The sequence below is a fragment of the Tateyamaria sp. syn59 genome (assembly GCF_007995245.1).
Taxonomy (GTDB): domain Bacteria; phylum Pseudomonadota; class Alphaproteobacteria; order Rhodobacterales; family Rhodobacteraceae; genus Tateyamaria.
Genome location: NZ_VCBA01000001.1, coordinates 56,945 through 263,704 on the forward strand (window position 1 = coordinate 56,945; position 206,760 = coordinate 263,704).

The following is a 206,760-nucleotide window of genomic DNA, read 5'->3' on the forward strand; positions in this document are numbered from 1 at the left end:
GGCGAGTTCCTGAGCACGGGCAGCAATATCGGCGGGTACTTTGCCAACATTCACAAGTTCATCATTCCGCTGACGGATTATCACGAGTTCTACCTGTTCTGGTGGTTTGCGTGGTCGATCATGATCGGTCAGTTCACCTCGCGCTTTGTGGGCGGGCTGCGGACGTGGCAATTGCTGGCCGCACTCCTGATTTTCCCGTCGATCCCCTTGGGCATTTGGTTCACGGTGGCCTATTGGTATCACCTGAACAGCATCGACATGACCGGGCTCGTTAACTGGTCCATGACCGTTGTGGGCATCCTGTTCGTCATCAACTCGTTTGACTCGCTGATCCGGCTGTACACCGACAACCTGAACGTGACCGCCGACCGCTACGGCAAGGTGCAATACGTGCTGGGCAATGCGGCGCTGCTGTTTGTGCTGACCCTGCTGTTCCAGAGCCAGTGGTTGCAGATCCAGTGGGTCGGCACCGTGGTCATCGGTATGTACGTGGCCTGTCTCGCGTGGGTGATGACGCACCGTGATACGCTGGGTGACTTGCGCCGGGTGAATCCGGCCCCGGCAGAATAAGCATCGCGCGGGCGGTGGGCCTCGCCTGCCGCCCCGCTCAACTCATGAGGACTTGAATGCAGACCCAACCGACCGCCAGCCATTTCATCAATGGGGCCTATGTTGAAGATACGGAAGGCACGCCGATCGACGTGATCTATCCCGCCACCGGCGCGGTGATTGGCCGTGTCCATTCGGCGACGCCCGCCATCATTGATCACGCCCTGAATTCCGCGCGTACAGCGCAGGCGGCGTGGGCGGCGATGACTGGCACGGAGCGCGGGCGCATCCTGCGCCGTGCAGCCGACATCATGCGCGAGCGTAACCACGATCTGTCGGTGCTGGAGACGTTTGACACCGGCAAGCCCTATCAGGAGACAAGCGTTGCTGATGCCACCTCGGGCGCGGATGCGCTGGAGTATTTCGGTGGCATGGCGGCGACGTTGACGGGCGAGCATATCCAGTTGGGCGAGGACTGGGTCTATACCCGCCGCGAGCCCCTGGGCGTGTGTGTCGGCATAGGCGCGTGGAACTATCCGACCCAGATCGCCAGCTGGAAGGGCGCGCCCGCGCTCGCCTGCGGCAACACGATGGTGTTCAAACCATCCGAGACGACGCCGTTATGTGCCTTGAAAGTGGCCGAAATCCTGCACGAGGCGGGTGCGCCTGCCGGTGTGTACAACGTGGTCCAGGGTTTGGGCGATGTGGGGGCGGCGCTCGTATCAGACAGCCGTGTCGACAAGGTGTCGCTGACCGGATCGGTGCCCACAGGGCGCAAGGTGTACGCCGCTGCGGCCTCCGAGATGAAGCACGTTACAATGGAACTGGGAGGCAAGTCCCCCCTGATCATCTTCGACGACGCCGATCTTGAGAACGCCGTGTCAGGCGCGATCATGGGCAACTTCTATTCCTCGGGCCAGGTCTGTTCCAACGGGACACGGGTCTTTGTCCAGAGCGGTATCAAGGAGGCGTTCCTCGCGCGTTTGGCGGAGCGGTTGGGCAAGGCGGTGATCGGCGATCCGCAAGACCCGGAGACGAGCTTCGGTCCCATGGTCAGCGAAAGCCAGATGGAAATCGTGCAGGGCTACATCGCCAAGGGACAGGACGAAGGAGCGCGGCTGGTCACAGGCGGTGCGCGGCTGGACCGAGACGGGTTCTATCTGGAGCCAACCGTGTTTGCTGATGTGACCGACGGCATGACCATTGCGCGCGAAGAGATTTTTGGCCCCGTTATGGCAGTTCTGGATTTCGAAGATGAGGCGGAGGTTCTGGCGCGGGCCAACGATACCGAGTTTGGTTTGGCCGCTGGTGTGTTCACGCGGGATCTGGTCCGCGCGCACCGTGTGGTTGCAGGCTTCGAAGCGGGAACGTGCTTCATCAACAGCTACAACGATGCGCCGGTCGAAGCGCCGTTTGGTGGAGTGAAGGCCTCCGGTGTTGGGCGGGAGAACTCGAAGGCAGCCATTGAGCACTACAGCCAAGTGAAGTCGGTCTATGTGCGCATGGGCGATGTGGAAGCCCCGTTTTGATAGGTTGGGACGCCCTTTTTCGGAGCGCGCCCGCCCACCCACCGCGCACTCCGAAAAAGGGCGGGCAGGAGGCGGATGCTGCGCGAGTTGAGATGTGAAGGATTCTGCTGAGAGGTGCTTGGCGGCGCTGTGTGCGTCTCGAGCACCAGTTCAAGGATGAGATGCGATTCCCCGAAGCCTCAAGGACGAGCCGCGCCTGCGCGCGGTGCTGCGCATCCTTGACCCTTCGCGGAATCACGGAAGGTGAGAGATGGAAGCGGATTATGTGATTGTAGGGGCCGGGTCGGCGGGCTGCGCCGTGGCCTATCGATTGGCCGAGGCAGGCAAGTCGGTTTTGGTTGTCGAGCATGGCGGCACCGATGCGGGGCCGTTCATTCAGATGCCTGCGGCCTTGTCCTATCCGATGAACATGAAACGCTATGATTGGGGTTTCATGTCCGAGCCGGAGCCGCATCTGGGCGGGCGCAGGCTGGTCTGTCCGCGCGGCAAGGTTGTGGGCGGGTCGTCGTCGATCAACGGCATGGTCTATGTCCGTGGGCACGCTATGGACTACGACCACTGGGCAGAGAGCGGGGCTGACGGATGGGCGTATGCCGATGTGCTGCCCTACTTCAAGAGGATGGAGGCGTGGGACGGCAACGGGCATGGTGGCGACCCGACGTGGCGCGGCACCGATGGCCCGCTGCATGTGACCCGCGGACCGCGCCGGAACCCACTGTTCAAGGCCTTTGTCGAGGCCGGGCGCCAGGCGGGTTATGAGGTCACCGACGACTACAACGGGCACAAGCAGGAAGGCTTTGGCCCGATGGAGCAGACCGTGCACAAGGGCCAGCGCTGGTCGGCGGCGAATGCATATATGAAACCCGCCCTGAAGCGGGACAATTGCACGTTGGTGCGTGGTCTTGTCGAGCGTATCGAGATGACCGACGGGCGTGCGACGGGTGTCATGCTGGCGGGCGGCAAGGTCGTCAAGGCGCGGGTTGAGGTGATCCTCGCCGCATCCTCGATCAACTCGCCCAAGATCCTGATGTTGTCGGGGATTGGACCGGGCAGGCATCTGGCGGAAAACGGGATAGAGGTTGTCGCGGACAGGCCCGGTGTGGGGGCGAATCTGCAGGACCATCTGGAGATGTATATCCAATACGCGTCGAAACAGCCGATTACGCTCTACCGGTATTGGAACATGATCTCGAAGGCTGTGATCGGGGCGCAGTGGCTGTTCACCGGCAAGGGGCTAGGGGCGTCCAACCAGTTCGAGAGTGCCGCCTTTATCCGCAGTCGGGCAGGGGTGCCTTATCCGGACATCCAGTACCATTTCCTGCCCATGGCGGTGCGGTACGACGGGCAGGCGGCTGCCGAGGGGCATGGGTTTCAGGCGCATGTCGGTCCGATGCGGTCTACCTCGCGCGGATCCGTGACGTTGCGGTCGGCAAATCCATCGGACGATCCGGTGATTCGCTTCAATTACATGAGTACGGAGCAGGATTGGGAGGAGTTCCGCACGTGCATCCGACTGACACGAGAGATTTTTGCCCAGGATGCGTTCGCACCGTTCGTGAGGCATGAGATCCAGCCGGGTGACGCCTATCAAAGCGACGATCAGTTGGACAATGCGATCCGCGAACATGCCGAAAGCGCTTATCACCCGTGTGGCACGTGCCGGATGGGACGAGCCGATGATCCGATGAGTGTCGTGGACCCCGAAGGGCGTGTCATCGGCGTGGATGCGTTGCGCGTCGTGGACAGCTCGGTGTTTCCGCAGATCACCAATGGCAACCTGAATGGACCATCGATCATGACGGGCGAAAAGATGGCCGACCACATCCTTGGGCGCAGCCTTCCGCGCAGCAATGACGTGCCATGGCTGCACCCCGAATGGGAGACCGCACAGCGTTAAGGATGGTGCCAAGCACCGTTTGAACTTGGTCAGGTCCGTTGTCATATTAACGGAATGTTAAGATTTTTTTCAGCGCTTGTTCTTTTGCTTCTTCCCACATGTGTCAGCGCCGAGGTGCGCGGTGCTGTACGTGTCATCGACGCAGATACTATAGATGTGGGCGATATACGGGTGCGTCTGCACGCGATTGACGCACCTGAAACAAATCAGTCCTGCGAGACGGAACACGGCATTGTCTTTGCATGCGGTGAATGGGCCACCGGGCAGGTGAAGGACCGGTTTGAGGGGCGCATTGCGCAGTGTGTGGGGCGTGATGCCGATCAATACGGGCGTCTCGTCGCAACCTGTTCGGTCGAAGGCGCGGATATGGGGCAGACGCTCGTTCGTGCAGGCCTCGCCTTTGCATATCGGCGCTATGGTATGGAGTACGATCTGGATGAAAGGGCAGCCTTTGTCGCCGGTCAGGGGTTGCACGGCGTGCGTGTTCAATCGCCCTCGGATTTCCGCAAAACCCGCACCAAGGGCAGGATCCCGTTGGAGCCGGCCTGCCGGATCAAGGGCAACATTTCGGACGACGGTCGTATTTTCCACGTGCCGGGGCAGGGGTTTTATGACGAGACGGGTATCAATGCGGCGAGGGGCGAGCGATGGTTCTGTTCCGAAGCCGAAGCGGTCCAGGCGGGGTGGCGGCGCGCGCAGCGCTGAACGTGGTTCAGTTCACCGCATAGGGCAGGACGCCGCGCGTGTCGGGATCGACCGACAGCCTGCGTTCGAGCGGCGGAACCGACCGCTGATGGCACATCTTGCGCTCGCAAATCCGACAGGAAATGCCGATGGGCTCGAATGCCTCGGCCCGCGTGATATCGAGTCCATCCGCATATACCAGTTGTTCGGCATGGGCCACCTCGCATCCAAGCGCGATGGCGTAGCGCCGGACGGGCGCACCAAAGCGACCGCCTGACTTTGAGACATCCCGCGCGAGACTGACATAGCGCACGCCGTCAGGCGTTTCGGCAAGCTGCCTGAGGAATTGGCCGGGCTGTTCAAAGGCGCGGTGGACGTTCCACAGCGGGCAGGCACCGCCGAAGCGTGCAAATTGCAGGCGTGTGGCCGAGTGGCGTTTGGTGATGGTGCCCGCCTGATCCACACGCACGAAGAAGAACGGCACCCCCTTGGCGCCGGGGCGTTGCAATGTCGACAGCCGGTGGCAGACCTGTTCGATCGACGCTCCAAAGCGTGTGGCCAGCTGTTCCAGATCATGGCGCGTGTCCTGGGCGGCTTGCAGAAAGTCCCCGTAGGGCATCAGGGCGGCACCGGCGAAGTAGTTGGCAAGGCCGATCTTGGCGATGGCGCGGGCCTCTTCCGTTTGGAACCGGGCGAGGTCGAGCGTCGCCTCCAGCAACTTGTCCTGCCGCAGGAGGGCAACTTGCAAAAGCAATTGGAAGGTCTGGCTTTGCTGGCTTGCGCGATGCGACAGAACCAGGGACTGGCTGTCTGGATCGTAGCGGCGCAGCGTGTCGGTGTCGTCGAACATGACCTCGACCCCGGCCTTGGCCAGTGCGGCCACAGCGGCGACGCGAATGCTTTGGTGGTGCCCTTCGGCGCGCGCGAAATGCTCGGCGGCGCGGTCAACCGCGTCGATGTAGTTGTCGCAGTAGTGGAAAAAATCACGCACCTCTTCCCACGGACTGGGACGCGCGCGGGCGTCTTCGCGCCCCAGCGCCTCGTCTAGGGATGCGAGCCTTTCGTGGGTTTGCCGGTAGGCGCGGTGCAATTCGAGGAACGCGTGCGCGAGCGCAGGAGCGTTTGATGCGGCCAATCGCAGGTCGGCCATGGGAGGCATATCGCTTGAAAAGACCGGGTCGGCCAGTGCCTCGCGCATGTCAGAGACGATCCGTTCGCCGTCTCCCGAACTGAGTTCGGTAACATCCAGCCCAAACTCCTGCGCCAGCGACAGAACCACCGTCGTGCTGACGGGTCTGTTGTTGTTCTCCATCTGGTTCAGATAGGGCAGGGATATGCCCAACTTGGCCGCGAAATCCTTCTGCGTGAGGCCGACGCGGGTGCGTACCTCGCGCAGCTTGGCGCCTGCGTAGAGTTTTGGGGTGGCCATGGCAGTCTGTCTTTGCAGTTTTGCAGTGGCGCGACACTAGGTTTGCAAAGCTGCCAGCGCAAGGGTTAAGCCACGGCGAGCCTGCGTTCGCGTCGGTAGACCGCGCCGATGGCAAGCAGCGCACAGACCGCAGTGATGCACATGATGTAGAGGAGGGGGTAGGCGCCTGTTTCAGGCGTGAGGAGGAAGCCCGCCAGCGCCGACAATGCAGCGCCGCCGCCGATCATGATTGCGCCGCCGAGGCCCGAGGCCGTGCCCGCCAGATGCGGACGCACCGACAGCATCCCCGCGGTGGCGTTCGGGATCACCAGACCGTTGCCTAGCCCGACGAAGGTCATCATGCCGAAGAAGGACAGTGGCGTGCCCATGCCTGCGAAGAAGATGCCCAGCGACAGGAATGTACCGAACGCATTTGCGATGGAACCCCAGAGCACGAGACGGTTCACGCCAAACCTGGTCGCATACCGTCCGCTTAGCCCGTTTCCAATAAAGTATCCCACAGCCGGAGCGCCGAAGAAGAAGCCGAGCACCGCGGGGGTCATACCGAAGACCTCGGTACCCACGAAAGGCGCACCGCCCAGATATGCGAAAAACGCGCCGGAGCAGAAGGCTGCCGCTAGCGAATAGCCCCAGAAACGTGGCGAGCGCAGGAGTTCGGGGTATTCCTTGAACTGACCGATCAGCGATTTGGACGATGGTTGGGCGGTTTCGCCAACATCCTTATGGACGAGCCACAGGAGCAGGGCGCCGGTTATAAAGAAGAACCAGAAGACAGACTTCCATCCCAGCCCTTCGTCCAGCAGGCCGCCGAAGAAGGGCGAGATCATCGGCACGACCGCCATGCCCATTGTGACGTATCCGATCATGGAGGCCGAGTGATCCTGGTCGTAGAGGTCGCGAATGATTGCGCGGCTCAACACCATCGCGACGGCGATTACCGCTTGGCACATACGGAAGAACAGAAAGACTTCCGCGTTGGGCGCGACGATGCAGCCCAAGGTTGCCAGCATGAAAAGCACGATGCCCCACATCAGCACTTTGCGGCGTCCGAGGTTATCGGAGATGGGTCCAATGATGGTCTGCATAATGGCCGAGACGGCAAGGTAAAGGGCCACGGACAACTGCATGAGCCTGTATTCCGTGTCGAAATACGACGTCATGTTTGGCAAGCTTGGCAGAAACATGTTCATAACCATCGCCGACACTCCGGCCAGGAGGATCAGGGTGATGATATGTGGCGGGGTCGTGCGGTCCAGAAAGCGGACCTTGGGCGGCGCTTGCATGACGCAGAGGTATGCTGGGTCTATTACACTGTCCAGTGCAGTGGCGCACGCATCGGTATGCTTTGCGAATTTGCAATTTGCATTATTGTTGATGAATAGGATTTGCAAATATTCCGATTGACACTTCATCTTGGCCTATTTGCACTTGTATAAGCCAAACAAACCACCAGCGGGGACAGCATGAAAGATATTCTGACCGAATTGGAATCGCGGCGCGCGGATGCGCGTCTTGGCGGCGGGCAAAAGCGCATTGATGCGCAGCACGGGCGCGGCAAGCTGACCGCACGGGAGCGTATTGATCTGCTGCTTGACGAAGGATCGTTCGAAGAATTCGACATGTTCGTCAGCCACCGCTGCACCGACTTCGGGATGGAACAGCAGAAACCCGCCGGTGACGGTGTTGTCACCGGCTGGGGCACGATCAACGGGCGGCAAGTCTATGTGTTCTCTCAGGACTTCACAGTGCTTGGCGGGTCCGTGTCGGCCACACACGCCGCCAAGATCTGCAAAATCATGGACAAGGCGGTCGAGAACGGCGCGCCAGTCATCGGTATCAACGATTCCGGTGGTGCGCGTATTCAGGAGGGGGTCGATAGCCTTGCTGGTTACGGTGAGGTGTTCCAGCGCAACATTATGGCGTCCGGCGTGGTGCCGCAGATTTCCGTCATCATGGGGCCGTGCGCCGGTGGCGCGGTGTATTCCCCGGCGATGACCGACTTCATCTTTATGGTCAAAGATAGCTCCTACATGTTCGTGACGGGGCCGGATGTTGTGAAAACCGTGACCAACGAACAGGTCACGGCCGAGGAATTGGGTGGCGCGTCCACTCACACCAAGAAGTCGTCGGTGGCGGATGCGGCATTTAACAACGATGTGGAGGCGCTGGCTGAGGTCCGTCGCCTCGTCGACTTCCTGCCGCTCAACAACCGAGAGAAGCCGCCCGTCCGCCCCTTCTTTGACGAGCCGGACCGCATCGAATCCAGCCTCGATACGCTGGTCCCGGAAAATGCAAACACGCCCTATGACATGAAAGAACTCATCGTGAAAATCGCCGATGAGGGCGATTTTTATGAGCTGCAAGAAGAGTTCGCGAAGAACATCATCACCGGTTTCATCCGCCTTGAGGGGCGTACAGTGGGTGTGGTCGCGAACCAGCCCATGGTGCTCGCGGGCGTGCTGGACATCGACAGCGCGCGCAAGGCGGCACGTTTTGTGCGGTTCTGCGACTGTTTCGACATTCCGATCCTGACCTTGGTCGATGTGCCTGGTTTCCTGCCCGGCACCACGCAGGAGTATGGCGGTGTGATCAAACACGGGGCCAAGCTACTCTATGCCTATGGCGAGGCGACCGTGCCGAAGGTCACGGTGATCACGCGCAAGGCATACGGCGGGGCCTATGTTGTGATGGCGTCCAAGCACCTGGCCGCAGATTTCAACTACGCCTGGCCGACATCCGAGATTGCCGTGATGGGGGCGAAAGGCGCGACCGAGATCATCCACCGCGCCGATCTGGGTGATGCGGAAAAGACGGCGCAGCACACCAAGGATTACGAAGACCGCTTTGCCAATCCGTTCGTGGCCGCAGAGCGCGGGTTCATCGACGAGGTGATCCAGCCTCGCTCGACCCGGAAAAGGGTCAGCCGTGCCTTTGCGTCGCTGCGCAACAAGAAGACCCCGATGCCGTGGAAGAAACACGATAACATCCCGCTCTAGATCTGAGGGAACGGCCATGCCCGTTGCTGCGTTCGCTCCGAAAGGAGCATCACATGACAGCCGACCACGGACCGTCCATCAAGGACGAAGAGACGTACGAAGCGCTGCGGGAGCAGGGCGCATCGAAACAGAAGGCCGCGCGCATCGCGAATGCGCAGGCCAACGACGACCAAGACCCATCGGCCAAGGGGGGCAAGCAGCCGCCTTACGAGGATTGGACGAAAGATGCGCTCTACGCGCGCGCTCGGGAACTGGACGTGCAAGGTCGGTCCGATATGACCAAGGACGCGTTGATCAAGGCGCTGCGCAACACCTGATCTTGTGCGGGGTCAACTCGTGACCCTGTGGAAGAACCAAGCGTTTACGATTGCTCATGCCGATGCGGGCGCCTTCGAAAGCGCCGGATTGCGGCCGTTTTTCGAGTATCGTCAGCTTGGCATCGCCGAAGCGACGAATGGCGCATACGGCGCCCATGTAATCCGCGCCGTGCCTGGCATGGAAAGTCTGGGCACCTGGCATTCTCATGACCTCGAGTTTCAGATGGTCTATGTCACCCGAGGCTGGGTGGTCTTCGAATATGAAGGGCAGGGTGAACACGTATTGCGTGCAGGGTCATGTGTTCTACAACCCCCTGGGATTGTGCATCGTGAAGTTCGGCATGCCGAAGACCTCGAATTGATCGAAATCACCTCACCTGCCACCTTTACAACGCAAGAAGAAGATGCACGATGAAAAGTGGCAGGCAGCATACGATGCCGAATGGAACAGTGCGACGGGTTATCACCGCACGCACAGCAGCCCCGGAGGGAGGAGCCCGGACCTGGAGACGGGGATGGGGCCGGGGCTGCCTTCCGGTTCTGATGTTGGCCGCGTCCCCGATATTTGCGCAAGAGGTGCCTTCGGGCCAACAGGTGACGCTTTCGGAAGTGCTGGTGGATGAGGTCGGGGCGGAACGCTGGCTGCGTTTCCGGTTTCTGGCACCCGACATAGCACGGGACGGCGGCACCGTGAGCTACGCCGAGGCCGAACAGGACTTCCAATCGCTCTGTGATGATTTTGCGTTATCATACATCGCCAGCTTCGAGTTGAGCGCAGACGTCGTCGTCATTTCGTTCATGGACCGGCCGGTGCCTTTCGGCACGCCTGATCCGGATGCGACACAGTTTTTCGAGGCGTTCCGCCCCGGCCCTGACGGGTGCGAGTGGGAGGAGTTGTGATGTTTCAGCGGAAAATCGCATATGCGTCTTTGCGGCCACAACATGTGCAAGCCTGTCGGCACCCGTATCTTTCGGGGCGAAAATCACGTATACGCTCGCCAAGGGGTCCCCACGGCCCCGAGACCTCGCATCAGGCGCGTTGTATCGCGTGCCTGCAAGTTGAATACAGGAGAGACAGATGTCGAAGAGCATCAAAGTGTTGGGCATGGTTAGCCTCATGGTTCTGGTCGCAGCATGCGCCCGTGACAACAACGAAGAGTTCGTCGTTGTTGAGCCTGAACCCATCAGCACAGAGCCGGTCCACACGGGCAAGTTCAAGTAATTCTACAGGGCGGGCGGTTCAGCCCGCCCTGACACCCCTCACCGCGGGGGGCAGCGTATGCTGAAACATCGCGGTTTCCCCGGTCGGCTGACCGGCACGGATTTCCAATTCACAATTCGCCGTCCGAACCCGAAAGGGGTGACACCGCTCCAGCGGCGCGAACGGTTTGCCGACCGCAAACCGGCGGACCGTCGAGCAGATGCGGCCTTTATGACGGCCTTGTGGGCCCACTTTGGCACCGATCCGTTTGAACGCGGCAACCTCGATGCCGGGCGCTTGTCCTGGCTGTTTGGTCGCGAGGTGGTTCCCGCGACGGATCCCTTCGATCCCGCTGATTACGAAGCACTTTTGCAGATTGATGAAAATGTGGCGCGGATGTCCTTCCCGGAAGCGTTTGAGGAGGGGCGGGAATGACTTACGCGTCCGCTATCGGCGCTTTTTTGCCGGTCGATTCCCGCATGCGGCGAAACATGGCTTATTCCCGCCGGTCGGGAAACTTGCCCTTTGTGCGTGCTGAAAAACCGTGCGACCGTTGCTCATCAGCGTCGCTTCCCCAGGTTATCTGCGGCGCTGTGTACCATTTCCGTACCCCTTCCCCTGGTGGGCAGCAGATGTCGAAAGCCATCATGCTGCCCACCTTTTTTTTCGTCCTGCACCGTTGGCTTTGCGCGACCGGTCGCGGTCCCAGTTGGGTCCTGCAAAGCGTTATGTGCATCGGACGCGTCGGGCCTTCGGCTGGGGACCAGCAAGGATACTGCAAGGAACGAATGATTGACCTTGGCGTTTGTTACCCGACACGGACGTCAAATAAAGGAAGATCAAAATGCGTATCAAATTCGCAATTCTCGCCACCGCAGCAGCCTTCGGACTTGCAGCCTGCGGTGACACGGTGGGTGAGCAGGCCGTTCTGGGCGGTGCCGTTGGCGGCGTTGGCTCTGCCGCATTGGGCGGCAACGCTGTCGCGGGTGCAGCCGTGGGTGCAGGCGCCAATGTCCTTTACTGCGAAGCCAATCCCGGCAGATGCTAATTCTCTGACGCGCCGCGCGCGCGTTTTTCAGTCACACGCGAAACGCCGTCTTGCTTTCGGGCAGGGCGGTGTTTTGCGTTTCAAGACCCCAAGAAGTGAGGCCCTATGTTCAACAAGATCCTGATCGCCAACCGGGGGGAGATCGCTTGCCGCGTCATCAAGACGGCGCGCAAGATGGGCATCCCCACCGTCGCAATTTACTCCGACGCCGATGCCAAGGCGCTGCATGTGCAGATGGCGGACGAAGCGATCCATATCGGGCCGCCGCCCGCCAACCAGTCCTACATTGTCATCGACAAGGTAATGGATGCGATCAAGCAGTCTGGCGCGCAGGCCGTGCACCCCGGCTATGGTTTTTTGTCGGAAAACGCGAAGTTTGCCGAGGCGCTTGAAGCGGCCGGCGTCGCCTTTGTCGGCCCGCCCAAGGGCGCCATCGAGTCGATGGGCGACAAAATCACCTCTAAGAAAATCGCGCAGGACGCAGGCGTCAGCACGGTGCCCGGTTACATGGGCCTGATCGAAGACGCGGACGAGGCTGTGAAAATCTCGACCGAGATTGGCTATCCTGTGATGCTGAAAGCCTCTGCCGGGGGCGGCGGTAAGGGTATGCGCATCGCGTGGAACGACGAAGAGGCGCGTGAGGGCTTCCAGTCGTCTAAGAACGAGGCGGCCAACAGCTTTGGTGACGACCGTATCTTTATCGAGAAATTCGTCACCCAGCCCCGCCACATCGAAATCCAGGTCCTTTGCGACAGCCATGGCAACGGCATCTATCTGGGCGAGCGCGAATGTTCGATCCAGCGTCGGAACCAGAAAGTGGTTGAGGAAGCGCCGTCGCCTTTCCTGGATGAAGCGACCCGCAAAGCTATGGGCGAGCAGGCGGTCGCTCTAGCCAAGGCCGTTGGGTATGCCAGCGCAGGTACAGTCGAGTTCATCGTCGATGGGGACAAGAACTTCTATTTCCTCGAAATGAACACACGCCTGCAGGTGGAACACCCGGTGACCGAACTGATCACTGGCGTCGACCTTGTCGAGCAGATGATCCTTGTCGCTGCGGGCGAAAAGTTGTCGATCACCCAGGACGATGTGAAGCTGAACGGCTGGGCCATCGAAAACCGGCTTTATGCCGAGGACCCGTATCGCGGCTTCCTGCCGTCGATTGGCCGTTTGACCCGTTATCGTCCCCCGGCCGAAACCGAAAGCTACAGTCCCGGCGTGACGCCGGAAAGCATTGTTATCCGTAACGATACCGGCGTCTACGAAGGCGGCGAGATCAGCATGTATTACGACCCGATGATCGCCAAGCTCTGCACATGGGGGCCGGACCGCGCGGCGGCGATCGAAGCGATGCGCGTGGCGCTCGACAGTTTTGAGGTCGAGGGGATTGGCCACAACCTGCCGTTCCTGAGCGCTGTGATGGACCATCCCAAATTTATCTCAGGCGATATGACCACGGCCTTCATCGCCGAAGAGTACCCGGAAGGGTTCGAAGGGGTCGATCTGGCCGAGGATGATCTGCGCCGCGTGGCGGCTGCATGTGCCGCGATGCACCGTGTTGCCGAAATCCGCCGTGCGCGCGTGTCGGGCCGTATGGACAACCATGAACGCAAGGTTGGCAAGGACTGGAACGTCACTTTGCAGGCCCAGTCGTATGACGTTGTGGTCAATGCCGATCAAGACGGCGCGACGGTGTCTTTTAACGGTACAGCAATGCGCGTTGCAGGTGATTGGACGCCGGGGGATCAGCTGGCTGAGATGACCGTGGATGGCGCACCGCTTGTGCTGAAGGTTGGCAAGGTGTCGGGCGGGTTCCGCATCCGCACCCGTGGCGCTGACTTAAAAGTCCATGTGCGCTCGCCGCGGCAGGCCGAACTGGCGCGCCTGATGCCAGAGAAGCTGCCGCCCGACACTTCCAAGATGCTGCTTTGCCCTATGCCCGGTCTGGTCGTGAAGATCGACGTGGCCGAAGGCGACGAGGTGCAGGAGGGGCAGGCGCTTTGCACCATCGAGGCGATGAAGATGGAGAACATCCTGCGCGCCGAGAAGAAGGGCATCGTGTCCAAGATCAACGCGGGCGCGGGCGACAGTCTGGCCGTCGATGACGTGATCATGGAATTCGAGTGAGTACCACCCGTCATATCCTTGACGGGTTTGCAGCCGTTGATCCCCGCATCTGGCAGGCTGTCATTGCGGGGCTCTTCGTGGCTGTGGGGTGGATCGTCAACGGTTGGCAAAACCGCCGTGACGCGGCCCGGCTGCGGCGCGAACAGCGCGAGGATGTGCAGCGCGCGCTCGTGGCCGAAATCAAGCATTACCTTGAAGTGCTGGAAGGTGAGGACCTGAATGCGGCGTGGGAGGCCATGCAACCGCGTATTGCCAATGGCTACGTGCCGTTTCTACCGACCGAATACAACGACATGGTTTTTCAGTCAGTGCTGGAGAACATCCACATCCTGCCGAAGGAAGTGATTGATCCGGTGGTGAAATACTATTCCCAGCTGAACGCGATCGAAGTCCAGATTGCCGACTCACGCCTCAAGCCGTTTGTCGAAGGTACAGACGAGGCTAGCCGCAAGCGGCGCGAAATAGCATATTTTCAGTATTTGCAGATGAAACAGCGCGCGCGCACATATGCTGTCGAGGCGCTCGCGCAATTGGGGGGCGACCCGGCTGTCAGTAGCCCGGGCTCGGCCCGTTCCGACCAGTGACGGGGGTGGTACGTTTGGGTGTATCCGACATATCCGTCTCCTTTTCTGTGAGATGGCGCATGCCATCGCGCTGCGTGTCAAACATAGGTGATCTACCTGTTTTTCACAAGCGCTGGATGACGGTTAGCGCGCAAACGTTAACGCGTCGTGACGCGACCGTTCAGCTGTCTTGCCTGCGGCGTTCACGAATTTCGCGCTGTCGAATGGGCATCTTGTCGATAGAGCGTGTGATCTCGCGCACATCCCAAGGGAACGGCTTGCGCAATTTCACGCCGCCATCCTTGCCGACAAGCACCAACATGAAGCCCCGAGGCCGGAATGTGAGCCGCAGATCGCTATCGACGGAAGGGTCCGTGTCGGTCAACACGATCACGTCCCGTTCGGCCAATTCGTCCGCGCGTGCTTCGAGAAAGTCCATCTGCTGCGCGAAATTCGGGTCGTTCGGGCTGTCGGCAAACACGATGATCGGCCGTTTTTCCCAGACAAGTTCATTCAAATCCGGCACATTACCGGTCACAAAGATGGAAGACCCCGGTGCATCATCGCTTGCTGCAGCGACCACGGAACCGCCGAAAAGTCCAACCAGAACAATGGGTAGTAGCTGTTTCATCTGCCCTCCTGCTGAAATCAATGTAGCGGCTTTTTCTCCAATTGCGACGGCTGCTCTGCTCAATTTTAGTTTTAATCGCTCTGCAAGGCTTTGCGTGCGAGCCCTTAACCAAGTGTGTCGGTCCCATTCGGGGCACTTGACGCGCGTGGCAAGGGATCACAGTCGTATGCAAGTCATTCTGCACCTCGGTGCGCATCGTACCGGAACAACGTCTTTTCAGGCCTATGTCCGGCGGAATTCGGATTTTATGCGGGCGCGTCGCATCGGCTTTTGGGGGCCACTTCGGACCCGCAAAGGTTTGTTTGCCGGTATCCAGCCAACCCTTACCGCGACGCCGCCTGCTGCAAGGCGGGCGCGGGGACGTATCCAGTTTCATCTGGACAAGGCTGAGCGGAACGGGGCCAAATCGCTTCTCATTTCCGATGAAAACATGATCGGCACAATGCGTTTGAACATGCGTCGGCGGTCACTCTATGCCGATGTGGGTGAACGCATGGCCCGGTATGCGGCGGCCTTCGACGGGCGCATCGACACGGTTGTTCTGTCCGTGCGGTCGCTGAACCACTACTGGACTTCGGTGGCGGCGTATTTGGTCTCGCGTGGGCACCAGGTGCCGGAACCGGAGCATTTGTTGCGCATCGCGTTCGGGCCGCGCACATGGCGCGATGTGGTCGCCGATGTCGCCTGTGCAGTGCCCGGTGCGCGCATCGTTGTCGTGCCGTTTGAACGCACGGCAGGTCGGCCGGACGCGATGTTTCGCGGTGCAACTAGGTGGCACGGGCCAAGTAGCGCCTCGGAAACCTGGCTGAACCGCTCGCCCGGCGTGACGGAACTGCGCGATTTGCTCACCGAACGCGGTGATGATGCTGACCTGATTTCCGGTGCCACGGATCGCTGGACACCGTTCGATCCCGCCGCAAGCGCAGCCATGCGCGAGGCGTACCTGGACGACATGCACTGGCTGACCGCCGGTGCAGATGGACTTGCAAAACTGACAGAGGATTTGGGCCAGAGAGGAGCGGGGCAAACCCTGCCGCATGGTCCGCTGACAAGAGGACATGGATATGACGAACAAGAAAGACGAGTGGCAGAGCCTCGCGGAGGGTGAGCTGCGCGGTCGCCCGGTCGAGGATCTGACCTGGAATACGCTGGAGGGGATCGACGTCGCGCCGATCTACACCGCTGACGATCTGGAAGGTGTGGATCACCTGGGCACCATTGCGGGCGAGGCGCCGTTTACCCGCGGTGTGAAGGCCACGATGTACGCGGGCCGTCCCTGGACGATCCGTCAATACGCAGGCTTTTCCACAGCCGAAGAATCCAACGCCTTCTATCGCCGCGCCCTGGATGCGGGCCAACAGGGGGTGTCAGTCGCCTTCGATCTGGCCACGCACCGTGGATATGACAGTGATCACGAACGGGTCGTTGGTGATGTTGGCAAGGCGGGCGTCGCCATCGACAGTGTTGAGGACATGAAGATCCTGTTCGACGGTATCCCGCTCGACAAGGTGTCTGTGTCGATGACCATGAATGGGGCAGTGATCCCGATCCTCGCCAATTTCATCGTCGCGGGTGAAGAACAGGGGGTGGATAAGGCGCAACTGTCCGGCACGATCCAGAACGACATCCTCAAGGAGTTCATGGTTCGCAACACCTACATTTACCCGCCCGAACCTTCGATGCGGATTATCGCGGACATCATCGAATACACCTCGAACGAGATGCCGAAGTTCAACAGCATCTCGATCAGCGGTTATCACATGCAGGAAGCGGGGGCGAACCTGGTGCAGGAGCTTGCATTCACTCTCGCTGACGGGCGCGAATATGTGCGCGCCGCCATTGCGCGCGGCATGGACGTGGACAAGTTTGCCGGGCGGCTGTCCTTCTTCTTTGCCATCGGCATGAACTTCTTCATGGAAGCGGCCAAGTTGCGTGCCGCACGTCTCCTCTGGCACCGCATCATGTCCGAGTTTGAGCCGAAGAACCCGAAATCCATGATGCTGCGCACCCATTGCCAGACCAGCGGTGTGAGCCTTCAGGAACAGGACCCCTACAACAACATCGTCCGCACCGCGTTCGAAGCGATGAGCGCGGTGCTGGGCGGCACGCAATCGCTGCACACCAACAGCTTTGACGAGGCCATCGCGCTGCCCACGCAATTCTCAAGCCGCATCGCGCGTAATACGCAGCTGATCCTGCAGAACGAAACGGGCGTCACCAATGTGGTCGACCCGCTCGCGGGCTCCTACTACGTCGAAAAACTGACCCACGATCTGGCCGAGGAAGCCTGGAAGCTGATCGAAGAGGTCGAGGAGATGGGCGGCATGACCAAGGCCGTCGGCTCCGGCATGCCCAAACTGCGGATCGAGGAGGCCGCGGCACGTCGTCAAGCGATGATCGACAAGGGTGACGAGGTGATCGTCGGCGTCAACAAGTTCCGGCTCGAGAAAGAGGACGAGATCGACATACTCGATATCGACAACGCTGCTGTCCGTGACAGCCAGATCGCGCGATTGACCCGGATCCGGGCCGAACGGGACGAAAATGCCTGCCAGGCGGCCCTTGATGCGCTCAGCGCCGTCGCAGCCGCAGACGGCAACTTGTTGGAGGCTGCGGTAAACGCGGCGCGGGCACGTGCAACGGTGGGAGAGATCAGCATGGCCATGGAAAAAGAGTTCGGTCGCCACCGGGCAGAGGTAAAGACGCTCGCCGGCGTGTATGGCGCAGCCTACGAGGGCGACGAAGGGTTCGCCGCAATCCAGAAGTCGGTTGAGAATTTCGCAGAAGCCGAAGGTCGCCGTCCCCGCATGCTGGTGGTCAAGATGGGGCAGGACGGTCACGACCGAGGGGCCAAGGTCATCGCGACAGCCTTTGCCGATATCGGGTTTGACGTGGACGTGGGCCCGCTGTTCCAGACCCCGGCCGAGGCCGCCCAGGATGCCGTCGACAACGATGTCCATGTGATCGGCATTTCGTCTCAGGCGGCGGGTCACAAGACGCTGGCACCACAACTGGTGCAGGCGCTGAAAGAGGCGGATGCCGAGGATATCATCGTCATCTGCGGCGGTGTCATTCCGCAGCAGGATTACCAGTTTCTATATGATGCCGGGGTCAAGGCAATCTTTGGACCGGGAACCAACATTCCAGATGCCGCGCAAGAGATCCTGTCGATCCTGCGGTCTGCGTAAAAAGAACAGGGGCCGCGCGTGAGGCGCGGCCTTTCTTTCGATGGCGCTGCTCATCGCCTTCGCACTGCGTGTTTCTGGACGTGCGTACGTGTTTTGAACTGAGCGTTATTTTGCGCGCCTTGGCCTCTTCAATTTCAAGCGATGCACTGCGATACTTCACCGACGGCGGAAGAGCGCGCCGGTGCATTGCATGTTATTGGAAAGCTGATGTTATTTGACCATCTGGTTGTCGGCGGGCGAACGCTTGAAGCCGCGCGTGCGCATGTAGAAGAGGCCCTGGGCGTGCAGATGCAGCCGGGCGGGGAACATGCGGTTTTTCAGACCCATAACGCACTAATGGGGTTGGAGGATGGGCTGTACCTGGAAGCGATTGCACCGAACCCGAATGTGCCCGAACCCACCCGTCCTCGCTGGTATGATCTCGACCGGTTCGAGGGTCTTGCACGGCTGTCAAACTGGGCCTGCGCGGTCACGGACATGGACAACGCGCTTGATGAAATGCCAGAGGGCGCGGGTGCGCCTGTGGCTATGCGTCGTGGCAACCTGTCGTGGCGGATGGCCGTGTCCAAAGACGGCACGACGCCGTTCGACAATCTGTGGCCGGCACTCATTGAATGGCCAACAGGCGTGCACCCCGCGCGGCAACTCGTCCCAACCGGTGTCCGTCTGCGCCGGTTCACCGTATCGCATCCGGATGGCGACGCCCTGGCCGCTGCACTTGAACAGCATTTCGCTGATGACCGGGTGTTGATTGAAACTGGTCCGGTCGGGCTTCATGCGCAGTTCGACACGCCACACGGGCTCCGCAGCCTATGATACGTGCCGCCACGCCAGATGATGCCGGGTGGATCGCCGACATCTGGAACGATGTGATCTTGCACACGCAGATCACATTTACCACCACACCTAAACGGCGGAGTGACGTCGAAGATTTGATCGATACACGCGCCGTTCTGGTTCTGCCGGATCAGGGCGGCTTTGCCACATACGGCCCGTTCCGGGGTGGGCCAGGCTACGCTGCAACGGTTGAACATACGATATTGTTGGCCCCGCGCGCGCACAGACGCGGCCAGGGGCGCGCACTATTGTCAGCGCTGGAAGACCGCGCAGATGCCGAGGGGCATCATGTGATGGTCGCAGGGATCAGCGGCACAAACGCCGCCGCCATCGCCTTCCATACGGCGGTGGGGTTCAGAAAGGTTGCCCACATGCCCGAGGTTGGGCGCAAGGATGGCATGTGGCTTGATCTGATCCTCATGCAGAAAAAACTCGGTTTTGCAGCAAGCGCTGACGCGGCGCCTCAAGATAGGATATAGGGTGTGACCATGTCCCTTTGGGCTCGCATATCTGATGCGCTTGCTGCTCTGACCGCTGGCGAAAGCCTGACGGACATCTTTGACAAGCTGCGCGCGCCGCCCGAACGCAGCGTGGCCTTTGCCATTGCCGTCATCGGACTTGGCGCCAAGATGGCCAAGGCCGACGGACAAGTCACGCGCGATGAGGTGACAGCCTTTCGCGAAGTGTTCCATATCGCGGCCAAGGATGAGGCGGGTGCGGCCAAGGTATTCAACCTCGCCCGGCAGGATGTCGCGGGATTCGAGGAATACGCGACCCGTATCCACGCAATGTTCGCAAGCCAGCCCGAGACCCTGACCGACCTAATCGAGGGGCTGTTTCACATCGCTATGGCAGATGGGTTCTACCACCCGAATGAGGATGCGTTCCTTGAGGAAGTGGCGCATATCTTCAACATTTCGGATGTGGATTTCCGGGCCTTGCGCGCCCGCTTTGTGCCGGATGCCACACCGGATCCGTATTCCGTCCTTGGGGTCGATCCGGCATTGGACTTGAACGACCTCCGCATGGCCTGGCGCAAGCTTGTACGCGAAAACCACCCCGACGCGATGATGGCCCGCGGCGTGCCGGAAGAGGCCGTGCGCCTGGCCGAGAAGCGGATGATTGACATCAACCGCGCCTGGGAAGAGATCTTGAGCACGCGAAGCTGATGCGCATCGCCACCTACAATGTCGAATGGATGAACAGCCTGTTTGATGATGACGGGGCTGTGCTTGACGACGGTGAGTGGTCATCGCGCCATGACGTGACGCGGGCCGCGCAGCTTGGGGCCTTGCGCACGGTCTTCCGCGCGATGGATGCAGATGCGGTGATGGTCATCGAAGCGCCGGACACCAGCCGCAGCCGCGATACAGTGCGCGCGCTCGAAAGCTTTGCGCGTTTTGCCGACCTGCGCGCCGACCGTGCGGTCATCGGGTTTTCAAACGACACCCAGCAAGAGATCGCGCTGCTGTACGATCCGGACGTGCTGACTGTCACCCATGCCCCACAGGCGCATCCTACGGCCCCCCGTTTTGATGGCAGTTTCCGCATTGATCTGGATGTTGATGCCACAGAAGACAAAGTGGTGTTTTCCAAACCACCGTTGGAAGTGTTGGTGGAGACGTCAAACGGTACGATGCTTCGCATGATCGGCGCGCATCTGAAATCCAAAGCCCCCCATGGCGCGCGCGATCGAGACGAGGTCATGCGCATCTCGATCGCGAACCGCCGCAAACAATTGGCGCAGGCGATCTGGCTGCGGGCACGTGTTGACGCCGTGCTGGCGGATGCCGATCCGCTGATCGTGCTGGGGGACCTCAATGACGGTCCTGGGCTGGACGAATACGAACACCTGTTCGGCCGCTCTTCGGTCGAGATCATTCTTGGCACTGGTGACAAAGCGCTGTTTGACCCCCACGCGCGGCAGGCTTTGCAACGCCGCTTGGGTGCGACACCGACCACAGCACGGTTCTGGATCAGGCCCGAACAGCGTTTCCTGCAAGCGCTGCTTGACTACATCATGGTGTCGCCGGATCTGGCTGCGCTGGCGCCCACCTGGCGCATCTGGCACCCGCTTGATGATCCGCAGTGCTGGGCCGACGCGGACTTGCGCGATGCGCTGGTGACCGCTTCGGATCATTTTCCAGTCAGCTTGGATATTGCGCTATGATGCCCATATGGATGCTATGAAACCGGTTTTAGCAGCAATGTGTGTTGCGGCCCTCGCGGCGCCCGCCGCCGCGCAAGAGGCCGAAGAAGAGCGCGGCCTGTCGCTGATGGAACGCGGCGCGCAGATGCTGATGGAAGGTCTGATGCGCGAGATGGAACCCGCGATGGACGGGTTGCAGGGTATGGCCGAAGACGTCGGACCAGCACTTCGTGACTTTGCGGCGCAGATGGGTCCGGCGCTCCGCGATCTGATGCAAGAGGTCGAAGACTGGAGTGTCTATCACCCGCCTGAGATGCTGGAGAATGGCGACATCATCATTCGCCGCAAAACGCCGCAAGAGCAGCAAAATGCACCGGATCCCGATGCGCAGATCGACATCTAGTGCCGCCGCTTCTTGACCGTGACCTGCGCGTTCAGCGAACCTGCCAGCGAGTTCAATCGCGCCTCTGCGACTTCCCCAAAGAGCGGCATGGCGTCAGGTGACAGGTGCAGTTCCAATTCACGCTTCTTTGGAAACCAGCGGAACTCCCCACGTTCCGCATCCTTCTCCATCCACAGCATGGCGCCAAACCGCATGGCCTTGCCCAGTATCTCGGCATCCCGCTGTGTCTTTTCGTCGATCAGATCGTACAACTCTTCGAAATGCGTGCCCTCGCGTTTGTTGGTGTAGCGGTGCAAGAGAGCGAGGCCGAGGAAGATGCGTTCGGAGTGTTTCAGCCCGCCAAGATTGGCGCGCGTCGCGTTGTCAAAACAGACCTCGGCCCGGTAGTCGGGATGCGCGCGCCAACTGACGTCATGCAAAAGGCACGCGGCCTTGATCAAACGCTTGCGCTGTTCTGGCGCTGATTTGAACAGCGGTTCGATGAACTGGTACAGTAGTTTGCCAAACCCGGGCATGCGCGCGTCCTTGGCCTCGGCAAAGCGGCACGCTTCGATCAATGGGTCACGGTCGCGCAGGCGCTGGGGCATCTGTTCATAAAGCATCCCTTCGCGGATGCCATAGCTCGACACCGCGATGTCTTTGGGGCGGAAGGTCTTGACCAGACGCCACAGAACTTCCGCCGCGAGGGGGACCAGGGCCATACGGGCAGACGAGATGCCGCAAGCGCCCCGCAGGGCCTCGTGATCGTCGTGTTCCTGAATGAACTTTGCGGTGCGCTGGACCGATTGCGGCGTCATTCGATATTCGTGCAGCACATGCAGCGGGTAGCCGCGGCGGTGCATGTCGACCCGCGCAATGGCGCGCCAGGACCCACCGACAAGGAACAGGCGGTCGCGTTGCGTGCCCATTTCTCCCTGCAACTGCTCCATCACCGTCTTGATATGGGCGCGGCGCCCTTTCTTGCCGCCCTTGACGGTCTGCAGTTTCAGGGGCCCCAGATCAGAGGTGACCCTGCGACCGACCTCACCATCGGAAATCTCCGCCAATTCCATCGAAGAACCGCCAATGTCGCAGACAAGGCCGTAAGAGCCGGGCCAGCCCAGCAAGACGCCCTGCGCCGACAACCGCGCCTCTTCCCGCCCGTCGATGACACGGACGTTCAGCCCGGTTTCACGTAACACGTCCGAGCGGAATTCCAGCCCGTCGCTTGCGTCCCGAACCGCAGCGGTTGCCACGACAGACAGATCCGACAGGCCCATCCCCTCGGCCAGGCGTTGAAATCGCGTCAGCGCATTTAATGCGCGTCCCCGTCCTTCGGGGTTCAGGTGACCCGTGTCGGACAGGCCCGCGCCCAGGGCGCACATGATCTTTTCATTGTAGAAATAAGCGGGTGAGCGTGCAGCACCGTCAAACACCACCAACCGGACGGAGTTCGATCCCACATCGACAACGCCAACGCGCGACAATGCACGAGCTGAAGGATCTTCGAACAGCGGCTTGCCAAAAAGGCTCCCGTCGCCGGTCTGTGGCGAAAGCGATACGTTCATGGGGTCCCCGCACTGCGCACTTGGCCCCTTTGATGGACTAGCGCGTAAGTTGGGTCAATGACGGCGTCGGCCTGGTGGTTCCGTTTCGGCTTGCGCCGAAAGGCGCCCGCCCGCCGACCCGATTGCGGCACCTAGTCCTCAGTATGTGTGAGTTTGGGCACATCCGCGGCGCCAGCAGACCCGCGCCCCGACAGCGACGGGTTCTCCATGAAAAAGCGGTGGCAGTTGAAGGCGAATTTACCTTCTGCCACATTCGGACGGGAAAACGTGCCCTCGGGCGCCATCACCCAGCTTTGCGCCACGTCGGCCAGGTTGGCCGCCATCACCTGGCTGACGATCTGCGCCTTGACGGTGTTGTTTTCAATTTCGACCAGGGTTTCGACCCGCCGGTTCAGGTTGCGTCCCATCCAGTCAGCCGAGGAGATGAAAACACGCGCCTTTTTCGATGGCAGCCCCTGACCGTTGCCGAAGCAGACGATGCGGCTGTGTTCCAGGAACCGCCCGACGATGGATTTAACCCGGATGTTGTCGGACAGGCCCTTGATGCCCGGCCTCAGCCCACAGATGCCGCGGATCACCAGGCTGATCTTTACCCCAGCCTGGCTGGCCACGTAGAGCGCGTCAATCACCTCGCTGTCGATCAGCGAATTCATCTTGGCCCAAATCTCTGCCGGTTTTCCAGCGCGCGCGTGTTCAGCCTCTGCCGCTATCATGTCGAGCAGCCGAGGCTTCAGCGTCGTCGGAGAGATGGCAAGGTTGTCGAGCCCTTCGGGCGGGGCGTAGCCGGACAGGTAGTTGAAGACCTTGGTGGCATCGCGCCCCAGCTTCGGATCGCAGGTGAATAGCGACAGGTCGGTGTAAATGCGCGCTGTGATCGGGTGGTAGTTGCCGGTACCGTAGTGCGTGTAGGTGACCAGCTCCTTTCCCTCGCGCCGCACAACCGTGCTGATCTTTGCATGCGTCTTGAGGTCGAGAAAACCGTAGACAACATGCGCGCCTGCGCGCTCCAGCCGTCGGGACTGCCGAATGTTGGCAGCCTCGTCAAAGCGGGCTTTCAACTCGACAAGCGCGGTGACCGACTTGCCGTCCTCGGCGGCCTCGCACAGCGCCTCGACGATGGGGGAGTTTTTGGAGGTGCGGTACAGCGTCTGCTTGATCGCAACCACGTTCGGATCGCGCGCCGCCTGCTGGAGGAAACGGACGACCATGTCGAATGTCTCGTATGGGTGGTGTAGAAGCATGTCCTTCTGGCGGATGGCAGCCAGCATATCGCCATCAAAGTCGGTGACCCGTTCGGGCACACGCGGGGTGAAGGACGGCCAGAGAAGGTCGGGCCGGTCATCCAGCACCAACTCGCCCAGATCGGCCATGCCCAGCATGCCGTCCATTTCAATCACCTCGGCCTCGCTCACGGCCAGCTCTTCCATGATGACGGATTTCAGGGCCTTCGGTGCGCCCGCCGAGTGGGTCAGGCGCACGACCTCGCCGCGGCGGCGACGTTTCAGGGCGACCTCGAATTCGCGCACGAGGTCTTCGGCCTCTTCCTCAACCTCGAGATCGCTGTCGCGCAGCACGCGAAAGCCGAAATGGGCCTTCAGCTTATAGCCGGGAAACAGGCTGGGGATGTGCAGGATCAGAAGCTCTTCGAGTGGCAGGAAGCGGTGTCCGGGGCCGGGCAGGGCGACGAAACGGTCAATCTGCGCCGGGATCGGCAAGAGCGCTTGCAAGGGCCGTTTGTCCTTGGACCGTTCCAGTTGCAGCGCGAGCGCGTAGCCGGTGTTCGGGATAAACGGGAATGGATGCGCAGGGTCGATAGCCAGTGGCGACAAGACGGCAAAGACACGATTCAGGAACACTTCGGCCAGATGTGCGGTGTCTTCGTCAGTCAGGTCCTTGGCGGTCAGGACAGAGATCCCTTCTGCCTCCATCGCAGCCTTGAGGTCTGACAGCACCTCGGTCTGCCGCTGGATCAGGCGGCGGGCGTTTTCGTCAATTAGCACCAACTGTTCGGCGGGCGTCAGCCCGTCGGCCGCCGGCGTTGTGTTGCCCGCGATGGCCAGTTCGCGCAGGCCCGCGACGCGCACAGTATAAAACTCGTCGAGGTTCCCCGCGCTGATCGACACAAAACGCAGTCGTTCCAGCAAGGGCACGCGCGGGTTCTCGGCTTCTTCCAAGACCCTCCAGTTGAAACCCAGCCAGCTGAGTTCGCGGTTGAAGAACCGGCCCGAGCTGCTGGTGTCGAGGTCAGGAAGCGGTGTGGGCGCGGGAAAGTCCGAGCCAAGAAAGTCAGCATTTGTCATGCGCGGCTTATGTCTGTGGGGTGTAAACGTTGAGTGACAACTATCCGCCGGATCACCGGGGATTGTCCAGACATGCGGCGGCAAGTGACCGTGTGATAGGCTTTTTCTGCGCAAGACTGCGCGCATCAATGGCAGCCACCACTGTCCGCGCTGTGGCAAAGCTGCGTTCCATATGGGTGACAAGGTAGGGGATCACATCCGGGCGCGGTGTGAGCTGCCTGTCCGCAAACAGCTTGGCCAGAACGGCGGCCAGCAAGGTGTCATCGGGGGCATCGAGGGCCGCGTGCCCCGCCGCATCCACGCGGCTTTGAAGATCGGGCAGGCTGAGACGCCAGAGGTTCGGTGCATGTTCACCGGTCATCAGCAACGGATGGCCCGCGGTCTGCAACGCATTGTGGATGTGAAACAGCGCCGTTTGGCAGGCATTGTTCTGTGCAATCCGGTCCACGTCCTCGACCGCGAGGGGGGCGTCGAACAACGTGTCGGGTGACGTCTCTTCCAGTGTCTCCGCGCCTACGATCCGGGCACCACTGTCTGCAGCCCAGACATGGGCCAGATGGGTCTTGCCCGCGCCCGATGGCCCGGTCAGCGCCAGCTTGCCGTTGGGCCACGACCGCCAGGCATCTACCATTGACAGGGCAACGGCATTCGAGGGGGCAACAAGGAAGTCGTCCCGCCCCAGTGCCACGCGCACCGGAAGGTCAAAGCCAAGCTGCTGGGCCATGATCAGTCCTCGGCCCCGGTCTCAGAGTGGCTTTGGTGTTCGGGCGCTGCTGCTTCGGTCTGATCCGAAATCCCGGTGTACAAGCGGCTGCTTTGGTATTGTTCGATGACGAAACGCACGATCACCCCAAGGGCAGCGGCCATCGGTACGGCCACCAACATACCGACAAATCCGAACAGCGCGCCAAAGACCGACAGGGCCAGGATCAGCCAGACGGGATGCAGCCCAACGCTGTTACCGACGAGTTTAGGGGTCAGAAAGTTGCCTTCAGCAATCTGACCAACCTGAAAAACGACGGCGACGGCCACGATCCACCACCACTCACCCCAGAACTGGAACAGCGCCAGCCCGATGGCCAGCAAGCCGCCGACGATCGCGCCCACGTAAGGAATGAAGGTCAAAAGACCTGCCACAAACCCGACGACAAGGCCGAATTGCAGCCCGATCAGCATGAGCGCGATAGCGTAGTACGTGCCCAGGATCAGGCACACGGTGCCCATGCCACGGATGAAGCCCGCGAGGGTCTTGTCCACGTCCTTGGCAAGGCGCCTGATCACAGGGGCGTGGTCGCGGGGCAGCAGGTCATCGACCCGCGCAGTCATACGGTCCCAGTCGAGCAGCAGATAGACCGCGACAACCGGCACGATCACGAACAGCACGATAATGTTGATGAGGCTCGCCGCCGACGTGAGCGCCGTTTCAAGCAACTGCCCGCCACGTTCAGAGATTGTCTGGCCCAGCGAATTGATCGTCTGCCGCACGGTCGAGCCTTCGTCCAGTAGGCTAGGAAACCGTTCGGTCAGGAAGGCGCTCAGGTCGCGCGCAAACTGGGGCGTGGCGCCAAAGAGCTGGACCGCCTGTTCGACGAGGGTTGGAATGACCAACAACGCCACGATGACGAACACGATGATGGCGCTGATGGTGATGATGCCCGTGGCCAGTCCACGGCTGCACCCGTGCGCCTCCAGCCAATCTGCGACGGGATCCAGGAAATAGGCGATGGCCGCCCCCAGGAAGAAAGGCAAGAGCTGGTCGCCCAAGGCGTAGAGCAGCAGAAAAAAGACCGCTGCCGCGATCCCCCAATACTTGAACTGTTTGCGGACGGGCAGGGCCATGAACGTTCCGTTGCTAGTGTTGCGCCTAGAGATGCGGGGTTTTGGCCGCAGCTTCAAGGGTCTTGGTGTCACGCCCTAACCCCGATGAGCGCTTACGCGCACGACATTTTTTAGGGGCATCGCCATTGTCTCTCGGACCAATGGCGTTCCAATAGCGATCCCCGTCGCTGACGCGACTCACCGGGATTTTTCTAAAACAGAGAAGGGGACGTTGCGGGCGTTTGGGCTTTGTCCTAATCAGGGCGAAATGTTGTGAGGGAGCGCATAGATGCGTTTGAGCCGTTATTTTCTGCCCGTGCTGAAGGAAAACCCGAGCGAGGCGCAGATCGTCAGCCACCGTTTGATGCTGCGCGCAGGCATGATCAAGCAAGCGAGTGCGGGGATTTATTCCTGGCTGCCGCTGGGCTTCAAGGTGCTGCGCAAGCTGGAAAACATCGTGCATGAGGAGCAGGTGCGCGCGGGCCATATCCCGATGCTGATGCCGACGCTGCAATCGGCGGATCTCTGGCGCGAAAGCGGGCGCTATGACGACTACGGCCAGGAGATGCTGCGCATCAAGGACCGGCATGACCGCGACATGCTGTTCGGTCCTACGAACGAAGAGCTGATCACCGACATCTTCCGCGCCCATGTGGGCAGCTACAAGGACCTGCCGCTGACGCTCTATCATATCCAGTGGAAGTTCCGGGACGAGATCCGTCCGCGCTTTGGCGTGATGCGCGGCCGCGAGTTCTTTATGAAGGACGGCTATAACTTTGACCTGACGAAAGAGGATGCACTGCACGCCTACAACCGTCACCTTGTCAGCTACCTGCGCACCTATGAGCGGATGGGCTTGCAGGCCATTCCGATGCGCGCGGATGGAGGACCAATCGGCGGCGATTACACCCACGAATTCCTCGTGCTGGCCGAAACGGGCGAGAGCGAGGTGTTCTATGACAGTGCTGTCACGGACCTGACCTTTGGCGATCGCGACATCGACTATGACAGTGTCGATCAGTGCCGGGCGGTACTGGAAGAGTTCACCTCGAAATACGCTCGCACGGACGAAACCCACGACGAGGCGCTGTTCAACGACATCCCGGAAGAACGCCGCCGCGTGGCGCGTGGCATCGAGGTCGGGCAGATCTTCTATTTCGGGACCAAGTATTCCGAAGCGATGAACGCCGTCGTCCAGGGCCCGGATGGCAAGCAGGTTCCGGTCCACATGGGCAGCCACGGCATCGGTGTCAGCCGCCTGATGGGTGCTATCATCGAGGCGAGCCATGACGACAAGGGCATCATCTGGCCCGAGGGCGTTACACCCTATCATTGTGGGATTGTGAACCTGAAACAGGGCGACGAAGAAGCGGACGCCGCCTGCGATGCGCTCTATTCCAGTCTGACGACGCTGGGGCTTGAGCCGCTCTACGACGACCGGAACGAAAGGGCAGGGGGTAAGTTCGCCACAATGGACCTGATTGGCCTGCCCTGGCGCATCACGGTCGGGCCGCGTGGGTTGAAGAACGGCGTGGTCGAACTGACCTCACGCCGCACCGGCGAAAGCGAGGAACTGCCGCCCGAGGCAGCGGTGCAAAAAGTGGCGGAGATCTACGCGGAGTTGTGATAACCTGATGGCAATGCAGGCGTTTTTCAGATCGGCTCTATGCGCGGTGATCTTGTCCGCGCCGACGATACCACACGCGGGCGAAGACCCGTCCGCGGTGCATCAGGCTTTGGAAAGCGCCTTCGTCGACTGGCTGGGCGCCAACGAAACCAGCGGCCTGATCGGCGCGATTGTCCTCGATACGAACGGCGAGTGGCAGGCCTATCGCCGCATCGCACGCGCAGATTCAACAGCAACGGTGGCAGAGTTGGCGAGCGTGTCCAAATCCATCACCGCCGTCTGCATGATGGACCTTGTGGACGACGGCCTTGCCGACTGGTCCAACCCGCTGCACAACTTCGTTGAGCCTGCGCCGGATGTCACCTTGGGCGAACTGGTCACGCACACGTCCGGGATAGGGCCGGATGTCACCCAGATCGCGATGCTGGGTTGGTTGGGCCAGACGGCCGGTGACAGCGGCCATTTCAGCCGCCAAGTGCTGGACCTGGTGAACGCGCGGGGGGAGCCAACCGGCCAGCGCGGCCAATACGCCTACAACAACGAAAACTACGCGATCCTCGGGTTGGTGATCGAAACCATCACCGGCCAGCCGTTCTTTGAGGTCTGTGCCGAGCGGCTGAACCTGCCATCCAGCATTCAGCCCGGCCCCGAAAGCGGTGTGTTCCAGCCCTGGGGTGGCCTTGTATCGGACGTAGATGGCTACTTGCAGTTCATGCAGACGCATTTCGGGGCAGGCAGCCGCATCGCCTCCGATCCCTTTGCTCTGCCGCACGTGGTTCTGGGCGGCGGTGCGTACTACGGCATGGGTATGGTGTTTCGCCCGTTCCGCGACAGCTACAACTTTTGGCACTTCGGTGCTCTGTGCTTTCCCAAGCGGCTGCGCACCGGCAGCTTTGCTGTGATGTGGGAAGGCAAGGTGAGCGCGCTCGCCATGTATGACGCGTGCGTTGACGACAAGGCTATGGGTAATCTGGACGCGGTGCTCAGCGCTGCTGTCTATGGAGATTGGCCGTGATCTTTCGCGCCATCGTGCTGGCGGGCGGTCTTTTGGGCGGTGCCATGGCGTCGCAATTCCCCGAGTTCTCCCAGCAGTACCAGCAAAGGCTCGGCGGCGCAGTCGATGCGCTGGGCGAGGTGGTCGCCGATTTCGACGCATCGGCGCAGGCGGCGGGCCTGACCCGTGACGCGGCCCTGGCCCAGATGCAGGGCACCGACTTTCTGGACCGCAGGCGCACCGACATGACGCGCACCTTCGACCGGTACACGCGATTGCGCACCGACCTTGAAACGCTTGCAACCGCCGGTCCCTTCATGCGCGTCTATCACGCGGCCCACTCGACGGACACAGAAGTGGCAAGCGCCGCACTCAGCGCCTTCAAACCCGCGATACCGCTGACGCTGGCGGGGGCAATCTTTGCCGGGGCGGGTTTTCTCACAGGTGCTGCGGCCTTGTCGCTGTTGCTTAAACTCCTGCTCTGGCCCCTGACAGGGTGGCGACAGACCGCGCGCGGGACTTGACCTTGACCCCTGACCCGGCCACATCTCACCAAGCCCGAGCAGGAGCCGTAAATGGCCAAACAGACAGCCCCTTTTGCCCCGTTTGAGTGGATGATCGCATGGCGCTACCTACGTGCCCGCCGGGCGGAGGGCGGGGTTAGCACTATGACCTGGATCAGCCTGATCGGCATTACGCTGGCCGTCTTTGCCCTGATCGCCACGCTGGCCGTGCGCTCGGGCTTTCGGGCGGAATTCGTCGACACGATCCTGGGCGCAAACGCCCACGTCACAGTCTACAATATCGGCGAAGTGACCGAGACGGGGAGCATCAACCGCACCATCTCCGACTACGATGCGCTCGCTGCATCACTGGCCGAGGTACCGGGTGTCGTCCGCACCGCGCCCCTCGTGCGCGGTCAGGTCATGGCCAATCTGCGCAGCCGCAACGCAGGCGTGCAGGTGTTCGGGATGAGCGCCGAAAACCTCGCCGGACTGCCCCGCATCGCGGACCCGGAAACGTCACAGGGCGACATCGCGCGCTTTGAACAGGGCGTCGCCATTGGCTCGGGCGTCGCGCAGGAACTGGGCGCGCAGGTGGGCGACCGGATAAAGCTCATCTCGCCCAACGGTGTACGCACCGCCCTTGGCACCAGCCCGCGCATCAATGCCTATGAGGTGACATACATCTTCTCTGCAGGCCGCTATGACATAGACCGCGTGCGCGTTTATCTGCCGCTGGCCGAGGCACAGAGCTTTTTCAACCGCGAGGGCGTCGTGGACGAGATCGAGGTGATGGTGGACGAGCCTGAATCCATCGACCAATACCTGCCGGGCCTTCTGCAAAACGCGGGCGAACGCGGGCAGGTCTGGACATGGAAAGACGCCTCAGGCGGCTTTCTCCGCGCGCTCGAGGTCGAGGACAATATCATGTTCATCATCCTGTCGATCCTTGTGCTGGTCGCGGCGATGAACATCGTCTCGGGCCTGATCATGCTGGTCAAGAACAAGGGGCGCGACATCGGCATCCTGCGCACCATGGGCCTGACCGAAGGGTCGGTCCTGCGCGTCTTCTTCATCTGTGGATCGTTCACCGGGATTATTGGAACGGCCATGGGCGTGATCCTCGGCTGCCTTTTTGCGATCTACATCGACCCGCTCTTTGCACTAGTGAACCAGATCATGGGCGGCGGCGTGTGGGACCCGTCAATTCGCGGTATCTACGCCCTGCCAGCCGAGTTGCACCTGCGCGACGTTCTCAGTGCCGTCGCCCTGTCGCTCGGCCTGTCCTTCGTCGTCACGATCTTTCCCGCGCGCCGCGCCGCCCGCATGAACCCGGTGGAGGCGCTGCGCTATGAGTGACGCGGTCCTGTCCCTTTCTGGGATCACCAAATCCTACAACAAAGGGTTGCCTGGGCAGGTGGACGTGCTGCGCGGCGTTGACCTTCAGGTCCAGCGCGGAGAAGTCGTGGCCCTCGTCGCCCCCTCCGGCGCGGGCAAGTCCACGCTCCTGCACATCGCCGGTCTGCTCGACACGCCCGACGCAGGCACGGTCACGCTGCACGGCCAGAACCTCACCGGCCAATCCGACCGGCGCCGCACGCTTGCGCGCCGGGCCGAGGTCGGGTTCATCTACCAATTCCACCACTTGCTGCCTGAGTTTACGGCCCTGGAAAACATCGCGCTGCCGCAACTGGCCGCGGGCACGTCGCGCACCGACGCAGACGCGCGCGCGCTGGACCTGCTGGAAAAGGTCGGCGTCGGCCACCGCGCAACACACCGGCCAGCCGAACTGTCCGGGGGCGAACAACAGCGTGTCGCCTTTTGCCGCGCCCTTGCCAACGGCCCGGCGTTGCTCCTCGCGGATGAGCCCACAGGCAACCTCGACCCGGCCACATCTGACCAGGTCTTTGACGCGCTGATGGGCCTTGTCCGGGACACCGGGCTGTCGGCTCTTATCGCCACGCACAACCTCGATCTTGCCCAACGCATGGACCGCACCGTCCGGTTGGATGCGGGTTTTCTGGCGTCCGAAACATCAGCGCCCGCTTGACGCCTGCGATTGGGTTTGGTCTGTCTTGACCTCGCAGTATTGGCTGCGGGGGACAGAACGACGATGACGGCAATCACACAGGCCGAGATTGAACGCACCGTGCAGGCGGCCCTGATGGCGCACGGGGCCGGCGCTTTCCCTGCGGCCGAGGTTGCCCGTGCCGTCGCACAGGCCGAGGCGCTCGGGAACCGGATCTGCGGTCTCTACTACCTCGAAAGCTACTGCCAGCAGCTTCAGACAGGCCGGGTGAAGGGCGACGTCATCCCCGTCGTGTCCGCACCCCGCCCGGCGACGGTCTATGTGGATGCGCTCATGGGCTTTGCGCAGCCCGCCTTTGCCTACGGGCTTGCTCCCGCCCTTGACGCCGCACGGCAATACGGTATCGCCAGCCTCGCCGTCGGTCACGCACATACCTGTACGGCGCTTGGCTACTTCACCGAACAGATCGCGCGGGCGGGCATCATCGGCTTGGGCATGACCAACGCTTCGCCCATCGTGGCACCCCCAGGCGGCAAGACCCGGATGATCGGCACCAACCCGATTGCGTTTTCTGTCCCCGACGGCGACGGCGGGCTGGCGATGCAGTTCGACCAATCCACCACGACCGTGGCACTGGGCAAGATCACCATGGCCAAGGCCGCCGGGCAATCGATCCCCGAAGGCTGGGCCGTCGATACTGACGGCAACCCGACGACAGACCCCGAAGCCGCTCTTGCCGGATCGTTGGTCTCCACCGGCGGGCCCAAGGGCTGGGGTTTTGGCCTCATGGCCGAACTGCTGACGGCGGGCCTGACGGGCGGTGTCCTTAGCCGCGATGTCAAACCACTCAAGGCGCCCGAGGGGCCGCCGCATGACTTGGGCCAATACTACATCCTCATCGACCCCAGCGCGTCTGGCGCCTTCATGGACCGGTTGGAGCAGTTCAAAACCTACCTGGCCGAAGACACCGTAGGCCGGATGCCGGGCCAGATGCGCGATCCCACTGACCCGGTGGACGTCGATCCCGCTGCCTGGGCGCAAGCGCAAGCGCTTGCAGGTATCGACACCTAAGCCAATTGCGTTAGCCACACTCCTGCAGCCATCAGGGCAATCCCGCCCATCCGTGTCGCACTCAGCGCCGTGGCCTGCGCGCCAAACAGGCCGAAATGGTCAATCGCCGCGGCCGAGATCAACTGCCCCAGCAGCACGAAAAACACCGCATTGCCCACCCCGAAATGCGGCGCGATGTAGGTGATGCTGAGGACGTAGAACGCAATCAGCACACCCGCGAGCAGCAGGTGCTTCGGCGCGGACGCAATCTTGGACAACCCCTGCGCGCCGGTCAGGACGAAGACGGTGGCCGCCGTACCAAAGGCGATGATGAACAGCACCGTGGCGGCTGCGGCGGGGCTCCCCACGCGCGTGCCAAGGGCGGCGTTCAACGCGGCAAGGATCGGAATGCCGATCCCGGCCAGCAGCATGATCAGGGCGTATTGGGCCATGGAATTCCTCCGGGTGGTGATGGCTCAGCTGCAGATGCCGTTCACCTGTACCCCGTCCCACGGCAGAAGCACGTCGCTCTGGCGGGACTGGGGCAGGGGGGCCACGGGCATCGACTGCGAAATCAGGGCGTGCAGGCGATGCGTCCGCTCGCCCTGCGGATCAAGGGCACGACAGCACACGAACTCCTCCACGATGGAGCCCTGCTGTTCAAAGCCGAAGTCCAGGAACCGGCGGTTCTCAGACACGTCAAACAGGTACGGATCATCACTGATCCGATGCTCGCGGGCTGCGCGCAGCGGGGAATACCCGGTCACCTCCCGGTTCTGCCACTGCCAGACGTGGGTCAGCTCGTGGGCCAGCAGCATGGCGGCGATAAGGTTGATCTCACCCGGATAGTCGGGAACGTAGTCGTCCAGATACCAGTCCTTGTCGAACAGCACGGTCTGCCACAGCGCCACGGCGGCCGGCTTGGCGGTGACAATGTCGGTGGTGGGCGGCGGCAGGATCTTCTCCCGACAGGTCGTGCGCGGCCGCGCCTTGCGCTTGAAGGTCACAGCGCGGGTCGGCGCACCATCCACCAGACGCACACGGTCGTGGTTCAACTGATCGCCATGGATCGCGCTGGCAAAGGCGCGCTCGGCATCCGTCATGGGGCGACCGCAAGCGGCCAGCAGCGTCAGGATCAAAAGGGCGCGCAAGATCATGGCCGCAGTAGGGGCCAGATCGGGACGGGGATCAAGACACGAAAGCGCGTTTATGCTCGCGCAGGTGTCGCAACCCCGTGATCAGAGGTGATGGATGCGGGGGTGTTTGTGTCAACGGGGCGCCCCCACGTCTTTACCATCATCGCGGAAACACCTTCCGCGGACCGCACCGCAGGCCACCACTCACGGGTTCCCGGCCTGCCTGGAAAGGAGAAGATGAGATGGCAAAAGTCATTGTGCCGACCCTGTTCGGCTTCGCCAGCCTGATGAGCCTGTGGGCCATCGTCGGCGTTACGATCTGATGGGGTTCGCCCCCGGTTGTCTGGACGTCCCGGGGGTGATCAGCGCGGCGGAGGGCCCTTTTCGTTTGTCCCCCCTTAACGAGTATGTCCCCCGCCGCCTTTGACACGCCCCGAAGATGCCCCGCTTTGGTAAACGCTCGTTAACCATTCGAGAGGCATACAGTGGCAACACGGGCCACGTTGGCCCGGCTGATTAGCGAGTACCGGCGGAGGCGAAAGCCTCCGTCTTTTTTCAGCGTAGGGCGAAGCCGTGCGCGTCGCCCGGCAGCGTATCAAGCGTCAGCTTGCTGGCGCGTAGCCTGACAGCGTATCGCACAGTGATGCGCGAGACGGTGCATAGCGATGCGCGAGAGGGTTCGTGCCAATGGGCGAAACGCTATTTACAGGCACCTTTCGAATTGAACACCAAAGGGCGGAATCAAGGCCACAGGCCGCCGCCCCATCGCCGGGCCGCCCCCCGGCACGGCGATATGGTTGATGTCTGCGCGTCGCTCAGATCGAAGATGTACCTGGCAACCATATAGCACTGCTGCGGAGAGGCCGGATCGCCGCACCGCGGCCCGTCAGCCACGTGGTTGAAGCCGCTCACTTTGGGATTTCATGTTTGCCAATTAGACCGTCGTCTTCTTGGCTTCGAAATCTCGCAAGCTGCTCCTGCGTTCGTTCTTTCATGACATTTGCGTCGAAACCGTCATGGAAAGTCCGAGAGTCAGCGTTTGCATTTATTCTTGCAGGTACTTGGAACCCTAAAGCGCTTTCGAGCACTTGCCGCATTGCCTCACTGCGGGAGCAGTTCCATTCGAAGGCTTTCTCGTCCAGTGCCTTTATCACTTCTTCGCTTAACGTAACTGACATGCGTCCACTTTTTTTCATCCCTACCTTCCTTTAAACACAAGTTGGATTAGGGCCACCAAAGCCGACGTTCCAAAAAACAGCATCCCTAATTGTGCCATGGGACTACCTCCAAGAGGTAAGAAACTGGCCGCAACAAGCTCATCCGCAATCGTCAAAAGCATTGCAATTGATGTAGTAAAAACCAAACTAAACTGCATCCTCTAACTCCCATTTGCCTTTGGAATCAGGCTAGGACGAAAAGGTTAACCACACGTTACCTTATGCACCACTTTGGACGCACCACCTTAAGTTGAGATAGTCTAGGGCCAGGACATGCTCTATCTTTATGAAAAAATAAATTTCTTCTTCTGTGTTTAAAAGCCGGCAATCAAAGCGTTAGATTGAGTGTTCTCTACGAGTGGGAGCTCACTCAAACATCCAACTCCTCCACAAACCGCGCGTTCTCTTGGATGTATTGAAACCGCATCTCCGGCTTCTTGCCCATCAAACGCTCGACCAGGTCGCCGGTCTCGCCCGGTTCATCCTCGTCAATCGACACTCGGATCAGCTTGCGTGTCGCGGGGTTCATGGTGGTGTCTTTCAGGTCCTTCGCGTCCATCTCGCCCAGACCCTTGAAGCGGGACACGTCGATCTTGCCCTTGCCGCCCAGACCGCTCTCCAGCATCGTGTTCTTCTCGATCTCATCAAGGCAATAGACACGCCGGGCCCCCTGCGTCAGCCTGAACAGGGGCGGACAGGCGAGGTACAGGTGCCCCGCATCAATCATGGGCCGCATCTGGGTGTAGAAAAACGTCATCAAAAGGGCTGCGATATGCGCGCCGTCCACGTCGGCGTCGGTCATGATGATGACCTTGTCATAGCGCAGATCATCCAGATTGAACTTCGCCCCCAGCCCCACGCCAAGCGCCTGAGTCAGATCGGAAATCTCGGCATTCGAGCCCAGTTTGGACGAGGCCGCGCCCAACACGTTCAGGATCTTGCCGCGCAGTGGCAGAAGGGCTTGTGTTTTGCGGTCCCGCGCCATCTTGGCCGATCCGCCCGCAGAATCTCCTTCGACAATGAATAATTCCGTACGGTCCCGTGTTGAAGAAGAGCAGTCCACCAATTTGCCGGGAAGCCGTAGTTTCTTAGTGGCGGATTTGCGTTGTGTTTCCTTCTCGGCCCTCCTGCGCAGCCGTTCCTCGGCGCGCAGGACCAGAAAATCAAGGATGGCCCCGGCAGATTTGGTGTCGGCGGCCAGCCAGTTGTCAAAGTGGTCGCGGACCGAGTTCTCGACCATCCGCTGCGCCTCGACCGTGGCGAGCCGGTCCTTGGTCTGGCCCACGAATTCAGGCTCGCGGATAAAGCAGGACACCAGCGCACCGGCCCCGGTGGTCAGGTCTTCGCGCGTGATGGTGCTGGCCTTCTTGTTGTTCACCAACTCGCCATAGGCCTTGATCCCCTTCAGGATCGCGGCCCAGAACCCGGCCTCGTGCGTGCCGCCCTCGGGCGTGGGTACGGTGTTACAATAGCTCTGGATGAACCCGTCGCGCGACGGCGTCCAGTTGATCGCCCATTCGACCTTGCCCGGCACCTGGAACTTCTCGAACGACACCGACCCGGCAAAGGGGGCTTGCGAATAGGTGGTGGCCCCGCCCAACGCCTCGGTAAGGTAGTCGGACAGACCGCCGGGAAAGTGGAACGTCGCCTCGCGCGGTGTCTCGCCATCGTCGATGCCGGACTTCCAGCGGATTTCCACGCCTGAGAACAGATAGGCCTTCGACCGTGCCATCTTGAACAGGCGGGCAGGCTTCAGCTTGAGCGACCCAAAGATCTCCGCATCCGGGTGAAAGGTGACAGCCGTGCCGCGCCGGTTGGGCGCTGCGCCTACCTTCTCCAGCTTTCTCTGAGGCACGCCCCGCGCGAACTCCATCGCATACAACTCGCGATTCCGCGCCACCTCGACCCGGAGATGGTCCGACAGGGCGTTCACGACGGAAGACCCAACCCCGTGCAGACCACCCGACGTCTCGTAACTGTCGCCCGAAAACTTGCCGCCCGCGTTCAGCGTGCAGAAAATGATCTCAAGCGCCGACTTCGACGGATCTTTCGGGTGCGGATCGGTGGGAATGCCACGCCCATTGTCGCGCACCGACACATGGCCGTTCTCGTGCAGCTCAACCTCGATCCACGTGGCATGCCCCGCGACCGCCTCGTCCATCGAGTTGTCGATGATCTCGGCCACCATGTGGTGCAGCGCGCGGTCATCCTTGCCCCCGATATACATGCCGGGGCGCAGGCGCACGTGCTCCATATCCTCCAACACCTGGATCGAGGATGCGTCATAGTCGGAAGACTTGGGTGTCCCGCTCAGAAGGTCGGTCATGGCAGCTGCTCTTTGTTGATTGGCGGCCACTATGCCAGAGCGGATCAGACGGGGGAAGAGTGATCAGGCAGGCCAGTGGGTGCCAAGCACGCCCGCTGCCTGCTGAGCGGTCACCATCTCCTGATACCGGTCCATCTGGTGATCAAAACGCAGGAACCTGCGCTCTCCTTCACCGGCATGCACCTCGCCCAGATGCTGAAAGCTCGAGGGCAGGTCGCAGACCTTGTCGTCGTTGCGGTTCAGGCACAGGCATTTCGAGGCGGGCGCCGGTTGCACGATCCCCCGCGTCACGCGCGGCGCGGCAAAGGCGATGCCCGGCACATCATGGGTGCGCACAAGGATCTGCGTGGCCGCGGCGCCCAGCGAATGACCGACGATGTACTTCGGACGGTAGCCCTTCACCTGCATCCAGTCAGCGATCACCTTGGCATGTCGCATAAACCCTTGGTGCCAGATCACGTCATGTGCCCCCCACTTGTCGGTCAATTCGTCATTCAGGCGGTACTTCTTGCCACCGAAATTCAGAACCCGCAGGTTGAACTTCATGTAGTCGGCCACCGAATTCGACCCGGGGATCAGTAGGATATTCTGTTTCAGAAACACGGCCTGAACGTGGTTTTTGTTCAGCTTGTCCTTCACATGCGCATCCAGCGATGTTCTGGGCGGGCGGCGCTTGAACAAAAGGTATGAGGCTTCGACCATCTTGGCCGCTCGTGCGATTTCGTATCTATGGGTCACTGAAAACATCCGTCATTTAAAAATATGCACGCGACTATGGCGCGAACAAACGGGTCTGTGAAGCCTGCTGGTCTAAGCCAGCCAATTCCGAACGATGCTGGCAACCTCGCCCGGTTTCTGATGCAGCAGCCAATGATCTGCGCCATCCACATGCGCGCGGGTCAATGCGGGGGCAAATTCTTCCAGTCCTTCTGTCGACACGGGCAGCAACGCAGTGTCCCCGTCGGCCCAGACCAGAAGGTGAGGACAGCGCACCTGCAACCGGTCCAGTGGCAGGTCTGGCATGGGGACTGGGACACCGGGATCCGCCACGATCAAGGGTGAGGCGCGATACCAGTTGATCATGCCCTTCAACCCCGATTGGCGCCATACGGCCTTGTAGGCGTATAGCCGTTCGCCATGCAGCCACGACATGTCCATCTCGGCGGAAAACAGGCTCAGCAACTTGCTAAAGTCGTCCGCAGCCAAGGCATCCTCTGATCCCGGACTGCGCAGGAAGTTGATGTATTGCGACGCCTCAGATTGTGCGCCGCCCGCAGCCATGGCGCGTTGGAACGGCACCGGGTGCACGCCATTGGCAATGATCAGATAGGACACCAGGTCAGGGCGGAACATGGCGAGGGCATAGGCGACAGATGCACCCCAATCATGACCCATGACGATGACAGGCCCTGCGTCGCCGATGAGGTCGGCCATGTCACTGACCAGCTTTGATGTGGCATAGGCTCCAACATCATCCGGTGCATAACTTGCGCCATATCCGCGCTGATCTGGGGCAACACAGTGATACGTATCGGCCAGGCGCTTTGCGACCTCGTCCCATGCACCACCGTATTCGGGAAACCCGTGCAGCATCAGCAGCATCGGCAACCCCGGATCACCCCAACTGCGGATCGTGAATGCGTGCCCGCCCAAATTCCGGGTGCTGACCTGCATCATTGCCCTTGCGGCAACGTCTCGAACCGCAGGCCTTTGGCCGTCCGGGGCGCAAAGCCACGCCAATAGGTATGATCCTCGGTCGGTGTGCCCGCGTCATCCAGCGCCACGATCCCGTCCGCGGCGTTTGGCACCAGCTCAAGGTATTCGGCTTTCTCGCTGTCAGATTTTAAGTGCAGGCCGAAAAAGGCCGTCGCGAAGTGCTGGGCGATGTTGTTCATGCGCGTCGTGTCCCACACCGCATCGGCATAATGCTCGAACGGCACAAACTCGAGGCCCTCAACCGGCTCCCAGCTTTCCTTGGGCGCGGGCATGGGGGCAGCGGCGTTGTGGTTGGCATAGTCAAATGTCAGCAAATGCCGGTCCGTCCCTGCGGCACCGGTGAAAAAGGCGCGCATCGCACCATAGACAGACACATCGTCATCGCTGCCTGCCATGAACAGGGTTGGCACCCGCAGGTCGGCCACGCCGCTTGCGTCCCAGAACCCTGCGTTGTTGCCCCAGGGGCCCACAGCGATGATGGCCTTGACCCTGCTGTCCATCAACGCCTCATGGCTTTCGGATTGCTCAAGATGTGCCTCAAGCAATCCGTTGGGCGCGCCCCAGCTGAACTCGGTTGAGGCTTGCGTCACGCCCGCCCCGCCAAAGATCAGCGCACCATAGCCCCCCATCGAATAGCCGATGACGCCTGTATTGTTGGCATCAATGATATCGCCGATCGGGCCGGTCAGCCCCGCCATGTGATCCAGGACAAAGGCCTGGTCCAAGGGGCGGTTGTAGAGGGTCGAGCCAAAGGCCGCCTGATCCGAATACAGGCTGTCCGTATGATCAATCGAAACGGTGACATAGCCTTTTGAGGCAAGATTCTCGCCCAGATGGCTCATCAGGTAGCGGTTGCCGGGATAGCCGTGGCTGATGATCACCAGAGGAAAGCGTGTGCCTGTCGCGGGTGGGGCGTCGCGGGCGGCACGACCGGTCAATGTCACTTCGGATGTGCCGTCGCGCAACATGGCGGTGTATGTTCCACCCTGCGCGGTGCCTTCTGCCGCCGGATACCACACCTCAAGCGTCAAGGGCCGGTCATACCTCGGAATGACACCTTCCGACACGTTCAGCACATCAACGCTGTCGGGCATTGCAACCTCAAGCGTTTGCACCCCGATGGGCAAGGGGCCATAGGGTGCCAGCTCGGGTGCGTCAGGTCGGATCTGATCAATCGGATTGCCCGACGCAGCAGCGCCTGCCAACGTCGCAACAACGGCCAGACCAGTGGCGCGGGGGATGGTCATTGGAATTTCCTTTGGCAAGATTCAACCTATGGTAACATACCAATCAACTATAGCGCCACTTTGACAGAGCTATTTTCGAGTGCAAGCAATGTCTTGCGCTAAAAGCCAGGGGGGTGGGGCAGCGCAGCTTTGCCCAGATGCCGAAACGGGGTTGAGGCTGCATGCACCTGCCCCTAAATCTGGACGCATGCGTTTAAGTCGTTCCCTTGCCCTCGCCACGGCTCTCGCCTTGCCTGCAACGATGTCGGCGGCGCACCCCCACGTCTTCGTCGATACAAAGCTGCGTGTCGTGGTTGCCGACGACGGCAGTTTTGAGGGGTTAGAGGTGCAGTGGACCTATGACGACTTCTATTCCCTGCTTCTGCTGACCGACTATGGCATGGACAATGACGGCGACGGTCAGCTCACCGACAGCGAGCTCAAGCGGCTCGACGGGTTCGACCTGCAATGGATACCGGGGTTCGAAGGCGACAGCTATGCGCTGCTGGAAGGCACGCCGGTCAAACTGGGTAAACCGCAGGGGCGCGGCGTGTCCGTTGATGCCGGTCGCATCACTACAGTACACTTTCGGCCCGCCAAGGCATCTGCGGACGGGCTGGTGCTCAAGGCATATGACCCGACCTTCTATACGGCGTATGACCTGATCGGACCGGTCGCTGTCGATGGGCCCTGCGATGCAGCGATCCAGCCAGCCGACCTTGATGCCGCCTACACGCTGGTCGAAGAACTGCTCTACGCCACGCCAGCCGCAGAGGTTGAGGCGGCCTATCCCGAAGTGGGCGAAGCGTTCGCCGATACGGTCACGCTCTCATGCTCTGGCTGAGGATCGGCGTCGCTCTTTGCATCGGCGGCGCAGTTTTGTGGCTGTTTGGGTTCGGTGGTTTGGCGGACATTGGCCAGTGGGCGGCGATCCAACAACGCGACACCCAGAACGCCCTCGCGGGTAGCTTGCGCGCGGTGCGCGCCGGTGACCCCGGAGCCTGGCTGGCGCTGATGGGGCTGTGCGCCGCCTATGGCTTTTTCCACGCGGCAGGGCCGGGGCATGGCAAGCTTGTTATAGGCGGTTACGGCGCGGCGGAGCGGGTCACGGCCCGGCGACTGTCCGTGCTGGCCGTGGCGTCGTCTTTGGCGCAGGCCTTGATGGCGATCCTTCTCGTGGCGCTTGGCGCCTTCGTGTTGGGCTGGGGGCGCAGTGAAATGACGGACACCGCAGACCGTATCCTCGCACCGGCAAGCTATATCGCGATCGCGCTTGTCGGCTTGTGGTTGGTGGTGCGCGGCCTGCGGCGCACCCGTGGCGCTGCGGTCCACGTGCATCACATTGATGAAGACGGTCACTGCAGCAGCTGCGGCCATGCGCATGCGCCCAGTCCCGCACAGGCGGCGGCGGTGACATCCTGGCAGGACGCGGCGGCCATCATCGGTTCAATCGCGATCCGCCCCTGCACCGGCGCGGTGTTTCTCCTGATCTTGTGTTTCGGGCTAGGTATCCCGTGGGCGGGTATCGCAGGCGCCTTGGTCATGGGCCTCGGCACGGCCAGCGTTACGGTTCTGGTGGCACTTGCCGCAGTGGGCGCGCGCCAGTCCGTGCTGGCGGGCTGGTCGGGGGCCGGAGCGGTCCGGGCCATGGGCGTGATCGAGGTGGCCGCAGGCGCCCTGATCGCCCTGATCGCCACTGCGCTCGTCCTTCCGCTTCTCTGAGCATTACGCCACGGGCAGTATCCCATCACCCGCATCACGCGAGGTCTTCACTTGCTCAAAAAGCAGGCGTAAGGGTGGGGTATGTCCACAACACAGATGTCATATCTGGCCCACGCACGTGCGGTCCTTGTCCTCGGTCTGCCACTCATCGGCGGGCATCTGGGGCAGGTGGCCATCGGCGTGACGGATACGGTCATGCTGGGCTGGTACGGGGTCGAAGAACTTGCAGCCCTCGGCGTCGCAGGCAGCCTGTTCTTCGTGATGTTCCTGATGGGCTCGGGCTTTGCCTGGGCGGTGATGCCCATGGTTGCTTCCTTCCACGCTGAAGGGGACGAGACGAACCTGCGGCGCGCGACGCGCATGGGGCTCTGGCTGAGCCTTGGCTTTGCGGTGTGCGCCTTGCCGGTGATGCTGATGGCCGAACAGGTGCTGCTTGCACTTGGGCAGACGGATCAGGTCGCAAAGCTGGGGGCGGAGTATCTTTCCATCGCAGGCTGGGGGATCGTGCCCGCGCTCTTGGTGATGACGATCAAAAGCTATCTCGCGGCACTGGAGCGGACACAGATCGTGCTCTGGATCACGCTTGCCGCGGCTGTTGCAAATGCGCTTGCGAACTACGCCTTTATCTTCGGCAACTGGGGGGCGCCGACATGGGGCATCGCGGGGGCGGCGGTGGCGTCCCTTCTGACCCAGTTCGTGATGCTGGCAGGCATCGTTGGTTACGCCCTGATCGCGCTGCCACAACACCAGCTGTTCAAGCGCTTCTGGCGCCCCGACTGGGAGATGCTGGGCCGGGTCTTCCGCCTCGGCTGGCCGATCGGGCTGACCAACCTCAGCGAAGTCGGGCTCTTTGCTGCCTCCGCCTTCATGATGGGCTGGCTGGGAACGATCCCGCTGGCGGCGCACAACATCGCGCTGCAATTGGCCTCGATCACCTTCATGGTGCATCTGGGTCTCAGCAACGTGGCGACCATCCGGGCAGGCAATGCCTATGGGCGCGGAGACCTTGACCACATGTTGCGCGGCGCGCGCACCGTGATCGTGATGAGCCTCGCCATGGCACTTGCGACGATCGTCCTTTTCATCGCACTACCCGAGCCGCTGATTTCGCTGTTCATGGAGCGGGACGAGCCCGCACGCGACCAGATCCTGGAAATCGGGATCGTCCTTCTGGCCCTCGCAGCCCTCTTCCAGCTTGTGGACGGGGCACAGGTCATCGCACTCGGGCTCTTGCGCGGGGTACAGGATACGACGGTGCCGATGGTTCTGGCGGCGGTATCCTATTGGCTGGTCGGTATGCCTGCATCCTACGTGCTGGGCTTCGTGCTGGGCTGGGAAGGGGTGGGTGTCTGGCTCGGCTTGGTCTTTGGCCTCGCCTGCGCAGGTGTTGCGCTGATGATCCGCTTCTGGACCGTGTCCGTGCCCAGGCTGCGCGGCCCGGTCGGACCGGGCGCTGTTCCCGCCCCCTAAAGAGGGGCGGAAAGACGCCCCGCCCGCCGTCCCGTCAGCCCTTGATCAACCGGTCCGCCTTTTTGCGCACCAGCACCGACCGCAGGTCGTGCATGGCCAGCAGCAGCGCATCGGTCACATTCTCCAACTGATCATCTGTAGCCCGGCTTTGTGCCCATTGGGTCGTCAGGTTCAGATAGTCCACCGCCCGGTGAATGTCGTCGATGTCACGATGGGCCAGCACGTCTGCGCGCTCTTCCATCCACGCTTCGATCCGCGTCAGATCCTCTGGCGACAGGGTCCTGTCGCCATGGGGCTTGATCTCTCCATTGCGGATATTGATGACCGCGATCTGGTCCATCTCGATCCGACGCTGCCGGTTTTCGGTATCGACCCGGAACACGGCCGCCCCGTTTTCGCGCACACGGAAATAATAGTCAGGAAGCTCCGCGCCCATATACCAACCCTCGTTATGTGAGCCCCGCACAGAATGTCTGGATGCGGGTGCAGGCCTCTTTCAGGGCCTCGTCTGAGGTAGCGTAGCTGACGCGGAAGTTCGGCGATAGTCCAAAGGCGGCACCGAACACGACGGCCACGCCGGTCTCTTCCAAGAGCGCAGTGCAGAAATCCTCGTCATTCTTGATCTTTACGCCCCCGGCAGATGTCTTGCCGATGCAGCCCGCGATGGACGGATAGACATAGAATGCCCCGTCCGGCACCGGGCAGGCGATGCCGTCGGCGGCATTCAGCATATCGACCACCAGATCGCGGCGACGCTTGAAGACCTCGTTGTTGGGCGCGATGAAGTCCTGCGTCCCGCTCAGCGCCTCAACGGCGGCATGCTGGCTGATCGAACAGGGGTTCGAGGTTGATTGCGACTGCACCTTGCGCATCGCCTTGATCAACTCTTCGGGGCCCGCCGCATAGCCGATGCGCCAGCCGGTCATGGCATAGGCCTTGCTGACCCCGTTGACGGTCAGCGTCCGGTCATAAAGGCGCGGCTCGATCTGTGCCGGGGTCGTGAATTCGAAATCGTCATAGACCAGATGCTCGTACATATCATCCGTCATCACCCACACATGCGGGTGCCGCATCAGCACATCGGTGATCTCTTTCAGCTCTTCGCGGGTGTAGCCTGCGCCCGTCGGGTTCGACGGCGAGTTGAAGATCAGCCACTTGGTCTTGTCGGTGATGGCGGATTCCAGCTGATCGGCGGTCAGCTTAAAGCCGGTTTGCAACGACGCCTCGGCCACCACAGGCGTGCCGCCCGCGAGCAGGACCATGTCCGGATAGCTGACCCAATAGGGCGCGGGGATCACCACCTCGTCGCCCTCGTTCAGTGTCGCCATCAGCGCATTGTACAGGATCTGTTTGCCGCCCGTGCCCACGGTGACTTGGGCGGGTGTGTACTCCAACCCGTTGTCGCGCTTGAATTTATCGACGATGACCTGCTTCAGTTCTGGAATTCCATCGACCGGAGTATACTTCGTCTTGCCAAGCGCGATGGCCACCACGGCGGCGTCCTTGATGTTCTGCGGCGTGTCGAAATCCGGCTCGCCCGCGCCCAGGCCGATGATGTCCTTGCCCTGCGCTTTCAGGGCGGCCACCTGGCCTGTCAGGGCGACAGTCGGGGACGGTTTGACGCGGTCGAGTGTCGCGGAAAGGAATGTCATGTTGGCCTCTGGGTGCTAGCGCGGTATCCAGCCCCTCATAGGCGGCAGCCCCCGCGCAATCAAGCGCCAGGACCACGAAGGAGAAGACCACATGGACGATCTGCAGGACTGGTACAGCGCCGATGCGGCAACCTTTGGCGACCGTGTGGCAGGCGCGCGCGAGCAGGCAGGCATGACGCAAAAGCAGCTCGCCAAGCGGCTGGGCGTGCGTCTGGCGACCCTGCGGTCGTGGGAAGACGACCTGAGCGAGCCGCGCGCCAACCGCCTGTCGATGATGGCCGGGCTGCTGAACGTGTCCATGATGTGGTTGATCAACGGCGAAGGCGAAGGGCTGGACGCACCGATAGAGGAAGAGCCGCTGACCGCAGACATGCGCGACCTGCTGACCGAAGTGCGCGACATGCGCTCGGACATGCTGGCGCGGGCCGAGCAGCTGGGCCGTCTGGAAAAGAAACTCCGCGCCGCGATGCAGGCCCCCGCCGATGTCTGAGGAACTGCGCGAACACCGCCTCAAGCGGCTGCACATGCGTTCCATGCGCCGCGGGATCAAGGAAATGGACCTGATCCTGTCAGCCTATGCTGGCCGTCATCTGGCGGACATGACAGATGCCGAGCTGGATACCTATGACGCGATGCTGAACGAAAACGATCAGGATTTGTATCGCTGGGTCACGGGACAAGAGGCGCCTCCGGCCCGTATCGCGGCCCTGATCGAAGACGTCTCACGCACGTTTCAGCCCGAAAAATAAGGGCTCTGCGGCATTTAACTGAATATTTCCGAATCATCCGCATTTTCTGGGCTGAGCAGATCAGGTCGGAGAAGACGGATGAGCATTCAGGACCCCATTGGCCAGGTCCCCGGGGTGGCCGAACGAAACGCAGCGAACGCGGGCTTCATGGTCGGGTATCTTGAGGCGCTGTCGCTGGTGGAGCGGTTGCACCGGCTGCTGCTCGACGTCATCAAGGACGAATTCGAACGTGTCGGCGTGCTGGAAATCAACGCAGTTCAGGCGCTCCTCCTGTTCAACATCGGCGACAACGAGGTGACGGCAGGCGAGCTGAAAAGCCGCGGCTACTACCAGGGCTCCAACGTCAGCTACAACCTCAAGAAGCTGGTCGAAATGGGTTACATGCACCACCAGCGGTGCGAGATTGACCGCCGCTCGGTCCGGGTCAAGCTGACCGACAAGGGGCGCAAGATCCGCGACGTGGTGAACGAGCTGTTCCTGCGCCACGCCGAAGGGCTGCAATCCAAGGGTGTGCTCGGCCCCGAAGGGATCATCGACATTACCGCGTCGCTCAAGCGGATGGAACGGTACTGGACCGACCAGATCCGGTACATCTACTGACGACTACTTGGATGACTGCGCGCCATCAGGCGCGGGGGTCGCATCGGGAAACCGGGGCAGGGGGCCCTTGCCCAGAATAAGTGTCTCCAACTCGCGCTCCAGCTTGCGGGCCATGGCGGCGGCATAGTCCTCAAACCCCAGCGCAGTCTCCACAAAGCTGTCAGAGCCGACAATGACATTGTTCTGGAAATAGGCCGAGAGTTCCGAAATCTCCGCCTGCCGTGCATCACCAAAGCTGGGTGCATCCGCGCCAATGACCAGCGCATTGATGGTGATGCCCGTGGCCTCCACCTCCGGCTTTACATCCACGGGCCGGATGCCCAGGTTCGACTTCCCATCGCCGGAAATGTCCAGGGTCAGCTTCCAGCAATCCCTCCGCTCCATGAGATGCGCCACACCCTCGCGCATGGCCAGACCCAGCGCGGTCCCAGGACTGGCCAGCCGCCGCTCGGTCGCGCGCAAATGTCCGATCACGGCGTCCAGAGCCGATGCGCTGTCAATGGCCGTCCAGGGCAGGATGACGGCAGGGTCTTCGGGCCCGCTCCACTCGTAGACCAGCAGATGCACCGGCGCTGATGGCATCTGCAACAGGGCCTGCCGCACGCGGCCGCTGTCCAGCGCCTCGGCCAGCCCGTCCATCTGCAATTGGTATTCCAGCGCGTCAACCGACCCCGACACATCCAGCCCCAGCGCCAACGCCTGCCGACAGGCCCCCTGCGCGCTGGCACCGATCATCCCCGCACAACAGGCCATGATCAGCGCTGCCGCCCTCATCCGCCGCGCTGTCCGGTGTCGAGGCTGCCAATGATGGGCGGTGTCAACTCACGCTCCAGCTTCCGGCGCATCGCGCGCTGGTAATCTTCAAACCCCTGGGCCACTTCCAGAAATGCTCCGGGCCCGCGCAACACTTCGCGCTCATAGAACTCGATCAGCATGGTTTCGGACGTGAACTCGGCAGCGTTCACCACCAGTCCGTTCACCGTCACCTCATCAAAGGGAAACTCGCGATAGGCCAGTTGCGGCCCAAACCCTTCGTTGTTCTGCCCGTCGCCCGCCATGTCGATGGTGCGATACAGACACTCCGGCGCGCGCCCCAGCATCTCTGCCCCAAAGCCCAGTGCATAGCCCATGGCCGTGGGAAACTCATTATGCGACCGCTTGCTCGCGGCGACAGTCTCCGCCGCGTCCAACAATGCCGCAGGGCTGTCGATCAGCGTCCAGTCCAACACCACTTCCTGATTGTACCGGCCCGACCACTCGTACACGGCCAAGGCCACCGGATCATCGGTGGCAAAGAACGCGGCCCGCACCTCTGGCGCGGTCAGCGCCGCGACCAGACCGCCGCGCTGCAACTGGTCTTCTGTCGCATCGACCGAAGACGACACGTCCAGCGCCAAAAGCAGCGCCAACCTGCACGCCGCGGCAGGGGATGCCGCGACGCACAAGGCCAAACAGACCGCAGGTCTTACCAATGGCCCGTGTTTTCCATGCTCGCCCATGGCTCTTGCGCGGGCAGGGCATCACCTGCTTGCAACAACTCGATCGAGACGTTGTCGGGCGACCGGACAAAGGCCATGTGCCCGTCGCGCGGCGGACGGTTGATGGTCACACCATTGTCCATAAGGTGCTGACACATCTCGTAAATATTGTCGACGCGGTAGGCGAGGTGACCAAAATGCCGACTGTCGCTGGGCAACTCATCATCGCCATCCCAGTTGTACGTCAGCTCGACAGGACATTCCGGCTGGTCCGGCGGTGCCATGAAGATTAGGGAAAACCGCCCGCCCTCGCTGTCGTGGCGGCGCGTCTCTTCGAGGCCCAACAGCTTGTAAAATGCCATTGAGGCATCAAGGTCCTTCACGCGGACCATTGTGTGCAAATAGGTCAAAGCCATGTGGGCGGTCTCCGTCAAACAGTGAATGTTGACGCTAACCTAGCATAGCCCCCGGCGGGTACCAGCGGCTCTCAGAACTTTGATTGAATGCCTACCGAGATCGTTGTCTCGTCAATCTCGAACCGGTTCACGTTGGACGTCCTGCGCCCCGTACGCAGACGCACAGTCGGGGCAAACCCGGCAAAGTCGTAATCCTTGAAGAACAATGACACGTCGCCATAGAGGCTTTCATCCTGCCGGCCGCCTTCGACGGTGCGCACAAGCCGGTATTCGTCGTATTCGGTGTGGCCAAGAGTCAGTCCAGTCGAAATTTCCACCGGCCCTAATTGCTTGCCAAACGTGTAGCTCGCCCGCACGCTCGCTGTCTGGTACGCGGCGTTCACGAAATCGCCCTGGATGTCCTGAACCGTCAGGCCAATGCTGAACCTGTCGCCGCCGTCCAGCTTGTGGCTGTACGTGGCCCCCAACGTCAACACATCCAAATCGCGCAGACTGGTCGCTGTGGAAAAACGTTTCTCGACACCGCCGCGCAGGGTCAGGCGGCTTGCATCACCCACGGTCAGGCTCCGGCTCAGCGACAGCTTTGCAAAATCGTAAGACCGCTCACCCCCCGACCAGCTTGCGCCAAGGGCGCCTCCCACCGTTACAAAGTGACCAGGCGCTCCAAGCGCGATCAGATGTTCAATGCCGGTTTCTACATAGGTGGACCCGAAATCGCTGTTGCGCAGATCCGGCACACTGGCTTGCGCCTCATCGCTCAGGTCAACGCGCCGCGTATACAGGCGCCCCGTCGCGGTCGTTCGGCTTTTTTGGCCTTGCGCCAGGCGATATTGCAATTGCACGTCCATGGTCCCGACTGTTCCGTCCAAGGCGCGTGAACTGGGCCGGAACACTCCCAGCGTCGGCACGTCGTTGACCACCTCAAGCACATTGTCGGTGCCGTTATTGACGTTGTCGGATGGGGCGACTGAGAAGTTGATGTTGAACCGAAGCGGGTTGGCGGCCCTGACGCGACCGTAGTCCTGAGCCAGCGCTTTTTCCTGCGCGTCCGTGTCTGCATGTGTCGCGGCCAGACGCAGCCAGCCTTGAGAGACGGTGGGGCGGTCCTGCTGAAACGCGACGCTTGCCGCGGTGCGTGCCGCGCCAAATTTTTCTGTGCGTGTATCGCTGTATTTGTAGGACAGGCGTGCTGCCGCCCGCGCTAGCTTCGGATCGTTCAACCGCGAATGCGCCGCAGCCAGGACGCCGTAGGCATAGGCATCCTCTGGATCTGCGCGCACAAGCACCATCGCGACATCACGCGCCAGATCAAACCGCCCTGCATAGAGTGCCTGACGCGCCAGAATGCGCGCTTCGTCCAGATTGAAGGTCCGGTTGCCGTCAGATTGCTGTGGATCCGTTGCCCCTGCCGACGCCCATAGGGTCAGCAGGGCACCAATAAGCGCGCGTTTCATCCGCCCTTACGGCTGCAGCGCGTTCACGCAGACCGGGTCAGTGTCCGCGGCCGTACACAGATCAAGGACAAACACACCACGCTCGATTTCGTTGTCAAAGGTTTCCAGAACGTCCGTCACTTCGGTGCCGCCCGCCATGAACTGGCCCTCGCTGCCCCCGATGACGCCAGCAAAGTCGCCAATGTCGGCCCGTTCAGTCGAGCCGGGGAAGGCCGGATCTCTCGTATCCACTTCGATGTTTCCGCTGAACGTGCCCTCGCCGGTGAGGGTGCCGTCCACCAGCACAATGTCCTGCATGTCGAAGTTTCCGCCGCTTGTGACGGCAGTCCGGTTATAGATTTCGCCCTCGACCGACATGTCGTTGAGGTCGACGTTCACAAACATCAGGCCACGTACATAAGCCGCCTGGTTCGGCGTGTTGACATCCGGGTCAATGCCCGGTGTCGGGAAAATGTCGGTACGAGGGCCGTCCAAGTTCAAACCCGCAGCGTAGTTGCCATAATAGGTGACGTCGAACCGGCTTTCCGGCGCGGTCGGCGCAACATAGTCGCCCGTCCTGTCAAAATAGACGCCGCCGAAAAATGTGTTGAACTGGGGACCGGTCAAAACCACCCCCGCCTGCACACCGTCACGGCTTGCCACGAAAGCCGTGGCATGGCGGCCCAGCGGATCGTTCTGGCCGGTAAATGTCTCGTACCCGTCGACAAAGCTGGTGGCCACGTGCCGGTACTCGTTGACCAGCGGGACACCATCCTGGCTAAGGCCCGTGACCGTCAGCGTGTTCGTCGCCGCGTCAAAGCTGATGCTTTCCAGATCGCTCGCGATGGCTTCCGGCACGGCCAGTGGGTTCGTTGGCGTGGTTGGCTCCGTCGGCGTCGTGGGATCAACCGGGGCCGTCGGTGCACCACCGGCATCCGCGTCGTCCGTTGAAGTAAAGGGGTTACCGTCCCCGCACGCCGCCAAAAGCGCGGCAAGCGCAAGCACTGCTGCTGTCCGTGTCATGCCTGAAAACCTTTGCGGTCTATTTTACTGCCTCTTTTGTAGAAAGAATCCGCCGTAACCCCCGAAAAGTCAACGCTTTCGTATGGACGACGATTCGCGCGGGCCAAGAACCGTTGCCAAAAAACGACCCTTATATAGCGGTTCTCATAGGTGCATCCCCAAGATAAGGTATAGGCCTGACAGATTCTGTGGATAAAGGACGCGCCCCATGCCGCTCAGCCCCGAACAACAGTCCGAAATCGACGCCCTGCGCGCCCAATCCACCCAAACGCTCCGTGCCACCGTCCCGGGGATGGAGGCGCATCTGTATAAGGCGCGCGAGGTCCTCGACCACGGCTTTGTCCGCGTTATCGACTACATGGGCGACGACGCCGCCATCTGCCAGGCCGCGCGGGTCAGCTACGGCAAGGGCACCAAGTCGGTCCAGAATGACGAAGGGCTGATCCGCTACCTCATGCGCCACTGGCACTCGACGCCCTTCGAGATGTGCGAGATCAAGCTGCACGTCAAACTCCCCGTCTTCGTCGCCCGCCAGTGGATCCGCCACCGCACCGCCAACGTAAACGAATACTCCGCCCGCTACTCGATCCTCGACCGCGAATTCTATATCCCGGCCGAGGACGCACTCGCTGCTCAATCGGTCGTCAACAACCAGGGCAGGGGCGAAGCACTCACTGGCGACGAGGCGCAGCGCGTCCTCAACTACCTGCGCGACGACGCCATGCGCTGCTACGACCATTATGAAGAGATGATTTCACAGGACGGCCAACAGGGGCTGGCCCGAGAGCTCGCCCGCATGAACCTGCCCGCCAATGTCTACACCCAATGGTATTGGAAAGTGGACCTGCACAACCTCTTCCACTTCCTCCGCCTGCGGGCCGATGCCCACGCCCAATACGAAATCCGCGTCTATGCCGATGCGATCTGCGAAATGGTCAAGGATTGGGTGCCCGCGGCCTACAAAGCGTTCGAGGATTACCGGATGGGCGGCGCGACACTTTCAGCCACAGCCCTTGCGTGTATTCAGCGGATGTTGAAAGGTGAAGAGGTAACGCAAGAGAATTCCGGCATGTCCAAGGGAGAATGGCGGGAGTTTATGGGGGTTATTAGTGGGAAATGACTTAGTACCGGTGAGCCGTGACGATTGTTTTGAGCTTAAAGTCTTGGTGGACGATAAAGGCCACTATACAATCGAAGTTGACTTTTTTGACGCCTTTGATCAATCGCCCACCGCGGACGAGGTTTTAGCAACGCTTTCTAAAGAAGATTTACTGTTCGCCGATTTTGACAAGTTGCTCGATCTTTGGGTTTCGACGTCAATGGGTTTCTTTCAAGCCTTTCCTCGGCTTACAAGCGAAGCTTTTACGAGTGCGAATAAAGAGTCTAGCGCGGCGCTAATGGGGTTCGCCAATTCTGTTGCTTCTGAGATCTCTGAGGTTAAAACCAACGGAGACGTCGTAACGCGATATCTGATTCCAAACGAGTGGCTGATCGCAACAGCTGGACGATTGGGTGCTTCAGTAGAAATTCTTAAGTCTGCCCATCTACTACGCCGCTCTTCGCTCAGCGCTCTCGTCGCCGAGTATGAAGTTTTTCTCAGACAACTCTTACTGCTGGTGTCTCAAGTTCAGCCACAAGCGTTTGTTTCTGAAACAGAAACGATATCGATGTCTGAGATAGCCCGTCATAGTAGTTTTGAGGATCTCAAAAGATCGGTAATTGACCAGAAAATCGATCAGCTTCTTCAACAAAAGAATCACGTTGAACAACTCGAATGGATCGAAAAAAAGTTCGGGGTGAACCTTACCTCCGACAAAGCAATCATTTCCCAGTTTAACGAAGTATGCCAGCGGCGCCACCTTATCATTCATAACGGTGCGGTTGTAAATCAGAGGTATCTGGATAGCTGCGGTATTCTGGGGCACAAGATTGATGATCTGGAGCCTATTGGTGCAGAGTTGCGTGTTTCTGCAAAGTATCTCCGGAGAGCAACAGCTAGGCTATTTTTAGTAGGCTACTTTACGGCGCATATATTGATGCAAAAGGTTTCACCATCTATTGTCCCAGTCTCGTTTAGCAACATTATTGAAAATTCGCACGGTTTTTTGACAGCCGGCTTAACTAAAATGGCCCGTAGAGTTTGTGAGTTTGCCCTTGCTTCTAATGCGGACCGACCGCGTGTAACTGACGCAACTTTGACTATTAATCTTGCTCTGAGTTTCTATCTTCAAAGCAACGGCACGGGAGCAAAAGACCCAGGTGTAGAGAGTTCGTTAAACAGGTATGACTGGTCTGACACTTCACCTTTGTATCGGCTAGCGCTGGCCTGCTTGCGGGAAGACTATGAAAACTTGTCAGCCTTGACTGAAGCGGCCAAAAATGAAGGTCTGACCAAAGTCGAAGCGCAGACATGGATCATATTTTTGAATGTCCGCGACCGACAGGATTTTTCGAAGCACTTTGAATAGCACGGAATCAAGGCCAAAGGCCGCCGTGCCAGCGCCGGACCGCCCCCCGGGCCGGCGCTACATCACCACCAGCGCACCGCCCCACCAAACTCGACAAACGATCACCATAAACCGCGCCGCAGCCCCGTCGCTGCGCCAACCCGCGGCCCGGCGCTGCCCCGGCTCCGCGCTTTGAACACGCGCCCCGGGGCTCCGCCCGTTCGCATCTCAAACCGTCCCCCAGACGGTTTGCCGCTGTGCGGACCGATGCTCACCCCAGCGGCCCGGCGCTGTCCCGGCTCCGCGCACAATCGAAACGTCGAATGGCGGGATGAAATCCCGCCCTACCGCGGTGCGCGAAAGGGGCCGTAGGGCGGGGTTTCACCCCGCCATCTTGCTTCCCGGTCCAACGCCGACGCCCCGCAAAATGCACCAACCTAGTGTACGTCCTGTGCACGGGTTGTGCACACCTTGTGCATCGCCCAAATCGCCGGATCTGACGCGCGGTCGGACGAACTCATCACCACATTAGAAACAAATCGTGAAGGGATTGTACGGCGCAGTCTCCGGAAATCTATCCACAGCCCGTCATAAAACTGTTACGCTTAGTTCATGCTTCGTTCAGCCGCCATATTGACCCTTCTGGCCACGCCCATTTCGGCCAATCCCATCGCGGAAATCCTCTGCGCGCCCACCAAACAGATGCAGCAAAAGCTGGAACAGCAGTTCCATTCCGCCCGCACGGCTAGCGGAATGCGCAGCCCCGATCAGATGATGGAAGTGTGGACGGATCAGCGCGGTGATTGGGCCATGGTGGTGCGCTACGCCAGCGGCACCTCATGTATCGTTGCGATGGGAGAGCATTGGGAAGAAACGGAAAATCCGACCTAGCGCGTCGCGCGGTCCCGCAATTGGGCGACCAGCGCACCGTTCTCATCTTCCCACATTTTCCAGGCCCGATACCCTTCGATCTGCGCCTGCGGTCCGGTCAGATCACCCGCAAAATGCGCCTTGACCGCGTGGTAATGCCCCATGCATCGCGCCCATTCGGACGGGGACGGAAACTGGGTTTCGGCAGACACCTCGCACGCGTAATACAGGGCCAACAGTCGCATCAGTTCGGTCATCTCAGGCGCCGTTCCTTCGAAAATCTGTTTCCAGCCTAGTCATAATTCCGCAAAATTTGAGTAAATCATGCGTGCGCAGGCTGCAAAATTCAAAAATTCTGGACTTGAGCCCATGTCGCAGGCATCGTTCCGGCAGGTATCATCGGCGTTTCGTTCATAGATGTCGTGGTGCGTTGAGAGAACGAGGGAAAATATGCCATTCACAAAAGTGATTACAGCAGCAGCGCTTTTTGCACTTCTCGGCAACGGTGCGGCACTTGCACAAGGCCATAACGGCCCGAAGATTTATGCTTATCATAGCCAGCACAACTTCTGTCCTGCAGGGTTGCAACCTGTGACGATGGATGGCGTGATCTGCTGTGGACGTCCCAATCAGAACATCACTTACCAACAGGCGCTGGCCCATCCTGTGAAAAAGCGTGTGCGCCACGTGCGTCAAAGCAGCTGCCCTGTCGGGACCAAAGGCTGCACTTTCGACTGATAAGATCGCAGCTTGATCAAGCGGCGCAGGATGACGTGTCATGCGCCGCTTTGTCGTGTGGGGGGGCGCTAAAGCAGTTTCAGATCGCCTGCCATCTGGCGCCCATCGCGACCTTCAAGCAGTTCAAAACTGACTTTCTGATTGTCGGCCAAGCCGGTCAGCCCTGACCGCTCAACCGCTGAAATATGAACAAAAACGTCTTTGCCGCCCTCATCCGGGGCGATAAACCCGTAGCCTTTCGTGGTGTTGAACCACTTCACGGTGCCAGTTGGCATGTTCCCGTGCCTCCTTTACCTTGCAGTCTCCCCCGCGTCGGTCCTTCGGGCAGGGGCCTTGTGCGACGCAGTCAAAACGACTGAGCGCTCACTCAGAGATTGCCCTCAGGACGGGAAAATCAAGGTTGGGCCTCGCATTCCGCGCGAGATGCCGCTTAATTCAACGCAAAAGTGAGGTCGAGATATGGAAATATACGGATTGAAAACATGCGACACCTGCCGCAAGGCCATCAAGGCATTGCCAGATGCGCAGTTTGTGGATGTGCGGGCCGATGGCGTACCTGCCGATGTGATGGACGCAGCACTCGCCACCTTTGGGGATGCGCTGGTCAACACACGGTCAACGACGTGGCGCGGGCTGTCCGAGGAAGAGCGCAAGGGCGCTCCGAAAGACTTGCTGGCGGCGCACCCGACATTGATGAAACGGCCGCTGATTGCGGCCAACGGGAGCTTGCACCTTGGTTGGACCAAGGACGTGCAAGCGGCCCTAGGGGTGGCTTAGGCGGCGGCTGGCGCAGGTTTGGGGGCAAGGGCCCGATCAAACGAGATCGGCCCGGCCCCTTTGACCACCAGAAGCAACAGCAGGAACACCCACAGCGCGCGCTGGTCCATGATCAGGCTGTTTGAGGGGGCATCGAACCACGCCCCCAACACCAGCGCGTCGTCCCATTTGCCGTGGCCGTTCAGGTCGGTCAGCGATTGCACAACGATAAACCCGATCATGCCCAGTGACGCGAGCCGCGTCAGCAGGCCAATGATGATCAGAAGGGGCAGAACAAACTCTGCCACAGTGCCCGCAGTCACCACCGCCCAATGATAAAAGCCCAGTTGCGTGACGTCGTAGCCGACATTCTCCATCACCTTGGGAAAGATCTGGGCATAGGCCCCCAGCGACGGTTGGAAGATGCCAAAGATGCCGTCACCCAGCTTGGTCATGCCCGACACCCAGAAATACACCGCCAAAACAGCGGCGAACAGGAAACGGGCGAGGGTTGGCAACAGCCAGTCCGCGCGTTCAAGCGGGCCAAAGATCGCGTCATGCAGGCGGGATAGGGCAGTCATGGTTCAGTCCTTTGGAGTGGAGATGTCAGTCAGGGCGTTCTGCTGGATCAGAAGGGTCAGCAGCGGCCCAAGGTCGAATTCGGCGTCGTGCGCGGTCGCCGCATCCACGGCTTTTTCCAGCGGTGCGTTCTCAACAATCGCCTGCAGCCAAGCGGCCTGGGCGAGTGTGAGGGCATGAGGCTCGGGGTCAAACGCGGCCCGTGTCACGAGGACCGGTTGAGCAATGCCACGCGGCTTTGGCGCGTCCGCTTGAGTGTTGTACCGCCAGATGTCGTGAATGGGCCACCGGGAATGGACCAACTGAACGGCCGGTGAGAGGTGTAACCGTGTTTGCATCAGAACATCCGGTGCAAGCGCGCCCAGCCGGGCCGGATCCAGAGCCGTACTGTCCGCCGCATGATATGCGCGGCGCAAGGCCAGTTCGAGGCGCGCGACATCCTGCAGATACGCGATATGCGCAAGCGGTTCGAAGTCGTCGAGGAAGGCTGGCAAGGCCTCACCATAGTGCATCATCAGCGGTGATGTCGGTGGATGTGCGCGGGCAAAGAGCCGGGCAAGTTGATCAAAGTTCTGATCACCCAAAAGCTTGCACAAAACCGGAAACCCGGTGCGCAAGGCGTCGATCAATGCGACCGTGACATTGTTGCGATAGACGGCAAAGCGGCGGCTGGTCGGCTCACCCTTTGGATCGGTCAGTCCATCCGGCACGGCGCGCGCTGGGTCAAGCAATGCGGCGCGAAACTCGGCTTGCGTGGTGGTCATTGCGTCACCCGGCGGGCACAGAGGCCAAGGCACTGGCAGCACGCTCGGCCTCGGCCCGCAGGGTGGGCCAGTTGGGTACATCGTTGTCCCATTCGACCAGCACAGGTGCGGGTCCCGTCCCAGCAAGCGCGTGGTCGAGCAAAGCCCAGACAGGTTCCGCCGCCTCGCGTCCGTGGCTGTCGATCAGCAGCGGCGCGCCGTGGTCGTCTTCATCCTCATCATGCCCGCCCACGTGGATTTCTCCAACAGCGGCAAGAGGATAAGCGTCGAGATATGATTGCGGCGTGTAGTCGAGATTGGTGGCGGAGATGAACACGTTGTTCACATCCAGCAGCAGACCGCAGCCGGTGCGGCGCACCAGTTCGGCCAGAAAATCAGTTTCGGACCAAGTGCTTTCAGCAAAGGCCAGATAGCTTGACGGGTTCTCAAGCAGCATCCGGCGGCCCAGAACCTCCTGCACCTCGTCAATATGGTCAGCCACGCGGGTCAGGGTCGCGTCGGTGTAGGGCAGGGGAAGCAGATCATCGAGAAACTCGGCCCCGTGCGTTGACCAGGCCAAATGTTCGGAAAAGCTGGCGGGTTCCAGCCAGGCCACCAGATGCTTCAATCGGCCCAGATGGTCCGGATCAAGGCGGCCTTCACCGCCGATCGACAGACCCACGCCATGGACCGAAATGGCGAAATCCTCGCGCAGTGCGCGCAGTTGGGCATGCGGGCGACCGCCATCGCCCATGTAGTTTTCCGCGTGTACTTCCAGCCACTTCACCGGACCGGGCGCTTCGCGCAGGTCGGCAAAATGCTGGGCCTTGTATCCCACACCGGGGGCTGCGGGCAGACGGGGCGGTGTCAGTGTCGCATCCAGCATGTCGGACCCTTTGAAGCAGTGGGATTTGGTAGGGGGCGCCGGACCCACCGAGGTCCGGCGCAAGCGTGTGACGCGCGCCTTATGCGGAGGGCAGGTCGCGGTCCAGCTCTTCAAGCGAGCCCTGACGTGCGGTGCCGTCTGCCATGGCAGGCAGCTCGATCTCGGCGCAGGTGCCGGCGTCAACCAGTGTCCAGGCGTTGCCCTGGTAGTCGACGGTCGATGTGCCCGCGCATGTGGTGCCTGGGCCTGCGGCGCAATCGTTCTCACCTGCCAGCGAAATGCCATAGCATTTCTCTTTACCGGCGGCCTCGGCTGATGTGGCCGAGTGGGCCGTCATGGCAGCTGCAACGGCGCCGATAATTGCAACGGATTTCATGGTCTTCGACATCTTCAACTTCCCTTTCGGATATCGGTTTCTGTGCGTTCGTGAGCCATACATAAGATGGCTTCGCGGCAAGTTACCACTCACGAGGTGGTGTGTCACAGACCCGTTATCAGATGTCAGAAGATGGGCCGAAATCCCCTTGGATTCCGGCCAATTGTTGCAGTCTGCTGCATCTTTTGTTGCAAAAACTGATGTTTATCGCAGGTCTGGCGGTGTTGCGTCTTTACCGAGTTGTGCAGCAACGTCGGTCAGTGGTTGCACGCTGGTCTGCTTTTCGCCGAGGCGGCGCACGGACACGGTCTTTTCCTCAACCTCGCGCGCTCCAACAGCGAGGATGACAGGCACCTTGCCCACCGAGTGTTCGCGGACCTTGTAGTTGATCTTTTCATTGCGGATATCGGCCTCGGCCCGCACGCCTGCTGCGCGCAAGGTCTCCACGACCTCTGCGACGTAGTCATCCGCTTCCGAGGTGATGGAGGCTACGACGACCTGACGCGGCGCGAGCCAGAAGGGCAGCCTGCCTGCGTGTTCTTCGATCAGGATGCCAATGAACCGTTCGAACGACCCAAGGCAGGCGCGGTGCAGCATCACCGGCCGATGTTTCGCCCCGTCCGCGCCGATATAGGTCGCGTCCAGACGTTCCGGCAGCACGAAATCCACTTGGAAAGTACCGCATTGCCAGTCCCGGCCAATCGCATCGGTCAGCACGAACTCCAGCTTCGGGCCGTAAAACGCGCCTTCACCCGGGTTCAACTCGGGCTCTACCCCGGCTGCCCGTGTTGCGGTCAGCAGGGCCTCTTCAGCCTTGTCCCAAGTCTCGTCTGATCCGGCGCGGGTCTCTGGCCGGTCCGAGAACTTGATCGAAAAGTCTTCGAACCCGAGATCCTTATAGATCTCGGTCAGGAACCCGATGAACCGCGCGCATTCGCTGCCGATCTGGCTTTCCTCGGCAAAGATGTGGCCATCATCCTGCGCGAAGCCGCGCACACGCATGATCCCATGCAGCGCGCCCGACGGCTCGTACCGGGCGCAGGACCCGAATTCGGCCATACGCAACGGCAGGTCGCGGTACGACTTCAGTCCGTGCTTGAAGATTTCAACATGGCACGGGCAGTTCATAGGCTTCAGCGCGTTGATCGCCTTTTCGCGTGCGTTGTCCTCGTCCACTTCGACAATGAACATGTTTTCCTGGTACTTTTCCCAATGCCCGGACTTTTCCCACAGGTTCCGGTTCACCACTTGCGGGGTGTTCACCTCGACATAGCCGCCTGCATGCTGCTTGCGGCGCATATAGTCTTGCAGTTGCGTGTAAATGGTCCAGCCGTTCGGGTGCCAAAACACCTGACCGGGAGCCTCTTCCTGCATGTGAAACAGGTCCATTTCACGGCCCAGCTTGCGGTGGTCGCGCTTGGCGGCCTCTTCCAGCATGTTCAGGTGCGCGCGCAGCTTTTCCTTGCCGGTGAAGGCCACGCCATAAATGCGCTGCAACATCGCGCGGTTTGAGTCCCCGCGCCAATACGCGCCTGCGATGGACATCAGTTTAAACGCATCCCCCGGCACCTGTCCTGTGTGCTGCAGGTGCGGGCCCCGGCAAAGATCCTGCCAGTCGCCATGCCAATACATGCGCAGCGGCTCGTCGCCCGGAATGCTCTCGATCAGTTCAACTTTGTATGGCTCGCCCCGGTCTTCGTAGTACTTGATCGCCACATCGCGGTCCCACACCTCCGTCCGCACGGGATCGCGCTTGTTGATGATCTCTTTCATCTTCTTTTCGATTAGGCCGAGGTCCTCGGGAGTAAAGGGCTCTTCCCGGTCGAAGTCGTAGTACCAACCATGCTCGATCACCGGGCCGATGGTGACCTTGGTGTCGGGCCAGATCTCCTGCACGGCGCGGGCCATGATGTGGGCGAGGTCGTGGCGCACGAGCTCATTGGCTTGCGCTTCGTCCTGCATGGTGTGGATGGCGACCGTTGCGTCGCCCACAATGGGCCACTGCAAATCCCAGTGCTGACCGTCCACGGTCGCGCTGATCGCTTTCTTGGACAGGCTCTTGGAAATGCTCTCTGCAACGGCAGCGGGGGTCACGCCTACATCATAGGCGCGTGCATTGCCGTCGGGAAAGGTAAGGGAAATCTGGTGCTGATCCTTGGCCATATCGGCATCCTCGTCAGTTTGGCGCCCACGGAACGCCCGGTTGCTAGGGTATGTGTACCGGCGCTTTGACAGGCGCAGCGGCGTCCGTCAAGCGGTCTGTGCAATCGGCGCGCGTTTGATCGACACGGTGAGATGCAACAGCGCCAGTGCCGATCCGATCCCGGCAGCGAGACCGATATAGATAACGCCAAATTTGTCGATGACCCATCCGCCCAATGCGGAACCCACGGCCGCGCCGACATAGATAGCCGCTGCATTCAGCGCGAGGACAACAGGGGCCTGCGCTCCGGCCAGCCCGATCAGACGCATCTGTTGCCCCGCCATAAACGCCCAGCCCGACGTGGCCCATCCCAGCGCGAGCAGGATGACCGCAAGGTCCGATTGTGGGAGAAGCGAAAACATGGGCATGAGCACGATCTGACAAAGACACAGCAGCGTTAGCGTCTTTGCCCATCCGATGCGATCCGCCATCATGCCACCTGCGATGTTGCCGATGACCGCACCCACACCAAAGATGGCCAGCACCAGCGTGACGCCGTCGCGGCCATAGCCCATGGTTTCGCTCAGAAGCGGCGCGATGTAGGTGTAAAGGATGTAGATGGCCCCCAGAAATGTCCCCGTAAACAGCACGGCCAGCATCATCCGCCCGTTGCGCAGCACGCCACCAAGATCGCGCAGGGACACGGGCTGAAAGCTCAGCCCCTTGGGCACAAAGATCCAGACCAGGGCGATAGCAGGCAGGGCGAGCGCCACGACCACCCAGAAGGCCCACCGCCACCCAAAGGTATAAGCGATCCAACTGCCCGCCGGCACGCCCACGACCTGGGCCAGCGTCAACCCGAAAAAGACCGCCGCCAGCACGCGCGCGCGCATCTCGACGGGGTAAAGCGCTGCAGCCACTGCTGCCGCGACAGGCGTGAACATGCCCGCACCTGCGGCTGCCATAACGCGCGCGATGCTCAGGACCACCATATTGGGCGCAAGCGCCGACAACAGCGCTGCAGCAAGGAACACGGACAGACCAAACGCCAACACGCGGCGCCGACCGACAGCGCCCGTGAGCGACACCAGCACCGGGGACAAAATTGCATATCCGAGCGCATACGCAGTCATCAACACGCCTGCTGACGCAGGCGAGATCGCAAAATCCGCGCCCAGCGGTTCCAGCACGCCCACAACGACAAAGCCCCCAACCCCGATCAGGAAGTTGCAGGCGGACAGGATGGGGATCAGCAAGCGCGGTGGGTTCATAGCCCGGTTATGGCGCATATTGAGGCAGCTTCAATGCAGCATACAAAGGCATGCCGAAAAAACGACAGAAACACGTGAAAAACCGACCTTTTGCACTGGACGGGAGGCGACGAATCCGTGATTACAAAGATGTTCACTATCGGAAACTTCTGATCGCAAGAGGAACGCGCAGTGCCCAAGTACAACAAGACGTTTGAATTGTCCGTTGAAGACCTGGACCTGATCGAGGATGCGCTGCGCGCGTCCAAAAACGCAGCCATCAATGATGATCTCGCTTCGAAAGCGGCGAATGACAATGTGCGCCAGATCCACGATCTGCTGGGGCGGCTCCACAATCAAAAGACATTCTACCGCCCCGCCAAGGGGCCTTATGTTGGCGGCTGAACCAGTTTCAGACTGAAGCGCGGGCCTGACCCGCTTCGGCGCAGGAAACCGCTGCGCTCGTAAAATCGCATGGCCTTATGATTTTCGGGATGCGTTCCGACGGTCATGAAGCGGCACTGTTGCGCCTCACACTCGTCCCGACAGCCTTGCACCAGCGCGGCACCGACACCGTTTCCGCGCGCATCTCGGGCCACAAACAAATGGTGCATGTCCATGCCGCGCGCCCCAAACTGCAGCTGCGCCATGGGCAAAAGCGCTGCGTATCCCACCAGTTGCGACCCTGCATCGGCCACCAGCACCGTCATCCAGGGGCGGTCGCCCAGCACATCGCGGGCCAGCGTGTCCGCGTCTATGTTCGGCGCGTCGTCATGGCAGGCGGCGAGCCCCTTGATCATTGTTACGACCTGCGGGACGTCCGCTGCCGTCATCTTACGTATGTGTATGGGCATCTCTGCCGTCTCCTTTTGAACGCGCCGCGTTCGGGAAGGCAGGGAGAAAAGCCGCTCGAACGCGGCTTTGGTGTTATGCAGACACACCAAAAGCACGCAGGGTATGCGTGCCAAAGTAATACCAGTGTGTCATGCGGTTGTTCATACGCCTACTCAAACCGGCAAAGCCGCGCCCGTCAAGGGCGCGGGCCGGCATCAAGCCGCAAAAAGCGCCCAACCCATGAGCAGGCAACACACCCAACCGCCGGTAAAGATCAGCGGTCGGGCGGGAAAGCCCGCCGCGCCAGTGATGTAGCCGACCGCATGTGCGATCCGCAGCAGCAGAAAGGCGATGCTGGCCCACAGCGTAAGCGCCGTAAAACCGTCTACACGATCCACCAGCAGAACCAGCACGGCAAATGGCGCCGATTGCTCCAGCAGGTTCAGATGCGCCCGGTATGCCCGACGCACCCACGGGCGGTGCACATTCGGGTCGGGCGGGAGGACAAAGCCGTCAGGCGCATCAGCCGGGATCGATCCCTTGGGGGCGGTGTTCACGCCGACGATGTACGGAATCCAGAGGGACGCCGCCATCAGCGCGAGGATGCCCAGAACACCAAGTTCGGTCGCCATGAGTTACGCCTCCGCCTGATCCATGGGGCCGATATGGGCGTCTTCGCCGGTCTCAAGCCAGGTTTTCAGGCCCGCCGCCCAGCGCACCCAGCCATCGGCCACGCCTTCACCGGGCACGGCGGGTTCGCCTAAGTCGTAATGTTCGACGGTCAGGCGGACAAAATCACCCTCGGGACGCATCAAATACACCACGCGGCTGGCCGGGATCTCGGTTGTGGGGTCCCAATGCGGCTCAAACGTCCATTCCTGGCGGCTTTTGGGGTCCGATGACAGCAGCCGGTTGGTCAACATGGGCGAGCCATCGGGAAAGTGCATGGTGATGGCATCCCCTTGGCGCGTCGCCTTGCTGCAAATGAAGTGGTAGTGCGGTACCGCATTTTCATCGAGCAGCACGTCCCACAGCCGGTCTTGGGTGGTCTTGATATATGTCTCCATCACGAAATCGGGTTTGGACATTTCGGGGTCTCCTTCGTCTTCAAGCTGATGTTTGAGGTCGAGTACCGCTCGGGCCGCAGGTTTGACCCGGTAGGGGTCGATCCAACGGTCAATCGCTTCCTGCAGTGGCAGGGCGTTGAGGTAGTGGTGCTTGAAGCGCCCCACCTTTTTCGTGGTGATCAGCCCGGCCTCTTCCAGCACGCCCAGATGCTTCATGACCCCGAAGCGGGTCATGTCGAGCAGCCCCTCCAAGTCTTGCAAGGTCTGACCGTCGCGGTCCCGCAAGCTGTCGAGCAGTTTGCGGCGGGCGGGGTCGGACAAGGCTTTGAACAGATCATCCATCCAATCCTTATATGTGATTAAATAGTCACGTGACAATATGGTAACGTATAGAATTTGCAGCGACCGGGATGGACAGTCGCCAGATGCTTGCGGATGATCCTCCAAAACGCGGGAGGGTGGACATGAGTGAACCGGACTATCTTGAGACACCGCAGGGGCGGCGGCTGGCCTATCACTGGACAGACGGGACGGGGCCGTGCGTCGTGTTTCTGGGTGGTCTGAAATCAGACATGGAAGGGACTAAGGCCATCCATCTCGAAGCATGGTGCCGGGCGCAGGGTCGCGCCTTTCTTCGGTTCGACTATTCAGGCCACGGTGAAAGCTCCGGCACATTCGAAGAAGGATGCATCGGCGACTGGGCTGAAGACACAGCGCACGCTCTGAACACGCTCACAACCGGCAAGCTAGTCGTCGTTGGCAGTTCCATGGGGGGGTGGCAATCGCTGCTTTATGCCCGCGCGCATCCGGACCGGGTCGCGGGCCTCGTCACAATCGCAGCAGCCCCCGACTTTACCGAAGACGGCTATTGGGCCAGCTTCACCGACGCACAAAAGGCCGAGCTGGAGGCCAAGGGCCAGATCGCCATGCCCTCGGACTACATGGAGCCTTACATCATCACCAAGCGGCTGATCGAAGATGGGCGCAACAAGCTGGTCCTGCGCAGCCCTTTGTCGCTGCCGTTTCCCGTGCGCGCGTTGCAAGGCACCGCGGACACTGCCGTCAGTACCGAAACGGCCATCCGTCTCCTGAACCACGCTGACAGCCCCGACATGCGGCTGACACTGGTCAAGGACGCCGACCACCGCTTTTCCGACGACACATGCCTGCGCCTGATCAAAAAGGCGGTGACAGAGGTGAGCGGTCTGGGAAGGTGACGTCGCGTTTTGTTGGCGCTGGCGGTGAATTTGGACAAGGTGGCGCGCACACGGACCGGGGGAGGGGACGATATGGCGCTGTCACGCGGGCAAAAAGCGGGCTGGGGCCTTGCCGATATGGGCATTGTGGTCTTTGTAGTGGTCAAGCAACTGCTGGTGCTGGCCTTTCTCACCTCGGTCCTCGGAGTACCAGTCGGCCTCGCAGGTGCCATCACCACCGGAATCCTCGCCTTCGACATCATCACTGATCCGCTCATCGGCTATTTGTCGGATAACACGCAAACCCGTTGGGGTCGCCGCGCACCCTGGATGATCGTGGGCGCCGTGGTGATGACTGCAGGCACAGTCGCCATGTTCATGTCGCCCTCGACCGGCACGTCCGGTGCCATGTGGGTCGCCGTGTTTTTCGTCGTGGCCACCATCGGCTTTACCATGGTCGTTATTCCCTATGGCGCCACGGCAGGTGAGATGACGCAAGACCCGCGCGAACGCTCTGCCATGACAGGCTGGCGCATGGCCTTTGCCTCGATCGGTATCCTGATCGGTGGCGCACTGATCCCCGGCCTCGCCCAAGGCAACGGCTATGATGGGGCTATGTTGATCGCTGCCCCGCTGATCGTTTTGCCGATCTGGGCGTCGGTCTGGTTCACGCGCAGGGCTCCTCGGATCACGCAGCGCAGCGAGGTTGGCTTGCTGGCTTCCCTGGGCCTCGTCCTGTCGAACCCTGCCTTTGCAACGCTTGTGGCGCTATACGGCGTGATGACACTGGCCGTCGCCACGATCACAGCCGGTCTGCCCTTCGCTGCGCTATACCTGGTGCAAGACACGGGCGACACGTTGCTGAGCGCCGCGGCCCAGGCGCTGTCGATGCTTTCACTGCTTTTTGCCGCCTTCGTAGCGGGTGCAATTCTCAGCCAGGTCATCTGGGTGCTGGTCTCCGGACGTCTTGGCAAACTGTTCGCGCTGATCCTCGGTCTCGCCCTCTACATCGCGCTCCTAACGACGCTCTACACCTTCCTGCCCAGTACCAGTGCGACGGTGATGGCGGGCATGTTCGTTCTGGCGGGTATGACGAACGGCGCCTACCAGCAGATCCCCTGGGCTATGTTCCCGGACCTGATGGACGTGACGCGGCGTGAAACGGGGGCCGCAATCGAGGGGGCCTTCTCCGCCATCTGGATCTTTGGCCAAAAGGTCGCCAACGCCATTGCGCCACTGTTTCTGGGGCTTGTCTTGTCTGCCTATGGCTGGGAGGAAACGACCGAAGGCTTTACCGATCAGACCGATGCAGCCATCGGCGCCCTGCGCGTGTCAATTACGCTGCTGCCCGCGTTGATCATGGCTGTGTCGATCCTGGGCCTCCTGCTGATCTACCGCCCTCGCGCGCGCGCCCTGCTCGGAGCCGACCATGCCCTTTGACCCTGCATCCATCGGCCCAGACATCGACGTCTATTTCGCTGACGCCGAAGCACGGTTCGCCGATATCAAACCCGGCACGGAAAAGCGCGTCGTCTGGGCTTCTGCCCCCGGAACGCGCACGGACTGGGTCGTCGTCTACATCCACGGCTTCTCTGCAACATCCGAAGAAATCCGTCCCGTCCCGGACCGCATTGCAGCTGATCTTGGTGCAAACCTCGTCTTCACCCGGCTGGCGGGTCATGGGCGCGCGCCCGACGCCATGGCTGAAGCAACAGCCGACGCCTGGACCGACGACGTCACGGAAGCGCTGACGGCGGCACGTGCGGTGGGCGACAGGATTATCGTGATCAGCACCTCGACCGGTGGCACCATCGTGACGGCGCTGTCTCAAAACACAGCAGTGATGGAAGACGTCGCCGGTTTCATTTTCGTCGCCCCAAACTACGGCATCAACAACCCGCTGGCACCCCTGCTGAAATGGCCGCTGGCACGGCACTGGCTGCCCTGGATCGGTGGCAAGCGGCGTACATTCGTTGCGCGCAGCGAACGGCATGCGGCCTTCTGGACGCTCGACTACCCAAGCGTCGCGGTCATGCCGATGGTGCCGCTGATCGACCAAGTGCACGCGCTTGATCATGCCAAACAAACCATACCGGCGCTGTTCTGGTACGCGGAACAAGACAACATCGTCCTGTCTGACCGGACCAAAACCATCGCCGCCAAATGGGGCGCACCAACCAAAACAGTCCACCCGGTGATGACACCGCAGGACGATATCGAAAGCCATGTGGTCGTCGGCGACATCCTATCCCCGGGGCAGACGGAAACTGCGGTCACTGGCATGTGCGACTGGATCAGGGGGCTCGACTGATGCGACGTCCGGGCAGCATGTGGAGCCTTGAAAACCTCGGGCGCGTCCGGCTGTCGAAACACTTCTACATGCGCGACTTTCTTTATTCGGAAATCGGCAACTACCACCAGATCCAGAACCTGCCGCGCGACCCCGACCTAGCCATCGCCAACGGCTCGCAACTCTGCACCCAACTGCTCGACCCGCTCGAAGAAACCTTCGGTCGGCTCGCTATCCGCTCCGGCTACCGCTCGCCGGAGCTCAACCAATACGGCAATGACAACAAGCTGAACTGTGCCCGCAACGACAACCCCATCGAATGCCACATCTGGGACTGGGGCGATGGGGACAAGTCCATCGCAGGCACGTCACTCGCCATCCCGTGGTTCACGGACCAGTACGAACAGGGGCGTGACTGGCAGGACCTCGCGTGGTGGATCCACGACCACTTGCCTTACTCCGCCATGTGGTTCTTTCCCAAACTCTGCGCCTTCAACCTTGATTGGCGGCCCGTCCCGCAGCGCATGATCGGCAGCTACATCGCGCCCAAGGGCCTGTTGCTGCGGCGAAGGGAAGAACCGACCGAAGCACCGGAACAACGCCAAGCACGATATGCTGATTTCCCACCGTTCCGAGGAATCGCATACCCCTGATGCGGTGGCCGCGATCCGCGCAGTGTCAATAGCTATACTTCCCCACAACATTTGGTTTGTGAGTTGACTGCCGCCAGCAAAATAAGGGATTTTGCCGCCCAATAGAACCTGGGGGAACAGGCAATGAAACGATTCTTGGGGGCGGTGGCGCTGGTGCTGGCGGCAACTGCGACCACTGTGGCAGCGCAGGCCTGCGGCGGGGTGTATACGGTGAAACGGGGTGACAGCCTGTCTCTTATCGCCGACCAACAGTACAAGAACGCGTCTACCTGGACCGAAGTGCATCGCAACAACGTATCGGTCATTGGCGAGAACCCGAATTCTATACGCGCTGGTATGGAGTTGCGATTGGGCTGCATCGACGGCCTGCCAAAGGGCCTGCCAGGCGGGGCTGCAGTTGTGGCAACCACCGCCGAAGCCAAGCCAACGCGTCGCAAGCTGGAGCAGTCGATCAACATCGTCACGGCGGGTGACTTCGCCCCCTTCACCGATCAGGCGCTTGAAAATGAGGGGCTGATCACGGACGTCGTACGCACCGCCATGCAAAGTTCGCAATCAGCGAACAACTACAAGGTGCACTGGGTCAACGACTGGTCCTCGCATCTCGATCCGCTGATGACCAACGCCATGATGGACATGGCCTTTCCCTGGTACAAACCCGATTGCGCAGGCTCGCCCGACAACTACCGTTGCACCAATTTCCACTTCTCCGACCCGATGTTCGAGATGCTGATCCTGCTGTTCGTGGACAAGACGCGGCCGATCCCCTTTGCCCAGGACAGCGACATTGAGGGCCGCACGCTCTGCCGCCCGGCGGGCTACTTCACCCACGATCTCGACCGCGCCGACCGGCGCTGGATCAGCGATGCGAAGATCACCTTGAAACAGCCGCAAACGGTCAAGGGCTGCTTTGACATGCTGGTCGCGGGCGAGGTGGATGCCGTGGCCATGAACGAGTTTACGGGCCGCGCCGCGATCAAGGATCTGGGGCTGAAGGACCGGGTCGAAGTGGTGCAGGGCCGGCCCATCTCTATCGAAGGGCTGCACGTGCTGGTCCACAAAGAGCACCCGCAGGCCGACGCGCTTCTGTCCACGATCAACGGCGGCCTCGACGCGATCAAGCTGTCGGGCGCGTATCAGCAGGTCATCGACAGGCACATGTCCAAGATCTGGGCTGGGTTCTGATGCCGCTGCGCAAGGTTGCTGCCGCTTCCGTTATGTCGCTTGGCTTTGGGTCGGCGGCCGCGGCATGCCAGCCATCGGTCCTGGTGGCGCCGGGCGACACACTTTTTTCGATTGCCGAAGATCAGCTTGGGGACCTCTCGCGTTGGTCGCTGATCTTCTACAACAACCCCGACATTCAAGGTGGCAGCCTGCTCGACCTGCCCGCAGGTGCCGTATTGTCGATCCCGTGCCCCGACGTGGCCGCGCAACCTGCAGCACCAGCACCGTTGGTTCAGGCGGATCCTAAACCGCTGCAACAAGAGACCGAAGCCGAGATCAAACTGGTCACCGCCTCGAACTATGCCCCGTTCACTGATCTAAACTGGCCGGGGCAGGGGATGCTGACCGAGCTGGTCAATGCCGCGTTCGAAGCGACGCCGAACCCGCTGACATACTCCATCGAATGGGAAAACGACTGGTCCAGGCACCTCTTCCCCATGCTCGACAGCAAGGAGTTCGACATGGGGTTCCCGTGGTTCAAGCCGGACTGCGATGGCAACCCGTCGAACGAACGCTGCGCGAACTTCCATTTCTCAGACCCGCTGGTCGATCTGGTGATCTTGTTGTTCGCCCGGAGCGATGCACCGCTGACGTTCGAGCAAGACAGCGACCTGCACGGTAAGACGCTTTGCCGACCCGAAGGGTACTTCACACATGATCTGGACCGCGCCGACCGGCGTTGGCTGACTGACGGGCTGGTGACGCTGAAACAACCCGCCACGCCGGATGACTGCTTTGCCATGCTGGTCGCGGGCGAGGTCGATGCGGTGGCCTTGAACGAATTTCTGGGCGTCCAAAAGATGTTCGAACTGGGCCTCACGGATCAGGTCGCGCCCCTCTCCCGCCCCGTGTCCATCGAGGGGCTTCATGTGCTCATCTCGAAAAGTCATTGGCGGGGGACCGCGCATCTCTACCGCTTCAACGCAGGTCTTGCGCGACTTAAGCAATCGGATCGCTATAACGAGATTGTCAGCCGCCATTTGGCGCTGTTCTGGGATCAAATCAAAAGCTGAAACCGGACAGGGCTTGTCGCTCTTGCGGTGTCGGGCCATGGTTAACAAAAAGTAAACGACAAAAGACGGCAGGCAGTGCATGAAGAGACTGACAGGGCAGGGGCATGGCTGAACCCCTTGTTTTTCTTCCCGGAATGATGTGCGACGCGCGGCTATTCGGCCCGCAGATCGCTGAATTGTCCGCCGAGTTCTCGGTGATGGTGGCGCCCGTCACGCGCGGCGAGCGTATCGAAGAGATTGCAAGCGGGCTTCTTGACGAGTTGCCGCAGCGCTTTGCGCTGGCGGGGCTGTCCATGGGCGGGATCGTCGCGATGGAGATCCTGCGCCGCGCGCCCGACCGGGTCACGCGTCTGGCGGTGATGGACACCAATCCCTTGGCTGAGACGCCTCAAATCGCCGCCGCACGCGAACCGCAGATCGTCAAGGTGCGCACGGGCAAGATGCACGAAGTGATGCGGGACGAGATGAAGCCGAACTATCTGGCCCCGGGTCCATATGTGAACGAAATTCTGGATCTGGTCATGGACATGGCCAACGCCTTGGGGCCCGATGTGTTCATCCGGCAATCCCGCGCGCTGCAACGGCGTCGTGACCAACAGGGCACATTGCGGAAGTGTAAGGTGCCGACGCTTGTCCTGTGCGGCGCGCATGACGCGCTCTGCCCGGTAAAACGACATACGTTCATGGCCGAATTGATCCCCGGCGCCGAACTCAAGGTGCTGGAAGATGCCGGACACCTACCCACGCTCGAAGCACCGGCAGAGACCACACAGGCCCTTCGCGACTGGCTGAAGCAACCGCTGATCCTACGATAAGCCGGATGTGTCCCCGCGGGGACAAAACCCGTCGCCCGTCTAATCTGCTGGGGTTTCTTGGGCAGGAAGGGGCCTGTTGAACAGCTTGAAGCCCACGTCGTCCCACATGCGCGTCCATACCTCGTAATCGGTGAAATAGCCCAGGTGACCGGCCGCATTGACGTCGAGGTTCTGATGCACGCCGGTGTCCTCGTCGATGCGCGTGCCGACATAGTCGTCAATTCTGTAGATGTTGTGCCATTCCAGACCGGTGGGCATCTTGTCGGTGGACACCTTAAACGCATGGGGAAAATAGTGGCGATACACATGCGTGACAGGAGATCCCATCGTGATCAGCGTGACGGGTGGGCTCCCGTAGTCTTTCAGCAAGTCATGCACCCTGCCGCTTTGAAGCATCTGTGTGGCGATCACTGTCCCCTGTGAATGCGAGATGATGGTGATGCGTGACGGTGTTATCGCTGCGAGCGTGTAGTGCAGCACCTTTGTGAAACGTCTGTTGATGTCGTTGCGCAGAGTAAAATTGGCGCGGTACTTGCCCGGTTTTACGCGGCAAATGCACCGCTCCTGAACGGCGTAGGATACGATATCGCGCACCACGCCCAAGGCACCGGCCACAAAGGATGGAAAATTGTAGATCAACACGCCAAGACCGAGGGCAATGGCACCAATGATGCCGTTGCGCGCCTCGTTAAAGGCCACGAAGTCCATTGCGCTGCGCGCATAGGTGCCCTCTGCCAAGATGGCCGGTTTGAACTGCTCGTCCAGAAACAGCGCAACGGCCAACGCAAAAACGGCAGCTACGAACAATTTGAGAAAGAAGGACAAAAAGGGATGCAGGATGACCCGGCCGATCCAGGGCGAAGGATCTGGTTTGCGCAGCGATGCATGTTTGAACCGCCGTAGGATCACCAGCAGAAAGGCCGTCGCGAGAAAAACGCCCATTGCGTAGATCGACAGGCCCAGCGTATCCTGCGCGTCACCGAACTGGCGCTCGAATATGCCATGCAGGAAGCCGGCGGGTTGATGCGCCTCGTGTATCGGTGTGTGGGCGGGATGGCCCCGCGCCGTGCTCAGCCGCGCCACCAGACTGGTGAACAGAAGCCAGAAGGATGACGTGAAGGTCATCCAGAACATGATCATTGCCCCCACGATCGCGGGATATAGCGTGTCGGATTGTCCGTTTGCCGGTTCGTTTCGCGACCGGGGCGAGACCCAGCTGCTGACGAGGACGGCAAAGCCGAGGCCGATGGTCAAAAACCACGACGCCTCGAGCGCCTTGACGGTGAAGGTCACAAAGCATTCAAGCGTCCCGTTCGGGTCTGCGCGCAACTGGAATGCGTCCAGATCATCGGGCGGTGCTGGGCAAAGCGGGCCGCTTGTCCCCCAAAAGAGCGACATGACTGAGGCGTGCACACTTTCGATCCCGTGGGCCACCCAGCCCATCATAGGCCAATGATAGCCCAGCCAGATCAGGACTATGAGCGCCCCGAACCCGGTCAGCCCAAGAGTGAAGATCTTGATCAGGTAACTCAACCGGGCAACGGCCCAGATCAGTGCCGAGATGGCCAGCGCGATAAGCCCCTGCGCCAGCAAAGTGGCCGCCGTCGGGATTTGCACGCCGATGTCCAGCGGCGTCGTATCGATCAGCAAAATCACTGCGCCGATCAACAGGATCGCATTGAGCGGCGCGACCAGCCCGTAGAACGCCCATGTGAACCCGTGAAACAGCGCAATGGAGGGCTTGGTGCGGGTATTCTCGACATTGTCCATCCCGATGTAGCCAAGACCGAGGATCACGCTGAGCAGGTCAAACGCGGTGCGGAAAAACCCCTGCGGTGCGGGCGATTTGTCGGCCCAGAACACCTCCGCAAAAACCGTTTCGGTATCACCGTCACTGCTTTGGGCCGGGCGCACGCGGCGTAGGTTCACCGGAAACAGCTTGGCGTTGCGCGGCGTGCCGTCGAATTCCCGTTCGGGCAGTTCGATCAGGTCGCGATAGACATCGACCGGTCCATTGCCCCTGCGAGCTCTCGGGACGGTCGTGCTTGTGCCGTCGACAAGATCGGTGGTCGCCGCGCCGACAATGGCATCGACCGTGTCGCCAGGCTTCTGTTCGCCGATGCCATGTACCGCCAGGATCAGGTGCCGACCCATATCGTTCCCCAATAAAATTAACCAATAACGGGAATTCTGTCGTAAGCGCAGGCGCTGCGTCAAGGCGTGGCCCTAATTTGGGCTAGTTGGCGGCTGGATAGAGTGCTGCGCGCTCCGCCTCGGGCACCACGTGGATGTCGCGCACAGGCCGACCGTCTGCCGTGAAGAACGGCGTTTGTTTCCATCGCCCCGTCAGAAACCGAGGGAGTGCACGGCCGATGAAACCGGCCATGAATTTCAAAGCGCCTTCATGTCCGCGCTTGCCGTTGGCCTTGCGCACGAACGCGCGTGCCTTCACCGGGCCAAGAGGGCTGTCATCTGCCAACCTGTCCGTGCGGAACGATGCAAAAGCGATCTTCGGTTTGCGCGCGGTGTTGAACAGGATCGCACCGCAGCATCGGACCTGCCAGCGCAGCAGCCCGGTGTCTGAAAGGGAAAAGACGGCCAGTTGATCCTCGCCCGCGTCAAAACGCACGCGATCCGGCACTGTTTGATAGAGTTGTACACCGCCCGGCGCCGGATCGGGTTGCCCGGCATAGAGTTCTGTGGCGCGGCAGTCGTGGCAATAGCACTCAATGCGGGTGCCGTTCGTGGGAGACACACTCAGGAGCGTCCCCCGCAGTTTTCCGCAGTCGCAGGCGAAGGGAAGATCCACGCCTGCCACGATCTACGCCGCCTTGTTTTTGTTTGCGGCTTTCTTGCCGGGGGGCGGGGGGGAGTTCGCGTCGATGAAATCCAGCACCAGCGGACGGATATTATTGCGCCAGCTCTTGCCCGCGAAGATGCCATAGTGACCGGCGCCCGGCTCTACATGACTGGCCTTTTTCTCATCCGGTAGGCCGGTGCACAGATCCAGTGCCGCCACGCATTGACCGGGGGCAGAGATGTCATCATTTGCCCCCTCGACAGTCTTGACAGCGACGGTCGTGATCTTGCCGATGTCAACGGCCTTGCCGTTGACGGAAAAGGTGTTTTTGGCGATCTCGCCGCGCTTGAAGATGCGTTCGACCGTCGACAGGTAAAACTCGGCCGTCATGTCCATCACGGCCAGGTATTCGTCGTAAAACCGGTTGTGCTTGTCGTGGTCGCTGGCTTCGCCGCGCGCGGCGCGGCCGATCTGGTCGGTGAACGCCTTCGAGTGTTTTTCTGCGTTCATCGACATGAAGGACGCCAGTTGCAAAAGGCCCGGATAGACCATGCGACCGACGCCGGGGTATTTGAAGCCGACGCGTTGGATCATCATTTCCTCAAGCTGGCCCATGGTGACGCGGCGGCCAAAATCCGTGACATCCGTTGGCGTCGCATCGGGGTCGATCGGCCCGCCAATCAGTGTCAGTGACGCGGGCTGCGCCTTGGGGTCTTCCTCCGCCAGGTAGGCGGTGGCCGCCAGCGTCAGCGGAGCCGGTTGGCAGACCGCGATCACGTGCGTGTCGGGGCCGAGCTCGCGCATGAAGTCCACGAGGTAGAGCGTGTAGTCCTCCACATCGAACTTGCCTGCGCTCACCGGTATGTCGCGCGCATTGTGCCAGTCGGTGATGTAGACCTCACAATTGACCAGCAGCGATTTGACGGTCGAGCGGAGCAGGGTCGCATAGTGACCCGACATCGGTGCGACAAGCAGGATTTTGCGGGGTTGGGTCTTGCGCCCAGAGACATTGAAGTGGATCAGATCGCCGAACGGTTTTTTCATCACCTTTTCGATGTTCACCAGATGATCGCGACCGTCTTCGCAAGTGAAGGTGCGGATGCCCCAGTCGGGTTTGGCCACCATCCGCTCAAAGGTGCGTTCCGTGACCTCGCCCCACGCCGACATGACCTGAAGGGCGGGGTTGGGCAGAGCGGCAAAGGCGGGGTACGCGCCAATGGCTCGCGCGGTTGCACCCAGCCACTGGTTCGTGTTCCGGACGGTCTCCATGAGATCATAGTTCAACATGTAGCGCATGGCGCTCTCCTTCACTCTAGGGGCGGGTACGCACTCCCGCATCGGACGGTTTGTCGCTTTGCCCCCTGAAACATGCGACCATACATAGGCGGCGCCAGTGCAAAGCACGGATGCTGCATGTGCAAAGACTACGGGGAAGACCTTTACATGACAACCAACGACACAACCGATGGTGCTGTCACAAGCGAAAACCTCGACAAATTGAACACAAATCTCCGCAAGGTTGAGGAGCTGACGCAGCGACTCACCCAGGTTTTGACGCACCGCAGCACGCACAATGCAGCCCTCGACGGTCCGAATCAGGAGCTGTTTCAAAAGGCCGCGACGGCCTATTGGACCGAAGCGTTCCGCGATCCGGCCAAATTGCTCGAACATCAGTTGCAGTTCTGGTCCAAGTCCGTGACCCATTTCGTGGAAGCCCAACAGGCGCTGGCGCAGGGCAAGCTGCAAGCGCCCGCCGACCCCGGTCCCAAGGACCGCCGCTTTGCCAATCCGCTCTGGGACACGCACCCCTATTTCAACTACGTCAAGCAGCAGTACCTGATCAACGCGGATGCCGTTGCGCAGGCGGTCGAGGACGTGTCGGAGTTGGAGCCGGTCGAAAAGCAGCGCTTGGCCTACTTCTCGCGCCAGATCGTGGACATGATGGCACCCACCAACTTTCTGGCCACCAACCCGGATGCACTGGAAAAGGCGGTCGCGACCGAAGGGCAAAGCCTGATCGACGGGCTTGAGAACCTGATTTCAGACCTTGAGGCCAACAATGGCGAGCTGATCGTGAAGCTGGCCGATGATAAGGCGTTCGAGTTGGGCGGCAACATCGCCACGACGCCTGGCAAGGTCATTTATCGCAACCGCATGATGGAGCTGATCCAGTACACGCCGACGACCGAGAAGGTGCACAAGACGCCCGTCGTCCTGTTCCCGCCGTGGATCAACAAGTTCTACATCCTTGATCTGAAACAGCAGAACAGTCTGGTAAAATGGATCGTTGATCAGGGGCACACGCTGTTCGTCGTATCCTGGGTCAACCCTGATGCGGCCTATGCTGGTGTCGGGCTCGAAGATTATGTCGAGGACGGGTATCTGGCCGCGATCCGCGAAGCCAAGGCGATCACCGGCGAAAAGCAGGTGAATGCCATCGGCTACTGCATCGCCGGCACCACGCTGTCGCTGGCCCTCAGCCTGCTGAAGCAGCGCAAGGACAAGTCGATTAAATCGGCCACCTTCTTTACGGCGCTCACCGATTTCAGCGATCAGGGTGAATTCACGCCCTTCCTGACCGACGACTTCATCGACGGGATCGAAGCGGAGTGTCACGACAAGGGCATCTTGCCCTCGATCATCATGGCGCGGACATTTACATTCCTCCGCTCAAACGATCTCGTTTATACCCCGGCGATCAAAAGCTACATGATGGGAGAGACGCCGCCAGCCTTCGATCTGCTGTATTGGAACGGGGACGGGGCGAACCTGCCTGAGAAGATGGCGATGCAGTATCTGCGCGGTCTCTGTCAGCGCAACGAATTGGCCGAGGGTGGGTTTGACCTGCTGGGGCACACGCTGAAACTGTCGGACATCGACGTGCCGCTCTGCGCCATCGCCTGCGAGACGGACCACATCGCGCCGTGGAAAGACAGCTATCGTGGCATTCAGCAGATGGGGTCCAAGGACAAGACGTTCATCATGACCCAGTCGGGCCACATCGCAGGGATCGTGAACCCGCCCACCAAGAACAAATATGGCCACTATACGAACCCGGATCTTGCGCTTGATCATGTGGCGTGGAAGGCGACAGCAGACTTCAACGAAGGGTCGTGGTGGCCGCGCTGGGGGGCTTGGTTGAAAAAGCGGGGCGGGGCCATGGTCAAGGCGCGCGAGCCGGGTGATTCTAAGCACCCCGTATTGGAAGACGCCCCCGGCACCTACGTGACGGTCAAGGCAAGGCCCTGAATTCCCTACTGCTTTCCGCTACGGAAATTTTTTGTGCTGCACTGCAGCATAAGGCTTGATTTGCTGCGTTGCAGCATGTATATCTTTCGCAGACGCAGAAACACCGGGATGACCCGGCAGGGCGCAAAAGGATTGAATACAATGGCTAAGCAGACACAAGACATGACCGCAATGTTCAAAGACATGATGGGCGCATTTCCCGTCGACACAGCGGCCATGGAAGACGCATTCAAAACAGCTTCCACGCTGAACGAGAAACTGAGCCACGTGGCAATCGACGCGGCTGAAAAGTCGACCGAGATTTCCTCGAAGTGGACGAAAGAAACGCTGGCCAAACTGGGCGACATGTCCAAAGCCAAGGCAGAGCCTGCCGACTACGCCAAGGCGATGACAGACTTCGCGTCGTCCTACGCCGAAGTGACAGCCGAGCACATGGCCGCCTTCGCTGAAGTTGCGAAAAAAGTGCAGATGGACACCGTCGAGCTGATGATGGCCGCAGGCAAGGACATGAGCGAAGACGCGCAAGCAGCCGTCAAGAAAGCGACCGGCGACATGACCGCCGCGGCCAAGAAAGCTGCTGCTGCGAAGTAAATCGCACAACGAGATATCGCATCAACTTTCCTCCCTGAAAGATGCGATGACTTTGGCGGGCCACACTTGGCCCGCCTTTTTCTTTTCCAGCATGTGAGAGAGAGCGCACAGCATGACTGTCCGCAAGGCGCTGGTTTTCATTCTTCGCGGCCCGGACATCTTGGTGTTTCGCCACCCGCTGGCGGGTGTGCAACTGCCCAAGGGCACCGTTGAAGCGCATGAAACCACACTGGCAGCCGCACGCCGTGAAGTCTTTGAGGAGGTGGGGCTGGTATTGACCGGGCCATTGATCCCTTTGGGCGCTTGGGTCTGCCCATCGCTGCCTGCGACATGGCATGTTTTTGTCGCAGACGCGCCATCCGACGCGCCAGACGAATGGCGTCATGCGCCAACAGGCGGGGGCGAAGAAGATGACCTGACGTTCGACGTCTTTTGGACAGAAGCCGCCAATGCGCGCACTCTTCTGCACCCGTTGTTCCTGCCTGTGCTCGACATGTTGGAGCAGTACGCGCGGTCACGCTGACAATGCCTGCGCCAGCCAGTCGTACACCCGCCGCACCCGCGGAATGCGCCGCAGGTCGGGATGGGCCGTCAACCACAGCGGCATGCTGCCTGCGTCCCCATCCCGCGAAACCCGGACGACGCGTGGATCCGCATCCCCGACCTGCACTTGAGCAAACCCAATACCATAGCCCGCAATCACCATGTGCCAGCACAGCACCTGATCATCGCTGCGAAAGGCAAAAAAATCGCGCCCGACATTCAGGCCAAGTTCCGCAAACCCGTCGATGATCAGGGTGCTGCGATCATAGCCGATAATTGTGTGATGCCGCAGATCCTCCAGCCGCTCGGGCGCGCCATGTTTCTCGATGTAGGCAGGCGTGGCGTAGGCGCCCAGGGGCAGGTCCGTGATGTGTCGCGCGATTACGTCGGGTTGCGTGGGCCGGTACATGCGCAAGGCGATGTCGGCCTCTCGCCTCAGCAAATTCTCGGTGCTGTCCGATGCAACCACCTCGATCTGGATTGCCGGATAGGCGTCATGCAGCTCCATCAGGATGGGCGGCAGGATGAAGTTGGCGACGACGTGGCTGGCTGTCAGCCGAACCGTGCCTGCGATGTCAGAGCCATGCCCATCCCGCGTCCTGTCAAATCGCGTGGCTGCGTCCGCCATCGCAGTGGCATGGACGAGCAGATCGGTCCCGTCATCCGTCAGCACCATGCCACCGCTTGATCGGTCGAACAGGCGCGTCCCAAGCGTTGCCTCAAGCTGTGCGATATGTCGGCTTAGTGTGGGCTGGCTGCTGCTTTGCGCGCGGGCCGCAGCGGACAGCGAGCCGTGCTCGGCAACAGCCGCAAAGGATTGGATCTGGGACCAGTCGGGTTGGGACATCTATTCATTTTTGAATGATCAATTTCGAATTGGGGCGGATTATATTCGAAAGTGGTTCCCTTAGATAGAGCTCAGATCAACAGATAAAGGGCGTTTCACATGTCATCAGTCATTGTTTTGGGGGCCAAGGGCCGGTTTGGGCGCGCAGCGGTGCATGCGTTCGCAGAGGCCGGCTGGCGCGTGACGCGCGCGGGGCGTGGGCTGGATGGTGCAGCCTGTGTGGAGGTCGATGCCACTGACACGGCCGCACTCGTGTCTGCCTGCGCAGGCCAGGATGTGATCGTAAATGCTGTCCATCCACCGTATCACCATTGGGTCACGACTGTGCCCCGCATCACGCAAGCGGTAATCGCTGCGGCCCGCGCATCGGGTGCGACGGTGATGATCCCGGGCAATATCTATAACTATGGGCGTGAGATGCCGTCGGTTTTGCGGGAAGACACGCCATGGGTCGCCAATACACGCAAGGGCGGCGTTCGCATCCGTATGGAGCAGGCCTTCCGCGATAGCGGCGTGCGCACCATTGTGCTGCGCGGCGGCGACTTCATCGACACGCAACCCTCCGGCAACTGGTTCGAAAGCTACATCGCGCCCAAGGCGGGGCAGGGCAAGCTGACCTATCCCGGCCCGCCCGACCTGATTCACGCCTGGGCTTACTTGCCTGACATGGCGCGCGCCATGGTGGGTCTGGCTGAGCGGCGCCGCGACTTCGACACCTTCGAAGAGTTTGGTTTTGGCGGCTACGCGTTGACCGGCGATGACCTGATTGCATTGGTCAAACAGGTTATGGGCAAACCGATGCGCGTGTCGCGCCTGCCCTGGTGGGCGGTGCGCGTGATGGGGCTGTGGTCGCCTCTGATGCGCGAAGTGGTCGAGATGCGCTATATCTGGTACCGCCCGCATCAGGTTGACGGCACCAAACTGGAAAAAGCCCTACCGGACTTTCGCGTCACGCCGGTCCAGGACGCGATTGCGACATCCCTGCAGAAAGATACGGAGGCGTACTGATTCACGCAGAAAACGCTGAAATTGCCGCATCTGCACACACCCTTTCTTTTTGTCCACACCCCGCCTAAGCTGCAATGCAGCACGCGGCATCGGGGAGATCAGGCACGTGACAGAAAAACCAGCACCTTTGTTGATCAAGCGATATGCCAGCCGACGGCTCTACAACACCGAAACCAGCGACTACGTCACGCTTGAAGACATCTCTGGCTTCATCCGCGACGGGCGCGAGGTGCAGATCGTGGACCTCAAGACCGGGGACGACCTGACGCGGCAATACCTGCTTCAGATCATCGCCGAACACGAAAGCCGTGGCGAAAGCGTGCTGCCGGTCGACGTGCTCAACGATCTTGTGCGCAGCTACATGGGCGGTGGGGCGTCCGTGGTGCCGCAATTCCTGCAAGCATCGTTCGAGATGCTGCGCGACGGGCAAAGCAAAGTGATGGAAAACATGACCGCGATGAACCCCATGACCAAGATGCCGGGTTTCGAGGTGATGCAGGCCCAGCAGGAAGCGTTCATGAAGGCTATGACCGGCGGGCTTGGCACCGCTTGGGGCGCGTCCGGTCCGGTACCGGAAACAGACGAAAAGGGCGAGGGCGAGGATCTGGACGCGATCAAGAAGCAGTTGGCGGAATTGCAGGACAAGTTGTCGAAGCTGTCGTGACTGCGTTGGAAATATGTGTTTTGCAACGCTGCGGTTTTGAACATGGAAGACCGTAAGCGCAACTTGCCTGTCTGAAACTTTGACATTCGGGCCTTTGATCGATGCCATGGCACCCGACGTTGCGTAACGCCGGGTGCCTGTCAGTTTAAACTTCAAAGAAGTCGCTGAAGGTCAGGCCAGTCACACCGCTCACTAGAATACTGGAGTCTGACGAGCCGTCACCGTTAACATCCAAGATCACCTGAGTGGATGTTCCATCAATTATCCTGAGAAAGAACTCAGCGCCACCGGATCCCGTGAAACTGTCAACCAGTTCGTAAAAGGAGTCCGTCTTGTTCGTTTCCTCGATGTCTATCTGGTCCACACCGCGCTCGAAGTCGGCAATGATGTCGGCCCTGCTTAAGTCCCAATGGCTATCGCCGCTACTTCTGAATTCAAAGATATCTGGGCCATTGCCTCCGTACAGCGTGTCCTGCCCGCCATCTCCGACAAGAAGGTCAAGTCCATTGCCACCCATCAGAAGATCGGCGCCAGCACCGCCGTAAAGGACGTCAGATGAACGACCGCCATCCAAAACGTCGTTGCCAACTCCACCATCCAAAATGTCAAAACCATTACCGCCAATGAGCGTATCCTGACCCTCCTCGCCGTATAGACTGTTGATGAAACCGTCGCCGGCGACCAGACTGTCAGCCTGTGCACCTCCATGAAGAGTGTCACTGCCGCCGCCGCCGATCAGTGTATCATTCCCGGCATCACCGGAAATCTCGTCATCGCCGGCGCCGCCCTCAATTCGGTCGTCGTCGTCGCCACCATGCAAGGTGTCGTTGCCATCGTTCCCAAACAGGGTGTCCTTGTTGTCTCCGCCCGACAAGCTGTCATCGCCAATTCGGCCATAAAGCTCGTCTCGGCCCGTGCCACCGAACAGAGTGTCGTCGCCTGCGCCACCGGACAGCAGATCGTTGCTGGCGCCGCCGTGCAGAATGTCATCGTCTTGGCCGCCAAATATACGATCCTGGTTCGCGCCACCGATGAGCGTGTCTTCACCATTTCCGCCAGAGAGGAAGTTTTCGCCGTTCCCGCCGACAATACTGTCGTTGCCTTCGTCGCCATAAAGTTGGTCGAAGTCATCGCTGCCTAGTAACGTGTCGCGCCCTTTGCCACCATAGACAGTCGCACTTTCACCTTGCCGTCCGTCAAAGAGGTCGTTGCCGCCTTCGAGGCGAACTTCACCGTCAATCTCACCCGAATTGAACACTTTCTGGGCTGTGTCGTTGCCCAGGATCGCGGTCTCTTCCCTGACACTGATACGTCCGCTGTTTCGAATGATACCGCCCAAGGCCTCGTCGGTGAATTCGATGGCCATGCTGTCCCCTACAATGACGCTGAAGTTAACGATTTCAGCGTCTTCGGATGCGACGACAATCGCCGTGCTGGCAGAGATTACACCAAGCCTCTGGTTCAAAATGTAGTTGTCTTGCCCCTCAATCATGAGGCCGATGCCGCCAAAGTCGGCCTCGATCCTGCCGGAATTTACCACAGTGCTAAATGCCGAGTTGAGTTTGACCCCGACCTCACCCCCGCTGATCCCGAAAACGCTCTCATTCACGAGCGTATTCAGGACACCCACAAGCTCCAGCCCGGTCTCGGTCCCTCGGATCGTGCCGCCTTCATTTGCGCCGTCACGATTGTAGACGACGCTTTCGGACACAGCGGCCTTCAAACCGGTCCCATTTCCTAGAATCTTTCCGAAATTGGTGATGCTTTGTCCGGCACCTCCGCTGATATCAAGTGCTGCAGGCCGGTCGCCGACAGAGTTGCCAATGGTCACCTCTGTCCTGATCAGATAAGGGCCGTCATTGCCGTCAAAGACCAGTCCTTCGTCGGTGGACTCCAAAAATCTCGTTGCCATTTTTTGCTCCTGAGTTGCGCCCGGTTCAAATGTGTCCGGACAATTCGCAAGGCCCCCCAGACAGCGGTGCCGCCATGGGGAATAGCGCGAAACGTCTTTGGCGCGCGCAACAGACATGCCTACAGAACCCGGTGAAGCCGGGCGAAAATCATTCAAAATACAATGGTCGTGCCGCAGGATGGCCCTTGGTCAATAGCAAAGGTCGGGTCAGTCCGGTGCGGTGGCGATGTCAAAAGTTACACGTCGAAACGCGTGCCTTGCGGCGTATAAAACCCCTGAAATTCTAGTTTCGCGATAGTGGTTTGCCAGCGGATGCTGACAGCCGAAGACGTAGCAAGGGCGGATCCGGGTGAAAATGGAGAAAGCAAGGGTCTCAATCTGCGGTGGGCGGTCATTCGCGCCCGTCTGGGCGCAGGTTTGCGCATGACGTTACGATAACGATTTAGTCAGCTTGAAACGACAGCACTGTTCACAGCGCCGGGCCCCGCGCAACAGCTGCACAACGCATCCCATGACATGAGGAATTTTGCCCCTAGGCCGCGCGCTGCTCTGTCGCTTTTGTCACCGCAGCGCACAAGACGTCCGCAACCGCATCAAGCGTGTCTGCCGGCAGATGCACCGGCAGCCGCACATCACAGGCCCGCATCAACATGGCCCGGGTCTGCGGCAATTCGGGCAAATCCGGAATAAACTGCCAGTTCCAGAAGGCACGCGCATTGTCGGTGCTGGCCCCGAATACCTGCACCTTGACCCCTTGCGCGCCCGCAGCGGCAACAAAAGCATCTACTTGCGCGTCTGTCATGTCGACCAAGTTGAATTGGATGGAATCCGGTGCGCGCACCTCGCCGGGCAGTGGGTCGGGCACATGGATGTGATGGCTTTGCTGCAGCAAGGCGGCCACATGGTCATGGTTGCGCCGCCCATCCGTCACCCGCTGCGCGAGGTGGGGCAATTGCGGGCGGATCACTGCTGCGCTCAGGTTCGACATGCGCAGGTTGTAAAGCGGCCACTTGTTCTGGTGCGGGGCAAAGGCATCCTGCAGCACCGGGTGCTTCTTCCAATTGTGTTCGTAGGCGCCGGACATGATGATGGCGCGCGCCACCAGATCGGCATCGTCGGTGATCATGATCCCGCCTTCGCCCGCGTTGATCATCTTGTAGGACTGGAAGGAAAAGCACCCGATTGTGCCAATCGTCCCGATCTTTTGCCCGTTCCAAAGCGTGCCAAGCGAATGCGCCGCGTCCTCGATCACTGGAACATGTGCGGCGCGGCACAGCGTCATGATCGCGTCCATGTCGGAGGTATGACCGCGCATGTGGCTGATGATGACGGCCTGGACGGTGGGCAGCTTCGCCACGAAATCGTCGATGTCGATGCGGTAGTCGTCGCGCACTTCGCACAGCACTGGCAGGCAATCAGCGTGGAGGACCGAGGACGGGACAGCTGCAAAGGTAAAGCCGGGGATCAGCACGCGCGCATCGCGGGGCAGGTCCAGCGCCTTGAGCGATAGAAAGAGTGCCGCCGAACACGAGGATACGGCTAGCGCGAACTTGCTGCCCATCATCTCGGCAAATTCGGCCTCCAGCAGAGACACGGGTGCATCCTGTGGCGCGGTGTAGCGAAACAGATCGCCTGAGTTCAAAAGCCGGTCAATCTCGGTCCGCGCGGCTGCGGGGATGGGTTCGGCAGAGTGCATGTCGGGCAGAGGCATATTTCAGAATCCTTATGCTCGGTTTTGAGTTTTCTAAATCCGATAGGCGCAAAAGGAAACGGTTTTGTGACGGGCGGGTCCGTTTTTAGCTAGAAACCAAGCCTGTCGCGCAGGCTATACCATGTCATGGCAAGCACCAGCAGCGGGCTGCGCAGCCGGACCCCGCCCGGAAAGGGTGCCGCAGGAATGGCGGCCATGACATCAAATCCGTCCGACTGCCCCTGTACTGCCTGAGCTATCAACATACCGGCATGCGTCGCGGTGCCGACCCCGTGGCCGGAATAGCCTGACGCGCTCACCATATTGGGGCTAAGCCGCGCCACATAGGGCAGGCGCTTCATCGTGATGGCCAGTGTGCCGCCCCAGGCGTAGTCTATGGGCACGTCGGCGAGGTGGGGGAAGATCTCGGACATCGGCGCGCGCACCTTGGCCGCGATGTCGGTTGGAAAGCGGTAGCCATAGGTTTCACCGCCGCCAAACAGCAGGCGGTTGTCATGGCTGAGCCGGAAGTAGTTGATGACGAACCGATCATCGGCGACGGCGATGTCGCGAGCCAGCACGCGGTCAGGCTCATCCAACGGGGCTGTGGCTGCGATAAAGTTGTTGATGGGCATCACGCGGGCTGCGACGCGGGGGTTCAATTGGCCCAGGTAGCCATTGCACGCCAGAATGGCGTGGTCGGCGGTGACAGTGCCTGTACCCGTCCGCACTGTGATCTGCGGACCCTCGGTGATGCCGGTCACCGTGCTGCCTTCGCAAATCGTGACGCCCGCATCCTCTGCCGCACGCGCCAGACCCAGGGCAAACCGCAACGGATGCAAGTGCCCGGATTTCGGGTCGATCACCCCGCCTCGATAGGCAGGCGACGGGCAGATGGCATGAAATGCGTCGCGGTCCAGCACCTCGACCTGATAGTCATAATGCTGATCCATATGCGCGGCATAGGCGTGCAGGTCCTCGACATCACTATCGCTCTCGGCCGTCCAAGCTACGCCGGGCCGATAGAAACAGTCGATCCCGTGCGCGTCGATCAGGTCGCGGACAAGGTCAGTGGCCTCCAACCCCATATCCCAGAGCGCGCGCGCGTCCACCTGCCCAACCAGCTTTTCAAGGTACGGCTGCTCGACCCGCTGCCCGGTGCCAAGCTGGCCCCCATTGCGCCCCGACGCGCCAAACCCGATCCGTTGCGCTTCAAGCACCACCACCTTACGACCCGCCTGCGACAGATGCAGCGCCGCGGACAGCCCTGTATATCCTGCACCCACGATACACACATCCGCACGTACCTCGCCCTGCAGCGGCGCGCGCATGTCCGGAATGTCAGCCGTGGCTGCATACCAGCTGCCGGGATACCGGCCGGGACAATCATTGGCCGTAAGAAGGTCCATGCTTCCCTGTTTCCAAAAAATCCTCCCCGAAGGACCGGGCTGCTGCCTAGACGTTCAGCAGCAAATGCTCGCGCTCCCAAGGCGAGATCACCTGCAGAAACTCGTCATATTCGGCGCGTTTCACAATCGAATAGACGCGCGCGAATTCTGTTCCCAAAACCTCGTGCAGATCGGTGGCTTGATCAAACATATCAAGGGCCGAGCCCAGAACGCGCGGAATGTCCCCATCGCCCTCATACGCATCCCCCCGGAACTGGGCTGAGGGCCTCTGTTCCTGGATCAGACCTAGATACCCGCAAGCCAGTGAGGCCGCGATGCCAAGATACGGGTTACAATCCATCCCTGCGATCCGGTTCTCGACCCGCCGCGCCTGCGGCTCGGATAGTGGGATGCGGATGCCGGTCGTTCGGTTGTCGCGCCCCCAGGCGAGGTTGATCGGGGCGGCATGGTCCTTCACATAGCGGCGGTAGCTGTTGACGAAGGGGGCCATGACGGCAAGGGCCGCGGGCAGGTGGGTCTGCAAGCCAGCTATGAAGTGAAAGAATGCGTCGGTGTCACCTTCCTGCGGGCCGACAAACAGGTTCTGGCCGGTCTCCATATCGATGATCGAGTGATGGATGTGCATGGCACTTCCGGGCTCGCTCGCGATGGGTTTGGCCATGAAGGTTGCAAAGCAGTCGTGGCGCAGCGCCGCCTCACGGATCAGACGCTTGAAATAGAACACCTCGTCGGCAAGCTTGACCGGATCGCCGTGGCGCAGGTTGATCTCAAGCTGGCCCGCGCCGCCTTCCTGCGTGATCCCGTCAATCTCGAACCCCTGCGCTTCGGCAAAATCATAGATGTCGTCGATCACCGGGCCAAACTCGTCCACGGCCGTCATCGAATATGCCTGCCGCGCGGCGGCCGGGCGGCCAGAGCGGCCCACCATCGGTTCGATCTCTTGCGCCGGATCAAGGTTGCGCGCGATCAGAAAGAATTCCATCTCGGGCGCTACCACGGGTTTCCAGCCCCGATCCTTGTAAAGCTGCACCACACGCTTCAGCACATTGCGGGGGGAGAAGGGCACCGGGTTGCCCTTGCGGTCATAGGCGTCGTGGATCACCTGCAGCGTCCAGTCACCGGTCCAAGGCGCTGCAGTGGCCGTCGACATGTCCGGCTTCAGGATCATATCCTTTTCGATGAACCCATCGTCATCCGCCGCCTCGCCCCAGTCACCGGTGATGGTCTGGTAAAAGATGCTGTCGGGCAGATGGAAATAGTCCTGCCGCGCGAACTTGCTGGCGGGCACTGCCTTGCCCCGCGCGATGCCGGGCAGGTCCGCGATGATGCACTCGACCTCGTCCAGCCGCTTGCCTTCAAGGTAAAGCCGCGCTGCTTCGGGCAGCCGTGTGGTCCAGGGTTCAGACATCGACGCGCGCCCCCTGTTTCAGAAAGGCAACCATGTCTTCGGCCACCTTTTGGCGTTGGGTTGGCACGCCCAGTTGGGCGCGGGCCCCCTCGATCAACGGGGCAGGCACGACGCCCGGCGCTCGGTGCTTCGCCAGCGCTTCGACCATCTCCGAACCGAATTCGGGGTGGGGCTGGATGGTCCAGATACGGTCGCCGTAGACAAGCGCCGCGTTCTCGCAAAAGTCGTTCGAACCAATGACCTTGGCTCCTGGCGGCACCTCAACCACCTGATCCTGATGCCATGCGTTTACCGCTACCGTCTCGCCTTTGTAGGTGTATTCGCGCCGACCCACGGACCAGCCGCCATCGAACTTGACGACCTTGCCGCCCATGACTTGCGCGATGATCTGATGACCAAAGCAGACGCCAATCATCGGACTGCCCGAGACATGAATGGCGCGGATCAGATCCTCGAGCGGCGGTATGAACGGGTGATCCTCATACGCCCCATGTTTTGAGCCTGTCACCAACCAGCCGTCGCACACTTCCGGTCCGTTGGGAAACTCCATGTCGACCACGTTGAAGGTCTGGAAGTTAAAGCCGTGCCCGTCCAGAAGGCGCGCGAACATGGCGTCATAATCGCCCAAGCTGCCCAACACTTCGTCGGGCGCGTGGCCGGTTTGCAGAATGCCGATTTTCATGGATCACCTGATGGTTACGCGGCGAAGATAGTGCGCGGCTCAGACGCTGTCGAGGTAGATTTCGGTTTGTTCCTCAGGGCTGAGATCGGCCATGTGCTTCGCCTCCTGCCGCTTGGTCATCAGCATGTTTCGGATCAGTTCTGCATCGAAGATGCGGGCGATCTCCGCGCTGTTTTCAAAAGCGGCCATGGCCTCGTCCCACGTGCCAGGCACTTGCGGTAGATCCTGCGTGTAAGCGTTGCCGGCGATCGGCGCGGGCGGTTCCGTTGCGTCTTTGATCCCGTTCATCGCCGCCCCCAGCACTGCGGCAATGGACAGGTACGGGTTGACGTCGCCCCCGGCCAAACGATGCTCAATCCGCCGCGCGACGGTCGGACCAGAGGGTACACGAATGGCCGCCGTGCGGTTTTCGTAGGCCCACGCGATGCCCGTCGGCGCATGCGCGCCCGGTACAAGGCGGGCATAGGAATTGGCGTGCGGCGCAAAGACCAGCATGGACGCAGGCATCGCCGCCAGACAGCCCTGAATGGCGTGGCGCAATGCGTCACTGCCTGCGTCGGTGCCGTCATCAAAAATGTTCTTGCCGTCCTGATCCAGCACCGAAAAGTGCATATGCAACCCGTTGCCCGCATAGTCGGGGTAGGGTTTGGCCATGAAGGACGCTGCAAACCCGTGCTTGCGCGCCAGCCCCTTGACCAGCATCTTGAACAGCCACGCATCATCCGCCGTCTTCAGCGCATCGGGCTGGTGCACGAGATTGATCTCAAACTGCCCAAGCCCGCTTTCGGAAATCGCGGTGTCGGCGGGGATGTCCATCGCCTCGCAGGCGTCGTAAAGCTCGGTAAAGAAGTCGTCGAAAGCATCGAGTGTGCGCATCGACAGGATCTCACCCGCCACACGGCGCTTGCCCGAGCGCGGCGATGGCGGCACCCGCAACCTGCTACCCGCATCGTCGATCAGAAAAAACTCAAGCTCGACCGCCACCACCGGGACCAACCCCTTGTCGGAAAACCGCTTTTGTACGTCAGCCAAAGCATGACGCGGATCGCCCATAAAGGGGCGGCCGTCCTCGTGGTACATCCAGATCGGCAGCAATCCCGTGGGCGTATTGAGCCAAGGCATCGGGACAAAACCACGCTCGGTCGGGCGCAGAACGCCGTCGCGATCGCCGCTCTCCATGACAAGCGGGCTATCCTCAATATCCTCGCCCCAGATGTCGAGGTTCAGAACAGACATGGGAAAGCGCGTGCCGTCCCGCGTGACCTTATCGGCAAAGCGCACCGGCATCCGTTTGCCACGTGCCACGCCATTCAAATCCGCCGCCGCCACGCGGATCGCGCGGATTTCCGGATTATCGACAAGCCAATCGTGCATCATGCTCTTCTTCTGACTAAAAATACCAAAGCCGGAGGCACAAAATCTTCACCTGATCAGGTTCATGCGCAGTTTCATCTTTTGGCGCGTATTGGCGGGCAGATGGCGGTTCAGCCGCCGGTTCACGAGCCCGAAGATACCGATGATCACCAGCGTCAACAGGATGAAATACCCGGCCAGGATCGGGTAAGGAATGAACGGGTTGAAGGTCTTGTCCGCAAAGTAGTTTGCGTAATAAAGCGCATCGCCCCGCTGCTGCCACGCCGGAAAGCCCGAGAAGTACACGAGCGTGGTAGCGTGGAACAGAAAGATCGCTTCGTTCGTATATGCAGGCCAACCCAGCCGCAGCATGGTGGGCCAGACAACGCGCTTGAAACGTGGCCAGCCGGACAGGCCATAGGCATCCGCCGCTTCGACCTCACCCTTGGGGATAGACTGCAGCGCGCCATAGAAAATCTCCGCCGAATAGGCGGCCGTGTTCAGGAACAACACGATCAGCGCGCCCAGCCATGCGGCGGAGAACGGGTCGAAGAAGGGGTGCACGCCCTTCAGTTGCAGGAACAGGAAGTAGGCAAAGAAGAACTGAATAAACAGCGGTGAGCCGCGGAAGACAAAGATGAACCATTCCGAGGGTTTGCGGATCAGCTTTGACTGCGCGTTCTTGCCCATGGCAACCGCCGTGGCCAGCATGAAGCCAAAGACCAGCGCCAGAAGGCCGAAATAGATATTCCAGATCATGCCTGACCCGATCAGGGTGAACTGCTGGCACAGCGTGAAGTCCTCACGCGGCAAGAGCCGCTCGCCAATGCCGATGGAACGCAGGCCGTAGTCGGCGATGGTTTGCAGACAACTCATGTTGCCGCCTTCCGCTGCGCTTCACCGCCCGTTGTGGCCTGTCCACGGGTCAACCGCACCATCAGCCGGTCCAGCACAATCTCGGATACGCGGGTGAACATCAGGTAGAAGACGAGGAGCGCAAGGAAGTACCACATGCGCCAGTCACCATGTGGATACTCGGTAAACCGCGAGGTTTTGGTCCCGCCCAGCTCGCGCGCCCAATAGACGATGTCCTCGACCCCCAGAAGGAAGAGAAGCGGCGTCGCCTTGATCAACACCATCCACAGGTTCGACAGGCCGGGCAGGGCATAGACCCACATCTGTGGCACCATCACGCGCCAGAATGTCTGGCGCGGGGTCATGCCGTAGGCTTCGGCGGTCTCAAGCTGCGCCTTGGGCACGGCGCGCATGGCGCCAAAGAGCACGTTGGCAGCAAAGGCCCCAAACACGATGGCAAAGGTCAGCACGGCCAGGCCGAAACCGTAGGTTTCGTGGATCCATTGCGGCGCGTTGCCCAGCGGCATCTTGGCAGCCGCACAGACGACAAAATCATTGCCCTGACGGACAGGCTCGGTCCAGTCGGGACAAATGGCGCGGTGGCGCAGGTATTCGATGGCCTGGTCCAGCGCGATCACGAAGAACAGGAAGAACGCGATGTCGGGCACGCCCCGGACAATCGCGATGTACCCGCGTCCCAGCCACGAAACCGGCGCGATGCGCGAGCGTGCGGCAGATGCCCCGGCAAAACCGAATGCCAGCGCCGTTGGTGCCGTGATGGCCAGCAAAAGGAAAACAGTCAGCACAGACCAATAGATCGACATGTGCTTGCCTGTGGTCAGGTAACACGCCATCCACTGCCAGTCGGGCAGGATGCTGGGATCGGTACAGAAGGAAAACATGAACGCCAGAAAAAGGAGGGCGGAGGTGTCCTCCGCCCTACCAAGAGGTCTTTAGAAGCCGTCGCCGATTTCCCATTTGGCGATCAGCGCGTTCAGCGACCCATCTTCCTTCATAGAGGTGATGGCGGCGTCGAACTTCTCTTTCAGCTCGGTGTCGCTTTCGCGCAGACCCAGACCGATGCCGCCGCCGATCAGCTCTTCCTTGTCGAGCATCATCAGGTCGGCGTCTTCGTCCGCGATGGGCGTCAGGAACGCCTTATCGGCCAGAACCGCGTCCGCTTCGCCGTTTTTCACAGCAGCGATGGTTTCTTCAGGCGTTGCGAACTCGACCAATGTCGCGCCGGTTTCGGCGATGAAGGCGGCCTGGATCGTGTTGGCCTGTGCGGCCAGCACGCCGCCCTCCAGATCGACGTCAGCCGACATTGCGACATAGGCGGATGGGTCGGGCAGGGTGTAGTTCTGGGTGAAGTCGATAACCTCGTCCCGCTCATCCGTGATGCTCATGCCCGCGATGATCGTGTCGTAGTTGCCGGACACGAGGTTGGGGATGATGCTGTCCCATTCGTTGGTGACCCACTCGCAGGTCAGCTCGGCACGTGCGCACAGCTCGTCGCCCAGCTCGCGCTCGAATCCGTCCACTTCACCGGCATCGTTGATGAAGTTGTACGGAGGGTAGGCGCCCTCGGTCCCCATGCGGACAACGTCCTGTGCCATGGCCATGCCGGCGGTCATCGCCATGGCCGCGGTGGTCAGAAGAATGGATTTCATGAGTGATACTCCCGTTGATTTGTATGTTTACGCAGCGTGGGTTGCAGAGAGAAACCCGCGCAGTCGTTCTGATTTGGGGGCGCCGAACAGATCGTCGGGCGCCCCTTGTTCTTCGATCCGGCCCTGGTGCAGAAACACGACATGGTCGCTCACGTCATGGGCCAATTTCATGTCATGGGTGACGATCAGCATCGTGCGGCCTTCGGCGGCCAAGTCCTTGATCACCTTGACAACTTCCTGTTCAAGTTCAGGGTCCAGCGCGCTAGTCGGTTCGTCAAAAAGTAGCGCCTCGGGTTCCATGCAAAGCGCGCGCGCGATGGCCGCACGCTGCTGTTGTCCACCGGACAACTGCGCCGGATAGACGTCGCATTTGTCCCCGATACCCACCTTGTCGAGGTAAGCCCGCGCCGCCTTTTCGACCTCCGCCGGGTCGCGGCGCAGGACGGTGACCGGGGCCTCCATCACGTTCTGCAGGATCGTCATATGGGCCCATAGGTTGAACTGCTGAAAAACCATCGACAAGTTCGTGCGGATGCGCATCACCTGCCTGGCGTCGGCAGGGCGACGGCCGTGATCGCGACCTTTCCATGTGACCGGTTCACCCTTGAAGAGCACCTCGCCCTGCTGGCTGTCTTCGAGCAGATTACAGCAGCGCAGAAGCGTGGACTTGCCTGATCCGGACGAGCCGATCAGCGACACCACATCGCCCCGTTTTGCCCGAATATCCACGCCTTTCAGCACCTCAAGGGAACCATAGGCTTTGTGCAGGTTGCGGATTTCAATAACAGCAGTGTCGGACACGTGGGGCAGCTACGTCTGTTTCGATCAGACGGTATAAGGGAGGAAAAGATGTGCCTTGTCCACGGGCAAAAGGAACGTTTTGCCTGCCATTTGCGCAAATTGACGTTGGGTGACGCCGGATTGATCAGGGCGCAGGCGGTATGGACAATGCGAGGTAGGCGGCGGCCGCGATGTCGACCAGCCCCTTCAGGCGCAGGGCGGATCTGTCTGCCGGTGATAGCCGCGCTATTGCCATGCGCAGGGCGTCTGCCAGTGGCGCGGGGTCTCGGGTCTGCGCGGTGATGTAGGGCAGTGCCGGGGTCGGTTCTGTCCGGTCGAATGCGTCGAGCCATGCTGCACTGTCCGGGTGAGCATCTGCCCAGAGCAGGTAGGTCACAGCGTCAACGGCAGCGTAGTCGGCGCGTCCGTTGCGGACCGCTTCGAGGCTGGCGACGTGACTGCCTGTGGGCCGGGTCTGCCTCGGAGTATCCGGTGACATGTGTGCGATGGGTGCTGCCCAGCCGGATTGCGACAGACCATCGTTGAAGGCCATAATGCCCTGATTGCAAAGGGCTTTGAGGCTGCGTGTGTCTTCGCGCCTTCGAATGAGGTAGCTGAAATAGTGGCCGGGCGGACAGTCTGGCAGATCGTAATCTGGCGTGCCGACCAGCGCCACATTCCCATGCAGCTTTGCCCGGTAGGGCAAGCCGCAAGTCTGGGCCAGAAGCAGGTCGGGCGACTGCCAGATGCGCCAAAGATCATCGTTCCGGGTGAGGGTTTCGGGACCATATCCAAGGGCCGCGCGTATGTCCGCCCAGAGCCGATCATGGGCGCCCCGAATATGCGGCATGTCATACATGCCGAGCGATGCGATCATCCGCTGACGCGCTGGCGCGCCTTTGCGCTGTCTTGGTCGGTGATGCCCAGTAGGTTGGTGACGAGGCGTAGGAGCGCGTCTTCTTCCTGCGCGCGTTGCCCGTCGGCCAGAACGACCTTCCATAGCGCTTCTATCACGGCGAGGCGGTCCTCGTAGGCGACGGCGTCTTTGATGGCGCGGGTAAAGCGCACGGTGTCGGGCGCCTCGGTCTCCATTGCTTCTGCTTCGGCACGCAAAGCCTTGGCATCATTGATAGAAAGCCCGAAGCGGTCCTGCGTGATCTGGTCGATCAGCGTCTGTTCGTCGCCGGAATAGTCGTTGTCAGAGCGGGCCACGCGCACCAACAAAGCCGTGAGGGCCAGCCGGGCATCGGCGTCTTGCAAGGGGGCGGGCTCGGGCTGGATCAGCCGCTTTAGGAGGTCTTGGAACATGTGTGCGATATAAGCCGGAAGCGTCTAGTCGCCAAGCGCTTGCGTGCGGATCGCGGCACTGTCATCGGGCGTGATGGCGAGGGCGGCTTCGATCTGGTGCAGCACGTCCTCTTCGATACGGGCGTGCTCTCCGTCTGCCAGAAGTACCTGCCACATGGCCGATGCGAGCATGAGGCGATCCTCGTAAGCGACTGTTTCCCTGAGGATATCCGTGAACTCCGGCGTGCCGGGCGCGTGCCGTTCCAGCGCTTCGCAGGTGGCGCGCAGCTTGGCAGCATCGAGCGGTTTGAGATTGAAAGTGGCGGCGAGTATCTTGTCGATCGCGGCCACTTCGGGGGCCTGATATTCACGGTCGGCCATGGCGACCCGCACCAGCAATGCGCCGAGGGCGAGTTGCGGTGTCGGTTCCGGCAGGGGTTTGGTTTCTTTAGGTCTTTTGGGAAAGAGGCGTTCGAACATGGGCGGTCACTTCAGCTTGTCGAAATGAGTTTTCAGAATTGCGGCCGCTTCGGCAAGACCGAAGGGCGGGCGGATCACAAACAGGCCGGATCCCACCATGCCGTGGCCTGGTTTTGCTGGGAGGAAGCGGACCTCGTGGCGGAGGGCGTCAGGGTGATCTTTCACAAGGGATTTCAACATGTTGTCATGTGCATTTGATGTCAGGATCGGATACCACAGGGCGATAATACCCACATTCCAGGCGCGTGCATATTTCCGGATATGGCCGGGAATGGTCTGGTAGTCGTCCTTCACCTCAAAGCTCGGGTCGATAAGCATCAGGCCCCGGCGCGGCGTGGGTGGCAGGATCGAATGCGCCATGGCGAAGCCGTCGGCACAGTGGACCTTGGCCGTCGGCAGCGCCAGTTCTAGGGCGTTGCGCTCGGCCGGGTGCAACTCGGCGATGGTCATGCTGTCAGTGTCGCGCAGCGTTTGGGCGGCGATGAGCGGCGAGCCGGGGTAGGCGTTTTGTCCATGTAAGTCAGTGGTTTGTGTTAGGCACTTCGTGTAAGGATGGTCGGTGGAAAACCAGTCCTTGGCGCGTGCAATGCCTTGCGCGGCTTCACCGGTTTTCACTGCTTCCTCGGCGCTCAGATCATAGAGCGCACGCCCCCCATGGGTCTCGACATAGCTGACCGGTTTGTCCTTGCGCGTGAGGTAGGCGAGCATCCAGGCGAGCAGGCAGTGCTTGTGAACGTCGGCGAGGTTTCCGGCGTGGTAGATGTGCTGGTAGCTGAGCATGGGCGCTTATGGCCCGAGGGGCACTATACGCGCAACGGTTAACGGGCCATGCGCGGGATCGAGGTGAAAATGCGGGTTAACGCAAGAAAAACAAGGGAAATGTGCTACGCACCGCGCGTACATCCCCTGTGCACCCCCGGTACACCGGTTTGGCGCAAATCCTATGGTTAACGGTGCGTACGCTCCGAAGTGTTGCCAAAGCGTAAACGGGGCCAAAGCCCCTTGGTCCGCAGAATGCGGCCCATGGCGAGCAGGATCAGGAGGCCGAGGATCCATTTTGTGACAGGCTCCATCGTGCCCTCGATCTGCAGGGCGTGGAGGACGGTGCCGCCCGCAACCGCAAATGTCAGTGCGACGTGCAATCTGCGCCAGTTTTGCAGCCGGATGGGCAGGCGCTTGCGCAGCGCGGCGACGAGGGCAGCGGCGAAGACTGCCCACATGGCGATGGCGCCCCAGATGGCGAAAGGGGTTGGCGAGCGGAACAGCAGGACGTCGACCACGTCCGGTGGGCTGGTGATCCACAGGCCCGCCACATGGCCGACGACGGCGAGGACGAGCAGCACGCCGGTGACGCGGTGGACGCGGCGGCTGCGGGCCGGGGGGAGGCCGGGCAATTCGCCAAGCGCCAGGAGCTGTTGAAGAAAGATCAGCGCCATACCGATGATTCCTGCAAAGCCGGACGCGATGTAGATTCCCTCGCGCCATTGCAGAAGCGGGCTGAACGCCGCGGCCACAATCGGGGTGAGGAGTGCAAGGGCGAGGCCGGTCCAGATCAGGGCGGCGCGCATGGGGCTGGCTCAGGCCGGGACCAGCACGAATTGCACGTCGAGCGTGGTGTCAGAGGCGCTGGCCATGATCGGGCGCAGGAACACCGTCTCGAACCCGTTGTCGTCAAATTCGGCGTCATAGGCGAGGTGCCCGTGGGGCTGGCCGAAGGCGGGCACGATTTGCGGCATGTCCATCTGAAAGCGACCCTGTGCGTCTGTGAGCGTCGCGCCGTGGCTGCGCTCGTCCCGCTCATGCCCTTCGGTTGTGTGGGCCCACATCTGGATGCGCGCGTTTGGGATTGGTGCGCCATCGCCTGCGCGCAGGACGGTGCCGGTCATCAGAAAGCCGCCACCGCCGATGCGGTCCACGATGGGCGCGCCGGGGCGGTAATTGTTTGCGCCGCCGCGCATCGTTGGCGTGGGGGCGAGCCCCTGGGCGCGGGCAGGCAGGGTGAGGCCGGTGGTGAGCATCGCGGCGGAGCCGGTTGCAAGCAGGGTACGTCGGGGCATTGAGGTGGTCATGGTCATGTCTCCTCAGTTGGCGTTGCCATTGAGGTAAGAGGGTAACACGCCAGATAAACCTGCGTCACGCGGTCGTGATGCAGGGTAGTTGGGCCGCGCCCTAGTCCCTGCGGTTGCTTCGGAAATGGGACCGGTATCGCTGTTCTTCCTGCACCTGGCGGGCGTAGCGGCGGTCCATATGGGCCATCTTGGCGACGAAGATGGCCATTGCGAGGAAGATGTTCAGGGCGATGAGGAACGGGATCAGAACAGACATGCACAACCTTTGCCGAGAGAGTGTTGGCAAAGAGTGTAGGACGGGTGGACAGAATGTCGCACCATTTTTGCGGTTTGGGTGCGTGGTGCGCGAACCCGGCATCGTCGGGATGCCGGAACCGCACACCCTACGGGCGTTTTGATGTCCGATGTGGCAGATTGCTGAAGGGTAAGTCAAACCAGTCGGCTGACATCCTTGGCCGCGCGCACGAAATCCTCGAAGAGCGGGTGGGGATCGAAGGGCTTGGATTTAAGCTCGGGGTGGAACTGCACGCCGATGAACCACGGATGATCCGTCCATTCCACAATCTCGGGCAGGCGACCGTCAGGTGACATGCCGGAGAAGCAAAGGCCCGCTTTTTCAAGCTGTTCGCGGTATTTGATGTCCACCTCGTAGCGGTGGCGGTGGCGTTCGTCGATGGCCGTGGTGCCATAGACTTGTGCTACCCGTGAGCCGTCGGTCAGCGTGGCGTCATAAGCTCCAAGCCGCATGGTGCCGCCTTTGTCGTCGCCGACCTTGCGTTCGACCTTGTGATTGCCCTGCACCCATTCCTTGAGGTGGTAAACAACCGGCTCGAAGCGCTTTTTGCCCGCTTCGTGGTCAAATTCCTCGGACCCTGCGGCCTTGAGGCCCGCGACATTGCGCGCCGCTTCGATCACGGCCATTTGCATGCCCAGACAGATGCCCAGATACGGCACCTTGCGGGTGCGGGCGAATTCTGCGGCCTTGATCTTGCCCTCGGTCCCGCGTTCGCCAAAGCCACCAGGGACGAGGATGGCGTTGAACCCTTCGAGGTGGGGTGCCGGGTCTTCGTTGTCGAAAAGTTCCGCGTCAACCCATTCGACTTTCACTTTGACCCGGTTGGCCATGCCGCCATGGGTCAGCGCCTCGGCAATCGATTTATAGGCGTCTTCGAGCTGGGTGTATTTGCCGACGATGGCAACCTTTACTTCGCCTTCGGCGTTGTGGATGCGGTCAGACACGTCTTCCCATTTGCTGAGGTCGGGTTTGGGCGCGGGCGAGATCTGGAAGGCGTCGAGCACGGCCTGGTCCAGCCCCTCGGCGTGGTAGGCGAGGGGGGCATCGTAGATGGTGCTAAGGTCTTGGGCGGCAATCACGCTGTCGGGGCGCACGTTGCAGAAGAGGGCCACCTTCTCGCGCTCCTTGGCGGGGATCGGCCCCTCGGACCGGCAGACCAGGATGTCGGGCGCGATGCCGATGGAGCGGAGTTCTTTCACGCTGTGTTGGGTCGGTTTGGTCTTCAACTCGCCCGAGGCGGCGATGTAGGGCAGCAGCGTCAGGTGCATAAAGATGCACTGGCCGCGCGGTTTGTCCTGGCTGAACTGGCGGATGGCTTCGAAGAAGGGCAGACCTTCGATGTCGCCCACGGTGCCGCCGATCTCGCAGAGCATGAAGTCGACCTCGTCATCGCCGATCTCGATGAAATCCTTGATCTCGTTCGTGACATGGGGGATCACCTGGATCGTTTTGCCCAGGTAGTCGCCGCGCCGCTCCTTTTCGAGGACGTTGGAATAAATGCGGCCCGAGGAGACGGAATCGGTCTTGCGGGCGGCGACGCCGGTGAAGCGTTCATAGTGGCCGAGGTCGAGGTCGGTTTCGGCGCCGTCGTCGGTGACAAACACCTCGCCATGCTCAAACGGCGACATGGTGCCGGGATCGACGTTCAGATAGGGGTCCAGCTTGCGCAGACGTACGGAGAAGCCGCGCGCCTGCAAAAGCGCACCCAAAGCGGCTGAGGCGAGCCCCTTGCCCAGCGATGACACAACGCCGCCCGTGATGAAAATATAGCGTGCCATGTTCGGTGCATCCCCCGTGGTTCAGTCTGGCCAAAAGCCGCTGTGAGTGAACGCGCAGAATGCGTTCCCCACGGGGCCTCAGTATAGCAGGATTCGGTTCAAAGGGGCAAGGATGCCGCAACATGATGTTGCAGCTTTTCCCGTGCCCGCAAGGTTTTGTTTAGTCGGCGCTTGGCACCAGCGGTGCGCTGTCATCCGCACTGGGGGGCAGCAGGTCACTGCCCGGCGGCACCAGATCGTCCCCGGGCACGTTCTGTGCGGGCGGCGTAATGCCCAGTTGGTCAATCACCGAGGTGCCGGACGCATTTTGCGCCGCAATTATCGTGAGCGTGATCGAGGTGATGGTGAACGCAATGCCCAAAAGCCATGTCACCTTGCCCAGTGCCGTGGCCGGGGGGCGTCCCGCGGTCGCGCCGCCGCCACCGCCGCCCATGCCAAGCCCACCCCCTTCGGAGCGCTGCATCAGCACCACGGCGATCAGGCCGAGGGCGAGGATCAGGTGGATGATCAGGACGACGTTTTCCATGGAAGCGTTTGGCTCTCTGCTGCGCGATGGGCGGTATCTAAGCAAGTTTGGGATGGGGGGCAAGGGCGGTTTGGGCCTCTGGACAATTGACGGTGGGGCGGCCCATGATCGGGTCATGCCACATGACCATTCCGACCACGATCACCCGCATTCGCTGCTGCCCCCGGACCCTGCGCTGCGGGTCAAGGCGCTGGAAACCATCCTGACGCAGAAGGGGCTGATTGATCCCGCCGCTCTGGACGAGATCATCGACACCTATGAAAACAAGATCGGGCCAAAGAACGGCGCGCACGTGGTCGCGCGTGCCTGGTCCGATCCTGATTTCAAGGCTGCGTTGCTGGAGAATGCTGACCCGGTGCTGGCGGAGATGGGGTACTATGGCCGTCAGGGCGAACACATGGTGGTGGTAGAGAACACGGAATCCGTCCACAACGTGATCGTCTGCACGCTCTGCTCTTGTTACCCGTGGCCACTGTTGGGCATCCCGCCGGGCTGGTACAAATCGGACGCCTATCGGGCGCGGGCCGTGCGTGAGCCGCGCAAGGTGCTGGCGGAGTTCGGTGTGACGCTGCATAAGGAGCAGGCTGTGCGGGTTTGGGATTCGACTGCTGAGGTGCGGTATCTGGTGCTGCCTAAGCGGCCCGAGGGCACCGATGACATGGACGAGGCCGCGCTGACGGCGCTTGTCACACGCGACAGCATGATCGGCTGCGGATTGGCGGCCCGCCCATGACACGCATCCACGATATGGGCGGACGGTTCGGTGATGGACCGGTTGTGTCCGAGCCTGAACATGTGAAGTTTCACGCCGACTGGCATCCGCGTGCGCTGGCGATCACTCTGGCTTGTGGATCGCTGGGGCTTTGGAACCTCGACATTTCGCGCCATGCCCGCGAACGGCTGACGCCCAAGGATTATGGGCGGTTCTCCTACTATGAAAAGTGGATGGCCGCTCTGGCGGATTTGCTGGTCGAGACAGGGGCCGTGACCCGCGCGGAGTTGGAACAGGGCACGTCCGATGGCGCGAGTGACCTGGCTGACAAACGATTGGCCGCAGCGGCGGTCGCGGGCGTTCTGGCCAATGGCGGGCCTGCGACGCGCGACAGCAATATCGCCCCGATCTTTGCTGTGGGCGATGAGGTCCAGATCCGTTCTGTCCCCGAGAACGTGATGGTGTCCGGCGGGCACACACGGCTGCCGTCTTACGCAGCCGGGGCCACCGGGACGATTGTCCGCCTACATGGCGCGCATGTCTTGCCCGACAGCAATGCACACCGGCTGGGTGAGGCGCCTGAGCCGCTTTATGCGGTGGCTGTCAAGGCGCGGGACCTCTGGGCGCACCCGGAACATCCCGACGACGAGGTGATCCTCGACCTTTGGCAAAGCTATCTGTCGGCACCATGAGGCCCGAACCTGTTTTCGAAGCGCCGTGGCACGCGCAGCTTTTTGCGCTGACCGTGCATCTGAACGAGGCGGGGCATTTTGCGTGGTCCGACTGGGCGGAGCGCTTCGGCGCAACGCTCAAACGGCACGGGCTGGAGAAAGAGCTGAACGGCGGCGACGACTATTTCATGGCGTGGCTCGCAACACTGGAAACCCTTCTGACGGAAACAGGCGCTGCCGAGGCGACGGCGCTTCGCGACATGCGCGCGGCGTGGGAGGCGGCCTATCTCCGCACGCCCCATGGCGCACCTGTCACGCTCGATTGAGCTTTCACTTTGCCAGATAAACTCCGGGGGTGAGGCCGCAAGCCGAGGGGGCAGGCCCCCTTACAGCTCGTCGACATCATCCATGTCGGTCTGACCGGAAAGCCTGCGGCGCACGTGGCTCCAGTTCAGGCCAATGCCCAGAACCAGAGACAATGCAAACAGCCCCAGCCATGTGTTAACGCTGTTGTTATCGAGCGCGAGTAGGCCCAGATCGGAAAGCACCCAGAGCCCGGCGCCGACCACTGCAAGCACCAGTGCCACCCCAAAGCCGCCGATGGAGCGGAGCGTGGCGCGCAGGTAGATGATGTAACAGATCAGCAGAAGTAGCCCGCACAACACGGCGATGGACAGGTTGGCCGACCCATACTGCAGGGCCCAGGACACGTAGTTGTATTCGGTGGGATTGTATGTCGCGGCGAGGAGGCCGAAGGCAAAAAGCCAGCGTGCGAGAAAGCCCATAGTGCGGTTCCTTGGTCGTAGTGATGCTTTGATGGACCGGATGTGGCGCGTGCTGCAAGCTGCGGGAGCCTCCGGGGCGCGTATTTTTAGTAGGAAGAAGACGAGATAGCGGTTTGCCTCTGGGCCGCGCATCGGTATACGGGCGCGGGTTTGCTTTCTGAAAGGGCATCAAATGGCCAATGTGGTGGTTGTCGGCGCGCAATGGGGCGACGAGGGCAAGGGCAAGATTGTCGATTGGCTGAGCGAGCGGGCGGATGTGATCGCGCGCTTTCAAGGCGGGCACAATGCCGGTCACACGCTGGTTATTGATGGCGAGGTCTACAAGCTCCATGCGCTGCCGTCTGGTGTTGTGCGCGGCGGCAAGCTGAGCGTCATCGGCAACGGTGTGGTGCTGGACCCCTGGCATCTTGTGTCCGAGATCGAGACGCTGCGCGGGCAGGGGGTCGAGATCACGCCCGCGACCCTGATGATTGCCGAGAACACGCCGCTGATCCTGCCCATTCATGGCGAGTTGGACCGTGCGCGGGAATCGCAGAATTCTGTGGCGAAGATTGGGACGACGGGTCGCGGCATTGGCCCGGCTTACGAAGACAAGGTGGGCCGCCGTGTGGTCCGTGTGGCGGATCTGGCCGACCAGACGACGCTGGAATTGCGGGTGGACCGTGCCTTGGTTCACCACGATGCGCTGCGGCGGGGACTGGGTTTGGACCCCGTGGACCGTGATGCGTTGATTGCCAAGCTGAAAGACGTGGCGCCCGCTATTCTCGAATATGCGGCCCCCGTTTGGAAAGTGATGAACGAAGCGCGCAAGGCGGGCAAGCGTATCCTGTTCGAAGGGGCGCAAGGCGCACTTCTGGACATTGATTTCGGGACATATCCCTTTGTCACCTCGTCCAACGTGATTGCGGGGCAGGCTGCGACCGGCGTCGGCATGGGCCCGGGCAGCATTGATTTCGTGCTGGGGATCGTAAAGGCCTATACCACCCGTGTGGGCGAAGGGCCGTTTCCGACCGAGTTGGAGGATGACGACGGGCAGCGCCTGGGTGAGCGGGGGCATGAGTTTGGCACCACCACGGGGCGCAAGCGGCGCTGCGGGTGGTTTGATGCCTGCCTTGTGCGCCAGACCTGTGCCACGAGCGGTGTGAACGGGATTTCGCTGACCAAGCTGGATGTACTGGACGGCTTCGAGACGCTGAAGATCTGTGTGGGCTACGAACTGGATGGCGAGACACTAGATTACCTGCCCACCGCCGCCGACCAACAGGCGCGCTGCACGCCTGTCTACGAAGAGATGCCAGGCTGGTCGGAATCGACCGAGGGTGCGCGCAGTTGGGCCGACCTGCCCGCCAACGCCATCAAGTATGTGCGCCGGGTCGAGGAGTTGATCGACTGCCCGGTCGCCCTACTCTCAACCTCGCCCGAGCGCGAGGACACGATCCTGGTCCGGGACCCGTTTGCCGACTAGGGAGGCCCCATGGCGCTGCGCTACAAGACCCGAAAACGACTGTCGCTGCTGATCCTGATCGTGGGGCTGCCACTCTATATCATCGTAGCGGTCAACATTGTTGCTCTGTTCGAGCGGCCCTCTGTGCTGGTGGAGTTGCTTGTGTATGTCGGGCTTGGGGTGCTTTGGGCGTTCCCGTTGAAGGCGGTGTTCAAGGGGATCGGTCAGGCGGACCCTGACGCCTGAACATGTGCTATTGTGGTGGTGCCCCGGACAAAGGACACCTCCATGCCCCGATTTTCCTCACCGATCCCGATCCTGCGTAGTTTTAACGAGGCGCAGGCGCGCGCGTTTTACCTAGATTTCCTCGGGTTCGAGGTGACGTTCGAGTTCCGTTTCGAACCAGGCACGCCGCTCTACATGGGTGTGCGCCTGGGTGCGTGCGAATTGCACCTGTCGGAGCATTTCGGGGATGCCAGTCCGGGTGCGTCTATTCGGATCGGCGTAGACGACGTACACGCTTATTGCGCGGCGCTGAATGCCAAAAAGTATCGGCATGCGCGCCCCGGAGTGCAGCGACAGCCCTGGCATATGGACGACATGACTATTGATGATCCCTTTGGCAACAAACTGATCTTTTGTGCGGACGTGCCGCAGGAAGCCGAATAGGAAAGGGCGGCCCGTTGGAACCGCCCTGATTTTCGGTTCTATATTGGGATCAGCCCGCTTCGCGTTGATCCGGGCGGTAGCCGATGTCGCCGGTGACGGCAAAGCGGCCGCCTTTGATCTTTTCGATCTTGCCCGCGCGCAAGAGCTGGCCGAAGGAGCGCAAGCCATCTTCGCGGCTGAAATCATCCTGCTCCACCTGACGCACCTTGGTCATCAGTTGCGGGCGCGAAAACTGGTCGCGGCCCTCGACGAAACTCAGGTAGCTTGCCGCCGCTTCAAGCAGGGCGGGTAGGTCGGTCGCGCCCATTTCCGCGGCGTAGTCTGCAAAGCTGCCTGCGTCCTCGGAGTTGGCCGCCTCTTGCACAGCGGCAACGCGGCGGGGGCTGACGGGGCCTTTGGGGGCTGCGTCGATGTCGACGCGCTGTTCGGCCACCAGCTTGAGCGGCGCCGGGCGGTCGGTGCCCGGGCGTGCGGCGCCGTCCCGGCGCGCGGCGGGGCGGCGCGGTTTGACGACGGATGCCAGGTCGGAGCGGAATGCGCCCTCTTCCTGTTCGTCCTTTTTCCCGATATCAGCGTCGGCCTTTTTCGCCATGACGGCGGCCTTGAGGTGTTGGAAGGCATTGCGGCGGCGCGAGCCTTCGGGCTCTTCCATCTGATTGTCGGCTTCGGCCATCAGTCGTTGCACGTCGTCATCCTTGACCGCTTCGGCATCCGCGTCGGCGGCGACCTGATCCGTCGTGTCTTCGAGCGTCTCATCCTCAACGGCTTCAACTGTGTCAGACACGGCGTCATCGGCTGCGGTGTCGCCTTGTTCGGCGCCGTCCACCTCTGGCAGTTCGGCCTCGACCTCGGCCAAGTCGGCGAGGAGTTCAGCCTCTTCCGCCTCGGACAGGGTGCTGCCCGCAGGTGCGTCGTCTTCTGTCACCTCTTCGAGTGCGCCGCTTGCAATGGCGGCGTCGATGTCGGCGCGCTTGACCTTGATGACACGGGCGCGGGGTTTGGCCGGGGCGACGTCCGCTGCGGCTTCCTCCGCCGCCTCATCAAAGATGTTGTCATCTTTGTCTTCGTCCGCAATGGGCTGTTCATCATCTGCGGCCATCAGGGCAGCGAGTGTGTCGAGACCAAGACCTTCCTCATCGTCCTGCGCCCTTTCAATCATGGGCTCAGGCTGGGTTGGATCTTCGGCTTCCGCCTCAGTGTCTACCTCTGGCGCCGCTGCTGTGAGCGCGGCATCCGCGGCGGCCTCTATAGCGTCTTCGTTCGCGCTCTCGTTTTCGAAACGGGCAAGGATGTCTGCGATGGGATCGTCGTCTTCATCTGCTGCGGTGGGTGCAGCGTCCTGATCCTCTATTGCAATTTCCTGTGTCGGCTGCGGTTCTGCGTCGGCCTCATCTGCAGTGGCGGTGAAAGCATCGGCGTGTTCGTCTTCGAACATGTCGTCTTCTTCCGCCTCTTCTTGGCTTTGCGACACAACGGCGCGGATGCGCTGCAGCTTCGCGGCGATGCTGTCGGGCGCAGGAGGAGCGTTGGAGACAGGCGCGGCAACAGGTTCGGCGTCGACCGTTTCGTCCTCGAAGGAGGTTGTATCCGCCTGTGCGCTGGCAAAGAACTCTTCGGCTTCGGCTTCGGCTTCGGCTTCGGCTTCGGCTTCGGCTTCGGCTTCGGCTTCGGCTTCGGCTGCCTGTACTGGTTCAGCGTCCACTGCTTCGACTTCTACCGGCTCTGCGGCAACGGGTGCTGCGTCCAGCGGTGCGGCCTCTTGAGGCGCCTCGGCGACCTCCAAGCCCGCTGCTTTCTCTTCCTCAATGGTCGGCGCTGCCTGCTCCGTGGCGGCGGCTGCGTCGACTTCCGGGGATGCTGCCTGAGGTTCCGGTGCCGGATCTGCTGCGCGGGCAACTGCGGGCGCTGCGATTGCTGCGGCGAGGGCGGCGGGAGATGCCACGCTGGCCTCTGGCGTTTGCGCTTCTGCGCTCAGGAAAATGCGACCTTCCTGTTGCCGTGCTTCGACGCGGCGCGAGATCTCGCGTTCCGCGATACGGGCCAACATCTCGGCATCGGGTTGGGGCGGTTCGGCGCCGAAATACCTGTCGTCGGCGGCAAGGTCGCGGAAATACTCCGCAATCGCCTTCATCGTGCCAAAGCTGTCGTCGAATCCTTCCAACGTGCACGAGAACGTGCCGTAGGAGACTGTCAAAATCTTATTATTATTCATCATCGGATGCTCGTCCTCTGCTGATATGCAAAGATCTGACTAGGGGTTATGCCGGGCGAAACCGGCCCGAATCTGTGCCATGAACGGTATCATTTCAGGGCGACATTGTGATCTATTTCCGAAAGTTGCATTAATTTGCCATGATTCCACCCCTCATTCAAAGTGATGATCCCGTGGCCCTGTTCGGCGGCGGAGAGGCCAGCATGGCCGATGTTGAAGCCGTGCAGGCCCTAGCCCGCCACTTTGTCGCCGCCGACGGCGGTGCCGCCCTGACCGTGCAGGCTGGGGTCGCGCTGGATGCTGTGATCGGGGATTTCGATTCCGTGTCGGCGGACGTTCTGGCGCACATACCGCTAGAGCGGCAGCACCATATCGCGGAGCAGGACAGCACGGATTTCGACAAGGCGTTGCGTCATATCTCTGCCCCGATTGTGCTGGCCGTAGGGTTTCTGGGCGGGCGTGTGGATCATCAGCTCGGCTGTCTGAGCGTGCTGGCCCGGTATCCGGAGCGTGCGTGTATTCTGCTTGGGCAGGACGAGATCGTGATGCTGTGCCCGCCGCGACTGGACCTGCCGACCCTGCCGGGTGACGTTGTGTCGCTGGTGCCGCTGGCGCCGGTTCAGGGCACGTCCATCGGGCTGCGCTGGCCAATTGACGGGCTGCAGTTTGATCCGATTGAACGGATCGGCACATCCAATGAGGCGGAGGGTCCGGTGTCGCTGACCATGAAGCAGCCAACCATGATCCTGATCGCGCCGCGCCGTTGTCTGAAGCCTGTTACGCAGGCGCTGGTGCAGGCGCTGCCAGACGCGCGATGGCCCGCTCGCGCAGCACGATGTATAACCCCGCCGCAATCGTGATGCAGATGCCGACCGCGGCAAGCCCGTTCGGTAGGTCGCGGAACACGATGAAGCCGATGATCGTGGCAAAGGGGATTTCCAGATATTGCATCGGCGCCAGTGTGGCCGAGGGCGCGTAGCGCAGCGACCATGTCATCAGCAGATGCGCGAGAGTGCCCAGCAAGCCGATCGCCAGCAGCAGCGTCCATTCCATGCTGTCGGGCCGGATCAGTTCGATGCCAGGGATGTCGCGGCCCTGCAGGAGAAACACGAGCGGTCCCATGATCACGACTGCCATCATACCGCTGACGGCCTGCAGGCCGATCGGGTCCGTTTCCTTTGCAATCTGGCGCGTGACGAGCATGAAAACCGAAAAGTTGATGGCCACAAATACGGGCAGCAGCGCGGGCCAGCCCACCTCGACAAAGCTGGGCTGTACGACCAGCAATGTGCCAATGAACCCGACGATGCAGGCCATCAAGCGGCGGCTGCCGACCTCTTCCCCCAGGACGTATTTGCCCAGCAGCAGCATGATGAAGGGCATGACAAAGGCGATGGCGACGGCGTCCGCGAGTGGTAGATATTGCAGGGCGGTGAACATGGCGCCGATGCCGAGGATGTGCAGGACCGTCCGAAACAGTGTCAGTCGAAAGACGCGCCCGCGCATCCGCCACAGCCGGCGTCCGGCCCAGACGATGGGGACGAGGATGATGACCTGCACGGCAAAGCGGATCAGGACGAGCTGGCTGAGCGGAACCGATTGGCCCAACACCTTGGCCACCGCGTCCCCGACCGGAGCCACGATGCAAAAGCCCAGCATCAGAAGGATGCCGAGAAGAGGGCGGTCCTGAGCCATGGCGCTACGCTAACCGCTGGTGAACGGAGTGCAACAATTGGTTTGGGGCGTTGTTGACGCGGTTCGGCGTCAGCGGTTTGGAGTTCTGGCCGGGGGTGCTCTCTTGGCTGTGCCAATTCGCCCACCCGCCGACCCTTGGATGCGTCAGCTTCGGCTTCAGCAAGACAAATTGGCCGCGGCTGCGCAGGCAGACGCGGCCAGTGGTAAAAGCTGCCAGCCACCCCGTGGAGCATGTATGCGCGGAAGTCTCCTGGCTGCGCAGACAAACGTCGCCGATGGCTCGCGCGGCTTTCGCTTTTCACGCGGAGAAAGGCTTCAGCAGTTGGGCACGTTGACCGCGAGGCCGCCGAGCGACGTCTCCTTGTACTTCTCGCTCATGTCCGCCCCGGTCTGTCGCATAGTTTCTATGCAGGCATCGAGGGGCACGAGGTGGGTGCCGTCGCCGCGCAGGGCGAGGCTGGCGGCACTCACCGCCTTGATCGCGCCCAGGCCGTTGCGTTCGATGCAGGGCACTTGCACCAGCCCTTTGACCGGATCGCAGGTCATGCCGAGGTGGTGCTCGAGCGCGATTTCGGCGGCGTTCTCGATTTGCTGCGCCGTGCCGCCCATTACGGCGCAGAGCCCGGCGGCGGCCATGGCGGCGGCACTCCCGACTTCGGCCTGGCATCCTGCTTCAGCGCCCGAGATCGAGGCGTTGTATTTGACCAGCCCGCCGATGGCGGCGGCGGTGAGCAGGAAGTCCTCCACATGCGCTTCGGACGCGCCGGGGACGTGGTCGAGATAGTAGCGCAGGGTGGCGGGCAGCACGCCGGCGGCTCCGTTTGTGGGCGCCGTCACCACCTGGCCGCCTGCGGCGTTTTCCTCGTTCACGGCCATGGCATAGACGCTCATCCAGTCGTTGATCGTGTGGGGCGCGGTCAGGTTCATGCCGCGCTCAGCCATCAGCTTGTCGTGGATCCCCTTGGCGCGGCGTTTGACCTGCAGACCGCCGGGTAGCGTGCCTTCTGTGCTCAGTCCCCGGTCGATACAGTCGCGCATCACCTGCCAGAGCCGCTTTGTCCCGGACCGCAGATGCGGATCGCCGTTGCGCGACACCTCGTTGGCGCGTTTCATCTGGGCGATGGATTTGCCCGACGCTTCGGCCATGTCCAGCATCTCGGCGGCGGACTTGAATGGGTAGGGGACTGGCGCACCTTCGTCCGTGGCTTTGCCCGCGGCCAGCTCTTCCTCGGTCATCACAAAGCCGCCGCCTATGGAATAGAAGACCTGGCGCAGGGTCACGTCACCTTGTGCGTCGGTCGCCATCAGGATCATACCATTGGCGTGGCCGGGCAGGGGCGTGTCGTAGTCGAAGATCAGGTCAGTATTGGGATCAAAGGTGAGGGGTGGCAGGTTGTCGGGATGGAGCGTGTGCGTCTTAGCAAGTGCGGCTAGCGTCGCTTCGGCCTTGTCGTGATCGTAAGTGTCCGGCACGAACCCGGCGAGGCCGAGGATCGTTGCCCGGTCCGTGGCGTGGCCCACGCCCGTAAACGCAAGCGAGCCGTGGAGTGACGCCCGAACGCCTGCGAATTGAAAGGGCGAGGCACGCATCATGTCCAGAAAGCGTGCAGCAGCCACCATGGGCCCCATCGTGTGGGAGGAAGAGGGGCCGATGCCGACCTTGAACATTTCGAAGACGGACAGGAACATCAGACGGCGGATCCTTTGGGCGGGGTGGGCAGGGTTGGGCGGGAGAAGGGCGTTGGCCCGAGACCCTCGGCGGTTGCGACGGCTTGGGCCGCGGGTCGGGTTTCGATCTGGACCGCCAGCCGGGATAGGGCGGGATACGCGGCAAGGTCAAACCAGGACGTCAGGCCAGGCGGGTAAATCGCACACCACCGGACAATCGATGCCATGTAGCAGTCAAGGATCGATGGCATGGCAGAGATTGTCTGCGTGGCAAGGTAGTCATCCACCATGTGCAGCGCGCCCGGTAATGTCATTGCGCTGCCGCGCGGCGCGGTGACCTGCGTCCGCAGTCCGTGCTGCGCCTGAGCATCGTCGCTGACATATTTCGCAGGGTAGAACAGCATGCGTAACTGAGCGTGTAGCGTGTTGGAGACAAAGAACAGATTGCTCAGAAACCGCGTGCGTGCCGGATCGGAAGGTGCCGGTGCCATGCGGCCATGGGTGTCTGCCAGCCACAACAGGATGGCAGCGGTTTCGAACATAACACCGTGCGGCGTCTCAAGCGCGGGGATCAGTCCTGCGGGGTTGAGCGCGCGATAGGCTGCAGCGTCGTGGGCGCGCGCAGCACGGTCCACAAGCGCGGTTTCATAGGGAACACCCAGTTCTTCGAGCGTAATTCGCACGATGAGCGAGGCGTTGTCGGGCGCGTAGTGCAGAACGTAAACCATGAGCGCTATGTAACCTTTGCCCTGCCGTGTCCAATGTCTCAAAACGACCAATTTGCCGATGAATGGGCCAGCATTAACCGTGCGTTTACCGCGCTGGGCTTGTCTGTGGGGCAGGAGGATGTGCGATGCGCTGGATTCTGATTTTGATGTCTGTCCTGGCCTGCCTGATGCCGTGGCGTGCGGCGCTGGCGCAGGAGCTGTCTAGGCAGGATCTGGTCGATGTGTTGGTTGCGCGCACGCCCGGTGCCACGCTGGACCGGATGCGCGACCGGCCGGACCGGTTCGTACAGGAGGCGGCGGGGCTGATCCTGGGCTATGGCGGTCCGCTGGGCCTGAGCGCAGAGGATGTCGAAACGGCAATTGATGCAGAACGGGCAAGGCTGCGGGCGCGCGAGATGCGCCGCCTGTTGGAGGCCGATTTGAACAATGACCTCAACGTCACCCGCGCCGAACTGGATGTTCTGGTGCGTGCGGCATCTGCAACCATGCGCGGACGGCTTTTGGTCTGGCACCGTGCCGCTGATGCTGATGGCAACGGCACGGTGCGCTGGGCCGAGTTGCGCAGCTTTGCCGTAAAGCGCGCCGATGCGGACATGTCAGAAAGCGCAGTCGCTGCAATGCGCGGGATGATGACATTCGACCTGAATGGCGATGACCGCGTGTTGCTGGACGAGGTTTTGCAGGCGATGCAATTGCTTGGCGCGCCCGCCTGAGCGGTCTGGCGGCGTGCGTCTTGCAGCAATTTGCCGCCTTTGGGGTCGCATGCCGTGCGGTGCCTGCGTATAAGCCCCCCACACTTTGGGGAGTCGTCACATATGTCCGGAGAGTTGTCGCCCATCGACAAGGCCAAATTCGTCGCCGCAAAGCGCGCCGCCGACTATGTCGAGGATGGGATGCGCGTGGGCCTCGGCACCGGATCGACGGCGGCGTGGCTGGTGCGCTGTCTGGGCGAGCAGGTGCGCGAAGGCGGATTGCGGTTCAAGGGCGTGCCCACATCCACCCGCACGGCGGACCTGGCCCGCGAGGTCGGGATCGATGTGATCAGCCTTGATGAAGCCAAGTGGCTGGACCTGACCATTGACGGGGCCGACGAGTTCGATGGCAGCCTGAACCTGATCAAGGGAGGTGGCGGCGCGTTATTGCAAGAAAAGATCGTGGCGACCGCGTCCGATCAAATGGTGGTGATCGCCGATATCGGCAAGGAGGTCGAGCATCTGGGTGCCTTTCCCCTGCCGATCGAAGTGATCCCCTTTGGCTGGCAAACCACGCAGGCGCTGGTCGAGGAAACGCTTGTGTCCATGGACGTTCTGGGCCGCCAGTCGACGTTGCGCATGAACGGCAGCCGCCCCTTTGTCACGGATGAGGGGAACCACATCCTCGACCTGCACTTGCAGCGCATTGGCAACCCCCGTCAGCTGAGCCTTGTGATCAACCAGATGCCGGGTGTGGTTGAAAACGGTCTCTTTATCGATATCTGTGACGCTGTCGTAATCGGCTATGGCGACGGTCGGGTCGAATTGCGGGACATCAATGAAGGCACGGTGGAGCAGGACAGGCTTGATTTCCTGGAAAGCGACAATCTGTTCACCGATCTTGCAGACTGAGGATCAGGCCCATGGCGGAGTATGACTACGACCTCTTTGTAATCGGGGGCGGCTCCGGTGGTGTGCGCGCGGCCCGTGTGGCCGCGGGCGAGGCAGGGGCCCGCGTGGCGCTGGCCGAAGCCGACCGCTATGGCGGCACTTGCGTGATCCGCGGCTGCGTGCCCAAAAAGCTGATGGTCTTTGCCAGCGAGTTTTCGGGCACGGCAGACGTCGCCAACGCCTACGGCTGGACCATGAATGCGGGTGAGTTCAACTGGCAGGGGTTCCGCGACCGCCTGAACACCGAGCTTGACCGGTTGGAAAGCGTGTACCGCAGCCTGCTCGCAAACTCTGGCGTCGACATGTTCGATGCGCGGGCCAAGCTAAAAGATGCCCACACTGTCGAGCTGTCCACTGGTGAGGCAAAGACCGCCAAGACCATTCTGATCGCCACCGGTGGTCATCCCGTGCGGCCGGATCTGCCCAATGCCAACCTGGGCATTGTCAGCGACGACATCTTTCACCTCGAAAAGCTGCCCAAGTCGATGCTGATCATCGGCGGCGGCTATATCGCGTGCGAATTTGCCTGCATCATGCACGGGCTGGGCGTGGAAGTTACCCAATACTATCGCGGTGCCCAGATCCTGCGCGGCTTTGACGACGAAGCGCGCGGCTTGATTGCGGAGTCCATGCGCGAGCGGGGGATCAACCTGTTCACCGGCACCAACATCATGCAGATGGGACCGGCATCCGAGGATCACTCCGGTGCTATCCCCACCGCGTCTGACGCGGCCATGGGAGCGAGCGCGCAGCAGGAGATGGTCATGGCGCATGGCGGCGTCTTGACCGAAGAGCGGCCTGATCATACCGGGCCGATCTGGGTCAAATCGACGACAGGCCACGAAAACGTGTATGACACAGTTCTGTTCGCGACGGGCCGGGATCCCAACTCCAACGACATGGGGCTGGAGGCTCTTGGCATTGAGATCGGCCGTCGGGGGGAGATTGTCGTGGATGAGTTTTCCAAAACAGCCGCCGACAGCGTCTACGCCATCGGTGATGTGACCAACCGCGTGAACCTCACGCCCGTGGCCATCCGAGAGGGGATGGCCTTTGTCGAAACGGCGTTCAAGAACAACCCCACCGCGGTGGATCACGACCTGATCCCGTCCGCCATCTTTACCCAACCAGAGATGGGCACAGTGGGCCTGAGCGAAGAGGATGCGCGCGATCAGGAAGAGGTCGAGATCTACTGCACGTCCTTCCGCCCCATGCGCACCGCTTTTGCAGGTCAGCCCGACCGCGTTTTGATGAAACTCGTCGTGTCCAAGGCGACGCGCAGAGTGCTGGGTTGTCACATCGTCGCACCGGATGCGGGCGAGATGATCCAGCTTGCAGGCGTCGCCATCAAAATGGGCGCCACCAAGGAGGATTTCGACCGGACCGTGGCGGTGCACCCGACCATGTCCGAAGAAATCGTGACCATGCGTACACCCATGCGGACTGCTTGAAGTTTCGGGCAAAAAGCACAGTTAAGGAGCAAGGTGCAGCACAGGCTGCACGGCAAGAGGAGAACAATACCACATGGCTGGCAATACAGGCGGCCCCTGGGGGGGTGGCGGAAACTCGGGCGGCAGCGGCGGCGACAATGGTCGCGGCAACGGCTCGCGCGGCGGCGGTGGCCGCGGCAATGGCGGGCGTGGACCCGGTGATGAGGGTCCGCAGATCCCCGAAATCGACGAACTGGTCAAAAAGGGCCAGGAACAGCTGCGTGTCCTCATGGGCGGTCGCGGCGGTGGCAATTCCGGCGGCGGACGTGGCGCTGGCGGGGGCGGTGGCCCGTTCCTGACGCGCGGGACCATCGGTCTTGGCGCTCTGGCGGCAATCATTCTGTGGGGGCTGGCCAGCTTCTACACCGTGCGGCCCGAAGAACAGTCAGTCGAACTTTTCCTAGGTGAATATTACCGCACTGGCGATCCGGGCCTGAACTTTGCCCCCTGGCCCATTGTGACGGCAGAGGTGATCCCGGTCACGCGCGAACAGACCGAGGAAATCGGTGTGGGCGGTCGCGGCAGTGACGCGGGCCTGATGCTGACCGGTGATGAGAACGTGGTCGACATCGATTTCCAGGTCGTCTGGAACATCACTGAACCTGATCAGTTCTTGTTCAATCTGCGCGATCCGCGTCCGACCATTCGCGCGGTATCCGAATCGGCCATGCGCGAGATTATCGCTCAGTCTGACCTCGCACCGATCCTGAACCGGGACCGTGGTGCGATTGCGGGCCGTCTGCAGGATCTGATCCAAGAGACGCTCGACAGCTATGGCAGTGGCGTCAACATCATCCGCGTGAACTTTGATCGGGCTGACCCGCCGGACACGGTGATCGCGGCCTTCCGTGACGTGCAGGCCGCCGAACAGGAACGTACGCGCTTGCAGAACGTGGCGGATGCCTATGCCAATCGTGTGCTCGCCGAAGCGCGCGGTCAGGCGGCCCAGCTGCTGGAGGAGGCCGAAGCCTACCGCGCCCAGCAGGTCAACCAGGCCGAAGGTGAAGCCAGCCGCTTTGCCGCCGTTCTGGAAGAATATGCCAAGGCGCCGGGCGTGACCCGCAAACGTCTCTATCTCGAGACGATGGAGCAGGTGCTTGGCCGCGTGGACAAGATTATCCTGGACGAGAACCAAGGTGCCGGTGGCCAGGGCGTCGTGCCTTACCTGCCGCTCAATGAGTTGCGCCGTAACACAGCGGAGGCAAACTGATGCGAAAATCAGCGTTCCTTTTGCCCATCCTCGCGGTGCTGGCCGCTGTGGGCCTGTCATCCATCTATATCGTGGACGAACGTGAAAAGGCACTTGTCCTGCAATTCGGTCGCGTGGTCGCGGTCAAGGAAGACCCCGGCCTGGCGTTTAAGATTCCGCTCATTCAGGAGGTCGTACGCTATGACGACCGCATCCTGAGCCGGGATGTGGAACCGCTGGAGGTGACCCCGCTGGATGACCGTCGTTTGGTGGTTGATGCGTTCGCGCGGTACCGGATCGTGGATGTGAACCAGTTCCGTCAGGCCGTGGGTGCGGGTGGCGAGGCGTCCGCCGATCGCCGCATCGACGGTATTCTGCGGAACGAGTTGCGCGAAGTGCTGGGTTCGGTGTCGTCCAACGACATTCTCAGCTCGGACCGTGCGGCACTGATGCTGCGGATCCGCAATGGCGCCATCGCAGAAGCCCGTGCGCTAGGCATCGAGGTGATCGACGTGCGCGTGAAGCGGACGGACCTGCCGCCTGAAAACCTCGACGCCACATTCGAACGAATGCGGGCAGAGCGTGAACGGGAAGCGACCGACGAACGCGCCCGCGGTAGCGAAGCGGCCCAGCGGGTGCGTGCTCAAGCCGACCGGACGGTGGTCGAACTGACCTCGGACGCGGAACGCCAGGCCGAGATCATCCGCGGTGAAGCCGACGCCCGCCGCAACGCGATCTTTGCCGAAGCCTTTGGTGCGGACCCGGATTTCTTCGAGTTTTACCGGTCGCTGACCGCATATCAGCGCTCGCTGCAAGGGTCGAACTCGACCATGGTGCTGTCGCCGGACTCGGAGTTCTTCAACTATCTGAAGTCGCCGACCGGCAACCCGAACAATGCCTCAACAGGGATTGCGCGTCAGTAATGGCTTGGGTCCTTTTGGCCCTCGGTCTTGTGATGTTGGTGGAGGGGCTGGCCTATGTGCTGGCCCCTTCGCTTATCGAACGGGTGCTTGAGGTGTTGCGCACGCTGCCCGAAAGCGCGCGCCGGCAATTTGGCGCCCTTGTTCTTGTCAGCGGGCTGATCTGTATCTGGCTGGCGTTTTTCATTGGATTGTAAGGGATTGCGGTCAGCTTAGATCACGGGCCGATCACGGCCTGTTGACACGTGTCAGGGGTGATCCATCTTTGATGTTGCAAGCATGCAACCCTACATGCACCCTGTGCGCAGCCGCGCACGACCCCGTGTGCAAGCGACCGATCAGGTCAATAATATTACGCAGGAGTACCCTGATGCAGCGACAGGCAATCGCAGTTTCACGACAGATGTCCCCGGCGCCATTCGTGCGCGCCCTCTGGCTCGGCGCGCTTGGCCTCGCCTTTGTGCTGGTGCAGGCGCTTATGGCGCAGGCCCGCCCCGAAAGCCTGGCCCCCCTGGCCGAAACGATCAGTCCCTCGGTTGTCAACATTACCACTTCGACCGTGGTCGAGGGCCGGACGGGCCCGCAGGGAATCGTACCCGAAGGCTCACCGTTCGAAGATTTCTTCCGTGAATTTCAGGACCGCAACGGGCCCGGCGATCGGCCCCGCCGCTCGTCGGCCCTCGGTTCGGGCTTTGTGATCTCGGAGGACGGGTTCATCGTCACCAACAACCACGTCATCGACGGCGCGGATGAGATCAACATCGAGTTCTTCAATGGCGATGAATTGACGGCGGAACTGGTCGGCACCGACCCCAACACCGACATCGCCCTGCTCAAGGTCGAAGCGGACGGACCATTGCCGTTCGTGCCTTTCGGCAATAGCGACGAGGCCCGTGTGGGCGACTGGGTGGTGGCCATGGGCAACCCGTTGGGACAGGGCTTTTCCGTCTCGGCCGGGATCGTATCGGCCCGCAACCGCGCGCTGAGCGGCACATATGACGACTACATCCAGACCGACGCTGCCATCAACCGCGGCAACTCGGGCGGCCCGCTCTTTAACATGGACGGGCAGGTGATCGGCGTAAACACGGCCATCCTGTCGCCCAATGGCGGCTCCATCGGCATCGGCTTTTCCATGGCCTCCAACGTAGTGACCCGCGTGGTCGACCAGTTGCAGGAGTTTGGTGAAACCCGCCGCGGCTGGTTGGGCGTGCGCATTCAGGACGTGACCGACGATATTGCAGAGGCCATCGGTCTTGAAACGGTGGCAGGCGCACTGGTGACGTCCGTGCCCGAGGGACCCGCATTGGAAGCAGGCATGCAGGACGGTGACGTGATCCTGAGCTTTGCAGGCGTCGACGTGGAAGACACGCGCGGCCTTGTGCGCCAGGTGGGCAACAGCCCCGTCGGTGAAACCGTGCGCGTCGTTGTTTTCCGCGAAGGTGAAACTGTGACCCTGCGCGTCACGCTGGGCCGCCGGGAAGAAGCTGAAGGCGCCGTGCCTGCCGCAGCGCCCGCACCGGACGAGCCTGCCGAAGCCGAAACCAAGGATGTGCTGGGCCTGACGCTCAGCACGCTGACGGACGAGTTGCGCGAACAGCTTGGCGCGGACGCAGACCAGGAAGGCTTGGCCGTGGTCGAGGTCGATGAAACCTCGGAAGCCTACGAAAAAGGTCTGCGCGCGGGTGACATCATCACCGAAGCGGGCCAGCAAAAGGTCAACAGCATCGGCGAGTTCGAGACCCGTCTCGAAGAGGTTGGCGAAGCCGGGCGCAAGTCGCTGCTGCTGCTTGTGCGCCGTGCGGGCGACCCACGCTTTGTGGCCCTCAGCCTGGCTGAGTAAACCCGCATTACCTTGAATGACGAAAGGCGCCCCGCGGGGCGCCTTTTTCTTGGGGCAGTCAATTGTAAGGCGCACCTGCGGTGCGCCCAACCGTCACGTGTCGCGGGCGACGGCGACCAGACCTAGCTTGCGGGCGGCAGCAATGGACAGCGCCTTGCTCTCCAACCCTTCGGCGCTTTGATACCGCCCGATGGCGGCGCGTGTGCGCGCATCCATCTCTCCGGTGATGGGACCGGTATAGAGCCCCCGTGCCTCCAGCGCGCGCTGGACTGAGGCGATGAAATCCGGGGTCACGTCGTCTTCGCAGATGATTTCGTACCAGGTCTCGCGCCGTGGCTGGACGACCTCCTGTCGGGTCTCGGTCTTGTAGATGGGCGGCGTCTGCACCCGCCCGTCGCTGCTGATCTGGGCGGGCTGCAACAGGACCTTGCGCGTCACCGTCTCGATCACGGCGGGGGTTACAGACTTGCCCCAGCAAGTGCCGGGGGCGGCCCCCGGAGGCGCGCTGGCCAGCGAGATCGGGTCGATATTGGACGCCGATGTGACGGTTCCGTTGTCGGCACAGGCCGTCAGCGCAAGGGCCGCCGCCATAACGGGGAAGAAGGATTTGACTGTCATGCTCGGGCCTCTGGATGGGCTTTTAACGCCACAATAGCGGTGCCTGTATCCCCTGCATAGTCTTGCCTTGACCGCAGAGGGCCCGTGGGCTTCAGCGATCCCGGCGGCTGTCCCATGTATCAGTCCGCGCCTCGGCCCCCATCTGCCGTCCCGTGCCCTCGGCCAGAAGCTGGTCGAGCAGGGGGGAAATATCCTCGATCTCTTCGGCCAGCACATGGGTGACATTGTGGGCGCGCTGCATCCGCCCCGTCACCTTCAGCATCCGGCCTGCCACCACCGCGCGGCGAAAGCGCTCGTAAATATGGCGCCACACGATGATGTTCACCACCCCCGTCTCGTCCTCGAGCGTGAGAAAGATCACCCCCTTGGCCGTGCCGGGGCGTTGGCGCAGGATCACCAGCCCGGCCACCGCCACCCGTGCATTCAAAGGCGGCAGGTTCAGTTCGGACGCACGCATGCAGGAGGGCGGGCGCGGCCAGGCGGCAGGCCCCCGTGACGGAGCATGTGCGTGTATCTGTGATCTGGGCGGTGGGAAAACCTGCATGAGAACAAAAATAGAACAAATGCACGGTGTCGCAAGGGGAAAAGCAGGGGGTCGCAAAAGGGGCTGGCAGCCTTATCTCCTGCCCGGTAGAGATATGCGAAACGCGGAATTGAAGGGGCAGAGAGATGGCCAAGATCACTTATATCGAACATGGCGGCACCGAACATGTGGTGGACGTTGCCAATGGCCTGACGGTCATGGAAGGCGCGCGTGACAATAACATTCCCGGGATCGAGGCTGACTGCGGTGGCGCCTGCGCCTGTTCGACCTGTCACGTTTATGTGCACCCCGACTGGGTCGAGAAGCTGCCGGAAAAGGACGACATGGAAACCGACATGCTCGACTTTGCCTACGAGCCGGACGAGACCCGCTCGCGCCTGACCTGCCAGTTGAAGGTCACCGATGCGCTCGACGGTCTGGTGGTGAACATGCCCGAAAAGCAGATCTGATCATGGCGGTGGCGCCGCGTCTGCTGTCTCGACTTTGGCGCGGTTTCGCCCGCGGCGGGCGGCAGGCGGCGTGCTCTTGGCAGGCGGCAGCGGCGCTTGTTGCCGTTGTCGCACCCGCATGGGCCGACACGGTTGTCGAGGCGCGCTATGCGGACCCGACCGACCGTTACGCCCATGGTGTTCTTGGTGATGCAATCGAATGGGGCACGCTTGAGCTCACCCTGCAAGGCGGCGAAATACGCCGTTTTGTGTTGCCGCGCGATCACGTGTTCGAGGACATCGCCCCGCGCCTTGCCGATCTGGACGGCGATGGCACGTCTGAAGTGGTGGTGGTCGAGGCCGACATGTCGGCGGGTGCCGCCTTTGCCATATACGGTGCGCAAGGCAAGATCACCGAGACGCCGCATATCGGCACGCGCAACCGCTGGCTGGCGCCTGTTGGGGCTGCCGACCTTGATGGCGACGGCGTGGTCGAGATCGCCTATGTCGACCGCCCGCACTTAGCCAAGACCCTGCGCATCTGGCGCTATATGGATGGCGCGTTGCAGCACGCCGCCGACCTGCGCGGCGTGACAAATCACCGGATCGGAGAGACCGACATCGCGGGCGGCATCCGCACCTGCGGCCAAGGTCCGGAGATGGTTCTGGCGACCGCGAACTGGTCCGATCTGGCCGCAATCACATGGGATGGCGCGCAGTTCGCCTTGACATATCTGGGCACCGACACGACCCGCCCGGCCTTTGCCCGAGCCATGACATGCGACTGATCTGCCTGAGTTTTGAAGCGGCCTTTATCCCGGGCGTTGTTTTGGGCCTCGCTCTGGGTTTGTGGACGTCGCCGGTTGAGGCGCAGGAGCGGCTGAGCCCCGAGCAATTCCTTGACCTCGTTGAAAAACGCACCGCTTCATTTTCAACCTTTCCGGACCGCCAGCCGGTGGGGACGGAGCAATTCTTGTCTCGCACCCGCACGGTCTGGGCCCGTGCCAACGGCACCTGCGCCTATGGTCTTGTCACGGCGGAAGAAGGTCAGGTCTGTTTCGACTACGACGACGATCCGCCCGGCGTCACTCATTGCTGGGTGCCGTTCCTGCGCGATGCGCGACTGTTTGTAGCGTCCACCGACGATCTGGGTGAGGTGCAGGAAGTGGTCGAGATCAGCGATGAACCGGTGGCCTGTACCCAAGCGCCGACGTCCTGACCGGCGCTTTCCTGGTGACCGGTCGCGCGGGTTGATAGTGCAGGAGCCTCCGGCGGGGATTTTTTGAAACAGGGAATGCGGACCGTCTCGGACCGTCTCCGGGGGTGGCTTTCAGGTTCGAACGGGCAGAGCCGCAGACCGTCTTGGGCACAGCCTCAAAACTGAGCCTGGGTCGAAGGGGGCAGCGCCTGTGATCGCGCTGTTCAGTCCAGCGCCCGCCACCCGATGTCGCGTCGGCAGAAGCCGCCCGGGAAGTCGATGGCGTCCACCATGGCGTAGGCTGCATCCGCGGCCGCACGCAGGGATGGCCCCCGCGCCGTCGCGTTCAGAACTCGGCCACCGGACGCGGTGATCTTGCCGTCTTGCGCGGTCGTGCCTGCGTGGAACACCATCTGGCTGCTCGTCTCGGGCAGGGCGTCGAGCCCGCCGATCACCGCCCCTTTGTCGTAGCTGCCGGGATAGCCGTCTGCTGCCATGACCACCGTGATCGCGTGATCATCCGCCCAGTTCACCTGCGCCGTGTTCAGCCGCCCCTCTGCAGCCGCGTGCATCAGATCCAGCGCCTGCGCGCCCAGCCGCATCATCAGCACCTGGCACTCCGGATCGCCAAAGCGCACGTTGTATTCCACCAGCCGCGGGGCGCCGTCCTGGATCATCAACCCGGCATAGAGCACGCCCTGGTACGGCATCCCACGTGCGGCCATCTCGGCCATGGTCGGGCGGATGATCTCTGACAATGCGCGCTCGGCAACCGTATCCGTCAGGACCGGAGCAGGGGTGTAGGCCCCCATGCCGCCCGTGTTGGGGCCGGTATCGCCTTCGCCCACGCGCTTGTGATCCTGCGCCGTGCCGATAGGCAGCACCTCGGTCCCGTCGCACAGCACAAAGAAGGACGCCTCCTCGCCCTCCATGAACTCTTCGATGACAACCTCGGCCCCCGCGCCACCAAAGGCACCGCCGAACATGTCGTCGATGGCGGCATGGGCGTCGGCGACGGTCTCGGCGATGATCACACCTTTGCCGGCGGCCAACCCGTCCGCTTTGACGACAATGGGCGCACCCTGCGCGCTGACATACGCCTTGGCTGCGTTGGCTTCCGTGAAATGCCCATACGCCGCCGTCGGCGCACCTGCCACGTCGCACACGGACTTGGTAAAAGCCTTCGACGCCTCCAACTGGGCCGCCGCTTGGCTGGGACCAAAGACCAGCACACCCGCATCGCGCAACCGATCCGCCACACCCGCGGCCAATGGCGCTTCGGGCCCAACGATGACGAAATCAATGCTCTCGGCCTCTGCAAAGCCCACCACGGCCCCGCCATCCTCGATGTCCAAGGCGGCACATTCCGCAATCGCAGCGATCCCCGCATTGCCGGGTGCGACCACCAACCGGTCGCATTTGGGGTTCTGCAACACCGCCCAGGCCAAGCTGTGCTCGCGGCCGCCGCCACCCAAAATCAGAATGTTCATCGCTTGCTCCTTGGCCTTTACTGGGGCGCGTTCTAAGCTGGTGGGACCTCCGGCACAAGGACAGCCCATGGACCTGATCGACGACCCCGTTCCCGGCTCGAACACGCCCGAATTCTCGGTTTCGGAAATCGCGGGGCGCGTGCGCAAGCTGATCGAGGGCGAACTGGGCTGGGTCCGGATCAAGGGCGAGGTCGGGCGCGTGGTCCTTGCCCGGTCAGGCCACCTCTATTTCGACCTCAAGGACGACCGGAATGTCCTGTCCTGCATGACGTGGAAAGGGCAGGTGCCGGGCCTCGGCACCATGCCCGAGGAAGGGATGGAGGTCGTGGCCGAGGGGCGCATGACCGCCTCGGGCTTCCAGTCGAAATTCTCGCTCAACGCCGAACGGATCGCCATCGCGGGGCAGGGGGCGCTTATGGCGCTTCTGGAAAAACGCAAGAAAGCGCTCGCGGCCGAGGGGCTCTTTGACGATGCCCGCAAACGGCCGCTGCCCTATCTGTCCGAGGTGATCGGCGTGGTCACGTCCCTACAGGGCGTCGTAATCCGCGACATCCTGCACCGCCTGCGCGACCGCTTTCCCCGTAAGGTATTGATCTGGCCGGTCGCGGTTCAGGGAGCAAATTGCGCCCCCGAGGTCGTGCGCGCGATCCAAGGTTTCAATGCACTTACACCCGGCGGCGCACTGCCGCGCCCCGACCTGCTGATCGTCGCCCGCGGTGGCGGCTCGGTCGAAGACCTTTGGGGCTTTAACGAAGAAATCGTGGCACGCGCCGCCGCTGCCTCCGACATCCCGCTGATCTCGGCCGTGGGCCACGAAACGGACACCACGCTGATCGACTTCGTGTCAGACCGCCGCGCGCCAACGCCCACGGCAGCAGCGGAAATTGCGGTGCCCGTGCGCCACGAATTGCTGGCCTGGGTCGAACAGGCAGGCGCGCGCATGACCGGTGCGGTCAGCGGCGCCATGCAACGGCGCGAACAGCGCCTGCGCGACCTCGCCCGCGCATTGCCCCGCGCCGACGCGCTGGTCGAAGGGCCGCGCCAGCGGCTCGACGTGATTGGCGGACAGCTTGGCCCGGCCCTGATTGCAGGGGTACAGCGGCGCAAGGTGCGCCTGTCGGACGTATCGGGCAGCCTGCGCCCGGTCACATTGCAGCGCAGTATTGAAGCCGAAAAACGGAGGCTACAGGCCCTCTCGGCCCGGTTGGAACCCGCACTCGCCCGCGTGGCGGCAGCGAAACGCGAGCGGTTCGAAACCCGCGCCACCCGTCTGACACCCGCCCGGATCGCACAGGATGCGGCGCGCAAATCCGAACGCCTGCAAGATGTCACAACGCGCCTGCAGGCGGCGGGCCAGCGACAGGTCGATGGCCTGCAACGCAAGCTCGACGCCATGGACCGCCTGCGCGAAACCCTCAGCTACAAGGCGACGCTCGCGCGCGGCTATGCCGTGGTGCGCGGCGGGGGCGAGGTGCTGACGACCAAAGCGCAGGCCGAACAGGCCAGCGGGCTTGAGATTGAATTCGCCGACGGGCGGCTCAAACTGGGCGGCGGCAAGACGGCTGTGAAAAAGGCAGCCAAAACCCCCGAACAGGGATCGCTGTTCTAGGGCGCATCAGGATGCGCCTTACGGGTAAGGCGGATCTCGATCCGCCTCAGACCCCGATCTTGGGACCGTGACAGATCATTTCCTCGCCCAGATCCTGCGCCTCGTACAACTCCGTGCTCGCCGGATCGTTGGCAAAGGTCGCGATCAACCCGCGCGGGCCTTTTTCAAAGGTCCAGCATTGCGGATCGGGCCGATCCTCGTAGACGAAACAGATCAGTTCGCCCTCCGGATACCAGCGCCCCTCCTTGCAGTCCCCATCCAGGAACGACCACGTCACGCGCCGGTTTTCGTGATAGATTTCAGCGCCATAGGCTTCGCCTGCGCGTCCGAAATACAGCGTCTTGCCAGTGACATAGGCCTCGAACTCGGCGGCACTCATGGGCTCCGACGACACAGCGCTGGCGCAAAGGGCGAAGGCGGCGATCAACATGCGAAAGAACATGCGCGCACTCTGCCAGAGGGCGCGCGCGCCCGCCAGTGCCTCAGGCTAGTTCCGGCATCAACTCGCCTTGAGGTCCGGCATCGGTCCAGCGATCGACCCGTTTGTCCATCACACGCCGCCAGAGCGGCGGCACCAGCGCCAGCACCGCCATCACAGGCAGGGAATGGGGCAGCATCGGCATCCGGTCTGCATCCAGATCAAGCTGGGGAAAGGCCGTGGCAGGGCGCGCATGATGCGCCGAATGGCGCGGTGCGTTCAGCATCATGGCCGCCGAATACCAGTGCGGCGCGTTCCACGAATGGGCCGGACCCATCGGCTCCCGCCGCCCATCGGGCAGGGTTTTCCGCACCAAACCATAATGTTGCACGTAATCCGACAGCATAAGCTGCGCCTGCGCATAAAGGCTGATCAGGATCAGCCCGATCAGCCCCGGCACCCCTCCAATCAGCAGGGCGACACCCAGGCTCGCTACCGCACCAACGCCATAGAACAGGTAAGGCAGCGGCACGGCGACACCCCCGTGCCGCTGCCGTTCCGCCCTTAGCCCGGCGCGAAAACTGCCACTCCAGGTGCGCGGCAGATAGGCCCAGAACCCTTCACCCCGCCGTGCCGTGGCCGGGTCCTTCTCGGTCGCTACGTGGATGTGGTGCACCAGCCGGTGCGCGCTGGTGTGATGGCCAAATAGGATCGAACTGTAGCACGCCGCCCCCAGCCGAAATGCCCAGTGGTCGGCCCTGTGGATCAACTCATGCGCATTAGAATTGGACACTTGTCCAAAGAACAGACCCGCCGCGATAACGATCAACCCCTTGTCGTGCAACGGAAAATCCGCCCCCATCGCCGACACGCTCAGGCCCAGCAGCACAAAGTGGGCAAGCCCCAAAACCTCCGACAACCGATGCCCCTTCGCGTCCGTCCCCCCAGCCCGCACCGGCAGCTTGTCGAGAAAGAACACCACCACCGTGATCACAAGCACCGCAACGCCGGGCCATGGCCCGCCAAACAGGCACGCCGCCGCCAGGCAAAAGCCCGGCAAAAGGCTCGCAATCGCAAAAGGCACCAGCGGTGGCAGGGTCACAGAATCGCTCCGGTTTCAGCCCACGCGGCCTCCGACACCGCGCTGGCGGGGGAGGCTAACGCCAATTTGCTGCCAAAGCGTGACCGATTGGCGGCGACATGGTGACGATAGGCGCGTCGATTGGATCGCAGGGCGTCGCTTTTGGGCTGAACGCGCCCGAAGGGCGCTGATATTCTGCGCGCAACACGCAGGCAGGAGAGGTGCAATGGCACTCGATCAATCGACCAACGGAAAAGGCGTCTGGAAATCCGGCAAGGGCAAGGGCCGCGTCCGCCCCAAAGGCCGCGCGCTCGAAGATCAAGCCTGGGACGAGGTCCGCGCGCTCCTCGGCGACCAACCCCGCCGCCGCGACCTGCTGATCGAGTTCCTGCACCTGATCCAGGACACCTACGACCACCTCTCCGCCGCCCACCTGCGCGCACTCGCCGAAGAAATGCGCCTGTCGATGGCCGAGGTCTACGAGGTCGCCACCTTCTACGCCCATTTCGACGTGGTAAAAGAAGGCGAGACGCCACCCCCAGCCCTCACAATCCGCGTCTGCGACTCGCTCAGCTGCGAACTCGCAGGCGCCCAACAACTCAAAGCCGCCCTCGAAGACGGCCTCGACCCCACCCAAGTCCGCGTCCTCCGCGCCCCCTGCATGGGCCGCTGCGACACCGCCCCCACGCTCGAACTCGGCCACAACCACATCGACCACGCCACGGTCGAAAAGGTCCAAGCCGCCATCGCCGCCGACGACACCCACGCCCACATCCCCGCCTACGAACCCCTCGACGCCTACATGGCGCAGGGCGGCTACGACGCACTCAAATCCCTCCGCGCAAACGGCAACTGGGAAGACGTCCAAGCCAAAATCAAGGAAAGCGGCCTCCGGGGCCTCGGCGGCGCAGGCTTCCCCTCCGGCACCAAATGGGGCTTCGTCCGCGCCAATGCAGGCCCCCGCTACCTCGCCGTCAACGGGGACGAGGGCGAACCGGGCACATTCAAAGACCGCTACTACCTCGAACGCACGCCGCACCTCTTCCTTGAGGGCATGCTCATCGCCGCCTGGGCGGTCGAGGCCGACACCTGCTTCATTTACATGCGCGACGAATACCCCGCCGTCCTCAAAATCCTCGCCGATGAGATCCAAAGGATCGAAGAGGCCGGCCTCGCCCCCAAAGGTTACATAGACCTCCGCCGCGGCGCAGGCGCCTATATCTGCGGCGAAGAATCCGCCATGATCGAGTCGATCGAAGGCAAACGCGGCCTCCCACGCCACCGGCCCCCATACGTGGCGCAGGTCGGCATCTTCAACCAGCCCACACTGGTCCATAACGTCGAAACGCTGCACTGGATCGCGCGGATCTGCCGCGAAGGGCCAGAGGTCCTGAACAGCACCGAGAAAAACGGGCGCACCGGCCTACGCAGCTACTCCGTCTCGGGCCGCGTCGCCAATCCGGGCGTCTACCTGCTGCCCGCAGGGTCAACAATCACCGACATCATCGAGGCCGCAGGGGGCATGGCTGACGGCCACGTGTTCAAAGCCTACCAGCCGGGCGGTCCATCCTCGGGCCTGCTCCCGGCCTCCATGAACGACATCCCTCTCGACTTCGACACCCTGCAACCGCACGGCACGTTCATCGGCTCGGCCGCCGTGGTCGTGCTGTCAGACCACGACCGCGCCCGCGACGCCGCCCTCAACATGCTGAAATTCTTCGAAGATGAAAGCTGCGGCCAATGCACTCCGTGCCGGGTGGGCTGCGAAAAGGCGGTCAAGCTGATGCAGGCGGACACATGGGATCAGGACCTGCTGGGCGAGCTCTGCACCGCCATGACCGATGCCTCCATCTGCGGTCTGGGGCAGGCGGCCCCGAACCCGATCAAGCTGACGATCCAGCACTTCGCAGACGAAATCTAAAGACCTAACAGGTCCGGTGCTACCAATTCTTGTAAACGGCGCAGGGACACCCCTGCGCCCGCACATCCTGACAAATCTTCGACACGGCACCACGGTCATTCCCCGACACACGGGCCATGTGATATCCGGGCCGCCCCTGCACCCGGTTCTTCACAAACACGATGTCGACCTTCGCATCGCCTAGCGCGCGACAGGACCGCGCCACCGCCTGCGCCTTGCGCTCCGCCGCCGCCTTGGTCGCACCAAACCCGATCTGCGCGCCCCACTTCGGGAGCGTAGGTTTGCCCGGTATCCCCTTGATCTTGCTCACCTTCCGGCTGCGCGCCATGGCAAGGCACGCGGGCATGAACGGCTTGCCCGTCTCCAGCGCAAAACCATGGGTGTCAGGCGGCGCATCCCGCCACTCCTCCGCCGTCAGGCCGGTGATGATCTGGACATAGTTGACGGTCTCCCGCGCCAGCCCGCCGCCTTCCATGAACCCGTCAGCCCGCCGCTCGCCGCCGTTATAGGCCACCGCCGCCAACCCCGCATTGCCATAGCGGCGCTGCAACTCGGCCAGATACTGCGCCGACCGCTCCATCGCCTCTGCCGGATTGTAACTGTCTGAAAAACCGCGCAGTTTCGCCGTCCCCGGCATAAACTGCGCAATCCCCTGCGCGCCCGCAGGGCTCAGCGCATTGGCATCAAACCTGCTCTCCTGCCACAAGAGCCGCGCAAAGAACCCGGCATCCAGCAGATGCCTGCGGCTCGCATCCTCGATATGCTGGCAGATATCAAACGCCGCATGTTCGGGCCGGATACAGGCCACAGGTCCCAGCGATCCGTCCGAACACAGCGTACCCGGTGACCGCGCCGCCACCGGCATCGGCAGGGCCGTCGCCACAAACAGCAGCAGAACCGCCCAGAACTCATACCTTTTCATGCCAGCGCGCTCGTATTAGGTGAGGGTCAGGTCAAGTATCGGGGCATCATGGCATTTTTCAAGAAACTCAAGGACCGGCTCTTCAAATCCTCGTCCAAGATTGACGAGGGGCTGGAGGCGATCGTCGAAGATGGCGGCGTGGAAGAGGCCGCAGCCCCGGACCCCGAGATCATACCGACACCCGACCCGACCCCAGCGCCCACACCTACGGAAATGCCCCCGCTCGCGGACCCCGTGCCCGCATCCGCGCCAGCGGAGGTGCCGCAGATTTCCGATCCGGAGCCGATGTCCGAACCGGTCGATCCACCTCTTGCACCCGAACCGGATCCGATTGTCATTCCAGAGCCAGAGCCAGAGCCAGAGCCAGAGCCAGAGCCAGAGCCAGAGCCAGAGCAAGAGCCAGAGCCAGAGCCAGAGCCAGAGCCAGAGCCAGAGCCAGAGCCAGAGCCGGAACCCACCCCGCGCCCGACCGATCTTGCCATGGAAACCCCCGCCGCAGCGGTCGAGGAACTGCCGCAGGCCGTGGACCCCGAACCGGCCACCATGGCTGCCGTCGTCAATCCCTCCGCACTGGTCGAAACAGCACCCGCACCCGACCAGCCTAAGCGGGGCCTGCTCGGTCGCCTGCTGGGCCGCCGTGACGCTGCCCCCGTCATGCGGCGCGAACTTGACGACGACATGCTGGAACAGCTTGAGGAGCTGCTCATCGCCGCCGATATGGGCGTCGACACCGCCCTCCGCGTCACCGCAAACATGGCCGAGGGGCGCATGGGCAAAAAGCTATCGGTGCAGGAAATCAAGGAACTCATGGCCCAGGAAATCGCCCGGATCATGGACCCCGTCGCCAAACCCCTGCCGCTCTATCCGCAGAAACCGCAAGTGGTGCTCGTGGTAGGCGTTAACGGTTCCGGCAAGACCACAACGATCGGCAAACTTGCCAGCCAGTTCCGCGCCGCAGGCAAATCTGTGGTGATCGCCGCAGGCGATACATTCCGTGCCGCAGCCGTCGAACAATTGCAGGTCTGGGGCGAACGGGCAGGGGTGCCCGTGCTCACCGCACCCGAAGGCACCGACCCCGCCAGCCTCGCCTTCGACGCTATGACCAAGGCTCAGGCCGACGGCGCCGACCTTCTGATGATCGACACCGCGGGCCGTCTGCAAAACCGTGGCGACCTGATGGAAGAGCTCGCCAAGATCGTCCGCGTCATCCGCAAGAAAGACGAAAGCGCCCCGCACAACACGCTGCTGGTGCTGGACGCCACAACGGGTCAGAACGCTCTGGCGCAGGTCAAGGTGTTCCAGGAGGTCTCGGATGTCTCAGGCCTCGTCATGACCAAGCTCGACGGCACGGCAAAAGGCGGTGTGCTGGTTGCGCTCGCCGACAAGTTCGGCCTGCCCATCCACGCCATCGGCGTGGGCGAGCAAATCGACGACCTCTCGCCCTTCGACCCCGAAGAGTTCGCGGCGGCGTTAACGAATTTGGAAGGTTCTTAAGTCAGCAAAATCAATGATTTGCAAAATGTCCTACGCTGGGACACCCTAGATATGACCGACTGGCTCGCAAGCATCGAAGGCACCGAAACGGGCCACACGGTAGCCCTTTATCTCGCCATTTCCGCGGCCTTCCTCCACGCCGTTTTCGGCGCCCTCCAAAAGGGCCGGCACGATCCGTGGCTGACCCGCGGCGCCATCGACGCCTCCTACGGCCTCATGGCCGCCCCCTTTGCCCTGTTCGTGGTGCCCTGGCCCGAACCCCACATGTGGCCCATCTTTGGCGTCGTTTTCCTGATCCACGTGGCCTACAAAGTCCTGCAGGCTTGGGCCTACACCAAGGGCGATTTCACCGTCGTCTACCCCGTGGTCCGCGGCACCGGCCCCCTTTTCACAGTCATCGGCGCCTACCTCCTCTTCTCCGAAACCTTCACGATCATCCAATGGCTCGGAGTGGGAGTCCTCCTAGCCGGAATCTACGGCCTCGCCCTTTACAACCTCCGCCACCTCGAAACCAACCGCGACACGCTGCCGATGGCCCTCGGCCTCGCCGTGATCACGGGGCTTTTCGTCGCCCTCTACACCACCTATGACGCCTATGGGATCCGGGCGACCGAGAATCCTTTCACCTTCCTCGCGTGGTTTTTCATGATCGACGGCATCTTCATGCCGCCCGTCGCTTACATGCGCTGGAAACGGATGAAGAACCCACCCGCATTGCCGCCGCTGATGCTCAAAGGCGTGATCGGCGGCATCGTTGCCTTCCTTTCCTTCGGCTCCATTATGATGGCGACCCGGCTGGACAAGGTGGGGGAGGCGGCGGTGCTGCGGGAAACATCCACCGTATTTGCCGCAATCATCGGTTGGCTGGTGCTGAAAGAAACGGTAGGACCGCGCAGAATTGCCCTGATGGCGCTGATCGCCGCTGGGGCTGTGATCGTCGAGATGGGCGGGTAACAAGAGGCAGAACATGGCAGAGGCACGCGAGATCAACCCCTTGCTCAAACAGGTGCTGGAACTGGGCCCGCCCTTGGTCTTTTTCCTCATCTACCTGCGGATCCGCGATGAAACCTATGAATTCGCGGGCACCGAATACTCCGGCTTCATCGTCGCCACGCTGATCTTCGTGCCCATCATGCTGACGGCAATGGGTGTCCTCTGGGCGCTGACACGACAGCTGAGCCGGATGCAGGTCTTTACCGCGTTCATGCTGATCTTCTTCGGCGCGCTCACGGCGTGGTTCAATGACGAACGGTTCTTCAAAATGAAAACCAGCATCGTCTACGGCTTCTTTGCCGTGCTGCTCGGGATCGGCCTGCTGCGCGGGCAAAGCTGGCTGGCCTATGTGCTGGCCGACGCTGTGCCCATGCGGCATGAGGGATGGATGATCCTCACCCGCAGACTATGCGCGATGTTTGCCACGCTCGCGGTTGCGAATGAGATCATTTGGCGCACCATGTCGACCGATACGTGGGTGAAGATCGAAACCTTCGGCTTTCCAATTGCTATGATCGCCTTCATCTTCCTGCAATTCGCAGCGTTGCAAGAGCACTTGATTTCCGAAGAAGACGACGAAAGCTCCAAGGCCTAGGCGCGCGCGCTACGGATCTTTTCCGCGTCATGTTGCCAATTCCCCTGACGGGGCGCGACGGCAAACGCGACCTTGAGCGCAAGATCACGCGAGATCATCGCCTCCAACGCCAGCTTGAACCGCGACTTGCGCGCGGCGCGGGCGCGCAAGTCTGCCACGTCCCATTCCAGCACCTCTGCACCCGCCTCCAGCCGGGTCGTGGCGGCGCTGGGTTGATGTGACAGATACGCCACCTCACCCACGAACAGGCGGGGCGGCATTACAAAACGCTCGCCGCGTTTCTCGATCTGGATTGCGCCGGAGATGACATAGAACAGCGACGTCATGGCCGAACCTTCGGTCGAGATGTCCCGATCCGCGTCCAGGGTGTAGCGGCGGGCGCGCACGACCAGTTCCCGGAAATCGCCGGGTGGCAGACCTTCGAACTGTGGATAGATGTCGCGATGTGCTATCGGGACGGCCAGCGGCGAGTTCCGCCAGAACAGGCTGCTCAGTCCGATCACATTGGCGACGCCCATCACGATGGAGGTATAGATTGCCTCCCAAAGCGGGACATCGGCAGCCACCGCGTAGTACCAGATATACAGCAACGTGCCGGTCAGGATCATCAGCCGCAGAATGACCTGATTGATGATCAGATAGCCCAGCGTGAACACAACACCTGCCGCCAGCACGATCCACTCTGGCGGCACCACATCGTTCAGCATTTTCGTCTTCCCGTTTCCCCGCCGCGCAGGGTGGACCGGAAGGCGCAATTTTCAAAGCACTTTTTGAGACGTCAGGCGTCAATAGTGGCGTCAGGCTTTGCGACCGAACAGGTTTTCTTGTGATGTCTTGTTCTGCTTGGCGGTCCGCAGATCGAGGTGCAGGGCATGGCCCCGCTGCACGGCTGGGCGGCTGCCCACCAGATCAAGCCAGCGGGCGAGGTTGGGTTTGTCGTCGAGGGTCTGTTCCTGTCCTTCCCACAAAGACGCCCACGGCCAGATCGCCATGTCGGCGATGGAATAGTCACCCGCGACATACTCATTCTCGGCCAGCTGCCGGTCCAGCACGCCGTAAAGCCGCGCGGTTTCACTGCGGTAGCGGTCCTTGGCATAGGGGATGTCGTGCCCCATTTGCGGTGCGTATTTCAGAAAGTGGTGTGTTTGTCCGGCCATCGGGCCGACGCCGCCCATCTGCCACATCAGCCATTGGTCGACGGCGATACGTTCCCGTTCAGTCTTACCCCCGAAGCGGCCGGTCTTTCGGGCGAGGTATTGGAGGATCGCGCCGCTTTCAAAAATCGAGATCGGTTCGGCGTCCGGCCCATCCGGGTCGGTGATTGCTGGCATCCGGTTGTTGGGCGCGATTTTCAGGAAGTCCGGCTTGAACTGATCTCCGGCGCGGATGTCGATCAAGTGAACCTTGTATGGCAGGCCGAATTCCTCAAGCGCTATGGAAACCTTCCAGCCGTTGGGCGTGGGCCAATAGTACAGGTCGATCATCATGTCCTCCGGGCAGTCCGGGGCTCATGTTGCGGTTTTCTGACCGGCGGGCAAGTAAGAGGGCAGGTGCGGCGCTGCAAAGATACGTGACCAGCGCGGTGCTGCGTGATCGGGAAGGGCATCTTGCAGGGCATCAAGAGGCACGGCATCCGCATGGCGCAGGGCGCGGGCGTAGAACCGGAGCGCGCCCGCGCGGGTGTAGCCGGACCAGTGGCAGATGCGCCGCTGCGGCGCGTCTATATGGCCCCCGAACCGGGTGAGGGCTGCGAGGGTGCGGGTGCAGTCGAGTTGAATATTGACGATATGAGGCAGGGACAGGCCGCTGCCCATAGCGCGATCCTGCGCGACATCGGGCGCAATCAGGCGTTCAAACATTAGGTCGAACAGGTCGTTTTCGCGGCTGGTGATGTTGAGCAATTCGACCGTGCGTCCCGCGACGGTCTCAAGTGCGGTTTCGGCCACGCTGGCATAGCTGGCCCCGGTGATCGCGATGATCCGCTGGAGCGCGTGGGGCGGCAGGTGGTGCAGCGCCTCAAAGATCACTTCGGAGCCCATGGAATGCGTGATGGCGTGGATGGGCCGATCTGGTGCAGTGGCGCGGAGGATGCGGATGGTCTGGGACAGCGCCACGCCCGCTGCGCGCGCCGACCGCTGCGCGCGCCACAGGTTGCCGCGTGCGCGCCAGCCGAAGGCGATCGCCAGCCCTTCATCGGCATGGCCACAGCCAAATCCCAGGGGCCGCAGCCATTGGCGGTGCGTGCTGTCCAGGTGTCGAGTGCGGCCAAAGATGCGGGCGTGCGGGCAGAACCTTGTGTCGCTGGGGTCGTATTTGAAGCCGTGGATCAGGATGATGATCGGGCCCGTACCGCGGGCCGCGTGGCGCAGGGCGGGCAGAGCAGGCACAGGAGAGCCGTGCAAAGCCAATCCGCCCGCACCGGCATTCAGTCTCAGGATGGGCATGTCCGCGCCTCCTACCACATGTTGTGGGGCTCCTATGGCGCAGGCATATGACGCGGCGATGAATTTTAGGTTACAGCACCGTGACGGTGTTGACGCTGCGATGCGGCAGGCGTACTCCCTGAAATGTGGCGATTTGTTACCGGATTGCGGGCCACGTTAAACACTTCCGCTAAAAGGTCAGGATGAAAGCCCCCCTTTCGCTTGACCCGCGTCTGGGGGTTTTTTGTGGCCTGACCCCATTCCAGGCCCGCGATGGAGACTGAACATGTCCGACACATGGAATGCGCGCACCCGTGCTGTCCACGGCGGTACCCGCCGCAGCCAGTATGGCGAGGTGAGCGAGGCGATTTTTCTGACCCAGGGGTTTGTTTACCCGACCGCCGAAGCGGCGGCGCAGCGGTTTGAAACGTTGGGTGAAGACGAGTTCATCTATGCCCGCTACGGAAACCCGACCGTGCGCATGTTCGAAGAGCGGATCGCGATGCTGGAAGGGGCCGAGGACGGCTTTGCGACCGCTTCGGGCATGGCTGCGGTGTCGGGGGCGCTGACTTCGATGCTCAAGGCTGGGGACCGGGTTGTGTCGGCCCGCGCGCTGTTCGGGTCCTGCCTGTATGTGCTGGAAGAGGTGCTGAACCGCTACGGGGTCGAGGTTGAGTTCGTGGACGGCACCGACATCGAGGCATGGCGCGCTGCGATCACGCCCGGCACCACGGCGGTGTTTTTCGAAAGCATCTCGAACCCGACACTAGAAGTCGTTGACATCCAAGCGGTGTCTGACTTGGCCCATGCGGTCGGCGCGATGGTCCTGGTCGACAACGTCTTCGCTACGCCCGTGTTCTCTGACGCCATAGCGCAGGGCGCGGACGTGGTCATTTACTCCACCACCAAACACGTGGACGGGCAGGGGCGCGCGCTGGGCGGTGTGATCCTTGGCACCCAAGAATTCATCCGCAAAACGGTCGAACCCTACATGAAGCACACGGGCGCGGCCATGTCGCCGTTCACCGCTTGGGTCATGCTCAAGGGGCTGGAAACGATGGAGCTGCGAGTGCGGGCCCAGGCGGCGTCGGCTCTGCAACTGGCCGAAGCCCTTCAGGGCCATGCGGCGCTTGCCCGCGTGATCTATCCCGGCCACCCAAGCCACGCGCAGCACGATCTGATCAGCCGCCAGATGGGCGGCGCGGGGGGCACCGTTCTGTCACTGGATCTGTCAGGTGGGCAGGATGCGGCGTTCAAGTTCCTGAACGCGCTGACGATCCCGGTTATCTCGAACAACCTGGGCGATGCGAAGTCGATTCTGACCCACCCGGCTACCACGACGCACCAGCGTTTGCCACAGGATCAGAAGGATGTCTTGGGCATCACACCGGGCCTCGTGCGCATGTCCGTGGGCATCGAACACGGCGACGATCTGGTGGCGGACATCCTGCAAGCCTTGGAAAAGGCACAATAATGCACAATGTGACCCTGCCGCGAAAAAGCGGCAGGGGCCCCATCTAAATGTCATCCATGTTGCAGGATCACACGTATCTGTAGGCAATATTGGAAAAGTGCTGCGCGGGGCATACCTCTAAGCGGCACGCAGACAGAAAGGGGGGCTACTTTATGAACATTCATACGCCCGACATCACCGCAATACCCGAGCGCGACGAGGCCGAAGCAGCACTGGAACTACTCCGCCGCTGGGCCCAAAACGCCACAACCACAGATATTATCGAGCTTGATCCGTCGGTCGCACGGCTTGTGCCGGGCAGCGATGGCGTCGATTATCCGTCCTTTGCGCGAGACTACCCGGATGAGTTCCGAGTCGATGCCGATTACAAGGACACGCTGCCAGACCTGCAAAACGGCCCATCGAGCCTGATCCGGGGCGCCAAGACGCGCATCCAGCACGTGGGCATCTCGAATTTCCGTCTGCCGCTGCGGATTGAAAGCCGCGATGGCGCGCCCCTGACGCTGGAAACCTCCGTGACCGGTACTGTCAGCCTTGAGGCGGACAAGAAGGGCATCAACATGTCCCGCATCATGCGGTCCTTCTACAAACATGCGGAAGAGACGTTTTCCTTTGGCGTGATCGAGGCGGCTCTGGACGACTACAAGGCGGACCTCGACAGCTTTGATGCGCGCATCCAGATGCGCTTTTCCATGCCTGTGCGGGTAGATAGCCTGCGCTCTGGTCTGTCGGGCTATCAGTACTACGACATTGCGCTGGAACTGGTGGAGCAGGCGGGTGTGCGCAAGCGCATCGTACACCTTGACTACGTCTATTCTTCGACGTGCCCTTGTTCGCTGGAACTGAGCGAACATGCGCGCGCCGTTCGTGGCCAGTTGGCAACTCCGCATTCGCAACGCTCGGTCGCACGGATTTCCGTGGCACTCGAAGACGATGCGGATACCATGTGGTTCGAAGACCTGATCGACGCCTGCCGCCGCGCTGTGCCGACCGAAACGCAGGTGATGGTGAAGCGCGAGGATGAACAGGCCTTTGCCGAGTTGAACGCCGCCAATCCGATCTTTGTCGAGGATGCCGCGCGGCTCTTCAGCGAACAGCTTTTGGCAGATGTGCGCATCGGCGACTTCCGCGTGGTTGCAAGCCATCAGGAAAGCCTGCACAGCCACGACGCCGTGTCGGTCCTGACTGAAGGTGAGACGTTCGAAGCGGACAGCATCGACCCGCGGATGTTCCAGACCCTGTTTCACACAGGGTAAGACGGGCGGAGAGCACATCCGACCTGCGAAATGAAAGCGCGCCTGACCCGGCGCGCTTTTTCTTTTGCGGGCACGCATGCAACCCGGCCATGCAGTATCAGCATTGGTAAGTTGCGGTAATAAAGCCTATGTATGCGTCAACGGGAGGAAACAGATTTACGCAAGATTTGCGAGGTACTCCAATGGCTTACGTCTCCCACTCGAACACTTCCATCCTGAGCAGCTTGCTGGATCGCGTCACCGCGTTCTTTGCCGCTCTTGGCCACTCCGCGGCCATGTCGGCCGCCGCCGAAAGCCGCTTTCGCCGCATCGAAGCGCTGCGCGCCAAGTCGGATGAGGAACTGGCTGCCATGAACCTGCGGCGCGAAGACATCGCGGCCTATGTGTTCCGGGACATGATGCACCTGTGACCCGTTTGCGGCGCTTCTGGCGCGTGCAAACAGACTGACCTGACGGCGCGGTTCCAGTTGCTTGACACCGCCCGCGCGGCCCGCCAACGCTGAGCGCAATGATCGACCTGCGCCCCGTTGGATATGTGATCGGCCTGCTTGTGGCCGTCCTTGGACTGGCCATGATCCTGCCGATGCTCGTCGATGTGGCGGAGGGGCGGGGACATTGGCCGGTTTTCCTTGAATGTGCCCTGATCACCGTGTTGACTGGCGGTATGATCGCGCTCAGCTGTCAGAACGGCGTGCGCGAAGGGCTGACGATCCAGCAGACCTTCCTTCTGACAACTGGCGTGTGGCTGGCGCTGCCCGTTTTTGGCGCGCTGCCGTTCTTTTTCGGCGTAACCGAGGCGCGCTATGTCGATGCGTTTTTCGAGGCGATGTCGGGCCTCACCACGACTGGTTCCACGGTACTTTCGGGGCTCGATACATTGCCCAAGGGCCTCTTGCTGTGGCGCGGCATCCTGCAATGGCTTGGCGGCATTGGCATCATCGTTGTCGCCATGGTGTTCCTGCCCGAACTGCGGGTGGGGGGTATGCAGATCTTCCGCACCGAAGCCTTTGACACGATGGGGAAAATCCTGCCCCGCGCCACAGAGATCGCGAGCCGCATCTCGGTGATCTATGTTGCCCTCACGCTGATCTGCGCCTTGTGCTACATCGCGGCGGGCATGAACGCCTTTGACGCGACGGTCCACGCGATGACAACCATCGCGACAGGCGGGTTCGCAAATTACGACGCCTCCTTTGGCGCGTTTGGTCCGGCGCCGTCCTATGTTGCGACCGTGTTCATGATCCTGGCCGCCTTGCCTTTTGTCCGCTTTGTCCAACTCAGCGCAGGTACAGCGCAGCCACTGCTGCAAGACCGGCAGATACACGTCTTCCTGATCACCGCCTTCACCATTGTCGCTCTCATCGCGGGCTGGAACCTCTGGCAACAGAACGCCGTGAACGAGGGGGCGGTGCGCACCGCCCTGTTCAATACGGTGTCGCTGATGACGGGCACCGGTTACGCGAACGCAGATTACGGCCAATGGGGCAGCTTTGCCGTCGCCGTCCTGTTCTTCACTGGCCTTATCGGCGGCTGCGCTGGCTCGACCGCGTGCTCGATCAAAGTATTTCGCTACCAACTCCTGTTTGCCTCGATCAAGGCGCAACTTCAAAAAACCCGCAGCCCTCACGGTATCTTCACGCCACGCTATGCGGGCCGACCAGTGGGCGAGGATGTCCTGAACTCAGTCATGTCCTTCTTCATGTTCTTCGTCGTGACACTTGGTGTGCTGTCCGTGGCCCTCGCCATGACAGGGCTCGACTTCGTTACGTCGCTGTCGGGCGCCGCAACAGCGCTCGCCAATATCGGCCCCGGCTTCGGCGACCAGATCGGCCCGTCGGGCAACTTCGCGGGCCTCAACGACACCGCCAAATGGCTGTTGGCCGCCGCCATGCTGATCGGACGGCTGGAGCTGATGGCCGTGTATGTGATGTTCACCATTCACTTCTGGAGAGCGTGATGACGCAAACTCGCCCGCTCGGCGCACAGATCTCCCACATGCTCAAGGACCGCGGGGTCGACGTGATCTTTGGTATTCCCGGCGTGCACAATCAGGAAATGTACCGTGGGATCGAAGAGGCGGGGATCACCCACGTGCTGGCACGGCACGAACAAGGAGCAGGCTTCATGGCCGACGGCTATGCGCGGGCGACGGGTAAGCCGGGGGTGGCTTATGTAATCACGGGGCCGGGGCTGACGAACATCATGACGCCGATGGGACAGGCCTACAGCGACAGCGTGCCCATGCTGGTGATTTCAAGCTGCCTCGATGAAACGGCTTCGACCAACGGCCAGCTGCACCAGATGAAGGATCAGCGCGCGGCGGCGGAAACCGTATGTGACTGGTCGGAAGAGGCGCGGACGGCACAAGCCGCCTATGCCCTTATTGATCGGGCGCTGATGGAGTTCGACACCAGGCGTGCCCGACCCAAACACGTGCAAGTGCCGATCCATCTGCTCGAAGCGGACGCTGCAGCGCCACCCCCTGTCGCCAATCAGGAACTTGCAGGCGACATGAAACGCGACGAACTTGCCGTGTCGCGGATCGTGGATGTGCTCAAGTCAGCACAGAAACCGGTTATGGTTCTGGGGGGCGGCGCCACAACAGGCGCGTCGCTCTACCCCAAACTGGCCGAAGCGGTGGGCGCAGCCGTCTTCACGAGCTATGCGGGCCGTGGGATTATGCCGCCCAGGCATCCGCTGTACTTTGGCGCATCGTTGGCCCGACCGGAGTCAGCGCGCGTACTGAACAGTGCCGATCTGGTGCTGGTCGTAGGGTGCGAGTTGGCCGAAGTCGACATGTGGCGCGCCGAACTTGGCAGCGATGCGCCTGTCATCCGCCTCGACATTGATCCGGTTGTCCTGGCGACGCATCAGCGGACACAAGATCGCGTCATACTCGGTGAGGCCTATGAAATCATGAGAGCGGTCCTGGACGATGCGGCGGGGCATGTGCCAGCGACTGGATGGAAACCCGAAGACATCGCGCAGACCCGCGACCACTGGCGCGCTGAGGTTGATGCCGAACGTCCCGGCATCGTTCCCGTCTGCGACGCCCTGCGCGATTGCCTGCCCGACGGCACGATGATCTATTCTGACATGACCCAGTTTGCCTACACCGCGAAAGAGGTTTGGGACATGGACCGCCCCGGCTATTGGCACCACCCCACGGGCTTCGGCACCCTCGGCTACGCGACCCCAGCCGCCATCGGCGGTGCGGTCGCGCGCAAGGGCAAGCCAACCATGGCCATCATCGGCGACTACGGCTTTCACTACACCATGCAGGAACTCGGCGTCGCCGTCGAACTGGGCCTGCCGCTGCCGATCATCCTGTGGGACAACGGCAAACTGAAAGAGATCGAGGAAAGCATGGTCCGCGCCCAGATCGCGCCAAATGCCATCGTCGCCCGCAATCCCGACTTCTGCAAACTGGCCGAAGCCTTCGGCGCCAACGCCGCCGCACCCAAGACGCTGTCAGAGATGCAAACCACCGTCCGCACCGCGTTCGACGCAGACGGCCCGACGCTGATCTATCTCACGCCCGAGATCAGCCAGACGACCTGATCTTCTTCTCTTTTGAAAAATACGGCGGGAGTTTGGGGGCAGCGCCCCCATTTCACTCAGAAATCATGTCGCCGACAGGCGGCTTTTGGATCACATCTTGGATCCTTGCGCACGGTAGACACCGCCCCAGGTGTTGCCGGCGATGTACGATGGGCAGCCTTTCTTGCGGGTGTTGACGATCAGAAACCACATCGTCTCGCCGGGACGGCCCGCGCGACTGTATTCGCAACCGAGGGGATGGGTCCACCACTGGCCCTGGTGGGACGCGGGTGGCTTTGCGACGGCGGTTGCTGCTGTAGCTTCAACAGCAGGCCCGATAAGAAAGGCGGCGGCCGCCGCAGTAGAGATAAGGGTTTTGAACATGACACACTCCGTTCACTGAAAAAGGATCAGCGCCCCCACGCCTCGCCCTGACAGTGAGCTTTCGTGCGTTAACGCGGCACTAACAGCGCGTGTCGAAATGTTGTTGATTTTAACGAATGGCGGTCAGTCCCAGCAACTGACGAGAACGGTCATACCGGTCGCCGCATCCGACAGATCAACCGGATCAATGGGTGTGGTGCTGTTGGTGCCCGCAGCGGCCATGCCAGCCTGCGACAGCACGTCCTGCAGCACCGCCCGATCAAGGGCAAAGCGCACGCCGTCCGGCAACGCACGCCCGGTCTGTGCATCGGGCAGAAGCATGCCAAGCACGCCGCCGCCTGCATCTAGAACCGGGCCGCCCGCATCGCCGGGCAGCGTATTCATCGCCAGCCGCGACAGGTCAGGCTCACCATTTAGACCGCGTACATCGCTGAGCGTGCCGAAGGTCATGGATGGCGCGCCAAGAACGCCCTCAAAGCTGAAACCAGCCGCGGCGACTTCCGATTGCAGGCGCGGCTGCGCTTCGGAGAAGCGCGCTACTGTTCGGGGCGCCAGGGCTGTTTCAGGCTTCAGCACCGCCACACCCCGCGCGTCGTCCAGCACTGAGACCTCCGCCTCGATGTCTGAATCAAGGGTGACGCGGGTGCAGCTGTCAACTGCTTCTGCCGTGGTCAGGACGGTCCCGCGCCGATCCACGAAAAAGCCCGAGCGCGAGAGCCGTGGCTTGCGGATTTCCAAGCCCGAGACAAGGTCGATGGCCTGCTCCGAGGTGCCAGCGCTGGCCGGAATGACCCCGTCGATCCGGGCAAAGCTCTGCTCCATCTCCTCGATCAAACGCGTGCGTCGCTCTTCGTCACCGGCGGGCCAGACAACGGTAAAGCCTTTGATCTGCCCATTTTCAAGCGCCACGCGGGTCTCGGAAACGCGCGTTGCGTCTTTACCCACCAGCGTGAACGACCGGTCCTTGCGCTCGCGCGGCCCGTCCAGGGGGACGATGTCCAGCGTCTGCATGATGTCATAGAGACCAAACAGCGTTGTCTGATCGCCCTCCTGGCTGATCAACAAAACAGTCGCCTCGATATCGCTCGTGGCCGTGTAATGCGCAAACGGATACTCATACTTCTCAAAGGACACGACATCCGTGGGTATCAGCATCTCGATCCCGGCGGTCTCGTCCCGCACGACATCCAAACCCAGCCCGTCCAGCACGGAATTGTAGTCCTGCAAGAGCACCGCGCGCTGGCTTGTGGTCAGAATTCCGGTGGCCTCAAAGCCCTTGCGCTCTTGCCACTGAGCCATCGCATTGCGTGTGCCACGGCCAAAGGCGCCGTCGATGGCCCCCTGATAAGTGCCTGCCCATTGCAGGGCGATTTGCAGGTCTTCGCGCTCGGCGCGGCTCAGTTGCCGCTCACTGCGCTGTGCCTGTGCCGGCGTTTCGTCGGCGGGTGCGGGGGCTGGTGCTTCCACCGTGGGGGTCGGCGCCGCAGGTGTGGCGGGCAGTGGCGCATCGACGACACCACGGTTCAGAACATTCGCCCCGACGGGCCAGAACTGCTGCCGGAAGGCAGAACTGAGCGCGATGTAGCTGTCGCGGGGGATCACACCTTCGGACCGATAGACACGCAGCACTTGCTGCGCATCGGACCGCGCATAGGGGCCAAGCGCGATGCCGTACCAGCCACCACCAAGCGCAAAACCATTCACATCCGGCAGTTCGGCGGCGTAGGCGCGCGCGCGGTCCGTGGCCGCCGTCAGGTTCGGCTGCGCTTCGATCTGGATCCAGACGGGATCTTCCTGAGCCGCCGCCCCGGCAACCGATGCAAGCATCACCACCCACGCCAGAATCACACGCTTTAACATCCGCCCATATCCCCTTGGTTGGTCTTGGTGCCATTCTTGTACTGCGGCGCAGATTAAGCAGGAATTCGCCACAATGGAAATGGTGGAATACCCGCAAAAAGCCTCCTCGCGCGCAATTGACCATTCGGGGGGCGGGCCGTAGGTAAGGCACGCAGAATTAACCGATGGCAGCCCCCATGTCCGACACCGTGACCACGCCTAAATCCTTTCAGGAGATCATCCTGCGCCTGCAAAATTACTGGGCGGCAAAGGGCTGCGCCGTGCTGCAACCCTACGACATGGAAGTCGGGGCAGGGACGTTCCACCCGGCCACCACGCTGCGTAGCCTCGGCACCCAGCCCTGGGCCGCCGCCTATGTCCAACCCTCGCGCCGTCCCACCGATGGGCGCTATGGCGAGAACCCCAACCGGCTCCAGCACTACTACCAGTACCAGGTGCTGATCAAACCCAGCCCGCCGGACCTGCAGGACCTCTACCTCGGCTCCCTGCGTGCCATCGGCATCGACATGGACCTGCACGACATCCGCTTTGTCGAGGACGACTGGGAAAGCCCCACGCTCGGCGCCTGGGGTCTCGGGTGGGAGGTCTGGTGCGACGGCATGGAAGTGTCGCAATTCACCTATTTTCAACAGGTTGGCGGCCATGACTGCCACCCGGTGTCCGGGGAGTTGACCTACGGCCTCGAACGGCTGGCGATGTATATCCTCGGTGTCGATCACGTCATGGACATGCCGTTCAACGACCCGCAAACGCCCATCGCGCTGACTTACGGCGACATCTTCAAGCAGACCGAAGAGGAATACGCTCGCTGGAACTTCGACACCGCGAACACCGAGGTACTGCTCGATCACTTCGTCGAGGCCGAAAACGAGTGCAAGGCGATCCTTGCCGCCGAACACGACGACCCCAAGACGGGCAAGCGCATCATCATGGCTCACCCGGCCTATGACCAGTGCATCAAGGCGTCCCACATCTTCAACCTGCTCGACGCAAGGGGCGTGATCTCGGTTACCGAACGGCAAGCCTATATCGGCCGCGTCCGTGCACTGGCCAAGCAATGCGCCGACGCCTTCGTCCAGACCCGCGCCGGCGGCTGGCAGCCCGAGGACGCAGCGTGAGCGGAAAAATCATTGGAATTGTCATCGTGCTGAGTGGGATCATCGCGGGCGCGGCCCTCTACTACCTGCAAGTCTATGGCTTCTACGACGAGGTGGTCGAGGCGGACGTCCAGCTCGTCTCGGTCGTCACGGACGCACCTGAACCCATCCCCTTCGACAACTTCCAAGCCATTGACGCCGACAGTTCGCCCATCCGCTACCGGGCCTGCTTTACCACCGACATGTCGCTGGCACTCCTAACGGAAACCTACGTGGGGCTCGACGACGCCACCCCCCGCAACGCGCCAGGCTGGTTCGACTGCTTCGACGCCGCCGCCATCGCCGCCGAGCTTGACGCAGGCACGGCGCTCCCCTTTCTGGGCCAGAAAAACGTCGATTTCGGCGTCGACCGCATCGTCGCCATCACCGAAGACGGCCGCGGCTATGTCTGGCACGAACTCAACGATTGCGGCGAAAAAGCCTATGACGGGACCATCGTCGGCGAAGAATGCCCGGAACGAGAAACGAACTAATGCCTGACCTCCTGATCGAACTCTTCTCCGAAGAAATCCCAGCGCGCATGCAGAAACGCGCGGGCGAAGACCTGCAAAAACTGGTCACGAACGGTTTGGTCGAGGCGGGTCTGACCTACGCCTCCGCCGCCGCCTTTACTACGCCCCGCCGCCTGACACTGACGGTCGAGGGGCTGCTGACCGAAAGCCCCTCCACCCGCGAAGAGCGTAAGGGCCCCAAGGCAGACGCGCCCGAAAAGGCGATCGAAGGGTTCCTGCGCGGCGCGGGCCTGACCCGCGATCAGGTCGAGGAGCGCGAAACACCCAAGGGCAACGTCCTTTTCGCCGTGATCGAAAAACCCGGTCGCCCGGCTGCTGAGATCATTGCCGAGGTGCTGTCCCAAACCGTCCGCACCTTCCCCTGGCCCAAATCCATGCGCTGGGGGTCGGGGTCGCTCAAATGGGTGCGCCCGCTGCACTCGATCCTCTGCATCCTGACCGACGAGGCCGGGACCGAAGTGGTGCCGGGAGAGGTTGACGGCATCGCCTTCACCGACACGACCGAAGGCCACCGCTTCATGGCGCCAGGCCGCTTTTCTGTAACCTCTTTCGAGGATTACGAGAAGAAGCTCAAGCGCGCTCATGTGGTGCTGAACGCCGCTGACCGGTCTGAGGCCATCTGGCACGACGCCACCAACGCGGCCTTCGCCAGCGGCCTCGAAGTGGTCGAGGACAAGGGCCTCTTGGCGGAGGTTGCGGGCCTCGTCGAATGGCCCGTGGTCTTGATGGGCAAGATCGGCGACGACTTCCTCGACCTGCCGCCCGAGGTGCTGCAAACCTCGATGAAGGAGCATCAGAAGTTCTTTTCCGTCCGCAATCCCAAAACGGGCCGCATCGAACGTTTCATCACCGTCGCCAACCGCGAAACGGCAGACAACGGCGCGACGATCCTCGCAGGCAACGAAAAGGTGCTGAGCGCCCGGCTGGCCGACGCCAAGTTCTTCTGGGAAAACGACCTGCGCGTCGCCAAGTCCGACATGAGCGTTTGGACGCAAGCCCTTGAAAATGTGACGTTCCACAACAAACTGGGCAGCCAAGCCGACCGCATTAACCGCATCGCTGCACTGGCCAAGGAACTGGCCCCCATCGTCGGCGCCGATGAGGCCCAAGCCGAAGAGGCCGCCCGCCTGGCCAAAGCCGACCTCAGCTCCGAAATGGTCTACGAATTCCCAGAACTTCAAGGGCTTATGGGGCGGTATTACATCACAGCCTCTGGCCGGAACACGGCTATGGCTGCTGCTGCAGAAGAGCACTACTCGCCGCTAGGGCCGTCCGACGATGTGCCCACCGCGCCGGTGTCGGTCGCGGTAGCATTGGCGGACAAGCTGGACACGCTGACGGGTTTCTGGGCGATTGATGAGAAGCCGACCGGGTCAAAGGATCCGTTTGCACTTCGGCGCGCGGCGTTAGGGATTATACGACTAGTTCTCGACAACAACTTGAGCGCTGATTTGCTCGGATTATGCCGAAAGCATATGCAGACGTTTGAAGGTTTCGAACAGGAAAAGCCGTTTGACTTGCTCGGCTTCACGCATGATCGCCTCAAGGTTCTTCTGCGAGATCAAGAGATCAGACACGATATTGTGGATGCAATTCTTGCAATGAAGAAAGGCAACAACGACCTGAAATTTGTGGTTGATCGCGCCCGCGCCCTCTCCGAAACCCTCGCCACCGACGATGGCGAAAATCTGATCCAGGGCTTCAAACGCGCCAACAACATCCTCACGCAAGCCGAGGATGCAGACGGCGTCGAATACTCTTACGGCGCCGACATTAAATTCGCCGAGGAAGCTGAAGAAAAGGCGCTTTTCGAAGCGCTGGACGCCGCCGAAGCCAAAATCGCCCCGGCGATGGAGGCACAGGATTTCGCATCGGCCATGCAGGCCATGGCCACCCTGCGCGGCCCCATCGACGCCTTCTTCGAAGCGGTGCAGATCAACGCGGACAACCAGACCGTCCGTCGCAACCGGCTCAACCTGCTCAGCCGCATCCGCACCCTGTGCCTATCCGTCGCGGACCTCACCAAGATCGAGGGCTAACACCTTCTTCTGACTGAAAATACGACTGGGGTGAGGGCGCAGCCCGAGGGGGCTGGCCCCTTCATAGCGCCTAAACATCTGCACTGACGCTCAAAATCCTTGTCACACCTATGTCACAAGGTATGGTGCGCGGCGAAAGGATCGCCGCAGTGCAGAATAATCCCAACACAACGCTGGTCACGCCCAACGCTCCTATCGCAAACGACACGCATGGCGGGCGCGCAAAGTGCTTGCAGCGCCTCAAGCGGCTGGACCTGCCGGTGCCGACAACGGTCGCGCTGTCCTTCAGCGCGGTCCACGACATTGCCAGCGGTCACTTGCCGGACATCCCGGCGATCCTCGACCAATTCCCGAACGACGCGCTTTTGTGCGTGCGCCCCTCGTCCGAGGACCCCGATTGGGGTGGTCCATCGGCCATTCTCAACATCGGCATGAATGACGCGCGGTTCGAGACGCTATGCGGCACGCTTGGCGTGGATGCCGTCTCGGCGCTCTACACCCGCTTTGTGCAAAGCTACGCGATCCACGTGGATCGGCTGGACCCCGACATGTTTGATGATGTGACGGGTGAGGGGCCACAGGCCCTGTTGCAAACGCTTGAAGCTTACGAAAGCGAAACCGAAACCCCGTTCCCGGCCACACGGGCCGAGCAGTTGGCGGGCGTTCTGAAATCCATGGCCCGCGCGTGGGAGGGGACATCGGCTCGCCTTTTGCGTCAGGCCAAGGGCGCGCCTGCGGACGCGGGGCTCGGCCTCGTGGTCCAGCAGATGGCGTTCGGAGTGGGGCAATGCGAAAGCGGATCCGGAGTGCTGCAGCTTGTGTCCTCCAAGACGGGCATGCCTCAGATCACCGGGCGCTACCTGCGCCAGAGCCAGGGGCGCGACGCGCTGCGCGGTGATGCCAACAGCCTGTTTATCACCCGCGACCCGCGTGGTCCCTCGCTCGAGGATCAGGTGCCCGACGGCTTTGCCCAATTGGTCGACCATGCCCGCCTGATGCGGGTCAAACTGCGCGAAGAGATGCAGGTCGAATTCACCATCGAAAACGGGCACTTGCATATTCTAGACGGCGTTCGTGTGGCTCGGTCATCCCGCGCAGCGGTTCGCATCGCGGTCCAGCTGGCCCGTGACGGCGTCATCCCCCGGCAAGAGGCTCTGATGCGGATCGAACCGCGCACGCTCAACGAGCTTCTGCACAGGCAAGTGGACCGCCACGCCAAGCGTGACATTCTCGGCACCGGCATTGCCGCCAGTCCGGGCGCGGCCACCGGTCGTTTGGTCTTTTCATCGAATGAGGCCCAGGCCAGTGCCGCCCGACGCGAGGATTGCATCCTCGTGCGTCGCGAAACCTCGCCCGAGGACATCCGCGGCATGCATGCCGCCAGCGCTGTCATCACCGAACGCGGCGGCATCACCAGCCACGCCGCCGTGATCGGGCGGGGGATTGGCCTGCCCTGCGTGGTGGGTGTCAGCGACATGCGCTTTCAGACGCGCAAGGGGCAATTGACGACGCAGGATGGTCGCGTCCTTTCTGCGGGCGACATCGTGACGGTGGACGGCACGAACGGCACCATCCTGCTTGGCGCGCCTGAGATGCAGGAGGCAGCGCTCGACGATGCCTTTACCGACCTGATGGACTGGGCCGATGCGGAACGCGATATCGGCATTCGCGCCAATGCCGACACACCTGCCGACGCGCAAACGGCACGCAATTTCAATGCGCAGGGCATCGGCCTTTGTCGCACGGAGCATATGTTCTTTGAACCCGGTCGCCTGACCGTCATGCGCGAGATGATCTTTGCAGCCACCAGCGACGACCGTCGCGCGGTGTTGGCGCGGCTGCTGCCCATGCAGCGGGCCGATTTCATCCAGCTGTTCAAGATCATGCAGGGCAAACCGGTCTGCATCCGACTGTTCGATCCGCCCCTGCACGAGTTCCTGCCCACGGACCGGAACGGCCAGCGCGAGCTGGCGGATGCGCTGAACCTGCCGCTGTCGGACGTGACCCGTCGGATCGAGGCGATGATGGAATACAACCCTATGCTCGGCCTGCGCGGAGTGCGTCTGGGCGTGACCGTGCCCGAAATCTACGAAATGCAGGCCCGTGCGATCTTTGAAGCGACAATCGAGGCGAGCCGCGACGGCGATCCGGTCGTACCGGAGATCATGATCCCCCTCGTCAGCGCCAAACGCGAGGTCGAGCTGGTGCGCGCACGTGTCGATGCCGTGGCCACGACCGTTGCGATGACTGCGGGGGCCGCCTTCGACTACAAGCTGGGTGTGATGGTCGAAACGCCCCGCGCTGCTTTGCGGGCTGGCGACATCGCGCAGCATTGCAGCTTTCTGTCTTTCGGCACCAACGACCTGACCCAGATGACCTATGGTCTGTCGCGGGACGATGCGGGGCGGTTCATGTCCGACTACGTGCGCCAGGAGGTGTTCGTGGAGGATCCGTTCCATTCCCTCGACATCGACGGGGTGGGCGAGCTTTTGCAGCTTGGATCGGAGCGTGGACGTGCCGCGCGTCCGGAGGTGACACTGTCACTCTGCGGCGAGCACGGCGGCAATCCCGAATCAATTGCGTTCTGCCGCAACGCGGGATTCGACTATGTTTCATGCTCTCCGTTCCGGGTTCCAGTGGCTCGGCTGGCTTCCGCTCAACTGGCAATTTCCCACAAAATCAAGTAGCCGAGTTCAGGCCGATCCTCAGCATTCTGTGCTGGGTAACAAGCCATATTACGCTGATGCATAGCGGCCATGTGCGACCAAATCGCCCCAAAACTGGACGTAAAGGTCAATTTTTACTAAATGCCGCGGGTCAAGAATGATCCTGGGGTTGATCAATGCGAAGTTTGGTGAAGGCGCTTCTGGCGTGCTGCATGCTCGTGGGCACTCCGCTTGCTGCATCGGAAGCCGATGAAGCGGCGGCAACGGGCGAAGTGCTGCGCGCGGCCGAGGCGCGTGGCTTGCGCGGTGTATCGCAAGCGCTGTTAAGCGATCTGCTCACACCGCCGGCACAGGCAACGAATGTTTCTTTTTCCCGCAGTTGGCTGGACGGCCAGCCCAAGGCCAAAGGTGGCGCCCACTGGAAGTGCCTGAGCGAAGCGCTGTATTTCGAAGCGCGCGGTGAGACGGTCAAGGGTCAGTTTGCCGTGGCCGAGGTGATCATGAACCGCGTACGCAGCGCGCGTTTTCCTGACAATGTGTGCGGTGTGATCAACCAGGGGACAGGCAAGCGCTACCAGTGCCAGTTTACCTATACCTGCGACGGCAATCCCGAAACCATCCGCGAACCGCGCGCTTTCGAGCGTGTGTCAAAAGTGGCCCGAGCGGTGCTTGACGGTCGAGCCCCCGACCTGACCAAAGGCGCCACGCACTACCACACCACGGCCGTGCGCCCACGGTGGGCCCGGGTCTACACCAAGACGGCGTCCATCGGCGTGCACGTCTTTTACCGCCACACCTTCCGTACCGCGTCGAATTGACGTTTTCTGGCGCCGGGGCGGCGTCTTTGCCCCTGTCCCCGCGGGGACAGCTTGTCTAGAAGGGCGCGAGTTCTTCTGCAAAGGCCGCGCACCCATGGCATCCGAAATCCGCCTCGCCTTCTCCCACCCGTCTGAACGGTCCGAGGCAACGGCAACCTCCGCCCCGCTCGACCGCATCTCGGTCCGCGATCACACCGTCGAGGTCGAGATCGGGGCCTTCCAGGCCGAGCGTGGCGTAACCCAGCGCATCTGCTTCAACATCGTGGTCGAGGTGCGCCCGCTGACAGGCCCCATTGATGACGACGTGGACCGCATCCTGTCCTATGACAAGGTGACCGAGGCCATCACCTATGAACTGGCAGCCGAGCGTCTGAACCTGTTGGAAACCCTTGCTGAGCGTGTCGCCGACCGCATCCTGATGGAACCGCAGGCGATGCGCGTCTTTGTCCGTATTGAAAAGCTGGACCGGGGGCCGGGCGCCCTGGGGGTTGAGATTGTGCGCAGCCGGGGCACGACACGGCCCGTCGCCGCCGAAGATCTGGAAGAGGACGTGATGCACCCCGAACTGGTGTATCTGTCGAACGCGGCCATCGCTTCGGATCACCTGAGCGGGTGGATCGACCAGTTGGCAGCGATGGGCCGACCGGTGATTTTTTGTGTGGGGCCCGCCGACATCGCAGCACCTGAGGCCAGCCATCCGCTCGCACAACGGCGCATCGACCTTCTGGCCATTGAACAGAACGCGTGGGTGCTGGCCGCGCGCGATGCGCGCTGCAAGGTTGTGGACACGCGCACCGAACTCGATTGGGCCATGCGCAACGGGCAGGCCTGTGTCTGGGCGCCGTCCAAGATTGTGCTCGATGCAGTTGATGGTCCCTCGGCGAAAGGGGCAGATGCAGTGGCGCTCGCCTCCTGGTTTGCCGCAACTTTCGACGTGCGCGAGATGCTGGTCATTGGAGACGATGGTCCCACCGATGCGCCTGTTGCCTTGCGCGCAATCCCGGTGGATCAGGCGACGCTCTGATGCGTTATATCCGTCCGTTGATGCAGGTTGGACCAGCCCGGCCGGATGGGGCGGTGGACTGTGGCCCGTGCTGGTTCACGCATGCCGAGGTTCTGTCAGGCGATGCAGCTCCCTACGTCGTCAATGCCGCCGACCTCACCGACAGTGAATGCGCGCGCTTCGACCGTGAGTGGGATGCGCCGCAGATCATGGGCATTCTGAACACCACGCCCGACAGTTTCTCGGATGGCGGCCAATACACCGCGCGCACCAATGCCGTCGCGCATGGGCAGGCGTTGATCGCGCAGGGAGCCGAAATCCTAGACATCGGCGGAGAAAGCACCCGGCCCGGTGCGCACAACGTGAATACGGACGAGGAAATCGAGCGCACTGAACCCGTGATCCGTGACCTGCGCGCGGCAGGCGTGACCACACCCATCTCCATCGACACGCGCAAAGCAGCTGTGGCCGAGGCAGCACTCGACGCCGGAGCGAGCATCGTCAACGATGTCTCCGGCTTCACCTACGATCCCGACCTGGCGCCTCTGTGCGCGGCACGCGGCGTGCCGGTCTGCGTCATGCACGCCCAGGGCGATCCACAGACCATGCAGGACAATCCGACCTATGACGATGTGCTGCTGGATGTGTACGACTTCCTCGCGAAGCGGATCGAAGCTTTGCAGGCTGCAGGCATCGACAAGGACAAGATCATCGCCGATCCCGGCATCGGCTTTGGCAAGACCCTTGACCACAATCTGGCGCTTCTGAACCGGATCAGCCTGTTTCACAGTCTCGGCGTACCAATCCTGTTAGGCGCGTCGCGCAAGCGGTTCATCGGCACCCTTGGCAACGCGCCGGAGGCATCGGCGCGTGCGCCCGGTTCTGTCGGAGTGGCGTTGGTTGCCATCGCCCAAGGCGTGCAGATCATCCGTGCGCATGACGTCGCCGACCATGCGCAGGCCATTGCGCTGTGGCGCGCATCCGTGGCACATCGCTGACATGACAAAACTCTTCGGGACGGACGGCGTCCGGGGCACGGCCAACGTTGCCCCAATGACGGCCGAGATGGCGCTGCGCATTGGCGCGGCTGTGGGGCGGTATTTTCGCAGGGACGGTGACAGCGTGCACCGTGTGGTCATCGGCAAGGACACGCGCCTGTCTGGTTACATGTTCGAAAACGCGCTGACGGCTGGGCTGACCAGTACGGGCATGAATGTTCTGCTGCTCGGGCCGGTGCCGACCCCCGCCGTTGGTTTGCTAACCCGCTCCATGCGCGCTGATCTTGGCGTGATGATCTCGGCCAGCCACAACCCGGCGCATGACAATGGCATCAAGTTCTTTGGCCCCGATGGTTATAAGCTGAGTGACGCGGCCGAAGTTGAAATAGAAAGCCTTGTGTCTCAAGGGGTTGAGCCTGTCCCCGCGGGGACAATCGGGCGGGCCAAGCGGATTGACGACGGCCGGTTCCGCTACGTCGAGCGGGTCAAATCCTCGTTTCCCCGGCAAATGCGGCTGGATGGACTGAAGGTGGTGGTGGACTGCGCCAACGGTGCGTCCTACCGCGTGGCACCCGAGGCGTTGTGGGAATTGGGCGCAACCGTAATCCCGGTGGGCACGTCGCCAAACGGGCATAACATCAACGAGGGCTGCGGCTCCATGCACCCGCAAACCGCCGCCGAAGCGGTGGTCGCCCATGGCGCAGATGTGGGCATTTGCCTTGATGGAGACGCGGACCGGGTGATCCTGCTGGATGAAAAGGGGCGCGTCGGGAACGGGGACCAGTTCATGGGGCTGATGGCCGCCCGCTGGGCCTCCGAAGGGCGGCTGCGCAACAACGCGCTGGTGGCGACGGTGATGTCGAATCTTGGTCTTGAGCGCTACTTGCAAGGCCACGGCGTGCGGTTGGAGCGCACGGGTGTCGGCGACCGCTACGTGGTTGAGCGGATGCGGCAGGGGGACTTCAACCTGGGTGGCGAGCAGTCGGGTCACATCGTAATGACGGACTACGCCACCACCGGTGACGGGCTGATGGCAGGTCTGCAATTCCTCGCGGAGCTGGTGCAATCCGGCAAAAAAGCGAGCGAGGTGCTGCACGTCTTTGACCCGGTGCCTCAGCTTTTGAAGAATGTGCGCTTTGCCGCAGGGCAAACCCCGCTTGAGGTGGAGAGTGTGAAAGCCGCGATTTCCGAAGCGGAAGGGCAGTTGAATGGAAATGGTCGTCTCCTGATCCGCAAGTCCGGGACCGAGCCACTGATCCGCGTTATGGCGGAAAGCGAGGATGAGGCCGTGTTGACCGCGAGTGTTGATCATGTGGTCAGCGCGGTAGAAGCGGCGGTCGCGACCTGAGGCTGCCCGGCCCTCCGGGGGCGGTTTATCTGGCGAAATGAAGCGCGGGATCAGCGCTGAAAGAGCCGGCGCAAAGCGCCATATTGGCTGAGGCCGACACCGGCAAGGATCAGCGCCATCGCCGACAGCAAGCTGGGCGGTAGTGGTTCGTTCAGGATCAGGGCACCCATGACCACGGACCAGACAGGCACCTGGTAATTCGTGATCGACATGAACACCGGGCCTGCGCTGCGGATCACCAAGACGCGCAGCATGTTGGCCGCTGCTGTGGGGATCAGGCCAAGGCAGGCGATGACGATCAGGGTTTGTGTGTCGGGTAGGGGTGGCGGCCCCTCGACGATCCATGCCGCTGGCAGAGTGATGCAGGCGGCGATCAGAAGCAGTACAGCAGAGAGGCCGATGGGGTCCACCGCAGGCAGGCGCCGCATTAGGATGGATGAGATGCCATAGCAGCAGGCTGCACTGATGCAGGCGATGCGGCCCGCTGTTTCAAGCTGCGCGCCGCTGGTTTCGAACGCTTGTCCGCCGATCAGGATGCAGACGCCGACAAAGCCGATGATGAAGCCGAGGCTGCGCCGCCACGTCATCCGTTCGCCCGGTACAAAGAAATGCGAGAGTGGCAGAACAATCAGCGCGACGGATGCCATTGAGACGCCTGCGAAGCCCGAGGTGACGTATTGTTGGCCCCAGGCAAGCAACATGAAGGGGATGGCGGAGCTGAAGGCGCCGATGGCCACAACTTGAAGCCGGGTGATCGGCTGTGTCGCGTCGTGGAACAGTTTTCCGCCCAAGCTCTGCCAGATGGCCACCATCAACACAGCGGCAAAGCAGATGCGCCCGGCAGCTAACCAGAACGGCGTGATGCCCCGCAGCGCGATTTCCGTCACAAGGAAGGTGCCACCCCAGGTAAATCCCAGGATGGCAACCATCAGCCAACTTGTGCCCGTGATCTTTGGGCTATCGATCATGCAGCGCCTTGCTGTCGGTGGGTGCCTCGTCCCGTTCTGTCATGCCGTAGTCGCGGATGACGCCAGCGACGCGCAGGCGGTAGTTGTCGAAGTGGATCTCGCGGCCCGCGCTTTGGGCGTCCCGGTGTTCGGGCAGCTTGCGCCAATGCTCGAGGGCGGCCTCGTCTTCCCAAAAAGACAGGGACAGGAGCTTGCCCGGCTCAACGAGGCTTTCGAACCGCTCGACCGAGATGACGCCGGGGATGTCGCTCAGGTGGTCCTTGAGGGCTGCGGCCCGGTTCAGATAGGGCGTGCGATGGCCGTCTTTCGGCCAGACCTCGAAGATGACAGCAATCATGTGGAGCCTCCCTGTGGTGCGGACACGTTTTGCAGCCATGTCCTGTCTTCCTTGAGAATGAATTTCTCGGATTGTGCAAACAGGTAATTTTCACGTCCTTGTGGGTCGGCTGCGAGGCGGGCGCGATACTGTTCATAAGCGGCAAGGTTTTCAATGTGATAAATGCCGTAGGCAAGGGTGGAGGAGCCTTCGTGCGGTGCAAAATATCCCACGAGGCCCGCGCCGCAGCGGGGGATGCACTGGCCCCAGCGTTGCCCATATTCGGCGAATGCTGCGCGTTTGGTGGGGTCGATCTGGTACTGGATGATGCAGGTCAGCATGATTGGTCCTTTCGTTGCTGCGCTTGGCCTAGCACTTTGACGGACCGGAATGCTTCGGCTACGGTCAAACTATGAAGGAAGGTCCAGACATCTCTCACATCGCAGCGCTGATCGGTGATCCGGCGCGGGCGAATATCCTGACGGCGCTGATGGATGGGCGTGCGCTGACGGCGTCTGAACTGGCGGAGGAGGCGGGCGTTGGTCTGTCGACGGCCAGTGGGCATTTGTCGAAACTGGCCGAGGCGGAGTTGATCGCACCGCGCAAGTCGGGGCGGCACAAGTACTTCAATTTGGCGGATGCCGAGGTCGCGGGTGTGCTTGAGGCGCTGATGGGCCTTGCGGCACGGAAGGGTGCCACGCGGGTGCGGACGGGGCCGAAAGATGCGCAGATGCAGGTGGCGCGGGTGTGCTACAACCATCTGGCCGGGCGGATGGGCGTGCAGATGTATCGGAGTATGATCGGGCGCGGTTTGCTGGTCGAAGACGGCGAGGACGTCGCACTGACTGGCGCGGGCCGCGACTTTGTGACGGGGTTCGGGATTGATGTCGCCGGTCTGGAAGCTGGTCGGGCGCTTGTGTGCCGGACCTGTCTGGACTGGTCAGAGCGGCGGAACCATCTGGCAGGATCGCTTGGCCGTGCCATGCTGACGCGGATGGAGGATCAGGGCTGGATGCGCCGAGATCCGAAAAGTCGCGCAATTCTTGTCATGGAAAAAGGAAAGGCCGCCTTTGCGGCGGCCTTTCCCGAAACATGAAGAGCCTGATTTAGTTCTTTGATTTGTCGACCATTTTGCCAGCCGAGATCCACGGCATCATGCCGCGCAGGGTCTCACCCGTGGCTTCGATCTGGTGTTCGTCGTTGATGCGGCGTGTGCCTTTGAAGAAGGGCTGGCCGACCGCGTTTTCCTGCATGAAGTCGCGCACGAACTTGCCGGTCTGGATGTCGGTCAGGATCGCTTTCATGCGCGCCTTGGTCTCGTCATAGGGCAGGACGCGCGGGCCGGAGACGTATTCGCCATACTCGGCCGTGTTCGAGATCGAGTAGTTCATGTTGGCGATGCCGCCTTCGTAGATCAGGTCCACGATCAGCTTCACTTCGTGCAGGCACTCGAAATAGGCCATCTCGGGGGCGTAGCCCGCTTCGACCAGTGTCTCGAAGCCCATGCGGATCAGCTCGACCAGACCACCGCAGAGCACGGCTTGTTCACCGAATAGGTCGGTTTCGCACTCTTCGCGGAAGTTGGTCTCAATAATGCCCGACCGGCCACCGCCGATGGCGGAGCAGTAGGATAGACCGATTTCCAGAGCGCGGCCCGAGGCGTCGTTGTCGACGGCCACGAGGCAGGGCACGCCGCCGCCTTTGACATATTCGCCGCGCACGGTGTGACCGGGGCCCTTGGGGGCCATCATGACGACGTCGATGCCGGGCTTGGGTTCAATCAGGCCGAAGTGGACGTTCAGGCCGTGGGCGAAGGCAATCGCAGCGCCTTCGCGGATGTTGTCGTGGACGTATTTCTTGTAGGTTTCGGCCTGCAGTTCATCGGGCATGGTGAACATGATCAGGTCGGCCCAGGCGGCTGCTTCGGCGATGCCCATGGTTTTCAGGCCTTCGCCTTCGGCCTTGGCGATGGATGGCGAGCCTTCGCGCAGGGCGACGACCACGTTTTTTGCACCGCTGTCGCGCAGGTTCAGGGCGTGGGCGTGGCCCTGGGAGCCGTAGCCGAGGATGGCCACGTTCATGTCTTTGATCAGGTTGATGTCGCAATCGCGGTCGTAGTAAACGCGCATGGTTTTCCCTCCGGAGTTTCAAGTCTGGGCCGCGTTATAGGGAAGGGTTCGCCACTGGTCAGCGTTGCAATTTGCATATTTTTGGAACAATGAGGTTATGATCATTCGTCCTTTTAAGAATATGCGAGGAAATCATGCTTGATGATATGGATCGTCGCATTCTACGCCAGTGGCAGGCTGATCCTTCCTTGGCACCGGCGGAATTGGCCGAGCGGGCGCGGGTCAGCCCGGGGCAATTGGCGCGGCGTCAAGCCAGGCTGCGTGATGCTGGCTTGGTCAAGGGGGTGCAGGCGGTGATTGATTGGGCCGCACTTGGCTATGCGGTCGAGGTATCGTTGCGGGTGACGCTAGACAAGACGCAGGCGCGGGCCTTTGACGAATTCATTCGGGCCGCGCGCGAGGTGCCGGAAGTCATCGAGATCCAGACCTTTCTTGGCCGGGTTGATGTACGCCTGTCGGTGATTGCGCGAGACATGGCGCATTATCAGCACCTCTATCGCTCGCGCATCCTCACCCTGCCGCATATCGCAGATATTGAGGCGTTGATGCATGTGGCCCGGATCAAAAGCGATGAGGCGTTGCCGCTGTGATCGATCTCGACAATACGGATTTTGCCATACTCCGCCTGCTGGCCGAGGATGCGGGGCAAGGGGCGGGGGCGATTGGCCGGGCGTGTGGCCTGTCGCAACCCGCCGCGTGGCGGCGCATCAAGCGGTTGCGCGAGGCAGGTGTCATCCGGGGGCAGCGATTGGCTTTGGATGCCGAGAAGTTGGGATTTGGCGTGACCGTCTTTCTGGGCGTGAAGCTGGCAACGAAAGGTCGCGTGAGCCTTGAGGACTTTGAGCGTGCCGTCGCCGCCATTCCCGAAGTGCAGACGGTGGAGCACGTGCTGGGCCTCTATGACTACCGTTTGCGTGTTGTCGCGCGCGACCTGCCGGATTTCGAGCGCGTCTTGCGCCGTCGCATCATGACGCTACCCGGAGCGGGCGAGGTAGAGGCCAATGTTTTGTTGAGTGAAGAGCGCCGTCCGGGGCCGATTGGCTGACAAGGTTTCCCATTGGCGACGGGCCATGCCGCACTGCCGCGAATGTATACCGTGATAGGCTTTGTTTGCCGCGGCGCGACCCGCTATGTCGTGTCGAAAAGAGAAAAGGACACCACTATGGCCGCTTTGCTTGATACCGTTGACCCTCAGGGGCTTGAGGAGTTTTCCGTCGTCTTCACCGACCGGTCGCTGAACCATATGAGTGCAGCATTTCAGGGCGTGATGAATGACATCTCTGCCATGTTGAAAGAGGTGTATGCCGCCGACGCCGTGGTCGTCGTGCCCGGTGGCGGTACGTTCGGGATGGAAGCCGTGGCGCGGCAGTTTGGGCGCGGCGCCGACGTGCTTGTCGTGCGCAACGGCTGGTTCTCCTATCGCTGGAGCCAGATTTTCGAGACGGGCGGGCTGACAGCCAACACGACCGTATTGAAAGCGCGCCAGACCGGAAATGCGTCGCCGTCTCCTTTTGCGCCAGCACCCATCGATACCGTGGTGGATGCGATCCGCGAGCAGAAGCCGGATGTCGTCTTTGCCCCGCATGTGGAGACGAGCGCGGGTGTGATCCTGCCGGACGGCTACATTGCCGCGATGGCGGCTGCTGCGCATGAGGTAGGTGCGCTGATGGTGCTGGATTGCATCGCGTCAGGTTGCGCCTGGGTCGATATGCGCGCCCTTGGCGTCGACGTGCTTATCTCGGCCCCGCAAAAGGGATGGAGCGCGTCGCCCTGTGCCGGACTTGTGATGCTATCGGACCGGGCTATGGCCCGGATGGAAGAGACGACATCCGACAGCTTTGCCATCGATCTTAAGAAATGGCATCAGATCATGGCGGCCTATGAAGGTGGCGGGCATGCCTATCACGCGACGATGCCCACCGATGCGCTGCGGGATTTCCGTGACACGATGAAGGAGACGCAGGCGTATGGTTTTGGCAAGCTGAAGGATGCTCAGTGGGCGTTGGGCGGTGCCGTGCGTACGATGTTGGCCGAAAAGGGCGTGACGTCAGTAGCGGCGGATGGTTTTGGCGCCCCCGGCGTTGTTGTCAGCTATACGGCCGATCCCGATATACAGACTGGCAAGCGGTTCGCAGCAGAGGGCATGCAAATTGCGGCCGGGGTGCCCCTGCAATGTGATGAGCCTACCGATTTCAGGACCTTCCGGCTGGGACTGTTTGGCCTCGACAAGCTCTATGATGTCGACGGCACCGTTGCGCGGCTGAAGCGGGTTGTTGACCAGGTGTTGTAAGGTGCTCGTAAGGCGGAGGTGTCCTCTGCCTTAGCCCGCTGCCTGAACGCCGAGGCCCAGTTTCATAAGGGTTTTACGCACGGGCGCGACCTCGTGCAGTGCTTTCAGCCCCATGGCGCGCGCGTCGCGCATCATGGGCGACGTTGCCTGGCTCGTGCGGTTCAGCAGATCAATACCAGTCACCCGCATCCGGATGTCGCGATAGCGGGCGGCGTGATACGCGCCCAGCATCTTCGCATCGCCCATCGTGTCGGGCGATGCAACGGCCAGATCCAGCAGGGTGGACGTGTCGGCCAGCGACATGTTCAGTCCCTGTGCACCGATCGGGGGCACCACATGTGCCGCCTCTGCAATCAGGGCCAGCCGGGTGCCATTCAGACGCTCCGCGATTTGGCTGATGATGGGCCAGATAGACCGGCGCGATGCAAGCTTGAGTGGGCCGAGGATGTGGCAACTGCGCTCGGTCATCTCAGCCTCGAACACCTCTGTCTCAAGCGCCATCCGCGCCACGGATTTTGGCCCCTCATCCATCCAGACAACGGCAGAGCAGGGCATGCCATCCCGGTCGGGCAGCGGCACAAGCGTGAACGGGCCGCCGCTGCGGTGCACCTCGGTCGAGACGTTGTCGTGCGGGATCGGGTGCGTGACGGCGAAGGCAAGTGCCTTTTGACCGTAGCGCCGTGTGGTGACGCCGATCCCGGCCGCCTGCCGCATGGGCGAATTGCGCCCGTCGGCCGCAATGACGAGGCGGGCCTTCACGGATGTGCCATCGCTCAGCCCGACGCGCGCCTCTGCCGTGCGGCCCAGAAATCGTGTGGTGCCGGTGCCGGGGCGAAAGTCCACGGTGTCAAGCGCGTTCAACCGTGCCATCAATTCACGCCGCAGGCGCCAGTTCGGGAAATTCCAGCCGAAGGGCAGGTCGGATACGTCCGATGCCCGAAATGCTTTGACCTCGCGCACGGCACCGGTTTCGGTCGCGGCATCCGCAATCTGCATCACATCGAGGGCGGCGGCATGGGGTGCAAGTGCATCCCATACGCCGGCCCGGTCCAACAGCCCCCGTGCGGGTTGCAGCATCGCCGTCGTGCGCATGTCGGCGCCGTCCGCATCGCTATCAGTGATGGGCGGTGTTGGATCGACGCACATCACGTCGAAACCGGCTGTGCCAAAGGCTGCAGCCGCCGTCAGCCCGGCAATGCCGCCGCCGGAAATCAGAATGTCACATGTCTGGGTCATGTCGCGCCTCCAGAGCCAAACTTATGCTGCCATGTCGCGCGGCCAAGGCGGCATCCTGTCCTACCCTGTCAGCCGCGCGAGGAAGTCGCCAAGGTCATCGGTATGGTGATGGATGTGGTCACCGTCCGCGCGCGCGGGCGCCACATGGACGGTGCGCATGCCCATGTCGTGCGGCACGGCGAGGTTGCGGGGCTCATCTTCGAACATCGCCGCTTCTTCCGGTGCCAGCCCGTCGCGGTCAAAGACACGGACAAATGCAGCGCGCTGAGGCTTGGGTTGGAAATCTGCATGCTCCACGCCGTAGGTCGCATCGAAAAGGCCGCTCAGCCCGCGCGCCTCAATCACCCGTTGGGCATAGGGTGCAGAGCCGTTGGTGTAGACGATCTTGCGCCCCGGGAGATCGCGAATCCGGGCGGCGAGGTTGGTGTCGGGCGTCAGCTGATCGAATGAGATGTCATGCACGTCATCGAGGAACGGGAGCGGGTCGAGGTCATGTTCGCGCATCAGCCCGGCGAGCGTCGTGCCATGGGTGTGCCAGTAGTGGACGCGCAGACGGTCGGCCTCGGCTCGTGTCACGTTCAGGGCGTCCATGACATAGGCTCGCATTCTCTCCTCTATCTGGTCGAACAGACGCACGGACGGCGGGTAGAGGGTATTGTCGAGGTCAAAGACCCAGGTGCGGACATGTGTGAAATCGGCGGCTGGCATGGGTTCGGGCATAGGCCGTGGCGCCTGCATCTGCAAGCCGTTGGGGTTGCGCCGGGCGGGGTGCCCGCACTACGGTATTGAAAAACAACGACTTGCGAAGATGCCATGCCTGCCCCACGCCCCAACAATACCGATGCATATTCCATGATCCTCGAGGCTATCGACATCGGCACCTATCGCCCCGGTGACCGGCTGGTGGAGAGCGAGTTGGCCGAACGCTTCGGCGTGTCCCGCACGCCGGTGCGCGAGGCGTTGCAGCGCCTGGAAACGCAATCGCTGTTGTCGCGTGACGGGCGCAGTCTGATCGTGGCGTCGCTGGATCACAACCAGATGTCCGAGCTTTATGTCGTGCGCCGCGAACTGGAAGGGCTCGCCGCGTCGCTTGCTGCGCAGCACGCGACGGCAGAAGAGGTCCGTATCCTGCGCGAGATGGTCGAGGCCGACAACGCACTGGTCAACGACCCGCCTGCGCTGGCGCGCGCCAATCGGCGGTTTCACACGCAGATCCACCTCGCCTCTCACAACCGCTATCTGGTGCAACAATTGGACCTGGTGCACCGGACGATGGCGCTGATGGCGACGACGTCGCTGGCTGCTGACGGACGGACCCGTATTGCACAAGAAGAGCATGACCGGATTGTCCGGGCCATTGAGGCCAAGGATGAAGCGGCAGCGGGCAAAGCGTTGCGAGACCATATCTCGGTGGCCTTCATGACGCGGCTGAAACAGGATGCCGAAACGCGGCGAGACGAGGCCTAGGGCATCTTTCCATCTTCGGACCCCAGGGGCCGCACAATGTCGCCCGTGGCCGTGCCGTGTTGGGTCTTGTCCCAGTAAAACGGTGCGCAAACCATCTCGTACAGGGCCTTGTAGCTGGCAACGGCGGCCAGCGGAAAGTAGAATGGCAGCGTCAGAACCCAAGGCACAAGGTGCCGGTGGTTCCGATCTGAGACGGCCATGATGCCTATGGTCAGGTTCAATATCTCAGCGAAAATAAAGAAAATGGTGATGGGCAAGATCACCGCCTGACCGAGTGTCGCGACCACCGGGTGCGGCAACCCGGCGGCTGGCAGCCAAAAGCTCCACAAGATGGGCAGGGCTGCAAATTGCGAGACGGTGGCGAAGAACATCGCCTGCACGCCACAGAACCGTTTGAACCCCAGATCGCGTAGCAGGTCGCCAGGCTTGCGCATGTGCACGCAATAGGTGATCAGGTACCCCTTCAGCCAGCGCGAGCGCTGCTTGATCCAGGGCCAGGCCCGGCAATTGGCCTCTTCGTAGGTGACTGTGCGGATCAGTTGGGTGCGGTACCCACGCCGGGCAAGACGGAGGCCAAGATCGGCATCCTCGGTCACGTTGTGGGCGTCCCATCCCCCTAACTCCTCAAGGATGTCACGGCGAAAGAACAGGGTCGTGCCGCCCAGCGGCAGCACCATGCCAAGCTGCTCTACTCCCGGCAGGACAAGGCGCCACCAGCTCGCATATTCGATGGTGAAACAGCGCGCCATCCAGTTGTGCCGCGCGTTATAATAGTCGAGCATTCCCTGCAGACACACCACATCCGGTGGCGCTCCTGCAAATTTCGCGACGATCTTTTCGATCTGGTCCGGCTCTGGCGCGTCTTCAGCATCCCAGACGCCGATGATGTCGCCCTTGCAGAAGTCGAGCGCATAGTTCAAAGCGCGCGGCTTGGTGGTAATGGTGCCGTCATCCGGCACTTCGATCACCCGCATCCACTGGGGCAATTGCGTGCGGGCCAGTGTGGCGCGGGTCACATTGTCCTTGGCTTCGAGGACCAGCACGACATCCAGCAGAGCCTTTGGGTAGGTCAGCCGGGACAGGCGTTTGATCAGCGCGTCGGCAATGCGCTCCTCCTTGAAGAGCGGCACCAGTACAGAGACGCGCGGCAACCGTTCGGGCAGCTGCGGTGGCATCGGCTCGGTCTGTGCCGGGATGTGGTGGGTCAATCGCGCGACCAAGGCGGCCAGTTTCAGCGCTGTTGTCATCATGAGTGTCAGAACGGCCCAGCCGATGGCCAGTGTCGCGACCCAGGCAGGGTACAGGACGCTGACCAACAGCACCGCTATGAGGATGCAGATCGCCAGACCGCGCGCATGTCTGCGCGGCGTCCAGTTTCGGCAGCTTAGCGCCTCGGGCACCTTATACGCGGCGTTGTGCGCCAGTGCGGCCCCGTAAATCGCGGTGATCTGGTCATGGATCTGGTCGATCGGCGCAAGCACGGGCAGCACGGCCCATGCAGGTTGATCGAGGGCGCGCGCCAGATCGGGCAAGCGGTCCGGACGTGTCGTGGCCACAAGCAGCGTGTTGCCGATCCACCGCCACGGGACCACGCCGAAACTTTGGCACAGATGCACCGGAACGGCCTGCGCCATCAGCGGGTTTGGCGGATCAACGGTCAGATCCACGCGGTCAGCATCGTGTTGAACCGCCAGCGCGTTCAGCACGTCGTCCGGGGCAACATGGCCATCTGCCACCAGGATCTCGCCCAGCGGCGCGTCGAGCCTGTGCTGTTTGCTGAGCGCATCAAGCAGCGTTGTCTGATTGATCAGCCCCGCGTTCACCAACTGCCGCCCCACAGGGACTGCGGGACGTGGCCGCCGCGCGACAGGCTGCGGCGATGACAAACGTAAGAGCGGATCACTCATGAACGGGTCCTGAAATCAGGGCCCTTCACCCATGGCAATCCATGGTTAACAAGCGGTTAAAGTTGTGCTTTTACCGCGAGTATTCAACCTGTTCGGGAGGCCATCGCCTCTGCGAAGCGCTCAAACAGGTAATAGCTGTCCTGAGGGCCGGGGCTGGCCTCGGGGTGGTACTGGACGGAATAGACCGGTTTGCCCTCGACCCGGATGCCGCAATTCGAGCCGTCAAAGAGGGAAGTGTGCGTCTCAATCACACCGTCAGGCAGGGTTTGTGCATCCACGGCAAAGCCATGGTTCATCGACGTGATTTCGACCTTCCCGGTCTCCAGATCCTTGACCGGATGGTTGGCGCCGTGGTGGCCGTGGTTCATCTTGACCGTTCTGGCGCCAAGGGCGAGGGCCAGCATCTGGTGACCCAGACAGATGCCGAAAACGGGTAGGTCTTTTTCCAGCACGTCGCGGATCATCGGAACCGCATATTCACCGGTCGCGGCTGGGTCGCCGGGGCCATTTGACAGGAACACCCCGTCCGGGTCGTGGGCCATCACCTCGTCCGCCGTCGCGGTGGCGGGCAGGACGGTGACATCGCAACCGGCCGAGGCGAGGCAGCGCAAGATGTTACGCTTGGCGCCGTAGTCCACGGCGACCACTTTGAACTTTGGGTCCGTCTGTGGCGTGTAGCCCTCTGGCCAGGCCCAGCGTTTTTCGTTCCAACGATAGGACTGGGCGCAGGTGACGTCCTTGGCGAGGTCCATGCCTTCCAGCCCGGCGAAATCGCGGGCCGCCGCGACGAGCGCTTCGATGTCAAACGTGCCGTCTGGGTTGTGCGCGAGGGCTACGTGCGGTGCGCCCGCCTGGCGAATGGCGCGGGTCAGGCGGCGCGTGTCGACCCCACCGATCGCGATGCGCCCCCGTGCCGCGAGCCAGCTGGACAGGTCTTGTGCGGCGCGCCAGTTCGACGGGTCGGTCGGCATCCACTTGACAACCATGCCCGAAGCGACCGGATCGCCGGTTTCGTCATCTTCAGGGTTCACGCCGACATTGCCGATATGAGGGAAGGTGAAGGTCACGACCTGACCGGCGTAGGAGGGATCGGTCATGATCTCCTGGTAACCGGTCATGGCGGTGTTGAAACACAGTTCAGCCTCGGTCTGTCCTGTGGCGCCAAACCCTTGACCGTAAAAGAGAGTTCCGTCGGCGAGGGCGAGGCAAGCGGTCGGTTCGGCAGGCGTCATGGCAGGGTTTCCTGGTGCAGGCAAAAGCGGATGGGTGCAGGCAAATTGCGCGGAAACTAGTGTGGGCGTGAGCGTTGGTCAAGTCTGTTCATCAATTTACTTTGTGCAGTGAAAACAAGTGTTTAGGTGATTACCATGCACTTGCCACAACCGTGCGTATGACCTAGTTTGGTCATTCAACACGTGCCATGGGGATGGACATCAAATGGATTTGCGCACCAAGATTTCGGCCGCGCTCAAGCAGGCCATGAAAGACAAGGATGCAGACCGACTATCCACGCTGCGCCTGATCAATGCCGCCATCAAGGACAAGGATATCGACGCCCGTGCTGCCGGTCAGGACGACGGCGTGGGCGAGGGCGAACTTCTTACGATCCTTGGGAAAATGGTCAAGCAGCGTAAAGAAAGCGCCAAGACCTATGAGGAGGGCGGGCGGCTGGACCTGGCCGAACGCGAGATGGCCGAGACTGAGGTCATCGAGGAGTTCCTGCCGCAGAAACTGGACGATGCAGCCTCCGCCAAGGCAGTCGATGATGCTATTGCCGAAGTGGGTGCCGACAGCATCCGTGACATGGGCAAGGTGATGGGTGTTCTGAAGTCCAAATATACCGGTCAGATGGATTTCGGCGCGGTGGGGCCGATGGTCAAGGATAGGCTATGCGCAGCGTCCTGAGTTGGGGGCGCTCGGCCTTGATACTGGCGGTGGATGTATGAGGTAGCGCCGGGCTAACTGCTGCGTTTGAAAGGTAGCACCCCATGCTTAATGGGTGGGCCAGTCGCCTTTGCACCGTTCATTCCGATGTGCGCCGAAACGCGCGCTGCAGCTCATCGTAGAGCGCTATGCGCTCCTCTTCGCTCAGGAACGCGCCAATCTCGACCTCGCGGCCCTTGCCTTTGAGCGTGACGTAATGCGGCACTGGGCCCTGGTCGTCGTATTTTGTCACCTGCGTCCAGTAGCGGTTGCAGTCCCATTCCTGCACCTGCCCGTTGGCTTCGGTCCGAGTGAGGTGCGTTGCGTCGGCGTCCAGCGTCAGCACCTCGATGATCTGGCGCGCGCGGCGGTTGCGGCGAAGCGCGAAATACATCGCCCACACAGCCCCAAGCACGAAGGGCAGAAGACCCCACAGGACAACAGAGCCCAGAAGCGGCAGGGCGGGAATCAGGATCAGGGTAAAGGTCGCCAGCACGAAAGCTGCCATGCCGTGTTGCGGCAGGGAGTTGTGCGGCCAGAGGTGCAGTTCCTGCACCTGTGCGTCGGGCGGTGAAGTCCAGCGATAGGGCATGTGATCGTTATATGCCGGACATGCGCGAAGTCGAAGGGCAGGATGTCGCGGGGCGGCATCGCTGTGCCGCCTCGCCTGCTCGGTGCTCGTTTAAAGGTCGGTGAAGGCCGACGAGGACGACGACGACGGCTCTGGGCGCAGTGTGCGCTCACGGGTGCTGCCTGCGGCCAGATCGTCGCGGTAGATTTTGAGCAGTCCGCGTGTGCCATCGGGATGCGAGGCGATGTCTTGGAAGGTCCGGTTGCCGCCCGCTTCGGCGCGGAAATAGGCCGAGGTTAGCAGGTGCTGCTGAAAGCTGGTGAGCGTGCCGGTACCCTCGTAACCCATGTAGCGCTGGTAGTCGGCGATGGCGTCGCGGGTGCGTGATCCGACCTTGCCGTCAATCGTTCCAGCGTCAAAGCCGAAATAGTTGAGCGAGGATTGGATCTCGCGCCCTTCGGGGGTCGCCGGGATCGAGGGACGGTAAGTCTTTTGCGCTGGCGCCCGGTAGGCGCGTTGGGTCGTGGTGGTGGTGCGTGGCGCAACGGCGCGGCTTCGTGCGGCTTGCCGTGCTTTGTTCTTGCGCACTTCGTTGTTGATGATCGCGCCACCGATTCCGCCGATGATGGCGCCAGCGATAAAGTCGCGGGTGTCCGCTTCGGCACGGGTGGTAGGCACGAGGGCGAGCGAGGCCGCGATGGCGGCTGAGACAAGAATTTTGGACAGCATGACTGCTCCTTTCGTTCGTATCGCCTGGTTCCGGGTTGTTCGGGCAGCACGGTGGTCAGGCAGCTATATGATCGGCATATGGGGCAGGGGAGTGGTCGTGGAAGATGGTTTGAGAGCCTCGCGCGCGCGTGGGCGGCGGTTCGCGCGTTTTGGTTGGGTCTTGGGCGGGAGATGGCCCAGTTTTGTTACGTGATATTGCATAACAACGGGGGTGGGGGTGCGGTTTTACATTGTTTCTTGGGGCGCTGCCCCGAATTCCGGAGTTTATCTGGCAAGATGAAGGTGGATCAGGTGCGCCCATCGACTGGCGGCCCAATGCAGAACAAAGGTATCGCGAACAAGAGCGCTTCGCTGATGATCCAATGTCCGTGTGCGTAGCAACGCAGTAGGTGTCGCGATACACCTCATCTCTTGGCTGTGACATTAGAACAGACGGCGTTGTGATCGCGGCACTCAGCCTGCCGGCAACAACAAGTGCCAAAGCTTTTGTGGCAAGAATTCCGTGCAACTGTAGTTTGTGCAACGTGCCGACGGTCAGTGGGAGAAGCGTTATGAGTGCTGCGGCTGCTTAGACAATCTGCATTAAGACAGCCTCAATAAAAAAGGGCCCCAGTCGCCACCGGAGCCCTTTGGTTTTTTTACATCAGACCGCGCTTAGTGCGAGGGCTGCTTGTCCCAGTCTTCCTGCTTGGGCAGGATTTCGAACGTGTGTTCCGGCGGCGGGCTGGGCAGGGTCCATTCCAGCGTGTCCGCGTATTCGTTCCACGGGTTGTTTTCTGTCACCTTGGCACCGCGCAGCAGCGAGTAGGCGATCACCCCGAAGAAGAACAGGAACGAGGCGAAGGACAGGAACGCACCCCAGGACGACCAGGCGTTCCAGTAGGCGAACTGCTCCGGGTAGTCGATGTAGCGGCGCGGCATGCCCTGACGGCCCAGGAAGTGCTGCGGGAAGAAGGTGATGTTGGCACCGACGAACATGGTCCAGAAGTGAACTTTACCAGCCCATTCGGGGTACATGCGGCCCGTCATCTTGGGGAAGTAGAAGTAGATCCCTGCGAAGATGGCGAAGACAGCACCCAACGACATCACGTAGTGGAAGTGTGCCACCACGTAGTACGTGTCGTGGTAGTAGCGGTCCACGGCGGCCTGCGACAGCACGATGCCTGTCACCCCACCCACGGTGAAGAGGAACAGGAAGCCGAAGGCCCAGAGCATCGGTGTCTTGAACTCGACCGAGCCGCCCCACATCGTGGCGATCCACGAAAAGACTTTCACCCCTGTGGGTACGGCGATGACCATCGTGGCCAGCATAAAGTAGGCCTGCTGGTTCAGCGACATGCCGACCGTGTACATGTGGTGTGCCCACACGACAAAGCCCAGTGCACCGATCGCGATGATCGCCCAGACCATCGGCAGGTAGCCGAAGACAGGCTTGCGCGAGAAGGTGGCAATCACGTGGGAGATGATGCCGAAGCCGGGCAGGATGATGATGTAGACCTCGGGGTGGCCGAAGAACCACAGGATGTGCTGGTAGAGCACAGGGTCACCGCCGCCTGCCGGATCAAAAAAGGTGAAGCCGAAGTTGCGGTCCATCAGCAGCATGGTGATCGCGCCAGCCAGAACCGGCAGAGACAGCAGGATCAGCCACGAAGTGACAAAGATTGACCACGAGAACAGCGGCACCTTGAAAAGCGTCATGCCCGGCGCACGCATGTTCAGGAAGGTGGTGATCATGTTGATCGCACCCAGGATCGAGGACGCGCCCGAGACGTGGACCGCGAAGATCGCGAGGTCCATCGACATGCCCTGTTCGTTGGTCGACAGCGGCGGGTAGAGCACCCAGCCTACGCCAGAGCCAAGCTGGCCATTACCGCCCGGCGCCAGAACCGAGCAGACCGCGAGGGTAGTGCCCGCAACGTAAAGCCAGAAGGACAGGTTGTTCATGCGCGGGAATGCCATGTCCGGCGCGCCGATCTGCAAGGGCATGAAATAGTTGCCAAAACCGCCAAACAAGGCGGGGATCACGACGAAGAACATCATGAGGATGCCGTGGCCGGTGATCAGCACGTTCCACAAGTGCCCGTTGGGCGTACACTCACCCGCGGCAGCGGCTGTCAGGCGTGCGCCTTCCATACACATGTACTGAACGCCCGGATCCATCAGTTCGAGGCGCATGTACACGGTGAACGCGACAGAGATGAAGCCGACGAGGGCCGAGGTGATCAGGTACAGGATCCCGATGTCTTTGTGGTTGGTGGACATGAACCAACGGGTGAAAAAGCCCCGTTCGTCTTCGTGCTCTTGCCCGTGAATGGCTGCGTCTGCCATGCGGTGCCTCCTGGCTGTTGGTTTAGTTCGCACACGGGGTTCCCGCTCCGCGCACGGATTCTTGAGTGGTTCTAAAGTTTTGGCCCGCGCGCATCAATGGAAGATAAGCGCCAAAGCCGGGATGAATTGTCGCGTGTGAATCATGCTGCACATGACACGTGACGTGCCGTCGTGACCTCACTCTGGTCGTGCAGGCGCATCGGAGCGGTGATACAATCCCTGCGTGTATCGCGGCACCGTGTCCAAATCCGCGGCAAAGACATCGAAACGTCACATTTTCGGACCAGCAAGGGCAATATTCATCCCTCGTACGGCCCGAATTTTCGGCCATTGCTGGCCCAAACGCGCCCACGCGCCTCAAGAACCGAGTGCAGGATAATGGCAACGAACGACAACACGAACCCCGGGACCGAGGGTGATCAGGCCATCTCGGGCAGCAGCGGCGCAGATACGCTGACCGGCGCCTTCGGGAGCGACACGATCACCGGTGGCGGGGGGGCCGATGTCCTGCGCGGTGATGGTCCGGTCGAGGGTGCGTGGCACTTCGAGACGTTCGACTTCAACTTTTCCTCGTCCGCCGGGCAGGCGTTCGATATCGAAAGCGGCACGCGCACCGGGTCGGGCTATGTCACTGACTTCAATGAAGGCGGTCTGACCAATACGGTGCGGGGCACCTCGAACAACCCGGCGGATTTCGGGGTCATTTACACCAGCACCCTCAATGTCACAGCGGGTGGCACTTACCGCCTGACCACATCATCCGATGACGGGTCCACCATTCAAATCTTTGATTCCAATGGAAATCCCGTCCAGTTCGCGAACCAAACCGGCGGTACGCTCGACTATCTGAACAATGACTTTCACCAGGCGACGACAACCCGCTTTGGCGATGTGACGCTGGATCCAAACGAAACCTACACGATCCAGATTCGCTATTGGGAGAACCAGGGTGGAGATACCCTGTCGGCGACGATCAGCGGGCCGGACACCGGCAATGCGACCCAGAACCTGCTGACCTCCCCCATGATCGGGACACCACCGGGGCCGGAATATTCGGTCACGGGCACGCCTGCGGGCGTCGAAGGCGATGACGTCATCGCCGGGGGCGGAGGTGACGACACCATCTTTGGTGATGGCGGCAATGACACTCTGTCGGGTGGAGCCAACAATGACAGCGTCGATGGCGGCACCGGCGATGACGTCCTTGCGGGCAACGGTGGCGCAGACACGCTGATCGGTGGGTCTGGCGATGATTCCATGTCGGGCGATGGCGGCAGCGACAGCCTGACCGGTGGAACCGGGGACGACACGCTGGAAGGAGGCAACGGCGCCGACACTCTGGAGGGCGAACAGGGTGCCGACAGCCTCTTGGGTGGTGGTGGCGCGGATGTGCTGGTGGGCGACGACGGCTCGGACAGCACAACGCTGTACGAGGACGATTTTGAATCGGGCGCCAGCGGCTGGTCCAACGGCACAACCGAAACCGATCCCGACCTCGGAACGTCTTTGGGCCGCTTCGGTGCAGGCGACGGGGTCGTGGCGACCGAGCGCACTTTCGAATTGGGCTCTGATTCCGAAGAGGTGCAGGTCGAATTCGACGCCTTGCTGCTCGACAGCTGGGATGGCGAAGACTTTGTGATCACACTCAACGGTGAAGAGGTACGCTTCTCGCACCTGGCGGGTGATACGTCGTCTCCAGCCAGCCAGAGTTTTGTCGGCGCAGACGGCGCGACCTACACGATCGACTTCACCAACGTGCAGACAGGTGAACTGGGTTACACAAACGGCGGATCGGTGTCCAACTCCCAAGACACGATCATGAATGTCGTGATCACGATCACGGACGCGCCCGAAGAATTGACGGTCGGCTTCGGCAGCACACTCAACTCGAGCATCGCGAACGAGAGCTTTGCCATCGACAACTTCTCGGTCGTGCGGGTGGATGCAGTCAACGACACGCTCGAGGGCGGGACGGGCGACGACACGCTGACAGGCGGGGCAGGGGATGACACCTATGTGTTCAATCCCGGCGATGGTGATGACGTCATAACCGATTTTAACGCGGGCAACACTGGCAGTATCAACGACGGCGACCAGACCAACAACGATTTCATCGACCTGAGCGCCTATTACACCAATATCTTCGAGTTACGCGACGATATGGCCGATGACGGGGTCCTGAATCAGTCCGTCGGTGACTTTAGTGACAACACGAGCCTCGGCGGGTCGCTGACCTTCACAGGAGCCAATACCGGGGACCTGACCTTTGACAATACCAATGTCGCCTGTTTCACCGCTGGCGCACTGATCGATACGACCGAAGGACCGGTTCCGATTGAAAAGCTGCGCCGTGGCATGCGTCTGCGCACCTGGGACAATGGCGACCGGCCCGTGCGTGCCGTGTTGCGGCGATCCGTGGATGCGCGGACCACGTTTGCGCCGGTCCATATCTCGGCCGGTGCACTGGGCAACATGCGGGATTTGCTCGTCTCGCCAGCCCACCGGATGCTTATCTCTGACTGGCGGACTCAAATGCTCTTTGGTGCAGATGAAGTGCTGGTGAGTGCGGTCAATCTGGTGCGCGGCGACCTGATCTATCGCGCGCCGCGGCCACGGGTCACGTACTACCACATCCTGATGGATCGGCACGAGGTCATCTATGCAGAGGGCGCACCTACCGAAAGCTTCCACCTCACCCGAGAAGCGGTTGAAGCCGCGGAATTCGGCGACTGCGAAGAGGGCGCTGTCGCCACCGAAATCGCACGGCTGTTTCCCGAGCTACTGATTTGCGCAAGCCGCTGCGTCCGCCCGGTGATGAAGGGCTACGAAGCCAGGGCATTGGCCGGTATGCTAGGCTAGGTCTTTCTTCTGACCGAACATACGTCGGGGGAGACTGCAAGGCGAGGGCAGAGCCCCCAAAAGAATGGCGTCGCGGCACGCGGCCTTGGTACTACGGCTGCGGAGAGAACACGGTGTCGAATGTCTGACGCAGCGCCACGTCCACATCTTCCATTGTCACCGGCAGGCCAAGATCGACCAGTGATGTCACCTCATGCTCTGCAATCCCGCAGGGAACGATGCCATCGAAATGGGACAGGTCCGGTTCCACGTTGATGCTCAGCCCGTGAAAGCTGACCCATTTGCGCAACCGGATGCCGATGGCAGCAATCTTGTTCTCGGCCACAGCCCCGTCAGGTTGGCGCGGTTTTTCGGGGCGCTGTACCCAGACACCGACGCGCCCTTCGCGGATCTCGCCCGTGACGTTGAAGGTCTCGAGCGTCGCGATCACCCAGGTTTCCAGCTGCTGGACAAAGGCGCGGACATCCCGCCCGCGTTTGCCTACGTCAAGCAGGGTGTAGGCCACGCGCTGGCCGGGTCCATGATAGGTGTATTGCCCGCCGCGCCGCGTGTCGAACACCGGGAACCGGTCGGGATCGGTCAGGTCCTCCGGCTTGGCTGATGTCCCCGCCGTGTAAAGCGGTGGATGCTCGACCAGCCATATGCATTCGTCTGCGGTTCCGGCTGCGATGGCCGTGGCACGTGCTTCCATCCACGCCTCCGCCTCGCGATAGTCCGTAAGACCCGGTGTCGTGATCCATTCAACCATCGTTTCAGGCGGCCTCTTGCGCGACCTTGCGCAGAACGTGGGCATAGGTGTCGGCCCCTTGGGCGCCGGTGGTCAGGTAAGTGCCGCCAAAGATTATCGACGGCACGCCGGTGATGCCGTGCCCCGCCCAGAACGCTTGCTGTTCGCGCACCCGATCTTGGTGCGACCCGGTTGTGAGGACGTCATGGGCGGCATTTCGGTCCAGCCCCACCTGTTCAGCCACATCCAACAGTACCGCGTGGTCCGACACGTCACGCGCCTGGGTGAAATGCGCATCGAACAGCGCCAGCTTGAGCGGGTGTTGCCTGCCGTGGGCAAGCGCGAAGTCCAGCAATTGATGCGCAGCGAAGGTGTTGACGATTCGGCTGTCTGGGGAAAATAAGAAGTCGATCCGAAGGCTCGCGCCAAGTTTTTGCAAATGCGCGCGGGTCTCTTCGGATTGCGCGGCGGTGGCCCCGTACTTTTCGGCAATGTGTTCGGTCAGGTTTTGACCTTCCGGTGGCATGTCGGGGTTCAGCTCAAACGGATGCCAGCGGACGCGCGCGCCTATACCTGTGATGGCAAGTGCTTGTTCCAGTTGACGAAATCCGACGATACACCACGGGCACATCACGTCCGAAACGATGTCGACGTCAATCACGGCGGAGGCGCCTTGAGGTGTGGTATCGGGTGCGTTCATCTGCGTGCTCTTGTTCATTTTCAGCACTTTGCCTCTGTCCAATTCCCGGTTTGCGCGAATTTACCAATATCGCAACGGGCGAATTGGTCTGGAATTAATGACTTCGCGAATCCCAATTCGCTGTTACAGTCAGTATATAGTCTTTGGAGATTTAACCATGTTCAGAAAGCCGATTGTCGCTTCCGTCCTTGCCTTGTCCGTTGCTGTTGTTCCTGCCTCACGTGTTGCCGCCGATGCGGGTGATTTCGTGGCTGGTGCTATTATTGGCGGTATCGTGGGTGCGGCTGCAAATCAAAACCGCAAGAAATCGACGGTCAAACGATCGTATTCGAAGAAAACCTACAAGCCGCGTATTCCCTCCACGCAGGAAGGGAGGCAGATTCAGACCTCTCTTAACTATTTCGGGTTCAACGCGGGTGGTGTCGATGGCCAGCTTGGTCAACGGTCGCGCAACGCCATCTCAGCTTATCAGAGTTTTCTTGGCTATCCAGCAACCGGCCAGCTGACCCCGTATGAGCAAAGCCTGCTGATCGGTGCCTATAACAAGGCGCAGGCAGATCCGCTTGGCGCCTCACAGCAGATTGCGTCGCTGGGGCAGGGCAGCCGCGGGCTGCTGATCGCTTATCGGTCCGACCTCGCCGGAGGCACCCACACATCGCCCATCGGTGACACCTATGGGTTGCCGCGCGAAGTGGCCGCATCCGTCAATGAAATCGCGCGCAGTTCGGACCCAAGCGCCCGGCAGCTCGTGCAGCGGTCAGGTTTCATCCAATTGTCCGACATCAACGGCGATGGCCAGACCGACTATGTCATCGACACATCGGTCACCGGCAGCGCATTCTGGTGTAACGCCCAAAGCTGTGCAGTTCGCGTGTTTGCGTCCACCCCGGAAGGGTACGAGCGGAACGATTTCCAGGCGTTCAACGTGACACCGGCCATGTTCACCTGCCAGCGCGGCAATTGTTCGAAGACGGACGGCGCGACCGTCGCCGTCGCTGCGCCAGCACCTGCGCCGGCCCAGCCTGCGCCAACATTGCCCGAGGTGCAGTCGGCTTCTGCCGCGACACTACCCGTGGCCACGGCCATCCCGGCCTCGCCGGGTACGACGGCAGCCGCCGCTGCGGCCCCGTCGGCCTTGCCAAATTTCTTGGGAGGCACCGGATCGGCGCAATCGCTGGCGTCGCATTGCAACACCGTGTCGTTGCTGACCAACACCAATGGCGGCTTTACCACGGCGGACAAGATGACTGACCCGAACGTCGCGCTGAACGAACAGTTCTGCCTGGCGCGCACATACGCCATCGCCAAAAGCGAGGACATGATTGCCAAGGTTCAGGGTTTTACCCCCGACCAGATCGCAGCGCAGTGCGAACAGTTCGGTCCGGCCATGCAGCCCTATGTGGCAGCCCTTGCCCTGAAATCGCAGCCCGAGGTTGTGCAGGATGTCACCAGCTTCATCCTGACCACCGGCATGTCGCCTGCGCAGTTGAAGGGCACGGCCCAGATTTGCATGGGTGTCGGCTACCGCACCGACAACATGGATGTGGCGCTGGGATCCGCGCTGATGATGTATGCCATGGGTGACCATGTGTATGGCGAGATCATGGGCCACCACCTGGCACAGGGCTTCGGCACCGCGCCGCGCGTGGACAATGCGCGCGTCTGGTATGCCGAGGGGCTGAAAGCCATCGATGCAGGGGCCAAGGCGGAGTTTGCGCCCGGCCAGCCCGAGCGTGTTGAGCTGCTGCGCAAGGCATCGCTGCAACTGGGTGTGTCCAATTCGGGCGTCGCACCTGCGCAGCCGACCGTGCAGCCCGTGGCCCTGCCCACATTCGGGATTGCGTCTGAGTGATCCATTCGGATCAGCGTTGAGTGATGAAACCGGGGCCTTTTGCGGGCCCCGGTTTTTCTTTGAGTTTTCGGCTTGGCAAGGGGCGCGTTCGTCGCTAAACCCCGCTCACCAAGTCAAGGCGTGCGGCCGTGGCGGAATTGGTAGACGCGCAGCGTTGAGGTCGCTGTGAGGTAACACTCGTGCGAGTTCGAGTCTCGCCGGCCGCACCACTTCTTCCCCTTCTCTTAAGGTTTTCGCGTGTTCCTGCGGTTTTGCGTCGTTGCGGGAAACATCTTGATTTATGAATTTGTTTGAGAAACATTCAGATATGAGAATTTGAATGTGGGGGGATGCAGATGGATCGGCGATCTTTTCTGGCGCAAAGCGGTGCGGCTGCGGGGTGTGTGGGCCTGTCGCCTTTGGTCGCGCGGGCGGAGTTGGGGGCGGCGTCGCTCACCACTGTGAGCGACGGGAGCCTGACCCTGCCGGGCAGCTTTATCTTTGAGCCGATGCCGCAGGATGCGTTGCAGCCGATCCTTGCGTCTTATGACCTGTCGCCCACGCAATTGACGCCGGAATGCAATCTGGCGCTTTACCGGGATGAGGAGCGGACGGTGCTGTTCGATGTGGGCTCTGGTCCCGATTTCATGCCGACGGCGGGGAGCGTTGTGGACAGTCTGAACGCCCTTGGTCTGGCACCCGACGACGTCACCCATGTGGTGTTCACCCACGCGCACCCGGATCACATCTGGGGTCTGCTCGACGATTTCGATGAACCGGTGTTTGCCGATGCGACCTATATGATGGGCCGCGCGGAGTGGGAGTATTGGTGGAACCCAGAGACGGTTGACACCATTGGCGAGGCGCGGGCGGCCTTTGCCGTTGGGGCGAAGCGGCGGATGGAGATGATTGAGGACAGCGTTGTGCTGTTTGAGGGCGGGCAGGAGGTGCTGCCGGGGATCGCTGCCGTTGCCACCCATGGCCACACGCCGGGGCATATGAGTTTTGAGGTGCGCAACGGGCCTGACGCCGCCCTGATCCTGGGCGATGCGATTGGCAATCATCATGTGGCCTTTCACAAGCCGGAATGGATCAGCGGGTCGGATCAGGATGGCGCGCAGGCCGCAGCAACGCGCGCGATGCTGTTTGATCGTATCATCTCGGAGCAGATGCAGATCGTCGGCTTTCATCTGCCGCAGGGCGGGATGGGGCGCGTGGATCGGACATCGGAGGGGTACGTGTTTGTGCCGGAGGGCGCATGATGCGGGGTGCTGTGGCTTTGGCGCTGTTTGCGGCGCCCGTTTTCGCCAGCGAGGATATTGCGGATCAGTATCCGGGCTCAGTTCTTTATTCCAAACCGGTCGAGGTGATCCCGCATGTGTGGTCCGCCATCGGCGCCACCGCGCCCCCGACCTATGAAAACAGCGGGCACAACAACAACCTGAGCTTCATCGTGACCGGCGACGGGGTGGTCGTGATCAATGGCGGGGCGGCCTATCTGCTGGCCAAGGCGCTGCATGATGAGATCAGTGCCGTCACCGATCAGCCGGTGAAGCTGGTCATTGATGAGAATGGGCAGGGGCACGCGATGCTGGGCAACTCCTATTGGGCGGAGCAGGGCGTGCCAATCCTGGCCCATGTGGATGCGGCACATGAGATTGATGAGCGGGGCAACCGCATTCTTGAGAACATGAAGACGTATAATCGCGACAAGGCCGAGGGGACTTTTGTTGCGCCGCCCACGCGGACCTTTGAGGACAAGGAAGTCATCGAGATGGGCGACTTCCGGATCGAGGTGCTGCACCTTGGTCCCGCCCATGGACCTGGTGACACGCAGGTGTGGCTGCCCGAGCAGGGCATGGTCATTGCGGGTGACATGGCCTTTCACGAGCGGATGTTGCCGATTTTCGAGGATACCATCGCGCTCGATTGGATTGAGACGTGGGATTGTTGTTTTGAGGCGTTGAACGCCACCTATGTCATTCCGGGGCACGGCCATCCGACGAATATGGCGCAGGTGCGGCGGTACACGCGCGACTACCTTGTTCATCTGCGCGAGGTTGTCGGTACGCATCTGGAGGACGGCGGTGATCTGGCAGAGGCTTACTATGTCGATCAAAGTCCCTATGTTCATCTCGATACCTATGAAGAGCTGGCCACGCGGAATGCGGGGCGGGTCTATGAGCAGATGGAATTCGAGTGACGCAGCAAAGCCTTGCGGACTACGCAGATCAGGGTGATCCGATTGCCGCCCCGGATGGCGCGTGCCTGTTTCGGCCCGGTGATGAGGGGCGGGCGTTTCTGATCGTGCAGTCCGGTGTGGTCCGGGTGGAGCAGACGAATGCGGCGGGGCGCACCGTGGTGCTGTACCGCGTGCATGCAGGTGACAGTTGCGTGCTGACGACCACCTGTCTTTTGTCCGGGCGACCCTATTCCGGGTATGGCTATGCGGAGGGGGCCGTGACCGCCGTGGCGATCAGCGCGGCGCGGTTTCAGGCGTTGATGGCGCGGGATGCGGGCTTTCGCGAGCTGGTGTTTCGCGGCTTTGCCCAGCGGGTGGGCGAGTTGACGGATGTGATTGATGCGTTGCTGCTGCACCGCACGGATCTGAAGCTGGCGCGGTGGCTGAGTGGGCAACCGGCGACGGTTGCGCGGACGCAGCAGGACATTGCGCAGGAGTTGGGGACGGCGCGCGAGGTGGTCTCGCGGACGCTCAAGTCGTTTGAACGGCAGGGGTGGATTGCGGTGGAACGTGGCACGATCACCGTTCTGGACCGGGCGGCGTTGGAAAATCACGGATTGCAGGACGGCGTGTGACGAAGTCACAGACGGCTGCGGTGGATCGGGGCAGGGTGCGCGCGTAACCGCAGAATGGAGAGCTTCACATGACCCGCAACCTTGGACAGATTGACCGTATCGCCCGTTTTGTCATTGGCGCGCTTTTGATCGTGCTGGCGGCCGTTGGCACCATCGGTGTCTGGGGCTTTGTCGGTGCGATCCTCGTCGGCACCGCGTTTGTCAACTTTTGCCCGATCTACCGGGTGCTTGGCCTGAAGACGTGCCAAGACTGCTGACGCGCCTCTTTTGGATCATCGCGGCGGTTGGGTTTGCCGCGATGATCTTTCTGATTGGGACATTGGTTGTCTTTGCTTGAGGTCACTGCGCCGCGATAGGACGGCGCGCAAGTTGGCATTGGGTCCAGAGGGTTTCCAAGGCCGAGACGAGATGGTCCACGTCTGCCGCCGAGTGTACAGGCGACGGTGTGATGCGCAGCCGTTCGGTGCCTTTGGGCACGGTGGGGTAGTTGATCGGCTGGATGTATATCCTGTGGTCGCGCAGCAGCGTGTCCGAGATGAATTTGCACTTCACCGGGTCGCCCACCATCACCGGGATGATGTGGCCGGGGTTGTCGATATGCGGCAGGCCGATGGCGTCTAGGCGCGCGCGGACTTCAGCCACGCGGGTCTGATGGCCGGTGCGTTCGGTGGTGCTGGATTTGAGGTGCCGCACCGCTGCGGCTGCGCCTGCCGCGACGGTCGGGGGCAGAGCGGTGGTGAAGATGAAGCCGCTCGCGAAGGAGCGGATGAAGTCGCAGAGTGTTGCGTCTGCCGCAATGTAGCCGCCCATGACGCCGAAGGCTTTGCCAAGCGTCCCTTCGATCACCGTCAAGCGGTCCATCAGCCCCTCGCGTTCGGCGATGCCGCCGCCGCGTGGGCCGTAGAGGCCGACGGCGTGCACCTCATCGAGATAGGTCATGGCGTTGTAGCGGTCGGCGAGGTCGCAGATCTGAGCGATTGGGGCGATGTCGCCATCCATGGAGTAGACGGATTCGAAGGCGATCAGCTTGGGCGCGTTGAGAGGCAGGGCAGCGAGTTTTGCTTCGAGATCGGCGAGGTCGTTGTGCTTCCAGATTTGCCGCGCGGTCTTCGAATGCCGGATGCCTTCGATCATGGAGGCGTGGTTGAGTGCATCGGACAGGATCGTGAGGCCCGGGATGCGGGCACCGAGCGTGCCGAGCGTAGCCCAGTTCGCGACGTAGCCGGAGGTGAAGAGGAGCGCGCTGTCCTTGCCATGCAGGTCGGCGAGTTCGGCCTCAAGCTGCACATGATCATGCGTCGTGCCGGAGATGTTGCGCGTGCCGCCTGCGCCCGCGCCGGTGCGGTCGAGTGCGTTGTGCATGGCGGTGAGCACGTCGGGGTGCTGGCCCATGCCGAGGTAGTCGTTGGAGCACCAGATGGTGACCTCGCCCGGCCCGTTGTGGCAGGTGGCGTTGGGGAAGGTGCCGCGGTGGCGTTCCAGTTCTGCGAATTCGCGGTAGTTGCCGCTGTCGCGCAGGGTGTCCAGTTCGGTTTTGAAGAAGTCGGTGTAGTTCACGTCAGAAATCCGTTGCCTCGGCCACGATGTCTTTCAGCAGGTCTTCGACCACCTGCATGGGGCCGTCGGGGTAGTCGCGGTGGCCGATCATCACGCCATCAGCGTTTTCGGCCACGAAGATGCCATAGGGACAGTGGACGATGTTCATCGGATCAGCCTCCATCACCTGGCGTGAGATCACGGCGGAGCAGAAGATGAAGATGTCGGCATTGGTGAAGATCACCGTGTCGCTGCCGACATCTGCGCCCGTACGGTTGAGCATGTCGCCCACGTGGCTGACATAATCGATGACCAGCCCGCGGTTCACGATGGCGGTTTCGACCGCGAAGGTCGCGTCGTCGAAGGTGCCGTCATAGGGGGTGACGTGCGCTTCCTCCGCCCATGTGGGCGTCGTCAGCAGTGCCAGTGCGAACACGGATCGCAGCATCGTTTCCCCCTATGTGGTGCTTTATGCCTTGGCCCCGAACATGTCAGCGGTGATCCCCGCGTACCAGCCTTCGGATTCCTCGTAGGTGGCTTTGCGCACATCCGCGCTTTCGCCGGTTTTCGAGATGAAGCCGTCGACCTTGGCGATCTTTTCTGCTGTCGCCTCGTAGGTGGCGCCGACTTTGACCCCGTCATTGGTCTCTATCAGCGACCAGCAGGTGTTGGAGAACTTGGCCGGGAAGACCTTGGACCCCGTCAGCGCACCGCGCACGGCGTTGGCGCAGACCTTGGCCTGGCTGTTGGCCGAGAAGCCGGATTTGGGCATGTCGCCCTGTTGGCTGGCGTCGCCCAGCACGTAGACATCTGGGTCAGCCTTGGTTGACATATCAGCGGCGTTGACCGGAGCCCAGTTGCCGTCCGTCACGCCCGCGATGTCCGCGATGCGGCCCGCTTTCATGGCGGGGATGACATTGGCGACATCGACCTTGGTTTCTTCGCCGTCGATGGAGACCGTCATGGCCGCAGGGTCCACGGTCACATTGCCGCCGCCGAAGTCTTCACCGACCCAGTCGACCATGCCCTCGTAGTGGTTGTTCCAGCCTTCTTGGAACAGCGCCATTTTGGAGAATTTGGGCTTGGGGTCGGCCACGATGATCTTGGCCGTCGGGTTGTTGAGTTTGAGGTAGTGGGCCACCATCGACACACGCTCGTACGGGCCGGGCGGGCAGCGGTAGGGGTTGGGCGGGGCGACCATGGCGAAGGTGCCGCCTTCGGGCATGGCTTTGAGCTGCGCCTTGAGGAGTTCGGTTTGCGAGCCTGCTTTGTAGGCGTGGGGCATGGCGTTTTGCGCTGAGATGTCCCAGCCGGGGACGGCCATGTCGACAAAGTCGATGCCGGGGCTGAGGATCAGCTTGTCGTATTGCAGCGTGCCGCCGCCTGCGAGGGTAACCGTCTTAGTGTCGCGGTCCACGCCCACGGCCCAGTCGTGCACGACGTTCACGCCTGCGGCGGCGAGGCCGCCATAGCTGTGCCCGATCTCGTCAATCGTTTTGAAACCGCCGAGATAGAGGTTCGAGAAGAAGCAGGTGTAGTAGGTGCGCGTGGGCTCGATCAGCTTGACGTCGATGTCGCCCTTGCTGTCCTTGGCGATGTAGCGCGCGGCCGTGGCGCCACCTGCGCCGCCGCCGATCACAACCACGCGCGGTTTGCCCTGCGCGCGCACCATGGGGGCGGCGAGGGTTGCTGCCGCTACGGCGGATGTTCCTAAGAATGTCCTTCTGTTCAATGTCATTTTAATCTCCTCCCTAGTGTCGCCTCAGTTTTCGAGGTCTTTGAAATACGCGGCCAATGCCGCGATTTCTTCATCGCCCAGCCGTCCGGCGATCATCTGCATGACCGGGTGGTTGCGCTGTTTGCTTTTGTAGGCGTGCATGGCAACGACGAACTGATCCTCGGGCCAGAGCGTGATGGACGGGATGCCGTCATCGCCGCCCGCCGCCTGGTGGCAGGTGGTGCATTCGCCGCTCAGGTATTCGCCATATTCCGGATCACCCACGAGGGCGAGGATGGCCGGGTCAAGGTCGTGGTCGATGCCTTGGGCGGTGGGGTCGGCCTCGGGGATGTTGGCGGGGTCGTCGGAGTATTGCCGCAAGAAGGCGATGAGATGTGTGCGATCCTCTGGGTTCTTCACACCGCGAAAGCTCATCCGTGTGCCGCTGGTCATCGCGCGGGGATTTTCAAGAAAGACGTCGAGTGTTTCGGCGTGCCATTCGAGGCCGCCTGCGCCTGCGCGCTGGAAGCTTTTGGAGTAGCGGAAGCCGTCGAGGCCCGCCGCCTTGCGTCCGAAAAGACCGTTGAGATGCGGGCCGCTGCGGTTCGTGGCGCCTGCGCCGATCTGGTGGCAGCCCTTGCACTGCTGGAACAGCTTTTCGCCCTTTTCGACGTCACCCGGGTCGGCAAGCGCGGGCAGGGCGGCGAGAGCCGCCGCTGCCAGATATGCGGCCAGTGCCCTCACTCGGTGAAGCTTTCAAGATAGGCGGTGATGGCGGTCAGGTCCTCTTCCTTTTTCAGACCGGCGAAGGCCATCTTGGTGCCTTTCATGTACGCCTTGGGCTTGGCGAGGAAGGCGGCGAGGTCTTCGGGCGTCCACGTGCGGCCTGCGGCGTTCGCCTCTTGAAACACGTCGGAGTATTTGAAGCCATCGGCGGAGCCCATGGCGCGGCCCATCACGCCGTTGAGTTGGGGGCCGGACTTGTGCTTGGCCCCGTCGCCGACCGCGTGGCAGGCGGAGCATTTGCGGAAGACCTTTTTGCCATGAGTGAGCAGGGCGTCGTCATCGCTGACTGCCGCCTTTGTCACGGTCGGGGCAGGGGCGTCGGGCCTGGGCGCCGCCTCGGGGATGAAGGACGGGCCGTTGGCCGAGAAGGTGGGCAGGTCTTCGACCGTTCGCGCGTGGTTCATGACCGAATTGGACCCACCCTCTGGCGGGGTTTCCACGAGGAAGACGGAGCGCATGGTGACTGCGACCTCTTCTTTGCAGTTCTCCATGCAGGGTTCGGTCCGCCACTTGGCGTATTCCTGTTCGGCCCTGTCATCCACGATAAAGCCGTCCGCGTTATGCATAGGTACGTCGAGGAAAGTGTCGCGGCTGAGGACGAAATCATCGTCCACAAGGTCGTTGGAATAGAGGATGTAGGCGACGATGGCGTAGGTGTCGTCGGGTGTCAGTGTGCCCGCCGCGCCAAAGGGCATGGAGCGGTGGACGTAGTCCCAAACGGTCGAGAGGTACGGCCAGTAGCTGCCCACCGTCTTGACCGGATCCTTGTCGCCCAGCGTGTCAAAGCCGCCCGCCAGCACGGGCCAGTTGTCGACCCCTTCGGCAAAGTCGCCGTGGCAGGAGGCGCAGTTTTCGACATAGACCTCTTCGCCCGTCCAGACATCGCCGCTGCCTTCGGGCAGGCCACGCCCGTCGGGCAAGACGTCGACATCCCATGCGGCGATTTCTTCCGGCAGGGCGGCGCGGCCGAGTCCAAGGCGACCGTCAATCTTCGGTGCGGGTTGGTTAGCACTGGCGGTCAGGAGCTGCGCCTGTGCGTTGGCTTGGATCTCGGCCACCTTGGCTTCCAGTTCGGCGGCGCGGATCGCTTCGGCTTTGGCCTTGTCCGACGCGGCAGTCGCTTGCGCGCTTATCTGATCCACCCGCGTCTCAAGCGTGTCGATCTTGTCGGCGGCGTAGTCGCGGTTCATCACGCCGAATGCGACGCCCAGAACCAGTGCCGTGCCCCCAAGCGCGGGGAGGAGGAGGTTAGGAGACTTCGACATTCTCGGCGATCCCTTCTGCGTTCACGTACCAGGTCTGGATACAGTTGTTGTGGTAGACGGAGTTCTCGCCCCGCATGTCGCGCAGCTGCGCCTTGGTCGGCTGGACATATCCGGTGTCGTCCATCGCGCGGGATTGCAGCAGCATCGGCGCGCCGTCCCAATCCATGTCGAGGTAGAAGCGGGTAAGCGCCTTGGTGTCGCCCTGCTTGCCCAGACGGGCGGTTTCCCAGGTGATGCCGCCATCCTTGGAGACGTCAACGCGGGTGATTTTGCCATGGCCGGACCAGGCAAGGCCCGAGATGACAAGCGGCCCCTTGCCATGGGTGATCGGCATTTGCGGGCTGGGGGAGGTGATGACGGATTTGGCGTCCATCTCCCACGTCCATTTGCGCGCGGTGCCGTCTTCGAGCACGTCGGTGTATTTCGAGGTTTCCTCGCGGGACTCGACCGCCATGTCGGTCACTTCGATGCGGCGTAGCCACTTGACCCACATGTTGCCTTCCCATCCCGGCACGACGAGGCGGACGGGGTAGCCATGCTCCATCCGCAGCGCCTCGCCATTGGCCTTGAAGGCGACGAGCACGTCGTCCAGTGCCTTTGCCATCGGGATGGAACGACCGTTGGAGGAGGCGTCGGCCCCCTCGACATAGACCCACTTGTCGGCGCTGATGTCCGCGCCCGCCTCTTGCAGCAAGGTGCGCAGGGGGACGCCAGTGTATTCCATGTTGTGGATCATGCCGTGGGTGAACTGCACGCCGTTCAACTGCGCGCCTGCCCACTCCATGCCGGTGTTCGCCGCGCATTCGCAGAAATAGACGTGGTTTTCGCGCGGGAAGCGCATCAGGTCGTCATAGGTGAAGACCAGCGGCTGATCGACGAGGCCGTTGATCATCAGGCGGTAGTCGGGCTTTGATAGCTCAATCGCGCCCGAGTGGTGCCGTTCGAACGCGCAGCCTTGGGGCGTGATCGTGCCGTCAAGCGCGTGGATGGGCGTGAAGTTGATCGACGAGATGGGGGAGGCCGTGAGCCATTCGACGTTGCGGCGAACGACGTGGGACTCAAAACTGATCGGCATGCCGTAAGGTGTCTCGTCGACGCCGACGCCGGTGTAGCTGGCCCAGTCCTGCAATTCGGTGATCAGAGGGTCCGGGCCGTTGGCGCTGGCGGCACCTGCCACGGTGCCCGCGGCGACGGCGGCGGAGCCGCGTAGAAATGCACGCCGAGAAGGTTTAAACATGTCATCCATGGTGTTGAATCCCTTGGTCAAACGCCTGTGACGGTTACGCTGTTGTTGTCGGGTTGGACGGTGACGGTGCCCATTTTGCGGATGTGGCTTTCGACCACGTCCCAGATCTGCGGCCCTTCGGTCCCTTCGTTGACCGAGGCCCAGCCAGCGACCACGTAGCTGCGCGCCGGGTCGATGGCTTCGCCGGTCGAGAGCAATGTCATGTCGCTGATCCGGCTGCCCTGCGGTTCGCGTACGTCGATGTGGTAGCCGAGGCCACCGGTGCGCACCATATCGCCGCCCTGTTGATAGTACGGGTCGGGGTTGAAGATGTTGTCGGCCACATCCTCCAGAACGACCTTCAGGAATTCGCCCGTCATTTCCGTGCGATAGGCTTTGCCATAGGTCATGGAGGTGACGTTGAAGATATCCTCGCGTGTGATGTCCTGACCGGGGATCAGGGACGGCCCCCAGCGGACGCCGGGGCTCAGCGCGATTTCTGCGTCCCGTTCGGACAGCAGCGCGTCGCAGATCAGGTCGTCCCACGTGCCGTTGAAGTTTCCGCGACGGTAGAGAAGGCTGTCGGTTTGGCCGATCACCTCTGACAAGTCGGCCGCGAACGGCGCGCGCTGTTCGTCGATCAGCGCGGCCATGTCGGCATCGGGAGAGATGACGTCGGAGAAGATCGGGATCAGTTTGGACCGGTAGCCCATCATCCGACCGTCGCGGATATCGAGGTCAATGCGCGTCACGAACTTCCCGTTCGAGCCGGAGGGGAAGATCAGTGTTTCGCCTGACAAAACGGGTTCGGGCAGGGCGTCATGGGTGTGGCCCGACAGGATCACGTCGATACCGCTGACGACCGTCGCCATCTTCTTGTCGACGTCAAAGCCGTTGTGGCTGAGCACGACGACGCATTCGGCACCGGCGGCGCGGACCTCGTCCACCATGGCCTGCATGTTTTCGTCCCGGATGCCGAACGCGTATTCGGGGAACATCCAGCCGGGGTTGGCGATGGGCATGTAGGGGAAGGCCTGGCCGATCACGGCGATCTTGGTGCCGCCGCGTTCGAACATCTTGTAGGGTGGGAAAAGGTCGGTCGGTTCGTCCCATTCGACGTCAAAGATGTTCTGGCCGAGCGCTGCGAAGGGCAGGCCTTCGACCAGTTCGTTCACGCGGTCGGAGCCGAGGGTGAATTCCCAGTGAAAGGTCATCGCGTCCGGTTCCAGCGCGTTCATGACGTTGACCATGTCTTGGCCTTTGGTCTTGAGGCAGGTGTAGGAGCCGTGCCACGTGTCGCCGCCGTCGAGCAGGATGGCGTCGGGGCGGTCGGCGCGGATCGCCTTGATCACGGTTGCAACCCTGTCCATGCCGCCGACGCGTCCGTAGCCCTGGGCGAGGGCGGAGAAGTCGCCAGAAGACAGAGCGTAGTGGCTGGGGCTGCCGTCTTCGATGCCGTAGAGCTTGCGGAACTCGGCGCCTGTGACATGAGGCACGGCCCCCTTGTTGCCGCCAACGCCGATATTGATCGACGGTTCTCGGAAATAGATTGGTTTCAGCTGGGCGTGGATGTCCGTGACGTGGATCAGGGAGACATTGCCGAATGTATCGAACTGCAAAAGCTGGTCCTGCGTCAGCTTTTGTTGCGCCGCGAGCCGCGCCCAATTGCCGAAACCGGATGTGCCCAGAAGGGCCGAGGCCGCCATGCCCACCTGCAAAAAGTCACGCCGCGAGATCATGTGTGATCTATCCTTTTATACATATGCGTATGTTTGAATTTATACGCGAAGAAAAGGCCCCGCGCTGGAAAACGCGAGGCCCTTGGATTGGTTAGTTGCGCACCGACGGTGTTTCGACCGACAGGCCCTGACCGCGCGAGGCAAGGTACAGTTCCAGCGCCTTGAACTCGTCACCGCCCTCGGCAAAGGGGGTGGCGCGGATGTTCTTCATGCAGCCCTTGAAGCGCCCGTGGATCGAGTTCAGCTTGGCGTTTTTCAGACGGTAGGTTGGAAAGCCGTTGATCTGGCCTTGGCTGAGGTGGTCGGCCCGGATCATCATGCCGTAGTTGTCCTCGTGACAATTCGAGCATGACATGTCGAGCTGACCGACGCGGGTGTAATAAAGTTCCTTGCCCTGTTCCCAGAAGGGGGCAGCCTCACCATCAATCGCCACGTCCATGGGCATCCCGCGCGATTGCAGACCGATCAGAGCAGTGACGGCTGTCATCTGGCCGCCCGACCACTTCCACGGCTCGGCACCCATACGTTCAGTCCGGCAGCTGTTCACGAGGTCTTCCATCGCGAGAAGCTGGCCGTCCTGAACCTTGGGCAGTTGCGTGCGCAGACCTGCGAAATCTTCAACATTCTCATGGCAGGAGGAACAGGCCTTGCCCTCGGTTCCGTCGACCTTGTCAAAAAGGTCAATGCCCTGATCCACAAAGACAAAGGCGGGGTTGTCGAAATCGTCGGTTTCCAACGCCTGCGTCTCGCCCGAGCGGAAGCGCCAGCCGGAGTAGATGGTGTCGAGATTCTCCATATGGGCCGGGGCCGCGGCCTCGGTCACCATATCCTCACCCTCGATGCTCAGTCTATTGTCGTCCTGGGCCGCGGCGGCGCTGGCAAATCCAGCAACCACCACTGCAATCCATGGTTTCATGTTCATGTTGTCCCTCCCTGGCTGACCCGTCCGGGCCTGGCTGGATCGTGTCCCTTGTTGATCAGGAGACTTCGATCTTCTTCGATGTGTCGTAGACGTCGCCGTCGTCGTCGTACCAGGTGAAGGTGAACTCACCGGACTCCGGCACGACCGCTTCGAACTGGAAATACGGGTTGGTCGAGATCGCCGGTTCGAGCGTCACGTCGATCACGTTCTGGCCGTTAAAGTCAGCAGTGAAGCGGTTGATGATCGAGCGGGGGATTATGTTGCCATCATCGTCCTTGCGCTGACCGCTTTCCATTTTGTGGCTGATCAGGGTCTTGATGGTGATCGTTTCGCCAGCCGAGGCTGTTTTCGGGACTTTAACGCGGGGTTTTACGCCGGATGCCATATTCTTACTCCTCGTGTCTCTGAGATCAGCCGCCGCAGCCGCCGATGGTCACTTTGATGTTGGCCGATGCCTTCTGGAACGACCCGTCTTCCATCTGTGCGATGGCGACGACGTTCTGGGTTGTGGCCAGACGGATGCGTGTGGAGGCGCTGCGCGAGGCGCTGAGCGGTCCGAACTTGAAGGTCGCCACGTTGGGCACTGGATTGCCGTCGGCAAAAAGCGTGATGGCCACCGCACCCGGGGCGTCGACCTCGATCGGGACGGTGTTTCCGTTCTCGGCAATCTCGGGTGCGGTCAGGGTGATCGCCCCTTCGCCCAGGGCCGCACCACCGGTCAGTTCGGTAATGGCGTCATCGGTCAGCGAGGCGAAGGCGGGCAGGGAGCCCATGGCCGTCGCAGCCACCCCGGCAGAGCTGAGGATCAGCAGGTTGCGCCGTGTCAGTTTCATGTCATGTCTCCTCGGGTCTCGGGAAATTACTGCTCTTTGAGCGTCATCAAGTAGGCGACCACATCCTCGACCTGTTGGGCGGTCAGGATGGATTGGCCGGCAAAGTCGTCGAGCGGGCGGGTGTAGCCTGCGTCGACATAGAAGGCGGGCATGATCGTACCCTCGAACATCATCTTGGAGTTGGTGACGATGCCGCGCAGTTCGGCCACGGTCCAACGATCCGCAACGCCGTCCATGGGCGGGCCCACCTCACCGTGAAAGCTTTCCTCGGCCAGATCGGCGTTCATGTGGCAGGCGAGGCAATTGCCCTGCTTGCGGTTGGCGAACACCTTGCGGCCTTCGGCTGGGTCACCGGGCTGGCCGGTCAGCGATTGCTTGACAGTTCCGTCGACGAACGCCACAGCGGTTGGTTTCACGTCTTCTGCGATGGCGACCGTGCCAGCCATCAGTGCAGCGAAGACCCCTCCAAGAGCATGTTTCATGCGCCCTCCCTTGGTCGATTCTTGGCTTTGTTGATTGCACACTATCGTACACTTTCTCGTGCACGCAACATCAAATTCAACTACTTGAATTTTTATATCTGTTCGCAAGCGCAGCATTTGCCGCAAGATTTTGGCTGCAGGTGCAGAAAGGGTTCAGCCCTTCTGCGCTTCGAATTTGCGCGCGTGGTACTTCTGGAACGGCTCGTCGCTATCGTAGCCTTTCTCGACCACCCAGTTCAGCATGTTGAACGTGGTCCAGCGGCCAAAGGCGCCCGGCATGTTGGCGACGGCGGCCTCGCTCGCCTTCTGATCGGCGCTCACCTCTTCGGGAAAGAAATAGATGTTTGGAGTAAAAAGCGCGCCCCAGCGTTTCACCATATCCTTTTCCGGCAGGGTGGTGCCGTCGAAATCCGTGACCTCCACATCGCCGAACATATTGATCTGCACGACAAAGAAGTTGTCTTCGATGTATTGCGCAATCTCGGGGATGACGAACACCTCTTCGTGCATCTTGGTGCAGTAGATACAGCCGCGCTGTTCGACCATGATCATCAGGCGCTTGCCCTCGGCGTTTGCCTCTTCCAGATCCTCGGTCAGGTCCTTGAACGTGTCGCGCATCCACGGCGCTTTGTGCAGGCCGTCATCGCCCAGTTCGGCAGCGGCGACGGGCAGGGCGAGTGCGATTGTGGTCAGCAGTGCAATCAGGTGTTTCATGGTCTCCTCCCAGGATTAACCAATGGCGCTGAACCACGGGATATGTTCCAGCATCCATTGCGCGATGTAGTTGATGGAATTGGTGGCGATCAGCACGCCGAACAGGATCAGCAGCGCGCCCATTGCCTTTTCGATGTGCCCCAGATGGCGGCGGAACCGGGCCATCCACGACATGAACGGGCCGATGAAGAGGGCAGCGGCAATGAAGGGCAGAGTCATGCCGAGGCCGTAGACGAAGAGCAGGCTGGCGCCTTGGCTTGAGGTGTCTTGCCCTGCGGCAGTGAACAGGATGGCGGCCAGCACGGGGCCGACACAGGGCGTCCAGCCAAAGGCGAAGGCGAGGCCGATGACGAATGCGCCCAGCAGCCCGACATTCGATGTATTCCCCGCTTCAGCCCGGAACTGGCGGTACAGGAACCCGATGCGCACCACGCCCAGAAAGTGTAGGCCCATGGCGATGATGATGGCCGCCGCAACCCAGCGCAAGATGTCGAAGTATTCGCGCACCATCTGGCCGAAAGCCGTAGCCGTTGCGCCAAGCCCCATGAACACGGTGATCACCCCAAGGGCGAAACAACAGGCGGCGAGAAACGCACGCATCCGCACCTCGCGCGAAATCTCCGCCTCGGCCGAGATCTGGTTCATTCCGACGCCAGCCAGATAGCTGAGGTAAAACGGCACGATGGGCAGGATGCAGGGCGACAAAAAAGACAGCAGACCGGCCAGCAGGGCGCCCAAAAATGTCACATCAAACATCGCCCTTGCGCCCCTTGTCTTGAGATATTCAAGAATTAGATTATGATTAATTGTCGAACGGCGTCAATCGGAGCAGTCTGTTGAAACTCTTGCGCATGATGGCGGTGGCGGCCCTCGCGGGCCTGCCGCTGGGGGTTTGGGCGGACACCTATCTGCTGATGGCGGAAGAGGATGGATGCTATTGGTGCGGCAAGTGGAACGAAGAGATTGCGCACATCTATCCCAAGACTGCAGAGGGGCAGGCGGCCCCGCTGCACCGCTATGACCTGCACAGCGAAACGCCCGATGTGGCGTTTGTGCAGCGGGTGCATTTCACGCCCACTTTCGTCCTGGTGCAAGACGGGGCAGAGGTGGGCCGGATCGAAGGCTATCCGGGAGAGGATTTCTTTTGGGGCCTTCTCACCATGATGTTCGAGCGCGCGAACATTCCCTTGGAAAACAGAGGTTAACACGGTATGTCGCTGGATATGTCAACCGAGCCTGACACACATGGCACCACGCCTTCGCGCCTTCCTGTCTTTGATCCGGACATGTGTCCCGAAGACATAGACAAGATGATGCGCAACGCCCAAGCCGCATCGAACTTCCTCAAGGCGATCAGTCATGAGGGGCGGTTGATGATCCTGTGCCACCTGGTGTCGGGCGAAAAATCGGTGACCGAGCTTGAGGATCTGCTGTCGGCCCGACAGGCGGCGGTGTCTCAGCAACTCTCCCGTCTGCGGCTCGAAGGGCTTGTCAAACCCCGCCGCGAGGGCAAGGCGATTTACTACAGCTTGACAGACGACCGACCCAAGCAAATCATGGAAGTCGTCTATGACCTGTTCTGCAGGGACGACTGACCGCACGCTTCGCCAGCGTACGGTCCTCGGGAGGAAGCCGTTATGCTGGACACGCTCGGAGAAGCGAACACCGTTGCTTTGATTGGACTTTTGGGCGGGATCGCCTTGGGGCTTGCCGCCCGGATCGGGCGATTTTGCACGCTCGGCGCATTCGAAGATGTCCTCTACGGCTCCGATGACAGACGTTTGCGTATGTGGGCGCTCGCCATCGGTGTGGCGATCATCGGTACACATTTGGCCATCGCGACGGGTCTGTTCGAAGCGTCAGAGGCAGCCTATCTCGACCGCGTCTGGAACCCTGCGGGCACAATCGTCGGTGGGCTGATGTTCGGCTACGGCATGGCGCTCAGCGGTAATTGCGGCTACGGGGCGCTGGCCCGTCTAGGCGGCGGTGATCTGCGGTCCTTTGTCATTGTGATCGTCATGGGCTTGTCGGCTTATTTCGTCATGTCGGGTCCCTTGGCACATGCCCGCGTGTGGCTTTTCCCGGTTGAGTTGGATGCATCCAGCCCCCAAGGTCTGAGCCAGTTGGTTGAGGCGCAGTTCGGCCTGTCGGCGGCAACAACCGGGATCGTGATAGGAACCCTTGTGACCGTGGCGGGCCTGTCGAGCGCGCACATGCGCCGCTCGCCCCGGCATCTGTTCTGGGGCACCGTGGTCGGCCTGGCGGTCGTGTCGGGCTGGATCGGCACCTATTGGGTCACGACCACCGGCTTCGAACCCGAACCGATCGAAACCCACAGCTTCGTCGCACCCATTGGCGATACGCTGTTTTATGTCATGACGGCATCTGGCAACACGCTGTCCTTCAGCGTCGGCTCCGTCGTGGGTGTGATGCTCGGCGCGGCGCTCGGGTCCTATTCCAAGGGACATTTTCGATGGGAAGCCTGCGAAGATCCGCGCGAACTCAAGCGGCAGATCGGCGGCGCTGCGCTGATGGGGCCAGGGGCCATTCTTGCCGTCGGGTGTAGCGTGGGGCAGGGGATTTCTGCATTCTCGACCCTCGCGTTCAGCGCACCCGTTGCGTTTGTCGCCATGTTCATTGGCGCGAGCGTGGGATTGAAGCAGTTGATTTCCGGCTTCACACCCGCCGAGTAGGCTGGCCTAGGCTGTGGCGGACAGGGGAACAGATCCCGGAGCAACATGCCCCACCATCGTGATCAGCTCGCGCAGATCGACCGGTTTGCGCAACACCATGCGGGCGTTCTGGGTCATGTTGAACAACTCACCCTTCGCAAAAAGGCCGCTGCCCGTGACATAGATCACCTCGGCATCGGGCGCCGAATATCCGGCATAGTTCGCAACGTCCGTGGACAGGCCGCCGTCCACCATCAGGTCAAGCAAGAGCACATCAGGATTGCAGCGGCGCAATTCATTCATGGCTTCCTCGTTGTCGGAGGCGATATGCACCTCGTGCCCCGCGTCTTCCAACGCTTCGCTGAACGTGAACTGCAGGCCAGGATCGTCTTCAAGCACCAGAACTACAGCCATGAACAACTCCGCTTTTCTACAAGGATTTCTATGTTTCACAGATTAAAAAAAAGTTTAACACGCCGTCCAACCCGTGAAGAAGTCCAACTTGTAAAAAAGTTTAGGAATTTTCACCTCCTGCTTACGAATCACATAAGTTGTTGAAAACGATTTGAAATGTAGCGCCCGCTTCGCCGTCTGACGCGGCAGAAATCGTCCAGCCATGGCGTCGACACACCTCCGCACAGGTCGAAAGGCCCATCCCGGTTCCTTCAACTGACGCGTGCAGACGCCGAAACGGCAGAAATATCGTCTCGGCCTGCTCTGGATCGAATCCGGTGCCGTTGTCGGCAATGGTCAGCGTGCGGGTGCCATTCGTGTCGGCGTGCAGCGCAATGTCGATATACAGCTTGCGATCAGGGTGCCGGTACTTGATGGCATTGCCCAGCAGGTTAGACAGCACCATGCGCAACAATGTGGGTTCCGCCATGACCGTCCAGGTCGGGCAAGTGATCTGCAAGGTGAAGTCTTCTGACATCAGCCCGTTTTGGAGATCCCGCCGCACATCTTCCAGCATGGCGCGCAGATTGACGGGTTCCGCCGCGACCTCGGCCGACACTGACCGCGCATGTTCGAGGAAATCACAGGTCAGGTTGTCCATCTGCTCGGCCGCGCGGCGCATCACGTTCAGGTATTCATGCGCCTTTTCCGGCAACCCGTCGCCAAAGCGGGACGCGAACAGCTGCAGCATGCCTGACATCGTGCTGAGCGGTGTGCGCAGGTCGTGCGACGCCTTGTGCGCAAAGGCTTCCATCGCCATCAGCGAGGCTTGAAGGTCTACGAACCGTTCCTCGATCTTGGCAAGATCGTTGCGCGCCGCCACGTTGCGACGGTTCATTTGCCCCAGCGCTTCAGCCGCCGCTTTCAGATGGTCCTGCGTCAAGAGATACAGGCGCCGGCCGAGCGTGCTTGACCGCAGCAATGCGACCCGGAACAGGGTCGGGCGCACAACGCTTGCGCCGTGCGCCGTGACCATCGGCAATTCCATTGAACTGCTGGCGGCACCCTTCCGCAGCGCGGCCATGAGTTCCTCGTGGGTCAGCTGTGTCAGCTTGTGCAGACCAATGTCGCGCAAGCCCCCCTGTGGATCTGCCTGCGGGCGGCAATACAGCCGCTCGGCGCGTCGGTTGAACACCAGCACGCGGCCGTCCTGATCCACAAGAAAGCACGCATAGGGTGACGCAAGAAAGGCCGCGCTTAGCGTGTCGCGGTCCACATCCGCATCGTCGGGCAACAGGCTCAGCGCCCGGTCTACATCTTGCGCATATCGGTTTTTCACAAGAGGGGCCGCAGGCATCATGTTCATGTTCTATGTTCCGCTCAACTCAGACCCAGGCGATATTGACCCCAGTTGGTGAACGGAGCGTTAACCGGTCGAGGTGATTTGGACGGCGTCGTCCTGAACACCCACGGCGTTTGCATCGGTCGTGACGCGCAGGCTCCCATAGACGTGACTGATGCGGCCGTCTTCTGTGGATCGCGCGCGACCCAGACAGCTGCAGCTGACCATCGTGCCCGCGTCATCACTCATCGTCACGGTGCGGTCAAACGGTGTCCCCTGTTCCAGTACGGCCTGGAAATCCTCGGCAAGGGCGTCGCGCTCGTTCTCGACCACGCGGGTCAGCAGCGCCTCGACGGATGGCGTGCTCCGATCCGGGGTAAACCCGAGGATGTCGTACATTGCCTTGCTCCAGTGCCCGACATTGTTTTCGACATCAAACGAGAAGAATCCGATGCCCAGATCGTCCTGCACCGCCTCCAGGCTCGACAACTGAATATCCCGGTCAAGACCCGCAGCATCATCCCATGTCACGCCAACAATCTGCACCGGTTCGCCTTCGGAGTCGCGGATGATCGTGATGCTGCCCTTCACCTTCAGGATCCGCCCTTGGGGACCAAAGACGCGCGCCTCGTAGGTCTGATACGTCCCCTCCGCCAGAAGCGAGTCAATCATCGTCCGATAAGCACCCCGATCAGCCGGGTGAACCAGGTGAAGCGCGTCGTCCCATGTCGGCATGTCGCCTGAATCCGAACGTCCATGCATCTCAAACATACCTGGCGACCAGACCAGCTCCTCGGTGTCGAGGTTGTAAGACCAGTGCGCGATATTGCTGGCTGTGCTCATCATCTCGACGACCAGGGTCATCGGGTCGCTCACATCCTTGGTGATGGTGATCGACAGGCCGATCAGTTTGCGGTGCACGTCATGCACCGGCGACATCAACATCGTGTAGTAGCTGCCACGCGACAGCACAGGCACGCGGCGCTGTTCCTGCACGCGCAGAACGGTGTTGGCGATAGGCGCAAGCGCCGGAAAGCCCGAGGGCAGGTTGCACTGGCTCAGATGGATGCCGGTCGGTGGGATTTCACTCACGTCAAAAAAGTCCATGGCCGCACGCGACATGCGCCGCACCATGAGCGCCTGATCTGCCAGGGCCACCGCATAGGGGGCCGACGTCATCGTCGCCTCCAGCTCTGACGCCAGCGCCTGCCGTTCGGCCGAACTGATCTGCAACTCTTCGTTGACGGTCAGCAACTCCTCGTTGGTGGACTGCAACTCTTCGTTCGAGGTTTCCAACTCCTCGTTGGTGGCCTGGAACTCTTCGTTGGTGGACTGCAACTCTTCGTTCGAGGATTGAAGTTCCTCGTTCGCGGTCTGCAATTCTTCGATGGTCTGCTGCAGCGCCTCCTGCGTCGACTTGATCTCAAGCTCCATCTTTTCGACGTAGGCGCGGTGATCGAGGTCGGCGATGTCTTCCAATGAGGTTTCAGTGACCTCTTCGAACTTCGTGTTGACGGCGAGCAGGCATTGCGGCTCACCACCGCGTTGGCTGATGAAGGGGAACACCTGCAATTGCACGCGATTGCCCACCGGCAGGGACACACGGTGCCAGCGTCCGGTGCGGCGTGCACTGTTGCGGATGGCAACCGCCATCAGGCTCATCGCCTCGGTCCTCAAGGGGTCGATCAGCATGCGCAGGTTCAGCGATGTCGACGCGCCCGCACGGATTTCCATGAACGGGCTCAGATCCCCGAGCACTTCGATGATATTGCCGTTCTGGGTGCAGATCATGCCGTTCGGCGCCACAGTGCGGGCCAGGGACAGGTCACGGAATTCGCCCTTCTCGGACTTGGCCTGCGCCTGCTCACCCGCGGGGTAGGCGCGCATTCCTCCCTTATAGCCGCGCACGGTCGGGTCAATCGACAACTCCCCGGAAATGCCGCGGCGCTTGATATACACCTTGTCGGCGCCCTGACGTCCCTCAAAGAAGACGCCCATTTCGCCCACCGTCTCGGACGTGCCGACAAACAAGAGCGCCCCCGCCGCCATGGCATAGTGCAAACGGCTCAGCACACGCTCCTGCAAAGCCAGGTTGAAGTAGATCAGCAGGTTGCGGATGCTGACGAGGTCCACATTGATAAAGGGTGGATCCTGAAACACGTTGTGGTGCGAAAACAGCGTGACAGCGCGCAATTCGGGGCGGACCGTGATGTCGGTGTTGCCAACGCTGAAATACTGGCTGAGCAGCTTGGCAGGTATGTCAGACGCAGCGGCGATGGGGTACGTCCCCTTGCGCGCCACTTCGATGGCATTCTGGTCAATGTCGGTGGCAAAGATCTGGACGTTGCGGCGGGCCAGCATCTCGATCCCGCCAAGAACTTCGGCAAGGATGATCGCGATGGTATAGGCCTCTTCGCCGGTGGCACAGCCCACGACCCAAACCCGGATCGGACCGTCTTCGCGGCCATTGAATTTCGCCTCGACTTCGCGCTGCAGCTTGTCGAACTGGTCGGGATCCCGGAAAAAGCGGGTGACCGAGATCAGAAGATCCCGGTGCAATGCGTCGACCTCGGGCATGTTGGTGCGGCAGTAGTCGACATAATCGTCGTAGTTCTGAATGCCGAGGGCCGTCATGCGCCGCGCGATACGGCGGTTGAGGGTGCTTTCCTTGTAGTCGGCAAAATCGACCTGCGTGCGGGCCAGCAGGATGCCGAACAATTCGCCTAACGGCTTGGGCTCATCCTGCAGGCTGCGCAGGCCAGCCAGGTTGCGCGGCTGGGCGAGGATCTTTTCAAGGTGGGTGCCGATCTGCTCCGGCGACAGGGTCAGGTCCACGCACCCCGTCTCGATGGCCGAGGTGGGCATCCCATCGTATTTGGCGCTGGCCGGGTCCTGCGCGATGGTGATGCCACCAACCTCGCGAATGGCCTGCACGCCATAGCTTCCGTCCGACCCCGTGCCCGACAGCACGATGCCCATGCAGTTTTCCCCCTGCTCATTGGCCAGGCTCTTGAACAGACGATCCGCCGAGGGTTTGGGCGACGCGGCGTGACCCGAGGGGTTGCGCAGCCGCAAAATGCCGCTTTCCAGAACCACATCCGTGTTCGGCGGCGTGACATAGATGCTGCCGCGCTCAGGCTCTGTTTCCGGGCCCAATTCCACAACAGGCAGGCTGGTCTCGCGCGAGATCAGGGTGGACAGAACGCTCTTGTGCGTGGGCGACATGTGCTGGGCTATGATATAGACGGCATTCGCAGCCTGCGGCAGGTTCTGCACCAGCAGTGACACCGCCTCCAGCCCGCCCGCCGACGCGGCAATGCCAATCATGCGTAAGGGTTCGTGCGTTCCCGTATCGGTGGTATCATTAGACGGAGTTGTAGTGGGGTCAGGCGTATCCGCGCTCATTGAATCCTCGGGTCTTTGTGGCGGCTATGCGCTGGTCTCTCTGGTATGTGGATAGGTGCAGGTCAGTGCACGGGGCAATACTGGTCGATCAGGTCCATCAGATGACCCGGCGACACCGGCTTGCTGGCATAGCCGTTCATGCCCAGTTTTTCGACGACTTGCGCATCGTGGTAATCCACATCGGCGGTGACGGCGATAATCGGCACGGCATTCGGGGGGACACGCGTCCGGATATACTTGGTCGCATCGATCCCGGACATTTCCGGCATGTGTAGATCCATCAGAACCAGCCCGTACTCTTCCGGGTTTTCATCCAGTGTAGCGCAGCCCTGTTTGCCATTTGCTGCAATGTCCACACCGACGCCAAGCATATCAATCACTTCCTTCATCATGAAGCGACTGAACTGATCGTCCTCGATCAGCAAAACCTTCTTTTGCTGTTGCATTGATGGTGTCCTGACTGACGGACCAAACCGCCCAAAATGGAACTCTCGTATGACGATAACAAATAATAGTTCGGCCCACCATCCTTTTACAGAAGCAGCCTATCACAGATTCTCGAAACGCTGGCTATGGGCCCATGAAAAGCCCCTCAAAATTGCGCATCGCGTTGGCCCAAGGCCCTTGCACACCGCCCGCACCCTGCATAGAAGGGCGCGAATTTACGAACAGCCCCCATCGACGGGGCTTTAATGCTATGGGAGCGCACATGCAGGTCACCGAGACGCTGAACGAAGGGCTGAAACGCGGCTATGCCATCACCGTGACGGCGGCCGAGCTGGACGACAAGGTCAACGAAAAGCTGACCGAGGCACAGCCCGATGTCGAGATGAAGGGCTTTCGCAAGGGCAAGGTGCCCATGGCCCTGCTGAAAAAGCAGTTCGGCCAGCGCCTGATGGGCGAAGCGATGCAGGAAAGCATCGATGGTGCCATGAACAAGCACTTCGAAGACAGCGGCGACCGCCCCGCCATGCAGCCCGAGGTCAAGATGACCAACGAGGACTGGAAAGAAGGCGACGACGTGCATGTCGAGATGTCCTATGAGGCACTGCCCGAGATCCCCGAGGTTGATCTGGGCAAGGTGTCGCTGGAGCGTCTGGTCGTAAAAGCTGACGACGCCGCGGTTGATGAGACGCTTGGTTCGCTGGCCGAGAACGCGCAGGACTTCAAGGCCCGCAAGAAAGGCTCCAAGGCCAAGGACGGCGATCAGGTCGTTATGGACTTCGTGGGCAAGGTCGATGGTGAAGCGTTCGAAGGCGGCTCGGCCGAGGATTACCCGCTGGTACTGGGATCCAACTCCTTCATCCCCGGCTTCGAAGATCAGTTGGTCGGTGTGAAGGCGGGCGAAGAAAAGGCCGTGACCGTCACATTCCCCGAAGACTACCAAGCCGAAAACCTGAAAGGGAAAGAAGCCGTCTTTGATTGCACCATCAAAGAGGTCAAGGAACCCGTCGCCGCCGAGATCGACGACGAGCTAGCCAAGAAGTACGGGGCCGAGGATCTGGACGGTCTGAAATCCCGCATCTCCGAGCAACTGGAAAGCGAATATGCCGGTGCCGCCCGCGCCGTGATGAAGCGCGCGCTGCTCGACCAGTTGGACGACCTTGTGAAGTTCGACCTGCCGCCCTCGCTGGTGGAAGCCGAAGCCAAGCAGATCGCCCACCAGCTCTGGCACGAGGAAAACCCCGAGGTGGAAGGCCACGATCATCCTGAAGTCGAGCCCACGGAAGAGCACAACACCCTGGCCGAGCGCCGCGTGCGCCTTGGCCTGTTGCTCGCTGAGCTGGGCCAGAAGGCCGAGGTCGAAGTGACCGATGCCGAGATGAGTCAGGCTATCATGCAGCAGGCGCGCCAGTACCCTGGCCAGGAACGCCAGTTCTTTGAATTCGTTCAGCAAAACGCCCAGATGCAGCAGCAACTGCGCGCCCCGCTGTTCGAGGACAAGGTGGTTGATCACATCGTCGAGAACGCCACTGTCAGCGACAAGGAAGTCAGCAAGGACGACCTGCAAAAGGCCGTCGAAGCGCTGGAAGAAGAAGACAGCTAAGCCAACCTGTCAGACGTTACACAATAGGAGGGTCGCGCCGTCATCGGTGCGACCCTTTTCTTTTGGCCGGGTGCGGCACCGGTCGGCGGTCACGCGCGGGTCCAGGCGGTCCACCTGTTGTGACGGAGCACGCGATCCTATCTGTTGCCTATCGTCGTCATGAAAGGACAAGACATGGCCGCAATGCTCACCCGCTTGAACCCCGACACCCTGCCGGACCCGAGTGACCTCGGCTATTCGCAAATCTCGATTGCCGGTCCGGGCAGGCTGGCCTTTGTGTCCGGTCAGGTCGCCCTGGCCGCCGACGGAGGCGATGCCCCGTCATCGCTTGACGGGCAGGTGGCACAGGTCATCGAAAATCTGAAGCATGCGCTGACGACCCTCTCGGCGACACCGCACGACATCGCGCAAATGCGTATCTATATGACGGACCTTGATGACGAAGCGATGTCGGTCGCGATGCCACTGCTCACGGCATTCCTGCAAGGCGCCCGACCGAGCGTCACCGGGATCGGTGTTGCCGCTCTCGCGATGCCGGGGCTCAAGATCGAAGTCGAGATGGTGGTGCATCTGCCAGCTGAGAGCGCAGGCTAGGTCAGAATGCGCTAAGATCCTGCAGCGTATAGCGATTGCGGACCGGAAAGTTCGGATCCTCCTCGAACCGCACATCACTCACCAGACAGCCCGCCCCGCAGATCAGCCGCGCCTCCTGCGCGCGGGCATCGATGTACCATAGCCGCCCGCCCGGGGTGGCGATGTAGCCATCGGTGCCGTCCTCAATGTCCGTGCGCATGTCATCAAAGGACGGGATTTCGGTCAGGTAGTCCGGATCGTAGGCCGCATGGGTATGATAGGATGCCAAAACCGTCACATCCCGTCCCGCACCTTGGGGTGGCAGACAACTGATCGCCGTCCCGCGCCGCGCCGTCGTCGCGACGTAGTCGCCAGACGCATCAACCCCGATCAGGCCGCAATACTCGCGCCCCTCATCAATCGACCGCACCTGTAAGTCATTGAAGAGGTCGGTGGCAAAGGCGACTTCGGCAGCAGTCTGCGGGATGGGGCGGGGGGCCATCACGATGTCGGCGACATTCACATCCGAAGGCAGGGCATCGCAGGCGGCAGTCAGAAAGAGGCACAGGCCAAGGTATCGTGTCATGCGGCGCACACTGGCGACAGGACCTGCAAAGGTCAAACCGCATCGGCAAAGAAAAACCGCGCCCGAATGGGCGCGGTTTCTATTCGGTCGGTTGGGCCGAAGATCAGGCTTTGGGCTCGTCTTCTGCCGGTGCCTCTTCGGTGGCGATGCCAGCGGTCTCGGCCAGCTCTTCGTCGTCGGAGGCGGCAGCGCCGATGTCGTCGAACAGCTCCTGAATTTCGAACTCCGCAGCGGCTTCCTCTTCGGCAGCCAGCTCCTGGATCGACTTGCCCGAGGCTTGCAGCTCGGCTTCTTCTTCCGAGCGGGCCACGTTCAGCTTGATGACCACGTCCACTTCAGGGTGCAGGGTCACGTGCACGTCGTGCAGGCCCAGTTCCTTGATCGGGTTCGGGATCACGATCTGCTTGCGGTCCACGCTGAAACCTTCGGCAGTTGCCACGTCGGCGGCGTCACGCGGCGTCACGGAGCCATAGAGGTTCCCACCGTCGGAGGCTTGGCGAATCACGACGAACTGCTGGCCGTCCAGCTTTTCACCGAGGGCCTCGGCTTCTTTCTTGGTTTCGAGGTTACGGGCTTCTAGCTGTGCTTTCTGCGCTTCGAAATCGGCGATGTTCGCCTCAGACGCGACCAGCGCTTTTTTCTGCAGCAGCAGGTAGTTGCGGGCGTAGCCAGGCTTGACGTCAACGACGTCGCCCATCTGGCCCAGCTTGGCCACACGTTCGAGAAGGATAACTTGCATGTCAGTCGCTCCTTATTTCACGGCGTAGGGCAGCAGCGCCAGGAAACGGGCGCGCTTGATGGCACGGGCCAGCTCGCGTTGCTTCTTGGCCGATACGGCGGTGATGCGCGAGGGCACGATCTTGCCACGCTCAGAGATGTAGCGTTGCAGCAGGCGCGTGTCCTTGTAGTCGATCTTGGGTGCGTTCTCGCCCGAAAAGGGGCACACTTTACGACGGCGGAAAAATGGTTTTGCAGCCATGGTTTAGCTCCCTGTCCTTAGCGGCGCTCGCGACGGCTGTCGCGTTCGTCACGTTTCTGCATCTGGATCGAGGGGCCTTCGGCGTGCTCGTCCACCTTGATCGTCAGAACGCGCATGACGTCGTCATGCAGGCGCATCAGGCGCTCCATCTCCTGCACGGCGGTCGCCGGTGCATCGGTGCGCATATAGGCGTAGTGGCCCTTGCGGTTCTTGTTGATCTTGTAGGCCATGGTCTTCACACCCCAGTACTCGTTGTCCACGAGGGTGCCGCCATTGTCCGACAGGACGGTGCCAAAATGTTCGATGAGACCCTCGGCCTGCGTGTTCGACAGGTCCTGACGGGCAATCATCACATGCTCATAAAGAGGCATGGAATTCTCCACTTCTATCAAGGCGCATTTCAAAGAGCGTTCCATGATCCCCTGCGGAACGCTCACGAGAGACTGCGCGGCAAAACGGGTTTGCAGGGATGCGCCCGTATACACCGCTGGGCCTGCGGTGCAAGGGTCGAATGGCAATGTACCGCGTCCACGGCCTTTCCTTGGACGGGCCGCATTTTTGTCACCTTTCGCGGACACGAATGCAGCAACCACGTAAGAGGATCACTGCCATGACTGCCACTTTCGATGCCACCACCGACACCACCGAGGCCAAAGGGATCAAGTCCGCGCTGGGCATTGGGACGATCACCGTCTTCGCCACACGGGCGGCAGGTGCCATCCTGGTGCTTGGGGCCATCGGCGTCTGGCTTGAACCGACCAATTATGCAGGCGCGGACCTGGTGGTGATGAAGCTGGCCGTGTCGCTGTTTCTGAGCCTTGCAGGGTTCATGATCCTGCAGGATCGGCGCGTGACGGATTCACCCGACGTGGAGATTGACACCGTGCGGCGCGAGCTGCGCGTGGTCACGGGGGCAGGGCGCCACCGCAAAGTGACGCGGCGCACCGCGATCCGGGATCTGGGCAAGGCCCAGGTCATCGGTGACACCGTCCGACTGAAGGCCGCCAACGGTGATGTTTTGGCCGATGTGTCAATGAGTGACGCGCGTGTGCGGCGTCATCTGTGCGGTGCGCTGCACGACGCGGGCAAACTCTAACACTTACAAGTCATGCTTTATGCGCATGCGCGATGTTCAGCCATGCGCACAATCTGTTGAGCGATGTGCAGTTGTCTCTGCGTCAAACTGCGACATCTTGGTCTCATACAGTAACCCTTCCGGAGCATGTCCATGAAATCCCTTCTCCTCGCCACAACACTGGCCGCCTCGGCCTCCCTTGCCGCAGCGGCAGAGCGTTATACGCTGGATGCAAGCCACAGCCAGGTCATCTTCTCCTACAGCCACCTCGGCTTCTCGACGACATTCGGCATGTTCTCAGGCTTTGAAGGCGAGATCATGTTCGATCAGGAAAACCCCGCCAATTCCAGCGTGACCGTGTCGATGCCCACGAAGTCGATGTTCACAGGCTGGGAGGCGCGTGAAGAACACTTCATGTCTGACGATTTCTTTGGCGCCACGGACGAAGATCTGATCACCTTCACGTCGACCAGCATCGAAGTGACGGGCGAAGATACAGCCCTGATCACCGGCGATCTGACCATGAACGATATCACGAATTCGGTCGTGCTGGACGCCACACTGAACCAGACCGGCCCTTATCCCTTTGGCCCGAAACAGGGCACGCCCACCGCAGGCTTCAACGCAACCACAACCATCCTGCGCTCTGACTTCGGCGTGGGCGCATTCGCCCCTGCCGTCAGTGATGAGGTGGAGGTGCAGATCTCCATCGAAGCCCTGCAGGCCGAAAGCAGCTAAGACACACTCACGGAACGACCCTAGAATGCAAGAAGGCCGCGTTTTTCAGCGCGGCCTTTTTCGATGTCGTCTGTCGAAAGGACGCGCCAGAGGCGCGACATCATTTTATGCAGGAGGGCCTTTTCAGACCCTCCTGCGACATGCCTCCGGCGGTCGTATTTTGGGTCAGAAGAAACGCATTTTGCGCGTCATTCGGTAGCGGGTGCGCGTGTCGCCGTCAGGTCCACATCCACCCCTACTGCAAAGGCGAGCGAGCTTTCGTCGGCCATCGTCTCACCCACATTGAAGTCAAGGCGGTTCAGTGTCAGCCCCCCGGCCATCGAGGCGGTGTCGCTGTCGATAGACAGGCCAAAGGGCAGGTTGATCGGCATCGACTGCCCCTTGATCGTCAACGTGCCCTGCGCTTCGTATCCGTCCACGACCGGCACGATGTCGGCCACGTAAGTCGCCGTCGGAAACGCCTGCGCGTTGAAGAAATCCGCGCCCATCGCCTGATCCGTCACCGACCCGAGCGTCAGTGACCCGATGGACACCGTCACCTCGACCGTGCCCGCAACGCCGTTTTTCACCGTCTCGTCAAAGCTGATAGAAGCCGTCCAGTCGGCAAACTGCCCTTCGACCTCGGACCCCAACTGCGTCACCGTGATGGCCAGCGTGCCGTCCTGCACTTGCCAGTCCGACTGCACCTCTTCCAGTTCGGCGGCTGCCACCACGTCGCTGTGGGGTGCGTAGACACCCAGCGCGGCACCCCCCGACAGGGCCAGCGTCCACAGAGCCAGGGCAGCGGTCACAGGCGCAGCATGCTTATGCTCTTTTCCCGTGACGGGCACCTCGGTCCGACCGAACCACATGCGCTTCAGCGTCGCGTCTTTGTCGATGAAATGGTGTTTCAGCGCGCCTGCCACATGTAGGATCAACGCCGCGGCCAGCACTTTGGTCAGCACCCAATGCGCGCCCGCCATGGCCCCGGCAATGGCTTCGGATTTCGGCACCAGCGGCAAGTTCTGACCAAAAGGCCACCAGATCGGGGCAAAGCCGCTGGCCGCCGCATGGTGGATCCAGCCCGACAACGGGACCACCACGAGGCTGCCGTACAGCAGCCAATGCACGGTTTCGGCGGCAAGGCTCTCGACCTTGCGGTCGGGGTGCAGCAAGCCGGGCTTCGGCTGGCTCAGCGCCCAGGCGATCCGGGCCAGCGCCACGAAGAACACGGCCACGCCAAGCGTCTTGTGCAGCGAAAACAGCCATGCCGTCCGGGCTATGAATGCGTCCGACGTTTGCACCCCCGTCTTGATGTCATAGGCCATGTCGTTGGCGACGACGCCCAGCGGGATCAGGGTGATGATCAGAAAGGCGGTCAGCCAGTGAAAGGTCTTGGTCAGGCTGCCATACCGGTCAGCAGTGTTGGCGAGGGCCATGAGAGGTCTCCAAAGCGTATCTGTGTGTGTAACACCTTTGTCCCTAATGTTATGCGCATGCCGACGACGACAACCTGCAATTGGCGCACATATGTCGTGCGGCCCTCTCTTGTCTGGCCCGAGCCGTGACATTACACCCGTCGTCGAACAAAAGACCAAAGGGGGGCAGGCCATGAGCGTGGCATTCGTATTTCCGGGGCAAGGCGCCCAGACCGTGGGCATGGGCAAGGCACTGGCCGATGCCTATCCCGCAGCCAAAGCCGTATTTGATGAGGTGGACGAGGCACTTGGCGAAAAGCTGAGCGCGCTGATCTGGGAGGGTGACTTGGACACGCTGACCCTGACGCAAAATGCGCAGCCCGCGCTGATGGCCACATCCATGGCCGCAATGCGCGCGCTTGAGGCCGAGGGGATCACCATAGACAAGGCCAGCTTTGTGGCCGGTCACTCCTTGGGCGAATACTCCGCTCTCTGTGCGGCCGGTGCGCTGAGCGTTGCCGACACCGCGCGCCTCCTCCGCACCCGCGGCAAGGCCATGCAAGAGGCGGTGCCGGTTGGCGTCGGTGCCATGGCAGCGCTTCTGGGTCTTGATTTCGAAACGGCGACTGACGTGGCGAATGAGGCCGCCAATGGTGAGGTGTGCGAGGCCGCCAATGACAACGACCCCAGCCAGGTGGTCGTGTCGGGCCACAAGGGCGCCGTCGAGCGCGCTTTGGACATCGCCAAGACGCGCGGTGCCAAGCGGGCGGTTCTGCTTCCGGTCTCTGCCCCGTTCCACTGCAGCCTGATGGAGCCCGCCGCGGGGGTCATGGCCGAAGCACTCGGCGACGTGGATATCGAAGCGCCCGCCGTGCCCCTCATTCCCAACGTCACCGCCCAGAGCTGCCAAAGCGCCACGATGATCCGCGACCACCTCGTTGACCAAGTCACAGGCTCAGTCCGCTGGCGCGAAAGCGTACTTTATATGGCCTCCGAAGGTGTGACCGAGATCTGGGAGGTCGGTGCAGGCAAGGCGCTGTCAGGCATGATCCGCCGCATCGACCGCTCGATTGCGACCCGTGCCGTGGGCACACCCGACGACGTCAAGGCGGCCCTCGGCTGATCGTGCGGGATTTCCCGGTGCCAACAACGTGAGTTGAAATGCAGCCCCGAGCGCTTTGATGGGCTGCATCACAACTCGGGACATCATCATGCAAGACACGCTCACCCTCAGCGAAGCCATCGCACTGCAACCGGCCTGGATCGGCATCTGGCTCAACGTCCTGTTTTTCGGGGCATTCATCCTGCCGATCAGCTTGTTGATCTGGAAAGCGACACGGCTTGCGGCAGTGATCACTGTGGTCGGCAGCTTTGCCTCGGCATTCCTGACGAACCTGATGTATGAACAGCTGGGCTATGTGAAGCTTCTGGGGCTGCCGCATATGCTGTTCTGGTTTCCGATTGCGTTCTATCTGCTGCGCGTCCGGTCGCGCGACACTACGCCGATCTGGCCGCGACGTATCATTTTGGTGATCGTGGGCGTCATGGCGGTGTCGCTGGCCTTCGACACCGTTGACGTGATGCGTTACGTTCTGGGGGAACGAACGCCACAAGTGTTTGAAAACATATAAATCAAGGGACAGACATGTTTGATCTGACAGGAAAATCAGCGCTGATCACCGGCGCATCGGGCGGCATCGGTGCCGAGATCGCGCGCACGCTGCATGGCGCGGGTGCCACGGTGGGCCTGAGCGGCACCCGCACCGATCCGCTTGAGGCGCTGGCAGGAGAGTTGGGCGAGCGCGCCCATGTGCTGCCCTGCAACCTGAGCGATTTCGAAGCGGTGGATGCGCTGCCGAAGCAGGCGATCGAAGCGATGGGCAGCCTCGACATCCTGGTCAACAACGCAGGGATCACCCGCGACAATCTGTTCATGCGCATGTCGGACGACGAATGGCAGTCGGTGATCGACGTGAACCTCACCTCCACCTTCAAGCTCTGCAAAGGCGTGATGCGCGGCATGATGAAATCGCGCTGGGGGCGGATCGTGAATATTTCGTCCGTCGTTGGCGCGACCGGTAACCCGGGCCAGGCCAACTATGCGGCATCGAAGGCCGGCATGGTGGGCATGTCCAAATCCCTCGCCTACGAGGTGGCAAGTCGCGGGATCACGGTGAACGCCATCGCACCGGGCTTTATCGCGACGGCCATGACAGACAAGCTGACCGACGACCAAAAGACTGGAATCATGGGCCAAATTCCAGCCGGACGCATGGGCGAGGCGCACGAAATCGCCGCTGCAGCGCTCTACCTTGCGAGCCCCGAGGCGGCCTACGTCACCGGCACCACCTTGCACGTCAATGGCGGCATGGCCATGTTGTAGGCGCTAACACGCGCTGTATTGCCATCTTATCGGGATATGCTATAGGCGGCGCAGATTCCGGCAGCGGGCCACCACTTGGCCCAATGTCTCACCGCCCCAAGGGGGCAAGACCAGAGCCCTGCTTGCACGGGGACACCACTTGGGGGCGGGAATATTTGCCCCGGACAGAATGAGGACAGTCATATGAGCGACATCGCCGATCGCGTGAAAAAGATCGTTGTGGAACACCTGGGTGTGGACGAAGACAAGGTGAGCGAAAACGCCTCTTTCATCGACGATCTGGGCGCCGACAGCCTGGACACCGTGGAACTGGTGATGGCCTTCGAAGAAGAGTTCGGCATCGAGATCCCCGACGACGCGGCCGAAACCATCCAGACCTTCGGCGACGCAGTGGGCTTCATCACGAAAGCCTCGTAAGTCATTCAGGCCCTTGCCTGATCCGGCGGCGTTCTTTCATGCGAAAGGACGCCGTTTTTTTATGTGCCTGCAATGTCCCCTTGCCTTTGACGTCCCCGCGGGGACAAGATCGGAAAAAATCAAAAACATGTTCGGGCAGGACAACAGACATGGGCAGACATGTGCCGACCATCAACACGGCGCGCGTGACCTTGCGCGCAATGCGGCCGGGCGAGTTTGATCGCTTTGCCGAGATTTGGGCGATGCCCGAGGTGGCCATCTATATCGGTGGCAAGCCGCGCACACGCAGCGAAAGCTGGCGGGCCTTTCTGGTCAACGCGGGCCATTGGCAAATGACGGGCTTTGGTCAATGGGGCATCGAGGAACACGCGACCCAACGCCTTGTTGGGCAGGTCGGCTTTTTCTACGGCGCGCGGGGCTTGGGCGATGATTTCGATTCCATCCCCGAGGCGGGCTGGGTTCTGGCGCCTGAAGCGCAAGGCAGGGGCCTTGGACTTGAGGCCGCGCAGGCGGCGCATGATTGGTTTGACCGGGTCGTCACGGGGCCGGTGGTTTGCATGATGGACCCTGACCATGAGGCTTCGGCGCGGATTGCAGAGCAGTTGGGCTATGAGGATATGCGGGAGGCCGAGGATGATGACGGACCGATCCAGTTGAAGCTGCGGAAGTCTCCGCCCCAGGCGTGATCCAATTGAGCGCCTTTCGGCGCACGACATAATGAATTTGGCGCTGCTGGCTCACCAAAGCGAATATCTTTCGCGTCTGACCCTCCTTTGATGCTCTGGACATGACAGATGATCCGATCCGCCCCAAGTCAAATAGCCGTCTCCCCGCGAGCGGGGCCCCTCGGCGATTTAACTTGGCTCGTATCCGCTCATCCGTCTTATCCGACGCAGCAAAGGCGGCTCCGAAGCGAAAGCGGTCG

215 protein-coding genes, 1 tRNA gene and 1 riboswitch (1 of these 217 running past the window's edge) are annotated in these 206,760 nt (G+C 61.4%); of the genes, 110 read left to right on the top strand and 106 right to left on the bottom strand.

Annotation, left to right across the window (positions count from 1 at the left end; genetic code table 11):
* The 4 genes from FD715_RS00275 to FD715_RS00290 all read left to right on the top strand — a co-directional run.
* Positions 1-570, top strand: partial view of a BCCT family transporter gene (locus tag FD715_RS00275; RefSeq protein ID WP_147103521.1) — the final stretch only. The gene continues 612 nt to the left of window position 1, outside the view; 570 of the gene's 1,182 nt are visible here — the last part of the coding sequence; the start codon falls outside the window, past its left edge; it ends in the stop codon at positions 568-570.
* Positions 571-626: 56 nt separating this feature from the next.
* The gene (gene betB / locus FD715_RS00280) at positions 627-2,078 is read left to right on the top strand and encodes a betaine-aldehyde dehydrogenase (protein ID WP_147103523.1); all 1,452 of its coding nucleotides are present in this window, start codon (positions 627-629) and stop codon (positions 2,076-2,078) included.
* A gap of 250 nt (positions 2,079-2,328) precedes the next feature.
* Positions 2,329-3,975 (top strand): choline dehydrogenase, encoded by a 1,647-nt coding sequence (gene betA / locus FD715_RS00285; protein WP_147103526.1) that lies wholly within the window; start codon positions 2,329-2,331, stop codon positions 3,973-3,975.
* Between the two features lie 54 nt (positions 3,976-4,029).
* The gene (locus tag FD715_RS00290) at positions 4,030-4,680 is read left to right on the top strand and encodes a thermonuclease family protein (RefSeq protein ID WP_147103529.1); all 651 of its coding nucleotides are present in this window, start codon (positions 4,030-4,032) and stop codon (positions 4,678-4,680) included.
* Between the two features lie 7 nt (positions 4,681-4,687).
* On the opposite strand, the gene FD715_RS00295 is transcribed toward FD715_RS00290, so the two are convergent.
* Together FD715_RS00295 and FD715_RS00300 are read right to left on the bottom strand one after the other, a co-directional pair.
* On the bottom strand, positions 4,688-6,088 hold the full coding sequence (locus tag FD715_RS00295) for a short-chain fatty acyl-CoA regulator family protein (protein ID WP_147103532.1): 1,401 nt from the start codon (positions 6,086-6,088) through the stop codon (positions 4,688-4,690).
* A gap of 65 nt (positions 6,089-6,153) precedes the next feature.
* Positions 6,154-7,371, bottom strand: a complete 1,218-nt coding sequence (locus tag FD715_RS00300) for a multidrug effflux MFS transporter (protein WP_370455313.1) — start codon at positions 7,369-7,371, stop codon at positions 6,154-6,156.
* Positions 7,372-7,551: 180 nt separating this feature from the next.
* Here FD715_RS00300 and FD715_RS00305 point away from each other — a divergent pair, with 180 nt between their 5' ends.
* The 9 genes from FD715_RS00305 to FD715_RS00340 all read left to right on the top strand — a co-directional run bounded on the left by FD715_RS00305 (position 7,552) and on the right by FD715_RS00340 (position 14,358).
* Positions 7,552-9,084: an acyl-CoA carboxylase subunit beta gene (locus FD715_RS00305; RefSeq protein ID WP_147103536.1), complete on the top strand. Its 1,533-nt coding sequence runs from the start codon at positions 7,552-7,554 to the stop codon at positions 9,082-9,084.
* Between the two features lie 53 nt (positions 9,085-9,137).
* Complete coding sequence (locus FD715_RS00310) at positions 9,138-9,401, top strand: Rho termination factor (RefSeq protein WP_147103539.1); 264 nt, start codon at positions 9,138-9,140, stop codon at positions 9,399-9,401.
* Between the two features lie 19 nt (positions 9,402-9,420).
* Complete coding sequence (locus tag FD715_RS00315; RefSeq protein ID WP_223274684.1) at positions 9,421-9,816, top strand: cupin domain-containing protein; 396 nt, start codon at positions 9,421-9,423, stop codon at positions 9,814-9,816.
* Between the two features lie 128 nt (positions 9,817-9,944).
* Complete coding sequence (locus tag FD715_RS00320; RefSeq protein ID WP_189799373.1) at positions 9,945-10,301, top strand: DUF6497 family protein; 357 nt, start codon at positions 9,945-9,947, stop codon at positions 10,299-10,301.
* 178 nt (positions 10,302-10,479) lie between these two features.
* On the top strand, positions 10,480-10,623 hold the full coding sequence (locus tag FD715_RS22410) for a hypothetical protein (protein WP_189799374.1): 144 nt from the start codon (positions 10,480-10,482) through the stop codon (positions 10,621-10,623).
* Positions 10,624-10,680: 57 nt separating this feature from the next.
* The gene (locus FD715_RS00325; protein WP_147103545.1) at positions 10,681-11,037 is read left to right on the top strand and encodes a hypothetical protein; all 357 of its coding nucleotides are present in this window, start codon (positions 10,681-10,683) and stop codon (positions 11,035-11,037) included.
* Between the two features lie 409 nt (positions 11,038-11,446).
* Positions 11,447-11,650, top strand: a complete 204-nt coding sequence (locus FD715_RS00330; protein WP_147103549.1) for a hypothetical protein — start codon at positions 11,447-11,449, stop codon at positions 11,648-11,650.
* A gap of 105 nt (positions 11,651-11,755) precedes the next feature.
* Positions 11,756-13,774: an acetyl/propionyl/methylcrotonyl-CoA carboxylase subunit alpha gene (locus FD715_RS00335; protein WP_147103552.1), complete on the top strand. Its 2,019-nt coding sequence runs from the start codon at positions 11,756-11,758 to the stop codon at positions 13,772-13,774.
* Positions 13,771-14,358 carry a hypothetical protein gene (locus tag FD715_RS00340; RefSeq protein WP_147103555.1) on the top strand — a complete coding sequence of 196 codons (588 nt, stop codon included), beginning with the start codon at positions 13,771-13,773 and terminating at the stop codon, positions 14,356-14,358. The genes FD715_RS00335 and FD715_RS00340 overlap by 4 nt, the downstream gene beginning before the upstream one ends.
* 160 nt (positions 14,359-14,518) lie before the next feature.
* Here FD715_RS00340 and FD715_RS00345 read toward each other — a convergent pair whose 3' ends face one another.
* A complete protein-coding gene (locus tag FD715_RS00345) occupies positions 14,519-14,968 on the bottom strand; it encodes a DUF4174 domain-containing protein (RefSeq protein WP_147103558.1) in 450 nt (149 codons plus the stop codon).
* Positions 14,969-15,134: 166 nt separating this feature from the next.
* On the opposite strand from FD715_RS00345, the gene FD715_RS00350 reads away from it, so the two are divergent.
* The 7 genes from FD715_RS00350 to FD715_RS00380 all read left to right on the top strand — a co-directional run bounded on the left by FD715_RS00350 (position 15,135) and on the right by FD715_RS00380 (position 21,545).
* Positions 15,135-16,076, top strand: a complete 942-nt coding sequence (locus FD715_RS00350) for a hypothetical protein (RefSeq protein WP_147103560.1) — start codon at positions 15,135-15,137, stop codon at positions 16,074-16,076.
* The gene (gene scpA, locus FD715_RS00355; RefSeq protein WP_147103563.1) at positions 16,033-18,156 is read left to right on the top strand and encodes a methylmalonyl-CoA mutase; all 2,124 of its coding nucleotides are present in this window, start codon (positions 16,033-16,035) and stop codon (positions 18,154-18,156) included. The genes FD715_RS00350 and scpA overlap by 44 nt, the downstream gene beginning before the upstream one ends.
* A 207-nt stretch (positions 18,157-18,363) precedes the next feature.
* Positions 18,364-18,972: a VOC family protein gene (locus tag FD715_RS00360; protein ID WP_147103565.1), complete on the top strand. Its 609-nt coding sequence runs from the start codon at positions 18,364-18,366 to the stop codon at positions 18,970-18,972.
* Entirely contained in the window at positions 18,969-19,472 is a 504-nt protein-coding gene (locus FD715_RS00365) for a GNAT family N-acetyltransferase (protein ID WP_147103568.1), read from the top strand. The genes FD715_RS00360 and FD715_RS00365 overlap by 4 nt, the downstream gene beginning before the upstream one ends.
* A gap of 9 nt (positions 19,473-19,481) precedes the next feature.
* A complete protein-coding gene (locus tag FD715_RS00370) occupies positions 19,482-20,162 on the top strand; it encodes a molecular chaperone DjiA (RefSeq protein ID WP_147103571.1) in 681 nt (226 codons plus the stop codon).
* Positions 20,162-21,163, top strand: a complete 1,002-nt coding sequence (locus FD715_RS00375; RefSeq protein ID WP_147103574.1) for an endonuclease/exonuclease/phosphatase family protein — start codon at positions 20,162-20,164, stop codon at positions 21,161-21,163. The genes FD715_RS00370 and FD715_RS00375 overlap by 1 nt, the downstream gene beginning before the upstream one ends.
* Positions 21,164-21,170: 7 nt before the next feature.
* Positions 21,171-21,545 (top strand): hypothetical protein, encoded by a 375-nt coding sequence (locus FD715_RS00380; RefSeq protein WP_370455314.1) that lies wholly within the window; start codon positions 21,171-21,173, stop codon positions 21,543-21,545.
* Here FD715_RS00380 and FD715_RS00385 read toward each other — a convergent pair.
* From FD715_RS00385 to FD715_RS00400, 4 genes are all read right to left on the bottom strand, one after another.
* Positions 21,542-23,092: a Ppx/GppA family phosphatase gene (locus FD715_RS00385; RefSeq protein WP_147103577.1), complete on the bottom strand. Its 1,551-nt coding sequence runs from the start codon at positions 23,090-23,092 to the stop codon at positions 21,542-21,544. The genes FD715_RS00380 and FD715_RS00385 overlap by 4 nt on opposite strands.
* Positions 23,093-23,223: 131 nt before the next feature.
* Positions 23,224-25,392, bottom strand: a complete 2,169-nt coding sequence (locus FD715_RS00390; protein WP_147103580.1) for an RNA degradosome polyphosphate kinase — start codon at positions 25,390-25,392, stop codon at positions 23,224-23,226.
* A 52-nt stretch (positions 25,393-25,444) separates the two neighbouring features.
* A complete protein-coding gene (locus FD715_RS00395) occupies positions 25,445-26,116 on the bottom strand; it encodes a DnaA ATPase domain-containing protein (protein WP_147103583.1) in 672 nt (223 codons plus the stop codon).
* 2 nt (positions 26,117-26,118) lie between these two features.
* The gene (locus FD715_RS00400) at positions 26,119-27,231 is read right to left on the bottom strand and encodes an AI-2E family transporter (protein WP_147103586.1); all 1,113 of its coding nucleotides are present in this window, start codon (positions 27,229-27,231) and stop codon (positions 26,119-26,121) included.
* A gap of 268 nt (positions 27,232-27,499) precedes the next feature.
* Here FD715_RS00400 and proS point away from each other — a divergent pair, with 268 nt between their 5' ends.
* From proS to FD715_RS00430, 6 genes are all read left to right on the top strand, one after another.
* Positions 27,500-28,837 carry a proline--tRNA ligase gene (gene proS / locus FD715_RS00405; RefSeq protein ID WP_147103589.1) on the top strand — a complete coding sequence of 446 codons (1,338 nt, stop codon included), beginning with the start codon at positions 27,500-27,502 and terminating at the stop codon, positions 28,835-28,837.
* A gap of 7 nt (positions 28,838-28,844) precedes the next feature.
* On the top strand, positions 28,845-29,852 hold the full coding sequence (locus FD715_RS00410; protein ID WP_147103592.1) for a serine hydrolase: 1,008 nt from the start codon (positions 28,845-28,847) through the stop codon (positions 29,850-29,852).
* Positions 29,849-30,355, top strand: coding sequence for a DUF2937 family protein (locus FD715_RS00415; protein WP_147103596.1), 507 nt, complete (start codon positions 29,849-29,851; stop codon positions 30,353-30,355). Before FD715_RS00410 ends, FD715_RS00415 begins: the two co-directional genes overlap by 4 nt.
* A gap of 51 nt (positions 30,356-30,406) precedes the next feature.
* Positions 30,407-31,693: a lipoprotein-releasing ABC transporter permease subunit gene (locus tag FD715_RS00420; RefSeq protein WP_147103599.1), complete on the top strand. Its 1,287-nt coding sequence runs from the start codon at positions 30,407-30,409 to the stop codon at positions 31,691-31,693.
* The gene (locus FD715_RS00425; protein WP_147103602.1) at positions 31,686-32,384 is read left to right on the top strand and encodes an ABC transporter ATP-binding protein; all 699 of its coding nucleotides are present in this window, start codon (positions 31,686-31,688) and stop codon (positions 32,382-32,384) included. The genes FD715_RS00420 and FD715_RS00425 overlap by 8 nt, the downstream gene beginning before the upstream one ends.
* Positions 32,385-32,447: 63 nt before the next feature.
* The gene (locus tag FD715_RS00430; protein WP_147103605.1) at positions 32,448-33,434 is read left to right on the top strand and encodes an Ldh family oxidoreductase; all 987 of its coding nucleotides are present in this window, start codon (positions 32,448-32,450) and stop codon (positions 33,432-33,434) included.
* Here FD715_RS00430 and FD715_RS00435 read toward each other — a convergent pair.
* The 7 genes from FD715_RS00435 to FD715_RS00465 all read right to left on the bottom strand — a co-directional run bounded on the left by FD715_RS00435 (position 33,431) and on the right by FD715_RS00465 (position 41,055).
* On the bottom strand, positions 33,431-33,865 hold the full coding sequence (locus tag FD715_RS00435) for a DMT family transporter (protein WP_147103608.1): 435 nt from the start codon (positions 33,863-33,865) through the stop codon (positions 33,431-33,433). The genes FD715_RS00430 and FD715_RS00435 overlap by 4 nt on opposite strands.
* Before the next feature lie 24 nt (positions 33,866-33,889).
* Complete coding sequence (locus FD715_RS00440; RefSeq protein ID WP_189799376.1) at positions 33,890-34,570, bottom strand: hypothetical protein; 681 nt, start codon at positions 34,568-34,570, stop codon at positions 33,890-33,892.
* 887 nt (positions 34,571-35,457) lie between these two features.
* Positions 35,458-35,745, bottom strand: a complete 288-nt coding sequence (locus FD715_RS00445; RefSeq protein WP_147103611.1) for a CopG family transcriptional regulator — start codon at positions 35,743-35,745, stop codon at positions 35,458-35,460.
* A 391-nt stretch (positions 35,746-36,136) separates the two neighbouring features.
* Positions 36,137-38,092 carry a type IIA DNA topoisomerase subunit B gene (locus FD715_RS00450; protein ID WP_147103614.1) on the bottom strand — a complete coding sequence of 652 codons (1,956 nt, stop codon included), beginning with the start codon at positions 38,090-38,092 and terminating at the stop codon, positions 36,137-36,139.
* A 63-nt stretch (positions 38,093-38,155) separates the two neighbouring features.
* Positions 38,156-38,830: an alpha/beta hydrolase gene (locus tag FD715_RS00455; RefSeq protein ID WP_147103617.1), complete on the bottom strand. Its 675-nt coding sequence runs from the start codon at positions 38,828-38,830 to the stop codon at positions 38,156-38,158.
* A 72-nt stretch (positions 38,831-38,902) separates the two neighbouring features.
* On the bottom strand, positions 38,903-39,766 hold the full coding sequence (locus tag FD715_RS00460; RefSeq protein WP_147105097.1) for an alpha/beta fold hydrolase: 864 nt from the start codon (positions 39,764-39,766) through the stop codon (positions 38,903-38,905).
* A complete protein-coding gene (locus tag FD715_RS00465; RefSeq protein ID WP_189799377.1) occupies positions 39,766-41,055 on the bottom strand; it encodes a dienelactone hydrolase in 1,290 nt (429 codons plus the stop codon). The genes FD715_RS00460 and FD715_RS00465 overlap by 1 nt, the downstream gene beginning before the upstream one ends.
* Positions 41,056-41,296: 241 nt before the next feature.
* Here FD715_RS00465 and FD715_RS00470 point away from each other — a divergent pair, with 241 nt between their 5' ends.
* The 3 genes from FD715_RS00470 (at position 41,297) to FD715_RS00480 (ending at position 44,226) form a co-directional block, all read left to right on the top strand.
* Complete coding sequence (locus tag FD715_RS00470; protein WP_255450625.1) at positions 41,297-41,878, top strand: DUF1007 family protein; 582 nt, start codon at positions 41,297-41,299, stop codon at positions 41,876-41,878.
* Positions 41,866-42,756, top strand: a complete 891-nt coding sequence (locus FD715_RS00475; protein ID WP_147103624.1) for a nickel/cobalt transporter — start codon at positions 41,866-41,868, stop codon at positions 42,754-42,756. Before FD715_RS00470 ends, FD715_RS00475 begins: the two co-directional genes overlap by 13 nt.
* Before the next feature lie 81 nt (positions 42,757-42,837).
* Positions 42,838-44,226, top strand: a complete 1,389-nt coding sequence (locus tag FD715_RS00480; RefSeq protein ID WP_223274685.1) for an MATE family efflux transporter — start codon at positions 42,838-42,840, stop codon at positions 44,224-44,226.
* A 34-nt stretch (positions 44,227-44,260) separates the two neighbouring features.
* On the opposite strand, the gene FD715_RS00485 is transcribed toward FD715_RS00480, so the two are convergent.
* Positions 44,261-44,662, bottom strand: coding sequence for a hypothetical protein (locus tag FD715_RS00485; protein ID WP_147103627.1), 402 nt, complete (start codon positions 44,660-44,662; stop codon positions 44,261-44,263).
* A 13-nt stretch (positions 44,663-44,675) separates the two neighbouring features.
* On the bottom strand, positions 44,676-45,878 hold the full coding sequence (locus FD715_RS00490) for a pyridoxal phosphate-dependent aminotransferase (protein WP_147103628.1): 1,203 nt from the start codon (positions 45,876-45,878) through the stop codon (positions 44,676-44,678).
* Between the two features lie 91 nt (positions 45,879-45,969).
* Between FD715_RS00490 and FD715_RS00495 the strand changes: the two genes are divergently transcribed.
* From FD715_RS00495 to FD715_RS00505, 3 genes are all read left to right on the top strand, one after another.
* A complete protein-coding gene (locus FD715_RS00495; protein ID WP_147103631.1) occupies positions 45,970-46,368 on the top strand; it encodes a helix-turn-helix domain-containing protein in 399 nt (132 codons plus the stop codon).
* Positions 46,361-46,627 carry a succinate dehydrogenase assembly factor 2 gene (locus tag FD715_RS00500; RefSeq protein WP_147103634.1) on the top strand — a complete coding sequence of 89 codons (267 nt, stop codon included), beginning with the start codon at positions 46,361-46,363 and terminating at the stop codon, positions 46,625-46,627. The genes FD715_RS00495 and FD715_RS00500 overlap by 8 nt, the downstream gene beginning before the upstream one ends.
* A gap of 78 nt (positions 46,628-46,705) precedes the next feature.
* Positions 46,706-47,227 (top strand): MarR family winged helix-turn-helix transcriptional regulator, encoded by a 522-nt coding sequence (locus tag FD715_RS00505; RefSeq protein WP_039682564.1) that lies wholly within the window; start codon positions 46,706-46,708, stop codon positions 47,225-47,227.
* 3 nt (positions 47,228-47,230) lie between these two features.
* On the opposite strand, the gene FD715_RS00510 is transcribed toward FD715_RS00505, so the two are convergent.
* The 5 genes from FD715_RS00510 to FD715_RS00530 form a co-directional block, all read right to left on the bottom strand.
* Positions 47,231-48,001 (bottom strand): DUF1194 domain-containing protein, encoded by a 771-nt coding sequence (locus FD715_RS00510; RefSeq protein WP_147103636.1) that lies wholly within the window; start codon positions 47,999-48,001, stop codon positions 47,231-47,233.
* Entirely contained in the window at positions 47,998-48,726 is a 729-nt protein-coding gene (locus FD715_RS00515; protein WP_147103639.1) for a DUF1194 domain-containing protein, read from the bottom strand. The genes FD715_RS00510 and FD715_RS00515 overlap by 4 nt, the downstream gene beginning before the upstream one ends.
* Entirely contained in the window at positions 48,693-49,121 is a 429-nt protein-coding gene (locus FD715_RS00520) for a VOC family protein (protein ID WP_147103642.1), read from the bottom strand. Before FD715_RS00520 ends, FD715_RS00515 begins: the two co-directional genes overlap by 34 nt.
* Before the next feature lie 71 nt (positions 49,122-49,192).
* Positions 49,193-50,575, bottom strand: coding sequence for a tetratricopeptide repeat protein (locus FD715_RS00525; RefSeq protein ID WP_147103645.1), 1,383 nt, complete (start codon positions 50,573-50,575; stop codon positions 49,193-49,195).
* 6 nt (positions 50,576-50,581) lie between these two features.
* Positions 50,582-51,577 (bottom strand): hypothetical protein, encoded by a 996-nt coding sequence (locus FD715_RS00530; protein ID WP_147103648.1) that lies wholly within the window; start codon positions 51,575-51,577, stop codon positions 50,582-50,584.
* 208 nt (positions 51,578-51,785) lie between these two features.
* Between FD715_RS00530 and thyX the strand changes: the two genes are divergently transcribed.
* From thyX to FD715_RS00545, 3 genes are all read left to right on the top strand, one after another.
* Positions 51,786-52,697: an FAD-dependent thymidylate synthase gene (thyX, locus tag FD715_RS00535; RefSeq protein ID WP_147103652.1), complete on the top strand. Its 912-nt coding sequence runs from the start codon at positions 51,786-51,788 to the stop codon at positions 52,695-52,697.
* 10 nt (positions 52,698-52,707) lie between these two features.
* Entirely contained in the window at positions 52,708-54,045 is a 1,338-nt protein-coding gene (locus FD715_RS00540; protein ID WP_147103655.1) for a hypothetical protein, read from the top strand.
* A gap of 591 nt (positions 54,046-54,636) precedes the next feature.
* Positions 54,637-54,915 carry a hypothetical protein gene (locus tag FD715_RS00545; protein WP_147103658.1) on the top strand — a complete coding sequence of 93 codons (279 nt, stop codon included), beginning with the start codon at positions 54,637-54,639 and terminating at the stop codon, positions 54,913-54,915.
* On the opposite strand, the gene FD715_RS00550 is transcribed toward FD715_RS00545, so the two are convergent.
* Positions 54,912-55,151 (bottom strand): hypothetical protein, encoded by a 240-nt coding sequence (locus FD715_RS00550; protein WP_147103661.1) that lies wholly within the window; start codon positions 55,149-55,151, stop codon positions 54,912-54,914. The genes FD715_RS00545 and FD715_RS00550 overlap by 4 nt on opposite strands.
* A gap of 193 nt (positions 55,152-55,344) precedes the next feature.
* Here FD715_RS00550 and FD715_RS00555 point away from each other — a divergent pair, with 193 nt between their 5' ends.
* Positions 55,345-55,632, top strand: a complete 288-nt coding sequence (locus FD715_RS00555) for a hypothetical protein (RefSeq protein WP_147103664.1) — start codon at positions 55,345-55,347, stop codon at positions 55,630-55,632.
* Between the two features lie 68 nt (positions 55,633-55,700).
* Here FD715_RS00555 and FD715_RS00560 read toward each other — a convergent pair whose 3' ends face one another.
* Positions 55,701-55,907, bottom strand: coding sequence for a cold-shock protein (locus FD715_RS00560; protein ID WP_076626890.1), 207 nt, complete (start codon positions 55,905-55,907; stop codon positions 55,701-55,703).
* Between the two features lie 184 nt (positions 55,908-56,091).
* On the opposite strand from FD715_RS00560, the gene FD715_RS00565 reads away from it, so the two are divergent.
* Positions 56,092-56,409: an ArsC/Spx/MgsR family protein gene (locus tag FD715_RS00565; protein WP_147103668.1), complete on the top strand. Its 318-nt coding sequence runs from the start codon at positions 56,092-56,094 to the stop codon at positions 56,407-56,409.
* Here the strand turns inward: FD715_RS00565 and FD715_RS00570 are convergent.
* The 6 genes from FD715_RS00570 to FD715_RS00595 form a co-directional block, all read right to left on the bottom strand.
* Positions 56,406-56,969, bottom strand: coding sequence for a DoxX family membrane protein (locus FD715_RS00570; protein WP_147103671.1), 564 nt, complete (start codon positions 56,967-56,969; stop codon positions 56,406-56,408). The genes FD715_RS00565 and FD715_RS00570 overlap by 4 nt on opposite strands.
* A 3-nt stretch (positions 56,970-56,972) precedes the next feature.
* Positions 56,973-57,731, bottom strand: coding sequence for a DUF2063 domain-containing protein (locus tag FD715_RS00575; RefSeq protein ID WP_147103674.1), 759 nt, complete (start codon positions 57,729-57,731; stop codon positions 56,973-56,975).
* A 4-nt stretch (positions 57,732-57,735) separates the two neighbouring features.
* Positions 57,736-58,596 (bottom strand): DUF692 family multinuclear iron-containing protein, encoded by an 861-nt coding sequence (locus FD715_RS00580; protein ID WP_147103677.1) that lies wholly within the window; start codon positions 58,594-58,596, stop codon positions 57,736-57,738.
* A gap of 79 nt (positions 58,597-58,675) precedes the next feature.
* Positions 58,676-58,984, bottom strand: coding sequence for a DUF2282 domain-containing protein (locus FD715_RS00585; RefSeq protein ID WP_147103680.1), 309 nt, complete (start codon positions 58,982-58,984; stop codon positions 58,676-58,678).
* A gap of 192 nt (positions 58,985-59,176) precedes the next feature.
* Complete coding sequence (gene thrS / locus FD715_RS00590; RefSeq protein WP_147103683.1) at positions 59,177-61,135, bottom strand: threonine--tRNA ligase; 1,959 nt, start codon at positions 61,133-61,135, stop codon at positions 59,177-59,179.
* An 87-nt stretch (positions 61,136-61,222) separates the two neighbouring features.
* The gene (locus FD715_RS00595) at positions 61,223-62,386 is read right to left on the bottom strand and encodes an MFS transporter (protein WP_189799378.1); all 1,164 of its coding nucleotides are present in this window, start codon (positions 62,384-62,386) and stop codon (positions 61,223-61,225) included.
* Between the two features lie 171 nt (positions 62,387-62,557).
* Here FD715_RS00595 and FD715_RS00600 point away from each other — a divergent pair, with 171 nt between their 5' ends.
* Positions 62,558-62,770 carry a hypothetical protein gene (locus FD715_RS00600; RefSeq protein WP_076626896.1) on the top strand — a complete coding sequence of 71 codons (213 nt, stop codon included), beginning with the start codon at positions 62,558-62,560 and terminating at the stop codon, positions 62,768-62,770.
* On the opposite strand, the gene FD715_RS00605 is transcribed toward FD715_RS00600, so the two are convergent.
* The 3 genes from FD715_RS00605 to FD715_RS00615 form a co-directional block, all read right to left on the bottom strand.
* Positions 62,755-63,219, bottom strand: coding sequence for a GNAT family N-acetyltransferase (locus FD715_RS00605; RefSeq protein WP_147103689.1), 465 nt, complete (start codon positions 63,217-63,219; stop codon positions 62,755-62,757). The two genes, FD715_RS00600 and FD715_RS00605, sit on opposite strands and share 16 nt — an antisense overlap.
* A 195-nt stretch (positions 63,220-63,414) precedes the next feature.
* Positions 63,415-63,831 carry an MAPEG family protein gene (locus FD715_RS00610; protein WP_147103692.1) on the bottom strand — a complete coding sequence of 139 codons (417 nt, stop codon included), beginning with the start codon at positions 63,829-63,831 and terminating at the stop codon, positions 63,415-63,417.
* Positions 63,832-63,834: 3 nt separating this feature from the next.
* Complete coding sequence (locus tag FD715_RS00615; protein ID WP_147103695.1) at positions 63,835-64,608, bottom strand: helix-turn-helix domain-containing protein; 774 nt, start codon at positions 64,606-64,608, stop codon at positions 63,835-63,837.
* A 122-nt stretch (positions 64,609-64,730) separates the two neighbouring features.
* Between FD715_RS00615 and FD715_RS00620 the strand changes: the two genes are divergently transcribed.
* The 7 genes from FD715_RS00620 (at position 64,731) to FD715_RS00650 (ending at position 71,457) form a co-directional block, all read left to right on the top strand.
* Positions 64,731-65,483, top strand: coding sequence for an alpha/beta fold hydrolase (locus FD715_RS00620; protein WP_147103698.1), 753 nt, complete (start codon positions 64,731-64,733; stop codon positions 65,481-65,483).
* Positions 65,484-65,555: 72 nt separating this feature from the next.
* On the top strand, positions 65,556-66,902 hold the full coding sequence (locus FD715_RS00625) for an MFS transporter (protein ID WP_147103701.1): 1,347 nt from the start codon (positions 65,556-65,558) through the stop codon (positions 66,900-66,902).
* On the top strand, positions 66,892-67,773 hold the full coding sequence (locus FD715_RS00630; RefSeq protein ID WP_147103705.1) for a carboxylesterase: 882 nt from the start codon (positions 66,892-66,894) through the stop codon (positions 67,771-67,773). The genes FD715_RS00625 and FD715_RS00630 overlap by 11 nt, the downstream gene beginning before the upstream one ends.
* Before the next feature lie 17 nt (positions 67,774-67,790).
* Positions 67,791-68,405, top strand: coding sequence for a hypothetical protein (locus tag FD715_RS00635; RefSeq protein WP_147105105.1), 615 nt, complete (start codon positions 67,791-67,793; stop codon positions 68,403-68,405).
* Between the two features lie 123 nt (positions 68,406-68,528).
* Positions 68,529-69,590: a transporter substrate-binding domain-containing protein gene (locus FD715_RS00640; protein WP_147103708.1), complete on the top strand. Its 1,062-nt coding sequence runs from the start codon at positions 68,529-68,531 to the stop codon at positions 69,588-69,590.
* Complete coding sequence (locus FD715_RS00645; protein WP_147103711.1) at positions 69,590-70,642, top strand: transporter substrate-binding domain-containing protein; 1,053 nt, start codon at positions 69,590-69,592, stop codon at positions 70,640-70,642. Before FD715_RS00640 ends, FD715_RS00645 begins: the two co-directional genes overlap by 1 nt.
* Before the next feature lie 104 nt (positions 70,643-70,746).
* Positions 70,747-71,457, top strand: a complete 711-nt coding sequence (locus tag FD715_RS00650) for an alpha/beta fold hydrolase (RefSeq protein ID WP_147103714.1) — start codon at positions 70,747-70,749, stop codon at positions 71,455-71,457.
* Positions 71,458-71,496: 39 nt separating this feature from the next.
* Here FD715_RS00650 and FD715_RS00655 read toward each other — a convergent pair whose 3' ends face one another.
* From FD715_RS00655 to phaZ, 3 genes are all read right to left on the bottom strand, one after another.
* A complete protein-coding gene (locus FD715_RS00655; protein WP_147103717.1) occupies positions 71,497-73,611 on the bottom strand; it encodes a hypothetical protein in 2,115 nt (704 codons plus the stop codon).
* An 82-nt stretch (positions 73,612-73,693) separates the two neighbouring features.
* A complete protein-coding gene (locus tag FD715_RS00660) occupies positions 73,694-74,275 on the bottom strand; it encodes a DUF6151 family protein (protein ID WP_147103719.1) in 582 nt (193 codons plus the stop codon).
* 3 nt (positions 74,276-74,278) lie between these two features.
* Entirely contained in the window at positions 74,279-75,553 is a 1,275-nt protein-coding gene (phaZ, locus tag FD715_RS00665; protein WP_147103722.1) for a polyhydroxyalkanoate depolymerase, read from the bottom strand.
* 147 nt (positions 75,554-75,700) lie between these two features.
* On the opposite strand from phaZ, the gene FD715_RS00670 reads away from it, so the two are divergent.
* The 3 genes from FD715_RS00670 (at position 75,701) to FD715_RS00680 (ending at position 78,620) form a co-directional block, all read left to right on the top strand.
* The gene (locus FD715_RS00670) at positions 75,701-77,506 is read left to right on the top strand and encodes an alpha/beta hydrolase (RefSeq protein ID WP_147105108.1); all 1,806 of its coding nucleotides are present in this window, start codon (positions 75,701-75,703) and stop codon (positions 77,504-77,506) included.
* Between the two features lie 141 nt (positions 77,507-77,647).
* The gene (locus tag FD715_RS00675; RefSeq protein ID WP_147103725.1) at positions 77,648-78,097 is read left to right on the top strand and encodes a phasin family protein; all 450 of its coding nucleotides are present in this window, start codon (positions 77,648-77,650) and stop codon (positions 78,095-78,097) included.
* Positions 78,098-78,209: 112 nt separating this feature from the next.
* Positions 78,210-78,620, top strand: a complete 411-nt coding sequence (locus FD715_RS00680) for an NUDIX domain-containing protein (protein ID WP_147103728.1) — start codon at positions 78,210-78,212, stop codon at positions 78,618-78,620.
* Here FD715_RS00680 and FD715_RS00685 read toward each other — a convergent pair.
* Positions 78,612-79,487: a LysR family transcriptional regulator gene (locus FD715_RS00685; RefSeq protein WP_147103731.1), complete on the bottom strand. Its 876-nt coding sequence runs from the start codon at positions 79,485-79,487 to the stop codon at positions 78,612-78,614. The two genes, FD715_RS00680 and FD715_RS00685, sit on opposite strands and share 9 nt — an antisense overlap.
* A 99-nt stretch (positions 79,488-79,586) precedes the next feature.
* Here FD715_RS00685 and FD715_RS00690 point away from each other — a divergent pair, with 99 nt between their 5' ends.
* Positions 79,587-80,495: an NAD(P)H-binding protein gene (locus FD715_RS00690; protein WP_147103735.1), complete on the top strand. Its 909-nt coding sequence runs from the start codon at positions 79,587-79,589 to the stop codon at positions 80,493-80,495.
* A gap of 106 nt (positions 80,496-80,601) precedes the next feature.
* Positions 80,602-81,159, top strand: a complete 558-nt coding sequence (gene phaR / locus FD715_RS00695; protein ID WP_147103738.1) for a polyhydroxyalkanoate synthesis repressor PhaR — start codon at positions 80,602-80,604, stop codon at positions 81,157-81,159.
* A gap of 145 nt (positions 81,160-81,304) precedes the next feature.
* On the opposite strand, the gene FD715_RS00700 is transcribed toward phaR, so the two are convergent.
* From FD715_RS00700 to secG, 19 genes are all read right to left on the bottom strand, one after another.
* Complete coding sequence (locus FD715_RS00700; protein WP_189799380.1) at positions 81,305-83,071, bottom strand: calcium-binding protein; 1,767 nt, start codon at positions 83,069-83,071, stop codon at positions 81,305-81,307.
* A 532-nt stretch (positions 83,072-83,603) separates the two neighbouring features.
* Positions 83,604-84,782 carry a DegT/DnrJ/EryC1/StrS aminotransferase family protein gene (locus FD715_RS00705; protein WP_147103745.1) on the bottom strand — a complete coding sequence of 393 codons (1,179 nt, stop codon included), beginning with the start codon at positions 84,780-84,782 and terminating at the stop codon, positions 83,604-83,606.
* 89 nt (positions 84,783-84,871) lie between these two features.
* Positions 84,872-86,170, bottom strand: coding sequence for an FAD-binding oxidoreductase (locus FD715_RS00710; protein WP_147103748.1), 1,299 nt, complete (start codon positions 86,168-86,170; stop codon positions 84,872-84,874).
* 46 nt (positions 86,171-86,216) lie between these two features.
* A complete protein-coding gene (locus FD715_RS00715) occupies positions 86,217-87,578 on the bottom strand; it encodes a glutamine synthetase family protein (RefSeq protein ID WP_147103751.1) in 1,362 nt (453 codons plus the stop codon).
* Positions 87,571-88,260 carry a type 1 glutamine amidotransferase gene (locus tag FD715_RS00720; RefSeq protein WP_147103754.1) on the bottom strand — a complete coding sequence of 230 codons (690 nt, stop codon included), beginning with the start codon at positions 88,258-88,260 and terminating at the stop codon, positions 87,571-87,573. The genes FD715_RS00715 and FD715_RS00720 overlap by 8 nt, the downstream gene beginning before the upstream one ends.
* 39 nt (positions 88,261-88,299) lie before the next feature.
* On the bottom strand, positions 88,300-89,634 hold the full coding sequence (locus tag FD715_RS00725; protein ID WP_147105111.1) for a glutamine synthetase family protein: 1,335 nt from the start codon (positions 89,632-89,634) through the stop codon (positions 88,300-88,302).
* Between the two features lie 48 nt (positions 89,635-89,682).
* Positions 89,683-90,489, bottom strand: coding sequence for an ABC transporter permease (locus FD715_RS00730; RefSeq protein WP_147103757.1), 807 nt, complete (start codon positions 90,487-90,489; stop codon positions 89,683-89,685).
* On the bottom strand, positions 90,486-91,370 hold the full coding sequence (locus FD715_RS00735; protein ID WP_147103760.1) for an ABC transporter permease: 885 nt from the start codon (positions 91,368-91,370) through the stop codon (positions 90,486-90,488). The genes FD715_RS00730 and FD715_RS00735 overlap by 4 nt, the downstream gene beginning before the upstream one ends.
* A 51-nt stretch (positions 91,371-91,421) precedes the next feature.
* The gene (locus FD715_RS00740) at positions 91,422-92,138 is read right to left on the bottom strand and encodes a transporter substrate-binding domain-containing protein (protein ID WP_147103763.1); all 717 of its coding nucleotides are present in this window, start codon (positions 92,136-92,138) and stop codon (positions 91,422-91,424) included.
* A gap of 27 nt (positions 92,139-92,165) precedes the next feature.
* On the bottom strand, positions 92,166-92,939 hold the full coding sequence (locus FD715_RS00745) for an amino acid ABC transporter ATP-binding protein (protein ID WP_223274686.1): 774 nt from the start codon (positions 92,937-92,939) through the stop codon (positions 92,166-92,168).
* A gap of 124 nt (positions 92,940-93,063) precedes the next feature.
* Complete coding sequence (locus tag FD715_RS00750; RefSeq protein WP_147103769.1) at positions 93,064-93,795, bottom strand: phosphate/phosphite/phosphonate ABC transporter substrate-binding protein; 732 nt, start codon at positions 93,793-93,795, stop codon at positions 93,064-93,066.
* Positions 93,792-94,226 carry a TerB family tellurite resistance protein gene (locus FD715_RS00755; RefSeq protein WP_147103773.1) on the bottom strand — a complete coding sequence of 145 codons (435 nt, stop codon included), beginning with the start codon at positions 94,224-94,226 and terminating at the stop codon, positions 93,792-93,794. Before FD715_RS00755 ends, FD715_RS00750 begins: the two co-directional genes overlap by 4 nt.
* Positions 94,227-94,250: 24 nt before the next feature.
* Positions 94,251-94,685, bottom strand: coding sequence for a TerB family tellurite resistance protein (locus FD715_RS00760; protein WP_147103775.1), 435 nt, complete (start codon positions 94,683-94,685; stop codon positions 94,251-94,253).
* 6 nt (positions 94,686-94,691) lie between these two features.
* Positions 94,692-95,465 (bottom strand): 23S rRNA (adenine(2030)-N(6))-methyltransferase RlmJ, encoded by a 774-nt coding sequence (gene rlmJ, locus FD715_RS00765; RefSeq protein WP_147103778.1) that lies wholly within the window; start codon positions 95,463-95,465, stop codon positions 94,692-94,694.
* Positions 95,466-95,632: 167 nt separating this feature from the next.
* A complete protein-coding gene (locus FD715_RS00770) occupies positions 95,633-96,253 on the bottom strand; it encodes a ferric reductase-like transmembrane domain-containing protein (protein ID WP_147103781.1) in 621 nt (206 codons plus the stop codon).
* A 9-nt stretch (positions 96,254-96,262) separates the two neighbouring features.
* Positions 96,263-96,754, bottom strand: coding sequence for a twin-arginine translocation pathway signal (locus FD715_RS00775; protein ID WP_147103784.1), 492 nt, complete (start codon positions 96,752-96,754; stop codon positions 96,263-96,265).
* A gap of 100 nt (positions 96,755-96,854) precedes the next feature.
* Positions 96,855-97,010: a hypothetical protein gene (locus FD715_RS22415; protein ID WP_189799381.1), complete on the bottom strand. Its 156-nt coding sequence runs from the start codon at positions 97,008-97,010 to the stop codon at positions 96,855-96,857.
* Positions 97,011-97,183: 173 nt separating this feature from the next.
* The gene (locus FD715_RS00780; RefSeq protein ID WP_147103787.1) at positions 97,184-98,827 is read right to left on the bottom strand and encodes a CTP synthase; all 1,644 of its coding nucleotides are present in this window, start codon (positions 98,825-98,827) and stop codon (positions 97,184-97,186) included.
* Between the two features lie 160 nt (positions 98,828-98,987).
* On the bottom strand, positions 98,988-99,353 hold the full coding sequence (secG, locus tag FD715_RS00785) for a preprotein translocase subunit SecG (RefSeq protein ID WP_147103791.1): 366 nt from the start codon (positions 99,351-99,353) through the stop codon (positions 98,988-98,990).
* Positions 99,354-99,468: 115 nt separating this feature from the next.
* Here secG and nthA point away from each other — a divergent pair, with 115 nt between their 5' ends.
* Genes nthA through FD715_RS00800 form a run of 3 tightly spaced genes read left to right on the top strand, consistent with a single transcriptional unit; the run spans position 99,469 to position 101,062 of the window.
* Positions 99,469-100,086 carry a nitrile hydratase subunit alpha gene (gene nthA, locus FD715_RS00790; RefSeq protein WP_147105114.1) on the top strand — a complete coding sequence of 206 codons (618 nt, stop codon included), beginning with the start codon at positions 99,469-99,471 and terminating at the stop codon, positions 100,084-100,086.
* Positions 100,083-100,757 (top strand): nitrile hydratase subunit beta, encoded by a 675-nt coding sequence (gene nthB / locus FD715_RS00795; protein WP_147103794.1) that lies wholly within the window; start codon positions 100,083-100,085, stop codon positions 100,755-100,757. The genes nthA and nthB overlap by 4 nt, the downstream gene beginning before the upstream one ends.
* Complete coding sequence (locus FD715_RS00800; protein ID WP_147103797.1) at positions 100,754-101,062, top strand: nitrile hydratase accessory protein; 309 nt, start codon at positions 100,754-100,756, stop codon at positions 101,060-101,062. Before nthB ends, FD715_RS00800 begins: the two co-directional genes overlap by 4 nt.
* Positions 101,063-101,122: 60 nt before the next feature.
* Here the strand turns inward: FD715_RS00800 and FD715_RS00805 are convergent, their stop codons facing one another.
* Positions 101,123-101,521, bottom strand: a complete 399-nt coding sequence (locus FD715_RS00805) for a DUF6524 family protein (protein ID WP_147103800.1) — start codon at positions 101,519-101,521, stop codon at positions 101,123-101,125.
* Between the two features lie 172 nt (positions 101,522-101,693).
* On the opposite strand from FD715_RS00805, the gene FD715_RS00810 reads away from it, so the two are divergent.
* Genes FD715_RS00810 through FD715_RS00820 form a run of 3 tightly spaced genes read left to right on the top strand, consistent with a single transcriptional unit; the run spans position 101,694 to position 103,634 of the window.
* Positions 101,694-102,986, top strand: a complete 1,293-nt coding sequence (locus FD715_RS00810) for an adenylosuccinate synthase (protein WP_147103803.1) — start codon at positions 101,694-101,696, stop codon at positions 102,984-102,986.
* 9 nt (positions 102,987-102,995) lie between these two features.
* On the top strand, positions 102,996-103,211 hold the full coding sequence (locus tag FD715_RS00815) for a DUF2842 domain-containing protein (protein ID WP_147103807.1): 216 nt from the start codon (positions 102,996-102,998) through the stop codon (positions 103,209-103,211).
* Positions 103,212-103,253: 42 nt separating this feature from the next.
* Positions 103,254-103,634 (top strand): glyoxalase superfamily protein, encoded by a 381-nt coding sequence (locus tag FD715_RS00820; protein ID WP_147103811.1) that lies wholly within the window; start codon positions 103,254-103,256, stop codon positions 103,632-103,634.
* A 49-nt stretch (positions 103,635-103,683) separates the two neighbouring features.
* Here FD715_RS00820 and FD715_RS22420 read toward each other — a convergent pair whose 3' ends face one another.
* On the bottom strand, positions 103,684-105,849 hold the full coding sequence (locus tag FD715_RS22420) for a hypothetical protein (protein ID WP_189799382.1): 2,166 nt from the start codon (positions 105,847-105,849) through the stop codon (positions 103,684-103,686).
* A gap of 137 nt (positions 105,850-105,986) precedes the next feature.
* Here FD715_RS22420 and FD715_RS00835 point away from each other — a divergent pair, with 137 nt between their 5' ends.
* Positions 105,987-106,706, top strand: coding sequence for a thiamine diphosphokinase (locus FD715_RS00835; RefSeq protein ID WP_147103819.1), 720 nt, complete (start codon positions 105,987-105,989; stop codon positions 106,704-106,706).
* Here the strand turns inward: FD715_RS00835 and FD715_RS00840 are convergent.
* The 3 genes from FD715_RS00840 to FD715_RS00850 form a co-directional block, all read right to left on the bottom strand.
* The gene (locus tag FD715_RS00840; protein ID WP_147103822.1) at positions 106,624-107,541 is read right to left on the bottom strand and encodes a DMT family transporter; all 918 of its coding nucleotides are present in this window, start codon (positions 107,539-107,541) and stop codon (positions 106,624-106,626) included. The genes FD715_RS00835 and FD715_RS00840 overlap by 83 nt on opposite strands.
* A gap of 315 nt (positions 107,542-107,856) precedes the next feature.
* The gene (locus FD715_RS00845; RefSeq protein ID WP_147103825.1) at positions 107,857-109,230 is read right to left on the bottom strand and encodes an L-serine ammonia-lyase; all 1,374 of its coding nucleotides are present in this window, start codon (positions 109,228-109,230) and stop codon (positions 107,857-107,859) included.
* A complete protein-coding gene (locus tag FD715_RS00850; RefSeq protein WP_147103827.1) occupies positions 109,230-109,937 on the bottom strand; it encodes a glutathione S-transferase family protein in 708 nt (235 codons plus the stop codon). The genes FD715_RS00845 and FD715_RS00850 overlap by 1 nt, the downstream gene beginning before the upstream one ends.
* 125 nt (positions 109,938-110,062) lie before the next feature.
* On the opposite strand from FD715_RS00850, the gene FD715_RS00855 reads away from it, so the two are divergent.
* The 7 genes from FD715_RS00855 to FD715_RS00885 all read left to right on the top strand — a co-directional run bounded on the left by FD715_RS00855 (position 110,063) and on the right by FD715_RS00885 (position 117,022).
* Positions 110,063-110,650 (top strand): hypothetical protein, encoded by a 588-nt coding sequence (locus FD715_RS00855; protein WP_147103830.1) that lies wholly within the window; start codon positions 110,063-110,065, stop codon positions 110,648-110,650.
* A gap of 102 nt (positions 110,651-110,752) precedes the next feature.
* The gene (rpiA, locus tag FD715_RS00860) at positions 110,753-111,541 is read left to right on the top strand and encodes a ribose-5-phosphate isomerase RpiA (protein ID WP_147103833.1); all 789 of its coding nucleotides are present in this window, start codon (positions 110,753-110,755) and stop codon (positions 111,539-111,541) included.
* 11 nt (positions 111,542-111,552) lie between these two features.
* Entirely contained in the window at positions 111,553-113,031 is a 1,479-nt protein-coding gene (locus FD715_RS00865) for an FAD-dependent oxidoreductase (protein WP_147103836.1), read from the top strand.
* Positions 113,032-113,104: 73 nt separating this feature from the next.
* Positions 113,105-114,280, top strand: a complete 1,176-nt coding sequence (hflK, locus tag FD715_RS00870; protein ID WP_147103839.1) for an FtsH protease activity modulator HflK — start codon at positions 113,105-113,107, stop codon at positions 114,278-114,280.
* On the top strand, positions 114,280-115,182 hold the full coding sequence (gene hflC / locus FD715_RS00875; RefSeq protein WP_147103842.1) for a protease modulator HflC: 903 nt from the start codon (positions 114,280-114,282) through the stop codon (positions 115,180-115,182). The genes hflK and hflC overlap by 1 nt, the downstream gene beginning before the upstream one ends.
* Entirely contained in the window at positions 115,182-115,376 is a 195-nt protein-coding gene (locus FD715_RS00880) for a DUF2065 domain-containing protein (RefSeq protein ID WP_039682458.1), read from the top strand. Before hflC ends, FD715_RS00880 begins: the two co-directional genes overlap by 1 nt.
* A gap of 173 nt (positions 115,377-115,549) precedes the next feature.
* Complete coding sequence (locus FD715_RS00885; RefSeq protein ID WP_147103845.1) at positions 115,550-117,022, top strand: Do family serine endopeptidase; 1,473 nt, start codon at positions 115,550-115,552, stop codon at positions 117,020-117,022.
* A gap of 93 nt (positions 117,023-117,115) precedes the next feature.
* Here the strand turns inward: FD715_RS00885 and FD715_RS00890 are convergent, their stop codons facing one another.
* Both FD715_RS00890 and FD715_RS00895 read right to left on the bottom strand, forming a co-directional pair.
* Positions 117,116-117,640: a peptidoglycan-binding domain-containing protein gene (locus FD715_RS00890; RefSeq protein ID WP_147103847.1), complete on the bottom strand. Its 525-nt coding sequence runs from the start codon at positions 117,638-117,640 to the stop codon at positions 117,116-117,118.
* A gap of 91 nt (positions 117,641-117,731) precedes the next feature.
* A complete protein-coding gene (locus FD715_RS00895; protein WP_147103850.1) occupies positions 117,732-118,184 on the bottom strand; it encodes an OB-fold nucleic acid binding domain-containing protein in 453 nt (150 codons plus the stop codon).
* 125 nt (positions 118,185-118,309) lie between these two features.
* Between FD715_RS00895 and FD715_RS00900 the strand changes: the two genes are divergently transcribed.
* The 3 genes from FD715_RS00900 to FD715_RS00910 are packed head-to-tail and all read left to right on the top strand — an operon-like array spanning position 118,310 to position 119,831.
* Complete coding sequence (locus FD715_RS00900) at positions 118,310-118,633, top strand: 2Fe-2S iron-sulfur cluster-binding protein (protein ID WP_147103853.1); 324 nt, start codon at positions 118,310-118,312, stop codon at positions 118,631-118,633.
* Positions 118,634-118,635: 2 nt separating this feature from the next.
* Positions 118,636-119,400: a VCBS repeat-containing protein gene (locus FD715_RS00905; RefSeq protein ID WP_147103855.1), complete on the top strand. Its 765-nt coding sequence runs from the start codon at positions 118,636-118,638 to the stop codon at positions 119,398-119,400.
* Positions 119,391-119,831 carry a hypothetical protein gene (locus FD715_RS00910; RefSeq protein ID WP_147103858.1) on the top strand — a complete coding sequence of 147 codons (441 nt, stop codon included), beginning with the start codon at positions 119,391-119,393 and terminating at the stop codon, positions 119,829-119,831. The genes FD715_RS00905 and FD715_RS00910 overlap by 10 nt, the downstream gene beginning before the upstream one ends.
* Positions 119,832-120,034: 203 nt before the next feature.
* Here the strand turns inward: FD715_RS00910 and purD are convergent, their stop codons facing one another.
* Entirely contained in the window at positions 120,035-121,300 is a 1,266-nt protein-coding gene (gene purD / locus FD715_RS00915; protein ID WP_147103861.1) for a phosphoribosylamine--glycine ligase, read from the bottom strand.
* A gap of 67 nt (positions 121,301-121,367) precedes the next feature.
* On the opposite strand from purD, the gene xseA reads away from it, so the two are divergent.
* A complete protein-coding gene (xseA, locus tag FD715_RS00920; protein ID WP_147103864.1) occupies positions 121,368-122,909 on the top strand; it encodes an exodeoxyribonuclease VII large subunit in 1,542 nt (513 codons plus the stop codon).
* Positions 122,910-122,955: 46 nt separating this feature from the next.
* Here xseA and FD715_RS00925 read toward each other — a convergent pair whose 3' ends face one another.
* Together FD715_RS00925 and FD715_RS00930 are read right to left on the bottom strand one after the other, a co-directional pair.
* Entirely contained in the window at positions 122,956-123,351 is a 396-nt protein-coding gene (locus FD715_RS00925; protein ID WP_147103867.1) for a hypothetical protein, read from the bottom strand.
* Positions 123,352-123,391: 40 nt separating this feature from the next.
* Entirely contained in the window at positions 123,392-124,429 is a 1,038-nt protein-coding gene (locus FD715_RS00930) for an alkane 1-monooxygenase (protein ID WP_223274688.1), read from the bottom strand.
* 205 nt (positions 124,430-124,634) lie between these two features.
* Here FD715_RS00930 and FD715_RS00935 point away from each other — a divergent pair, with 205 nt between their 5' ends.
* Positions 124,635-126,329, top strand: coding sequence for an NAD(P)H-dependent oxidoreductase subunit E (locus FD715_RS00935; protein ID WP_147103870.1), 1,695 nt, complete (start codon positions 124,635-124,637; stop codon positions 126,327-126,329).
* A gap of 19 nt (positions 126,330-126,348) precedes the next feature.
* Here the strand turns inward: FD715_RS00935 and FD715_RS00940 are convergent, their stop codons facing one another.
* Positions 126,349-127,251: a lytic transglycosylase domain-containing protein gene (locus tag FD715_RS00940; RefSeq protein ID WP_147103873.1), complete on the bottom strand. Its 903-nt coding sequence runs from the start codon at positions 127,249-127,251 to the stop codon at positions 126,349-126,351.
* A 48-nt stretch (positions 127,252-127,299) separates the two neighbouring features.
* Between FD715_RS00940 and ftsY the strand changes: the two genes are divergently transcribed.
* Genes ftsY through FD715_RS00955 form a run of 3 tightly spaced genes read left to right on the top strand, consistent with a single transcriptional unit; the run spans position 127,300 to position 130,333 of the window.
* On the top strand, positions 127,300-128,745 hold the full coding sequence (gene ftsY, locus FD715_RS00945) for a signal recognition particle-docking protein FtsY (RefSeq protein ID WP_147103876.1): 1,446 nt from the start codon (positions 127,300-127,302) through the stop codon (positions 128,743-128,745).
* 51 nt (positions 128,746-128,796) lie between these two features.
* Positions 128,797-129,699 carry an EamA family transporter gene (locus FD715_RS00950; protein WP_147103879.1) on the top strand — a complete coding sequence of 301 codons (903 nt, stop codon included), beginning with the start codon at positions 128,797-128,799 and terminating at the stop codon, positions 129,697-129,699.
* 13 nt (positions 129,700-129,712) lie between these two features.
* The gene (locus FD715_RS00955; protein WP_147103882.1) at positions 129,713-130,333 is read left to right on the top strand and encodes an inner membrane-spanning protein YciB; all 621 of its coding nucleotides are present in this window, start codon (positions 129,713-129,715) and stop codon (positions 130,331-130,333) included.
* Here the strand turns inward: FD715_RS00955 and FD715_RS00960 are convergent.
* From FD715_RS00960 to FD715_RS00970, 3 genes are all read right to left on the bottom strand, one after another.
* Positions 130,330-131,040 carry a Crp/Fnr family transcriptional regulator gene (locus tag FD715_RS00960; RefSeq protein WP_147103885.1) on the bottom strand — a complete coding sequence of 237 codons (711 nt, stop codon included), beginning with the start codon at positions 131,038-131,040 and terminating at the stop codon, positions 130,330-130,332. The genes FD715_RS00955 and FD715_RS00960 overlap by 4 nt on opposite strands.
* 90 nt (positions 131,041-131,130) lie before the next feature.
* Complete coding sequence (locus FD715_RS00965) at positions 131,131-131,817, bottom strand: glutathione S-transferase N-terminal domain-containing protein (protein WP_147105120.1); 687 nt, start codon at positions 131,815-131,817, stop codon at positions 131,131-131,133.
* Between the two features lie 24 nt (positions 131,818-131,841).
* Complete coding sequence (locus FD715_RS00970) at positions 131,842-132,777, bottom strand: alpha/beta hydrolase (RefSeq protein ID WP_147103887.1); 936 nt, start codon at positions 132,775-132,777, stop codon at positions 131,842-131,844.
* Positions 132,778-132,892: 115 nt separating this feature from the next.
* A riboswitch (SAM riboswitch) is annotated at positions 132,893-132,970 on the top strand.
* A gap of 72 nt (positions 132,971-133,042) precedes the next feature.
* Here FD715_RS00970 and metZ point away from each other — a divergent pair.
* The 5 genes from metZ (at position 133,043) to FD715_RS00995 (ending at position 139,047) form a co-directional block, all read left to right on the top strand.
* Positions 133,043-134,230, top strand: a complete 1,188-nt coding sequence (gene metZ / locus FD715_RS00975; protein ID WP_147103890.1) for an O-succinylhomoserine sulfhydrylase — start codon at positions 133,043-133,045, stop codon at positions 134,228-134,230.
* A 152-nt stretch (positions 134,231-134,382) separates the two neighbouring features.
* Entirely contained in the window at positions 134,383-135,486 is a 1,104-nt protein-coding gene (folE2, locus tag FD715_RS00980; RefSeq protein ID WP_147103893.1) for a GTP cyclohydrolase FolE2, read from the top strand.
* Between the two features lie 182 nt (positions 135,487-135,668).
* Complete coding sequence (locus FD715_RS00985; RefSeq protein WP_147103896.1) at positions 135,669-135,896, top strand: hypothetical protein; 228 nt, start codon at positions 135,669-135,671, stop codon at positions 135,894-135,896.
* 98 nt (positions 135,897-135,994) lie between these two features.
* Entirely contained in the window at positions 135,995-137,443 is a 1,449-nt protein-coding gene (locus FD715_RS00990) for a TrkH family potassium uptake protein (protein ID WP_147103899.1), read from the top strand.
* The gene (locus FD715_RS00995; RefSeq protein ID WP_147103902.1) at positions 137,443-139,047 is read left to right on the top strand and encodes a 5-guanidino-2-oxopentanoate decarboxylase; all 1,605 of its coding nucleotides are present in this window, start codon (positions 137,443-137,445) and stop codon (positions 139,045-139,047) included. The genes FD715_RS00990 and FD715_RS00995 overlap by 1 nt, the downstream gene beginning before the upstream one ends.
* Positions 139,048-139,137: 90 nt before the next feature.
* Here the strand turns inward: FD715_RS00995 and FD715_RS01000 are convergent, their stop codons facing one another.
* Both FD715_RS01000 and FD715_RS01005 read right to left on the bottom strand, forming a co-directional pair.
* Positions 139,138-139,410 carry a hypothetical protein gene (locus FD715_RS01000; protein ID WP_223274689.1) on the bottom strand — a complete coding sequence of 91 codons (273 nt, stop codon included), beginning with the start codon at positions 139,408-139,410 and terminating at the stop codon, positions 139,138-139,140.
* 123 nt (positions 139,411-139,533) lie between these two features.
* Positions 139,534-141,270, bottom strand: coding sequence for a serine protease (locus FD715_RS01005; RefSeq protein WP_147103906.1), 1,737 nt, complete (start codon positions 141,268-141,270; stop codon positions 139,534-139,536).
* 176 nt (positions 141,271-141,446) lie between these two features.
* On the opposite strand from FD715_RS01005, the gene FD715_RS01010 reads away from it, so the two are divergent.
* The 8 genes from FD715_RS01010 (at position 141,447) to glmM (ending at position 151,811) form a co-directional block, all read left to right on the top strand.
* Positions 141,447-142,388 (top strand): glycine--tRNA ligase subunit alpha, encoded by a 942-nt coding sequence (locus tag FD715_RS01010; protein ID WP_147103909.1) that lies wholly within the window; start codon positions 141,447-141,449, stop codon positions 142,386-142,388.
* Positions 142,385-142,900: a DUF6446 family protein gene (locus FD715_RS01015; protein ID WP_147103912.1), complete on the top strand. Its 516-nt coding sequence runs from the start codon at positions 142,385-142,387 to the stop codon at positions 142,898-142,900. Before FD715_RS01010 ends, FD715_RS01015 begins: the two co-directional genes overlap by 4 nt.
* On the top strand, positions 142,900-144,978 hold the full coding sequence (gene glyS / locus FD715_RS01020) for a glycine--tRNA ligase subunit beta (RefSeq protein WP_147103915.1): 2,079 nt from the start codon (positions 142,900-142,902) through the stop codon (positions 144,976-144,978). Before FD715_RS01015 ends, glyS begins: the two co-directional genes overlap by 1 nt.
* A 110-nt stretch (positions 144,979-145,088) precedes the next feature.
* Positions 145,089-147,665: a putative PEP-binding protein gene (locus FD715_RS01025; RefSeq protein WP_223274690.1), complete on the top strand. Its 2,577-nt coding sequence runs from the start codon at positions 145,089-145,091 to the stop codon at positions 147,663-147,665.
* A gap of 155 nt (positions 147,666-147,820) precedes the next feature.
* The gene (locus FD715_RS01030) at positions 147,821-148,462 is read left to right on the top strand and encodes a cell wall hydrolase (protein WP_223274691.1); all 642 of its coding nucleotides are present in this window, start codon (positions 147,821-147,823) and stop codon (positions 148,460-148,462) included.
* A 94-nt stretch (positions 148,463-148,556) separates the two neighbouring features.
* Positions 148,557-149,486, top strand: coding sequence for a dihydroneopterin aldolase (locus FD715_RS01035; RefSeq protein WP_147103918.1), 930 nt, complete (start codon positions 148,557-148,559; stop codon positions 149,484-149,486).
* Entirely contained in the window at positions 149,486-150,463 is a 978-nt protein-coding gene (gene folP / locus FD715_RS01040; RefSeq protein ID WP_147103921.1) for a dihydropteroate synthase, read from the top strand. Before FD715_RS01035 ends, folP begins: the two co-directional genes overlap by 1 nt.
* Position 150,464: 1 nt before the next feature.
* A complete protein-coding gene (glmM, locus tag FD715_RS01045) occupies positions 150,465-151,811 on the top strand; it encodes a phosphoglucosamine mutase (protein ID WP_147103924.1) in 1,347 nt (448 codons plus the stop codon).
* 50 nt (positions 151,812-151,861) lie between these two features.
* On the opposite strand, the gene FD715_RS01050 is transcribed toward glmM, so the two are convergent.
* The 3 genes from FD715_RS01050 to FD715_RS01060 are packed head-to-tail and all read right to left on the bottom strand — an operon-like array spanning position 151,862 to position 153,436.
* A complete protein-coding gene (locus tag FD715_RS01050; protein WP_147103927.1) occupies positions 151,862-152,779 on the bottom strand; it encodes a DMT family transporter in 918 nt (305 codons plus the stop codon).
* Positions 152,769-153,116 carry an antibiotic biosynthesis monooxygenase gene (locus FD715_RS01055; protein ID WP_147103930.1) on the bottom strand — a complete coding sequence of 116 codons (348 nt, stop codon included), beginning with the start codon at positions 153,114-153,116 and terminating at the stop codon, positions 152,769-152,771. Before FD715_RS01055 ends, FD715_RS01050 begins: the two co-directional genes overlap by 11 nt.
* Positions 153,113-153,436, bottom strand: a complete 324-nt coding sequence (locus FD715_RS01060) for an NIPSNAP family protein (protein ID WP_147103933.1) — start codon at positions 153,434-153,436, stop codon at positions 153,113-153,115. Before FD715_RS01060 ends, FD715_RS01055 begins: the two co-directional genes overlap by 4 nt.
* A gap of 71 nt (positions 153,437-153,507) precedes the next feature.
* On the opposite strand from FD715_RS01060, the gene FD715_RS01065 reads away from it, so the two are divergent.
* On the top strand, positions 153,508-154,191 hold the full coding sequence (locus FD715_RS01065; RefSeq protein ID WP_147103936.1) for a helix-turn-helix transcriptional regulator: 684 nt from the start codon (positions 153,508-153,510) through the stop codon (positions 154,189-154,191).
* A gap of 10 nt (positions 154,192-154,201) precedes the next feature.
* On the opposite strand, the gene ilvC is transcribed toward FD715_RS01065, so the two are convergent.
* Positions 154,202-155,224: a ketol-acid reductoisomerase gene (gene ilvC / locus FD715_RS01070; protein ID WP_039687620.1), complete on the bottom strand. Its 1,023-nt coding sequence runs from the start codon at positions 155,222-155,224 to the stop codon at positions 154,202-154,204.
* 134 nt (positions 155,225-155,358) lie between these two features.
* Here ilvC and FD715_RS01075 point away from each other — a divergent pair, with 134 nt between their 5' ends.
* The 3 genes from FD715_RS01075 (at position 155,359) to FD715_RS01085 (ending at position 157,514) form a co-directional block, all read left to right on the top strand.
* Entirely contained in the window at positions 155,359-155,814 is a 456-nt protein-coding gene (locus FD715_RS01075; RefSeq protein ID WP_147103939.1) for an Lrp/AsnC family transcriptional regulator, read from the top strand.
* Positions 155,811-156,269 carry an Lrp/AsnC family transcriptional regulator gene (locus FD715_RS01080; RefSeq protein ID WP_147103942.1) on the top strand — a complete coding sequence of 153 codons (459 nt, stop codon included), beginning with the start codon at positions 155,811-155,813 and terminating at the stop codon, positions 156,267-156,269. Before FD715_RS01075 ends, FD715_RS01080 begins: the two co-directional genes overlap by 4 nt.
* 117 nt (positions 156,270-156,386) lie before the next feature.
* Positions 156,387-157,514: an aminotransferase class V-fold PLP-dependent enzyme gene (locus FD715_RS01085; protein WP_147103945.1), complete on the top strand. Its 1,128-nt coding sequence runs from the start codon at positions 156,387-156,389 to the stop codon at positions 157,512-157,514.
* A gap of 30 nt (positions 157,515-157,544) precedes the next feature.
* Here FD715_RS01085 and FD715_RS01090 read toward each other — a convergent pair whose 3' ends face one another.
* Entirely contained in the window at positions 157,545-158,750 is a 1,206-nt protein-coding gene (locus FD715_RS01090) for a UbiH/UbiF family hydroxylase (protein WP_147103948.1), read from the bottom strand.
* Positions 158,751-158,810: 60 nt separating this feature from the next.
* Complete coding sequence (locus tag FD715_RS01095) at positions 158,811-159,458, bottom strand: pyrimidine 5'-nucleotidase (protein WP_147103951.1); 648 nt, start codon at positions 159,456-159,458, stop codon at positions 158,811-158,813.
* A gap of 144 nt (positions 159,459-159,602) precedes the next feature.
* Between FD715_RS01095 and FD715_RS01100 the strand changes: the two genes are divergently transcribed.
* Positions 159,603-160,217 carry a GntR family transcriptional regulator gene (locus FD715_RS01100; RefSeq protein ID WP_370455317.1) on the top strand — a complete coding sequence of 205 codons (615 nt, stop codon included), beginning with the start codon at positions 159,603-159,605 and terminating at the stop codon, positions 160,215-160,217.
* Here FD715_RS01100 and FD715_RS01105 read toward each other — a convergent pair.
* Entirely contained in the window at positions 160,214-162,124 is a 1,911-nt protein-coding gene (locus FD715_RS01105) for a glycosyltransferase (protein ID WP_147103957.1), read from the bottom strand. The genes FD715_RS01100 and FD715_RS01105 overlap by 4 nt on opposite strands.
* A gap of 83 nt (positions 162,125-162,207) precedes the next feature.
* Positions 162,208-163,356, bottom strand: coding sequence for a glutamine-hydrolyzing carbamoyl-phosphate synthase small subunit (gene carA / locus FD715_RS01110; RefSeq protein ID WP_147103960.1), 1,149 nt, complete (start codon positions 163,354-163,356; stop codon positions 162,208-162,210).
* Between the two features lie 205 nt (positions 163,357-163,561).
* Between carA and FD715_RS01115 the strand changes: the two genes are divergently transcribed.
* Positions 163,562-164,029 carry a GatB/YqeY domain-containing protein gene (locus tag FD715_RS01115; RefSeq protein ID WP_147103963.1) on the top strand — a complete coding sequence of 156 codons (468 nt, stop codon included), beginning with the start codon at positions 163,562-163,564 and terminating at the stop codon, positions 164,027-164,029.
* A 118-nt stretch (positions 164,030-164,147) separates the two neighbouring features.
* Here the strand turns inward: FD715_RS01115 and FD715_RS01120 are convergent, their stop codons facing one another.
* The 3 genes from FD715_RS01120 to ctaD form a co-directional block, all read right to left on the bottom strand.
* Positions 164,148-164,639, bottom strand: a complete 492-nt coding sequence (locus FD715_RS01120; RefSeq protein ID WP_147103966.1) for a DUF2244 domain-containing protein — start codon at positions 164,637-164,639, stop codon at positions 164,148-164,150.
* Between the two features lie 90 nt (positions 164,640-164,729).
* Positions 164,730-165,347, bottom strand: coding sequence for a peptidoglycan-binding domain-containing protein (locus tag FD715_RS01125; RefSeq protein WP_147103970.1), 618 nt, complete (start codon positions 165,345-165,347; stop codon positions 164,730-164,732).
* A 654-nt stretch (positions 165,348-166,001) separates the two neighbouring features.
* Positions 166,002-167,675 (bottom strand): cytochrome c oxidase subunit I, encoded by a 1,674-nt coding sequence (gene ctaD, locus FD715_RS01130; protein WP_147103973.1) that lies wholly within the window; start codon positions 167,673-167,675, stop codon positions 166,002-166,004.
* 378 nt (positions 167,676-168,053) lie between these two features.
* Here ctaD and FD715_RS01135 point away from each other — a divergent pair, with 378 nt between their 5' ends.
* Positions 168,054-170,534 carry a Hint domain-containing protein gene (locus FD715_RS01135; RefSeq protein WP_147103976.1) on the top strand — a complete coding sequence of 827 codons (2,481 nt, stop codon included), beginning with the start codon at positions 168,054-168,056 and terminating at the stop codon, positions 170,532-170,534.
* A 91-nt stretch (positions 170,535-170,625) separates the two neighbouring features.
* Here FD715_RS01135 and lipB read toward each other — a convergent pair whose 3' ends face one another.
* Complete coding sequence (lipB, locus tag FD715_RS01140) at positions 170,626-171,282, bottom strand: lipoyl(octanoyl) transferase LipB (RefSeq protein ID WP_255450627.1); 657 nt, start codon at positions 171,280-171,282, stop codon at positions 170,626-170,628.
* A 4-nt stretch (positions 171,283-171,286) separates the two neighbouring features.
* Positions 171,287-171,961 carry a DsbA family oxidoreductase gene (locus FD715_RS01145; RefSeq protein WP_147105129.1) on the bottom strand — a complete coding sequence of 225 codons (675 nt, stop codon included), beginning with the start codon at positions 171,959-171,961 and terminating at the stop codon, positions 171,287-171,289.
* 157 nt (positions 171,962-172,118) lie between these two features.
* Here FD715_RS01145 and FD715_RS01150 point away from each other — a divergent pair, with 157 nt between their 5' ends.
* From FD715_RS01150 to FD715_RS01175, 6 genes are all read left to right on the top strand, one after another.
* The gene (locus tag FD715_RS01150; RefSeq protein ID WP_223274692.1) at positions 172,119-173,813 is read left to right on the top strand and encodes a peptidoglycan-binding domain-containing protein; all 1,695 of its coding nucleotides are present in this window, start codon (positions 172,119-172,121) and stop codon (positions 173,811-173,813) included.
* Between the two features lie 122 nt (positions 173,814-173,935).
* Positions 173,936-174,022, top strand: a tRNA-Leu gene (locus tag FD715_RS01155).
* Between the two features lie 120 nt (positions 174,023-174,142).
* The gene (locus FD715_RS01160) at positions 174,143-175,054 is read left to right on the top strand and encodes an MBL fold metallo-hydrolase (protein ID WP_147103984.1); all 912 of its coding nucleotides are present in this window, start codon (positions 174,143-174,145) and stop codon (positions 175,052-175,054) included.
* Complete coding sequence (locus FD715_RS01165) at positions 175,051-175,995, top strand: MBL fold metallo-hydrolase (RefSeq protein ID WP_147103987.1); 945 nt, start codon at positions 175,051-175,053, stop codon at positions 175,993-175,995. The genes FD715_RS01160 and FD715_RS01165 overlap by 4 nt, the downstream gene beginning before the upstream one ends.
* Positions 175,992-176,609: a Crp/Fnr family transcriptional regulator gene (locus tag FD715_RS01170; RefSeq protein ID WP_147103990.1), complete on the top strand. Its 618-nt coding sequence runs from the start codon at positions 175,992-175,994 to the stop codon at positions 176,607-176,609. The genes FD715_RS01165 and FD715_RS01170 overlap by 4 nt, the downstream gene beginning before the upstream one ends.
* A gap of 68 nt (positions 176,610-176,677) precedes the next feature.
* Complete coding sequence (locus FD715_RS01175; RefSeq protein WP_147103992.1) at positions 176,678-176,866, top strand: DUF2892 domain-containing protein; 189 nt, start codon at positions 176,678-176,680, stop codon at positions 176,864-176,866.
* Positions 176,867-176,948: 82 nt separating this feature from the next.
* Here FD715_RS01175 and hemA read toward each other — a convergent pair whose 3' ends face one another.
* From hemA to FD715_RS01240, 13 genes are all read right to left on the bottom strand, one after another.
* Entirely contained in the window at positions 176,949-178,166 is a 1,218-nt protein-coding gene (hemA, locus tag FD715_RS01180; RefSeq protein WP_147103995.1) for a 5-aminolevulinate synthase, read from the bottom strand.
* Position 178,167: 1 nt separating this feature from the next.
* Entirely contained in the window at positions 178,168-178,593 is a 426-nt protein-coding gene (locus FD715_RS01185) for a DUF302 domain-containing protein (protein ID WP_147103998.1), read from the bottom strand.
* A 21-nt stretch (positions 178,594-178,614) separates the two neighbouring features.
* Positions 178,615-179,883 (bottom strand): NAD(P)/FAD-dependent oxidoreductase, encoded by a 1,269-nt coding sequence (locus FD715_RS01190; protein ID WP_147104001.1) that lies wholly within the window; start codon positions 179,881-179,883, stop codon positions 178,615-178,617.
* Positions 179,884-179,907: 24 nt separating this feature from the next.
* Positions 179,908-180,606, bottom strand: a complete 699-nt coding sequence (locus FD715_RS01195) for a c-type cytochrome (protein ID WP_147104004.1) — start codon at positions 180,604-180,606, stop codon at positions 179,908-179,910.
* Positions 180,603-181,913, bottom strand: a complete 1,311-nt coding sequence (locus FD715_RS01200) for a c-type cytochrome (protein WP_147104007.1) — start codon at positions 181,911-181,913, stop codon at positions 180,603-180,605. The genes FD715_RS01195 and FD715_RS01200 overlap by 4 nt, the downstream gene beginning before the upstream one ends.
* Positions 181,897-183,159, bottom strand: coding sequence for a sulfite dehydrogenase (gene soxC, locus FD715_RS01205; protein WP_147104009.1), 1,263 nt, complete (start codon positions 183,157-183,159; stop codon positions 181,897-181,899). The genes FD715_RS01200 and soxC overlap by 17 nt, the downstream gene beginning before the upstream one ends.
* 17 nt (positions 183,160-183,176) lie before the next feature.
* Positions 183,177-184,877: a thiosulfohydrolase SoxB gene (soxB, locus tag FD715_RS01210; RefSeq protein WP_147104012.1), complete on the bottom strand. Its 1,701-nt coding sequence runs from the start codon at positions 184,875-184,877 to the stop codon at positions 183,177-183,179.
* 91 nt (positions 184,878-184,968) lie between these two features.
* Positions 184,969-185,799, bottom strand: a complete 831-nt coding sequence (soxA, locus tag FD715_RS01215; protein WP_147104015.1) for a sulfur oxidation c-type cytochrome SoxA — start codon at positions 185,797-185,799, stop codon at positions 184,969-184,971.
* A 55-nt stretch (positions 185,800-185,854) separates the two neighbouring features.
* A complete protein-coding gene (gene soxZ / locus FD715_RS01220; RefSeq protein ID WP_039687568.1) occupies positions 185,855-186,184 on the bottom strand; it encodes a thiosulfate oxidation carrier complex protein SoxZ in 330 nt (109 codons plus the stop codon).
* 25 nt (positions 186,185-186,209) lie between these two features.
* Complete coding sequence (gene soxY / locus FD715_RS01225) at positions 186,210-186,632, bottom strand: thiosulfate oxidation carrier protein SoxY (protein WP_147104018.1); 423 nt, start codon at positions 186,630-186,632, stop codon at positions 186,210-186,212.
* A gap of 26 nt (positions 186,633-186,658) precedes the next feature.
* Positions 186,659-187,114 carry a sulfur oxidation c-type cytochrome SoxX gene (soxX, locus tag FD715_RS01230; protein WP_147104021.1) on the bottom strand — a complete coding sequence of 152 codons (456 nt, stop codon included), beginning with the start codon at positions 187,112-187,114 and terminating at the stop codon, positions 186,659-186,661.
* Between the two features lie 153 nt (positions 187,115-187,267).
* Positions 187,268-187,828: a thioredoxin family protein gene (locus FD715_RS01235; protein ID WP_147104023.1), complete on the bottom strand. Its 561-nt coding sequence runs from the start codon at positions 187,826-187,828 to the stop codon at positions 187,268-187,270.
* Positions 187,829-187,843: 15 nt separating this feature from the next.
* Entirely contained in the window at positions 187,844-188,584 is a 741-nt protein-coding gene (locus tag FD715_RS01240; RefSeq protein WP_147104026.1) for a cytochrome c biogenesis CcdA family protein, read from the bottom strand.
* Positions 188,585-188,664: 80 nt separating this feature from the next.
* Between FD715_RS01240 and FD715_RS01245 the strand changes: the two genes are divergently transcribed.
* The 3 genes from FD715_RS01245 to FD715_RS01255 are packed head-to-tail and all read left to right on the top strand — an operon-like array spanning position 188,665 to position 190,521.
* Positions 188,665-189,033 (top strand): hypothetical protein, encoded by a 369-nt coding sequence (locus FD715_RS01245; RefSeq protein WP_370455319.1) that lies wholly within the window; start codon positions 188,665-188,667, stop codon positions 189,031-189,033.
* A gap of 18 nt (positions 189,034-189,051) precedes the next feature.
* Positions 189,052-189,423 carry a helix-turn-helix transcriptional regulator gene (locus tag FD715_RS01250; protein ID WP_147104029.1) on the top strand — a complete coding sequence of 124 codons (372 nt, stop codon included), beginning with the start codon at positions 189,052-189,054 and terminating at the stop codon, positions 189,421-189,423.
* A 42-nt stretch (positions 189,424-189,465) separates the two neighbouring features.
* A complete protein-coding gene (locus FD715_RS01255) occupies positions 189,466-190,521 on the top strand; it encodes a YeeE/YedE family protein (protein ID WP_147104032.1) in 1,056 nt (351 codons plus the stop codon).
* Positions 190,522-190,527: 6 nt separating this feature from the next.
* Here FD715_RS01255 and FD715_RS01260 read toward each other — a convergent pair whose 3' ends face one another.
* The 4 genes from FD715_RS01260 to FD715_RS01275 form a co-directional block, all read right to left on the bottom strand.
* Positions 190,528-190,914, bottom strand: coding sequence for a response regulator (locus tag FD715_RS01260; protein ID WP_147104035.1), 387 nt, complete (start codon positions 190,912-190,914; stop codon positions 190,528-190,530).
* A gap of 121 nt (positions 190,915-191,035) precedes the next feature.
* Positions 191,036-192,259, bottom strand: a complete 1,224-nt coding sequence (locus FD715_RS01265) for an ATP-binding protein (RefSeq protein WP_147104037.1) — start codon at positions 192,257-192,259, stop codon at positions 191,036-191,038.
* Between the two features lie 60 nt (positions 192,260-192,319).
* Positions 192,320-195,562, bottom strand: coding sequence for a chemotaxis protein CheB (locus FD715_RS01270; protein ID WP_223274693.1), 3,243 nt, complete (start codon positions 195,560-195,562; stop codon positions 192,320-192,322).
* Between the two features lie 140 nt (positions 195,563-195,702).
* Positions 195,703-196,086: a response regulator gene (locus FD715_RS01275; RefSeq protein WP_147104043.1), complete on the bottom strand. Its 384-nt coding sequence runs from the start codon at positions 196,084-196,086 to the stop codon at positions 195,703-195,705.
* A 263-nt stretch (positions 196,087-196,349) separates the two neighbouring features.
* Between FD715_RS01275 and tig the strand changes: the two genes are divergently transcribed.
* Complete coding sequence (tig, locus tag FD715_RS01280) at positions 196,350-197,687, top strand: trigger factor (protein ID WP_147104046.1); 1,338 nt, start codon at positions 196,350-196,352, stop codon at positions 197,685-197,687.
* Positions 197,688-197,861: 174 nt separating this feature from the next.
* Entirely contained in the window at positions 197,862-198,281 is a 420-nt protein-coding gene (locus tag FD715_RS01285) for a RidA family protein (RefSeq protein ID WP_147104049.1), read from the top strand.
* A 1-nt stretch (position 198,282) separates the two neighbouring features.
* On the opposite strand, the gene FD715_RS01290 is transcribed toward FD715_RS01285, so the two are convergent.
* The 4 genes from FD715_RS01290 to rpsF all read right to left on the bottom strand — a co-directional run bounded on the left by FD715_RS01290 (position 198,283) and on the right by rpsF (position 200,196).
* Positions 198,283-198,846 carry a DUF4329 domain-containing protein gene (locus FD715_RS01290; RefSeq protein ID WP_147104052.1) on the bottom strand — a complete coding sequence of 188 codons (564 nt, stop codon included), beginning with the start codon at positions 198,844-198,846 and terminating at the stop codon, positions 198,283-198,285.
* Between the two features lie 103 nt (positions 198,847-198,949).
* Positions 198,950-199,585 carry a 50S ribosomal protein L9 gene (rplI, locus tag FD715_RS01295; protein ID WP_039687554.1) on the bottom strand — a complete coding sequence of 212 codons (636 nt, stop codon included), beginning with the start codon at positions 199,583-199,585 and terminating at the stop codon, positions 198,950-198,952.
* A gap of 12 nt (positions 199,586-199,597) precedes the next feature.
* Entirely contained in the window at positions 199,598-199,825 is a 228-nt protein-coding gene (rpsR, locus tag FD715_RS01300; RefSeq protein WP_005608650.1) for a 30S ribosomal protein S18, read from the bottom strand.
* A gap of 17 nt (positions 199,826-199,842) precedes the next feature.
* Complete coding sequence (rpsF, locus tag FD715_RS01305; protein ID WP_147104055.1) at positions 199,843-200,196, bottom strand: 30S ribosomal protein S6; 354 nt, start codon at positions 200,194-200,196, stop codon at positions 199,843-199,845.
* A gap of 239 nt (positions 200,197-200,435) precedes the next feature.
* On the opposite strand from rpsF, the gene FD715_RS01310 reads away from it, so the two are divergent.
* Positions 200,436-200,921 carry a hypothetical protein gene (locus tag FD715_RS01310; protein ID WP_147104058.1) on the top strand — a complete coding sequence of 162 codons (486 nt, stop codon included), beginning with the start codon at positions 200,436-200,438 and terminating at the stop codon, positions 200,919-200,921.
* 132 nt (positions 200,922-201,053) lie between these two features.
* On the top strand, positions 201,054-201,638 hold the full coding sequence (locus tag FD715_RS01315) for a YceI family protein (protein ID WP_147104061.1): 585 nt from the start codon (positions 201,054-201,056) through the stop codon (positions 201,636-201,638).
* 188 nt (positions 201,639-201,826) lie between these two features.
* Here FD715_RS01315 and FD715_RS01320 read toward each other — a convergent pair whose 3' ends face one another.
* A complete protein-coding gene (locus FD715_RS01320) occupies positions 201,827-203,056 on the bottom strand; it encodes a cytochrome b/b6 domain-containing protein (protein WP_147104063.1) in 1,230 nt (409 codons plus the stop codon).
* Between the two features lie 172 nt (positions 203,057-203,228).
* Between FD715_RS01320 and fabD the strand changes: the two genes are divergently transcribed.
* The 5 genes from fabD to FD715_RS01345 all read left to right on the top strand — a co-directional run bounded on the left by fabD (position 203,229) and on the right by FD715_RS01345 (position 206,521).
* Complete coding sequence (fabD, locus tag FD715_RS01325; RefSeq protein ID WP_147104066.1) at positions 203,229-204,158, top strand: ACP S-malonyltransferase; 930 nt, start codon at positions 203,229-203,231, stop codon at positions 204,156-204,158.
* Between the two features lie 88 nt (positions 204,159-204,246).
* The gene (locus tag FD715_RS01330) at positions 204,247-204,666 is read left to right on the top strand and encodes a hypothetical protein (protein ID WP_147104069.1); all 420 of its coding nucleotides are present in this window, start codon (positions 204,247-204,249) and stop codon (positions 204,664-204,666) included.
* Between the two features lie 14 nt (positions 204,667-204,680).
* Entirely contained in the window at positions 204,681-205,418 is a 738-nt protein-coding gene (fabG, locus tag FD715_RS01335; protein ID WP_147104072.1) for a 3-oxoacyl-[acyl-carrier-protein] reductase, read from the top strand.
* A gap of 183 nt (positions 205,419-205,601) precedes the next feature.
* A complete protein-coding gene (locus FD715_RS01340; protein WP_039687539.1) occupies positions 205,602-205,835 on the top strand; it encodes an acyl carrier protein in 234 nt (77 codons plus the stop codon).
* A gap of 149 nt (positions 205,836-205,984) precedes the next feature.
* Positions 205,985-206,521 carry a GNAT family N-acetyltransferase gene (locus FD715_RS01345; RefSeq protein WP_147104075.1) on the top strand — a complete coding sequence of 179 codons (537 nt, stop codon included), beginning with the start codon at positions 205,985-205,987 and terminating at the stop codon, positions 206,519-206,521.
* Positions 206,522-206,760: the final 239 nt, after the last annotated feature.

Coding starts and splice junctions, on each gene's coding strand:
- betB (WP_147103523.1), top strand. CDS start 627: ATGCAGACCCAACCGACCGCCAGCCATTTCATCAATGGGGCCTATGTT.
- betA (WP_147103526.1), top strand. CDS start 2,329: ATGGAAGCGGATTATGTGATTGTAGGGGCCGGGTCGGCGGGCTGCGCC.
- FD715_RS00290 (WP_147103529.1), top strand. CDS start 4,030: ATGTTAAGATTTTTTTCAGCGCTTGTTCTTTTGCTTCTTCCCACATGT.
- FD715_RS00295 (WP_147103532.1), bottom strand. CDS start 6,088: ATGGCCACCCCAAAACTCTACGCAGGCGCCAAGCTGCGCGAGGTACGC.
- FD715_RS00300 (WP_370455313.1), bottom strand. CDS start 7,371: ATGCAAGCGCCGCCCAAGGTCCGCTTTCTGGACCGCACGACCCCGCCA.
- FD715_RS00305 (WP_147103536.1), top strand. CDS start 7,552: ATGAAAGATATTCTGACCGAATTGGAATCGCGGCGCGCGGATGCGCGT.
- FD715_RS00310 (WP_147103539.1), top strand. CDS start 9,138: ATGACAGCCGACCACGGACCGTCCATCAAGGACGAAGAGACGTACGAA.
- FD715_RS00320 (WP_189799373.1), top strand. CDS start 9,945: ATGTTGGCCGCGTCCCCGATATTTGCGCAAGAGGTGCCTTCGGGCCAA.
- FD715_RS22410 (WP_189799374.1), top strand. CDS start 10,480: ATGTCGAAGAGCATCAAAGTGTTGGGCATGGTTAGCCTCATGGTTCTG.
- FD715_RS00325 (WP_147103545.1), top strand. CDS start 10,681: ATGCTGAAACATCGCGGTTTCCCCGGTCGGCTGACCGGCACGGATTTC.
- FD715_RS00330 (WP_147103549.1), top strand. CDS start 11,447: ATGCGTATCAAATTCGCAATTCTCGCCACCGCAGCAGCCTTCGGACTT.
- FD715_RS00335 (WP_147103552.1), top strand. CDS start 11,756: ATGTTCAACAAGATCCTGATCGCCAACCGGGGGGAGATCGCTTGCCGC.
- FD715_RS00345 (WP_147103558.1), bottom strand. CDS start 14,968: ATGAAACAGCTACTACCCATTGTTCTGGTTGGACTTTTCGGCGGTTCC.
- FD715_RS00350 (WP_147103560.1), top strand. CDS start 15,135: ATGCAAGTCATTCTGCACCTCGGTGCGCATCGTACCGGAACAACGTCT.
- scpA (WP_147103563.1), top strand. CDS start 16,033: ATGACGAACAAGAAAGACGAGTGGCAGAGCCTCGCGGAGGGTGAGCTG.
- FD715_RS00360 (WP_147103565.1), top strand. CDS start 18,364: ATGTTATTTGACCATCTGGTTGTCGGCGGGCGAACGCTTGAAGCCGCG.
- FD715_RS00365 (WP_147103568.1), top strand. CDS start 18,969: ATGATACGTGCCGCCACGCCAGATGATGCCGGGTGGATCGCCGACATC.
- FD715_RS00370 (WP_147103571.1), top strand. CDS start 19,482: ATGTCCCTTTGGGCTCGCATATCTGATGCGCTTGCTGCTCTGACCGCT.
- FD715_RS00375 (WP_147103574.1), top strand. CDS start 20,162: ATGCGCATCGCCACCTACAATGTCGAATGGATGAACAGCCTGTTTGAT.
- FD715_RS00380 (WP_370455314.1), top strand. CDS start 21,171: ATGGATGCTATGAAACCGGTTTTAGCAGCAATGTGTGTTGCGGCCCTC.
- FD715_RS00385 (WP_147103577.1), bottom strand. CDS start 23,092: ATGAACGTATCGCTTTCGCCACAGACCGGCGACGGGAGCCTTTTTGGC.
- FD715_RS00390 (WP_147103580.1), bottom strand. CDS start 25,392: ATGACAAATGCTGACTTTCTTGGCTCGGACTTTCCCGCGCCCACACCG.
- FD715_RS00395 (WP_147103583.1), bottom strand. CDS start 26,116: ATGGCCCAGCAGCTTGGCTTTGACCTTCCGGTGCGCGTGGCACTGGGG.
- FD715_RS00400 (WP_147103586.1), bottom strand. CDS start 27,231: ATGGCCCTGCCCGTCCGCAAACAGTTCAAGTATTGGGGGATCGCGGCA.
- proS (WP_147103589.1), top strand. CDS start 27,500: ATGCGTTTGAGCCGTTATTTTCTGCCCGTGCTGAAGGAAAACCCGAGC.
- FD715_RS00410 (WP_147103592.1), top strand. CDS start 28,845: ATGGCAATGCAGGCGTTTTTCAGATCGGCTCTATGCGCGGTGATCTTG.
- FD715_RS00420 (WP_147103599.1), top strand. CDS start 30,407: ATGGCCAAACAGACAGCCCCTTTTGCCCCGTTTGAGTGGATGATCGCA.
- FD715_RS00425 (WP_147103602.1), top strand. CDS start 31,686: ATGAGTGACGCGGTCCTGTCCCTTTCTGGGATCACCAAATCCTACAAC.
- FD715_RS00430 (WP_147103605.1), top strand. CDS start 32,448: ATGACGGCAATCACACAGGCCGAGATTGAACGCACCGTGCAGGCGGCC.
- FD715_RS00435 (WP_147103608.1), bottom strand. CDS start 33,865: ATGGCCCAATACGCCCTGATCATGCTGCTGGCCGGGATCGGCATTCCG.
- FD715_RS00440 (WP_189799376.1), bottom strand. CDS start 34,570: ATGATCTTGCGCGCCCTTTTGATCCTGACGCTGCTGGCCGCTTGCGGT.
- FD715_RS00445 (WP_147103611.1), bottom strand. CDS start 35,745: ATGAAAAAAAGTGGACGCATGTCAGTTACGTTAAGCGAAGAAGTGATA.
- FD715_RS00450 (WP_147103614.1), bottom strand. CDS start 38,092: ATGACCGACCTTCTGAGCGGGACACCCAAGTCTTCCGACTATGACGCA.
- FD715_RS00460 (WP_147105097.1), bottom strand. CDS start 39,766: ATGCAGGTCAGCACCCGGAATTTGGGCGGGCACGCATTCACGATCCGC.
- FD715_RS00465 (WP_189799377.1), bottom strand. CDS start 41,055: ATGACCATCCCCCGCGCCACTGGTCTGGCCGTTGTTGCGACGTTGGCA.
- FD715_RS00470 (WP_255450625.1), top strand. CDS start 41,297: ATGTCGGCGGCGCACCCCCACGTCTTCGTCGATACAAAGCTGCGTGTC.
- FD715_RS00475 (WP_147103624.1), top strand. CDS start 41,866: ATGCTCTGGCTGAGGATCGGCGTCGCTCTTTGCATCGGCGGCGCAGTT.
- FD715_RS00480 (WP_223274685.1), top strand. CDS start 42,838: ATGTCCACAACACAGATGTCATATCTGGCCCACGCACGTGCGGTCCTT.
- FD715_RS00485 (WP_147103627.1), bottom strand. CDS start 44,662: ATGGGCGCGGAGCTTCCTGACTATTATTTCCGTGTGCGCGAAAACGGG.
- FD715_RS00490 (WP_147103628.1), bottom strand. CDS start 45,878: ATGACATTCCTTTCCGCGACACTCGACCGCGTCAAACCGTCCCCGACT.
- FD715_RS00495 (WP_147103631.1), top strand. CDS start 45,970: ATGGACGATCTGCAGGACTGGTACAGCGCCGATGCGGCAACCTTTGGC.
- FD715_RS00500 (WP_147103634.1), top strand. CDS start 46,361: ATGTCTGAGGAACTGCGCGAACACCGCCTCAAGCGGCTGCACATGCGT.
- FD715_RS00505 (WP_039682564.1), top strand. CDS start 46,706: ATGAGCATTCAGGACCCCATTGGCCAGGTCCCCGGGGTGGCCGAACGA.
- FD715_RS00510 (WP_147103636.1), bottom strand. CDS start 48,001: ATGAGGGCGGCAGCGCTGATCATGGCCTGTTGTGCGGGGATGATCGGT.
- FD715_RS00515 (WP_147103639.1), bottom strand. CDS start 48,726: ATGGGCGAGCATGGAAAACACGGGCCATTGGTAAGACCTGCGGTCTGT.
- FD715_RS00520 (WP_147103642.1), bottom strand. CDS start 49,121: ATGGCTTTGACCTATTTGCACACAATGGTCCGCGTGAAGGACCTTGAT.
- FD715_RS00525 (WP_147103645.1), bottom strand. CDS start 50,575: ATGAAACGCGCGCTTATTGGTGCCCTGCTGACCCTATGGGCGTCGGCA.
- FD715_RS00530 (WP_147103648.1), bottom strand. CDS start 51,577: ATGACACGGACAGCAGCAGTGCTTGCGCTTGCCGCGCTTTTGGCGGCG.
- thyX (WP_147103652.1), top strand. CDS start 51,786: ATGCCGCTCAGCCCCGAACAACAGTCCGAAATCGACGCCCTGCGCGCC.
- FD715_RS00545 (WP_147103658.1), top strand. CDS start 54,637: ATGCTTCGTTCAGCCGCCATATTGACCCTTCTGGCCACGCCCATTTCG.
- FD715_RS00550 (WP_147103661.1), bottom strand. CDS start 55,151: ATGACCGAACTGATGCGACTGTTGGCCCTGTATTACGCGTGCGAGGTG.
- FD715_RS00555 (WP_147103664.1), top strand. CDS start 55,345: ATGCCATTCACAAAAGTGATTACAGCAGCAGCGCTTTTTGCACTTCTC.
- FD715_RS00560 (WP_076626890.1), bottom strand. CDS start 55,907: ATGCCAACTGGCACCGTGAAGTGGTTCAACACCACGAAAGGCTACGGG.
- FD715_RS00565 (WP_147103668.1), top strand. CDS start 56,092: ATGGAAATATACGGATTGAAAACATGCGACACCTGCCGCAAGGCCATC.
- FD715_RS00570 (WP_147103671.1), bottom strand. CDS start 56,969: ATGACTGCCCTATCCCGCCTGCATGACGCGATCTTTGGCCCGCTTGAA.
- FD715_RS00575 (WP_147103674.1), bottom strand. CDS start 57,731: ATGACCACCACGCAAGCCGAGTTTCGCGCCGCATTGCTTGACCCAGCG.
- FD715_RS00580 (WP_147103677.1), bottom strand. CDS start 58,596: ATGCTGGATGCGACACTGACACCGCCCCGTCTGCCCGCAGCCCCCGGT.
- FD715_RS00585 (WP_147103680.1), bottom strand. CDS start 58,984: ATGTCGAAGACCATGAAATCCGTTGCAATTATCGGCGCCGTTGCAGCT.
- thrS (WP_147103683.1), bottom strand. CDS start 61,135: ATGGCCAAGGATCAGCACCAGATTTCCCTTACCTTTCCCGACGGCAAT.
- FD715_RS00595 (WP_189799378.1), bottom strand. CDS start 62,386: ATGAACCCACCGCGCTTGCTGATCCCCATCCTGTCCGCCTGCAACTTC.
- FD715_RS00605 (WP_147103689.1), bottom strand. CDS start 63,219: ATGCCCATACACATACGTAAGATGACGGCAGCGGACGTCCCGCAGGTC.
- FD715_RS00610 (WP_147103692.1), bottom strand. CDS start 63,831: ATGGCGACCGAACTTGGTGTTCTGGGCATCCTCGCGCTGATGGCGGCG.
- FD715_RS00615 (WP_147103695.1), bottom strand. CDS start 64,608: ATGGATGATCTGTTCAAAGCCTTGTCCGACCCCGCCCGCCGCAAACTG.
- FD715_RS00620 (WP_147103698.1), top strand. CDS start 64,731: ATGAGTGAACCGGACTATCTTGAGACACCGCAGGGGCGGCGGCTGGCC.
- FD715_RS00625 (WP_147103701.1), top strand. CDS start 65,556: ATGGCGCTGTCACGCGGGCAAAAAGCGGGCTGGGGCCTTGCCGATATG.
- FD715_RS00630 (WP_147103705.1), top strand. CDS start 66,892: ATGCCCTTTGACCCTGCATCCATCGGCCCAGACATCGACGTCTATTTC.
- FD715_RS00635 (WP_147105105.1), top strand. CDS start 67,791: ATGTGGAGCCTTGAAAACCTCGGGCGCGTCCGGCTGTCGAAACACTTC.
- FD715_RS00640 (WP_147103708.1), top strand. CDS start 68,529: ATGAAACGATTCTTGGGGGCGGTGGCGCTGGTGCTGGCGGCAACTGCG.
- FD715_RS00645 (WP_147103711.1), top strand. CDS start 69,590: ATGCCGCTGCGCAAGGTTGCTGCCGCTTCCGTTATGTCGCTTGGCTTT.
- FD715_RS00650 (WP_147103714.1), top strand. CDS start 70,747: ATGGCTGAACCCCTTGTTTTTCTTCCCGGAATGATGTGCGACGCGCGG.
- FD715_RS00655 (WP_147103717.1), bottom strand. CDS start 73,611: ATGGGTCGGCACCTGATCCTGGCGGTACATGGCATCGGCGAACAGAAG.
- phaZ (WP_147103722.1), bottom strand. CDS start 75,553: ATGCGCTACATGTTGAACTATGATCTCATGGAGACCGTCCGGAACACG.
- FD715_RS00670 (WP_147105108.1), top strand. CDS start 75,701: ATGACAACCAACGACACAACCGATGGTGCTGTCACAAGCGAAAACCTC.
- FD715_RS00675 (WP_147103725.1), top strand. CDS start 77,648: ATGGCTAAGCAGACACAAGACATGACCGCAATGTTCAAAGACATGATG.
- FD715_RS00680 (WP_147103728.1), top strand. CDS start 78,210: ATGACTGTCCGCAAGGCGCTGGTTTTCATTCTTCGCGGCCCGGACATC.
- FD715_RS00685 (WP_147103731.1), bottom strand. CDS start 79,487: ATGTCCCAACCCGACTGGTCCCAGATCCAATCCTTTGCGGCTGTTGCC.
- FD715_RS00690 (WP_147103735.1), top strand. CDS start 79,587: ATGTCATCAGTCATTGTTTTGGGGGCCAAGGGCCGGTTTGGGCGCGCA.
- FD715_RS00700 (WP_189799380.1), bottom strand. CDS start 83,071: ATGGCAACGAGATTTTTGGAGTCCACCGACGAAGGACTGGTCTTTGAC.
- FD715_RS00705 (WP_147103745.1), bottom strand. CDS start 84,782: ATGCCTCTGCCCGACATGCACTCTGCCGAACCCATCCCCGCAGCCGCG.
- FD715_RS00710 (WP_147103748.1), bottom strand. CDS start 86,170: ATGGACCTTCTTACGGCCAATGATTGTCCCGGCCGGTATCCCGGCAGC.
- FD715_RS00715 (WP_147103751.1), bottom strand. CDS start 87,578: ATGTCTGAACCCTGGACCACACGGCTGCCCGAAGCAGCGCGGCTTTAC.
- FD715_RS00720 (WP_147103754.1), bottom strand. CDS start 88,260: ATGAAAATCGGCATTCTGCAAACCGGCCACGCGCCCGACGAAGTGTTG.
- FD715_RS00725 (WP_147105111.1), bottom strand. CDS start 89,634: ATGCACGATTGGCTTGTCGATAATCCGGAAATCCGCGCGATCCGCGTG.
- FD715_RS00730 (WP_147103757.1), bottom strand. CDS start 90,489: ATGAGTTGTCTGCAAACCATCGCCGACTACGGCCTGCGTTCCATCGGC.
- FD715_RS00735 (WP_147103760.1), bottom strand. CDS start 91,370: ATGTTTTCCTTCTGTACCGATCCCAGCATCCTGCCCGACTGGCAGTGG.
- FD715_RS00740 (WP_147103763.1), bottom strand. CDS start 92,138: ATGAAATCCATTCTTCTGACCACCGCGGCCATGGCGATGACCGCCGGC.
- FD715_RS00750 (WP_147103769.1), bottom strand. CDS start 93,795: ATGATCGCATCGCTCGGCATGTATGACATGCCGCATATTCGGGGCGCC.
- FD715_RS00755 (WP_147103773.1), bottom strand. CDS start 94,226: ATGTTCCAAGACCTCCTAAAGCGGCTGATCCAGCCCGAGCCCGCCCCC.
- FD715_RS00760 (WP_147103775.1), bottom strand. CDS start 94,685: ATGTTCGAACGCCTCTTTCCCAAAAGACCTAAAGAAACCAAACCCCTG.
- rlmJ (WP_147103778.1), bottom strand. CDS start 95,465: ATGCTCAGCTACCAGCACATCTACCACGCCGGAAACCTCGCCGACGTT.
- FD715_RS00770 (WP_147103781.1), bottom strand. CDS start 96,253: ATGCGCGCCGCCCTGATCTGGACCGGCCTCGCCCTTGCACTCCTCACC.
- FD715_RS00775 (WP_147103784.1), bottom strand. CDS start 96,754: ATGACCACCTCAATGCCCCGACGTACCCTGCTTGCAACCGGCTCCGCC.
- FD715_RS22415 (WP_189799381.1), bottom strand. CDS start 97,010: ATGTCTGTTCTGATCCCGTTCCTCATCGCCCTGAACATCTTCCTCGCA.
- FD715_RS00780 (WP_147103787.1), bottom strand. CDS start 98,827: ATGGCACGCTATATTTTCATCACGGGCGGCGTTGTGTCATCGCTGGGC.
- secG (WP_147103791.1), bottom strand. CDS start 99,353: ATGGAAAACGTCGTCCTGATCATCCACCTGATCCTCGCCCTCGGCCTG.
- nthA (WP_147105114.1), top strand. CDS start 99,469: ATGCCACATGACCATTCCGACCACGATCACCCGCATTCGCTGCTGCCC.
- nthB (WP_147103794.1), top strand. CDS start 100,083: ATGACACGCATCCACGATATGGGCGGACGGTTCGGTGATGGACCGGTT.
- FD715_RS00800 (WP_147103797.1), top strand. CDS start 100,754: ATGAGGCCCGAACCTGTTTTCGAAGCGCCGTGGCACGCGCAGCTTTTT.
- FD715_RS00805 (WP_147103800.1), bottom strand. CDS start 101,521: ATGGGCTTTCTCGCACGCTGGCTTTTTGCCTTCGGCCTCCTCGCCGCG.
- FD715_RS00810 (WP_147103803.1), top strand. CDS start 101,694: ATGGCCAATGTGGTGGTTGTCGGCGCGCAATGGGGCGACGAGGGCAAG.
- FD715_RS00815 (WP_147103807.1), top strand. CDS start 102,996: ATGGCGCTGCGCTACAAGACCCGAAAACGACTGTCGCTGCTGATCCTG.
- FD715_RS00820 (WP_147103811.1), top strand. CDS start 103,254: ATGCCCCGATTTTCCTCACCGATCCCGATCCTGCGTAGTTTTAACGAG.
- FD715_RS22420 (WP_189799382.1), bottom strand. CDS start 105,849: ATGATGAATAATAATAAGATTTTGACAGTCTCCTACGGCACGTTCTCG.
- FD715_RS00835 (WP_147103819.1), top strand. CDS start 105,987: ATGATTCCACCCCTCATTCAAAGTGATGATCCCGTGGCCCTGTTCGGC.
- FD715_RS00840 (WP_147103822.1), bottom strand. CDS start 107,541: ATGGCTCAGGACCGCCCTCTTCTCGGCATCCTTCTGATGCTGGGCTTT.
- FD715_RS00845 (WP_147103825.1), bottom strand. CDS start 109,230: ATGTTCCTGTCCGTCTTCGAAATGTTCAAGGTCGGCATCGGCCCCTCT.
- FD715_RS00850 (WP_147103827.1), bottom strand. CDS start 109,937: ATGGTTTACGTTCTGCACTACGCGCCCGACAACGCCTCGCTCATCGTG.
- FD715_RS00855 (WP_147103830.1), top strand. CDS start 110,063: ATGCGCTGGATTCTGATTTTGATGTCTGTCCTGGCCTGCCTGATGCCG.
- rpiA (WP_147103833.1), top strand. CDS start 110,753: ATGTCCGGAGAGTTGTCGCCCATCGACAAGGCCAAATTCGTCGCCGCA.
- FD715_RS00865 (WP_147103836.1), top strand. CDS start 111,553: ATGGCGGAGTATGACTACGACCTCTTTGTAATCGGGGGCGGCTCCGGT.
- hflK (WP_147103839.1), top strand. CDS start 113,105: ATGGCTGGCAATACAGGCGGCCCCTGGGGGGGTGGCGGAAACTCGGGC.
- hflC (WP_147103842.1), top strand. CDS start 114,280: ATGCGAAAATCAGCGTTCCTTTTGCCCATCCTCGCGGTGCTGGCCGCT.
- FD715_RS00880 (WP_039682458.1), top strand. CDS start 115,182: ATGGCTTGGGTCCTTTTGGCCCTCGGTCTTGTGATGTTGGTGGAGGGG.
- FD715_RS00885 (WP_147103845.1), top strand. CDS start 115,550: ATGCAGCGACAGGCAATCGCAGTTTCACGACAGATGTCCCCGGCGCCA.
- FD715_RS00890 (WP_147103847.1), bottom strand. CDS start 117,640: ATGACAGTCAAATCCTTCTTCCCCGTTATGGCGGCGGCCCTTGCGCTG.
- FD715_RS00895 (WP_147103850.1), bottom strand. CDS start 118,184: ATGCAGGTTTTCCCACCGCCCAGATCACAGATACACGCACATGCTCCG.
- FD715_RS00900 (WP_147103853.1), top strand. CDS start 118,310: ATGGCCAAGATCACTTATATCGAACATGGCGGCACCGAACATGTGGTG.
- FD715_RS00905 (WP_147103855.1), top strand. CDS start 118,636: ATGGCGGTGGCGCCGCGTCTGCTGTCTCGACTTTGGCGCGGTTTCGCC.
- FD715_RS00910 (WP_147103858.1), top strand. CDS start 119,391: ATGCGACTGATCTGCCTGAGTTTTGAAGCGGCCTTTATCCCGGGCGTT.
- purD (WP_147103861.1), bottom strand. CDS start 121,300: ATGAACATTCTGATTTTGGGTGGCGGCGGCCGCGAGCACAGCTTGGCC.
- xseA (WP_147103864.1), top strand. CDS start 121,368: ATGGACCTGATCGACGACCCCGTTCCCGGCTCGAACACGCCCGAATTC.
- FD715_RS00925 (WP_147103867.1), bottom strand. CDS start 123,351: ATGTTCTTTCGCATGTTGATCGCCGCCTTCGCCCTTTGCGCCAGCGCT.
- FD715_RS00935 (WP_147103870.1), top strand. CDS start 124,635: ATGGCACTCGATCAATCGACCAACGGAAAAGGCGTCTGGAAATCCGGC.
- FD715_RS00940 (WP_147103873.1), bottom strand. CDS start 127,251: ATGAAAAGGTATGAGTTCTGGGCGGTTCTGCTGCTGTTTGTGGCGACG.
- ftsY (WP_147103876.1), top strand. CDS start 127,300: ATGGCATTTTTCAAGAAACTCAAGGACCGGCTCTTCAAATCCTCGTCC.
- FD715_RS00950 (WP_147103879.1), top strand. CDS start 128,797: ATGACCGACTGGCTCGCAAGCATCGAAGGCACCGAAACGGGCCACACG.
- FD715_RS00955 (WP_147103882.1), top strand. CDS start 129,713: ATGGCAGAGGCACGCGAGATCAACCCCTTGCTCAAACAGGTGCTGGAA.
- FD715_RS00960 (WP_147103885.1), bottom strand. CDS start 131,040: ATGCTGAACGATGTGGTGCCGCCAGAGTGGATCGTGCTGGCGGCAGGT.
- FD715_RS00965 (WP_147105120.1), bottom strand. CDS start 131,817: ATGATCGACCTGTACTATTGGCCCACGCCCAACGGCTGGAAGGTTTCC.
- FD715_RS00970 (WP_147103887.1), bottom strand. CDS start 132,777: ATGCCCATCCTGAGACTGAATGCCGGTGCGGGCGGATTGGCTTTGCAC.
- metZ (WP_147103890.1), top strand. CDS start 133,043: ATGTCCGACACATGGAATGCGCGCACCCGTGCTGTCCACGGCGGTACC.
- folE2 (WP_147103893.1), top strand. CDS start 134,383: ATGAACATTCATACGCCCGACATCACCGCAATACCCGAGCGCGACGAG.
- FD715_RS00985 (WP_147103896.1), top strand. CDS start 135,669: ATGGCTTACGTCTCCCACTCGAACACTTCCATCCTGAGCAGCTTGCTG.
- FD715_RS00990 (WP_147103899.1), top strand. CDS start 135,995: ATGATCGACCTGCGCCCCGTTGGATATGTGATCGGCCTGCTTGTGGCC.
- FD715_RS00995 (WP_147103902.1), top strand. CDS start 137,443: ATGACGCAAACTCGCCCGCTCGGCGCACAGATCTCCCACATGCTCAAG.
- FD715_RS01000 (WP_223274689.1), bottom strand. CDS start 139,410: ATGTTCAAAACCCTTATCTCTACTGCGGCGGCCGCCGCCTTTCTTATC.
- FD715_RS01005 (WP_147103906.1), bottom strand. CDS start 141,270: ATGTTAAAGCGTGTGATTCTGGCGTGGGTGGTGATGCTTGCATCGGTT.
- FD715_RS01010 (WP_147103909.1), top strand. CDS start 141,447: ATGTCCGACACCGTGACCACGCCTAAATCCTTTCAGGAGATCATCCTG.
- glyS (WP_147103915.1), top strand. CDS start 142,900: ATGCCTGACCTCCTGATCGAACTCTTCTCCGAAGAAATCCCAGCGCGC.
- FD715_RS01025 (WP_223274690.1), top strand. CDS start 145,089: ATGTCACAAGGTATGGTGCGCGGCGAAAGGATCGCCGCAGTGCAGAAT.
- FD715_RS01030 (WP_223274691.1), top strand. CDS start 147,821: ATGCGAAGTTTGGTGAAGGCGCTTCTGGCGTGCTGCATGCTCGTGGGC.
- FD715_RS01035 (WP_147103918.1), top strand. CDS start 148,557: ATGGCATCCGAAATCCGCCTCGCCTTCTCCCACCCGTCTGAACGGTCC.
- folP (WP_147103921.1), top strand. CDS start 149,486: ATGCGTTATATCCGTCCGTTGATGCAGGTTGGACCAGCCCGGCCGGAT.
- glmM (WP_147103924.1), top strand. CDS start 150,465: ATGACAAAACTCTTCGGGACGGACGGCGTCCGGGGCACGGCCAACGTT.
- FD715_RS01050 (WP_147103927.1), bottom strand. CDS start 152,779: ATGATCGATAGCCCAAAGATCACGGGCACAAGTTGGCTGATGGTTGCC.
- FD715_RS01055 (WP_147103930.1), bottom strand. CDS start 153,116: ATGATTGCTGTCATCTTCGAGGTCTGGCCGAAAGACGGCCATCGCACG.
- FD715_RS01060 (WP_147103933.1), bottom strand. CDS start 153,436: ATGCTGACCTGCATCATCCAGTACCAGATCGACCCCACCAAACGCGCA.
- FD715_RS01065 (WP_147103936.1), top strand. CDS start 153,508: ATGAAGGAAGGTCCAGACATCTCTCACATCGCAGCGCTGATCGGTGAT.
- ilvC (WP_039687620.1), bottom strand. CDS start 155,224: ATGCGCGTTTACTACGACCGCGATTGCGACATCAACCTGATCAAAGAC.
- FD715_RS01075 (WP_147103939.1), top strand. CDS start 155,359: ATGCTTGATGATATGGATCGTCGCATTCTACGCCAGTGGCAGGCTGAT.
- FD715_RS01085 (WP_147103945.1), top strand. CDS start 156,387: ATGGCCGCTTTGCTTGATACCGTTGACCCTCAGGGGCTTGAGGAGTTT.
- FD715_RS01090 (WP_147103948.1), bottom strand. CDS start 158,750: ATGACCCAGACATGTGACATTCTGATTTCCGGCGGCGGCATTGCCGGG.
- FD715_RS01095 (WP_147103951.1), bottom strand. CDS start 159,458: ATGCCAGCCGCCGATTTCACACATGTCCGCACCTGGGTCTTTGACCTC.
- FD715_RS01100 (WP_370455317.1), top strand. CDS start 159,603: ATGATCCTCGAGGCTATCGACATCGGCACCTATCGCCCCGGTGACCGG.
- FD715_RS01105 (WP_147103957.1), bottom strand. CDS start 162,124: ATGAGTGATCCGCTCTTACGTTTGTCATCGCCGCAGCCTGTCGCGCGG.
- carA (WP_147103960.1), bottom strand. CDS start 163,356: ATGACGCCTGCCGAACCGACCGCTTGCCTCGCCCTCGCCGACGGAACT.
- FD715_RS01115 (WP_147103963.1), top strand. CDS start 163,562: ATGGATTTGCGCACCAAGATTTCGGCCGCGCTCAAGCAGGCCATGAAA.
- FD715_RS01120 (WP_147103966.1), bottom strand. CDS start 164,639: ATGCCCTATCGCTGGACTTCACCGCCCGACGCACAGGTGCAGGAACTG.
- FD715_RS01125 (WP_147103970.1), bottom strand. CDS start 165,347: ATGCTGTCCAAAATTCTTGTCTCAGCCGCCATCGCGGCCTCGCTCGCC.
- ctaD (WP_147103973.1), bottom strand. CDS start 167,675: ATGGCAGACGCAGCCATTCACGGGCAAGAGCACGAAGACGAACGGGGC.
- FD715_RS01135 (WP_147103976.1), top strand. CDS start 168,054: ATGGCAACGAACGACAACACGAACCCCGGGACCGAGGGTGATCAGGCC.
- lipB (WP_255450627.1), bottom strand. CDS start 171,282: ATGGTTGAATGGATCACGACACCGGGTCTTACGGACTATCGCGAGGCG.
- FD715_RS01145 (WP_147105129.1), bottom strand. CDS start 171,961: ATGAACGCACCCGATACCACACCTCAAGGCGCCTCCGCCGTGATTGAC.
- FD715_RS01150 (WP_223274692.1), top strand. CDS start 172,119: ATGTTCAGAAAGCCGATTGTCGCTTCCGTCCTTGCCTTGTCCGTTGCT.
- FD715_RS01160 (WP_147103984.1), top strand. CDS start 174,143: ATGCAGATGGATCGGCGATCTTTTCTGGCGCAAAGCGGTGCGGCTGCG.
- FD715_RS01165 (WP_147103987.1), top strand. CDS start 175,051: ATGATGCGGGGTGCTGTGGCTTTGGCGCTGTTTGCGGCGCCCGTTTTC.
- FD715_RS01175 (WP_147103992.1), top strand. CDS start 176,678: ATGACCCGCAACCTTGGACAGATTGACCGTATCGCCCGTTTTGTCATT.
- FD715_RS01185 (WP_147103998.1), bottom strand. CDS start 178,593: ATGCTGCGATCCGTGTTCGCACTGGCACTGCTGACGACGCCCACATGG.
- FD715_RS01190 (WP_147104001.1), bottom strand. CDS start 179,883: ATGACATTGAACAGAAGGACATTCTTAGGAACATCCGCCGTAGCGGCA.
- FD715_RS01200 (WP_147104007.1), bottom strand. CDS start 181,913: ATGTCGAAGTCTCCTAACCTCCTCCTCCCCGCGCTTGGGGGCACGGCA.
- soxC (WP_147104009.1), bottom strand. CDS start 183,159: ATGGATGACATGTTTAAACCTTCTCGGCGTGCATTTCTACGCGGCTCC.
- soxB (WP_147104012.1), bottom strand. CDS start 184,877: ATGATCTCGCGGCGTGACTTTTTGCAGGTGGGCATGGCGGCCTCGGCC.
- soxA (WP_147104015.1), bottom strand. CDS start 185,799: ATGAACATGAAACCATGGATTGCAGTGGTGGTTGCTGGATTTGCCAGC.
- soxZ (WP_039687568.1), bottom strand. CDS start 186,184: ATGGCATCCGGCGTAAAACCCCGCGTTAAAGTCCCGAAAACAGCCTCG.
- soxY (WP_147104018.1), bottom strand. CDS start 186,632: ATGAAACTGACACGGCGCAACCTGCTGATCCTCAGCTCTGCCGGGGTG.
- soxX (WP_147104021.1), bottom strand. CDS start 187,114: ATGAAACATGCTCTTGGAGGGGTCTTCGCTGCACTGATGGCTGGCACG.
- FD715_RS01235 (WP_147104023.1), bottom strand. CDS start 187,828: ATGAAACACCTGATTGCACTGCTGACCACAATCGCACTCGCCCTGCCC.
- FD715_RS01240 (WP_147104026.1), bottom strand. CDS start 188,584: ATGTTTGATGTGACATTTTTGGGCGCCCTGCTGGCCGGTCTGCTGTCT.
- FD715_RS01250 (WP_147104029.1), top strand. CDS start 189,052: ATGTCAACCGAGCCTGACACACATGGCACCACGCCTTCGCGCCTTCCT.
- FD715_RS01255 (WP_147104032.1), top strand. CDS start 189,466: ATGCTGGACACGCTCGGAGAAGCGAACACCGTTGCTTTGATTGGACTT.
- FD715_RS01260 (WP_147104035.1), bottom strand. CDS start 190,914: ATGGCTGTAGTTCTGGTGCTTGAAGACGATCCTGGCCTGCAGTTCACG.
- FD715_RS01265 (WP_147104037.1), bottom strand. CDS start 192,259: ATGAACATGATGCCTGCGGCCCCTCTTGTGAAAAACCGATATGCGCAA.
- FD715_RS01270 (WP_223274693.1), bottom strand. CDS start 195,562: ATGATTGGCATTGCCGCGTCGGCGGGCGGGCTGGAGGCGGTGTCACTG.
- FD715_RS01275 (WP_147104043.1), bottom strand. CDS start 196,086: ATGCAACAGCAAAAGAAGGTTTTGCTGATCGAGGACGATCAGTTCAGT.
- tig (WP_147104046.1), top strand. CDS start 196,350: ATGCAGGTCACCGAGACGCTGAACGAAGGGCTGAAACGCGGCTATGCC.
- FD715_RS01285 (WP_147104049.1), top strand. CDS start 197,862: ATGGCCGCAATGCTCACCCGCTTGAACCCCGACACCCTGCCGGACCCG.
- FD715_RS01290 (WP_147104052.1), bottom strand. CDS start 198,846: ATGACACGATACCTTGGCCTGTGCCTCTTTCTGACTGCCGCCTGCGAT.
- rplI (WP_039687554.1), bottom strand. CDS start 199,585: ATGCAAGTTATCCTTCTCGAACGTGTGGCCAAGCTGGGCCAGATGGGC.
- rpsR (WP_005608650.1), bottom strand. CDS start 199,825: ATGGCTGCAAAACCATTTTTCCGCCGTCGTAAAGTGTGCCCCTTTTCG.
- rpsF (WP_147104055.1), bottom strand. CDS start 200,196: ATGCCTCTTTATGAGCATGTGATGATTGCCCGTCAGGACCTGTCGAAC.
- FD715_RS01310 (WP_147104058.1), top strand. CDS start 200,436: ATGACTGCCACTTTCGATGCCACCACCGACACCACCGAGGCCAAAGGG.
- FD715_RS01315 (WP_147104061.1), top strand. CDS start 201,054: ATGAAATCCCTTCTCCTCGCCACAACACTGGCCGCCTCGGCCTCCCTT.
- FD715_RS01320 (WP_147104063.1), bottom strand. CDS start 203,056: ATGGCCCTCGCCAACACTGCTGACCGGTATGGCAGCCTGACCAAGACC.
- fabD (WP_147104066.1), top strand. CDS start 203,229: ATGAGCGTGGCATTCGTATTTCCGGGGCAAGGCGCCCAGACCGTGGGC.
- FD715_RS01330 (WP_147104069.1), top strand. CDS start 204,247: ATGCAAGACACGCTCACCCTCAGCGAAGCCATCGCACTGCAACCGGCC.
- fabG (WP_147104072.1), top strand. CDS start 204,681: ATGTTTGATCTGACAGGAAAATCAGCGCTGATCACCGGCGCATCGGGC.
- FD715_RS01340 (WP_039687539.1), top strand. CDS start 205,602: ATGAGCGACATCGCCGATCGCGTGAAAAAGATCGTTGTGGAACACCTG.
- FD715_RS01345 (WP_147104075.1), top strand. CDS start 205,985: ATGGGCAGACATGTGCCGACCATCAACACGGCGCGCGTGACCTTGCGC.